This window comes from Mesorhizobium sp. M0771 (assembly GCF_040320155.1).
GTDB lineage: Bacteria > Pseudomonadota > Alphaproteobacteria > Rhizobiales > Rhizobiaceae > Mesorhizobium.
This window is the reverse complement of the sequence record NZ_JAMYPC010000013.1, coordinates 1-184,869: the sequence shown is the minus strand read 5'-3', so window position 1 is coordinate 184,869 and position 184,869 is coordinate 1. Positions and strand designations below refer to the sequence as shown.

Genomic DNA, 184,869 nt, shown 5'->3' with positions numbered 1-184,869 from the left:
AACCAATCCGCTTGGCGCTGCGGCGGACGCATAGGGGGAGAGAAGTGTCACCTATGTATCCGGTTCAAAGTGTTACCCATCTATCGGCTGGACAAGGGTGAGGGGCAGCGCAACATCAAACATAAATACCCCAACGCCGGTGCCGCCCCTCATCCGGCTGCCGCCACCTTCTCCCCGTATAGTGACGGGGAGAAGGGAGACACTCTGGCAACACTCACCTTCTTCGGTTAGCTTCGCCAAAATTCTTTGGCGGAAGGATGAACCTTTTTGAACCTATCGGCGACAGAGCAGACAGGAGCCAGGCGGCTCGACCGGCCATGACGGCAGCGACCGAGACTGATCGCGCGCTTGTCGACCGGGTCGCGAAGGGCGACCGTGCCGCTGTTCGGCTGCTGTTCATGCGTCACCACGCGCGGGTCTACCGCTTCGTGGTGCGCCAGACGGGATCGGAAATGATGGCCGACGATATCGCAAACGAGGTCTTTCTCGAGCTGTGGCGCCAGGCGCCCGGTTTCGAAGGGCGCTCGGAAGTCTCGACATGGCTGCTCGGCATCGCCCGGTTCAAGGCGCTGTCGATGCTGCGCAAGAAAAAAGAAGACTGGATCGATGACGACGATGCGGCGCAGGTTCCCGACGGCGCCGACACGCCGGAAGTCGCCACCATGAAGGAAGACAAGGGCGCCGCTTTGCGGCGCTTCGTCGATGCCTTGCCGGAGGAACACCGCTCGGTGATCGACCTTGCCTATTACCATGGACAGTCGGTGACGGAGATTGGCGAGGTGCTCGGCATCCCGGTCGCCACCGTCAAGACCCGAATGTTCTACGCCCGCAAGAAACTCGGCGAAGCCCTCAAGGCCGCCGGTTACGACAGGGGGTGGCCATGAGCAATCCTGAAGATATGAGCGCCGCTGAAAATATGTCGCGCCGCGACGAAATGGAAACGCTGCTGCCGTTCTACCTGAACGGCTCGCTCGAAGGCTCGGACCTCGAAGCCGTCGAGGAATGGCTGGCGAGCGATCCGGCGGCGATGGCGGCGCTTGGCGAGGCTGAGGCGGAATTCTCCGGCGCCACCGCCGCCAACGAGGCGATCCGGCCACCGGCCGATGCGCTCAGCCGCTTTGCCAGGGCGCTCGACGCCGAAGCCGGACCGGTCCGCGCTCCCGCGGGCCGTTCCTGGCTGCCGCAGGCACTCGGCCGTTTCATGGCGGTGCCGGTCGGTGTCGCCTGGGCGGCAGCGGCGGTGCTGCTGGCGTTGGTCGTGGTGCAGTCCTACGTGCAGACCGGCGGCAAGAGACATGATTTCGAGATTGCCGGCGCCGAGGATGATCTGGCGAAACTGCCGTTCGCGCTGGTCAAGTTCAAGCCGGATGCGAAGATGTCCGACATCGCTGTCTTCCTCGACCAGAACGCGCTGAAGATCGCCGGCGGGCCGGCCGCCTCGGGCGTCTTCCGCATTGCCATCCCGGTCAAGACCGGAGCAGACTACACCAGGCTCGTCGGCCTTATTGCCGCCCAGCCGTTCGCGGAGACTGTGATCGAGGGAAGGAAACCGGTTGATGGCAGCTAGGGCGGTCATTCGATTTGCGGCGATCCTGGTGGCGGCGACGACAATCGTCGCAGTGCCGGCGTCGGCGCAGACCAATGATCCCAATGCCGGCCGGGCCGACTGCACCGACGCGGCCGGAGCGGCGGCTGCCGACTGCCCGAAAGACGGCAATGAGGCCAACGTCGGCGGCGAACCAGGCGCAGTTACCCTTCCGGCCCTGATCGTCGACCTGTTTCCCAACCCACCGGCTCCCGAAGCGCCCGTGCCGACGCCACGGCCGTCAGCGCCGCCTGCCGACACGCAGGCCGGGCCACCCGCCGGCGGGGCGATCGTTTCGCCGACCGATCTTGTCGCGACCGCGCCGCGCCGTGCCATCGCCGGCGAGTTCGTGCCCGACGAGGTGCTGGTGACCGTCGACGGCGATGCCGGCGCCGTCCAGCAGATCGCCGCCTCCTTCGGCCTTGAAGTGCGCTCGCAGCGCCAGTCGCGGCTGCTCGGCACCACACTGGTGCGCTTCGGCATTCCCGACGGCCGCCCGGTCGGCGCCGTGCTGGCGCAGCTGGCCGCCGATGGCCGCACCCTGCGGCGCGAGCCAAACCATATCTATTCGCTGCAGCAGGCGGCCGGCATCGTCAACTATGCCTTCGAGCGCATTCAGCTCGACAACAAGCAAGCCAGTGGCGAAAACGTGCGCATCGCCGTCATCGACACCGGCATAGACGACACCAATCCGGCGCTGTCCGGCGTCATTGCCGACCAGTTCGACGCCATGCCCAACGTGCCGGTCGAAAAGCGTGACCACGGTACCTCGGTCGACGGGCTGATCGCCGGCGTCGGCGCGCTCGAAGGCATGGCGCCCGGCGCCAGGATCTATCACGCCCGCGCCTTCGAGGACGGCAGGTCGACCATGGATGTCATCCTGTCGGCGCTCGACTGGGCGGCGGACCAGAATGTCAGCATCATCAATATGAGTTTCGTCGGCCCCAAGAACGATCTGCTCGCCACCGCCTGCCGCAATGCGCGCGGGCTCGGCATCATCCTGGTCGCTGCTGCCGGCAACAACGGGCCGAAAGCGCCCTATGGCTACCCCGCCGCCTATGACGGCGTGATCGCGGTCACCGCCACCGACGCCAAGGACGGGCTGATGCAGCAGGCCAATCGCGGCGCTTATGTCTTCATCTCGGCGCCCGGCGTCGAGATGGTGGCGCCGAGCGGCGCCGGCTCTGACGTCGTCACCGGCACCTCGTTTGCCGCCGCGATCGTGTCCGGCGCTATCGCCAATTTGATCCACGCTTCACCCGAGCGCTCCGCCGACGACATCGAAAAGGCGCTGGCCGCCACCGCCAGGGATCTCGGTCCGAAGGGACGGGACAATGATTTCGGTTATGGGCTGCTGGATACGAAGGCGGCGGCGAACAAGTAAACCGGGCGAAATTCGCGCCACCAATTCAGAGCGCCGGGCCCAGCCGGACAGGGCTGCCATCATGGAAGCGTGACAGCCGGAAGCGGCTGAGGTCGTGCCCCGTCTGGTTTCCCTGGATCAGGTCGGCAACGACACGGCCTATGCCAGGCCCGATACCGAAGCCGTGACCGCTCATTCCCGTCGCGACGAAAAGACCGCCGACGGCCTGCACATGATCCACGATGGGGACGACGTCCGGCATGGCGTCGATCATGCCGCCCCAGCCTGCCTTCAGGCGAACTGTTTCGAGCTGTGGAAAAAGACGTCCGAAATTGCGTTCTATGGAACGCAGACCGGCTCGTTCAGGGGGCGGGTTCAGCACCCGCATTTTTTCGAAAGGACTGACGGAATCCGGCGCCCAATCGCGCGGCGTCGACCAGGCGTCAGGATAGCCTGACGGGGCGAACGGAAAGTAGCGCGTCCCGAACGGATTGTCCCTGAGGGCTGGAAGGTATTTGGTGGCGTGCCGGAATGCGTCAGGCCCCAGGTAAAGCAAATGGCTGCCGCCCGCGGCGAGGGTATATCCGCCATCCTGCCTGCGCCGGAACGCGATGTGTTCGTCGGCGGCCGCACCTGCATAGACCTCAGGCATGGGCTCCGTTGCGGCTGCGGTTACTCTGACGCTGAGCTGGGGGATGGAGATGCCGTGTCTGCGCAAGAACAGAGATGACCAGGCGCCGCCGGCGACCAGCACGCTGGAGGCCTCGACATACCCCGCCTCGGTCCACACGCCCTTGATCTTGCCGCCTGAGATTTCGAGGGTTCGCGCCGCACAATTCTCGACGATTTTGACGCCTTTTCGCGCGGCGAGCCGGGCAAGTGCGGGCACCGCCAGCCAAGGCTCCGCCCGCATGTCGGAGGGCGTCGTCATCGCGCCCTTGAATTTGCGCGACATGCCTTTGATGAGTGCCGCGGTTTCGTCTGCATCCAGGAGACGGGTGTCGAGCGCATGCGTCGCAGCGATCTTCATGAATGCTTCGAAGCCGGCCATGTCCTTGTCGGTGTTCGCCAGGTAGGTCACACCTGTCTGGGTCAGGCCGATGTCCTCGCCGCATTCCTCAGCCAGTTGCCGCCACAGGCGAATAGCCTCGATGACGATGGGCAACTCGTCGGCGTCGCGTCCCTGCTTTCGAATCCAGCCCCAGTTTCGGGACGACTGTTCGGCCGCAATGCGTCCCTTTTCCAGCAGCGTCACCGGGATATTCCGCTCTGCCAGGAAAAGCGCTGTCGTTACGCCGATGATGCCGCCACCGGCAATGACCACCTCCGACGCTTTCGGCGGCGGGCCAGGATGCCGGATTGGATCCGTTTCGGAGAACGGGAATATGGGCAAGTGGCGCACCCTGAGGACTGGTTGATGGCTCTGGCTTACTGGTTGCCACCCACTCGAAGCCAAATCAAGGACAGGTCCAGGCAGACCGTTGTCCCAACGAAGTCAATCTATCTGCGGGCAACATCCACATGGGTGAACTTGCCCAGCGGAGCAATTGGATTAATCCCTAAACCGGCGCGCCGGCGACCGAGCCTCTCACCACCAGGTCGACAGGCCAGACCTCGCCCCGCGCCCCTTCTTCCAAGCCGGAAATGCGCGCTGCCAGGCGTTCGGCGATGCGGGCGCCGGCGAGGCGGATCGACGAGCGCGTCGTCGACAGCGGCACGGAAAAATTCTCCGGCTTCAGCCATGGAAAGACGTCGTCATGGGCAATCAACGACAGGTCGCCGGGAATGGTCAGGCCAAGGTCGCGCACCGCGCGCACGACGCCGAGCGACATGATCAGGCTGGAGCAGGCGATCGCCGTCGGCCGCTCGCTCTGTTCGAGCAGGCGCCTGGCGGCGCGGTAGCCGTTCTCCTCGGTCATGTTGAGTGAACAGACATGGCGCTCGCCGAGCGTCAGGCCGCTCGCGGCCAGCGCCCTGCGCATGCCGCGCTCGCGGTGGATGGCGAAGGTCTCGCGGTCGTCGCCATTGATCAGCGCCAGCCGGCGGTGGCCGAGCTGAACCAGCAGCCGGGCGGCGTCGTGGAAGCCGCCCTCATTGTCGATGTCGGTGAAGGGGTACTCGAAATCGGAGCCTTCGCTGCGGCCATGGACGATGAAGGGAATGCCGAGCGTGTTGACCAGCGCCACCCGCCGGTCGGCCGGGCGCGGCGAGGAGATGTAGACGGCGTCGACCTGGCGGTTGGCGACGATGCGGCGATAGGTGGTTTCCTGGTCGTCGGCGTCGGCCGGCGACAGCACCAGGTCGAGCTCGTGCGAGCGGGCATAGTCGCCGAGGCCGGAGAGGAATTCGACGAAATGCGGGTCGATGTCGACGGAGGCGCCCGTCGGCAGCACATAGCCGATCATGCCCGTCTTGCCGGTCGCCAATCGGCGCGCGCTCGGATTGGGCCGGTAGCCGTGGCGCTTGGCGGCATCCACCACGCGCCGGCGGGTTTCCTCGTTGACCTCCGGATAGCCGTTGAGCGCACGGCTTACCGTTGTCTGCGACAGGGCCAGCATATGAGAGAGCTGCTTCAGGTTCACTGGGAGGCCTCCAAGCCTCAAAGCGCTTTTAATTTTGAAGCCACGCGGCGCCACAACGGGCGCGGCCAAGCTGGTCGACCATACGCACTGGTCCGGCCAGTTTGAAGCTTAATACGCTGCTGCACCGCCGTAAAACTATGCTGCAGTGCACTTTACCAAGTCTTCCAGCTCGAAATTAAATCGATTAGCCCACCGCCCTCTTGACTTCCAGCCGATTCAATGGCGAGATCAAAAAGACCAAAGCGCTTTGGAAGACTCTTCGAAAGGTTGCGGTTCCTTTCTGAACGAGTCACAGTCCTGCAGCGTCGGCGGGCGGAATGGAGGTTCCGTCCGGGTGTATGTGTCCACACTGGGAGGAATACCGATGAAGAAGATGCTTCTGCTTGGCGCAGCGTTTGCCACGCTCGCCTTGTCCCTGCCGGCGCAAGCCGAACTGAAGTTCAAGCCCGGGGAAGACAAGCGCTTCAACTGGGCCAATTACGAAGAGCTGAAGAAGGTCGATCTCAAGGGCGAGACGCTGACCATCTTCGGGCCCTGGCGCGGCGAGGACGAAGGCCTCATCCGCACTGTTCTCGAATATTTTCAGGAAGCCACCGGCGCCGAGATCAAGTACTCCTCGTCGGAAAATTACGAACAGCAGATCGTCATCGATACCCAGGCCGGCAGCCCGCCCAATATCGCCGTACTGCCGCAGCCGGGCCTGATCCAGGATCTGGCGTCCAAGGGCCTTTTGACGCCGCTGGGCGACGACACCGCCAAATGGATCAAGGACAATTACGGCGCCGGCCAGTCATGGGTCGATCTCGGCACCTTCAAGGACAAGGACGGCAAGCCGGGCTTCTTCGCCTTTCCCTACAAGGCCGACGTGAAATCGCTGGTCTGGTACTCGCCGGACAATTTCGAGGAAGCCGGCTACAAGGTTCCCAAGACCCAGGAAGAGCTCGCCGATCTCGAGAAGAAGATCATCGCCGACGGCGGCACGCCGTGGTGCATCGGCCTCGGCTCAGGCGGCGCTACCGGCTGGCCGGCGACCGACTGGGTCGAAGACATCATGCTGCGCACCCAGGCGCCCGACGTGTATGACAAGTGGGTAAAGAACGAGATCCCGTTCAACGATCCGGCGGTGGTCAACGCCATCGACATTTTCGGCAAGATCGCGACCGACGACAAGATGGTCGACGGCGGGGCCAAGGCGGTTGCCGCGACCGACTTCCGCGACAGCCCGAAGGGCCTCTTCTCGGTGCCGCCGAAATGCTACCTGCACCATCAGGCATCGTTCATCCCGACCTTCTTCCCGGAAGGCACAAAGGTTGGACAGGACGCCGACTTCTTCTACTTCCCGCCCTATGCATCCAAGCCCGAGCTGGGCACGCCTGTGCTCGGCGCCGGCACGCTGGCCATGATCACCAAGGACTCGAAGGGTGCACGCGCGTTCATCGAATTCCTGAAAATGCCGCTGGCACATGAAATCTGGATGGCCCAGGGCGGCTTCGTCACGCCGCTTAAGTCGGTCAACAAGGATGCCTATGCCAGCGACGCGCTGAAGAAGCAGGGCGATATCCTTGCCAATGCCTCGACCTTCCGCTTCGACGGTTCGGACCTGATGCCGGGCAAGATCGGCGCCGGCGCCTTCTGGACCGGCATGATCGATCTGGTCGGCGGCAAGTCGGCGCAGGATGTCGCCACCGACATCCAGAAGAGCTGGGACGCTATCAAGTAGTCAGCTGGCAAGCAGTCAGCTGGCAAGTAACCACTGCCAAGTAATCAGCCGCTTTGGCGGCAAATTCAGGACTTCCTCCACAGACTGGGTCCGGGCCGCTATGGCCCGGATCCGACCGGCGCCTTACGCCGGACCGATTTGCGTTCGTTCGTTTCAGAATAACTTAAATCGGCGCAGAGCCACATCGCCAGGGCTGTTCAAGGCCCGGCCGATCATGCGCAGGGAAGAGGGACCCATGGCTGCTCAGATCTTATCGGCCATTTTTGTCATCATCATCGGCGTCGGCGGCTGCGTCGCCTATTTCTGGGGCGCCAACAAGCTGGTCGACCTGATATTCCCGTCGCGCGGCGTGGCCGGGGCTGCGGCCATCGACAATCTGCGCCGGCAAGGACTGGTCCGTCCGTGGCTGTTCGTCGGCCCGGCGATGATCATCCTCACCGTCTACCTGATCTATCCGGTGGTGGCGACGCTCTGGCTGTCCTTCCTCGACCGCGGCGGCCAGCATTTTGTCGGCTTCGCCAACTATGAATGGGCGTTCGGCGACCGCGAGTTCCGCAACTCGATCCTGAATAACATCATCTGGCTGGCGGTGGTGCCCGCCGCCTGCACCTTTCTAGGGTTGATAATCGCCGTGCTCACGGACAAGATCTGGTGGGGCACGATCGCCAAGAGCCTGATCTTCCTGCCGCTGGCGATCTCCTTCGTCGGCGCCAGCGTGATCTGGAAATTCATCTACGAATATCGCGGCGAGGGCCAGACGCAGATCGGCCTGCTCAACGCCATCATCCAGTATTTCGGCGGCCAGCCGCAGGTCTGGATATCGCTGCCGTTCTGGAACAATTTCTTCCTGATGATCATCCTGATCTGGATCCAGACCGGCTTTGCCATGGTCATCCTGTCTTCGGCGTTGCGCGGCATCCCCGAAGAGACGCTTGAAGCCGCGGTCATCGACGGCGCCAATCCGTTCCAGATCTTCTGGAAGATCATGGTGCCGCAGATCTGGGGCACCATCGCCGTGGTCTGGACGACGATCACCATCCTGGTGCTGAAAGTGTTCGACATCGTGCTGACCATGACCAACGGCCAATGGAACAGCCAGGTGCTGGCCAATCTGATGTTCGATTGGATGTTCCGCGGCGGCGGCGATTTCGGCCGCGGCGCCACCATCGCCATCATCATCATGATCGCGGTCATCCCGATCATGGTCTGGAACATCCGCCAGGCGAACAAAGAGACGGGAGGACATTGAGATGGCCGTCGCGACCGGAAAGTCCTTTGCCAGCCGCTTCGGCGTCCACATCGCCGTGCTTGTCTTCGTCGCCGTCTGGACCGTGCCGACGCTCGGCATCCTGGTCTCGTCGCTGCGCGACAAGGACCAGATCATCGCCTCGGGCTGGTGGAACTCGTTCTCCAGCTCCAGCCAGACTGAAGCCGGCCGCCTGCCGCCGGCCTCGGCGCAGGTCGAGAAGGACGGCAAGTTCGTGCTTGCCGGCAATATCTTCGGCGACGGTGCTGCGCGCAACATCAGCGCCTTCGGCGTCAAGTCGGCGGCACCGACGCAATATCCGGCCGGCACCACTGCCGATCTCGGCGACGGCGTGACCTTGCAGCTCAATGCCGACGGAACGTTCGTCATGAGTTCGCCCAAGGCTTTCGAAGGCGACCGTGGCCAGCGCGTCTATTACGCCTCGTCGGCGCCACCGAAATTCACCACCGACAATTACAAGACCGTGCTGTTTTCGGAGGGCATCGGCCGCTCGTTCATAAACTCGCTGACCGTCACCATCCCGGCGACGGTCATCCCGATCCTGATCGCCGCCTTCGCCGCCTATGCATTGGCGTGGATGCGTTTTCCCGGCCGCGCCTTGCTGATCGCCACAATCATCGGCCTGCTGGTCGTGCCGCTGCAGATGTCCTTGATCCCGCTTTTGAAGATCTACAACGGCGTCGGCATCTTCTTCGGTGTGCCGTCGAAAACCTATCTCGGCATCTGGCTGGCGCATACCGGCTTCGGCCTGCCCTTCGCCATCTATCTCCTGCGCAGCTATATTGCCGGCCTGCCGCGCGAGATCATGGAATCGGCGCGCATAGATGGCGCCAGCGATTTCGAAATCTTCGTCAAGATCGTGCTGCCGCTGTCCTTCCCGGTGCTGGCGTCCTTTGCAATCTTCCAGTTCCTGTGGGTGTGGAACGATTTGTTGGTGGCAATGGTTTTCCTCGGTACCGAAGGGGACCAGATCGTGCTGACCGCGAAGCTCAACGCGTTGCTCGGCTCGCGCGGCGGCGACTGGGAAATCCTGACGACGTCGGCCTTCGTCACCATTATCGTGCCGCTGATCGTGTTCTTCTCGCTGCAGCGCTATTTCGTCCGCGGGCTGCTGGCCGGCTCGGTCAAAGGAGGTTGAGACTTATGCAAGCCGCTTTGAAGGCGACCTCGAAGCCCGATCTCGCCGTCGATCGCGACTGGTGGCGGGGCGCGGTGATCTACCAGATCTATCCGCGCTCCTATCAGGACTCCAATGGCGACGGCATCGGCGACCTCAAGGGCATCATCCGCAGGCTGCCCTACATCGCCTCGCTCGGCGTCGACGCCATCTGGATTTCGCCCTTCTTCAAGTCGCCGATGAAGGATTTCGGCTACGACGTCTCGGACTATTGCGACGTCGACCCGATGTTCGGGACGCTCGCCGATTTCGACGCGCTGGTTGCGGAAGCCCATCACCTCGGCCTCAAGGTGATGATCGACGAGGTGCTGTCGCACACCGCCGACAACCATCCATGGTTCAAGGAGAGCCGCGCCAGCCGTAGCAATCCCAAGGCCGATTGGTATGTCTGGGCCGACGCCAGGCCGGACGGCACGCCGCCCAACAACTGGCTGTCGATCTTCGGCGGCTCGGCCTGGCAGTGGGACACCAGCCGCCAGCAATATTATCTGCATAATTTCCTGTCCGAGCAGCCGGACCTCAACTTCCACAATCGGGAAGTCCAGGACGCGCTGCTCGACGTCACCCGCTTCTGGCTGGAGCGCGGCGTCGACGGCTTCCGCCTCGACACCATCAATTTCTACTTCCACAGCCAGGGGCTGGAGAACAATCCGCCGCTGCCGCCCGAAGAGCGCAACGACCAGACAGCACCTGCGGTCAATCCCTACAACTACCAGGACCATATCTACGACAAGAGCCGGCCGGAAAACCTTGCCTTCCTCGAACGGTTCCGGGCGCTGCTCGACGAATATCCGGCGGCCGCCGCGGTCGGCGAAGTCGGCGATTCGCAGCGTGGGCTGGAAGTGGTCGCCGCCTACACCGCCGGCGGCAAACGCGTCCACATGTGCTATTCCTTCGATTTCCTGGCGCCGGAAAAGATCAGCGCCGCCAAGGTGCGCCAGGTGCTGGAAGCCTTCGGCAAGGTCGCCAGCGACGGCTGGTCGTGCTGGGCCTTTTCCAACCACGACGTGATGCGTCCGGCCTCGCGCTGGGCCGCCGACGAGGCCGACCCGGCCGCCTATCTGAAGGTTATCTCGGCGCTGCTGATGTCGCTGCGCGGTTCGGTCTGCCTCTATCAGGGAGAGGAGCTTGGGCTGGGCGAAGCCGAGTTGCAGTTCGAGGATCTGCAAGACCCCTACGGCATTCGCTTCTGGCCCGAATTCAAGGGCCGCGACGGCTGCCGCACGCCGATGGTGTGGGATGCAACCGCCAGCAATGCCGGCTTTTCGACGGCCAAGCCCTGGCTGCCGGTGCCGGGCAAGCACTTGTCGCAAGCGGTCAATGTTCAGCAGGGCGACGCGGCCTCGCTGCTCGAGCACTACCGGCGCTTTCTCGGTTTCCGCCGCCAGCATCCGGCCCTGGCCAAAGGCGACATCGAGTTCATCGAAAGCGAGGGCGACACCGTCGCCTTCACCCGCCGTGAGGGCAATGAGCAGATCGTCTGCGTCTTCAATCTGGCCAGCAAGCCGGCCGAGGTCGATCTCGGTGGTCAGGCGCTGCTGCCATTGGCCGGGCACGGTTTTTCGGGACAATCCGGCACAGGTTCCATCCGCCTCGGCGGCTACGGCGCCTGGTTCGGGCGCATCGACTGAGTTTTTGACGAAACTGGATTTTTTGAGGAAATCCAGGTTCTCTAGGGAAATCACTGGGAGGAAATTATGGCCGATGTCACGCTGAGACAGGTGAAGAAATCATACGGCAATCTGCACATTCTCCACGGCATCGACCTCGACATAAAGTCGGGCGAGTTCATCGTCTTCGTCGGCCCGTCGGGTTGCGGCAAGTCGACCTTGCTGCGGTCCATCGCCGGGCTTGAGGAGATCACCTCCGGCGAGCTGAAGATCGCCGGCGAGGTGGTGAACGACGTGCCGCCTTCCAAGCGCGGCATTGCCATGGTGTTCCAGTCCTATGCGCTCTATCCGCACATGACCGTCTACGACAACATGGCCTTCTCGATGAAGATCGGCAAGGAAAGCAAGGCCGAGATCGACAAGCGGGTGCGGCAGGCCGCCGAAATCCTGCAGCTGACCAAATATCTCGACCGCCTGCCCAAGGCGATGTCGGGCGGCCAGCGCCAGCGTGTCGCCATCGGTCGCGCCATCGTGCGCAATCCGAAAGTGTTCCTGTTCGACGAGCCGCTGTCGAATCTCGACGCGGCGCTGCGCGTCGCGACCCGCATCGAGATCGCCAAGCTCAAGGAATCGATGCCTGCCACGACCATGATCTACGTCACCCACGATCAGGTCGAAGCGATGACGCTCGCCGACCGCATCGTCGTGCTGAAGGATGGCCATATCGAGCAGGTCGGCACGCCGATGGACCTCTACAAGAAGCCCGGCAATCTGTTCGTTGCCCAGTTCATCGGCTCGCCGGCCATGAACATCCTGCCGGCGACAATCGACAGGACGGGCAACCCGACAATCGTCAGCCATGTCGGCGGCCGCAAGGCAACGGTGCCGATCGCAACGCCGGCGTCAGCAAAGGGTGCGGCAGTCAGCTTCGGCGTGCGGCCGGAGGATCTGTCGGCCGCCACCGGCGCGGAATATCTTTTCGAGGGCGTGGTAGACTATGTCGAGCAACTCGGCGAGGTGCAGCTTGTCTATGTCGATATCGGCCGCGCTGACCTGCCGTTGGTGACCAAGCTGCCCGGCAATGTCGAGGTCAAGCGCGGGGCAAAGCTGCGACTGACCGCGGATGCCGGGGACCTGCACATCTTCGACGCCGATGGGCACTCCTTCTCGCTCAAGCCGGTGGAAGTGAAGGCGGCTTGAGATAGCTGCGTCGTACAGGCATGAAAAAAGAGCGGCGGGCCAGGCCCGCCGCTCTTTTTTTAAGCTTCGGCTGTTAGTTGTTGCCGAACCGATCCCTGTCGCTGCTCTGAGGAACGAACTTCTGTTGGTCGTTCGACGAGTTCAGCAGCTTGTAGACCGCCGAGTTGGTGCCGGTCGACGAAGTGCGGGTGGTGTCGACGGCAGCGGCCGGCTGGTTGGCGCCATTGGAGCCATAATTGTCGCTGCCGGCAAAGGCAGCGCTCGAAATAGCCAGAACGGCTGCGGTGGCAAGAACGATCTTCTTCATTTTAGTCTCCTGAATTTTTCTGATGCCGCCAGCTGCAGCGGATAAGCCCGCCACGTGCTGGAAACCGGCTTTTAGCGGCCGAAAAGGTTACGGTCGGCACCGTGGGCAGGCGCCTGCTCGGCTGGAGCCGACTTCTCAACCGAAGCCGTATGGCCACTATCGGTCGACGTAATCGCAGGCTGGTTGGCGCCGTTCGAACCGTAGTTGTCGCTGCCGGCGAAAGCGCTGCCGGAGATGGCCAAAACGGCGGCGGCAGCAAGGATGATCTTTTTCATTTCAATACTCCTGAATTTTTTGGGATCCCGAGAGCGACGGGTTAGCCGCCCTTCTTTGGTCGGGATCAGCGATTGCCGTAGAGGTCGCGGTCGGCGCCCTGAACGACAGGCTGCTTGTCAGCGTGCGCCGGCTTCTGAATGGAAGCCGTATACGAGCTGTCGACCGAGACGGCTGGCTGGTTCGCACCATTGGAACCGTAATTGTCGCTACCGGCGAAGGCGCTGCCGGTGATCGCCAAAACGGCTGCGGCAGTGAGGATGATCTTTTTCATTTTTAGTACTCCAGTTTGTCTGGCCGTCTAGCGGCGTGTCTTGGGAGGAATTCGCGTCGTTCGGACAGCCCCGATGTGGGAAAGCCATAGGCTGGTTTCCAATCACGAAGTTGTTCCGTGTGGACCACGGTCCTGCACCTTGAAATTGTGCCAGGAAGTTCCTCTATGGTCATTTATCGCATTGTTTTCAGTTGCTTATGTCGAACCGAGTGGTTCGCTCCGGTGTCGGTTTCCGGGCCGTCGTTCACACCGTCCTGCACGCATTGTCAACAGAAACGAACCGTTCGGTTCGATTAGAGATTGCTAATAGTAACTTTTCGATACCGTTGAGCCCTTTTTGCCCCCGATCGGAACTGGATCCGCAGCGATTCGAAACGGCGATGATAGCGCCGCAAGACAGGATCTCAGCCCTTCGGTGGTCGGCGGGGCGTATGCCGCGCGTGTCGCGCCGCATGGATATGATGTCGCTTTCATGCCGACGTCGCGATCGCTGCCGTGATTAGATGATCGCATCTCAGGTGCCGCTTCGTGACGACGCAGCGGAGAATTGGGAAGCCGGTCAGAATCCGGCGCTGCCCCCGCAACGGTGGTGGAGTTGAAGTCGCAACGGGAGACCACTGGGCAGCAGCCTGGGAAGGTGTCGCGATGGTCCGCAAGGACAACTCCAGAGCCCGGAAACCAGCCCGAGATGCATAGACTCGACTGATCGCGGTGGGCGGTCAAGAGGTGGATAGTGCATGTCCGGCGCCGCGCCGGCCTGCGTCCGATCCTTCCTCCATCACCACCAAGTTCAGTCCTTAAACCACGAGGACAGAACTATGGATACGCGCAACGACATGCTGAGGCTCCTGAACGGCCGCAAGCAAGGCTTTTCGCTGGAACAGCCCTTCTACACCGACCCGGACTATTTCAAGCTCGACATGGAGCTTATCTGGTATCGCGACTGGCTGTTCATCGGCCATGATTGCGAACTGCCGAAGCCCGGCAGCTATATCACCGTGCAGATCGGCGATTATCCGGTGGTGCTGGTCCGCGACCAGAAGGGCAACATCAACGCCTTTCACAATTCCTGCCGCCATCGCGGCAGCCGTGTCTGCAACACTGAGAAGGGCATGGCGGCAAAGCTTGTCTGCCCCTATCACCAGTGGACCTACGAGCTTGACGGCCGGCTGCTGTTTGCCCGCCAGATGGCCGACGGTTTCGACAAGAGCCAGTTCGGCCTGAAGCCCGTCGCCTGCGAGAGCGTCGGCGGCTACATCTTCATCTGCCTGGCAAAAGAACCTGCCGACTTTGCCCCGATGCGCGCCATGATAGAGCCCTACCTCAAGCCGCACCGGCTGAATGAAGCCAAGGTCGCCTTCGAGAGCACCATCATCGAGAAGGGCAACTGGAAGCTGGTCTGGGAAAACAACCGCGAATGCTATCACTGCGCCGGCAATCATCCAGAGCTGTGCAAGACATTCCCCGAAGCGCCGACGGTGACCGGCGTGCAGGGCGCCGACAGCGATCCGGAGATGCTGGCGCACTGGGCGAAATGCGAGGCGGCGGGCCTGCCGAGCAAGTTCCGCATCGATCCGGCCGGGCAATACCGCGCCACCCGCGCGCCGCTGCTGCGCGATGCCGTCAGCTACACGATGTCCGGAAAGCGCGCGGTGACGAAGAACCTGTCCGACACTGTTGCCGCCGACCGCATCGGCACCTTGATGCACTACCACTATCCGACGACCTGGAACCACATACTGATCGACCATGCGGTCACCTTCCGGGTGCTGCCGATCAGCGCCACCGAAACCGCGGTGACGACCAAGTGGCTGGTGCACAAGGATGCGGTCGAGGGGGTCGACTACAACCTTGAGGAGCTCACCCATGTCTGGACCGAGACCAACGACCAGGACCGCCGCATCGTCGAGGAAAACGCCTTTGGCATCCTGTCTCCGGCCTATGAGCCCGGCCCCTATTCGGAGCTGCACGAGGGCGGCGTGATCCAGTTCGTCGAATGGTACGCGGCCTTCATCGGCCCGCGCCTTGCCGAAGGCGGCCGGCCGGCGCTACGCAGCGTCGCGTGAGCTGGAGCAGGCGAAGAGGGACCAGAGGATGAATGCGATGACGGATCTTGGGCTCTATCGCCATCTTGACCAGATGGCGCCGTGGAACGATAGGCTGCAGGTGCTGGAAGTGATCGGCGTCAGCGACGAGGCGCCCGACGTCAAGACCTTCACCTTCCGCTCCGACAACCAGACCTGGTTCCGCTACAAGCCGGGCCAGTTCCTGACGCTGGAACTGCCGACACCGGACGGGCCGCTGATGCGCACCTACACGCTGTCGTCGTCGCCATCGCGGCCGTTTTCGATCGCGGTGACGATCAAGGCGCAGGCCGGCAGCATCGGCACGCGCTGGATGTTCGACCATCTGGTGCCCGGTTCGCATGTCAAGGCCTACGGACCGGCCGGCGACTTCTCGTTGCACAGCCACCCGGCGGCCAAATACCTGTTCATTTCCGCCGGCTCCGGCGTGACGCCGATGATGTCGATGCTGCGCTGGCTGAACGACTGCGCGCCATGGACCGATGTCGGTTTCGTCAACTGCGCGCGGCGTGCCGAAGAGATCATCTTCCGCAAGGAACTCGAACTGCTCGGCGGCCATATGCCCGGCCTGTCGCTCGGCTTCATGATCGAGGAACGTTCCAGCCGCGAAGGCTGGTACGGCCATATGGGCCGCATCGATGCGATCCGGCTGCCCTTGCTGGCTCCGGACTTCCGCGAGCGCGAAATCTTCTGCTGCGGCCCCGATCCGTTCATGCGCGCCGTGCGCGGCATGCTGGATGCCGCCGGCTTCGACATGACGAAATACCATCAGGAGAGCTTTGCCGCGCCTGTGGTGGAGGAAATTCCGGCGCCGTTTGCCTCCCCGGTCGAGGACGGCATCGCTGTACCTGTCGAAGCCGTGACGCCGATCCGCTTCTCGCTTTCGGAGGTCGACGCCGGCTGCGTCGCCGGCCAGACCGTGCTGCAGACCGCGCGCAGCTCGGGCGTGCGGATTCCCGCCGCCTGCGAGTTCGGCCTGTGCGGCACCTGCAAGGTGAAGAAGGTCTCCGGCGAAGTCGAGATGAGCCACAATGGCGGCATCCTCGACCACGAGATCGATGACGGTTTTATCCTTGCCTGCTGCTCGAAACCATTGTCGGCGCTCGAAATCGAGGCTTGAGCCGGTCGACTTCGCCGCAACGGTCGCCGACGCAGGCGTTGTATTCGCGGGTCTTTGTCTTGCCAACCAACGGCCAAGTGATTTAGACGCACTTAGGAAGGGCTTGGCAGACCGTGAAGCCGGCGCATCCCTTCAGGGCGCATGGGACGGGGGACAGAGCGATGCAACAGCGGGTCTACGCGGTCGCAAGCAAGGACATCGTTTTCGAATCATTCGATGGCGAAGCCGTCGTTCTCGATCTTTCGAACGGCAAGTATTTCGGCTTTTCCGATTCCGGCAGCCGGGTCTGGCAGGCTTTGTCGTCCGGCGTCGCCACTGAAGCGCTGGTCGGAGCTGCCGCGGGCGCCGCAAAAATAAGCCTGGCCGACCTCGAAAGCTTCGTTGCCCGACTGCTCGATTTCGGGTTGCTTGCGCCAGCCGAAACACCGGCACAACCGCTTTCGGGCGAGCTGTCGTCTGCGCTTGCTGCCAGCAATGAGCCGCTCAAGGTCGATGTCCATGACGACCTTGCCGATCTCATCATTGTCGACCCGATCCATGAGGTCGAGGAACCTCTCGGCTGGCCGGCGGTGAAACAGGCATAATCGTTTCCCTAAAGCGCGTCGCGTTTGAAGGACTCAGGCGACGCGGTTTAGATCTTTTATTTTATGCATGTCGTCGTCTCAAAACCGGGGCCACCCCGAGCGACATGCATCAGGCGACCCGGCGCAATTCTGGACGCTGAACAACCAACACATGCCTTTGATCACGCTGCAAACCCTGCCGGATTATGCCCGCCATGTGCTGGCGGCCGCGGAAAGCGCCGCCGCATTCTATCCCGTTACCGCCAGCGTGCGGTTGCCGGGACTGGAGCTGAGTGTCCACCTCGACCATGGCACGCTGGCGGAAGCCATGAGCCATGCCTTCATACCGGCCCCGGAAAATCCGTCTGCATCTGACGGCTGCCGCATTTTCGTCGCCCACCCGGGCATCGATGGCGTCCTCGCCCCGGCCACCTGGGGCCGAGGCGATTACAACCATCATGCCTTTGCCAACCGGCTGGAAGAGGTCGGATTGCGCGGCAGCTACTATCATGACCTCGATTTCTGGCAGTTCCATGACCCGCAACGCCATGTCGGGGCGCAGCTGATGATGGCGGCCGAGGCCTTTCCGCCATGGGAACAGGCGGCGCCCCTGCGCGCCTTCCTGCATTGGGAATATGCGGCGCGCGGCATGCGGCTTACCCATGCCGGCACGCTGGGCATCGATGGCAAGGGCGTGTTGCTGGCGGGCTCCGGGGGAGCCGGAAAATCGGGAACAGTCGTCGCCGGCCTGCTCAATGGGCTCGATAGCGTCGGCGACGACTATGTGCTGATCGACCGGACCGGGGGGGTGACGGCCTATCCGCTGTTTGCCACGCTCAAGCAGGATCCGGAGGGCTTCAAGCGGCTGAAGCTGGAGGAGCGGCTAAAGTCGTACCAACCGCTGAACTGGCAAGGCAAGCATGCCTTTCACATCGACGAGATCGCGCCTCGACCAACTCCTCCAAGTCTGGACATTATTGCTTTGATAGTGCCCCATATCAGGGGAGGTGCGAGAAGCTCGGTCATGCCCATATCGCGCAAGGATGCCATGATCGCCCTGGCGCCGTCAGGAATCGTGCAGATGCCGGGCGAGCGGGAAGCGGGCTTTCGCTTTTTCAGCGAGCTTACCCGCGATCTGCCATGCTACCGGCTGTCGCTGGGGACCGAGCCGCGCGAGATCGCCGGCACGATTGCGGATTTCGTCCTTCGGGGCTCCGCATGAAGTTGAGCGTCATCGTGCCGGTCTGCAATCGGGAGATCTATGTCGTTTCGACGTTGCGGTCCCTGCTCAGGCAACGCGACGATGCCGATCTCGATATCATCGTTGTCGACGATGGCTCGACGGACAGCTCCGTTGAAGCAGTCCGCGCCATCATGCGGGAAGCGTCGTGCATCCGCCTGTTCCAGCAGGCAAACCAGGGCGTGGCCAACGCGCGCAACACAGGGCTGAGGCAGTTGCTGCCGCAAACCGAACTGGTGTCGTTCCTGGATTCGGACGACGTCTCGCCGGCTGGACGATTCAAGGCTGGCCTACCCCTGTTCGCGGCCGACCCTGCGCTCGAGCTGACCTACTCGCTGATGACGCGCGTCGATCTCATGGACGACGAAGCCCTGCAGCCGGCACGGGGCGGCGCAGGTCCCACCGTGCGCGGCGTCAGCCTTAGCGCCGGGATATTCCGCAGGGCACTCATCGACCGTACAGGTGCTTTCGACGAGGAGTTCCGGCAGGGCGAAGACGCCGACTATCTGCTGCGCATTTTCGAAACCAGCCCAAAGCACATTTTTCCCGACACCGTCGCGGTATACTACCGGCGCCACCCCGGCAATTTGACCAAGCAAAGGGATGTGGCGGTGCGCGAATATCTACGTGTAATTCAGAAATCCTTGCGGCGGCGCAAGGCCGATCCGTCGCGGCGCCCGGTCGAGGGGCTTTTCGAGATCAAGCGCCCGGCAGAGTGGTGAAAGAATGAACAGATCACAGCCTGGAATGCGTGCGTGAAGCTGAGCGTGATCATGCCGGTCTACAACCGCGAACGCCATGTCGGCTCGGCGCTGCGCTCGCTGCTGAGGCAGCGCGATGCCGCCGATCTCGACATCATCGTTATCGATGACGGTTCGACCGACAGTTCGGTGGCGGTCGTGCGCTCGCTGATCGCGGAGGCGCCGTGCATTCGCCTTTTCCAGCAGCAGAATGCCGGGGTGACGCGGGCACGCAACGCGGGCTTGCGGCAATTGCTGCCGCAGACCGGGCTGGTATCGTTTCTCGATTCCGACGACATTTCCCCGCCGGGCCGCTTCAAGGCGGATCTGGCCTGTTTCGACGCAGACCCCACCCTCGAGCTCACCTATTCGCGCATGACGCTGGTCGACGACATAGATGACGATACGCTGGAGCCGACAGCCGACAGCCACTCGGTGACGGTTCGCGGCATTCACCTGTCTCCCGCTATCTTCGTCCGGCGGTTGGTCGAACGCATCGGCAGCTTCGACGAGGATTTCCACCAGGCCGAGGACACCGACTATCTGCTGCGCACTTTCGAAAGCGGGCCGAAATTCACGATGCCCGACACTGTTGCGCTCTATTACCGGCGCCATCCCGGCAACATGACCAGGCAGGCCGATGTTCCTTTTCGCGAATTCATGCGCGCCGTCTACAAGTCGATGAAACGGCGCGAGGCCGACCGCTCCTTGCACCCTGTCGACGGCATCTTCGATTTCAAGGAACTTGCGAATTGGCGTTTCCTGTGATGGCCAGCTACGGCGTCGTCATTCCGGCCTTCAACGCGACCGCCACCATCGCCGAGACGCTGCGATCGGTCGCGGCCCAGACGGTCCAGCCCGACGCCATAATCGTAGTCGATGACGGCTCGACCGACGATACGGTCGCGGTGGTCAATGCGCTGGGCATGCCGGTGCGGGTGTTGCGCCAGGACAATGCCGGACCAGGCAGCGCCACCACCAGGGGCATCGCCGCGCTGGCGACGCCCTTCGTCGCCACGCTCGATGCGGACGATCTGTGGCTGCCGACCAAGATCGAAAGGCAGCTGGAGCATTTCGAGCGGTTTCCCGCGACGGCAGGCGTCTTTGCCCACTGGCGGACGTTTCGCGATGACAAGCCCGATGTGCAACAGGACGTGGCGGTGGCGGGCTGGTCGCGCACGACGATGATGATCCGCCGGGAGGTGGCCGAGGCCGTCGGTCCGATCATCGACCCGCAAGGCGGTCGCGGCGACATGGTCGACTGGATCGCCCGTGCCCGTGAGGCGGGCTTTGCGCTTGCCATGCTCGACGATGTCCTGACCTTGCGCCGCATCCGGCCCGACAGCATGTCCTATGGACGCGACCCCGTGCGCGACCGCGGTTATGTCGAAGTCGTAAGGCTGGCCATGCAAAGGCGAGCAGCGAAAAAGGCGAGCGCCGACTGATGGCCAATGCCATGCGCCGTATCGGCCGTCGGTTTCCGGACTATGGTTGGTCATGGCCCACTGGCGGCCTAGACCAGTTGCTGAAGGCCGCATTGCTCCCCGATGAAGAGGCGGCCGGGGGCTATGCGGCGCGCTGGCTCGATGAGAACGACATCGACCATGCTGCCTTCCGAGAGCATCGGCTGCTGGCCGCGATCTCCGACAAGTTCGGCCGCAAGCTCGCTGGGCATCCGGCCTATCCACGTCTTGTCGGCCTGCAAAAGATGCTGTGGACCAAATCGCGGCTGGCTGCGCGCGAGGCCGAGCCGGCGCTACAGGCCATGATCGACGCCGGCTGCGCGGTGATGCTTATCAAAGGCGCCAGCCGCATCGCCGTCAACGCGTCGGCGCAGCGCGGCCGGGTGGCGCATGACATCGACATGCTGGTGCGCCCGCAGGCCATGATTGCCGCCTTCGATGTGCTTAGCGAACGCGACTGGCAGATCGCCACCGGCGTCAGTCCGCAATATCTGCGCACCAGGCTGGCGTCCTTGCGTTCGATGAATTTTTTCAAGGGCAGTTTCGGCGACATCGACCTGCACCAGCTCGCTTATGACGGGTCGCAGCAAAGCGCGGAAGATGATCTGGCGATCTGGCAGCGGGCGCTGTCAGCCGATTTCAATGGCGTCCGCGTGCTTGTTCCCTCTCCGGCCGACCGCATGGCGCTCGCCATCGCACATGGCGGCCTCGATGCCCACACCCACAGCGACTGGCTGGTCGACTGTGCGGTCGCCATCGAGAGTGGCGCAGTCGACTGGGGCGTGTTCGCCGACGTCGTCGCCAAGCGGGGCCTCGCCGTCGCCGCGGCGGTGGCGCTCTCCTATCTCTGCCTGGAGATCGGCATCGCGGTGCCGGAGGCCGAACTTGCAAAGACGATTGAGTTGGCCGACCGCGCCGGCCTGTCGCGCTGGTCCTCGGTGCTGCAGGCCAAGCCGCGCACCGATTTCGGCGGCCTCGTTTGGCTGTCGCGAGGCTTTGCCAAGCAGTTGCGCCTCAAACGCAAGAAGGGCCGCCTGCAGCAGCCGACGCCCGCCGTCTGGCGCGGCAGGCCGACATTGCGCAAGGCAAGAGCGACGCCGGAACCGTTCGCGCTTTCCCAGCCCCTGCCGCGTCCGGACAGGACTGGAGAGATGGTGCTGGACGTCACCGTCAGGATCGTCGTTCCACCAATCCGGCGCCGCATCGAGATGGAAATCAATGCCGGCGGCGGCCATGTCGCCCGCCTGCGTTCCATGGTGATCAGCCGCGCCGGCGGCGGACGTGTGCTGCGCTTTCGCGGCAAGGTAACGGTGGACGACACCGGCCGGCCTCTGGTGATCGAGGCACGGCCATCGCGCCAGTTCCGCAACTGGGACAATGAGGCCGAAGTCGCCGCCTATGGCGCGCTGCCGTTCCAATTGCTGTCGGCAAGGTTTTCACCCGCCTGAGAGCGGGTGGCTGTTTCCATGAAACGGTGAACCACTGTGGCCCTCTCAGACGCCATAGCGCTCGGTGCGGATGATTTCCGCTGGTATGCCGGCGTCGATCAGCGCCTGGGCAGCCGCCGAGACGAAGGCGTTCGACCCGCAGACGAAGGCGAGCGCCGGCGGCCGCGGCAGCCGCGTGAGCGCCTGCATGACCATTGCCGTGTCGATGCGCCTCGAATAGTCGGACGGGCGCCGTGCCGCCTCGCGCGTCAGCGTAAGCACCAGCTCGAACCCGTCGCGGCGGTCACCGAGACCGATCAGCTCGTCGCGGAAGATCACCTCGTCCCAGACCCGCACCGAAAACATCAGCGCCACCGGCACCGCCGATTTGCGCAAGGTTCGATGCCGCACCATCGCCATCAGCGGCACCACGCCGGAGCCGCCGCCGACCAGAAGCAGCGGCCCGCCATCCCCATCGGACCAGACGAAATGGCCGCCGAGCGGCCCGCGCAGTTCGATCTCGTCACCGACCGCGGCGACGTCGTGGAAGAAGGGCGAGACTTCACCATCGTCGAGCTTCTCGATCGCCAGCTCGATCGTGGCGCCGCTCTCCGGCGCCGAGGCGATGGAATAGGAGCGGCGCGCCTGGTAGCCGTCAGGCGCCGTCAGCCTGACGTCGACATGCTGTCCGGCGCGATAGGCGAATGGCCGTGACAGCGCGAAAAAGAAACTGGTGACGCGTGGCGTCCGCTTTTCGATCCGGGTGATTTTCGCCGTCTGCCAGGGAGATTGCGGCGCTTCGCTCATGGATCGCCGCTATAGCGCTGCTCGCGCCACGGGTCGCCATAGATGTGATAGCCGCGCAATTCCCAGAAGCCCGGCTCGTCGCGCTCGGTGAACTGCAGCCCGTTCAGCCATTTAGCCGATTTCCAGAAATAGAGATGCGGCACCAGGAGCCGCGCCGGGCCGCCATGGTCGGCAGTGATTGGCTTGCCTTCATAAAGCAGCGCCACCATCGCCTTCCCCGCGGTGAGATCCTTGGCCGGCACGTTGGTGGTATAGCCGTCATAGCCATGCGCCAGCAGGAAGCCGGTCGGCGCTTCGATGCCTGCATCGGCAAGGATGTCGTCGACCAGCACGCCTTGCCAGGCGGTATCGAACTTGGTCCAGGCGGTAACGCAATGGATGTCGCGCGTCATCTTGGTCAAGGGCAGCGCGTTGAACTCGGCCCAGTTCCATTTCTTGATCGGGCGCGGCCCGTGCTTGAGCGTGAACGACCAGTCCTCGGTGCGCACGCGCGGCGTCGGCCCCGCCGACAGCACCGGAAAGCCCTGTTCGAGATACTGACCGGGCGGAATGCGCGCATCGGTCTCCGTCGGAGGCTTTCGACCGGAGGAAAAACCGCGAGTGACCATCGGACTGTCCGTTTTTAGCAGGCCATTGCCGGCCTGCCGTAATGTTCTCGAAGATGTCGCGGCGGGCAACAGGAATTTTGGCGGGGCCGTGCGGCAGGCCTGCCGATCGTTCAGCGAGCCCGCCGCATCATGACTCAACCGGCGGCGAAGGGTACGGCGACGAAGATTTGCGCGTCGCCCCGGTCGACCAAAAGCAGCACCGACTTCCGGCCCGATCTGCCGGCCTCGGCGATCGCCTGGTTGGCTTGCCGCGCATCCCGCACGGGCGACCGGTCGACGGCGACGATGACGTCGCCCGGCTGCAGGCCGGCATTGGCAGCTGCCTTGTCCGGATTGACGCGCTCGACCACGGCGCCACGCTGGTTCCAATCCCAATGTCGTCAGAGGCCTCCGGTGCGCCTGAGATAGGCTGTGGCGATCTCGCGCATCCGGTTGCCGTCGAAGCTCGGCCCATGGCCGCCATGGCCGAGGCGAACAGGCAGGTCAAGGAGCCGCTGCATGGTACGGCGATAATCAGGCCGGGAGGAATCCGGCAGGTCGTCGATCAGCGTGGAATCGTAGATGGCGTCGCCGGCAAAGAACAGGCCGTCTGCCTCGTCGAACAAAGCGATCGAATCCGGCGAATGTCCGGGCAGATGCAGGACGCGGAACTGCCGGTCGCCGAGGTCGACGATGTCGCCCTCGTCCAGCGTGCGCGTCAGCGGCGCCGGCGGAATCTTGTAGTCGGCCGCCGTCCAGCCCGGCGCCGGCAATTTCGAAACGGCGCCGTCGAGATTACAAAACATGTAGGCGTAGGTCACCTGATCGTTCATGGTCTCGAAATGCTCGGCACTGTGCCGCGGCCCGGCGCGCAGCGGAAACTCGTGCAGCGAGCCGACATGGTCGAGATGGATGTGGGTGGCGACAACGATGAGCGGCTTGCCCTCGGGCGTGTCGATCTCAGGCGCCAGCGGGCAGATGCCCATGCCGGTGTCGACCAGCAGGTCGGCGTCGCGTCCCCTGAAATGCCAGATGTTGGCGCGCACGAAATCATGCACGAACGGCTCGGTCAGCATCGTCGTGCGGTCGTCGATGATCGTCTTGCCGAACCAGTCGCCGACAACGCGCTCGCCACCAAAACGGGTGCCGCCAAAACGGCCGCCCATCAGACGAAGGGCTTTCCCACCTTGTATTTTTCCGGCACCAGCCGCTTCAGGTAAGCCATGCCCGCTTCCGACAGCTGGTTGACATCGGGCTTCATGAAATCGTCGGGCATATGGCGCGTCTTGCCGGCGACGTTCTTCAGCGGCACCTTCTTCAGCAAGGTTTTCGTGCCGTCATATTGCAGCGCCACCGAGCCACCGCCTTCGCCGGCAACGGCAACCGCGAAGGCGCCGGCGTCGAAAGCCTCCTGCGCGTCGACGGCACTGATCGAGCCGACATAGCCGCGCGGCATGTAGCCAAGCGCATCGACGCGGGCGCGCTTGCCCGGCAGGCCTTCGGCGAGCGCACGTTCCAGAGCTGACGGCAGGTCGCTGCCCGACAGTTTGACGTTGCCATGCGCGTCGCGCTCGAGCTTGTCCGGCGGCACCAGGCTTTCGACCAGCGCCTTGCCGTCGGCGGTGCTGACACCTTCGGAGACGGCGACGATGCAGCGCTTGTGGCGGTCGAGCGTGGCGCGCACGTCGTCGATGAAACCGGCGGCGGAGAATGGCCGTTCCGGCACGTAGACGAGATGCGGGCCGCTGTCGGGATCGAGCTGCCAGGCTGCAGCCGCCGCGGTGAGGAAGCCGGCATGCCGGCCCATGACGATGCCGACATAGATGCCGGGCAATGCGCGGAAATCGAGATCGACGGACAGGAAGGCGCCGGCGACGAATTCGGCCGCCGAGATGAAGCCCGGCGTGTGGTCGTTTTCCTCGAGGTCGTTGTCGATGGTTTTTGGCGCATGGACGAAAGCGATGCTGCCGCCGGCGGCGTCGGTCAGGATCTGCTGCGTGCCCGACGTGTCGTTGCCACCGATGTAGATGAAAGCGTCGGCGCCGGCCTTCTTCAACCCGTTGAGGATGACTTCGCAATAGGCAGCGTCGGGCTTGTCGCGTGTCGAGCCGAGCGCGGCACTCGGCGTGCCGGCGATCAGCCGCAGCCGGTCCTCGGGGATGGCGGAGAGGTCGACATAGTTGCCGTCACGAATGCCGCGCACGCCGTGGAGCGAGCCCAGCACCTTGGCGCCGGGATGGCGCTTGCGGACTTCCAGCGTGGCCCCGACAACCGTCTGGTTGATGACGGCGGTCGGGCCGCCGCCCTGTGCGATGACAAACGTTCCAGCCATGCTCGATCTCTCCCGGCGCTGTGGTTTTCAAGGCACCTTGGCCTAGCTTGCCGCATCGCGCAACGGGAGTTTCCAGCGGCGCCAAACCGCCGCACAGGATCAGACGACCACGACCGGGTTCTTCTTGGAAACGCGGCTGTAGAGGTCGATGATATCCTGGTTGATCAGGCGCACGCAGCCCGACGACATCGCCTGGCCGATGCTCGCCCATTCCGGCGAACCGTGTATGCGGTAGCCGGTGTCCTTGCCGTCCTGGTAGATGTAAAGAGCGCGTGCGCCGAGCGGGTTGGTGAGGCCACCGGGCTGGCCGTTTTGCCACTTCACCAGTTCCGGCTTGCGCTGGATCATCTCCGGCGGCGGCGTCCAGGTCGGCCATTCCTTGCCGTACTGGATGTTGGCGCGGCCGGACCAGCGGAAGCCGTCCTTGCCGATGCCGACGCCGTAGCGGATGGCGTCGCCGCCCTCCTGCACCAGATAGAGCTTTCGCTCCTGCAGATGGACGACAATGGTGCCGGGCGCCTCGCCGGTCTCGTTGACGACGATCTGGCGGCGGAACTCCGGCTTGACCTTCTGATAGGGCACCGCCGGCACTTCGAAGCCGCCATCGTTGAGCGAAGCGTACATGACATCGGGGCCGGTGACGTTCTTGTCGACGCTGATCGCCGGACGGATCGGCCGCACCGAGCCGGTGACCGTGTCATCCAGCTGGAATTGCGGCAGCTCGAGCGTCGAAGTGCTGCAGCCGGCCATGCCGAGCAGCGTCATGGCGCCGGCCCCTGACAGGACGAAGCGGCGGGAATAGAGATGTTCGGTCTCGTTTGCGTCGCCATTTGCTGGCGGCGTCACATTCTGCGGCAACTCACGCATGCACCCAAACCCTACGCTGTCGGCGGGAAACACGGTCCGGCCGGATAGCAGGCAGTTTCGCCAAACATGGTTGAAAAAGGGTGAAGGCCCAACGACCGGTCTTAAGCCTGTGCCGCCAATAGCCGCAGCGATCTGGCGAAATGGTCCGCCGTGCATTTTTGGGAGAGGGCTCTTTACATTCCTCCGCACACGAGGATTTATCCTTTTCTTTGCGCTCAAGGAGACAAAGATGTCGTTCGAAAACTGGGCCGCCTTCGCCGCCGCCTCCACCGTCCTGCTCATCATTCCGGGCCCGACCATTCTTCTGGTCGTGTCCTATGCGCTGGGCCAGGGCTGGCGCACTGCCTTGCCGATGGCCGTCGGCGTGGCGCTGGGCGACTTCACCGCCATGACCCTGTCGATGCTGGGCATCGGCGCGCTGCTGGCCGCGTCGGCGACCGTGTTCACCATTCTGAAGCTGATCGGCGCCTGTTATCTGATCTATCTCGGGGTAAAACTGTTTCGCGCCGGCGGCGCGCTCAAAGCCGAACCACGCACAGATGCCGTCTCGGCCGCCAAGATGATGGCGCACGCCTGGCTGGTCACCGCACTCAACCCGAAGAGCATCACCTTCTTCGTCGCCTTCCTGCCGCAGTTCCTCAACCGGGAAGCCGATTTCTGGACACAGATGCTGATCTTCGAAGCGACCTTCCTGGCGCTCGCCTTCGCCAATGCCTTCGGCTACGCGCTGATCGCGGCGCGCGCCCGCAACGTAGTACGCAACCCCAAGGCGATCCGCATCTTCAACCGCACCGGCGGCACGCTGCTGGTCGGCGCCGGCATCGCCACGGTGGCGATGCGCTCGGGCAATTAGGAACTGCGGAGCATCAGGGCCGATATGGCAGTAAGAGATCCATTCGGCCTAATGTTTTCGGGCGCGACCGAGGCCGGGTTTTCACCCTACAGCCAGGCCGTGCATGAATTGCAATGCTTCGTCGGCGACCCGGTCGGCTCCGTTGACCGCGCCATATCGGCGGATCCCGGTTTCGTCATGGCGCATGTCTTCAAGGGGTATCTGTTCGGCCTCGCCACCGAACGCGAGGCAACGGCGGTCGCCCAGGCATGCCATGCTGCGGCACTGCCGCTTGCCGCGACGCCGCGCGAACAGGCGCATGTGGCGGCCCTTGGCCACCTTGCCGCGGGACGCTGGCATGACGCCGCGCGCCTGCTCGAAGATATCGCCATCGACAACCCGCTCGACGCGGTGGCGTTGCAGGTCGGCCACCAGATCGACTTCTTCACCGGCAATGCCCGCATGCTGCGCGACCGTATCGGCCGCGCGCTGCCGTCCTGGCAGAGCGGCATGCCAGGTTACCACGCCATTCTCGGTATGCAGGCCTTCGGTCTGGAGGAGATGGGCGACTATATCAGAGCCGAAAGTTTCGGCCGACAGGCGATCGAGATCGAGCCGCGAGACGGCTGGGCGCAGCATGCGGTCGCCCATGTCATGGAGATGCAGAGCCGGCAACGGGACGGCATCGCCTGGATGCGCGCCAACCCCGAGGCGTGGACCAAAGAAAGCTTCCTGCAGGTGCATAATTGGTGGCATCTCGCGCTGTTCCACTACGATCTCGGCGAGACCGATGAGGTGCTCAAACTCTATGACGGGCCGATCTATGGCGAGCGTTCGACGCTGGCGCTGAACATGGTCGACGCTTCCGCGATCCTGTGGCGGCTTTATCTCGGCGGTGCCGATGTCGGCGACCGCTGGGCAGCGCTCGCTGCCAACTGGGCGCCGAAGGCTGGAGCCGGCAATTACGCCTTCAACGATGCGCATGCGATGATGGCATTTGTCGGCACCGGGCTGGAAGGGCCGGCCAAGATCTTGCTCGAAGCCCAGCACGAGGCGATGCGCGGCAGCGACGACAACGCCGCCTTTACCCGGGATGTCGGCCAGCCACTGACGGAAGGCATCAAGGCATTCGGCGAGGGCAATTACAGCGAAGCGGTGCGCCTGATTCGACCGATCCGCGCCATTGCCCATCGCTTTGGCGGCAGCCACGCCCAGCGCGATGTGATTGATCTCACGCTGATCGAGGCGGCGTTGCGCGCCGGTGACCCAGCGCTTGCCCGGGCGTTGACGGCCGAGCGCGCACTGGCCCGGCCGGACAGTCCGCTTTCGGCGCTGTTTTCGCAACGCGCCGCCAATTTGTCAGAGAATTGACCCGCGGCGGATCTTGTTTTAAAAAATGGCAAGCCAGATTTTTTCGAGACCCGAAAAAATTAATGGCAATGGGAGGAATGCATGTATCTCGGCCTCGATCTCGGCACGTCGGGCGTCAAGGCGCTGTTGATCGATGCCGGGCAGAAGATCATCGGCTCCGGCCATGCTTCGCTTGACGTATCGCGGCCGCATCCCGGCTGGTCCGAACAAAACCCCACGGACTGGATCCGCGCCTGCGAGACGGCCATTGCCGAGCTGAAAGCCTCGCACCCGAAAGAGCTTGCCGCGGTCAAGGGCATCGGCCTTTCCGGCCATATGCATGGCGCCACCTTGCTCGATGCCGGCGACCAGGTGCTGCGCCCCTGCATTCTGTGGAATGATACGCGCAGCCACGCTGAGGCCGCGGCGCTCGATGCCGACCCGCGCTTTCGCCAACTCACCGGGAATATCGTCTTCCCCGGCTTCACGGCGCCGAAACTCGCCTGGGTGAAGAACAATGAGCCCTCCGTCTTCGCCAAAGTGGCGAAGGTGCTTTTGCCGAAGGATTTCCTGCGGCTGTCGCTGACCGGCGAGCATATCTCAGAAATGTCCGACTCGGCCGGCACCTCCTGGCTCGATGTCGGCAAACGGCGCTGGTCCCCCGAGTTGCTTGCGGCGACATCGCTCGACGAAAGGCAGATGCCGTCGCTGGTCGAAGGCACGGAGAAGGCCGGAGCCTTGCGCGCCGAACTGGCCGCCAGCTGGGGCATAGCATCGGGCACCCCGGTTGCCGGCGGCGCCGGCGACAATGCTGCTTCGGCCTGCGGCATGGGCACGGTCGGCGCCGGCCACGCTTTTGTGTCGCTGGGCACATCTGGCGTGCTGTTTGCCGCCAACGCTTCCTACCTGCCCAATCCGGCAAGTGCGGTCCACACCTTCTGCCATGCCCTGCCCAACACTTGGCACCAGATGGGGGTCATCCTGTCTGCGACCGACTCGCTGAACTGGCTGTCGGAGATTTCAGGCAAGAAGGCCGGCGAATTGACCGCCGAACTTGGCGATGTGCTGAAAGCGCCGAGCGGGGTGTCGTTCCTGCCCTATCTCTCGGGCGAGCGCACGCCGCACAATGATTCCGCCATTCGTGGGTCCTTCACCGGACTGGCGCATGAATCCGGCCGCGCAGTGCTGACGCAGGCCGTGCTAGAAGGCGTCGCCTTCGCCTTCCGAGACAGTCTCGAAGCCTTGAAGACGGCGGGCACGATCTTGACGCGGGTGACGGCGATCGGCGGCGGCTCGCGCTCGCGCTACTGGCTGAAGGCGATCGCCACGGCGCTGCAGGTGCCGGTGGACATTCCGGCCGACGGCGATTTCGGCGCGGCGTTTGGGGCGGCAAGGCTTGGGCTGATCGCTGCAATCGGAGCCGATCCGCTGGCGGTGTGTACGGCGCCGAGGACGGATGCGACGATCGAACCGGATGTCCCGCTTGGCGGGGCGTATGCCGATGCCTATCAGCGCTACCGGGCGCTGTATCCGGCGATCAAGGGCGCCATGGCGTGAGTGAGCGCGAGGCACCCCCCTCTGCCCTGCCGGGCATCTCCCCCGCAAGGGGGGAGATCGGCAGCGTCGGCGGGTATGCCAGTCTTGTAAGGTGGGTGATTAGCGAAGGCGTGGATGCCAGCCAATCTCCCCCCTTGCGGGGGAGATGCCCGGCAGGGCAGAGGGGGGTGTCTCGCGCCACCCTTAATCGATCACTGCGCCGACACCTTGTCGAGAAACCCGGTGACGCTCTTCAGACGGCCGTTCTCGATAACACCGATATCGGTGCCTTCGATAACCGACGGCACGCCTTCCGGCCCAAGATTCCACGAGAAGCGGATGCGGTCGCCAAACCCGTCCGGCTGGCCCTTCAGCGAGAACCGGAAGCCGGCGAAGCGCTGCTGTACACCGTCGATCAGCTTGGCTACGCCGGCATGGCCGTCGCCTTGCATCAGCGGATCGCGGTAGCTGACGTCTTCCGTGAAGGTGGCCTTGAGCAGTTCGGCGCGGCGATCCGCATCGGCCTCGTTCCAGGCGGTGATGTAGTTCTGGGCGATCGTGTTGAGGTCGGTCATGGTCTGTCTCCTTCGTTGAGTGGCTTTGACACGAGCCTTTTCACCCCGAGCGAGAGCGAAACCAATTACGCCTGAGGTAATCAGGGCGAACTATTCGAGAGAGGACAGAAATCATGAGCAGCGGATTTTTCGGCGACATCAAAGCGATCAAGTATGAGGGGCCGGATTCGACCAATCCGCTGGCCTACCGCTTCTACAATCCCGACGAGGTGGTGGCCGGCAAACGGCTGGAAGACCATCTGCGCTTCGCCGTCGCCTACTGGCATTCTTTCGCCTGGCCGGGCGGCGATCCCTTTGGCGGCCAGACCTTCGACCGGCCCTGGTTTCCCAAGGCTGGCGGCGTCGACACGATGGAAATGGCCAAGCTGAAAGCCGACGTCGCCTTCGAGATGTTCTCGCTGCTCGGCGCGCCCTATTTCTGCTTCCACGACGCCGACGTGCGGCCGGAAGGCAAGGATTTCTCCGAAAGTGCCGCGCGGCTCGACGAGATCGCCGACTATTTTGCCGCCAAGATGAAGAAGACCGGCGTCAAACTGCTCTGGGGCACGGCCAACCTGTTCTCCAACCGCCGCTTCATGTCGGGCGCCGCCACCAATCCCGATCCGGATGTCTTCGCCTATGCGGCGGCGACGGTGAAAAGCTGCATCGACGTCACGAAGCGGCTGAAGGGCGAGAATTATGTACTGTGGGGCGGGCGCGAGGGCTATGAAACGCTGCTCAACACCGATCTTGCCCGCGAGCAGGAGCAGGCTGGGCGCTTCCTCAGTCTCGTCGTCGACTACAAGCACAAGATCGGCTTCAAAGGCACGATCCTGATCGAGCCGAAGCCGCAGGAGCCGACCAAGCATCAGTACGACTACGACGTTGCCACGGTCTACGGCTTCCTCAAGCGCTTCGGGCTGGAGAAGGAAGTGAAGCTGAACATCGAGCAGGGCCACGCGATTCTTGCCGGCCATTCCTTCGAGCACGAGCTGGCGCTGGCCAATGCGCTCGGCGTCTTCGGCTCGATCGACATGAACCGCAACGACTACCAGTCGGGCTGGGACACCGACCAGTTCCCCAACAATGTGCCCGAGATGGCGCTGGCCTATTACCAGGTGTTGCAGGCCGGCGGCTTCAAGACCGGCGGCACCAATTTCGACGCCAAGCTGCGCCGCCAGTCGCTCGACCCGCAGGACCTGCTGATCGGCCATATCGGCGGCATGGATTCCTGCGCACGAGGCCTCAAGGCAGCCGCCAAGATGGTCGAGGACAAGGCGCTGTCGGGTCCGCTGGCCGAGCGCTATGCCGGTTGGAACACGGCCGAGGGCAAGGCGATGCTGTCGGGCAAGCGCTCGCTGGAAGACATCGCCGAGCGCGTGGTGAAGAAGAAGATCGAGCCGCAGCCACGCTCCGGCCGCCAGGAGTTGCTGGAAAACATCGTCAACCGCTACGTCTGAGGGCGGAAAGCCGATTCGTTGTGCTCAAGGGTGGCTGGATAACATTCCGGCCGCCCCGGAATGGGGTTTGCGCAAGACCCTATCCGAGGACAAAGGTTTGCCCTTTGGCGCCCCTCAATGACCTCGCTCTTGCCTTCAAACTGCCGTCACGTATCTCGTATAAGGATGCGGTTGTGGCGGGTGAAAAGGAAGGAGGCGAACCGATATGCAGCATGAACGCGAAATCGACGCCCTGCTCTCATCCGGCGAGACCGGATCGATCATCGACCGGCTGATGGCGCTGCCGCGGCCGACCGACAGCGTGAAAAACGAATGGGATCGTGCTGTCAGCAGCCGATTTGAAGTCCGTCTGGCGAGGCAGATGCGCTCGCAGATGGACGCCGGCAGCGATCGACAGAACGCAGCCTGATCTCCCTTTGTCTGTGCATGTCGTAATCCCAAAACCGCGACACACTTTTGGGCGACATGCATCAACCTCGGCGCAGCCTGACCGGGGCTTCGCCGAACGCTCTTGAAAACGCTCTGGAAAATGCCGCGGCGGACGAGAACCCCGTCCGCCCGGCAATATCCGCCATGGCGATCCGCGTGTCGACCACCAGCCGCCGCGCCGCGCCCAGCCGCAGCCTGAGATAATATGCGCCCGGCGTCTCGCCGATCGACTTGCGAAAAATGCTCTCCAATGTCCGCGCCGTCACCCCGGCGCGTTTTGCCACCGCGTCGATGGTCAGCGGCTGGTCGACATGCGATTCCATCAGCCGGATAGCCTGCGCCAGACGCGGGTCGTAGCCGTCGAGCCGGCCGAGCGAGACCAGCGGCTGCGCGTCGGTCGCGGCGCGCGCCTGGTCGTAGATGAAGACGCTGGCGACATCGAGCGCGACGGCCATGCCGAGCCGGGTGCGGATCAGATGCAGCATCAGGTCGAAGGTCGGCGACGCCCCGCCCGAGGTGAACACCGGTCCGTCGATGACGTAGCGGTCCGGACGCACGTCGACGCCGGGAAAGGCGGAGGAAAAATCCTCCATGTCTTCCCAATGGGTGGTGGCGCTGCGGCCTTCGAGGAGGCCGGCGCGCGCCACCAGCCATGTGCCGGCCTCGACGCCGCCGCAGGCGCGAGCCGCGCGGGCCGCTCGCCGCAATCCGGGAAGCAGAGCCGATGTGGCGTAATTCTGGGTGCCGAAGCCGGCGACGACGACAAGCACGTCGGTCGGCTCGGCCGCATCGAAGCGGCCCCTGACCGCCACCGGCAGGCCGCATGTGGTGACCGGCGCCTCGCCGGTGACCGAGACCAGTTTGAAATCGAACAGCGTCTCGCCTGAGATGCGGTTGGCGGCGCGCAGCGGGTCGACGGCCGACGCCACGCACATGATGGACGAGCCTGAAAACACCAGCAGCGTCACCTTGAGCGGCGATCGCTCAGCGCGAAAGATGGTCGGTTTTTCGCTTTTGATCATGAGAGCTTCGTAAATCGCAAAACAGTTTCCGGCAAGTCGGGCATTGTTGGGTCTGTTTCTATGGGAGGAGATGTCCATGCCGCTCGCGATGAACCGTGAGGTTTTCATTACCTGTGCCGTGACCGGGTCCGGCGGCTCGCAGGACCGCTCCCCGCATGTGCCACGCTCGCCCAAGCAGATCGCCGATTCTGCCATCGACGCGGCCAAGGCCGGTGCCGCCATCGTCCACTGCCATGTCCGCGACCCCGAGACCGGCAAGCCGCGCCGCGATGTCCATCTCTACCGCGAAGTGACGGACCGCATCCGCGCGGCAGAAGTCGATGTGATCCTGAACCTGACCGCCGGAATGGGCGGCGACATGGTGTTCGGCTCACCGGAAGCGCCGCTGCCGCTCAATAAAAAAGGCACCGACATGGGCGGCGCCACCAACCGCCTGGAACATGTGCGCCAGTGCCTGCCGGAAATCTGCACGCTGGATTGCGGCACCATGAACTTCGCCGAGGCCGATTATGTCATGACCAACACGCCCGGCATGCTGCGCGCCATGGGCGGCATGATGACGGCGCTCGGCGTCAAGCCGGAGATCGAAGCTTTCGATACCGGTCACCTCTGGTTCGCCAAGCAGCTGGTCGAAGAGAAAGTGCTCAACGCCGACGCGCTGGTGCAGCTCTGCATGGGCGTGCCGTGGGGTGCGCCAGACGACCTCAACACCTTCATGGCCATGGTTAACAACGTGCCGCCGACCTGGAACTGGTCGGCCTTCGCCATCGGCCGCAACCAGATGGCCTATGCAGCCGCTGCAGTGCTCGCCGGCGGCAATGTCCGCGTCGGTCTCGAAGACAATCTCTGGCTCGACAAGGGCGTGCTGGCCACCAATGCGCAGCTCGTCGAGCGCGCGGCCAGCATAGTCATCAATCTCGGCGCCAGGATCCTTGGGCCAGAGGAAGTGCGCAGGAAGCTCAACCTGACCAAGCGGGCGCCGATCGCAGCGGCGGCTTAAGCGGAGATTGACGATGGCTACCGTCAAATTCACCGCGATGAAGGATGGCGACAGGCAAGACTACGAGTTCCTAACCGCCCATGAGATCGACTATGCCGCCAAGACCGGCGAGCGGCTGCTCGACGCTTTGGTGCAGCTCGACGAAGGCCTGTCCGGCTACAAGATCACCCGGCTCGGCCATTCGCTGCAGGCGGCGACTCGTGCCTGGCGCGACGGCGCCGACACCGACTGGATCGCCTGCGCGCTGCTGCACGACATCGGCGACATCTACGCACCGTACAATCACGACGAATACGCCGCCTCGATCCTGAAACCTTTCGTGCGCGAGCAATGCACCTGGGTGGTGGAAAAGCATGGCGACTTCCAGCGGCTCTATTACGCGCATCATCTCGGCGGCAACCGCCATGCTCGCGACCGCTTCGCCGGCCATGCCTATTTCGACGATTGCGACCAGTTTTGCGAACGCTGGGACCAGTCGAGCTTCGACCCGGACTACGACACGCTGCCGATCGAATTCTTCTGGCCCTTCGTGCTCGAAGTATTCGCCCGCAAGGCCTACGACCCCTCCGTGATCCGCTCCGGCGAGCGCGTGCCTCTCATCGACCCCGAAACCGCCAAGACAAGAACCGGAGCCTGACCATGAGCATCATCAACAAGGCAGCCGCCATTGGCGGCGGTGTCATTGGCGCCGGCTGGGTGGCGCGGCTGCTGCTCAACGGCATCGACGTGTCGATCTTCGATCCCGATCCGGAGGCATCGCGCAAGGTCTCGGAAGTGATGAAGGGCGCGCGCCGCGCCTACAAGCAGATGGTTCCAGGCGGCCTGCCCAGGGAAGGCAGACTGACCTTTGCCAAGACCATCGCCGAGGCGGTGGCCGACGCCGATTTCATCCAGGAGAGCGTGCCGGAGCGGCTCGACCTCAAACACCGCGTGCTGGCCGAGATCGACCTTTATGCGCCGGCGAACGCCATAGTCGGCTCGTCTACCTCCGGCATCAAGCCGACCGACATGCAGGTCGCGATGAAGAAGCATCCGGAGCGTCTGGTTGTCGGACATCCCTTCAACCCGGTCTACCTGCTGCCGCTGGTCGAGATCGTCGGCGGCGAGCAGACGTTCCCCGAAGCGATCGAGGTTGCCAAGGAAATCTATGCCTCGATCGGCATGAAGCCGGTGGTGATCCGTAAGGAGATCGAGGCCTTTGTCGGCGACCGCCTGCTGGAGGCGGCGTGGCGCGAGGCGCTGTGGCTGATCAAGGACGGCATCTGCACGGTCGAGGAACTCGACGACATCATGCGCTATGGCTTCGGCCTGCGCTGGGCTCAGATGGGCATGTTCCAGGTCTACCGCGTCGCCGGCGGCGAGGCCGGCATGCGCCACTTTATGGCGCAGTTCGGGCCGTGCCTGAAATGGCCGTGGACCAAGCTGATGGACGTCCCGGAGTTCAACGACGAGCTGGTTGATCTGATCGCCACCCAGTCGGACGACCAGGCGCATGGCCTGTCGATCCGTGAGCTGGAAAAGATCCGCGACGACAATCTGGTCGCGATTATGGATGCTCTGTCGAAACAGAACAAAGGCAAGGGCTGGGGCGCCGGCGCCTTGCACAAGGACTATACCAGGCAATTGGCCAAGCTGGCGGCGAAGAAGCCGGCCGCATCCAGGGCCGCCGAGAAGTCCAAGGCATCCAAGCCGGTAAAGAAGGCGGAAAAACCGAAGAAAAAGAAGAAGGGCTGAAGACCATGGATTTCGGGCTGTCGGAGGAACAGAAGCTCATTGTCGAGACGACGCGCGCTTTCGTCGAGAACGAGCTTTACCCGCATGAACGCGAGGTCGAGCGCACCGGCGTGCTGCGCCGCGAGCTGATCGAGGAGATCAAGGTCAAGGCAATCGAAGCGGGGCTCTATGCGGCCAACATGCCGGCCGATGTCGGTGGCGCCGGCCTCGATACGGTGACTTGGCTGCTCTACGAGAAGGAACTCGGCCGCGCCAACTATGCGCTGCACTGGACCTGCGTCGCGCGCCCCTCCAACATCCTGCTCGCCGGCACGCCCGAGCAGCGCGAAAAGTACCTGTTCCCGTGCATCCGCGGCGAGAAGTGGGACTGCCTGGCGATGACCGAGCCCGGCGCCGGCTCCGACCTGCGAGGCATGAAGGCGACCGCGGTGCAGGACGGCGACGACTGGGTCCTTAACGGCACCAAGCATTTCATCTCCCATGCCGATCTCGCCGATTTCGCGATTTGTTTTATGGCTTCGGGCGAGGAAGAAACGCCGCGCGGCAAGCGCAAGAAGATCACCGCCTTCTTCGTCGACAAGGGCACCAGGGGGTTCACCGTGCGCGACGGCTACCGCAACGTCTCGCATCGCGGCTACACCAATGCCATCCTCGAATTCGACGATTGCCGCCTGCCGGGAGCCCAAGTTCTCGGCGAAGTGCACAAGGGTTTCGACGTCGCTAATTCCTGGCTCGGCGCCACGCGCCTGCAGGTCGGCGCCACCTGCCTCGGCCGCGCCGAGCGGGCGCTCGGTCATGCCATCGAATATTCGGCGCAGCGCCAGCAGTTCGGCCAGCAGATTGGCAAGTTCCAGGGCGTGTCGTTCAAGCTCGCCGACATGGCGACGGAATTGAAGGCGGCGGACCTGATGGTGTTCGAAGCCGGCTGGAAGTACGATCAGGGCACCGTCACCGATCAGGACATGGCCATGGCGAAGCTGAAGGCTACCGAAATGCTCGCCTTCGTTGCCGACGAAGCCGTCCAGATCCATGGTGGCATGGGGCTGATGGACGACCTGCCGTTGGAACGCATCTGGCGCGACGCCCGCGTCGAGCGCATCTGGGAAGGGACATCGGAAATCCAGCGCCACATCATTTCGCGGGCGCTGCTGCGCCCGTTCGGGGCATAACCCATGCACAAGCTTGAGCGTCTGTTGCGCCCAAAATCCATCGCGGTGTTCGGCGGGGCCCAGGCCGCCGCCGTCGTCGCCCAATCGATCAAGATGGGCTTTGTCGGCGAAATCTGGCCGGTGCATCCGAACAAGGACGAGGTCGCCGGCCGCAAGGCCTATCGCTCGGTCGCCGAATTGCCCGGGGCGCCCGACGCCGCCTTTGTCGGCGTAAACCGGCATCTCACCATCGAGGTGATCAAGGCGCTGGCCAAGCGTGGCGCCGGCGGCGCCGTCTGTTTTGCCGCGGGCTTTCTTGAGACCGAGGCCTATGACGATGACGGCGAGCGGCTGCAGGCCGAACTGGTGGCTGCCGCGGGCCAGATGCCGATCATCGGGCCGAACTGCTACGGCCTGATCAACTATGCCGATGGCGCGCTGCTATGGCCCGACCAGCATGGCGGCATCAGGCTGCCCGAAGGCGCCAAGGGCGTCGCCATCATCACCCAGTCCTCCAACATCGCCATCAACATGACGATGCAGAAGCGCGGCCTGCCGATCGCCTTCCTGATGACCGCCGGCAACCAGGCGCAGACCGGCCTCTCCGAAATGGCGCTCGGCCTGATCGAGGACGAGCGCGTCACCTCGCTCGGCCTGCACATCGAAGCCTTCGATTCGGTAGCCGGCTTCGAGAAGCTGGCGGCGCGGGCGCGCGAACTGAAGAAGCCGATCATCGCCATGAAGGTCGGTCGCTCCGAACAGGCGCGGCAGGCGACGGTCTCGCACACGGCATCGCTGGCTGGCTCGGACGCTGCCTCGGGCGCTTTCCTGCGGCGGCTCGGCATTGCCCGCGTCGATTCCATCCCCGCCTTCATCGAGGCGCTGAAGCTGCTGCATGTCACCGGGCCGCTGCCCGGCTATCGTCTGTCGTCGATGAGCTGCTCCGGCGGCGAAGCCTCTGTCATGGCCGACAGCGCCGAAGGCCGCTGGGTCAATTTCCCGGAGCTCACCAGGAAGCACCGCGCCCATGTCAAATCGACGCTCGGGCCGCTGGTCGCGGTCGCCAACCCGTTAGACTATCACACCTTCATCTGGAACAACGAGCCGGCGATGACCGCAACCTTCACCGCCATGGTGTCGGGTGGCTTCGACCTCAACATGCTGGTGCTCGATTTCCCGCGCCCCGACCGCTGCTCGGTCACCGACTGGTGGGCGACGCTGCGCGCCTTCGAATCGGCGCTGAAGACCAACAAGGCGCATGGTGCGATCGTCTCCTCGCTGCCGGAGAACCTGCCGGAGGAATACACCGCCGAACTGATGGCGCGCGGCATGGTGCCGTTGTTCGGCATCTCCGAGGCCATGGATGCCGCAGGTGCGGCAGCCTTCATCGGCTGGGCCTGGGCCGAGCCGCAGGCGCAGTCTATCGACACGTCGGCTGCAGGTGCGGCCGGAGGTGACCATGTCACCCCTGACGAGGCCGAAGCCAAGGCGCGGTTGATCAAGGCCGGCTTGCCTGTGCCGAAGGCAGAACGTGCCGCCAATGCTGTCGAGGCCGTCATCTCATCGATGGCGCTCGGCTTCCCGGTGGCGCTGAAGGCGCTCGGAGTCACCCACAAATCGGAAGTCGGCGCGGTCAGGCTGAACCTCAAGGACGCCGAATCCGTGAGCACGGCGGCGCATGATCTGCTGCCGCTCGGCACCGGCCTCTATGTCGAGCGCATGGTGCGCGACGGCGTTGCCGAACTGATCGTCGGCTTCACCCGCGACCCGATGTTCGGCGCCGTCATGACGCTGGGCACCGGAGGCGTGCTGGTCGAGCTGTTGCGCGACAGCGTCACGCTGATGCTGCCGGCGACGCGCGACGACATCGAGGCGGCCCTGCGTGGCCTTAAACTGTTTCCGCTGCTGGACGGCTATCGTGGCCGGCCCAAGGCCGATGTAGGGGCTGCCATCGACGCCATCGCGGGCATTGCCGGCTTCGTGCAGACGAATGCCGGAGAGATCGAGGAACTCGACATCAACCCGCTGATCGTCTGCGCCGAGGGCAAGGGCGCCTGGATCGCCGACGCGCTGCTGGTGCTGGGAGAGAAGAAGAATGTCTGACGTCATTTCCACCCGCCGCGAGGGCACCATCCTCGAGGTCACGCTCGACCGGCCCAAGGCCAACGCCATCGACCTCAAGACCTCGCGGCTGATGGGCGAGACCTTCAAGGCGTTCCGCGACGATCCCGGATTGCGCGTCGCCATCGTCAAGACCGCCGGCGACAAGTTCTTCTGCGCCGGCTGGGATTTGAAGGCAGCCGCAGGTGGCGACGCGGTCGACGGCGACTATGGCGTCGGCGGTTTTGCCGGCCTGCAGGAGCTGCGCGACATGAACAAGCCGATCATTGCCTGCGTCAACGGCATGGCGGTGGGCGGCGGCTTCGAGCTGGCGCTGTCCTGCGACCTCATTTTCGCCTCCGACCATTCCTCCTTCGCCCTGCCCGAAATCCGCGCCGGCACGCTGGCTGATGCCGCGACGATCAAGCTGCCCAAGCGCATTCCCTACCATGTCGCCATGGACCTTCTGCTCACCGGCCGCTGGATGGATGTGGCGGAAGCGTATCGCTGGGGGCTGGTCAACGAAGTGCTGCCCAAGGACAAGCTCGAGGAGCGCGTCTGGGAGATCGCCCGGCTGCTCGCCGGCGGTCCGCCACTGGTGTTTGCCGCGATCAAGGAGACGGCGCGGGTGGCCGAGGCGCTGACCTTCCAGGACGCGATGAACCGCGTGACGCGCCGGCAATTGGCGACGGTCGATGCGCTTTATGGCTCGGAGGACAATATGGAAGGGTTCCGGGCTTTTGCGGAAAAGCGCGACCCGATGTGGAAGGGGAAGTAGCCTCTTTACCCTCCCCTCGATGGGGAGGGTCGGACCGAAGGTCCGGGGTGGGGTGATGCGCCACCACCCCCCACCCGCCGCTTCGCGGCGACCTCCCCCATCAAGGGGGAGGTAAAGGAGCTGCATGACCGACTACAAAACCCTCATCGACGCCGAGACCTGGGCCTTCATCGAGAAGACCAACTCCTACTATCCTCCCGACACGATCGACTACACCATCGCCCAACAGCGTGCGATCTATGACAGGATGTGCCGCGAGTTTTTTGCCGGCTATCCCGATGGCGTGACGGCGGAAACGACAATCATTGCCGCCCACGACATCCCGATCCGCATCTATCGCTCTGCCTCACCCAACCGGGACGCGATGGTGCTTTACATCCATGGCGGCGGCTTCATCCTCGGTGGGCTGGACAGCCATGACGATGTCTGCGCCGAGCTGTGCGCCCGGACCGGCTTCGAAGTGGTCTCCATCGGCTACCGGCTGGCGCCAGAGCATCTGCACCCTGCCGCCTTCGACGATGCGCTGCATGCCTTCGAATGGGCGGCCTCGAACTACGACTGCCCTATTTTGCTCTGCGGCGACAGCGCCGGCGGCAATCTCTGCGCGGCTGTCGCCCACGCAACGCGCAGCCATGCCAAAAAGCCGATCGGCCAGGTGCTGATCTATCCCGGCGTCGGCGGCGACCGTTCGCAAGGCTCCTATTTGACGCATGCGGAAGCGCCGATGCTGACGGTGCGCGATCTCGACTTCTACAGGGATATCCGCACCGGCGGCGTCGATGGGACCGGCGACATCACTTTGTATCCAATGGCCGACGCAGATTTTACCGGCCTGCCACCGACAGTGCTGATCACCGCTGAGTGTGACCCACTGTCGTCGGACGGCGAGGCCTATCGCGACCGCGTCCTCGCTGCCGGCGGCCATGCCACCTGGTTCGAGGAGCCGGGACTGGTGCACGGCTATCTCCGGGCCAGGCACACGGTTGGCCGGGCCCGCGCCTCCTTCAGCCGCATTGTCGAGGCGGTTTCCGTGCTGAGCAAGGGCGACTGGATCTGGTGATCCGGCTCAACCGCGGACAAAGGCGATCAGCGCCTCGGCCATGCGATCGTTGAACTCCCGGCGAAAGCGGTTTTTCTTCAGCCATTCCGGATTTGAGCCGACGGTCTTGTTGGCATCGACGACAATACCTTTGCCGTCGACGATGAAATAGTCGATGGCGCCGAAATCCAGATTGAGCCTTTGCCGCACCGCCAGCACCTCCGGCGGGACGGCGCCGCCCACCTCATTGCTCAGGATTTTTGAGCCGGCGCACAACACATCGTCGTAGACCTGCCGCATGTTGACCTCGGCACCGAGCAGGAACATGTAGCGGTGCTTGACGATGGGCAGGTCGAGCGTATCGAAAGCGAACTTTTCCACCATCAGGCGATTGTTGCGCCATACATCCCGCGGAACCTCGCCGATCGTCTGGTAGACCTTATAGGGCGGGCACAGGCGGTCCTTGTAGCCGGGTTCGAAGAGCTTGCGGATGGCATGCGCGCTCCTGGTCAGGCCGTTGCGATGCTGCCACCAGCGCTGCTCTGGTCGGCCCCTGGAGTTGAGGACCGTCTTGACGACAACCGGCCCCTCGTGGCTGTCGCCTGCCTCCAGCTTCAGTGTCGAATAAAGGTGCCGGTGGATGGACAGCGCGCGGCCATTGATGGTGCGGTCGTAGAGGTGGCCGAGCCCGCGGTACGTTGGCGGCACGACTGTCAGGTCGACATGCAGAAAGGCCACCGGCGCCCGATCTCGGCCGGCTGGCCGGTCGAGCAGGCGCACTTTCAATCCAGCCTGTTCCAGGTAAGGCAGCAACTGCGCGATGCTATAGCTCCGCACCAGTCGGAAATTGCGCAGGCTCTCTACATAGACATCGAGATCGGCGGCAGACACCGAACGCTATTCCTTGATATCGACGCCCGAGAAATCATGGTGATCAAAGGGGTCCATGACATAGCCCGTCACCTGTTCGCGCATCGGCATCGAGACCACGGAGTGGGCGATAGCGACCCACGGCATCTGCTCCCTGAAGATCGTTTGCGCCTGCGAATAGAGTTTTGCGCGGGCAGCGGGATCGACGATCCCGGCTGCCTGCTTGAGCAGATCGTCGAAGGCCGGAAAACACCAGTTGGCACGATTGGTGGTGCCGACGCCGGCACAGCCAAGCGGCACCGACAGGAAGTTGTCGGGGTCGCCATTGTCGCCGGTGAAGCCGAACAGCATGGCGCCGTCGCGGTCGCGTGACTTCGAGCGCGCAAGGTATTCTGTCCACTCATACGTCACGACTTCCACGTTGACACCGATCTTTGCCAGGTCGGACTGGATCATTTCGGCCATACGCTGCGCATTCGGGTTGTAGGGACGCTGCACCGGCATCGCCCAGATCTTCATGTGCAGGTCTTTTACGCCGGCATCGGCGAGCCCCTGCCTGGCGGCAGCGGGGTCGAAGACATGATTGGGGCTCGTCTTGTCATAGGCCCAGGAGGTCGGCGGCAGCGGATTGCGTGCGACTTCACCGGTGCCGCGGAACACGACGTCGACCAGCGCCTGCGTGTCGATGGCAATGGCGATCGCCTTCCTCACCCTTGGATCGTCGAAGGGCTTCTGCAAGGTGTTGAAGGCGAGGTATCCCGTATTGAGGCCCTCCTGCCGCATGACCTTGATTCCGGGCGTCGCCTTGATCGCCTCCAGGTCGGCCGGATTTGGATAGGGCATGAGATCGCATTCGCCGGCGCGCAGCTTTTCCATGCGAATGCTGGCATCGGTGGCAATGGCGAAGACGAGATCGTCGATCTTCGGCTTGCCGCGCCAGTAGTCCGGATTGGCCTTGTAGCGGATGACTGCATCCTGCTGGTAGTCGACAAGCTGGAACGGACCCGTCCCGACCGGCTTCAGCGCCAAGTCGAGAAGCCGCTTCTCTGCGACGAGCTTGTCGGCATATTCCTTGGAAACGACCGAAGCGAAATCCATCGCCAGGTCGGCAAGCATCGGCGAATGCGGCGCCTTCAGCGTCATCACCACAGTATGGTCGTCAAGCTTGCGCCAACCGGCGACAAGATCCGGCATGCCGATGCCGTCGAAGTAAATGTACTGGCGTTTGGCGTAATTGTTGAACGGGTTCTGCGCGTTGGCCTGCCGGTCGAAGGTGAACAGCACGTCATCGGCATTGAAGTCGCGACTAGGCGTAAAGCCCTCGACGATGTGGAATTTCACGCCCTGCCGCAGGTGGAATGTGTAGGTGAGGCCATCGTCGGAAATCTCCCAGCTTTCGGCAAGGCCGGGGCGCACCTTGGTGGTGCCGGGCTCGAACTCGACCATGCGGTTGTAGAGAGCGGTGGCCGAGGCGTCGCGGGATCCGGAGGCGAGTGCGGGATCGAACGTATCGGGGCTAACCTCGGTGCAGTAGACCAAGGTCTTGGCTACGGATTGATGGACCGGCAACGCACATGGAAAAAGCGCCGCCAGCAAGAGAACGAAGTGCCTGCGTGTCATGATCCCCCCAGGGTTGGGAAGACGCTAGCAGAAGCCGGCACTGACGGTAAGTAAGCCGGCCGGTCTTTCGCGCGCCAAGACTGTTTTCCACCTTGAGTTGACACAAGGAATTGGCCGCGCCTCTGTGAAATGGCGGACAGACCCGGCCGCCGTTTTGCATGAACCTTTCCGCTTCAGCCTGCGACTGACGACCAGGCGCCGCATGGTGCGGGCCGGAAAGGATGCCCCCATGACCAGGACCCCAGAGGCTCCACGGTCTCCGGGACCAACGCAAGCTCAGCGCGACCACCGCCTTCGGGATGGAGTCGATGCGCTGGGCTTTCGGCTGATTCCGTTGACCCTGCGCAGGAGCAGGCGTATCGTGAAGATGAGGAAAGCAGACAATTCGATCAGGGACGAACGTGCCGGAACGCCGCGCCTTGCCCTGTTTCGCGCGGCCGGACCGGATGTTCCTCCCGAAAACTTCGGGGGGAGTTTTATGTCCTGCGATCGCGGCGCGTCCATGTCGTCTCCAAGCGGCGGTTTGCGCCGTTCGCTCCATCTGGCCGGCGGTTTGCTTGCCCTGGCGCTGAGCGCCACGCTCTGGTTGGACACAGCCGCCCAAGCGCAGGAAACCCAGATCATCTATCCCGGCTCGATGGCGGTCACCGGATTTTCCGGCACCGTCATTCCCAATTTCGACTCTGCCGATTCCGAAAGGGGGGGGCTGCCGCCCGGCGTCGACCCGGTCGACGAAACCTTCATCGACACGACGCGCGCCACCTTGCGCGTCTTCGACGTTTCGGCGCTCGGCGGACCGGCTTCCGGCCAGCTCGTCTACACGCCGCCGTCTTTCGAGGTGACGGCCGAACAGATCGGCCAGGTGTTCGCCATTACCTATGATGACGGTGTGCGCGACGGCGTTCCCACGGGCGTCCCCAACCTCTATGCCGGCGCGACCTCGCTGCACGGCATCCGTATCGTCACCCCGGACGAAGATGCCGACGGTCGGCCCGAGCGACAGCGCCGCGGAACCGCAGGCGCCGTCTTCATGGACGGCCAGTTCGGCACCGAAAGCGGTGGCGGTCCGGGCACGATCTGGAAGATCGACGGCATCACCGGCGCGGTCTCCAAATTCGCCGACATTGACACCAACAGCGGTTCCGGCATCGGCGACATCAGCTTCGACAGCAATCACCGCGAGTTCTTCGCCAGCGACCTCGACACGGGCTTCATCCACCGCCTCGACGCCAACGGCACGCTGATCGACACATTCGATCACGGCGTTGCCGGGCGGCCGGCGCATGGGCTGGCTCCCGTCGCCGATGACGGTGCGGTGATGGACATACAGGGTGCTGCCTTCGACTCGGAAGACCCCGACACATGGGGCTACACGCAGGACGAACGCCGCGTCTGGTCCGTCGCCTATCATGGCGGCCGGCTCTATTATTCGGTCGGCGAAAAGGCCGAGATCTGGTCGGTTGGCATTGCCCGCGATGGCAGCTTTGCCGGTGATCCGCGCTGGGAGCTGACGGTCAAGGCCGACAAGGACTACGCCGTCACCGACATCGCCTTCGACAACCAGGGCTTCATGTATCTGGCGCAGCGCGGCCCGGTCGAGAATCGCTACGATTACAGCCAGTTCGCCGATTCCGGCAAGGGCGAGGTCATCCGCTACTGGCGCGAAAACCCGGACGATCCGGCGACGGAATCGGTCTGGGTGGAAGAGCCGCAGGAATATGCAGTCGGCTTCCCGCAAGGCAACCGGCAGTCGGCCGGTGGGCTCGACCTGCAATATGGCTATGACGCCGACGGCAATCTCGACACCGGCGTGTGCACCGACACGCTGGTCAACACCGGCGACAAGCTGCGCGACAACCCGACACTTGCCGACCAGCTCGCCGCCGGCGGGCCGCTTGCCGTGCACGGCGTGCAGATCACGCCGACGCCGTTGGTCAAGCCGGCCAACGTGCCGCCTTTCGGCTCGTGGTTCGTCGACTTCGACGGCTATTTCGAAGACCCAGAAGTGGAAGGCCATGTCGGCGACGTCGAGGTCTGGCACCCCTGCGACGGCCGTGCCGGCTATTATGAAGAGATCCCAGGCGGTTATCTGCCGCCGTTCTATCCGCCGGGCTTCCCACCGCCCGGCGATCTGCCTCCGTGCATCGATGTCGAGGATGTTCAGTTCTACTGCACGCCTCGCGGCCTCCAGGCCGACCTCTATCTCCATGACCATGCCGGCTTTGGCGGCGATTCGATCAAGGTCCAGTCCATGACACCAGGCGTCGGGGTGACATCACCCCAGTCGCATGCTCCCGGTAAGCCTTACACGGTCGACATCACCGGCCATTCTCCGGGCGACAGAGTCGATGTTGGACTTTGCTTCTACAGGCAGTCCGACAAGGACAAGGGTGGCTACTACCCTTGCTGCAAGATGACTTTGCCGCTCAGAACCCCAGCCGTCAGCTGCGAACGTTGAGGAGGGGAAGATGAAAAATCTCGCACTTTCCCCGACCGCGAACAGCAGTCAATCCAACGTCATGGAGACCATCATGAAACCCCTGTCATATGCCAGGCGCGGCGCGCGCTGGCTGATGGCGGCCGGTATCGCGGTCGCCATGTTCACCCCTGTGGCAAGCCACGCCGAAGATGCAGTCCCGATCACTCCGGAACTGCGGCTCGACCTAGACAATTCAAAAATCGTCAATCCGAGGCCGGAACGGATCGTGCCGTTCTTCACCAAAACAGGCACACAGAGGAGCTGCGACTACGTCGTCTACTCCCTGAGCTTTGGCCTGCGCGGCGACTCGCAAGGCTTTGCCGACCCAAGCTTTTCGGCCAGGCTGAAGAAACTCCAACTCGACTTCAAGGATCAGCTTCCGCACGGTCTTGCGATCGTCAACGTCAACGTGTCCGGCGACGGCACGGATGCGTCTGGCGGACCGCTGCCGGGTGCGACAATCAGCACCTCGGCTAATCCGAACGATACGGCAAGGGTTTCCGATTTCCGGATTTCCACCACCGATCTCGACGGCGCTGGGGCTGGCAATGAACGCGTCATCAATTTCAAGATCACCGCCAAGATCGACCATGCGGCGTTTCCTTCGCCGACCATCGTCGACAACCAGGGCATGATCAAGGTGACGCCGGGCGTCGGCACGGGGGCCATCATCCCGTCGCAGGATCCGGGCAAGCCCGACGACGGCGACTACAAGACCGGGGCCAAGACCTCGATCAAGATCGACCTCACCAACTGTGACAAGCGGCCTCCGCCTCCCGACCGGGAATGTTTCAAGGTGGAGCGCGGCACGGTCGATTGCGTGCAAGGCGGCGGCGCGTTCATCTACCACATGCCTGTCGGCCCGGAGATGGGCGGCAAATGGGTGCAGGTATCGACGACGACCCCAGGCATCACCATCATCCCCGACACGCAATTGGTGCCGGCGGGCGGCGGTGTGCTGAACTGGAAGATCGTCGGTGCATCGCCCGGCGACGTCATCCACCTCATCGTCACCGGCATCGAGACCTATGCCGGCCCGAAGGAGGGTTGGGGACTATGCTGCACGCAGACCATCGACATCGTCATCCCGCGTGACTTGAGATGTCCCCCCAAGGACAAGGAACCGGACCTCAAGGTCGAGAAACGCGCCGACGTGACGCGTTGCACGATGGGCGGCGGCTGCGACTTCACCATCAAGGTCACCAATGTCGGCGACGGGCCGTATCACGGCAAGATCGTGCTCGACGAGGTGACGCTGCCGGCCGGCTCGACTCTGGATTCAGGGCCCAACCCGCCCTGGGTATGCATGCCCGGCGTGACCCCGATGACGTGCACCTATCCGGTGACCACGCTCAATCCGGGGGCCTCCATCAACCTCAAGCTCGGCTTCAAGCCGGCGGGTGGTTGGCAAGGCAGCGCGTTGCGCAACTGCGCCACCTATAATTACGGCGCCAGCGGCAAGCCGCTGTTCGGCAGCCAGCAGAACGATCGCGGCTGTGCCTCGATCCCGATCTGCCGGCGTGGCGACCGCGACCGCGATTGCCGGCCCCCAGTCGACAAGAAGGTCGACTTGATCCTGAAGAAGCGTGCCCGCATCCCGGTCTGCACGCCCGACGGCATCTGCTACTTCGTGATCGACATCATCAACAATGGCAGCGTCCCCTATAATGGGCCGTTGACGGTTGTCGACAATTACCCGGGCGGCGCGCCGGCCTCTTCGACCTTCGGCCCGTCTCCGCCCTGGACATGCGGACCGAACGGTCCCGGCCAGTTCCGCTGCGACAATGCCGGCATCGTGCTGATGCCGGGCGCATCGACGCCGATCGTCGTCAGGGCGGTCATGCCGGCCGGCTACCAGTCGGATTCGGTCGAGAACTGCGCGGCGCTGAAGCCCGTCTCCGGTGAGGTCGACCTCACCAACAACAAGGCCTGCGCCAAGGAACGCTTCCGTCATCCCAATGGCGGCAAGCCGACCCTACGCATCACCAAGGTCTGCAATGGCTCGCTCGCCGGTGCGGCGGTGGTTTCCTGCCGCATCACCGTCATCAGCCTTGGCACCTCTGCCCCCACCGGTCCGGTGCGGGTCAACGATGCTGCCACGCTGATATCGGGTGGCGCGCCGGTCCAGATCCAGACCGTCACACCCGACGGTGCGGAATGGGCCTGCGGAGCGGTTCCGGCCAATGCGCTGTCATGCCAGATACCCGGCGCCGCGATGACGCCCGGAACCTCCAGGCACTTCGACGTGACGGTCTTGGCCAATGGCGCGTTCGAGAACTGCGCACGCGGCTCATACGGCCCGGCCCCTGGAGACGACGTCGTCTACCCGATCGGCCAGGCCTGCGCCAAGGGCGGCGGCACGTCCACCATCAGCGTCAAGAAGACCGGCGATGCCGAGTGCCAGCCGGGGCAACCCTGCTCGTTCGAGATCACCATCACCAATGATGGCCAGACCGCCTTCTCCGGTCCGGTCCGCATCGGCGATGCGATCGGGGTGGACGGGCTGGGGCGGCTGCAAGGCGTCGCGATCACCTCGATCGAACCGCCCTTCGGCTGCTCGCCCGAACCGACGACCTTGCCGTTGACCTGCATTGCCAACCTGACGCTCGGCGCCGGGGAAAGCCATGTGCACAAGGTCACCGTGGTCCTTCCCGACGCTCCCTTGGTCAATCTGCGGGGCAACGTCAGCGGCCAGAACTGCGTCGGCGTCTTGTCTCCCGACACCAGGGTGCAAGGCGGCGGCGACGTACTGCCCGGCGACCTGACCAACGTCCAGGGCGATCGCGGCAAGGCCTATGCCTGCCATCCGTTCACCATCAAGCGCGAGGTGAAGAAGGAATGCTCGCCAGGCTTCGTCATGAACGATGCCGGCCGGTGCGTGTGTCCGGAAGGCACGGCGTTCCGCAACGGCCAGTGCTCGCCCGACGGCGGCGTCATCATCCAGCCGAAGGATCCGAGGCCCTGCGTGCTGCTCAAGGGCCAGATCCGCACCGAGGATGGACGCTGTGTCTGCCCGCGCGGAACCGAGCTTGAGAACGGCGCTTGCGTCAAGACCGACAAGCCTGGCTGCACCATCCCCGGTTCGGTCCCGACGTCGGACGGCAATGGCTGCTACTGCCCGGAAGGTACGCATCTCGACCGACAGGCAAATGCCTGCGTGCGCGACAAGCAGAAGCCCGAGCAGTGCGGCATACGCGGCCAGGTTCATGACGCCGATGGCGATTGTGTCTGCCCGCGTGGGACAGAGGTGCGCAATGGAGCCTGCCGGCCGATCCGGCCAAAGCCTGAACAATGCTCGATCCGTGGTCAGATCCAAAACGCCAATGGCGATTGCGTCTGCCCGGACGGCACAGAAGTCAGGGGCAAGGTCTGCCGGCCGATCCGGCCGAAGCCCGAGCAGTGCTCGATCCGCGGCCAGGTCCACGACGCCAACGGCAATTGTGTCTGCCCGCGGGGTACCGAGGTGCAAGGCAATGCCTGCCGGCAGAAGAAGCCTGTGCTGGAACAGTGCGACATACGCGGCCAGGTGCACAACAAGCGCGGCGAGTGTGTTTGCCCGCGCGGCACCCAGGTGATCGACGGCGCATGCCGCAAGCCGAGGCCGCAGGTGGGAGACTGCGCCCCGGGCTCGCAGATGGTCGGCGGCCAGTGCGTGCCGATCATCAGGCGGCGCTGCCCCGAAGGCACCGTTGGTCGGTTCCCGAACTGCAGAGCCATCCGGCAGCAGCCGTCGCTCGATCCGACCCTGTTGCTCAATCCAGGTGTCCTTCAGCAGTTCATACCGAAGCGCACGCCGCAGACGCAGGTACAGCCGCAAAGGGATCCGGCGGCCAACTTCAAGCCATAGGATCTGGATACGAGTCAAAATTCAGAGCCCCGTCGGAGCGATCCGGCGGGGTTTTCCTTGGGCGCGCTGCGGCGATCGGGCGGCCAGGTATTCGCCGAACCCGCTGCCGGGCGCAGCAAATACCGACTTTCCCTTTTCGGGATCATGGTCTAGAGCAGTTCATCGTTTCGTGGAAACGCCGAACCGCTCTATCTCTTTGTTTTCACGCAATTCCGGACGGAAAGCCGTTCCCACTTTTCCTGGAATTGCTCTAGCAGTCGTCAAGGCCGCGCCCGCAAACAGGGCGCCCAAAGGGGCCGCATCATGAGCAGGAAGACCCTGATCGCGCCATCGGTGCTGGCGTCGGATTTCTCGAAGCTCGGCGACGAGGTCGAGGCGGTGGCGGCGGCCGGCGCCGACTGGATTCATCTCGACGTGATGGACGGGCATTTCGTGCCCAACATCACCTTCGGCCCGCCGGTGATCAAGGCCATCCGCAACCGCACCAAGGCCTTTTTCGACTGCCATTTGATGATTGCGCCGGCCGATCCTTATCTGGCCGCCTTTGCCGATGCCGGCTGCGACGGCATGACCGTGCATGCCGAGGCCGGGCCGCATCTCGACCGCTCGCTTCAGACCATCAAGGATCTCGGCAAGAAGGCTGGCGTATCGCTCAATCCGGCGACGCCGGAAAGTGCGATCGAATATGTGCTCGACCGGCTTGACCTGATCCTGATCATGACCGTCAATCCGGGCTTTGGCGGCCAGGCCTTCATCCCGGCCATGGTCGACAAGGTCAAGCGGGTGAAAGCGCTGATCGGCAACCGGCCGATTCGCATCGAGATCGACGGCGGCGTGTCGCCGGAAACCGCCCACCTGGTCACATCAGCCGGTGCCGATGTGCTGGTGGCGGGCGCCGCCATCTTCAAGGGCGGCAGCGTCGAAGCCTACCGGGCCAATATAGAAGCCATCCGAACCGCGGCCGACCGGGCTGCCGGCTGACATCAGTTCCAGGGCAAGTTCCCGGCTGGTCGGTTCTCCTCGGCCTGATCTCCCTGCCTGATCCTTCGATCTCCCAAAAAGCCGTCAACGGGTGGCAGCCGCAAGGGCATCGCGGCAAGCGACAGGATCGCGGCATCCGGCACTAGTTTTGGCCCATAAATCTAGTGGATAACTGCCGAAGGGATCTGCATGCGGGGAGAGGTCAATCCGGCGGCATGACGCGCGTTAAGAAAAAATTATCCGTATTCGGGATCTCGAAGCTGTTTCTCGAGGGCACCTGCCATGCTGGCAGACAAACTTTCTTCAGAAGAACAAGTTTTTCACGATTTTAGTTACTTCCGGCGGATAAGATGCGGTCAACCTTCCTCTTTAAGTCGAATATCGTGATCTTTCGCTTGAGGGGCGGATGCCTTAGGAGTTACAGTAAATTTACAAGGGGAAATCGTTTGCTTCGCGAACGGGCTAGCGGAGCATGGGAGAGCTACAGGAGTCATATTGACCTACGGATCTGCCGATGTGAGCGAAGGCGCGGGACCCAAGAGCACACTCGCTAGTACGGTCTATCAACAGCTTCGCGACGATCTCCTGCGCGGCGTGTTTGAAAGTGAAAGCAAGCTTCGTGTCGAATGGGTGGTTTCCCGTTACGGCGCCGGCGCCTCACCGGTTCGCGAGGCCCTCAACCGACTTGCTTCGGAAGGCCTGCTCGGCCGCCACGACCAGCGCGGTTTCTTCATCATGCCGGTCAGTGCCCCGGAACTCGAGGAATTGACGCGCACCCGCTGCTGGCTGGAAGAGCGGGCGCTGCGTGAATCCATTGCCAACCGCACCGGCGAATGGGAAGAGCAGCTCGTGCTGGCCTTGCATCGCCTGGCGCGTGCCCCGCGCCGCTTGCCGGAGGATCCGTCCTCGAACAATCCGGAATGGGAAAAGCTGCACCGCGCCTTCCATCGGGCACTGATCGCAGGCTGCCGCTCGCATTGGCTGACCGGCTTTTGCGACCAGCTTTCGGATCAGGCCTCCCGTTACCGGCTGATCTCCCAGGACGGCAGCGAGCGCGACGAAATCAGTGAACATCGGCTGATTGCGGAGCGCACGGTGGATGGCGATGCCGACGGCGCCGTTGAAGCCCTCCTCAACCACTACCGTCTGACGGCAGCCATGTGCATGGAGCGCTTCAACGACAGCGGCGATCCACGCGTGAGCGCCACCAAGGCGCTGCGCAGCCGCAGATAGAAGCGCTTCCGGTCCGCTATCCAAAATCCGCCCGCTATCCAAAATCGCCCGCTATCCAAGTCCGCTTGCCTTCATCTGATCGGCGGCAAACCCGATTTCACGTTTTTGCCGGACGGAGGCGAAATCGTTTCCTTTGTTCCAAGGCCATGCGCTAGAGCCGGATGATTTCAGGCCGAATCGACCTGAAATCATCCGGCTAAATCAAAGGGTAGAGCATGTCCTCCGAAAACCGCTTCACACTTTTCGGCATCATGCTCTAGGGAAGGCGCATGACCAATCACCTGTTCGACGCGTTCCGCAGCCGGATTTCAGCCTCCGAGCGCATCCTGATGGCGACCGATGACGGACGCGCGATCGCCTATCGCGACATGCTGGCGCAATCGGCACAGCTGGCACATGCGCTGAGGCATTTCGGCGTCGAGCCTGGCGACCGCGTTGCCGTGCAGGTCGAAAAAAGCCCCGAATGCATTTTCCTTTACCTCGCCTGCCTGCGCGCCGGCGCGGTCTTCCTGCCGCTCAACACCGCCTACACGCTGGCCGAACTCGGCTATTTCTTCGGGGATGCCGAGCCGCGGCTGGTCGTCTGCGACCCGGCCCGCGCCGGCGCTATCGCGCCGTTGGCGCAGGCGTCGGGTGCTGCCACCGTCACGCTTGGCAGCAATGGTGAGGGCTCGCTGACCGAACTGGCGGCACAACAGCCCACGGATTTCGACGCCGTGGCGCGCGGGCCGAACGATCTGGCCGCAATCCTTTACACATCGGGCACCACCGGACGCTCCAAGGGCGCCATGCTCAGCCACGAAAACCTGGCCTCCAATGCGCGCGTGCTGGTCGAGCAATGGCGTTTCACCGGGGATGACGTGCTGATCCATGCCCTGCCGATCTTCCACACGCACGGCCTGTTCGTCGCCACCAACGTCACCCTGATGGCCGGCGCCTCGATGCTGTTCGAGCAGAAATTCGACGCCGGCCGCATCGTCTCGCTCTTGCCCCGCGCGACAGTGCTGATGGGGGTGCCGACCTTCTATACCAGGCTCCTGCAGCAGGACGGGCTGGATGCCCAGGCGGCGAAGAACATCCGCCTGTTCGTTTCCGGCTCGGCGCCGCTGCTCGCCGAAACGCACAACGCCTGGCGCGAGCGCACCGGCCACGCCATTCTCGAGCGCTACGGCATGACCGAGACCAACATGAACACGTCGAACCCCTATGAGGGCGAGCGTCGGGCCGGCACGGTCGGCTTCCCGCTGCCCGGCGTTTCGCTGCGCATCGCCGACCCTGACAGCGGCGATGCGCTTGGCCAGGGTGAAGTCGGCATGATCGAGGTCAAAGGTCCGAATGTCTTTTCCGGCTATTGGCGCATGCCGGAAAAAACCAAGGCGGAGTTTCGCAAGGACGGCTTCTTCATCACCGGCGACCTCGGCATCATCGACGCGGACGGCTACGTCCACATCGTCGGCCGCGGCAAGGATCTCATTATCTCCGGCGGCTACAACATCTATCCCAAGGAGATCGAGAGCGAGATCGACGCCGTTGCCGGCGTCTTGGAAAGTGCCGTCATCGGAATTGCCCATCCCGATTTCGGCGAAGGCGTCACCGCTGTCGTGGTGCGGGCGCCGGCATCGCAGATCACCGGGGCCGAGATCGTTGGCGCCATTGCCGGCCAGCTGGCCAAATACAAGCACCCGAAGCAGGTGATCTTCGTCGATGAGCTGCCGCGCAACACGATGGGCAAGGTGCAGAAGAACCTGCTGCGCGAGACCTACAAGGGTCTCTACGGCTAATCCATAGCCGGCTAATGTCTTTGCCCAAGCGCTTCGCCTGGACATCTGTTCGCGGTTCGGCAGTGGCGCCTTTTACCTGCGCGGCTTTTTCACCCGAGTGCTGGAACCCCACAAAGCGCGGTTCAGCAGGCTGCGTTTGCGCTTGCGCGGGATGAGGTCGACGTCGCTGACGAGCTTGGCGCCGCCCTCGCGCCGCTCCAGGGTGATCTTGCGGCTGTGGAAGGCTTCGAGCTCCGCACGATGCGCCACGCTGATGATGGTGACGTCAGGCAGTTCGCGGATCACCGTCAACATCATCGTGTCCTGGCTCTTCTCGTCGAGCGCCGAAGTCGCTTCATCCAGCACCACGATATCGGGGCGATGCAGCAGCAGGCGCGCGAAGGCGAGGCGTTGCTTTTCGCCGCCCGACAGCGTCTGGTCCCATGGCGCCTCTTCCTTGATCCTGCCGGTGAGATAGCCAAGCCCCACCTTGTCGAGGGCAGCCTTGATTTGCTTGATGGTCCACTTGTCCGCCGCCGCGGGATAGGCGACCGCGCGGCGAAGCGTTCCGGAAGGGATGTAGGGGCGTTGCGGCAGCATGAACAGGCGCCTGTCGGTGTGGAAATTGACGCTGCCGCCGCCCCATGGCCACAGGCCCGCGACGGCCCGCACCAGCGTCGACTTGCCTGAACCGGATTCGCCTGAAACCAGCACCCGCTCGCCCGGCTCGATCACGACCTCGGTTTCCTTGACCACGGAGGTGCCGTCGTCGAGTGTCACGGAAAGATTGTCGAGGCTGAGGATGGCGCCGTCTTCGGCTTCGCCTCGGTTGATGCGTCCGAGCGCATCGCTCTGCTCGGCGCGCTCGAGCCCGTCTAGCGACATCATCAGCGAGGCAATGCGCCGCGCGGAGGCGTTCCAGTCGGCAAGGCGCGGATAGTTGTCGACCAGCCAGCCGAACGCGCCTTGCACGATGCCAAAGGCAGACGCCGCCTGCATCACCTCGCCAAGCGTCATCGAGCCTTCGAGGAATTTTGGCGCGCACAAAAGGATCGGCACGACCGGCGCAAACAGGCTCGATCCCTGCGACACCGCCGCCGTGCGCATGTGCTGTCCGGTCAGCAGAGCCCATTGCCTCAGCACGTGGCCGAAATTTCTGTCGATGCCGCTGCGCTCCTCGTCCTCGCCTCCCAGCAAGGCGATGCTCTCGCCGTTTTCGCGCACGCGCGTCAGCGTGTAGCGCAGTTCGGCCTCCGCCTGGTTCTTCCGCTCGGAGAGCTGGACGAAATCGCGGCCGATGACCACCATCGAGGTCGAGGTGATGGCGGCATAGATGATCGCGGTGATGACCAGAAAGCCGGGAATGGTGATGCTCTCACGGCCGATCGGCAGGGTGAGCGCGCCGCCGATGGTCCACAGCACGACGATAAAGGTCGAGGCCGACAGGAACGCGTTGAGGACGCCGGCGGTGAAATCGACCGGCGACTCGGTGGCGATGCGCAGATCCTCGGTCATGCGGGCCTCGGGGTTCTGGTGGTCGCCGCCCACGAGGTTCAGCTGGTAGTAGCGGCCGTTTGCCAGCCAGCGCGCGACGACCCCGGTGGTCAGCCAGGAACGCCAGCGGCGCTGGATCGTCATGCGCAGGTAGACCTGCGCGACGACAAGGCTGCCGCTGCAGATCACCAGCGGCACGAATACGGCGCTGAGGAGATAGACCGTGCGGGCGTTGCGCTGCTCGAGGGCATCGAACATCGAGCGGTTCCAGACGTTGATGCCATACTGGAAACCGATGTTGATGCAGATCAGCAGCAGCACTCCGATCGTCAAAGGCCAGGCGAGCTTGTCGCCATGCCTCCCCCAATAGCCGCGCCCGCTGATCCAGAAACGCCGCAGCAGATATTTCTTGCGCGCCTGCTCGGCCTGCTCCGGCGTCAGCTTGGGATCGGGTTCGACGGCATCCGGCGGCGGCGCAGCCTCGCCAACGGGCTCGGACGCGGCTTCGGCGGCCGATGCTTTTTTCTCGCGCGGCGTGCCCTCGCGCGGTCCATCTCCGCGCGTTTGCCGTGACGGCTTTTCCCGACGCGACTTCGTGGCATCGCGCGCTTCGATGCCGTCGGCCGGTTTCGATTTGGGTTTTGCCTCGGACATATGCCCCGACAACGACCTCCATATCAAAAGGTTTCATGGTATGCGCCTGCCCGACGTTTCAGGAAACGCCCGTCATTGCTGATATAAAAGCCCAACGACATGTTCTGCGATGGCGAGGCTGGCGGTAAGGCCAGGGCTCTCGATGCCGAACAGATTCACGATCTGACCGCCCCCGTGGTCAGCCGGTCCCCGGATGACGAAGTCGGCGGCCGGCTGGCCTGGACCGGACAGTTTCGGCCTGACGCCGGCATATGCCGGTTGCAGGGCGCCGTCCGCCAGGCCGGACCAGTAGCGCCTGATTTCGTCGTAGAAGGCATCGCCTCGTGCGGGATCGACGGTATAGTCGACGCGATCGATCCATTCGACATCCGGGCCAAAGCGCGCGCTCCCCGACATGTCGAGGGTCAGATGCACGCCGAGGCCGCCATGGACTGGCACCGGATAGATCAGCCGCGAAAAGGGCGAGCGACCGGAAAGCGCGAAATAATTGCCGCGCGCCAGCCACAGCGGCGGAACACGGTCTTGCGGGAGGCCTTCGATGCGGCCGGCGAGCGCCTGCGCGTCGAGGCCGGCGGCGTTGATGAAGGCGCCGGTCTTCAAGGTGAAACCCTCGCCATCGGCGTCGCGCGTGTCGATCCGGATGCCGTCGGCTTCGATGCTCGCGCCTGAGACAACGGTGAGCAAGGCGAAAGATGCGCCGGCCGCTTCCGCGTCTCCACGCAATGACAGCATCAGCGCCTGGCTGTCGACGATGCCGGTCGACGGCGACAGCAGCGCGCCGGCGCAGCTCAGCGCCGGTTCCAGGCTTTCGGCCTCTGCGCGCGTCAAAAGCTTGAGGTCACCGACTCCGCATTGCGCCGCGTTGATCTGGATCGCCTGCAGTTTGTCCAACTGGTCGGGTTCGACGGCAACGATCAGTTTGCCGGTGCGATGATGGGCGACGTCGTGCTCGCGGCAATAGGCATAGAGACGCTCGCGGCCGTTGACGCAGAGACGGGCCTTCAGGCTGCCCGGCGTATAATGAAGCCCGGCATGGATGACTTCCGAATTGCGCGAACTGGTGCCCGTGCCGATGGCTGCGGCCTTCTCGACCACCAGCACCTCGCGGCCCGACAGCGCCAGCGCGCGGGCAATGGCGAGGCCGACAACACCGGCTCCGGCGACAACGCAGTCGACATCATGCATGGGTGGACTTTAGCGCGGACTGTCCGCGCCTGCAAAAACCTTGTCGCCGCCGATCCAGACGCCGTTGACGTCGAGGGCGTCCGACAGAGCGACGATATCGGCAGCCGTGCCATTGGCGAAGCGGCCGAGCCGGTGGGCCTGGCCGACCGCCTGCGCCGGATAGAGCGAGGCCATGCGCAACGCTTCCGACAGGTCCAGCCCGACGATCCTGTGCATGTAGCGGACGGCCGAGATCATATCGAGATCGGCGCCGGCCAGCGTGCCGTCGGCCAGCCTCAGGCTGCCATCCTTGCGATAGATGATGCGGCCGTTAAGGGTGAACGACGTCATGTCGGTGCCGATCGTCGCCATGGCGTCGGTGACCAGCACGATCCTGCCCGGCCCCTGCTTGGCGCGCAGCGCGATTGCCATGGTGGCGGGATCGACATGGATGCCGTCGGCGATGATCCCGGCCGACAGACTGCCTATGTCGATGGCCGCACCCGCCAGCCCCGGCTCACGGTTGCCGATCTGGCTCATGGCGTTGAACAGATGTGTGACCACGCTGGCGCCGGCATCGGCAAAGGCTCTGGCCGTGGCGTAGCCGGTGTCGGAATGGCCGAGGCTGACAATCACACCGGCCTTGGCCAAGGCCGCAACGCGGGCAGGCTCGACGGATTCAGGCGCTATCGTCGTCAGCAGCACCGGCAGGTTTTTGCGTGCCGCGACCAGCGCCGCTTCATCCGCATCCGTCATCGGCCGGATCAGCGCCGGTTCATGCGCGCCCTTGCGAGCGACGGAGAGATGCGGCCCTTCGAGATGCAGGCCGAGAAATCCCGGCAGTTTTTGCCGTGCCGCCCCGGTGCCGGCGGCAATGGCCGCGGCGGTGATGTCAGGCGTATCTGTGATCAGCGTCGGCAGCAGTGCGGTCGTGCCGAACGGCGCATGCGCCCGGCAGATTGTTGCCAGCGAGGCGACATCGGGATGGTCGTTGAGCATGACGCCGCCGCCGCCATTGACCTGCAGGTCGACAAAACCCGGCACCAGCATGCCGCCCCCGGCGTCGATGCGGGCAACGCCCGACGGAATGGCGCCGACGGGATGAATGCCTTCGACCACATCGCCGTGCACGACAAGGGCGGCGTTGTCATGCCAGTCGTCGCCATCGAAAATTCGGGCGCCAGTCAGGGCAAAACGGTCGCTCATACGGTTTCCGTCACCTTGCGCAGATTGCGCGGTACATCCGGATCGAGGCCGCGATGGCGGGCGAAGGCTTCGACGAAGCCGTAGAAGGAGACGATCAGCGTCAGCGGGTCAGTCAAGGGATGACCGGTGGCGACATGCGGCAGCCGCGCCGCGCTCTTGGCTTTGTCCGAGGTTACAAAAACTGCTGCACCCTTGCCGGCAAGGTTGTCGGCAGCCTCTGCCACGGACGGCTCGGAGGCATCGCGGGCGGCGAGCGCCAGCACCGGGAAGCCTGGCCCGACCAGGGCCAGCGGGCCGTGCATGACTTCGGCGGCGCTATAGGCCTCTGCATGCATGCCGCAGGTCTCCTTGAATTTCAGCGCCGCCTCGTTGGCCATCGCCGCCGACGGGCCACGTCCCAGGATGAACAGCGATTGCGGCGTCTCCAATGCGCCGGCCAGCGCCATCCAGTCGCAGGCGATCGCCTTGCTGAAATGCTCGGGCAGGCGGGCAAGGGCGGCCAGCAGTCTGTCGTCGCCGGTGCAATGCGCCATCAGCGCCAGGCCGGCGACCGCCGAATTGACGAATGTCTTGGTCGCCGCGACGCTGCGCTCGGGGCCGGCCAGAATGTCGATGGCAAAATCCGAAGCCCGCGCCAGCGGCGAATCGGCGGTGTTGGTGATGGCGACGGTGAGCGCACCGCCGGCTCGTGCCGTCTCGGCCATGGCGACGATATCAGGGCTTTTGCCGGATTGCGAGATGGCGAGGCAAGCCGAACCGGCGAGCTTGAGCTTGGCGCCGTAGATCGAGGCGACCGATGGGCCGACCGAAGCGACGGCCAGGCCGGCGGTCAGTTCGACGGCATATTTCATGAAGGTGGCGGCATGGTCGGACGAACCGCGCGCGACGGTAACGACGAAGCTCGGATCGCGCTCGCGAATGCCGCGTCCGGCCTCGGTCAGCACCGCCGCCGAGCCATCGAGCAGGCGAGCGACGGCTTGCGGAATTTCGTCGATCTCGCGCCGCATATGGGTGGTCTTGGGGATCATGGTCGGCCCTCTTCGCTCGGCCCTGTCAGGCGCAATTCGGCGACGAAATCATAGGCATCGCCGCGGTAGATGGAGCGGGTGAACTCGATCACCTTGCCGCTCGCGAGATAGGAAATGCGTTCGATGTGCAGGCCGGCAATGCCGGATGGCACTTCGAGCAGACGCGCATCGGCGTCGCCGAGATTGGCGGCCGATATGCGCTGCACCGCCCGCACCGGCCGGTTACCGGTCAGTTGCAGCGCCGCATAGAGTGACGAGCCTATCCCGGCCGGATCCGGCAGCACGCTGGCCGACAACGAGGCGCGCTCGATGGCCAGCGGCGTGTCGTTTGCGATGCGCAGGCGCGCCACGCGCGCCACCAGCTCGTTCGACGACAGGCCGAGCACCATCATCTCGTCGGGCGAGGGCGGGTAGAGGTCGCGATCGAGCCAGGCTGAACGCACCGCCATGCCGCGCCTTGCCATGTCCTCGGTAAATGAAGTGAGCCTGGAGAGCGACTGCTCGACGCGCTCCATGCGCGGCGCGACGAAGGTGCCGGAGCCGTGGCGCTGCACGAGGATGCCGCCCTTGACCAGATCCTGCACCGCCTTGCGCACGGTGACGCGCGAAATGTCGGCCTTGGTGGCGATGTCGCGCTCGGAAGGCAGCGCATCGCCCGGCCCGATCAGGCCGCGATTGACGGCGTCCTCGATGCTTTTCCTGAGCTGCAGATAGAGCGGGGCGCCGCTCTGCGACGACTGCTTCAGCGTGGCGAAGATCTGGTCGGCGGCGTCGCTCATCGCGTCGCCTCCGCTTTGGCGAAGATGCGGGCCGCCATCTGCACGGCGCCGCCCAGCGCATCGTCGAGCGGCGCTTTCACCAGCGCCTGGTAGCGCTGGGAAAGGCGCGGCCCATAGAGCGGCGCCAGCCCGCCGAGCAGGCAGAGCGGGGCGTCATCAGAGAGGTCGAGCGCGTGGAGCGACTCCTCGACATCGGCAACCGACTTGTCCACGATCCAGTTGGCGACGCTGTCGCCCTTCTCGGCATGCTCGAAAACCTTGGGCGCGAAGCCGCCGAAATCGCCGGGCTTGGCATTGGTGGTGAACTCGACCACGTCTTCGGGATTGTTGCGGAAAATGCCCATCATGCTGTCGGTCAGGACTGAGCGCGGCCGGACGCCGTCATGGGCGAGCAGCGTCTGCTCCAGCAGGTCGCGGCCGATCCGGGCGCCGCTGCCTTGATCACCGACCTGAAAGCCCCAGCCGCCGATGGCGCGCGACGTGCCGCCCTTGCGCGCCATATAGGCGGTGCCGGTGCCGAGGATGGCCATGGCGCCGTCACCAGAGCCGACTGCCCCTTCGAGCGCGATCTCGGCGTCCGTCTCGACGCGGCTGATGCTGAACGGCAGGATTGCTTCAAGCTGCTGGCGGTAGGTGCCGACATTGGCGCCGGCAAGGCCGAGAATGGCTGGTGTCTGCGGGATCAGGTCCGGATCTTGCCCGGCGGCGATGAAGGCCTGACGAGCAGCCTCGACGATGTGGGTGCGAGCGCCGGTGAGATCGGTGCGGATGTTGGCGGCGCCGCTTTTGGCACGGCCAATGACAACGCCATCGCCTGTCGCAAGGGCTGCCCTGCAGCTGGTGCCGCCGCCGTCGATACCGAGCACGAATTTCACGCGATGTCTCCTCCGGGCGGATAATACCAATAAAATACCAATAGCCAAGGGATTAATTTCCGTTTCAAAAAGATTAAGGCGTATCAGGTTGAAAAACCCGGGAATTTTGCCGGCTCAACGATTTCCAGTTCGCAATTTCGTTAATGCGTGTGGACAAGTGGTATTTTTTTGGTATTGTTCTTCCATCGGAGGGACAGGGATGACCGAACCGCGCACCGAAGCGCTTCACAGCAATGCCGAGGGACTGGACATCCAGGCCCCGGACGCCATCCTTTCTTCTTTGGTCAATGCGCAGATCGAGGCCGCCAAGGCTGTGCGCGACGCCATTCCCGCCATCGCCGCCGCAGCCGAAATCATCGCCGAGCGGCTGAACGGCGGCGGCAAGCTCGCCTATGCTGCGGCCGGCAGCTCCGGCCTGATGGCGCTGGCCGACGCGCTGGAGTTGCCCGGCACCTTCGGCATCAAGCGCGAACGCATCGCCATCCTCATCGCCGGTGGCGACGACGCTTTCAAGACCCTGGCCGGCGGACCGGAAGACGACACCGACGAAGCCTCGACGGCAATTGCCGGCGCCGGCATCGGCAAGGGCGACTGCCTGATCACGATTTCGGCCAGCGGCTCGACGCCCTATGCGGTGCAGGCGCTGAAGGATGCGCGCAGCCGGGGCGCGGCAACCATCGCCATTGCCAACAACAAGGACACGCCCCTGCTCAGGCTGGCCGACGTCGCCATCCTGCTCGAGACGCCACCGGAGGTGATTGCCGGCTCGACGCGCATGGGCGCCGGCACTGCCCAGAAGATCGCGCTCAACATGCTGTCGACGCTTACCGCCATTCATCTCGGCCATGTCCATGACGGCTACATGGTCAATCTCACCGCCGACAACATCAAGCTGCGCGACCGCGCGGCTCGCATCGTCGCCGCTATCAGCGGCCGCGACCGGCAAGACGCCGTGCGGCTGCTCGAAGCGAGCGGCGGCGTCGTCAAGACAGCCATTCTGCTCGCCGCCGGCGCTGCCAACGCCGTTGCGGCCGAGAAGATACTGGAAGGGACCGGCCAGAAGCTGCGGCCGGCCCTTTCCGCGATCGAGGGGAACAAGGGCGCGAAGGCCCCTGTTCTCAAAACCGAACCTGAAAAAGGTCAACAGGGAGACTAGCATGACAACGAAATTACTGACGGCACTGCTTCTCGGCACCAGCATTCTCGGCACCGCCGGGTTGGCTCACGCCGATGACGTAACGCTCAATATCGAAAGCTGGCGCGGCGACGACCTTGCCATCTGGAAGGACAAGCTGATCCCGGCTTTTGAGGCCAAGAACCCGGGCATCAAAGTGGTGTTCGCACCGTCGGCGCCGACCGAGTATGACGCCGCACTCGGCGCCAAGCTCGCCGCCGGCTCGGCTGGCGACCTGATCACCTGCCGCCCGTTCGACAAATCGCTCGAACTGTTCAAGAAGGGCAACCTTGCCGATCTGTCTTCGCTGCCCGGCATGGAGAACTTCTCACCGGTCGCCAAGGCGGCATGGCAGACCGACGACGGCAAGGCGAGCTTCTGCGTCCCGATGGCCTCGGTCATTCACGGCTTCATCTACAACAAGGACGCCTTCGACAAGCTCGGCCTCAAGGTGCCGACGACGCGTGACGAGTTCTTCGCCGCGCTCGACAAGATCAAGGCCGACGGCACCTACATCCCGATGGCCATGGGCACCAAGGACCTATGGGAAGCCGCGACCATGGGCTATCAGAACATCGGTCCGAACTACTGGAAGGGCGAAGAGGGCCGCGCAGCGCTGATCAAGGGCGACCAGAAGCTGACCGACAAGGACTGGGTTGCTCCCTATGAGGAACTGGCCAAGTGGAAGCCTTATCTCGGCGACGGCTTCGAGGCCCAGACCTATCCGGACAGCCAGAACCTGTTCACGCTTGGCCGCGCCGCCATCTACCCGGCGGGATCGTGGGAGATCGGCCTGTTCAACACCCAGGCGCAGTTCAAGATGGGCGCCTTCCCGCCGCCGGTCGAGAAGGCCGGCGACACCTGCTACATCTCCGACCATACCGATATCGGCATGGGCCTGAATGCGGCGTCGAAGAATGCCGACGCGGCCAAGACCTTCCTGTCCTGGGTCGCCTCGCCGGACTTCGCCACCATCTACGCCAACGCTTTGCCGGGCTTCTTCAGCCTAAATTCCACCCCGGTGAAGATGGAAGACCCGCTGGCGCAGGAATTCGTCTCCTGGCGCGACAAGTGCAAGTCGACGATCCGCTCGACCTACCAGATCCTGTCGCGCGGCACGCCGAACCTCGAGAACGAAACCTGGGTTGAATCGGCCAACGTCATCAACGGCACCGACACGCCGGAAGCTGCCGCCAAGAAGCTGCAGGACGGCCTCGACAGCTGGTACAAGCCGGGCAAGTAAGCTCAGGACAGACAGGCCCCCAAGTGGACGGCCCTGCGTTTTTCGATAGCATCATCGACTGCGAACGACGGCGCCGCCCCTCATCCGCCTGCCGGCACCTTCTCCCCGTATAGTGACGGGGAGAAGGATCAGCCGAAACGCAGGCGCCCCCTCTCCCCGTCCTTCACGGGGAGAGGGTAAGGGTGAGGGGCAGCGCTGCCGTCGAAGGCATTGCTAAACCTGATCGGCGGGGACCGCACTCATGGCCGCACAAACACGACCGAAGCGACCGTTCCGCTGGCATATCGGCGTCTTCCTGGCGCCGGCGCTGCTGGTCTATACGGCGATCATGATCCTGCCGCTCGCCGGCACGCTGCAGCTGTCGCTGTTCCGCAATGTCGATCAGCATCAGGTGTTCGTCGGTTTCACTAATTTCCGTACGTTGTTCGGCGACCCCAACTGGTCGGTCGGCTTCTGGAACGCGCTGCGGAACAATACCTGGTTCTTCATCATCCACATGGTGGTGCAGAACCCGATCGGTGTCATGCTGGCGGCATTGCTGTCCAGCCCGAGGCTGAGATTCGCCGCCTTCTACCGCACCGCGATCTTCGTGCCGACCATCCTGTCCTTCGTCATCGTCGGTTTCGCCTGGAAACTGATCCTGTCGCCGTTGTGGGGCGTGGCGCCGCATCTGATGGATCTGGTCGGCCTGAAAAGCCTGTTCACGCCGTGGCTCGGCAAACAACAATATGCCCTGACCGCGCTCAGCCTGATCTCGGTCTGGCAGTTCGTCGGCATTCCGATGATGCTGATCTATGCAGCACTCCTGTCGATCCCCGAAGAGGTGATCGAGGCTGCCGAATGCGACGGCATCACCGGCATGTCTCAGTTCTGGAAGATCAAGCTGCCGCTGATCCTACCCTCGATCGGCATCATCTCGATCCTGACCTTCGTCGGCAATTTCAACGCTTTCGACCTGATCTACACCGCACAAGGGGCGCTTGCCGGGCCGAATTATTCGACCGATATTCTGGGCACTTTCCTCTACCGCGCCTTCTTCGGCTTCCAGCTGCAGACCGGCGATCCCAATATGGGTGCGGCGATCGCCACGATGATGTTCCTGATCATCCTCGGCGGCGTCTGCGTCTACCTCTTCCTCGTCCAGACGCGCCTGCGTCGCTACCAGTTCTGAGAGGGGCGAGATGTCGAGCTTGAACACCCCCCTCTGGCCTGCCGGCCATCTCCCCCGCAAGGGGGGAGATTGGCAGCTCTGGCCTTGCCGCTCGGCTTGCAACGTTGGCGATTGGCGAAAGCAGTCGCGGCATCTGATCTCCCCCCTTGCTGGGGAGATGTCCGGCAGGACAGAGGGGGGTGCCTTGGCGCCAACCTCAACAGTCATCGCTCGTCAGGAGACCTTCCAATGAGCACCGCCACCCGTTCGCTGCCCCGCACCATCGGCGCCCACACGATCCTGCTGACCTATACGGCGATCGCACTGTTTCCGGTGATCCTGGTGATCATGAATTCGTTCAAGTCCCGCGCCGGCATCTTCAGCGAACCGCTGACGCCGCCGACGCCAAAAACCTTCGACCTGATCGGCTATACCACCGTGATCGGGCAGGGCGACTTCATCCACTATTTTCAGAACAGCCTCGTCGTCACCGTCGCCTCGCTGTTCTTCGTGCTTCTGTTCGGCGCGATGGCGGCGTTCGCGCTATCGGAATACCGCTTTCGCGGCAACACGCTGATGGGGCTTTACCTCGCGCTCGGCATCATGATCCCGATCCGGCTCGGCACCGTCGCCATCCTGCAATTGATGGTGGCGAGCGGGCTGGTCAACACGCTGACGGCGCTGATCCTGGTCTACACCGCGCAGGGGCTGCCGCTGGCCGTCTTCATCCTGTCGGAATTCATGAAGCAGGTGTCCGACGATCTGAAGAATGCCGGCCGCATCGACGGCCTGTCGGAATACACCATCTTCTTCCGGCTGGTGCTGCCGCTGGTGCGGCCCTCGATGGCGACGGTCGCCGTCTTCACCATGATCCCGATCTGGAACGATCTGTGGTTCCCGCTGATCCTGGCGCCGTCGGAAGAGACCAAGACGGTGACGCTCGGCGCGCAGCTTTTCCTCGGCCAGTTCGTCACCAACTGGAACGCCATCCTGGCGGCACTCTCGCTGGCGATCATGCCTGTGCTGACCCTCTACGTCATCTTCTCGCGGCAGCTGATCCGCGGCATCACATCCGGAGCCGTCAAGTGAGCGGAGCCCTACAAATCTCTGCTGGAGCCTTCACCCCACCCGGCGCTGCGCGCCGACCTCCCCATCAAGGGGAGGTAAAAGGTCGTGGCTTCATTCACGACCGCCAGGGGGCGACTTTCGGAGAAGCTTCTTTGGCAGCGAGGGTGTTCGCGCCAGCGTCCTACCTCCCCTCGATGGGGAGGTCGGCGCGAAGCGCCGGGTGGGGTGACACCCTCTCAGCAGGAACAACTGGAACATCTGGAGTAGTTAGGTGACCTCTAAATCGCCCCTTCGTGTCGTCGTCGCCGGGCTCGGCAATATGGGCCGTAGCCATGCGCTGGCCTACCACACTAATCCGGGCTTCGAGATCGCGGCCCTGATCAACCGCTCCGACGTGCCGTTACCGGACGGGCTGTCGGGCTATGGCATCAGGCGCTCCTTCGACGACGCGTTGCGCGATGAAAAGCCGGATGTCGCCTGCATCGCCACCTATTCCGACAGCCATGCCGACTATGCGGTGAAGGCATTCGAGGCGGGCTGCCATGTCTTTGTCGAAAAGCCGCTGGCAACGACGGTCGCCGACGCCAAGCGCGTCGTCGCGGCGGCCAAGGCCAACGGCCGAAAATTGGTGATCGGCTACATCCTGCGCCACCACCCCTCCTGGGTCAGGCTGATCGCCGAGGCGCGCAAGCTCGGCGGCCCTTACGTGTTTCGCATGAACCTCAACCAGCAATCGTCAGGCCCGACCTGGCAGACGCATAAGCAACTGATGCAGACGACCTCGCTGATCGTCGATTGCGGCGTGCACTATCTTGACGTCATGCTGCAGATCACCGACGCCAGGCCGGTCGAGGTGCGCGGCATGGGGCTGCGGCTGACCGAGGAAATCGCGCCGACCATGTACAATTACGGCCATCTGCAGGTGCTGTTCGACGACGGCTCGGTCGGCTGGTACGAAGCGGCCTGGGGACCGATGATTTCGGAAACGGCGTTCTTCGTGAAGGACGTGATGTCGCCCAATGGCTGCGTGTCGATCGTCATGAAGGAAGGTGTGAGGTCGGACGACATCGACACCCACACCAAGACCTCGACCATCCGCCTGCACAGCGCTGCGACGGGTGCGGACGGCAAGTTCGCCAGGCCGGACGAGATGCTGTCGATGGACGGCGAACCCGGCCACCAGGATCTCTGCGACCTCGAACAGGCTTTCGTGCTGAAGGCGATCCGGGAAGACATTGACCTGACCCGCCACATGGACGACGCGGTGAAATCGCTCGCCGTCTGCCTTGCCGCCGATGAGAGCGTGCGCAGCGGCGCCCCAGTTAAGCTCTAGTAGGGCAAACTCTAGAACAAGGACGAAGCCGTGGGCTCGCTGGTAATCGAGAATGTGAAGAAGGCCTTCGGGCCGGTCGAGGTGCTGAAAGGCATCAACCTCGAAGTGACCGACGGCGAATTCGTCGTCTTCGTCGGCCCATCTGGCTGCGGCAAGTCAACCTTGCTCAGGGTCATCGCCGGGCTGGAGGATTCGACCTCCGGCAGGGTGGTGATCGACGGCGTCGATGTCTCGGCCACGCCCCCGGCAAAACGCGGCATTGCCATGGTGTTCCAGACGTACGCGCTCTACCCGCATCTGACGGTGAAGAACAATATGGGCCTCGGCCTCAAGCAGGCCGGCACGCCCGCCCCGGAGATCGAACGCCGCATCGGCGTCGCCTCGTCGATGCTGTCGCTGGAACCGTATCTCGAGCGGCGGCCGGCGGAACTGTCGGGCGGCCAGCGCCAGCGCGTCGCCATCGGCCGCGCCGTGGTGCGTGAGCCAAAACTGTTTCTCTTCGACGAGCCCTTGTCGAACCTCGATGCAGCGCTTCGCGTCAACACGCGACTGGAGATCGCTCAGCTGCATCGCCGGCTGAAGGCAACGATGATCTACGTCACCCATGATCAGGTCGAGGCGATGACGCTGGCCGACAAGATCGTCGTGCTCAACGCTGGCCAGATCGAGCAGATCGGCGGCCCGATGGAGCTTTACAATTCGCCGGCAAACGAGTTCGTCGCCGGCTTTATCGGCTCGCCGAAGATGAATTTCATCGACGGCGCCAGATTGGGCGAGACGGCCAAGACGATCGGCGTGCGGCCGGAGCATCTGACCGTGGATCCAAGGTCCGGTGCCTGGAAGGGAACGGTGGTGCACGCCGAACATCTCGGCGCCGACACCAACCTCTATCTCGACTGCGAAAAGGCCGGGCTGATCACGGTGCGCATTTTCGGTGTCTACGACGCCGAGCCCGGTGCGACGCTGTATGCAACGCCCGAGCCGGGTAAGACATACCGGTTTGGGGCGGACGGCAAGACGATCAAGTAATCCTTCGCCGACAGCAACCACGGCGATCACACCGCGCCGAGCAGCACCGCGCCATGGATCGCCGCCTGCCAGCCCAGGGCCGCCCAGCGTATGTCCAGAGGCTCTACAACAAGCGAATGCGGTAGGCTGTCCGCGATGCGCTGCTTGAGCGTCTGGCGGGGATAGGACTTCATGTCGACGATACCGCCGCCGATCAGGATCGTCTGCGGGGAAAACAGGGCGGCTGCCGTTGCGACGGCCACCGCCTGCTGCCAGACGATTTCGTCGAGCCATTCGCGCAGCGATGGCGGCTGCCCGGCCGCCGAAAACAGATCGGCCACCGGGATATCGTAGTCTGTCGCGAGGTCGACGAGCGTTGCCCCTGAGGCATAGGTCTCGACCCGGTTTGGCGGACCGCTTTCGTCGGGCCGGTAGATCGGCATATGGCCGATCTCGAGCGCCCAGCCGCCACCCCTGAAAATGCCGTCCTTGCCGAGATAGGCCGCACCGATGCCGGTGCCGAGATAGACCGCCAGCACCTCCTTCTGCCGCTTCACCGCGCCGGCAACGCTTTCGCCCAGCAATTGCAGTACGACGTCGCGTTCGAGCCGCACGGGAACGCGGAGCCGCGATGCCAGTTCCGTACCCAGCCGGATACCGTTCAGTTCGGGAATGTTGGCCGTGTGCAGCACCGTGTCGAAGTCGCGGTCGATGAACCCAGGCACCGTCGCAACGACCCGTGCAGGTTTGAGCCCGGCATCGCGGCAGGCTGCGGTGACCGCATCGGCCAACCCCGCCACAGGCGCGCCCTGGCGCAGTTGCGCGGTCGGGTAGGTGCGGGCAAAATCCACCGGGATGCCGTGGTCGGCAAAGCCAACCTTGACCGACGTGCCGCCGATCTCGACCACGGCGATCGTGTCTTCCATCGTTTGATGCGTCATGCCAGCGCTTCCAGGAATTCCGAAAGACAGGCGCGGAATTCCCGCCGGTAGGCGGCGCGATCCTGCGATTTGGCTGTGATGGTGCAAAGCCGGGCCGACGGGATGAGCCCGGCCAGCGTCTGTGCGTCGTCCAGTCGATGGACGAGGTCATGGTCATGGCCGATGACAAGGGTCGGCACCGCGATAGCGCGGATGTCCGCCTCGCTCACGCCCGGACCATCGCCCGCGATCGCCACCAGCAACCTACCGAACAGAACCGGGTCCGGGCGATTGAAGAAGCCTTGCAGGCTGGCGAGATTGTCCGGCGCCAGCCTCGCTAGCTCTGCGGCAACTGCGCTGTCATCGAACAGACGCCTGGCGTCAGGCGAATGGCGCATCAGGAGATCGCCGACCACGGCATAGGGCCTCATATTGGCCGGTGCAGCCTGGGATACCCACGCAGGCCGGGCGAGCACCAGCGCCCGCACCCGCGCCGGCCTGTGCACCGCCAGGCGGAGCGCCAGCGCCGCGCCCATCGAGATGCCGCCGACGACGGCCGGGCCGAGGCCGAGATCGTCGGCCAGCGCTTCGACGTCTTCAGCAAAAGTCGCAATCGAAAGCCGCTCGACCGGCCCGTAGCTGGATCCGCCCTGGCCCCGGCATTCGAGCGTCACGCGCCGGGTCACCGGCAGATCGGGAAACACGTCGGCCACCTGCGCCTCATCGCCGCCCAGCCCATGCTGGAAGATGACGGGAAGGCCCGTGCCGACCTCCCGGTAGGCAAGGTCGACGCCATCTCGGCTGAAGGTCTTTTTCACGTGTCGTCGCTCGCTTCCAGGACATTGCGCAGGAACGCGCCGACGCCGGGCGCCTCGGCCTCTGTCAGGCCATGCGTGATCAGGGGGCCGTCGAACCCGGCGGCTCTTAGGCAGCCGATGAAATGCGGGAAATCGACGACGCCCTGTCCGGCGGCGGCAAAACTGCCATCGGCATTGCGGTCCTTGGCATGGGCCATGCCGATCTCCGCAGCCAGCAGATCGACGGCCTCGTCGATCAGGCGGTGACGCTCCGCGCTGTCCGCCACTTCGAATAGATTGGCCGGGTCGAGCACAATGCGCAGCCGCGCGCTGTTCATCTCGTCGAGCAGCCGGCGAGCGGCCCGCGCGCTGGAGACGACATTGGCCAGTTCCGGTTCGATGCCGAGCTCGATGTCGAAGCGCTCGGCAATCGCGATCGCCGCTTCCATCTCCGTCCGCAGATCGCTCCATGCCGCCTCGCTTGCATTGTCGGGATGCCAGCGCCACGGATCCTGTGCATCCCTTGTGCCGGTGCACAGCGTGATCAGGCGCGTGCCCATGTCAGCGCATGACGCAGCCAGCACCTCCAGCCGAGCAAGACCTGACACACGAACCGAGCGATCCGGGTGGATCATATTGTAGGTTCCAGACACGGCCGCGATCGAAACGCCGGCCTCGCCGCTCGCCTTAGCGACGGACCGGGCCGCATCCGGCTCGATGCTGTCCGGCATCGACGGCAGTCCAAGGCACGCCATGTTGAACTGCGCCGCCGTGTAGCCGCCGTCCGCGACCGCGCGCAGCACCGGCAAGGCGCCGGTGGTGGCGAAGGTCTTGGCGAAAATCCCAAGCTGCATCACACGACCCCGTCGACATCGGCCAGACGGACGGCGCGGCCGCCGGCAGCGGCCGAGCGGGCTATGGCCGCCATGCCCCTGACCGAGGCGATGCCGTCCTCGATGCCGGCGCCGATCATCGGCGCGCCATTCAGCACGACATCGGCAAAGCCTTCGAGCTGCCGGCGATAGAAGTGGCCATCCGCGCCAAGCGTCCGGTGCCAACTGCCATCGGCCTCGCGGAAAATGTCGACCTCGCTGCTCTTGTAGTACCAGGGGTTATAGGTCTTCGCGAGAACGCTGCCGTTCTGGCCATAGATCTGGAACCCTTCGTGCCAGTCCATGCGCACGGCGACCGTCAGGTCGAGATGGCCGATCGTGCCGTCGGCGAAGATGGTGGTGACGAACCAGCAATAGGCACCATAGCGCTCGGTCAGCCGGGCCTCCACCGCTTCGATCGGCCTGTGCAGATGGCGCGCCGTATCGAGGAGATGGCTGCCATGCGCCAGCATGTAGTATTGGCGCAGATCCGCCTTGGGATTGACGGCAGGCTTGCGCGCCTTGGCGCTGGTGATGATCAGCGGTTGCACCGCATCGGTCATCGGGTAGCGGTGGGTGCTGTCGCAGTACCAGCCTTTGAACGCCAGCCGCTCGCCCATTTCGTCGTCGACGAAAGCCTTTGCCGCCTGGATGCCGGGATCGAAGCGCTTCATATGGCCGACCTGGAGCACCTTGCCGCTCTTGTCGAGCGTGGCCCGCAAGCCTTCGACCTCCTCGACCGAAACGCCCAGCGGCTTTTCGCAAAGCACATGCTTGCCGGCATCGAGCGCCAGTTCCGCGGCCTTGACGTGAAAAATGTCCGATGTCGCGATGATGACGGCATCGAGATCGGGATCGGCCAGCATCAGGCCGTAGTCGGCATAGGATTTTTCAGGCGCGTAGGTCGCCGCCATCCTGTCGCGCAGATCGTCGGCGACATCGCAGATGGCATAGAGATCGGCATTGCGTGCCTTGGTGCAGGATTCGAAATGCGCCGCCTGGGCAATCGGACCGCAGCCGAGCACGCCGACACGCAGCCGCTTTTCGTCTTTGCGAGGCATGGAATCTCTCCTGATTAGCGCGCGGCGAGGCCGCGAAGTTGAAATTGCGGATCGCCCGACAAAGCTGCCTGATGCAGCAGACAGGCAGCGCCCAATGCCGGACCGTCGGCCCCGACGCGCGACAGTTCGACCGTAGGAACGGGGTAACCTTCAGCCAGGAACTCCAGCAAAAAAGCTTCCACCTGCTCGGCGACAAAGGGATAGACAGCATTGACGGAGCCGGAGAGGATGATGCGCTCCGGCTGCAAGGTGCAGGCAAGTGTCGCCAGGCCGCGGCCGAACCAGAGCGCCCAGTCGCGCGCGGTGGCAACGGCTGCCGGATCGCCGCCGGCCAGCGCTGCGACAAACTCATCCACGCCGGCGCGCAGTCCGCTTATGTGCAAATAGCGAGCCAGTAAAGCATCCTTGCCGACATAGGATTCCAGTCGGCCCGGGCGCTTCGCGTCGAAGACAAAACCTTCGTCGCCGATGCGCAGATGCCCGATTTCGCCGGCGCCGCCGAGCCGGCCGCGATGCAGCCTGCCGGCATTGATGATGCCGCCGCCAACGCCGTTCTCGATCAGGATGACCAGAGCATCCTCATGGTCCTTGCCCGGCTGCGCCCGGTATGTCTCGGCCACCGCCACGGCATTGGCATCGTTTTCCAAGAGGATTGGAAAGTCCGCGCCAAAGGCAGTGCGCAAAAGCTCCGCCAGATTGACCCCGTGCCAGCCAAGGATGGTGGCATGGTATGAAATCCCGTCGGCGGCGGGGAAGCCGGGCACGGCGACATTGAGCCCGTAGGGGCGCGTGCCCGCAGGCAATTGTGAGCGGATCTCGGCGACGAGTTCCCCGATGATGTCGACCGCGGCTTCGGGCGTGCTACCGGGGCCGGCAAATGCCCTAGAGGCGCTCGCACGCCGCGCGCCGGCAAGGTCGACAGTCACGACTGCGATCCAGTTGACGCCGATATAAGCGCCAAGGAAGAAGCCGCCATTGCCGTCGATCTCGACCAGGATACCGGGACGGCCGACCCGACCCTCGCTATCCTGCTCGTCATCCGCTCCATCCGACCGCTCGCGCGCCAGACCGGCTTCCGTCAGCCCCAGCACCAGGGCGCCGGTGGTCGACCGGGTCAGGCCGAGATCGCGTGCGAGCGCTGCCCGGCTCGACGCGCCGGCACGAAACAGCGCCGCAAGTGCCCGCGTTTCGTTCGGCCGAAGATCGGTCGACACCAGCACGTCGTTCTCCACAATTTGTTTGCTCGACACACTAATAGAATTTCTAGGCGGTTTGAAAGACCCAAGGTTGGGCGCATTGCAAATAAATCTTCAGCATCTCCAAGCCCATTGAACCCAAGTTTCAAACGATGATTTGTATCAGAAACTTACAAATTGGCATGGGAAGATGCGATGACGGTTCTAGCGCGTCTCGAACATATCGTGAAGGATTTCGGTGCCGTTCGCGCGCTGGACAATGTCTCGCTCGACATCAATGAGGGCCAGGTTCTCGGCCTGACGGGCGACAATGGCGCCGGCAAATCGACGCTGGTCAAAACCATCGCCGGAAATTTCCAGCCGACGTCAGGCGCCTCCCAAGCCTGTCCTCCGGCCGCATCGGCCGGGGGACATCTCCTCGAAAGAAGGCTTGTCAGTTGCCCGCTTCGCAATCAGAGACTGCTTGCGTCTCTCCAGCAGGCGATCAGATGACCGTCGCCGGCCTGCCTGACGGGTGGTTGCGCCTTTCGGCAATCGGGCAGCGCGACAGGACAGCGGGCGGCAAAGGAGCATCCGGAGGTCTCGGCATCGTGTGCCGCGACGTGGAGCTGAGCCGGAGCCCTCGGCGCCGTCTCATCCGAGGACGCGGCCAGAAGCAGCTTCGTGTAGGGGTGGTTGGGGCCACGGAAAATCTGCTCGGATGATCCCGTCTCGACCAGCCGGCCGCGATAGAGCACGCCGATCCGGTCGGCCATATAGCGCACCACCCTGAGGTCGTGGCTGATGAACAGATAGGTGGTGTCCTTGTCGCGCTGCAGGTCGTTGAGCAAATTGAGCACGGTCGCCTGCACGGAAACGTCGAGCGCAGAGGTTGGCTCGTCCAGCACCACGAGCTTCGGCGCGCCGGCAAAGGCGCGCGCAATCGCCGCACGTTGGCGCTGGCCACCAGACAGCGATCTCGGCTTCTGGTCGACGGTCGTAGCGGCAAGACGAACCGAGGCCAGGAGATCGGCGACACGCTGCTTCACCTCGCTGCGGCCAAAGCCGGCGAGCCGCCGCAGCGGACGGCCGAGGATCCTGCCGATCCGCTGGCGCGGATTGAGCGTGCGGTCGGGTGACTGGAACACCATCTGCACGTCGCGCCGTTCGCTCAGGCTTCTTTTCTCGACGCGCGGCGCGACAGTGCTGCCGAACAGCTCGACCGACCCAGCGTCCGGCGTCTGGAGGCCAGTCACGATCCTTGCCAATGTCGACTTGCCGGAGCCGGATTCGCCGATCAGCCCGAACGTCTCGCCCTGGGCTATCTCCAGGTCGATATCGTGCAGGACGGCCTGGGAGCCGAAGGCGTGGCTGATGCCTTTGCAGGCGACGGCGATCGGACGTGCGGCTTCCGGTTGATCGCTGCGGACAGGCTTCGACGGGCCGGTTGTGTGCATCTCGGCCAGCCTGCCGTCGCGCTTGGTGAAGTTGAGCGCCGGGATCGAGGCGATCAGCGCCTTGGTGTAGGCGTGAACAGGGTTCTCGAAGACATCGTTGGCGATGCCGCTTTCGACCACCGTCCCCGACTGCATCACGGCCACCCGATCGCAGGCCCGGCGGACCATGTTGATGTCATGGCTGATCAGCAGAACGCTGGTTTGGTGATCGCGGCGCAAGTCCTGCAGGATGGCGACGATCTCGGACTGGACGCTGGCGTCAAGCGCCGTCGTCGGCTCATCCAGCACCAGCAGCGACGGGTCGAGCGCAATGGCAATCGCGATGTTGGCGCGCTGCTGCATGCCGCCCGACAATTCGTGCGGATAGAGATCGAGCACCCGCTCCGGATTGCTCACCCTGACGCGGCCGAGCAGCTCGGCGGCGCGGGTGCGTGCTTCGTCCTGCCGAACCGGGCGATGCCGCATGATCGTCTCGGTGATCTGCCGGCCAATCGTCATGGCCGGATTGAGCGCCGCACCCGGATGCTGGTAGACGGCCGCGATGCGATCGCCCCTTAGCCGGCGCAGCTGTTCGCCGGAGAGATTGCGGATCTCGCGGCCCTGGAACTCGAGCGCCGACGCGGCGATCCGGGCGTTATTCGGCAGATAGCGCAGAATAGCGAGTGCCACCGAGCTTTTGCCCGAGCCGGACTCGCCGACAAGGCCGAGCGCTTCGCCTTCGCCGATGGTGAGCGACACGCCGTTGACGGCCGGATGCGATCCCCGGCGTTCATCATAGGCGACGGTGAGCTGCTCGACGTTCAGAACCGATGACGACATGTCTTGCTGAAACCACTTTCTTTCGGCGCGGTCTTCGAGGGCAATCGCTTCCGCTTTCGCGCCGCACAATCTCTATAAAATTACTCGAATTAAGCTGGAGCGCAATCTACCTTTCACCGCTCAGGAGAGATTGTCGCAGCCGGTCGAGGCATCGCGACGGTCGCCTGAAGCAGTTCTGCAAGGAGACCGGCATGGCACGCGACCACATGATCCTCAGCGCGTTTTTCTTCAATCCGCAGGGCGATCATCGCATGTCGTGGCGCCATCCGCGCGCGCCGGGCCGCGAAGTGCTCGACTTCGACTTCTACCGCGATCTCGTCCAGTCTGCCGAGCGCGCCAGGATCGATACGATCTTCGTCGCCGACCATGTCGCGATCTGGGATTCCGTACAGAGCGGCGTAGCCCATTACGCCAATGCCCGCTTGGAACCGCTGACGCTGTTGTCGGCGCTTGCCGGCGTGACCAGGCATATCGGCCTCATCACCACCGCCTCAAGCTCCTACAGCGAGCCCTACAATGTCGCCCGCATGTTTGCCTCGCTCGACCATATCAGCAAGGGCAGGGCGTCTTGGAATGTGGTGACGTCGGCCATGGACGAGGAGGCCCGCAATTTCGGCCGCGACGGCAATATCGAGCACGCCTTTCGCTATGAGCGCGCCACCGAATTCCTCGATATCGTCAAGGCACTGTGGGACAGCTGGGAAGACGAAGCTCTGCTTATCGACAAGGCATCGGGCTATTTCGCCGATCCCGACAAGGTCCATGCGATCAACCACAAGGGCCCGCACTTCAAGGTGCGCGGACCGCTCAATGTCTCGCGCCCGCCGCAGGGCCATCCGCTGATCGTCCAGGCCGGCTCGTCCGAAGACGGCAAGAATTTCGCTACCGCGCACGCCGATGCGCACTTTGCCATCTACAGCACCAAGGAAGACGGCACCAAATATAGGCAGGACATCGACGAGCGCCTCGCCCGTTATGGCCGCAAGCCCGAGAGCTTCAAGATTCTGCCGGGCATCCTGCCGATCGTCGCAGCTTCCGAAGCGGAGGGACGCGAGCGGCAGGAGTATCTGCAGAGCTTGCTTCCCGATCGGGTCGGCATCGACCTTCTCTCGAGCTGGAGCGGCGTCGATCTCTCCGTATATCCGCCGGACGGCCCGCTGCCGCCGCTGCCGGACGAGAGCACCTTCAATGGCGGCCGCACCTCGCTCAATCGCGTCAAGGAATGGTCGAAGCAGAACCTCACTCTGCGCGAGATCGCTCGCAAGCTCGCCAACAGCGGTTCGGTGCCGACCGTCGTCGGCACGCCCAACCAGATCGCCGATCAGCTGCAGGACTGGTTCGAGGCAGGTGCCGCCGACGGCTTCAACCTGATGTTCCCGCTGCTCCCGGAGGATTGGGTGAATTTTGCCGAGCAGGTCGTGCCGGAACTGCAGCGCCGCGGCGTATTCCCCACCGAATATGCGCCGGGGACGCTGCGTGACCGTTTCGGCCTGGCTCGGCCGGCCAACCGCTTCGCCGAACAGCGCGACAATGTGCGCGCCGTATCCTGACTTGGGGCAACTGATATGACCGCAGCGCCAAAACTTCAGCCCCGCGAAGCCACGGCTCCGCAGCTCATCAATGTTCTGCACAGCCCCAAGCGCATTCGGGTCAAATTCGCCGGCCGCACCATCGCCGACAGCCGCAACGTCCTGGTGCTGCGCTCCAACCATTTTCTGCCGATCTATTTCTTCCCGGCCTCCTCGGTGGACCGCTCGCTCTTGAAGCCGTCCGAGCATCGCCAGCCGCATCCAGTCGGCGGCGAAACCACCTATTGGGACCTGGAGACGGGATCGAAAGCTTCTCCCAATGCGGCCTGGTCGCTTGTCGCGCCGCCGGATGAAAGCCTGTCGCCACTGGCCGGCCGCATCGCCTTCACCTGGAAAGCGGTCGACCAATGGTTCGAGGAGGAGGAAGAAGTCTTCGTCCACGCCCGCGATCCATACGCACGCATCGATGTGCTGCAGAGTTCAAGCCACGTCCAGATCTGGTTCGACGGCGAACTGATCGCCGACAGCCATCGCCCGGTGCTTCTGTTCGAAACGCATCTGCCGACGCGTTTCTATTTGCACCCGGACGATGTCAGGCTCGACCGGCTGACCGCTTCGGACAGCACGACGCGCTGTCCCTACAAGGGCATCGCCTCCTACTGGTCGGGCCGGCGCGCCGACGGCTCGGTAAGCCCCGATGTCGCCTGGAGCTACCGCGATCCCATTGCCGAAATGCCCAAGATCAGGGGCCTCATCGCCTTTTACCCGCAAGCCGTCGACCGCATCCATCTCGACGGCGAACCAGTCGCTTAAGCCATTCAACAGTCATTTCAGACAGGGGTTTCAAAATGACCAAACGCAACGACATCGATACGCTTCGCAATCTGTCCGGCGACATCTGGAACGTCGCCGTCGATGAGCACCAGGCCGGCTTCCTCAAGCGCCGCGATCTGCTGAAATACGCAGCCTTGATCGGCCTCACCGGCTTTGCCGCCTCGCAGGGACTTGCTGGTTTCGGCACGGCGCGCGCTGCCGGCGCCGGCGGCACGGTCCGCGTTGGGCTCGGACAGCCGACCAAGGCGATCGATCCCGTCTCCATCACCGATCCGGCCAGCATCGGCGTCATCAGCCAGGTCGGCGAATATCTCATCCTCGACGATCCCAAGGACGGTCTGCAGCCCAAGCTCGCTCTGTCGTGGGAGGCCGACGAGACCGCCAGCCGCTGGACCTTCAAATTGCGGCCGGGCGTAAAATTCCACGACGGCCGCACCGTCACCGCCAAGGATGTGGTGGCGAGCTTCGAGCGGCTGGTCGATCCGGCCAGCGGTTCGTCCGCTTTGTCGGCCTATAAGGGCATCCTGTCCAAGGGCGGCGCCAAGGTCGTCGACGACCAGACAGTCGCCTTCGATCTCGACGGGCCCAACAGCAACTTCCCCTTCTATGTCTCGTCCGACGTCTACAATGCCGTCATCCTGCCGGCCGACTATGCCGGCGATTTCGAGAAGAATTTCAACGGCACCGGCCCGTTCAAGCTCGAATCCTTCCGCCCCAAGCAGGGCGCCAGCTTCGTGCGCAACCCTGACTATTGGGGCGACAAGGCGCTGCCCGACCGCGTCGAAATCAAGTTCTTCGACGACGAGCAGGCGCAGGTGCTGGCGCTGCAGGCCGGCCAGCTCGACGTCATCCCGAGCACGACCCGGCTGGAATTGGCGATCGAGGGCAATCCCAACTTCAAGCTGCTCAGCGTGCAGGCAAGTTCGCATGACGAGGTGCATCTGAGGACCGACCAGGCGCCGTTCACCGACAAGCGCATCCGCCGCGCCTTGGCGCTCACCATCGACCGCGAGGCGGTGGTCAAGGGCTTGCTCAAGGGCCGCGCCATCATCGGCAACGACACCCCGTTCGCGCCGATCTTCCCCTCGGCCGATCCGTCGGTACCGCAGCGCAAGCAGGACATCGCCGAGGCCAAGCGCCTGCTTGGCGAGGCCGGCGTGCCGAACGGCTTCCCGGTGACGCTGACCACCGAGCGCGCCTATGACATTCCCGATTATGCCGTGCTGATCCAGAATTTTGCCAAGAAGGCCGGCATCGACATCAAGCTCAACGTGCTGCCGCAGGACGCCTATTATGGCTCGGCGAAGTTCGGCTCGTCGCCATGGCTCGATTCCAATCTCGGCATTACCGATTTTGGCCATCGCGGCACGCCCGACATCTTCCTCAACGCGACGCTGAAGAGTTCGGGCGCCTGGAACGCCGCGCATTTCAACAACCCGGCCTATGACGGGCTGCTGCTCGAATACGGCAAGGCCCGCGACCTTCAGGCGCAACGCCTTGCCGCGGGCAAGATCCAGACCTTGCTGCTGGACGAGACGCCGCTGATCATCAGCTACTTCTCGCAATACAGCCGCATCGTCTCGTCGAAGGTCGAGGGCGTCCGCTTCACGGCAATCTCGCATCTGCTGCTCGATCGCGTGACGTTCGCCCAGGCATGATTGCGAGACGTCCAGCCACTCCGGGCACCGGAATCCGATGCTGACCGGCCGCACTGTGTCGGTGCGGGCAGCCTCGCTTCTGCTCACGCTGTGGCTGGTCAGCATGCTGGTGTTCTTCGCCGGGCAGGTTCTGCCCGGCGATGTCGCCCGCCTCATGCTCGGGCCGTTCGCCGATGCCGAGGCCGTCGCGGCGCTGAACAGGCAGCTCGGCGCCGACCAGCCGGTGCTCGTGCAATACTGGCACTGGTTCAGCAGCGTGCTGTCAGGCGACTTCGGCACCTCCCTGTCGTTGCGTTTGCCGGTGGCGCCCTTCGTTCTGGAAAGCCTCAAGCGCTCGGCGGCCCTTGCCGGAATTATCCTCGTCTTTCTGTTGCCGCTGGGCATCGGCGCCGGCATCGTCGCCGGTCTCAACCAGGGCCGCTTTGTCGACCGCCTGATCGTACTCGCCGGCGTGTCCTTCGGCATCGTCCCGGACTTCGTCTCCGGCCTGCTGTTGCTCATCGTCTTCGGCCTGTGGCTGAACTGGTTCCCGATCACCGGCGCTGCTCCCGATGGCGCCGGGCTGTGGGTCAGTGGCTATTATCTGATCCTGCCGGCGCTGCCGCTGGTGCTGAACCTTGCCGGCTACATCGCCCGCATGACGCGGGCCGGTGTGATCGAGGCGCTGGCCGCCGACTATACGCGCACCGCCGTCCTGAAAGGCCTTGAGCGTCGCGAAATCCTCATCCGGCACGTGCTGCGTAATGCGCTGACGCCGACCATCGCCGTGCTGGCGACGCAGACCGGTTACATGCTTGGCGGGCTGGTGGTGATCGAAGCGCTGTTCGGCATACAGGGTCTCGGCAATCTGGTGCTCAACGCCGCCAAGTCGCGTGACTTCCCGATGCTCGAAGCCGGCGTGCTGGTCATGGCGACCATCTTCGTGCTGTCGGCCGCGGCAGGCGATCTCGTGAATGCCTTGCTCGATCCGCGGCAGCGCCGCCGTGTTTCGCCATGATGGAACTGATGGAATTGCCGGAGCGCCGTACGCTGGGCTGGCGGGCAGCAAGTCGCATCCGCGAGACTGTTTCGCAGCTGCCGCCCTCGGTGATCGTTGGATCGCTGATCCTGCTGTTCTGGGTCGGCTGCGCCGTGTTAGGCAGCCTGTTTGTGCCCTACGATCCCTATGCCGAGGATTTCCTCGTCATGCTGGCGCCGCCTGATGCCGCGCACTGGTTCGGCACCGACCAACTTGGCCGCGACGTGCTGTCGCGCATCGTCGTCGGCTCGCGTGACATCCTGCTGGTCGCGCCGGCAGCAATACTGCTCGGCGTTGCCGCCGGCAGCGTGCTTGGCCTCGTGCTCGGCTATTTCGACGGGCTGATCGACGCCATCGGCGCCAGGCTGCTCGACACGCTGATGGCCTTTCCCTTCATCGTCCTCGTCACCATGGCGCTGGTCGCGCTTGGGCCATCGAACCTCACCGTCATCCTTGTGATCGGCATCGCCTATGCCCCGCTGGTGGCACGGACGGTGCGTGCCGCCGTGCGCGAGCAGCGCGAACGCGACTATGTCAGCGCCGCTCGTCTCGGCGGCGAGAGCGCTCTTTCCATCATGTTCCTCGAGATCCTGCCTAATGTCAGGGAAACCATCCTCATCGAGCTGGTCACAAGGCTTGGCTACGCCTTCTTTTCGATCGCCACGCTGAGCTTCCTCGGCCTCGGCATCCAGCCTCCCTCAGCCGATTGGGGACTGGCGGTCGCCGACGGCTACGGCTTCCTGACCGGCGGCAAATGGTGGGTGGTGATCTTCAACTCCGCAGCCATCGTTTCGCTTGTCATGGCAACCAATCTGATCGCGCAAGGCATGGGGGCCTTCGAAAACAGCGACCGGTGAAGAGCGGAACGCTCAGCAAAGCTGACGCGCAATCGCGGACCGTGCGCTAAAATCGTTCCTCGTGATTCGGCTCTGACAGGGCCTCAAAGCAAGGAACGGCATGAGCAAGGCCCTCATTACATTCGCATTGGTCGCGGTGCTCACCGCATTGCTCATGGCGCTCAGCCTGGCGGTCGCCAGGCACGGCTATCCCTATGGCGCGATCGGGGTGAGGCGGCTGGACGGCATCGCCGATGCCGGGTCGTTCCTGCCACTCGCCGCCGTCTATTTTTTCGGCGCCATGCTGATGATGATCCTGCCGATCCGCGCCGCCGGCATCGTCTTGACCCATGCTGCGGATGCGCTGTTCTGGGCGGTGATTGCCCTGTTCGCCACAATTGTCGGCTGTCTCGTCGCCCGCTGGGCTTTCGGCCAGAGCAGCGTGCTGTGGGCGCTCCTGAACTGGCGTTTCCTGTTCGCCGCGGCCATCGTTGGCAGCCATTTCACCATGAACGAGCTGCGCCGCAACATCCTGCTCAGGAGCTTGTTCTTCGTCATCTTCGCCGCGGCGACGCTGGCTTGCCTGTTCTGGACTTTTCCGACCTGACAGGGCCGCTTCATATTGTCCATCTTGAGGTCGCGGCTTTCATAGCCGCGCGCCATCGGCTATCCAGTCCGCAGCTAGATTTCAGCCCTCACAGTGTCGTCATTTGTCTGATAAATGATTCAGGCATACGGCACCCCCAGCGAACCAATACAAGGAAACCGCGACATGAGCCTGTTTCGTAAAAATCTGATCGATGGCGAGTGGGTGGGCGAGGCCGGCTCGCGCAACATCAATCCCTCGAACACGGGCGATGTCGTTGGCGAATATGCCTCGGCCGGCGCCGAGCAGGCAAAGCAGGCCATCGCGGCGGCCAAAGCCGCCTTCCCGGCCTGGTCGCGTTCGGCGCCGCTGGTGCGCCACGCCGTGCTGAAAAAGGCGTCGGACGAGATCATGGCGCGCAAGGACGAGATCGGCCGCGCGCTGTCGCGCGAAGAGGGCAAGACGCTGGCCGAGGGCATTGGCGAGACCATCCGCGCCGCCCAGATCTTCGACTTCTTCGCCGGCGAGACGCTGCGCCTGTCGGGTGAATTGGTGCCCAGCGTGCGCCCGGGCGTCGGCGTCGAGATCACCCGCGAAGCCGTCGGCGTGGTAGGCATCATCACCCCGTGGAATTTCCCGATCGCCATCCCCACCTGGAAGATCGCGCCGGCGTTGGCCCACGGCAACACCATCGTCTTCAAGCCGGCCGAATTGGTGCCGGAGAGCGCCTGGACCATCGTCGACATCCTGCACCGCGCCGGCCTGCCGAAAGGCGTGCTCAATTTGGTCATGGGCAAGGGCTCGGTGGTCGGCCAGGCCATGCTTGACAGCCCCGACCTCAACGCCATCACCTTCACCGGCTCGGTCGGCACCGGCAAACGCGTGGCCGCGGCAAGCGTCGAGCACATGCGCAAGTTCCAGCTCGAAATGGGCGGCAAGAATCCGATGGTCGTGCTCGACGACGCCGACCTCGCCACGGCGGTCGAGTGCGCCATCAACGGCGCCTATTTCTCGACCGGCCAGCGCTGCACGGCCTCGTCGCGCCTGGTGGTGACCGAAGGTATTCACGACCGCTTCGTTGCCGCGCTCAAGGAGCGTCTGGAAAAACTCATCATCGGCGATGCGCTCGATGCCAAGACCCAGATCGGGCCCGTCGTCGATGCGAGCCAGCTGAAGCAGGACGAGGATTACATCGCTATCGGCAGCCAGGAAGGCGCCAACCTTGCCTTCGGCGGCGAGCGGCTCGATCGCGAAACGCCCGGCTTCTACCTCCGGCCGGCGCTGTTCACCGAGAGCACCAACGCCATGCGCATTTCGCGGGAAGAAATCTTCGGCCCGGTAGCCAACGTCATTCGCGTCAAGGACTATGACGAGGCGCTTGCGGTTGCCAACGACACGCCATTCGGCCTGACCTCCGGGATATGCACCTCTAGCCTCAAGCATGCCACGCATTTCCGGCGCAATTCCGAGGCCGGCATGGTGATGGTCAATCTGCCGACCGCCGGCGTCGATTTCCACGTCCCGTTCGGTGGCCGAAAGGGATCGAGCTACGGCCCGCGCGAGCAGGGCCGCTATGCCGCGGAGTTCTACACCACGGTGAAGACAGCCTATACATTCGCCGGCTGATCGACGGGTGACCCGATGGCAGCGGCGAAAGAGGACCTGACCTGGCTCAACCCGCCGCCGCACCATGCCTTCGGCGATGGCATCGTGCATATGCGCACCGCCGGGGAAACCGACTTCTGGCGCGAAACCTTCTACGGTTTCTGGCGTGACAATGGCCATTTCCTGTATCGGCCGGTCGAGGGTGACTTCAGCGCCGAAGTCACGGTCAAGGGCGACTACAAGGTGCTCTACGACCAGGCCGGGCTGATGCTGCGGCTGAGTGAAACGCACTGGATCAAGGCCGGCATCGAATACACCGACGGGCTGGCTTACATTTCGGTGGTGGTCACCAACGACACCTCGGACTGGTCGCTGCTCAGCATTCCCACCGGCCCCGACGGCGTGCGCATCCGGCTGACCCGCCATGCCGAGGCGATCCGCATCCAATATCTTGATACCACCGATGGCAAGTGGAAGCCGGTGCGGCTGGCTTATTTCCCGATCTCCAAATCCGTCGATGTCGGCATGATGTGCTGCTCGCCGCAGCGCGAAGGGTTTGAGGTAACATTCTCCGGCTTTACTGTCGGCCCGCCGATTTCCAGGCAACTGCACGACTGACGCAATATCGATGGCGGACTAACCGTCTGCCCGATGCTGGAAGAACTGCAAAAACAGCTCCCGTTCGGTGGTTATGTCGAGCTTCTCGTAGATGCGGCGGCGGTGGTTCTTCACCGTGCCGACGGCGATGCCGAGCCGTTCCGCGATGTTGGCGGTCGGATGTCCCGCCAGGATCAACTGCACCAATTCCCGCTCGCGCAGCGACAGCTCCGGCCACAGGCTCGCCGGGATGGTCGGCTCCTGCCGGGGCGAGGCGCCGGGGCCGGTCGGCGCCGATGTGCGGGAGAACTCGGTGCCGCGCGCCTTGATGTCGAGCGCATGCAAGGCCTCGAACACCGGCAGCCGCTCGTCCAGCAGGGCGATCTCGCTCTCCTTGAAGGTGGAGGTCGAGCGGTCGAGGAAGATGCCGAGGCACCAGTCGCCGCCATCGGCCAGCATGATGCCGACCTCATCGCAGATTTCCGACTGCGCCAGGAAGCCGGCTATGTACTGGCCGCGCTTGGCCTCGTCATCGGCAAGCCGCTTCAGCGGCAGGATGCCCAGCCTCTGCTCACGCCGCCACGAAGCATAGAACGGGTCGAAGACGTAGTAATTGTCGAGATAGCGCCGGACCATCTCGTCGGAGAAGCGCCGGTGCTTGATGAATTCCGGCGTCTGCGTCGCCGAATATCGGGTCACGGTGACGAGATCGTGCTCGATGTCGGCGCCGATCAGGTCAATCAGGCAGTCGACATGCCTGTCCGTACCGGTGGCGGCAATCGCCCTGGCGAGCGGCCCCCAGATATTGCCCATGCGCATGCCCTTTTCTCGGCGATCCCGGTCCGGCGGACATTGTGTCTTTTGGCATATGGCGCAAGGCCGCCCAAGGAATCTAGCTTGAGCCATCCTACAGCAATCCTGAGGCGACCGTGACCCAACCCAACCTCACCAGCCCCATCGTCGGCAATCCAATCGTCATCGGCATCGACGCCGGCGGCACCATGACCGACACGATCCTTGTCGACCAGGACGGCCACTTCAAGATCGGCAAGTCGGCAACCACGCCGAAGAACGAGGCCGAAGGCTTCCTCGCATCGGCCGAAGACGCGGCCGACGCCTGGGGCATCTCGCTGGAGCAGCTGTTCTCCGGCGTCAACGTCGTGCTCTATTCCGGCACCGGCATGCTCAACACACTGTTGTCGCGCACCGGGCGCCGGCTTGGCCTGATCACCACCAAGGGTCTGGAAGACATGATCCTGATGGGTCGCGGCCTGCAGGCCTGGGCCGACTATTCCTATGCCGACCGGCTGCATGCGGTGACCCACCATCATCCCGATCCGCTGGTGCCGCGTCGTCGCACCCATGGCGTCACCGAGCGCATCGACCAGTTCGGCGACATCGTGCTGCCGCTCTACGAGCATGAAGTCGCGATTGCGGCCAGGAAGCTGATTGCCGACAAGGTCGAGGCGATCTGCATCATGACCATCTTCTCGCACGTCAATCCGGTGCACGAAAAGCGCATCGCCGAGATATGCCGCGAGGAGGTGCTGAAAGCCGGCGCCGACATCCTCATCTACACCAGCCACGAGGTCCGCCCGGTCATCCGCGAACAGTCGCGGCTGAACTCGGTGCTGATCGAAGCCTACGCGACGTCGCGCGGCCGCAAGCAGCTTAGGGGTATCGAGGACGTTTCGAAAAAATACGGCTTCAAATACGGCGTGCAGACGCTGCTGTCCTTTGGCGGCCTGACCTCAATCAACCATCCGCGCCTGCACGAAACCATGATTTCCGGCCCGATCGGCGGTATTCTCGGCGCGGCCTATGTCGGCAAGCTCATCGGCAACGACTCCCTGATCTGCTCGGACATGGGCGGCACCTCCTTCGACATGGGCGTCATCTCGCGCGGCCAGACGCGGATCGAGAACGAGCCGCTGATGGACCGTTTCAAGCTCAACGTGCCGACGCTGCATCTCGACACGATCGGCGCCGGCGCCGGCATGATCCTCAAGGTCGACCCGCTGACCAAGAAAGTCTCGCTCGGGCCGGAAAGCGCCGGCTCCGACCCCGGCCCCATCTGCTTCGCCAAGGGCGGCACTGAACCCACCATCGCCGATTGCGACGCCATACTAGGCCGCCTCAACCCGTATTATTTCCTCGGCGGCAAGGTCGTCTTGCAGGTCGAGAAGGCGCGCAAAGCGTTTGAGGAAAAATGCTCCAGCATCCTTGGCGTCGGTGTCGAGGAGGCTGCCGAAGGCATGATCGACATGCTGGAAGACGATGCCAACAACGCGCTGCGCCGGGTCATCTCCGGCCAGGGCATCCATCCCTCGGAATTCACGCTGCTGTCCTATGGCGGCTCGGGTCCGCTGCATCTGGCCGGCTGCTCCAGGGGCATCGGCTTCAAGGACATCATCACCTTCCAGTTTGCCGCCGCCTTCTCGGCCTTCGGCTGCACCACCGCCGATTTCATGCGTCGGCATTCGGTCTCGACGCAGCACGACATCGGCGCCCGCGCAAGCGATGACGAGCTGCTCGCTTTCGGCAAGAAGGTCACCGACGTCTGGAATGATCTCACCAAGGCGGCGGTCGACGAGATGATCAGCGACGGCCATATCAGAGACAAGATCAAGACCGTGCCGTTCCTGATGATGCGCTACACCGGCCAGCTCGAGGATGTCGAGGTCATGGCACCGCTTGCCGAGGTCAATTCGGCTGACGACATGCGTAGGGTCATCGACGAGTTCGAGGCGGTCTACGCCAAGGTCAACCATCGCGTTTCGCGCTATGGCGAAGCCGGCTTCACCATCACCGAGCTCGGATTGATCGCCACCGCCGACAAGGTCAAGCCGGTGCTCTTGAAGCGCCGGCTCGGCAAGTCGGCCCCGGCAGCAGCGCACAAGGGCGCGCGCGAGGCCTATATCGGGGGACGCTGGCACAAGGCCAATCTCTACGAGATGGACCTACTGCAGCCCGGCCATGAGGTGATCGGTCCGGCCATCATCGAACATCCCGCCACCACGCTCGTTGTTCACCCGCAGGACCGTGTCCACGTCGATGAGTGGACGCTGCTGCATTACACCCATTCTTGAAAGGGCACCGCCATGTTGGACAAACCTGCCTCGGCTCTGCGCCTTCGCGAACGGCTGCTCGATTCAGAACGGCTGATGGAACAGACCGGCTGCTATGACGGCATCACCGAGCTCACGCTACGCAACCAGGACCCGCTGAAATTCGAGACGCTGCACACCAAGCTGCGCGCCTATTGCGTCTCGGCCCGCGAAATGGCCCGCCGCATCTCGGCCTCGCCCGGCGTGCGCGAAGTCGGCGAAATGGTGGTGGCGATCTATACGCCCGAGGGCGATGCGATCGCGCTGTCCAACGGCATCATGGTCCACGTCCACACGATGAGCCGCTTCATCAAATGGATGATCAAGAACAATTACGAGGAAAACCCGAAGATCCGCGAAGGCGACATCTTCGCCAACAACGATGCCTTCATCGGCACCGTGCAGGTGCCCGACGTCATGGACGTGGTGCCGATCTTCCATGAAGGCACGCTGGTCGGCTGGGCCGGTGCGGTCTGCCACGAGCTCGAAGCCGGCGGCATCACGCCCGGCGGCGACGTCTGCCTGGCGCAGGAGCGCTTCACCGAAGGCCTGTTCGTCTGCGCCGAAAAGATCGGCGAGAATGACGAGATCCGCCGCGACTACGTCATCCGCTGCGAGCGCAATCTGCGCATGCCGATCTACTGGGTGCTCGACGAGAAGGCCAAGGTCGCCTCCTGCATCGACATGCGCGAAAGCGTCAAGCAGCTGATCTCCGAGATCGGCCTCGACTACTGGATGAAGGTGTCGAAGGAGTTCATCGAGGAGGGCCGTCGCGCCCAGCTCGCCCGCACCTGCCAGCTCACCGTGCCCGGCATCTATCGCGGCCACACCTTCTACGGCCATGTCACGGCGGGCAAGCCCGGCTTCCAGCTGCTTGGCGATCCCGACTGGCTCTACAACATCCCGATCGAGATGGAGATCACCACCGACGGCAAGATCACCATGGACTTCGAGGGCACGCAGCCCTGGGGCTACCATTCGATGAACTGCACGCCGGCCGGCATGGATGGAGGCATGTTCGTCACCTTGACCCAGCACATGAACTTCGAAGGCCTGGTCAATGACGGCGCCTGGATGGCGACCGAGCTGAAGCTGCCGCACGCCACCTGGACCAACCCCGACAATGAGATGGTGGCGACCGCCACATCCTGGGCGCTGCTGCTGCCGGCCTATGGCGTGTTCCAACGCCTTTTGTCGCGCGGCTTCGTCGCGCGCGGCTTCGTCGAGGAAGCCTTCGTCGGCCAGGTCAACAGCCCGATGATCGAGATGGGCGGCGAAAGCCAGTACGGTACGCCGTTCGGCATGGCGCATTTCGAATGCGCCGCCGCCGGCTCCGGCGCGCTGGCCATCGCCGATGGCCTCGACACCGCCTATGTCGGCTGGAATCCGGAATCCGACATGGGCAACATCGAGGTCTGGGAACAATCGATGCCGATGGTCTATATCGGCCGCTCGATCGTCCCCAATTCGGGCGGCGCCGGCAAATATCGCGGCGGCTGTTCCTTCGTCTCGACCTGGCTGATCAACAAGACCTCGCACCTGCGACTGCACACTTCGGAACACTCCTCGCGGGTATTCGACAATGGCGGCATGTGCGGCGGTTATCCCGCGCCGACCTGCCAGAAGCATCGCGCGGTGCGCAACTCCAACATCCACGAACTGGCGGCAAAAGGCGAACCGCTCGCGCATGCCCCAGGTATCGATCCGCATGTCTCCGACTACGAGAAGAACATCGGCGGCGACCATGCCGTGGTCGAAGGCCCCTACATCACCTCGCCGCACAAGTCGGGGGACATCTTCAGCCATTCCTACAATGGTGGCGGCGGCTACGGCGACGTGCTGGAGCGCGATCCGGTCAAGACCGCCTGGGATGTCGAGAACGGTTTTCTCACCCGCCAGGCGGCGATCCAGATTTTCGGCATCGTGCTGAAGGACGACGCCGAGGGTTATCCGGTTGCCGATATCGACGCCACCGTCGAACGTCGTGCCGCCATGCGCAGAGAGCGTCTGGCCAAGGCGATCCCGGTTTCGGACTGGATCGCTGCCGAACGCGGCCGTGTCGAGAAGGCCGACTTCGCGCCCGAGGTGAAGAAAATGTATGCCAGCGCGATCAAGCTATCGTCGCGCTTCACCAGGGATTTCAGTGATTTCTGGACCGTCGACGCCAGATCGATCTTCATGCCGGGAGCAAAGGCATGACCTCATACAGCAAGGAAGTCCTCGGCGATCTCTCAGCCGGCAAGCTGCCCTGGCCGCAGACAAAGCGCATCATGAGCGCCTACAAGGACGACGACCGCTTCTTCAAGATGCTCGCCGTCTATCAGGACCGTGTCGCATGGAAGGACCCGATCCTGCTGCCGGTCTCGGATCACCTCTTCATCTGCCAAAGCGGCGATGAACGGATCACCCGCTGCGAATGCGGCCACTCCTTCGGCGACTACCGCAAGAACTGGAAGCTCAAGGCTGCGATCAACGTGCGAAACACCGAGGAAGCGCTGCGCGAGATCTATCCCAACAGCGATATCCCCGATCCGCAATGGATGGAAATTCGCGAATTCATCTGTCCACAATGCGGCACCATGCACGAAGTGGAAGCGGCGGCGCCGGGCTACCCGATCGTCCATGATTTCGAGCCAGATCTCGAAGGCTTCTACCGCGAGTGGCTGGGCAAACCGCTTTAGCGAAACTCGATGTTACGGCCGCGTTGCCGGCAAGGTAGCGCTCCTAGCCGGCGACGGACTATGAATAAACGCATCGTACGTCGCATCGGAGACTGCCCACCATGACAGACCTTTCCGGCCGCAGCGCCATCGTCACCGGCGGGTTTTCCGGCATGGGTTTCGCCATTGCTACGGCCCTGGCGCAAGCCGGCGCCAATGTCGCCGTCGGCTCCTACATCGCGCCCGCCGGCGCCGACAGATCCGACGCCGCCTACTATCCCGGCGCCGATGAACTCGAGCGCGTGCGGTTGGCCCTGTCGGCACACGGCACCAGGGTTTGTGCCGCCCATCTCGATGTCCGCGACAGCGAGGTGACCAACCGGTTTGCAGCCGACGCGCAGGCCGCCATCGGCCCGGCCGACATACTGGTCAATGCCGCGGGCACCACCGCCGAACAGCCGGTCTGCGGCCATTCCGACGCGCTGTGGGACAAGATCGTCGACACCAATCACAGCGGAGCGTTCCGCGTCACCCGAGCTGTGCTGCCCGGCATGATCGAGCGCGGCTGGGGCCGTATCGTCAACATCGGCTCGACGGCGGCTTCCGTCGGCTGGAAGGACAACCCGGCCTACTGCGCCTCGAAGGCCGGGCTGCTCGGCCTTACCCGCTGTGTAGCGCTGGAAGGCGCCGCGCACGGTGTCACTTGCGTCATGATCAGCCCGACCTGGGTCGAGACCGAACTGATGCGCCGCAACGTGGCGCAGGTCGTCGAGCGTGAGGGCAAGGGCAGAACCGCCGAGGAAGCGATGGCCGAGATCGCCAAGGGCAATCCCCAGCAGCGCATGCTGCAGCCGCAGGAAATCGCGGCTCTAGCCGTGTTCCTGTGCTCGGATCTGGCCAAGGGCATCACCATGGAAAACATCCAGATCACCGGCGGAGCGCTGTGGTAGCGGCCACAGTTTGAATTTTCGAACGAGCGAGCCGCATTAACGCCATTTGTCGGTTGCATGGTCGTTTTGGCCCTGCCTGCGGCAACTTTACCCCTCGCGGCAAATTTACCATTGAGTGACAGGCGATAGAGGTTATATTGTGCACTGCACAATGGATGCCCGCTGATCGGGGTCCGGCAAGGGCAGGTTCCGGCGATCGCGCATGACGCAGAAAAGCCGACCATGGGCGCTTCAGCCCAGCCGAAAGGCGGCAGCATGAGAAATCCGGTACGGATATGAAGATCCCGAAATCCATTCTGATCGATCCGGACAACAACAAGGCCTATGCCGCCTTCGCCGTTGCGGTGTCGGTCTTTGCCTTCGCCTACTCCACCAATTTCGGCCAGATCCTGATCCTCGCCTACTATCTGGTATGGCTGCCGCTGCTGTTCGTCGATTACCGGCGTTTCGCCCGCGATCTCTCCAGCGCCTGGCTGCCGCTGCTGTTTGCGGCCTATGTCTGCCTGTCGCTGTTCTGGTCGCAAGCGGCCGGCACCAGCGCGCGGGCGGGGCTGCAATATTTCTCCCACATGCTGTGCGCCTACATCGCGGCGCGCACCATCAGCACGCGCACGCTGGTGCTGGGCTCGCTGATCGGCATCTTCATCGTGCTGCTGTATTCGCTGAAGGTTGGCGCCTATGCGCTCGACACTATCGACGGCACCACCAATTTCGTCGGCGCCTTCGGCTCCAAGAACCAGATCGGCTTCTTCGCCTCGCTCGGCATCTTCTTCTGCTTCGCTTTTCTGGCCTTCTACCGGCGCAACTGGATGAGCTTCGTCTGGACCGCGCCGATCATCCTGCTGTCGGTCTATATGCTGGCGATCGCCCACTCGGCGACGTCGGTCGCTTCGCTTCCGGCGGTGATCGGTGTCGTTGCCTTGCTTGCGATGAGCAAGGTTCTGTCACGCCGCTACCGCCGCGTGCTGTTCGTCGTCGGCGCTACCGCGCTGGTCGGCGGTGTGATGGCTGCGCTGAACCTTGGCCTGCTCGATGTCGTGCTCGGCATCTTCGGCAAGGATTCGACGCTGACCGGCCGCACCTATCTCTGGGAACAGGGCTGGGCCGCCGCGCAGCAGCGTCCGGTGCTCGGTTATGGCTATGCCGCCTACTGGATCCAGGGTTTTGCCGATCCGGAACGGCTCTGGGCCGAGTTCTACATCTCCACCCGCACCGGCTTCCATTTCCACAACACCTATATCGAGACGCTGGTCGAGCTCGGCTTCATCGGCGTGACGATGCTGGCGCTGATCATCCTGCGCTCCTTCTGGGGCCATGTTTCGAAGGTGGTGTTCGGTGACTGGAGCGCCGATTCAGTGGTGCTCGCCGGCGCGGTCGGCATGATGCTGATCCGCTCCTTCTTCGAGGTCGAGATCCTCGGCCCCTATTTCATGGCCTCGTTCATCGTCTATTACGGCCTGTTCAAGCTGCGCCCGGTGCCGCTCGCCAGGGCAAGGCGGGCCTATGTTCCGGTGCCGGACGAGAACACCGCCAACGGCCGCATGCCGGCGCGCGTCTGACTTGCTTATCTCAGGCGACGGCGCGCTTGCGCAGCATCAGCCGCTGCAGGAAGCGGCGCAACGGCTCGTCATAGAGGCGCGTGGCGATGTCGGCGATGACGATGACGGAAACCGCCATGACGATGCCGAACCAGGGATGATGCGCGAACGGGTCGATCGCTGCGGCCTTGCCCGCCCCGGCGATGATCATCAGCAGCGGCGTGTGGATGATGTAGATTGGGTAGGAAATCCGCCCCAGCCAGCCATAGAGGCCTGACAGGCGCGGCGCCGTCGGCGCAATAGTGCCGACCACCACCAGCGCCGGGAAAACAAAGACGACGCAGGCGAGATCGTAGGCGACGCGCGCGCCGCCGACCGGCGCGATGGCAAAGACAACGAGCGTCAGTGCGATCGCGGCCTCTATCCACCAGCCGCGCCGCAGAAAGCCGAGCCCGCTTTGATAGCGTGTCATGGACCGGCAAAGCAGCACGCCCAGGAAGAACGAGAAACAGACGCGTGGCAGGCCGCTGATGATAGTCGATCCGGTCATGCCGAAGTCGAGGGTGCCGGCAATGATAGAGACGACCACCAGCAACACCAGACTGACGGCGATGAGCGTGCTCAGCACGCGTTTCGTCAGCAGGAAGAAGACGGCGACATAGGCTATGTTGACGATCAGCTCGAAGAACAGCGACCACGACGCGGGGTTGAGCGGAAAGATCGTGCGATAGGCATCGCTGACCAGCGGGATGAAGAACATGCCGGTCGTCAGCATGGTGCCGATCTCGGAGATCGGCATGTATTCCGCCGGAATCAGCCGGTTCTTGACGACGAGATAGAAGAAACCGAGCAGCGTGCCGGCGAGGTAGAGCGGGTAGAGGCGTATCAGGCGGATCGCCACGAAGGTGCCGACGCCCATGCCGTTTTCGATCTTGCGGTCATAGGCATGCGCGATGACGAAGCCGCTGAGCAGGAAGAACAGGTCGACGGCCAAATAGCTCGACGGCAGCACCTTGCCGGCGGCCAGGAACGGCGAGAAGTGGTAGAGCATGACGCTGATCGCCGCGACGCCGCGGATGGCATCGAGATTGAGGTAGACGTGGCGCGGTGCGGCGGGCTGCATGGAATGCCTTCAAGCGGTCGAAAAACGGAAGTTCCCGCCCGCACCCTGGCGCGAACGAGCCGAACTGGTTCCTCCCGCCTCCATCGCGCGGGCCTCGCCGAGCGAGCCCGAGCGCTAGAGCAATTCCGGGAAAAGTGGGAAACGGTTTTCCGTCCGGAATTGCTCCAAACAAACAGGTTACTGGCTGGCCGTCGGCGCCAGCTTCACCTTGATGACGTCGCCCGGCAGCACCGGCGTATCTTCCTTGGCGTCGATCTCGCTGGTCTTGCCGTCCGTCACGCGCACCAGCGAATAGATGAGCGCCGGCTCTTCATTGTGGTTTGTGATGGCGGCGGTCGTGGCCGGGTCCGATGCCTGGGCCATCAGGCCCTGTTGCATGTTGACCCTGAGTGCGGCTTCGTTGAGGTCTGCTTCGACCTGCTGCCGGTCGGCGGCAAGTCTCGAGTTCAACGTGTTCTGGGCATCGATGGCATCCTGCGTCGCCTTGCTGACCGACTGCTTGGCGGTGAGGATCGCCGTCTCATAGTCCAGGATCTTGCCCTGCAGATCGGTGACCGACTGTTGCGAGGAAAGCAGGCGTGCGTTGGCGACCAAGCCCTTTTGCGCCAGCGGACCGATACTGTCCGCCTGCTGCTGCGCCAGGTCGACCTGCTTTTGCTGGTTGACGATCTTTTTCTGCAGCGCCTCGATTTCGGACTGCAGGACCCCTTTCAGATCGTCAAGCGCCTGCAGCTTCAGCTTCAACGCTTTCTGGTCGGAGATCAGGATCTGCATTTCGTCGGCGACGATTGTCGCCAGGCGCGGGTCGCCCTCGACTTCCTTAGGCGCCTCGAAACTCTCCTTGCCGGCGAGATCGGCATCGATGCGGGCACGCTTGACGATCAACCGCACGCGCTGGTCGTCATAAATGTCGAAATTGCCCTTGGCGGTGATCAGATCCTTGCCGAGCTGGGTGCCGAAATCGGCGTTGCGCCGGATGCCGCCGGCGATGCTGATCGCCTTGAGCACGGTCAGCTCCGGCACATAGGGAAACTGGCCAGGCGTCTGGATCTCGCCCGAGATGTAGAACGGCCGGAACTGCACCATTTCCACCGAGGCTTCCGGCTTGTCCGACAAGGCAAGCTTGCGCTGCAGGGCGACGCTGATCGCGGTCGCAACCTCCGACGTGGTCTTGCCGGCGGCCGGCAGTTCGCCGACGAACGGCACCGACAAATTGCCGGCTGGACCGACCGAATATTCGCCGTTTACCGCCGACCAGTCACGGAACGTGCCTTCCACCGTCTGCCACTCGGCGACGCGGATGTTGAGCTTGTCCTGCGAGCCGAGCCGGTACTCGTCGGCCATGGCCGGAACCGCGAGCGACAGAGCGAGGCACGTGGCGACGAGCCGTGCCGGCCGCATCGGGCCGGCAAGGCGAAAATACGCTGATATGTCTGTTTTCAACTGAACGTTTCCGATCCGTTTTGGCCCCATCCGCCCGATAGGCCTGCTGCCGAGTGCCTCCTTCGGAACCTGGCAGAATACTATGGCTGCAATGCGAGACCGGCCCATCGCCGAATAGCTTTGGACCGGATTGGCTTCGGGCCGTACCGGCCCGATTGCTGACCAGTTGCGGTCGGTCAGTAGGAACCGCGCGACATCCACACCGCAGGCACGGTCTTGAGGATGATGCGAACGTCTTCGAACAGCGACCAGTTCTCGACATAGTGACGGTCGAACGCGACGCGACTGTCATAGGAGACATCGTTGCGTCCGCTGACCTGCCAGAGCCCGGTCAGGCCCGGCCGCGACTTCAAATAATAGACCGCGGCGCTGCCGTAGATCTCAAGCTCGTCGCGCACCACCGGGCGAGGCCCGACAAGGCTCATGTCGCCCTGCAGGATGTTGATGATCTGCGGCAGCTCGTCGAGGCTGAGCTTGCGCAGAACGGCGCCGACGCGGGTGACGCGCGGATCGTTCTTCAGCTTGCGGGTCGCGATCCATTCGGCGTTGGCTTCCGGATTGGCCGCGAGATAGGCGGCCAGCACACGTTCGCCGTCTTCGACCATGGTGCGGAACTTGAGGCAGGGGAAAATCCGCCCACCGCGTCCGATGCGCTTGTGGCCGTAGAAGATCGAGCCGCCGTCGGAAAGCTTGACCAGAAGGGCCACCATCAGGAACAGCGGGCTAAGCGCCACCAGGCCGACAAGTGAACCGAAAATATCGAAACTGCGCTTCAGCAGCCCGCCGATGGGTGGCGGAAAATCTACGCCGACATGCGAAAATGCCGCATTGGCCGACTTGGCAACGTCCCTCATGCAAAAGCTCCATACGTTGAACGGATGGTTTATGCCACGATACCAAAAAAATGCTGCAGCGCAACACACAATTTCCCATATGGCTGAAATAGTCACGTCAGGAATTGACTAAATAATAAACCCTCCTTGCCCAAATTTTGCCCTTTATGGCGGGTTTGTGACGAATAATTAGCAACCGTAGGAAATGTAATGCATTTTTTCGGCGGGTTTTGGGCAAATCGTCCTTTGCCGCAGAGGGAACGGGTTTAACTGATTTTCGAATCACTGGCTTTGCTAAATTAATCAAGTAAAATACTAATCAACGTTGTAGATTCTACTGTAGTATAAAGCGCATGACGAGTTAGGTCACCACCCCTGCGTGTGCATCGCAGCATGGCGGAGTCCAAGCCGCCGCCAAGCCGAAAATTATTGCAGGTTGCCCTTGCCGTCAGTTTCGCGCCTTAATAGAGTCGCAAATTATTCCTGATAGAGTCTGGATGGGTTGGGAAGGCCGGAAGCAACCGGCCGAAAAAGAGCAGCTAAATAAGCTCGCATGGCGAATGGGGAGATACTCGGGTGGGTAAGTCATCGCTTTTGCATGCTCGGGCCGGTTGACGGGCCGCCGAACATGTCATTACCAAAATTCGTCATTGGAATGGTTTTCGCCCTCGCGATCGTGGTCGCGTGGTCCTATGTCGACGGCGCGACGGTCACCACAACGGTGCTTCGCGTCATCGGCTGCGCTGTCCTCATCCAAGTCGGTTATTTCCTGCTGGTGTATGTTATGATCGCCAGGAGCGCGCCGACATCGGCCGACAGGGCTCGCGACGCCGAAAGAAGCCTCGGCGCCGACAAGGCGGTTGAAGGCGAGAAGCTCTCGGCGAGGCGCAGCGTGCATTGAACAGTCTGAAGCCGCAAGGTCGGCCTCGGATCATCTTGCAGCCGGACTCAGCCTGCTTCGGCCGGCTCGGGTTCCGATTGCTCGCCTGAAAGCATTTTCGACAGGCGGCTGCCGGCCTTCGCTTTCAACCTCTGATATTGCCCGACTTCGACGATTCGTCCGTTTTCGACTGCAACCACCCAGTCGGCGAAGGCGATCATCGATGGCCTGTGCGCAATGGTCAGGATCGTCATCGATCCGCGCAAGCCGTCGATCGATTTGGCGATCAGGGACTGGTTCTGCCAGTCGAGCGCGCTGGTCGCCTCGTCGAGAATGAGCAGCGAAGGTTTGCGCAGCAGCGCGCGCGCCAGCGCGATGCGCTGGCGTTCGCCGCCCGAGAGCCGGACGCCGCGGTCGCCGACCACCGTGTCGAGCCGCAACTCCAGCCGCTCGACGAAGTCGGCGCCATGCGCAGCGCGCAGTGCAGTCCACAGCTCCGCGTCACTGGCTTGCGGCGCGGCAAGGCGCAGATTGGCGGCGATCGTATCGTGCAGCAGGAACACGTCTTGCGGCACATACGCCACCTGGTCGCGCCAGCGCCGGCGGTTGGCGGCGCCGATCTCGACGCCATCGGCCAGGATTTTGCCCTCGCTCGGTTCGAGCAGGCCAAGCAGCATGTCGGCAAGCGTGCTCTTGCCCGATCCTGACGGACCGATCAGCGCCGTTACCTTGCCGGCGGGTAGGCCAAAGGTGACATCGCTCACCACCGGCTTGCCGCCCGCCTCATAGGCAAAGGAGACATTGCGTATGTTGAGCCCGACATCGAGCGACAGCTTGGCATCCGATTCGAGGTTTGCCGGCTCGCGCTCGGCATCGAAACGCGCCTGCATGTCGCGCATCGAGGCATAGGCCGGCAGATTGATCAGCACCTGCTGCGCCTGCATCTGCATGTCCATGAAGCGCGGCGCAATGCGCATGAACACCAGAAGCAGGACAACGATCTCGGCCAGCGAGAGGTTGAAGCGCACCAAAGCGACATAGATGAACAGGCTCAGACCAATGACGCTGGCGACCTGGAACAGAGCGGTGCCGATGGTGCTGTTGCGCACATAGTTGATGTTGTCGGCCTTCATCTTCTCCAGTGTCGCGCGAAGCTGCGCGTAATAGGTCGCCTCGACATTCAGGCTCTTGGCCACCTTGATGCCGCCGAGGAACTCCGAGACCGTTCGGTACTGCTCCTGGCGATTGCTGGTCAAAACCCGGCCGAAGGCGCTGGCTCGTGCCCGAAACGGCTGCAGCGCCAGGAAGGTGACGATGCCGACGACAATGGCAAACGCCGTCATCACTGTCGAAATGAACAGCGAGACAACGAGATAACCCGCCAGAAGCACGGCGATCTGCACCAGCATCAGCAGGGAGAACGCCGCCGACTGCACGCGGTCGATATCGCCGGTCAGCGCATGGTCGAGATCGGAGCTGCGCATGCGCGCGAATATCCCCCACCGCGCCTTGCCGATGCTCTCGAACAGGTTCATGCGCAGGCGATTGATGAAGTCGAGCAGCAGCCGCGCCATGTAGACGGATTTATAGCGGTTGAACGCTGCCTGCAGCGCGACAAGCCCGACCAGCAGGCAAAGCACCGTGGTCAATTGCAGCGTTCCGTCCGGAGCCAGCCAGCGCACCCAGTCGCGGTCAGGCAACCTGACCGCGAAATTCTGCTCGGGTCGCCCGACCAGATGCAGCAGCGGCACCAGAAGCAGGATCGAGATGCCTTCGGTCAGGCTTCCCAGGATCAGGAACAGCAATGCCGTGAAGGTCCTGCGCCCGCCGATCCGGGCCATGGCGGCGCCGAAGCCGGCGACATCGCGGTAAAACGAAAAGCGCAGGATCTGCGATGCGGACATGTCAGTCACCGCGGCCCTTTGTCGGCCGCCAGATCGTTTTCGATCAGGGCGACGGCTTCGCCGATACGGTCGAGCCCGGTGGGCACTTCGAGGCGACAGACGCCGATCTGGCTGGCCAGGGCCGCGCATTGGCGAAGATGTGTCGTGGCAAAATCGCCGACCAGGGCTGGACGGCCGAAACGCGTCACATAGGAAAATTTGATGATGGCCGGCAGGGCGCCGATGCCTGGCAGCGGCGTGATCGCTGCTTTGTCGCTGCGCTCGAGGATATAGATCCGGGTCGCCGGCACCGCGTCTGCCGCAAATCCGGCGTGCAGGCGATGCTGCATCTTGTCGATCGCCGCATGCACCTGCGGGCGTATCTCTGCCTGGCGGATGGGAAACGCGGCGGCCGCATCGGCGGCGAGTTTCAGCTGCGGAAAACCCGGAACGATCATCGGCCGGTCCGTGAGATCGAGCGCCACGACATCGTCGGTCAGCAATCGATGCCCGGCGCGGATCATCGCGCTCGCGGTCGTCGATTTGCCGGCGCCCTTGTCGCCCATGAAGACAGCGCTCTTGCCGCCGACCGCAATGGCGCTGGCGTGCAGGATGAGCAGGCCGCGCTGGTGCAGGAGCAGTGCCATGACCGGACCGAGCAGCGGAAACGCCAGCAGCGCATCGTCGACATCGGGCGCCGGCTCCACCTCGATCCGGCAGGCATCGGTGATCAGGAAGGCGCCGACCGTCTGCCATGCCAAATATTGCTGCCGCGGCTCGAAACGGAAAGCGGTTCCGGTCTCGGGCGAGGGTTTTGGCAGGTCGATCGGGCCGACCGTGATCAGCACATCGACGCAAGCTGGTTCGCTCGGCTCTAGCTCAGGCAGTTCGACCTGCGAAGCGATCGTCAGCCCATAGGCTTTGTAGAAGTGCTGTGCGCGAGCAGCAATTGCATGGCGGTCATCAGCGGCAAGAGGCATGTTGGCCGGCATCATCATTGGCTCCCGCGCTGTTGCACCTGCCGCAGCCACAATGATAGCGAAATCGAACGCCATACATACTGGACATCGGGCAAGGTCGCGGCCTCGGGTTGGCTGGAAATGCGGCCATAGGCGGCGGTCACCTCAGGCAGGTTGACGTAAGGGGCAATCCGCGCCGCATCTTTCACCAGCACCTTGTCCAGGAGATCGCGGTGATTGCCCAGCATGCCTTTGACCAAATTGGAGGTGAAATCGATCTTGTCGCGCCGCCACTGCACCGCCGGGGGCAAAATTCCTTCCATGGCACGGCGCAACACCGAGCGGCCAAAGCCCTGGTTCAGCTTTTCCGCGCCGGGCAGTGTCAGGCAGAACTCGACCAGAGGCTTGTCCCAGAAGGGGTAGCGCGGCTCGACGCCGAAATTCGCCGCCGCCTTGTCGAGTACCTCGAAGGCGTGCGGCACCATGCCGTTCGACAGCAGCCAGCGATGGGTCAAGGTCTCGCTGGCGCTGACCGCGGGCGGCATATAGCCGGCCCTGCGGAACCGTTCGACGAGGTCGGTGCGCATCGCCAGGTCCGGATTGATCAGGCCGCGCCAGCTCGTCGCCGGCCGCCCAGTGGGATGGCGCCGCAATTTGCCAAGCACGCGGTTCGCGAACCGCTTGATTCTCGCGACGCGCCAGGCAGGCCCGTAGAGGGTCAGGAACTTGTAGTAAAGGCCGAGCATGCCGTCGCCATAAGTGTTGGAAGCGCTGCGCAGCTCACGCCACAGCTCCATCCATTTGCCGGCATCGGCGAGTTCGTGCAGATGGCCGTGGCCTTGCGAAACCACCTCGTCGCCACCATGGCCGTCCAGCAGCACCTTCATGCCCTTGGCGCCGGCCGTCCTGTAGATGTCGCGGGTCAGCGACAGGCCGGGGGCCAGGAACGTTTCTTCCTGCTCCTCCAGAATGCGTTCGAATTCCGCGAAGGGCGCGTAGTCGCCGACGGAAATCAAAGTGCCGTCGACCTTCTGCTGGCCCAGCACCGCCTCGATGAACGGACGCTCATCCATCGGCGAGCCCTTTTCGAACACCAGCGAGAAGGTCGGCAGCCTCGGTCTTTGCTGGGCGGCATTCTGCAGGCCCGCCACGCAGGCGATCGAGGAGGAATCGAGGCCTCCGCTCAGCATCGCCCCGACCGCAGGCGTGCCGCGCATGCGGTTGCGGACCGATTGCGAGAACAGATGGCGGAATTCCTCGGCCGTGTCCGCCCGCATCGGTCTTGGCGACGGTTCGATCTGCCAGTAGCGGCGCAACACCACCTGGTTCCCGGTCACCGTCAGGCTATGGCGCGCCGGCAGGCGGAAGATATCGGCATAGGCAGTCGATTGCGGATCGTCGGGCAGCCCGGCGAGGAAGCCGGAAATCTGGTGTTCGCTGATGCGCATGTCGACGCCGCCGACATCGAGGATCGGCCCGATCTCGGAAGCAAAGACGAAACGCCGGTCGCTCGAATGGTAGTAGAAGGGTTTGACGCCGAAATGATCGCGCACGCAAAACAGCTTCTGGCGCTCGGCGTCCCAGATGGCAAAGGCGAAGTCGCCCTGCAGATATTCGGGACAGGCTTCGCCCCAGCGCAGATAGGCGCGCATCACAAGCACGGCGTCGGCAACCGAATTGTCCCGGATGCCGAGCCTGGCCAAGAGTTCGTCGCGGTTGTCCAGCCGGCAATCCGCGGTGATTGCGAGCTTGCCGCCGGCCATGGTCAGCGGGCCGGGGCCGGCTTCATCGGTGGTGTTGAGCCAGGCGTGGCCAAGAACGACGCCCTCGTCGATCCACCACGAACTGCCGTCAGGCGCGCGATGCTGCATGCGGGCAAGCATGCGCTGGATGTCGGCCGCGGCGGCCTGCCTGCCTTCCTGCCTCAGCAGAATTCCGGCGACGCCGCTCATCGCTCACTGGCCGTGGTCGACGAGATGGTTAAACCCGCCAAGCGAGCCGCCGAGCACGATATGGTCGCCGCTGACCAGCCAGGCATGCGCCTTCAACTCGGTGCCGGTATCGCGCTCGATGCCGATGCGGATTTTTGAGGCGTTGCCCTGGCGGGCAAGCAAATATTGGCCGGAAAGCGCTTGGGTCAGACAGCTTGCGCCAGGCACCAGGCGGGCAGCCGCAGCCACGCCCCAGGCGACACGCCTGAGATCGCCGATGTCGGCTGGTTCGCGCGCGTCGAGCCGGGTCACCATGCGGCGCACTTTGTTGTAGGAAAGCAGCGTCAGCCCCAGCCGCACCGCCACGACCACCGCAAGGCAGTGGGCGAGAAAGAGCATCTCCGGCCCGCTAAGTGAGAAAGCTCTAGACAAGTTCCTCATCATGGAGCCTCGCAAGCCCGGCGTCCGCCAAGCCCTTCAACAATCCATCGACATCGGCCTTGCAGCGTTCCGGATCGACATTGTAGCGATCCAGCACGGCGCTGCGGATTTCGGAAATCGGCCGCGGCTCCTGGATCAGCTCCCAGATATAGGCGCCGACGCTGTTCAGGCTGTAATAGATGTTGGACCTCATATCGAGCAGCGCCAGGCCGTTGCCGAATTCGCAGGCCACGGCATCCTTGCTCGCGCTCATCCGATCATGGTCCGTGGGGTTCCAGTCCATTCCTAAACCTCGCTCACAACCAACGCTTCGGCAATTCCGGACAAAGACGCGAGAGCCGGGGTTTGACCCCCGACTCTCCTTAGTGCGCTCTGTTTGCAGAGTCCGGACTTTGTCACCCCAACGAGAGAATACTCAGGAGAAGGTGAGTTCGCCGACCGGCGTATGTGCCGGAAACGAGGCGTCGAGTGCCGTAGTACCGCTACCGCCTTGCGTGATGGTCTCGATCGAGCCGTGGACCGTCAGGCTAGGGGTTTCGTACTCATGCTTTTCAACATTCTGTTCCAATTTACTCTCCACTTGTGGACTGGAAGCGGCCTGTCGATTGCCGGCAGCGAGCTATTGCTGCACCGCAATAGCTGCATGGCAGCATTTATGAGTCAAGCCTGATTTACCAGCCGTTAATCAATTCTCGGTTGCGACTCCCTTCAATGGTGATCAAAGCGCTTTGCATTTTCACATCCCAGGAGAATTCAGCAGAGTGTCCGAGGCCATCAACTAAGTATCTGATTTAATTACGTTAAATTTTCCTTCGAATGCTCCTCACTTGGGCGCTGGCGCATTCCCACAAAATTGTTGCTGACGTACCCGTCACAAGCCCCGATCAGGCGGTGCCTTGCATCTAGGACTGTGTTGCGAAACGTTCAGGTTGCAGGAAATTGGCGCCAAAGGAAAAACTGGACGCGGCGCATGAATTTGGCGATGCTTTGCTTCGCACTTGCAATATAACGCGCCTGGCGAATTTTTTGCGGAGATGCTGCAGCAGATGGCCTTGCAGGAAGGGACCTTCCAAAGGTTGCGCGCCGCTGGCTGCGCCGACGAAGTGGCCTATGTGCAGGCGTGCCTGCGGCTGTTCTTCGCCTCCGGGGCGAGCCCCAGCGCCGCGCCTGCACCGGCCATCTCCGTTGCCGATGTTTGCGACATCGCCAGGCTGAACAAGGTCGCCACCTTCATGCTGAAGGCGCTGTCGCGCCCACCGGCGGGCGAGACGCCGCCGGGATTGCTCGAGTGGCTCGACACTTATCGCCGGCGCACGATTGCGATGAACTCGTCCGGCATCATGGATTCGATGGCCATCGACAAGGCGCTGCGCGGCAGCGGCATCGATTTCGTGTTCCTGAAGGGGCCCCTCCAGCAGCAACTGCTCTATGGCGACCATTTCATGAAGCCGTCCGGAGATGTTGACATATTGGTGTCGCCGGCCGGCTTCTTTAGGGCTCGCGATGCGCTGCGCTCGATCGGCTACGAGGTCGCCGGCAAGTCCCGCTCCGTCTGGTGGGTGCGCTTTCTGGGCGAGCAGCACATGGTTCGCAGCCAAGGTCGGAAATTGTCCACCGTCGATCTCCATTACCGGCTCCAGCAGCCGGGATCGCCCAGCCCGCGCGATACGGAAGGGTTCCTGCGCCGCAAGCGCGCGCTTGCGATCGCCGGCTCCAGCGTGCCGTTCATCTCGGCCTCCGACACTTTGCTTCTGTCCTGCATCAGTGTCGCAAAGGCGCTGTTCAACCGCGAGCCATGCGCGGGCTATGTCTGCGATGTCCGGGCCGCTGCCAGTCGGCTGAGCGAGGCCGAGCAGCAGACTGTGCTCGACTACGCGGCCGAGCAGGGGCTGGCTGACACCCTGCTGCTGGGCCTGCGCGCCGCCGATGTGCTGCTTGGTGGCGCCGGCACGCTGCTGTCGGATCGGGCCACCAGGATCCTGTCACGCATCGGCAATGAAGACCTGTTCCACATGGTCATCGCGCCGTGGCTGTCGTCGCTCAGATGGCCGCAACGGCGCACCGTTTTGTGGGAATTGTGCGGCCGCGAACCTGTCCGCTACCTGACCGAGGCCGGCTGGGCCGCGTCAGCCGACCTCAGCCGGCGGATTTTCGAGCGGGAAAGCCGGTGACGATGAGGGTCGTCATGCAGCAGGCAGATAACGTTCCGTCCCGATCCGCTGGGGATGGATCGGGGTCCGGCGCCGCGCGCCGGGAGGGCGAGGGGCCTCGCGACACTTTATGCAATCGAAAGGCCACCCTATGTCCATGACAGAATCCCGGGTCTGCGTGATCATCGCGGCGCGCAACGCGGCCCGGACCATTCCCGCAGCCATCGCCTCGGCGCTGCGCGAGCCGGAGGTGGCGGAAGTCGTCGTCGTCGACGACGCCTCCACCGATGACACCGCAAAGGTGGCCAGCGCTGCCGATGATGGCAGCGGCCGGCTTTCGGTCATCCGGCTCGACGCCAATCGCGGCCCGTCCTTCGCCCGCAACGCCGCCATTGCCGGGTCGAAATCGCCTTTCATCAGCATTCTCGACGCCGACGATTTCTTCCTTCAGGGACGGTTTCGCCAGCTGTTTGCCAGCGCCGACTGGGATTTCGCCGCCGACAACATCATGCTGATCCGTGACGATACGGCGACCGATGTCTCGAAGATCGTCGCCCCGTCCTTTTCGGCGGACCCGGAATTCCTCGACTTCGAGCGGTTCATCGAGGGCAACATCTCCAGACGGCGTGTCCAGCGCGGCGAACTCGGCTTTCTCAAGCCGGTGATATCAAGAGCTTTCCTCGACAGGCATGGGCTGCGTTACGACGAGAACCTGCGTCTCGGCGAAGACTATGAACTGTACGCCCGCGCCTTTGCCCTTGGCGCACGCTTCAAGGTCATCCGTTCCTGCGGCTATGGCGCGATCGTGCGCGCCGATTCGCTGAGCGGGCGCCACAAGACACAGGATCTGAAGCGCCTCGCCGATGCGGATCTGGCACTGCTCAAGATCGACAGCCTGCCGGAAGGCTCCAAGGCCCTGCTGCGCAAGCACGAGCGGCATGTGCGTGACAAATACCGGCTGCGCAATTTCCTCGATGTGAAGGCCGAGCGCGGCATGGCGTCTGCCGCCGCCTATGCGCTGGCCAGCCAGTCGAACCTCATTCCTATCGTTGTCGGCGTGGCCGCCGACAAGCTCGATGCCTTGTTTCGCCACGCCGGTCTGTCCCCGCGGCAGCAGCCGGTGCCGCCCTTGCGCTTCCTCATGGCCGCTACCAGCACGGCGGCGCAAAAGTAGGCTCCGCCAAGTCCGGGACGGCGGCCGCAAGGCTGAAAAAATTGCCTTTCTGAAACTCGGAGGTTGCCTACACGCCCCGACGATGGCACTGTATGTTGCGGTGCAGCAATTTTGGAAGGCCAACCGGATGGCTTCAATTTTCGGCTTCAGGTCCAGGGACCCAGCGCGCGACAAGCAGACCGATCTGGCGCGTTTCGACCGTCTGGCAAAGCTGTTGGATCAGATCACGGCCGAGATTGCGGCCGAGAAGACCGGGTTGGAGGCCCGCTACCGGTCGAAGTCCACCAACGCGGCCTTCCTGGTCGAGTCGATGGAGAACGGCTCGGCGTCGGCAAGCAAGCTGTCGGAAGTCGGCGAGCTGACGAAGTCCATCCTGAACTGCGAACAGCGCATCGCCGAGCTGGTGCGCCAGACGAGCCGGATGAAGGAACTGCGTCATTCACTCGACGCGATCGTCGGCGAGGATGGCCAGGGTTCTGATTCGCACGGCGAATATGTCAAACCCGCAGGTCGCTTCGGCTGAACACGGTCACACGAGACACAGAAGAGAAAGTTCGGGGACGGAGGATCGGGATCGGCCCGTTAGCAATGTGGGCCAATCGGTGACTTTGGGTTGGGGCGGAACAGCACAAAGGTGAATTGATATGAACGCAGATCCGAAGACGACGCCCATGGCGGCAATCGATGCCATGATTTCCGCGCGGCCAAATCGGCCAATGCGTCTTGTAAACCCAACGCGTCTTCTATCCGTTGGTGCGCTTCTGTTGTCGGCAGCCGCAGCTCTGCTCGGCGCCGCCCACCCCTCCCGCGCCCAGGACGCCTCCCCGGAGATGCAAAGCGCACCGTCCTTCGTCGACGATTTCAAGAGTTTCGATCGTTCGCGCTGGTATGTCTCCGACGGTTGGTCGAACGGCAATCACCAGAACTGCACCTGGTCGAAAAGCCTGGTAAAATTTTCCGACAACATGCTGACGCTCGGGTTCGAAAAGCGCAAACTGAAGGACCGCGAGTTCGCCTGCGCCGAGATCCAGACCAAGCAGCGCTTCGGCTATGGGACCTATGAAGCACGGATGAAGACCGACACCGGATCCGGTCTCAACGCCGCTTTCTTCACCTATATCGGCCCTGCCGACAAACAGCCCTGGTATGAGATCGACTTCGAGGTGCTGACCAAGGATACATCCAAGGTGCAGGTCAACAGCTACATCGCCGGCAAGCCCAAGAACGAGAAGCTGGCCGAGGTCGAAGGCGGCGCCGACAAGGGCTTCAACGACTATGCCTTTATCTGGGAAAAGGACCGGCTGCGCTGGTACGTCAACGGCAAGCTGGTCCAGGAAGTGACCAATCCCGAGCAATTGCCGACCCACTCGCAGAAGATATTCTTCAGCCTCTGGGGCAGCGACACGCTGAAAAACTGGATGGGCGCCTTTTCGGACCCCGGCCGCCAGGTGACGATGCAGGTGCAGCGCGTCGCCTTCACCGCGCTCGGCCAGCCGTGCCAGTTTCCGGAATCGCTGGCATGCAGTGTAAGCAGCATAAAGTAGATCTGAACCGGCCCGGCTATATAAGGCCAAAGGGCGTGAACAGGAATTAACCCGAATGAATTTGACGGTCTTTGGAATTGGCTATGTCGGTCTCGTGCAGGCCGCGGTGCTGGCGGAGGTCGGGCACCAGGTGGTGTGCGTCGATGTCGATGAAAAGAAGGTCGAGCGGCTCAACCAGGGCCTGGTGCCGATTTTCGAACCGGGACTGGAGGCCCTGGTCAAGGAGAACCACGCCGCCGGCCGCATCAAGTTCACCACCGATGCCGCCGCCGGCGTCAAGCATGGCGAGATCCAGATGATTGCGGTCGGCACGCCACCCGGCGAAGATGGTTCGGCCGACCTCAAATATGTGCTGGCGGTGGCCGAGACCATCGGCCGCGAAATGGACGGTCCCAAGATCGTCGTCGGCAAGTCGACCGTGCCGGTCGGCACCTGCGAAAAGGTGAAGGCCAAAATCGCCGCGACGCTGAAGGCGCGCGGGCGCCAGGACCTGGCTTTCGACGTCGCTTCCAATCCTGAGTTCCTCAAGGAGGGTTCCGCCGTCGCCGACTGCATGAAGCCTGACCGCATCATTGTCGGCACCAACAGCGAGGGCACCGAGGCGGTGATGCGGGAGCTCTACGCGCCGTTCAACCGCAACCACGAGAAGATGATCGTGATGGACGTGCGCAGCGCCGAATTCACGAAGTACGCCGCCAACTGCATGCTGGCGACCAAGATCTCCTTCATGAACGAAATGGCCAATCTGGCCGAGCAGCTCGGCGCCGACATCGAGGAGGTACGCAAGGGCATCGGCTCGGATCCGCGCATCGGCTACCACTTCATCTATCCCGGCCTCGGCTATGGCGGTTCGTGCTTTCCCAAGGATGTCCGCGCGCTGATCAAGACCGCCGAAGGTGTCAAGTTCGACGCCAAGCTGCTGCGCGCCGTGGAGGAGCGCAACAATGCCCAGAAGTCGGTGCTGTTCGACAAGGTGCACCGTTATTTCAAGGGCAGTCTCAAGGGCAAGACCTTCGCGCTCTGGGGCCTCGCCTTCAAGCCCAACACCGACGACATGCGCGAGGCGCCGGCGCGCGTCCTGATGGAGGCGCTGTGGCAGGCCGGCGCCAATGTGCAGGCCTACGACCCCGAGGCGATGCAGGAATGCCAGGCCATCTACGGCCTGCGCGACGACCTTTTGTTGTGCGGCACCAAGGAGGCGGCACTGCGCGGCGCCGACGCGTTGCTGATCGCCACCGAATGGAAGAGTTTCCGCGCCCCGTCCTTCGACGCGGTGAAGGATGCCCTGACCACGCCGGTCATCTTCGATGGCCGTAACCTCTATGATCCCAAGGTCATCGCCCGTCACGGCATCGAGTATTTCTCGATCGGCAGGATGGCGGCGTGAAGGCAGGGCGGCACAACGCGGAGCCAGGTTCATGAAAGTTCTGTTTGCAGGCGGCACCGGCTACACGCCGCAATTCAGCGGGGGCGTCCAGTCGAGCACCCACCACCTGGTCGAGCAATTGCGCGAAAACGGTCACGAGGCATCCGTTCTGGCAGCCCTGTTCGGCGACGGCATGTTCGGCTTCAGGGCGCGCGCCAAGATGAAGCTCCTTCGTCAGCGCGCGGTCATCGACAATTTCCCGGGCTATCCGGTTGTACGGGCGTGGTTCCCCTGGGAAGCGGCCGACTTCGCCGTCAAAAAGTTGAGGCCGGATGTCGCGGTCGTGCAGTGCCACAATTCGGTGCCGATCGGCAGAGAGCTGCAGAGGCTTGGCGTGCCGCTGACCGTCTATCTGAGGAATGTCGAATTCGACGAATTGGCCGGCGATCTGCGTGAGCTCCATTCGGCGGTCTATATCGCCAACTCCGAGTTCACCGCGCGCGCCTATAAGGCAAAATTCGATATCGATTCGACGGTTATTCCGCCGACCATCAATCCCGCGTTCTACAGCACACCGACGACCGGTGAATTTGTCACGCTCATCAATCCATATGAGGAAAAAGGCTTCGATCTTGCGGTGCGCATTGCCGCCGCCTGTCCCGAGATCCCGTTCCTGTTCGTCGAAAGCTGGAAGCTCGACGACGATCATCGAGCCCGGATCGAAGCAACAATCTCTCCCCTCCAGAACGTCAAGCTGGAAAGCCGCACCAGCGACATGAAGACGGTCTACGGCCGCACGAAAATCCTGCTTGCGCCCAGCAAATGGGAAGAAGCCTGGGGCCGGGTGGCCTCGGAAGCGCATTGTAGTGGCATTCCCGTGGTCGGCTCGCGGCGCGGCGGTCTGCCGGAAGCGATCGGCGCCGGCGGCGTGGTACTGGACTACGACGCCCCGCTCGCCGACTGGGTCGCAACGATCAGGCGGCTGTGGAGCGATGAGGCCGAGTACAAGCGGCTGTCAGCGACAGCACGTCAGTTTTCGGAGCGGCGGCAAATGAACCCCGACAGCCAGTTCGCAACGTTCATGGGCGTTCTCGACCGCGCAAGACGTGTCGGTTTGGAGCGCGCAGCCTAAACGCGTCGTGTTGCATTTCAGCTGAGACGCTGCACGACCGTGGTCGCGCAAAGTTCCCGTTAGCCAGGTCCAGGCGTCGTGCGCCCGTCCGGATCACTTTTAATTGCTGCAGTGCAATATTTTGTGGCACTGCAGCAATCAACGTGTATTCTGCCTGTCTACATTAGGGCTTGTGCGATATGGACCGCTTGGTCCGAGCAAGCCCCAACCTTATGGGCGGGTCATGCGCGTGGGCTTTGTCGTCGGCGAATTCCCTCTGCTTTCGGAAACCTTCGTCGTGGACCAGATGGCTGGGCTGCTGGCGCGGGGCTTTCAGGTCGAAGTGGTCTGCGAAAAGATGCAAGGTGACCACCGAATTGACCGGCAAAGCGAGCCGATGGCGACGCTGCTCGCCAGAACCCGACATTGGTGGCGATGGGCCGCTGTAATCAGCAAATTTGTACAGCGTCTGCCGCCGCGTCTGCGATACAAGGCCTCGACCGTTCTCGACATCGCCTTTGCACGCCGCCTGAACCGCTGCGATGTGATTGTCGCCCACTTCGGACAGAACGGCGAGAGAGCAGCCGCACTGAAGAAATGGAAGGTGCTCAAACCACCGATCATAACCATCTTTCACGGCGCGGACGTGGCGATCCCGGCGCGGCAGGCAGTGCTCGCGACACAATATGCCGGGCTGACCAAGCATGGGACCCTGAACCTGCCCGTCAACGATTACTTCCGCACGATGCTGCTGGAAGCCGGCCTGTCCCAGGCGAGCACGACGGTCCACCATATGGGAATTGACACCCGCGAAATCGGCTATCGCTGGGAATCGTGGGAAGGCACCCAACTGGTCGTGGCGACGGTTTGCCGCCTGGTCGAAAAGAAAGGCGTCGAGTTCGCCTTGCGAGCCCTGGCCTCCCTCAAGGCCTCCCAGCCGCAGCTAGACTGGCGTTACGACATTGTTGGCGACGGTCCTCTGCGGATGAATCTGGAGAAGCTGGCCGTAGAGCTGGGCTTGGCTGGTCGCGTAACATTCCTCGGCAGCCTCCCTCACGCAGAGGTGAAAAGACGGCTTCGCATGGCGCATCTCTTTTTGCTGCCAAGTATCACTGCCAGCGACGGGGATATGGAAGGCATTCCGGTCGCGCTCATGGAGGCCATGGCCGCCGGATTGATTGCGGTCAGCACGTATCATTCGGGAATCCCGGAGCTCATCAAGGATGGGGAGACGGGGTTGCTTGCGCCCGAGCGAGATATTTCAGCGCTTGCCGGCAAGCTTGCCTGGGCCGCGGAGCACCCGACCGAATGCGAGCGTATCGCGCTTGCCGCACGCCGCAAAGTCGAGGAGGACTTCAACGCAGATGTTCTGAATGAACGTTTTGCGCAGATCGTTACCCAACTGGCCACATCGAGCCCTGCGCATGCACCCACCGGTCATGTCGGCGTTTCCGAGGGCTTGGCGGATCCTTCATCTGCCGGCTGACACTGCTCCTCTGCGTTTGATCGGCAGGCACGCCAAGCTGAGGGAAATCTTGCTACACTGCACCAAAAATGTTGCAGTGCAGCAAGACCTGTACTAACGTTCCTGCGGGTGGGCCAACAGCGGTAGAGTTCCATGCTGCATGTCTTGTGCTTCCGCCACCCTGTCTTCGGCCCGGCTTTTGTCAAAGGGACACCGGCTCCCCGGACGAGCGCATCCTGCCGATGAAGATCTGCTTTGTAGTCGACAAGTTTCCCTCATTGTCCGAAACCTTTGTTCTCGACCAGATAGCCGGATGCCTTGAGCGCGGCATGGAAGTCGGCGTCGTCTGCAACGAGACGTCCTTCGGCAGGGACAGCAACATCGATGATCCGCGCTGGCAGGCGTTGCCAGGAAAGGTCGTATGCTGGTGGGGTGGCCTGGGTCGCTATCGCCCGCTGCTCAGGAAGTGGTCCGGCAGGTTCTGGGACAAGCTCTCGACCGCCATCGACATTGCTCATGCGCGAAAACTGCAGGGCGCCGACGTCATCGTTGCCCATTTCGGCAACAACGGCATGCGCGTGGCCCGCGCGATCAAGCGCGGGAGGATTTCCGCTCCCCTGGTGACGATATTTCACGGCCGTGATGTCGGCGAACCGCTGCATGACAATACGCTCGCGCGCTACAAGATTGTGTTCGAAAAGGGCGTTCTTCAACTGCCGGTGAATGCGTTTTTCCGCGATGCCTTGATTGAGGTCGGTGCATCGCCGGAGCAGGTTGTGGTTCACCATATGGGGGTGCGGCCGAGTGACATCGACTATCGGTGGCGTTCATGGGAGCAGGCTACGCTCTCTTTCATCTCGGTCTGCCGCCTGACTGAAAAGAAGGGCATCGAATATGCGCTTCGCGCGCTTGCTGGCCTGCCGCGGCGAGACTGGATCTACTCGGTGATCGGCGGCGGAGAACTTCTCGAGCAGCTGAACGGGATCGCCGCAGAGCTTGGCATTGCCGACAGGGTGAATTTTCTTGGGCCCCGGCCGCACAGCGAAGTCAAACAGCGTCTGCGCGATGCGCATGTGTTCCTGCTGCCCAGCGTCGGCGCCCGCGATGGCGATCTGGAAGGCATTCCGGTTTCGCTGATGGAAGCGATGGCCGCCGGCCTGACGGTGGTCAGCACATATCATTCCGGGATCCCTGAATTGATCGATGATCACAAGACGGGTTTTCTCGTGGCTGAGCGGGACCTTGCGGCGCTGACCGGCAAGCTTGCCTGGATCGCCGAGAATCCGAAGCCGTGTGAAGGGATCGCTCTCGCGGCGCGCAAGAAGATCGAGGCGGAGTTCAACTCCGATCTGCTGAACCAACATTTCGTGGAAATCGCCATGCGGCTTGGCGAAACGAGGTCGCTTGCATGAACGCCAATCCGCCCCCCCAGTTCGGTCGTGTCGCCCTGCGCGGCGGGCTGGTAACCATCGGCGCCCAGGGCTTCAAGATGGCGATCCAGTTTCTCTCCGTCATCGTGCTGGCCCGTCTGCTCGTCCCCGAGGATTTCGGTCTGGTGGCTTCCGTCGGGCCGATCGTGGCCTTCGTCGGGCTGCTTCAGAATCTGGGCCTGCAGCAGGCTGTGGTTCAGCGCAAGGACATCAGCAACCAGCAGCTCAACCAGGTGTTCTGGATCAGCGCGCTCGTCGGGCTGGGTAGTGCCGTGGTAGTGGCCGGCCTGGCGCCTGCCATCGCCGCGTTCTATGGCGATCAACGTATGTCCGGCATCACCCTTGGCTCCGCCCTGCCGCTGCTTCTCGGCAGTCTCGCCGCAGTGCCGCTGGCGTTGATGAACCGGCACCTGCAGTTCGGCCAGCTCGCACTGAACGACGTGATAAGCGCCGCCGCCGGACTTCTGGCCGCCGCGATCGCGGCCTATGCGGGGTTGGGCTACTGGTCGCTGGTCATCGGCCCGGCGGTTTCGGCAGCTATCGCCCTGGCTGCCGCCTGGCTGGTGGCGCGTTGGACGCCTTTGCGGCCGGACCTGAAGGTCGATGCCGATATATTGTCGTTCGGCGCCAACCTGACCGGCTTCAACCTCGCCAACTTCTTCTCGCGCAATCTCGACAACATTCTCATCGGCAAATATTCCGGTGCGATCGAACTCGGCTATTACGACCGCGCCTACAAGCTCCTGTTGTTCCCGCTGCAGAACATCAACCAGCCGCTGACACGGGTCATGGTGCCGCTGCTCAGCCGCATCCACGATGACAAGGCCCGCTTTCGCGATATCTATGTGCGCACCAACTGGATGCTGGCGGCCGTTACCATGCCGGGCATCGCGGCGCTGACGCTGACCTCCAATCAGATCGTCGGACTTCTCTTCGGCGCGGGCTGGGCACCGGTCGCACCGATCTTTGCCTGGCTGGGCATCGCCAGCCTGGTCCAGTCCGTTTCAAGCACGACGGGATGGATATTCATCTGTCAGGGCAAGACGAAGACCATGTTCCATTGGGGCATCTATTCGTCGCTGACGACCGTCGCTGCCTTCGTCGTCGGCCTGCACTGGGGCGCCGTCGGCGTTGCCGCGGCCTATGCCATCAGCGGTTACGTGCTGCGCGTTCCCGTGCTGGCGCTACTGGTCCATCGCGTCGGTCCGGTGACCGCCGCCGACTTCCTGCTCATGCAGGGGCTTTTCATCGCCTCGTCCCTGCTTGCCTGGTTCCTGTACCTGTGGTTGCCGGCGTCTCTAACGGGCCAGTCAGACCTGCTCGCGGTCTTTTTGGCGCTTGCCCTCAACTACGGCATCGGTCTCGTTTTCATGCTTGCCGTCCCGCAGTCGCGACGCGCCTTGTTCACCACCCTGTCCAACGCCGCGCGCAATATCCGCTGAGCGGCCGGCGATCAGCGGCGCCAGCAGGTTTGTGGCCGACATTGCCGAAGCATGTTCTTCGAGCACGGCCTGAAGGCTTGTCTTGCGATAGCGGTCGAGATTTCCCGCAAACCGGCCGAGCTTTTCGCGCGCCTCTTCGGGCGTCACGGTGTCGATGTCGAGCAGCACATCGTCGACACCGATTCGCTTGGCCACTTCCTTGGTTTTGAACTCGTAGGCGATCGGCAGCACCGGCGTGCCGACGCAAAGCGACATGATCATCATATGCATGCGCGTCGCGACGACGAAGTCGAAGCCCTTCACCAGCGCCATCAACTGGTCCGGCGTGTGGAACGAAGCGTCCACCGTTACGTGGCTGGCGATCTCAGGATCGAGCTCGGCAACGATGGCCTGCGCGGTCTTGGAATCGTCATGGGCATATTCCGGCACGCCCTGACACGTGGAGACGAAGGTCACCTCCTTGCCAAGGTCCCTGACAAGAATTGTGGCGATCTCGCGGATCGAATCCAGATAGCGGCGCATGCCGCCCTCACCGTCGCTGACGTAGTTCCAGTGGCGGACCGAAATAGCGACGCGGCCCGTCGACGCCGGCGGCTGGCTGGAAGCGAGACGCTTGCGGATCCTGTCGGTATCGGCCAAGGCGAATACCGCATCGGCCACCACGTGGCACTTGCCGAGATCCTTCACCAAGTCCCGGATATGGGTCCGCGACCGTTCGTCGCGCAACAGGATGAGCGGACTGCGGTCAAAGATCGGGCCGAGCTCCTGGCGGTTGTAACTTTTGTCGAACGGACCGAGGGATTGCGTGAAGAAGACCGGATCCTTGCCAAATACGGCATCGAGCCTGAACTGATTGAGGCGTCGTTCGAGATTGTAGTTCTCGACGAGATAGGTTCCCCCTGTGGTGACCACCATGTCCGCGTCGGCGTAGATATCGAGACCGCGCCGGTCGCGATAGCTGAAAAAATTGCCTATCGCGCTGCTGCCAAACCAGCGCAGAGCCTGGAGAACGAGCCGATTGTAGATCGGCTTGAACCGGTCCCTCAGCCCGCTGCCATTCTTGTATCGGAACAGGGATTCCGACAGCAGCTTATGAAATTCGAGGTCGGGATAATCCGTCTTCGGATAGAGTCGTTCCGCAACCTCGGGCTGGCTGTCGAAGACGGCAAACCGCACGTCGCCTTGCACGATCGTCTTGAGAATGTGGCGGATCGCCAGCAGAATCGCCGCATCCCCGGTATTCAGGCAGACTGTGTTTTCAACGACGATCTTCATGGGATACCTCATTTCGTCAGCAGATTCCGCGGCGTGGCCTGCGGTGCCTAGGACGGGCATGGTGACCGAAAATACCCACGCCAGGACGATCCCGATGCGGCTCGCGTCACAATCCATCGCTGCATCGGGCTGGGTGACCAGCCAGAGCGGCGCTCAAGCCCGACGGAGGGTAACGCATCAATTTTGCAGTGCAACAAAAAACGTGCACTTATGCTACGGCGCACCAAAAATGTTGCGATGCAGCAAAAGCTGGGTTAGCATTCCCGTGGGTGGGCCAACAGCGGTCGAGTTTTCATGCTGCATGTCTTGTACCTTGTGCACGATGTTTCCGACCCGGCGGTGCGCCGGCGGATCATAATGCTCAAGGCAGGCGGCGCGCGGGTCACGTTGGCCGGCTTCCGTCGGACCACAAATGCTGTTCCCGACGTCGAGGGGCTGCAGCCGGTCGACCTCGGCGCGACGCGTGACGGCCGATTCGGCCAGCGTCTGGCGGCGGTCGCCAAGGCGGCGCTGTCGATAGGCTCGAAGCTTGCGGCGATGCCGAAGCCCGACCTCATCATCGCGCGCAATCTGGAAATGCTGGCGCTGGCCAGGCGCGCCAAGGCCGCCTTTCGCGGCGGCGTGCCGATCGTCTACGAATGCCTCGACATCCATCGCCTGGTGCTGCGCAATGACATGCTGGGCAAAGCACTGCGCACAGCGGAGCGTTATCTCGCCCGCGACGTGAAGCTTCTGGTGACGAGCTCACCGGCCTTCATCGCCAATTATTTCAAGCCGTTCGGGCAGGTCGCCGCACCGGTGGAACTGGTCGAAAACAAATACTTCGAAACCGCGCCGATCGCCTTGGATGACAGGTCAAAGGCCGAAAACCCTGCAGCACCCCCGTGGCGCATCGGCTGGTTCGGCGCGCTGCGCTGCCGCCGCTCGCTGGAGCTGCTGGCCGACTTCACGCGCCGTCAGGGCGGGCGCTTCGAGGTCGTCCTCCGGGGCCGTCCGGCACTCTCGGAATTCCCGGATTTCCATGCTTTTGTCGAGGCCGAACCCTATCTCTCCTTTCGTGGCCCCTACCGCAACCCGGAAGACATGGCCGCGATCTACGGCGAAGTGCATTTTTCCTGGGCGATCGATTTCTTCGAGGAAGGGCAGAATTCGGAATGGTTGCTGCCCAACCGCCTCTATGAGGGCTGCCGCTTCGGCGCCGTACCGATCTCGATGGGCACTACCGAGACGGGGCGCTTTCTCAACCAGCAGGACATTGGCATCCTGCTTTCTGCTGCCACGCCCGAAATCCTGGAAACCGCGCTCGGCCGCATGGACCAGGAGCACTTCGGCAAGGCCAAGGCGCGTGTGCTGGCCCGCAACCCACGAACCTGGAGCTACGACCGCAGCGACTGCCGCGCCTTTGTCGACAGGCTGCGCGGCCTTGCGGTTGCCCCTGGTTCGTTCGCCACCGAGGCACTGGCCTGAAGGATGACCAATGACAAAAGTGCAGTTCATGGAAAGGCGCCGATGACGCAAACCGAAGCGCTGCCGCCAAGCCTGATCGTCATTCCGTGCCTGAATGAGGCAGCCCATATCGGCGCGTTGCTCGAGCAGCTCAGGCCGGCAGCGCTAAGGCTCGGCGCCCGCATCGTCGTTGCCGATGGCGGCAGCACCGATGGTACTTTGGCCATTGTCGAAGCGGTTGCGGCCAAGGACCCTCAGGTCGTCCTCCTGCACAACCCAAAACGTATCCAGAGCGCGGCGATCAATCTCGCCGTCGCCAGCCTCGGTGACGGCGCCGAATACCTGATCCGCATCGATGCCCATGGCGGCTATCCCGCCGATTATTGCGACCGGCTGGTCGAGGAGGCGCTCGCCACTTCAGCCGATTCGGTCGTCGTCTCGATGCTGACCAGCGGCAGCGGCGCGGTGCAGAAAGCGGTCGCGGCGGCGCAGAATTCCAAGCTCGGCACCGGCGGCTCCAAGCATCGGCACTTCTCGGCCGGCGAATGGGTGGACCATGGCCATCACGCGCTGATCCGGATCTCGGCCTTCACCGCGGTCGGCGGCTATGACGAGACCTTCAGCCACAATGAGGATGCCGAACTCGACTACCGCCTGCGCCGGGCAGGCTACCGCATCTGGATGAGCGGCAAGACGCAGATGGTCTACTATCCGCGTTCGTCGCTGAAGGGCCTGTATTTCCAATATCTCGGCTATGGCCGCGGCCGCGCCAAGAATGTGCTCAAGCACCGCATGATCCCGAAAGTTCGACAGATGATCCCGCTGCTGGTGGCGCCGGTCGTCCTTCTCGCGGTATTTTCCTTTATCCACTGGCTGGCGGCGGTGCCGCTGCTGGTCTGGGCTTCGGTCTGTCTGGGCTACGGCGCTGTGACCGCCATCAGCCAGCGCAATCCCAACAATGTGCTGGCGGGCATTTCGGCGATGGTCATGCATTTCGGCTGGTCGCTCGGGTTTTGGCTGCAACTGCTCGGCTCGCGATCGCAGCGCGGGGTGGCATGATGGTCGCCGACAGCCGCCGAATCGACATCTGCGTCTGCACGTTCCGGCGGCCGGAACTGGCCGACACGCTGCGGTCGCTCGCTGCCATGGATATGCCTGCCGGTTTCGGCATCGGCGTCATCGTCGCCGACAATGACGACGAGCCGACCGCCGAGCCGCTGGTGACCGCGCTGGCGAGCGAATTGAAGCTCGTGGCCCGCTACCGGCACGCCCCGGCGCGCAACATCTCGGTTGCCCGCAACGCCTGTCTTGATGCCAGCACGGCCGATTTTGTCGCCTTCATCGACGACGATGAAACCGCTTCCCGGCAATGGCTGGCCGAACTGATTGCTATCGCGGAGACAAGCGGCGCCGAGGCCGTGCTCGGTCCGGTGCGGGCGCTCTACCGCCCGGATGCGCCGGACTGGATGCGCAAGGGCGATTTCCATTCGACCTTGCCGGTCTGGGTGCAGGGCGAAATCCGCACCGGCTACACCTGCAACGTCCTTTTGAGGATGAGCGCCGACAGCTTGCGCGACCGTCGTTTCAGCCTGGCGCGCGGCCAGAGCGGCGGCGAGGACACCGAATTCTTCAACCGCATGGTCAAGGCAGGCGGTCGCATCGCCTTTGCGCCGGAGGCGTGGGTCGAGGAAGTCGTGCCGCGTTCGCGAGCCGCTTTCGACTGGCTACGCCGCCGCCGCTTTCGCTTCGGCCAGACGCACGGCCACCTCATCGGCCATGACGCAGGCGTGATAGAGCGTGCGAAGGCTGTCGGCCTTGCCTCGGCCAAGGCCGTCTATTGCTTCGGCATGGCGGCGTTGACCGCGATTAGCCCGGTCCGCCGCAACCGCAGCGTGCTGCGCGGCATCATGCATGTCGGCGTCGTCAGCGGCCTGGTCGGTATCAGCGAAATTCGCCAATACGGACTGTCTTCCCCGCAGCAAGGAGGCAAGCGTGCAGCCTGACGTCTCCTTTGTCATCGCAGCCTACAATGCCGCGGCCACGCTCGACCGGGCGATCGCAAGCGCCATGGCCCAGCGCGATGTCAGCGTCGAAATCATCGTCGCCGACGACCAGTCGCGCGACAACACGCTCGACGTCGCAAGAGCCTATCCAAAAAATGTCGTCAAAGTGGTTGCGCTGCCGGCAAATCGTGGCCCTGGCGGCGCCAGGAATGCCGGGCTCGAACTGGCTTCCGGCCGCTGGGTCGCGGTGCTCGATTCCGACGATGCCGTCCTGCCCGGGCGGCTTTCTGCCATGATCGCGCGGGCCGAAAGCGCGGGCGCTGTGATCGCCGTCGACAACCTCCAGGTGGTGCGCGAGGACGGCATTGCCGAAGCGACGATGTTTCCCGCCAAATATCTGGAGGGCCTGCGTGAAATCACGCTCGCCGACTACATCGCTGGCAACATCGTTTTCGAATCCACGTTCAACCTTGGCTATCTCAAGCCGATCTTCCAGCGCCGTTTCCTGATCGAAAACGGGCTTCGCTATGATGAAAGTCTGAGCATAGGCGAGGATTACATCCTGCTCGCCAACGCGCTGGCCAAGAGCGGAAAATGCGTCGTCGAGCCGACGACCGGCTATATCTACCACATCCGCACGGGCTCGATCTCGCGCGTGCTCGAGCTTCACCATATCGAGGCGATGCGCAAGGCCGACGCGGTCTTCGCCGAGACCAATTCCATGGACGCTGCTGCTGCGGCCGCCTTCGCCAAACGCGCCCGCAGCCTGCGCAAGGCGGCATCGTTCCTGTCGCTGGTCCAGCACATCAAGGCGCGTTCGCCGTTGAAAGCGATACGCACCGCGCTAAGTGATCCGGCGGCTGTCAGGCACATGTCGATGCCGATCGCCGTCCGCCTCAAAAGGGTGGCGGCGCAGTTTGCTGTCGGCGCGGAGTAAGGAGGGCGAGTACATGAAGACGTTTGTTCGTGGCCTGCAACAGGCTGAAATCGATCTGCTCAGAAGGAATTTGCGATGAAGAAAATCAGGAAGGCAGTCATCCCTGTGGCGGGGCTTGGAACACGGTTCCTGCCGGCAACCAAGTCGATTCCGAAGGAGATGCTGCCCGTGGTCGACCGGCCGGTCGTCCAATATGCGGTGGACGAGGCCTTCGAAGCCGGCATCGAGCACATCGTGTTCGTCACCGGCCGCAACAAGGCTGTCATCGAGGACTACTTCGACCTGCACCCCGAACTGATTGGAACGCTCGAACAAACCGGCAAGAAGACCCAGCTGGAGGCGCTCGAAAGCATGCTGCCCGTGGCCGGCGCCACCAGCTTCATCCGCCAGCAGTCGCCACATGGTCTCGGCCATGCGGTGTGGTGCGCACGCGAAGTCATCGGCGACGAGCCCTTCGCCCTGCTGCTCCCCGATATGGTGTCGTTCGGTCGCCGAGGTTGCCTGGCTGAAACAGTCGATCTCTATCAGCAGACCGGCGGCAATGTGATCGCCGTCGAGCGCTGTGATCCCAGCGAGACCAGCAAATACGGCATCGTCGGGCGCGGCGCCGAGACAGGCAGCGGCTTCGAGGTGACGGCCATGGTCGAAAAGCCGGCGCCGGCCAATGCGCCGTCGAACTATTACATCAACGGCCGCTACATCCTGCAGCCCGAGATCTTCTCGCTGCTGGGCAACCAGCAGCGCGGCGCCGGCAACGAAATCCAGCTTACCGATGCCATGGTGCGGCTGGCGAAAAGCCAGTCTTTCTTTGCCCAGCCTTTCAATGGCCGCATGTTCGACTGCGGCTCCAAGGAAGGCTTCATAGAGGCGACCATCGCCTTCGCGCTGGCGCGCGACGACATGAAGGGACCTGTGCTGGAAATGCTGCAGGCGTTCGTGCGGTCGCATGAGCGTCAGGAAGTGGCCGCATAATGCCCATCTTTCGAGGGCATATGCGTTTGGACGATGGCGCGGCTCATGCCTGCACGCCTGGCCGCTCAGGCCCGGCGCCGGATGGCATGAAGCTTGCGTTGCATATCTTGCCCCCGATCTCCGCAGCTTCGGACGAGGTGGGACCTGACCCGTCTCGCTCCGGCGCCTGTAACCTAGAATTGGATCGAAGATGAATTATGCCAGCTTTCCTCTCGACAAGAGGATGCCATTGCCCAACCCCGATCAGGAAAAGGGTGAAGACTTCATCGACGTCGAGCGCCTGCTTGGCATGGCGGCGCGTCAGGTCAAGGTGGTGGCGGTCTGCGCCATCATCGGCCTGTTCCTGGGGTTGCTCTATCTGCAGACCACGCCCAAGCAATACATGTCGGTCGCCAGCGTGCTGATCGACGAAGGCCTGAACAAGGTCATCGACGACATCTCGGCTGCATCCGTCACCATGCAGACCGACGCCGCCCTGCTCAGCCAGATCGAAATCATCACCTCGGCGCGGCTGGCCTCGGTGGTGGTCGACAAGCTGAAACTCGACCAGAACGCAGAGTTCATGAACCCGCCGCAATCGGCGCTGGTCAAGGGCATCGGCTTCGTGCGCGGCGTGATCGGCTATTTCCGCTCAAGTTCCGCCGAGCAGATTCCCGGCATGGAAAACGTCGATGAGGCGACACGCCAGGCCATGATGCAGACGGCGCGCCACGACTATGCCGTGCTGAAGCTGCAGAGCGAGGTGCTGGCGCAGCGCAACGGCCGCTCCTATGTGCTCGCCATCGGTTACCAGTCGACCAATCCGGCGCTCGCCACCGCCATCACCAAGGCCTATGCCGACGCCTATCTCGCCGACCAGCTCAATGCCAGTTTCGACGCCACCGAGCGCGCTGCGGTCTGGCTGCAGGGCCGGCTGACCGAGCTTCGTCAGAACTCACAGGCGGCCGCTATGGCGGTCGAGAAATTCAGGGCCGAGCATGGTCTGGCCGCCAACAGCGACGGCCAGCTGATCAGCGACAAGCAGATTGCCGATCTCACCGCGCAACTGATCGTCGCGCAGGCCGATACGGCGCGCGCCAGCGCCCGCTATCAGCAATACAAGACCATCGTCGAAAGCGGCTCGGACAATGCCTTCAACGATTCCGCCATCTCAAGCGATCAGCCGGCAAGCTCCGTCATTGCAACGCTCAAGACCCGCTATCTCGCAGTGGCCAAGCGGCTGCAGGACGTGACGGCCAATTTCGGCGCCGACCATCCGCAGGCGGTGGCGCTGGCCAAGGAAAAGGCCGACCTGTCGACCCAGATTTTCGGCGAGTTGAAGCAACTGACCGAAAGCTATCGCAATGAATATGAAGTCGCGCTTTCACGCGAGACCTCACTGAGGCAGAAGATCGCCGACGCGGCCGGCAAGAGCTCCATCGACAACCAGAGCCAGGTCAAACTGCGCGAACTCGACCAGCAGGCGCAGGCGCTGACCACGCTCTACCAGACCTTCCTTAGCCGCTACGAGGAGGCCTCGCAGCAGCAATCCTTCCCGGTCGGCAAGGTCCGCATCATCTCGGATGCCTCAACGCCGCTTTCCGCCTCAAGCCCGCGCACCTCCAGGGTGCTGGCGCTGTCGCTGGTGCTTGGCGTGCTGCTTGGCGCCGGCTTCGGTGGCCTGAATGAGTTCAACGAGCGCTTCTTCAGGACCGGCGAGGACATTCGCGATCGCGTCGGCCTCAAATTCCTCGGCTATTTGCCGATGATCGGCGGCAGGCTCGGCAAGGACGCCGACGACGGTGCGGCGGATGCCAAAGGCGCCAACACATTGTCGGCGGCCGAGAAACGGGCGCGCTTGCGGGTCAGCGTCGATGCGCCGGCATCGATGTTCTCCGAAACGCTGCGCAACGCCAAGATCGCCTTCGACGTCGTCATGGAAGGGCAAGGCAGCCGGGTCATAGGCGTGGTCTCGGTCCTGCCCGGCGAGGGCAAGTCTACGGTCGCCGCCAATCTCGCCGGATTGCTGGCCGCCAACGGCTCGAAGACGCTTTTGATCGACGCCGATCTGCGCAATCCTGGCCTCAGCCGCAACCTCGGCATGGAGGCCGAGCAGGGGCTGATGGAGGCCGTGGTCAACGGCCAGACCTGGCAGTCGGTCGGCAAGGTCGACCGCCAGACCAAGCTGGCGATCATCCCGGCCGTGCTGCGTGGGCAGTTCTCGCATACCAGCGAGCTGCTGTCGTCGGCCGGCATGCGGCGCTTCATCGACAACGCCAAGGAGACGTTCGAGTACATCATCGTCGACCTGCCGCCGCTTGGCCCCGTGGTCGACGCCAAGGCGTTTGCGCCGCTGGTCGACGGCTTCGTGCTGGTTGCCGAATGGGGCCGCACGCCGCGCGCCATGGTGCGCTCGCTGCTGGAGCAGGAACCCTACGTCGCAAGCAAGGTCGTCGGCGCCGTGCTCAACAAGGTCGATCTGAAGAAGCTGCCGAAATACGGCTCGCTCGGCGGCTCGGAAAAGTTCTTCGACCGCTATTCGACCTACTATCTGGAGAAATCGGACGTGCGGGCCAAGACCGCGGCCTGAACGGAGCGCGATCCTGAAAAGGAGCGTGATCCGGAAAAGCGGATCCGGTTTTCGGAAAGGATCACGCTCAAACGAAGAAGCACGGCAGGTCAGGAAAAGATCAGCTTGCCGAATTTACCGGCGATCCTGAGCGCTGTCAGCCGGCCGCTTTGAAAGGCGCCGGTGTCGATGCCGAGCCTTCGCCCGTCAAGCCTGGGGATATCGACCGGCGTGTGCCCATGCACCACAAAGCGGTCGAGCAGATAGGCGGCGTTGAAGAACTCGTCGCGGATGTTGAGCAGGTCCTGCTCATCCTGTGCGACCAGGTCGATACCCGGCCTGATGCCGGCATGGACGAAAACGAATTTATCCGAACAGAGCAGCACCGGCAGGCTGCGCAGAAAGTCGATATGGCTGGCCGGAATGACTTCCTTCACGCGCCGGTCGACCTCGTCGCTCGAGGCATAGAGGCTGGCAAGCCGCGCCGGATCGACCCCATAGGAAAACAGCGTCTCGAGGCCGCCGACCGCCAGCCAGCGGTCCCGCGACAGATAGCCGTCGAGATAGTTCAGCATGGCCACTTCGTGGTTTCCCGCCAGGCAGACGCGCAGGAACTCTGTTGGCGGCAGCGCCAAGAGGTGGTCGAGCACGCGCGACGATTGCGGCCCGCGATCGATATAGTCGCCGAGCATGACGATAATCTTGCGGCCGCGAAATTGCAGCGCGTCGAGCTGGATCTTCTGCTCCAGCGACAGCAATTCCTTGTAGCAGCCATGCACGTCGCCGATCGCGTAGACGACGGTGTCGTCCATATCCATTTCCAGGCGCTCGCGCGGCGCCGGCCGGGGAGGTCTGGACCGCTGAAACAACGCCACTGGGGCCGTCAGACCCCGATGCCGCGGGCTTTGAGCGCCGCGGTGATCTCGTCAAGAATGGCGGGATCGTCGATTGTCGCCGGCATCGTCCATTCTTCCTTGTCGGCGATTTTCTGCATGGTGCCGCGCAGGATCTTGCCGGAGCGCGTCTTGGGCAGGCGCTTGATCGTCACCACGGTCTTGAAGGCCGCGACCGGGCCGATCCGTTCGCGCACCAGCCCCACCACTTCGCCTTCGATGGCAGCGGTATCGCGCGACACACCGGCATTGAGCACGACGAAGCCGAGCGGGACCTGGCCCTTCATAACGTCAGCGACGCCGATGACGGCGCATTCGGCAACATCGGGATGCGCTGAAAGCACCTCCTCCATGGCCCCGGTCGACAGCCGGTGTCCGGCGACATTGATGATGTCGTCTGTGCGCGCCATGACATAGAGGTAGCCGTCCTCGTCGATCATGCCGGCATCGGCCGTCTTGTAGAAGCCGGGAAATTCCTCGAGATAGGCTTGCCGGAAACGCTCGTCGGCATTCCACAGCGTCGGCAGGCAGCCGGCCGGCAGCGGCAGTTTCACCACCACATTGCCAAGTGTGCCGCGCGGCACTTCATGGCCGGCATCGTCGAGCACGCGAATGTCGTAGCCCGGCATCGGCACGCCGGGCGAGCCGTATTTCACCGGCAGCAGGCCGAGGCCCGCCGGGTTGATGGTCATCGGCGAGCCGGTCTCGGTCTGCCACCAATGATCGACCACCGGCACGTTGAGTTTCTGCTCCGCCCATTTGATGGTTTCCGGGTCTGCGCGTTCGCCGGCCAGGAACAGAGTGCGGAATTTCGACAGATCGTATTTCGGCACGAATTCGCCCTTGGGGTCCTGCCCCTTGATGGCGCGGAAGGCTGTCGGCGCGGTGAACAGCGCGACCACGCCGTGTTCGGCGATCACCCGCCAATAGGTGCCGGCGTCGGGTGTGCCGATCGGCTTGCCCTCGAACAGCACGCTTGTCGCACCATGCAGCAGCGGTCCGTAAACGATGTAGGAATGGCCGACCACCCAGCCGACATCGGAGGCCGCCCAGAACACTTCGCCCGGTCTGACGCCGAACTCGTTTTCCATCGTCCATTTGAGCGCGACCATGTGGCCGCCATTGTCGCGCACGATGCCCTTAGGCTGGCCGGTCGTGCCGGAGGTGTAGATGATGTAGAGCGGGTCGGTGGCGAGCACCGGAACGCAATCGACGTTGGCGCCCGCGGCGCGCTCGCGGGCAACGGCGTCGGCAAAATCGATATCGTAATGCTCCCTCAGATCGCAGCGCAGCTGGTCGCGCTGCAGGATCAGGCAGGCGTCCGGCTTGTGGCGGGACATTTCGATCGCCTTGTCGAGCAGCGGCTTGTAGGCCACGACACGTCCAGGCTCCAGGCCGCAGGACGCGGAGATGACCAGCTTCGGCTTGGCGTCGTCGATGCGGGTGGCGAGCTCGTGCGAGGCAAAGCCGCCGAACACCACCGAATGCACCGCGCCGATGCGGGCACAGGCAAGCATCGCGACCGCCGCTTCGGCCACCATCGGCATGTAGATGATGACGCGGTCGCCTTTGTGAATGCCGCGGTTCTTGAGCACCGAAGTCAGCGCTACCACTTCGCGCTTCAATTCGGCATAGGTGAATTTCTTGACCGTGCCGGTGATCGCGCTGTCGTAGATAAGTGCGATCTGGTCGGCGCGGCCGCTTGCGACATGGCGATCGAGAGCGTTGAAGCAGGTGTTGCAGCTGGCGCCGTTGAACCAGCGCCCGTAAACGCCCGCCTTGGCATCGAAGACGCTGGTCCACGGCGAATACCAGTCGATCGCCTCGGCGGCAGCGGCCCAGAATTGTTCCGGGTCGCGTTTCCAGCCGTCATAGACCTCGTGGTAGCGTGACGCCATTCATCCCTCCTCGGGAAAACTCTCTATCTTGCAATAGCCTATGCGGGTTTTCCCGGCCACGTCTTTCCCCAAATGCCATGTCTTTCCCGAAATTTGGGGCTTGGCCGATCTCGCCTTGGCCATAAATTGCAGGCACCATGGCCGGGTTTGAAATCGGGGCAGGGCGCGCAATGACGGTACGATACGGGGTTGGATCTGCCGTTGGAGCAGCGCTGCTGTTGACGATCGTTTCCGCCGCCCAGGCTGGCGATGCCGCCGCGCGGCGCATCATCGGCTTTTCCCCCGACGGCAAATATTTCGCCTTCGAGCAATATGGCGAGCTCGACGCTGCCGTTTCCGGCTGGTCGCAGATCGACATCATCGACACAAGCACAGACGAGTTCGTCGGCGGCAAGCCGATCCTTGTCCTCGATGAATCGGAAGAGGCGACCACGACGGTGGAGCAGGCACGGGCGCAGGCCGCAAAGCAGGCCGCGCCAATCCTGGCCAAATACGGCATCGCCGAGCGCGGCACGCGCACGGCCTCCGACAGGTTCACCTTCCCGGACGACACGGTCGAGTACAACGACATCCCCCGCCTCGAGCAGGCCGCGCAGAAATGGCTGTCGCCGTTCTATGGCGAAACACAGATTTCGACCATCCATCTCGATGAGATTTTGGCCGACAGCAAGACGGACTGCTCGGCAAGCTTTGATGACGCCAAGCCAAGCGACCAGGCTCTTCCGAGCGACAAGACACTTCAGGGCGAAAAGAAACTTCAAGGCACCAAGACGGGCAAGGCGCGCGGCTTCCGCCGGTCGCTGCAGGGGCAGGACGGCAAGCCGTTCAAGGTGCTGCACGAGGACAAGGCCGTGCCGGGCTCGCGCAACTGCCCGACTTCCTACAGCCTGTCGGAATCCTACGAATACACCCCGCCCGGCAGGCCGGCGGTAGTGGCGGTGCTGGTGCAGCGCTTCAGCCAGGGCTTCGAAGGACGCGACCGCCGCTTCATCGCCGTAACCGGCCATGCACGCTAAGCCGCGGCCCGTCTTGTGGCAGGCAGAAAAAGCTCATGCGCCCGGAGAAAGCAGGGCGTTCGTGTCGGATATCAGTCTTAAAGCGGCAAGGCCGCCAGCATCAGCCCGACGCCACCCGCAATCAATATGGCGGCTGCCAACGCTCTTCGATGACGTTCGAACGCGGTCGGCGCCCGCTCCCAGTTGTAACGCATACCCAATGCTCTCCCAAAACCCCGCGACTCCATAGCTTACTTTAGGTAAGAAAAGCAACACCTTGACCCTGCGAGATAGCTGGCTTGACCGTTTGCGGCGGTGATTCCCAGCCGCAATCACCGACTATTTCTGGGGTGCTTCCCCGTTCTCAGGCTCTGAATGATGTGGAAGTTACCACAATCTGAAATTGGATGTCTCCATTAGGCTTCGGTTGCCTGTGTCGTGAGGATGGTGGCGTTGCCGGATTGCCACAGAACGGTCAGGCCGGCTTGTTCTCCCTCTCGTCCGCGCAATGGACAGACCCGCATCGCCGCGCTATCTGCTCTCCAGGAAAATGGTGGAGGGGCTCCATGGCCCAAATCGGTTCTGAAATGGTTCTGCGGCTGGCGGACGACGCCTCGGTCCAGCATGTCGGCGATGGCGCCGTCGTGCTCTTGGCGCGCAGCGGCCAGCTTTACACCTGCAACGGCACCACCGAAGCCTTTCTCGACAAGGTGGACGGCGCCCGCAGCCTTGACCAGATCGTCGTCCTGTTGTCTGACGAGTTCGAGGTCGACAAGGGCACGCTCGACCAGGACATGGCGGCGCTGGCCGCCGAACTGGTGAGCGAAGGCATTCTCGCCGACCCGGCTCCCTGATGGTGGACGGCGTTCTCCTGCGCGCTTTGTTTCGTGTCCATTTATGGGCAAGCGCGCGGCTGATGCCGACCCTGATCGGCCGCCGCAGCTTCGAATCGGTGCTGAAATGGGCGCCGCTCAGCGCACCCACCCCTTATCGCGGCCTGTCGTCAGCCTACATCGTCGCTGCCGTCAACCGGACCGTCCGGCACCCCTGGCTGATGCGCGACCGCAGATGCCTGCGCGAGGGCCTGCTCGCCCACCGCTTCCTGCGCTTTGCCGGCTTCGATCCGGATCTGCGCTTCGGCGTCGATCCGAAGTCGATGCAGGCGCCGCGTATGTCTGCCCATTGCTGGGTCTGTCTCGATGGCCGCCCGGTGGTCTCGGACAGCCTCCCCGGCATGGTGCAGATCTATCGCCATCACGCCGATGCCGGAAAGGCGCACGCTGCTTGACCGGTCCGGCGACCACCTTCTGCTATGATCTCCAGGGCCAGGTCATCAGCATATCGGCCTCGCGGGCCGATCTCTGGCCGAGCTTCGACCTCTTGCTCGGCACGTTGCGCGTGAGCGGGCCGGTCGAGCCCGATTTCCGCGTCGACATCGTCGAGACGCGGGAGTTACCGGAATCGCCTGCCGGAAAACTCGCTTTCGACGGCGAGGTGCCGGAGGACGGCCATTGCCGGCTGATCGACGGTGGCGGCACCGTTCATCTGGTCTTTCCCGGCCTGCAGACCGTCTCGATCAATGCCGATGGAGGCTGGGCCGAGATACGAGTCCATCCCGATGCCAAGGTCAAATGGACGGTGCTGATGATGGTGCTGGATGCAGCACTTGATGCCGGCGACCAGCACATGCTGCACACCGCCGGCCTGACATTGCCCGGCCGCGAGGCGCTCGTGCTGATCCATGCGCCGAGCGGCACCGGCAAGTCAACGACGTCGCTGGCGCTGGCGTCGCAAGGTTTCGGCCTGTGCTCGGATGACGCCATGATCCTCAAGGTTTTGGCCGGTGGCGGCATCACGGCCTGGGGCTTGCCGCGCAAGGTGAAGGTCCACCGCCACACCGCGGCAATGCTGCCCTTCGTGGCGCCTTGCCTTGGCGACAAATGGGACGCCAATGGCGAGCAGGCCGTCTCGCTGGAACGTCTCGCCGAGATCATCCGCATCGAGGAAACTGTCGGCAGACCGGTTGCGGCACTGTTTCATCTCGCCCGCTCGGCGGACGCGCAAACCCGGCTCGTGCCCATGACCAGGACAGACGCCATGGTGGCGCTTGCCACCGACAATGTCAGGACCGGCATGACCGGCCTTTTGCCGGCGCAGAAGCGCCGCATGGCAACCATCGCAACGCTGGTCAAAGCCGTCCCGACATTTACCCTGGAAGTCGGCGCGAACCCGGCCGAGGCGGCCCCGCTGATCCGCTCGGCGCTGGCGGCGCGGGACTAAAGCACACTTCAGGCAGAATGCGGCTTTGGCCTGGCGAGGCGCTGGATCCAGCGGAAGGCGTCGCGGCGCAGGCGCGAATGCATCTTGTCCCTGGAATTGACGCCGAGCAGCGTATCGCCGGTGATCAGCCATTTGGCCAAAAATATCGAGAGGTCGGGCTTGATGCGGTCGGCCAGTTCGATCGCGCGCGGTGCATCAAACAGCCGCCCCGTCACATTGAGAACCGTCGCCAGTTCGAGCTCGATGCCGCTGATGCGCGCCGCCTCGAAAAGCCGGTCTTCATCCGCGGGCGACCGCAGCGCGCGCACGCCCTGCAGCACATCGACGCAAAGCTGCAGCCGGTGGAACTTGTGCCCGCCGGCGGCGTGGACAATGGCGATGGTCAGCAGCGCGGCCGGCGTGTCGGCCTCGCTGCCGTCGATGATCTGCAATTCGCGAAAGCCCAGCGACAGCCGCCGCCGCATGCCGGAATCATGCACCAGGTTGCCGTGCAGTTCGATCAGCAGGCTGGTATTCTCCTTCTCCAGCCACTTGAACTCCTGCAGATCCTGCGACTGCGCCTCGCCGCTCCAGAGCTCGAAGCCGCATCCGGCAATCACCGTGTTGGCTTCAATGATGCTGGCCGGCTCGACCAGAATGTCGATGTCGGTGAACGGCCGGTCAGCGGCGTGGCGGTAAAGTTTGCGTGCGAAGACCGGACCCTTGACGATGCGGGCCGGAACATTTTTCGCCGCCAATGCCTTCATGATGCGGTCGCCATGATATTGCAGCAGCATCGATTGGCCGGTCGCCAGCGTCGAGCGATCACGCAGTTCCGACAGCTTTTGCCGCAAGGCTGCGTCCGCAGGCAGTTGGGCGTCGCCGATCTCGCTGAGCTTGCGCAGCATGATCGGCAGCACGCCGTGGAACTCGGCATTGGCGAGCAGTGCCAGCAAGCTTTCGGCAGCAACGTCACGGCCAATGGCAACCGTCGCCTCCGGGTCGGCGAAGGTCAGCAGCAGTTTTTCATCGGCAGGCGCAAGAGATGGCAGCATCAAACCCGGATTGCGTTCGCCCACATCAGCAATTCCCGTCCGGAATTGCGTCAAACAACCAACTCAGAGGAGCGTATGTTGCAGAAAAGCATGCATGAAGCCAGCGTGTGGTGGCAGAACCAGCTCATGAATTGACTTTCCACGGTTTCGGTCCATTCTTTTGCACTTGACTGAAAAGGGTGTTTGGAATGGCCAAGAAAAAGTATGAAGCGCCCGTGCTGCGCAAGGCAGGAAAGTTGTCCAGCGTGGTGGCCGGGCCGTCGCTGCCGATACCGCGATAAGACTTCTACGGCTTCGGTTTGGATGAAGCCGGAGCGGTCGGCCGCAAGGCAAGCCGCGCTGCAGGCGGGCAATCTGTCGGCGTGACTGCGGGTAACGGTCCGTCCGGTCCCGCAGGCTAAGGCAAGTTCATAAGCCGCCTGTTCGGGATATGGGCAAGGCCCCTCCGTTACAGTCCCCAGCGCAGCGCGGCTGTGTGCACCGGCGCGTCCCACATTGACGTTACCTCGTCATCCAGCATGGTCAGCGTGATCGAGCAGCCGGCCATGTCGAGCGATGTCACGTAGGACCCGACCAGCGAGCGGGTCACCGTCACGCCCTGTTTTTCGAAGATGTTTCGGGCGCTGTTGTACATCAGATAGAGCTCCATCAGCGGCGTGCCGCCAAAGCCGTTGATGAACAACAGTGCCGGGCCTTTCGCCCTGTCGCCGAGATCGCCCAGGATCGCGGCGCAAATCTCTTCGGCGATCGCATCGGCGCTTTTCAACGTGTCGCGACGCCGGCCGGGCTCGCCATGAATGCCGACGCCGAATTCCATCTCGCCATCACCAATCTCGAAGGTCGGCCTGCCCGCCGCCGGCACCGTGCAACTGGTCAGCGCCACGCCCATCGAACGCGTCGCGCTGTTGATGCGACCGCCGAGCGCCTTGAGATCCGCCAGCGCCATGCCTTGCTCGGCGGCGGCGCCGACGATCTTCTCCACCACCAGCGTGCCGGCGACGCCGCGCCGGCCGGTCGTAAAGGACGAATTCTCGACGGCGACGTCATCATTGATCACCACCTGCAGGACGCCGTCGGCCATTTCGCCGGCCATGTCGAAATTCATCACGTCGCCTTCATAGTTCTTGACGATGAACAGGCAGCCGGCGCCGGTATCGACGGCGGCGGCCGCCGCCAGTATCTGGTCCGGCGTTGGCGAGGTGAAGACCTGGCCGGGGCAGGCGGCGTCCAGCATGCCGTGACCGACAAAGCCGGCATGCAACGGCTCGTGGCCGGAACCGCCGCCCGAGATCAGCGCCACCTTCCCCGGCTTCATCACCTTGCGGCGAATGAATTTGTGCTCCTCGCCCAGCACCAGGATGTCGGCATGAGCTGCAACGAAGCCGTTGAGGCTTTCGGTCAGCACCGTGTCGACGGAATTCATAAACTTCTTCATGTGTCCTCCCGACACAACACGATCAGCCGCCACTCCTGCCGGTGATGCTGGTGATCTTCTGGATGAATTCGTTGATCGCCTTGTCGAGCGCTGCATTCTGCTTGTCGTCGCCGAAATCGGGCACGATCAGCGAGACATGCCGGGTCTTGCGCATGCCTGCCGCAACCGACATCTTGCCGGGATGCGCCAGATGATAGGCAGCCAGAAACTGATCGCGCTCGGCCGGACTGAAATGGCAGACCGAAAAAATAGCCGGCAGATGTTTTGACGGGATCGGGGTCGAATAGGCCGCGCTGGAAATCTGGGTGACGAAGCTGCGGTGCTTGCCAAGCGCGTCGGCAAGGCGTTGTCGCATACCCGACGGTCGCTGGTCGATGACCTGCGACAGGATCGTCTTGTAGGCGCGGATCGCCTCTTCGGAGCCGGCTTCTGGTGTCTTGTCGGCCATCTCAGTCATCCTAGACCGATGCATCCGAGATGGCCGCCTTGGCCATGGCGAGTTGGGCGGGAGCCACCGAGAGATCCCGCAGGCCGGCCTCGAGCAGTGCCGGGATCGATGCCGGATCGCCGCCGGCATCGCCGCACAGGCTGACTGGGATTTTCGCGCGCAGGCCAAAAGCGGCAACCGAGCCGATCAGCCGCAACACGGCGGGATGGCGGACAGAATTAAGATGCGCCACGGCTGCGTTATCGCGGGCAGCCGCCATTACATATTGGGTCAGATCGTTCGAACCGATCGAGAAGAAGGCGACATCGGCGAACGCCTCCGGCGCGATCGCCACCGAAGGCACCTCGACCATGATGCCGAGCGGCGGCATTTTTTGCGCGATGCCGCGCGCGGCAAGCCCGGCCTGCTCCTCCACGAACAGAGCGGCGGCGCGTTGGTATTCCTCCGCGACGGCGATCATCGGAAACATCACCTTCAGATTGCCGTGCACCGCCGCGCGCAGCAGCGCCCGGATCTGTACGCGAAACACCTCCGGCCTTGCCAGCGACAGCCTGATGCCACGCAGCCCGAGGAACGGGTTGCTCTCCTCGACGGTGAAGCCCGGCACCGGCTTGTCGCCGCCGGCGTCGACGGTACGGATGGTCACCGGCTTGTCGCCTGCCCATTCCAGCACCTTGCGATAGGCCTGGTATTGCGTCTCCTCGTCCGGCGGCGCCTTGCCGAACAGGAATTCGGTGCGCATCAGCCCGACCCCGTCGCAGGTCGAAATGTCGATGCCGTCGACCTCGGACGGATCGGCGATGTTGACCTGCACGCGCACTGTCGTCCCGGCCCGGGTTACCGCCGGTTTCGCGAGATAGACTCCGGCCTTGTCTCGATGTGCCACAAACGAGGACGAGGACCGGTGGAACGCTTCGATCTCGGTCGTGGTCGGCGAAAGCACGATACCGCCATGCTCCGCATCGAGCAGAGCCAGACCGACGGGATTAGCCGGCGAAGCGCCAAGCCCCACCACCATCGGCACGCCGCGCGAGCGCGCCAGCATGGCGACGTGGCTGGCGGCGCTGCCGGCCCTCAGCGCGATGCCGCCGCCGGTGCTCCAGTCGGTCTCGAGAAAGCGCGTCGGCGCGATGTCCTCGCCATAGAGAATGGCGCCCGCTGGTGGAGCGCTCTCCTGCTCCTCGGTAAGGGCGCGCAGCACGCGGTCGCGGATATCGCTGATATCGGCGGCGCGAGCCCGGAAATAGTCCTGGTCTGACGTTTCGTAGCCGGAGATCTCGGCGTCCAGCGCCTGTCGCCAGGCCATGTCAGCCGGCATGCCGGACGCGATCGCGGCAAAAGCCGGGCCGGTCAGGGCATCGTCCTCAAGCATGGCGAGCTGGAATTCGAGAATGCCGGCGGCCTCCTCATCGGCGGTTTCAATCAGGGTCGCGAGCCGGTCAGCCGAACTGGCGATAGCTGCTTCCAATGCAGCCTTTTCCTCGCCGGCTGTCGCCTTCCGTGAGTAGTGCGCGGTGCCGTTGTCGAGATTGAACAGCGGCCCCTCGGCGTAGCCGGCGGAGGCCGAAATGCCTTGCAGCCTAAGCGGTTCGGGCATGGCCCGCGCCTTCGTCGAAATCGCGCCGCACCAGCTCGACCAGCGCTCTCACGGCATCATCGGCGCCGTCGCCTGTGGCCCGGATGTGCAGCATGGTGCCTTTCGGCGCCCTGGCCGCCATCACCTTGACGATGCTCTTGGCGTCGAACCATGGGCCGTTGGCAGAAAGCGCAATCTCCACCTCGGCCGCAAAGCTCTTGGCAAGCTTGGTGAACTTCACCGAAGGGCGCGCATGCAGACCCACCTCGTGGGTGATCAGGACGGTCGCTTCGGCAAAGGCGGACATCAGGTCAAAATTCCCGTTCACTCACGACGGCGACAATTCATGCGCCGTCGCCACCACTTCCTTCAGCGAGGCGCCGCCGGAGGACTCGGTCGCCGCCATCACCGCGCCTTCGACGATCGGCGCGTTGCAGACGATGATCTTCTGCGCCCGCGGCTCGCCGATCATTTCCACCGCCATTTCCGAATTGGTCTCGGCGCCGCCGAGATCGACCAGTATGGCGACGCCCGCCTCCGACCACGCCTTGTCGATGGCGCCTATGATCGCTTCGACGCTGGTGCCGAGCCCGCCATGGCCGTTTCCGCCGCACCATGCAAGCGGCACTTCGTCGCCCACCATCTGCCGCACCATGTCGGCCGTGCCTTCGGCAACCAGCGGGGAATGCGAGACGATGACGATGCCGACATTGCTCATGCTTGGCCCTCGACGGTTTCGGCGACGGTCCGCACCAGCAGCGCCACAGAGCGTCCGCCGGCATCCATATGACCGATTGAGCGGTCGCCGAGGAATGAGGCGCGACCGCGTGTTGCCTTCATCGGCACGGTCGCTTCGGCAGCCGCGTCGGCAATATCAGCGATTTCCGAGCCTGTCTTTCCATTCGCGAGCGCGTCATGCACCGGATACAGCACATCGAGCATCGTCTTCTGGCCGACCTGCGATTTGCCTCTGGCGGCCACCGCCTCGATTGCCTTGCCGAAAGCAGCCGTCAGCTTGGGGCGATCCGGCTCTCCTGAAATCTCCTTGCCCAGCGCCAGGAACAATGTGCCGAACAGCGGCCCGGACGCGCCGCCGACCGTCATCACCAGCTTGGTGCCGATCGCCTTCAGCGCCTCGGGCAGCGGCTTTGCAGCGAACGCCCCTGCATCGGCGCGCACGGCCTCGAAGCCGCGCTTCATGTTCAGCCCATGGTCACCGTCGCCGATCGCCTGGTCGAGCGCGGTCAACTCTTCCGAGTGAGCGGCGATCGTGTCCGCGGCGGCGGTGATCAGCCTGGCAAGGTCGAACGCTGCCATGTCCAGATTCCCGGTTTCGATCCTGCCGGCAGTATCGCAAGAGTTTTCATTCGACAATCTAAGCATGCCGTCAGGCCGTTGCATGCAGCGCGGCGGCGGCCGCGAACACTTCGGCCACGGCATGGGCGCCAGGGTCGACTACGCCCTGCAATTTGGTGCCGACATAGGCGGAGCGCCCGGCCTTCGCCTTCTCCATGGCCGCGGTCGCCTCGGCGCCGTGCCGTGCCGCTGTAGCCGCGGCATCCAGCCCCTTGGCATCGAGCGCCTTCAGCCCCGGCTCCAAGGCATCGACCATGGTGCGGTCGCCGACCCTGGCGCCGCCATAGAAGGTCATCCGGTCAAGCCCGGCAAGCAGCGCCTTGGACAGGGTTGCTCCGCCGTTCGAAGCCTGAGCCGCCGCCGTGAAGAAGATCGACAGCAAGACGCCTGAGGAGCCGCCCATTGCGACGCCCAGACTATCGCCTATAGCCGCAAGTGTGGCGGCAGGGTCGGCCAGCGGCAGCGCATCGAGCCGTTCCAGCACGCTGCGCGCGCCGGTCGCAACCGTCGAACCGGTATCGCCATCGCCCGCCTTGGCGTCGAGCCCGTTCAGTGTCTCTTCGAGCGCGATCAGCCGTTCGCAGACCGTGATGATCAAACGCCTGGTGCCGGAATCCTGGCTGGCCCTTTGGGCTGCGCTGTTTCCAGCCGCTTTCGCCATAGGCACGATAGCCGGCGCGACGACGGTTTTGGCCGGCATCCAGGCATGTGGGCCGACAGGCGCCAGCAAGCCTGCCTCGCGCGCCGCATCGAGCTTGATCAGCGACAGCGAAAAACCGTTCATGTTGAGCGCCGTCATCAGCGGTCCGGGGCCGATCGCAAGCTTCACGGTCTTGGCCAGCGGCGAGGCCAGCACGGCATTGGCGACCAGCGACATTTCGAGCGGCGGCACCGAGCCGAGATTGTTGATGAGCAACGCGTGGCTGGCGTTCGGGTCGAGCCGCGCGGCCAGCCGCTCCGCCATGATCGCCACAAGTCTGTCGGCGCTCTGCACGGCGATGCGCTCGACGCCCGGCTCGCCATGGATGCCGAGGCCGAGTTCGCCGTCATTTTCGCCGAACCGCTCTTCATGTGGCTGGCCGGGGATCGAGCAGGACGACAGCGACATGCCGAGCGAGATGATGTCCTTCGCCGCCGCGCGAGCCGCTGTCGCGATCGCTGTCAGACCGCTTCCCGTCTCCGACAAATGGCCTGATATCTTGTGCACGAACAAGGTGCCGGCGACGCCGCGCGGCTGGTTGATATCGGGCAAGGCAATGTCGTCGGCGACGATCGCCATCTCGACGCAAAACCCCTCGGCGCGCGCCTTCTCGGCCGCGAGGCCGAAATTGAGGCGGTCGCCGGTGTAGTTCTTGACGATCAGCAGGCAGCCAGCCGGGCCGGTCACCGCGCGAATGGCCGCCAGGACCGCCTCGACGCTGGGCGAGGCAAATATCTCGCCCGAGACCGCCGCCGTCAGCATGCCCTTGCCGACAAACCCGGCATGCGACGGCTCGTGCCCGGCACCGCCGCCGGAGACGACGGCAACCTTTGCCTTGTCCCAGTCGGCGCGCAGCACGACCTTGATCTCGGGATAGCCGTCGAGGCGGGCGAGATCGCCGGAACCGATAGTCCGCAACAGCCCGTCCAGCGCCTCGGTGACGATCGTTTCCCTGCGGTTGAAAAAGTGCTTCATCGAATTCGTCCTGTATTCGTCAATCAGAAGCCGGTGCCGTGCCCTTGGCGAGACACCGAAAACCTCACATCAGTCTTTGTCCGTCGGCGCCGAAATAAAGTGGCGAGCGGTAGCGGATCACCACTTTGTCGCCCTCGGCCAGATCCGTATCGGGGTCGGTGAGCGTCACCAGTTTCTTCGGGCCGACCGTAACATGCAGATGGTTCTGGTCCCCGAGATGTTCGACCCAGTCGACGACGCCGTCGGCATGGCCGCTTGCGGTCTTCTCGATCGACAGATGCTCGGTGCGCGCGCCGATGGTCTTGGTTCCGGTCGGCGCCCCACCATCAGGCAGCAGCCCGGCCGGCAGCAGGTTGATCGCCGGCTGGCCGAGGCGGGCCGCGACATGAAGGTTGGCCGGCTCCGAATAGATTGTGCGCGGCGTGCCGATCTGCACCAGCACGCCGTCATTGAGGATGCCGATGCGATCGGCCATGGTCATCGCCTCGATCTGGTCGTGCGTGACATAGAGCATGGTGGCGCCGAGTTCGGCCTGGATGCGCTTGAGTTCGAGCCTGAGATCGGCGCGCAATTTGGCATCCAGCGACGACAGCGGTTCGTCCATCAGATAGATCGACGGTTTGCGCACCAACGCTCGGCCGATGGCGACGCGCTGCATCTCGCCGCCCGACAGCTTGGTCGAGCGGTTGGCGAGCTTGTGGTGGATGCGCACCATCTTTGCCACCTCTTCGACGCGGCGGCGAATCTGGTCCTCCGGTACTTTCCGCGCCGGCGAGCGCAGCGGGAAGGCGAGGTTGTCGTAGACTGACAGATGCGGGTAGAGCGAATATTGCTGGAAGACGAAAGCGGTGTCGCGCTCGGCCGGCGACAGCGTCGTCGCATCGTGGCCGCCAATATCGATCCTGCCGCCATCCGGCCGCTCCAGTCCGGCGATCAATCTCAGCGTCGTCGTCTTGCCGGCGCCGGTCGGGCCGAGCAGCACGACGAATTCGCCATCGGCGATGTTGAGGTCGAGGCCATTGACGGCGACATGATCGCCGAAGCTTTTGGTCACGCCCTTGATGTGCACGTCAGCCATGCTGCGCTCTCCCTTGAGAGGCGGTATCGTGGATCGCGGTGCGCACCGCCCGACCCGAGCCCTTGTCGAACAGCGACAGCCGCGCGCTGTTCAACGTCAGCCCGACATGATCGCCGGCAGCGAGCCGGATTTCGGCCGGCACCCGCGCCTTGATGATGCCGTCCGCCGTCTCCACCGCCACGATCTGCGTCGTGCCGAGATATTCGGTGCCGTAGATGGCGCCGCGCAGTTTCGACGCATCGTCGAAACGGATGTGCTCGGGACGGATGCCGAGCGCCATGTCGGCGGGCGCAATTTCCTCGCGCACTTCCGGCACCGCCACCTTGGCGCCCTGGACGACGATTTCCTTCGCCCCCTTCGCCAGCCCGCCACCGAAGCCCAGGAAATTCATCGGCGGCGAGCCGATGAAGTCGGCGACGAACATGGTTGCCGGGCGGTCGTAGATTTCGCGCGGGCTGCCGAACTGTTCGATGACGCCATGGTTCATGACGGCGATCTTGTCGGCCATCGACATCGCTTCCATCTGGTCGTGCGTGACATAGACGGTGGTGGCGTGGATGCGGTTGTGCAGCTCGCGCAGCTCATGCACCATCAGATCGCGGAATTCGGTGTCGAGCGTGCCGAGCGGCTCGTCCATCAGAAAACACTTTGGCCGTCGCACGATGGCGCGGCCGAGCGCGACCCGCTGGCGGTCGCCGCCGGCAAGCCCTGAGACCGATTTGTTGAGCAGGTGGTCGATGCGCAGCAGCTTCGCCGTTTCCTCGACACGGCTTCGAATCTCGGCCGACGGCATGCCTTGCGCGAGAAGCGGGAAGCCGATGTTCTTGCGCACATTCATATGCGGATAGAGCGCGAAAAGCTGGAAGACGAAGGCGATGTCGCGTTCGCGCGCCCGGCGCATGGTGACATCCTCGCCGCCGAGCAGGATCTGGCCGCCCGTCGGCAGTTCCAGCCCGGCGATCATGCGCAGCGTCGTCGTCTTGCCGCAGCCCGACGGGCCAAGCATGACGAAGAACTCGCCATCCTCGACGATGAAGCTGGAATCCTGCACGGCGACGAAATCGCCGAAGGCCTTTCTCAAATGTTGGACGCGGATTTCGGCCATGATTATTCCGGGAATTTCGAGACGATGATGAACATCACTGTGCCGGCGAGCATGGTGATGAAGGAGTAGGTGTAGAGCGCGAGCGCGAAAGGCTGGAACAGCATCAGGAAGCCGACGGCGATGAGCGCCGTCGCAATGTTTTCCATGAGGCCGCGCCGGGCCCAGCGAGGCCAGGATGACTTTTTGGAGATGGCTGGGCGCGTCATGCGTAGCTGCCTTCCTTCTGCCCGGCAACGGGGCGAGACGGTTGCCAGGTGGTTCCCCCACTCCGTCGCTGCTTCGCAGCGTCACCTCTCCCCCCTCCGGAGGGAGAGGAAGGCAGCCTGCCTGAATGAAGTGCGCGTCCTTCCTCTACCCCGTCGATGGGGGGAGAGGTGTCGAGCGAAGCTCGACGGAGTGGGGGTCGACCTGGCACACCACTCATTTGCGAACCGCGCCGAAAGTGATGCCGCGCAGCAACTGCTTGCGTAGCAGGATGGTGAAGACCAGGATCGGCACCAGGAAGATCGTCGTGCCCGCCGCCACCGCCGGCCAGTCCTGGCCGCCTTCGCCGATGATAGTCGGGATGAAGGGCGGTGCGGTTTGCGCCGTGCCGGAGGTGAGCAGTGCCGCGAAGGCATATTCGTTCCAGGCGAAGATCAGGCAGAAGATGGCGGTCGCGGCGATGCCGGTGGTGGCTTGCGGCAGCACGGTGCGCCAGAAGGCCTGCAGCCTGGTATAGCCGTCGATCATCGCCGCTTCCTCATACTCGCGCGGGATCTCGTCGATGAAGCCTTTCAGCAGCCACACCGCCAGCGACACGTTTACCGCCGTGTAGAGCAGGATCATGCCCAGCGCGGTGTCGGACAGGCCGAGCTCGCGGTACATCAGGTAGATGGGAATCGCGACCGCGATCGGCGGCATGAAGCGCGTCGACAGGATGAAGAACAGAAGGTCATCGGCCAGCGGCACCTTGAAGCGCGAGAAACCATAGGCAGACAGCGTGCCGAGGAAGACCGCGCAGAAGGTCGAGCCGAAGGCGATTATCAGCGAATTGACGAAGCGCGGCAGGAAATTGGACGGGCCGGCAATCACCATGTTGCGCTTGCGCGAGGTCTCGTCGCAGAAACCGGTCGCGGGTCCGAGCGAGTTGATGTACTCGGGCGTTTGCCTGGTGCGCGTCGTGAACAGGTTGCAATAGCCCTCGATGCTCGGCTGGAACAGAATCTTGGGCGGATAGGCGATCGAATCCGGCGGCGTCTTGAAGCTGGTGGCGAAGATCCACAGCAGCGGCACGATCGAGATCAGCGCGTAGAGCACGATGATCGTGCCGGCGATCCGCTTCGAATTGGCCGAGGGGGCGACGACGGAGTGGGCGGTGGTCAGGCTCATCTCTGCTTCACCTTGTTCAGCGCCTTGACGTAGATGTTGGCCAGCCCAAACACCGCGACGAACAGGATGATGGCGAAGGCCGAGGAATATCCGGTGCGCCAGCTCTCGAACGCTTGCCGTTTCAGCGTGATGGAAGCGACCTCGGTGGTCGAGCCCGGCCCGCCACCGGTCAGCAGGTTGACCATGTCGAACATCTTGAAGTTCTCGATGCCGCGAAACAGCACCGCCAGCATGATGAAGGGCAGCGCCATCGGCAGCGTGATCGACCAGAACTGCCGCCAGTTGGATGCGCGGTCGACCTCGGCCGCCTCATAGATGTATTCGGGGATCGAGCGCAGGCCGGCGAGACAGATCAGCATGACATAGGGCGTCCACATCCAGGTGTCGACGATGATGATCGACCACGGCGCCAGCGACACGTTGGACAGCATCTGGATGTCGGTCGGTGGTATCCGGGTGACGAACGAGATGGCGTAGGCGAACAGGCCGATCTGCGGCTCGTAGAGGAAACGCCAGAAATTGCCGACCACCGCCGGCGACAGCATCATCGGCACCAGGATGATGGTCGTCCAGAAGGCGTGGCCGCGAAACTTCCTGTCGATCAGCCATGCCAGCGTGAAACCGATCAGCGTCTGCAGCAAGATCGTCCAGAACACGAAATGCGCCGTCGTCTGCATGGCGATCCAGATGTCCTGGTCGCCGAGGATGCGCTGGTAATTGGCGAAGCCGAGGTTCTTCACCACCTCGTTCGGGCGGTTCGCCCGGAAGTTGGTGAAGGACAGGTAGATCGCCCAGAACAGCGGGAAGATGTTGATGGCCAAGAGCAACAGGATCGTCGGCGAGATGAACAGCCAGGCGAGGCCCTTGTCGCTGATCCCCCGGACCTTGCGGGCCAACGGCTCCGGGGTCGCCCGGGCAACGTTCTCCGCAGTCCGATTGAGCATGGTGAGTCCTGCTTCGGTCACGTCAAGTCTCGACACTGGAATTTATCTGAACTGCGTCCCGTGCCAAGGGCAGCACGGGACCAAGAGCATGATGCCGAAAAGTGTGAAGCGGTTTTCGGACGACATCATGCTCTCTCTCTTTTTAGCCCTGAGGCGGATGATTTCTGGTCGATTCGGCCTGAAAATCATCCGCCTCTGGGGTCAGGCTCGGGAGGAGCCGTTGGTCCGGTTACATCTTGCCGTCGTCCTGGAACACTTGCGTCCAGTCCTTGACCAGGCCGTCAAGCGCGTCCTTGGCCGAACCCTGGCCGGCAACGACATAGTCGTGGAAGCGCTTCTGCGACGCCTGCAGCAGCGGTGCGTAGCTCGGCTCGGCCCAGAAGTCCTTCACGATCGCCATCGAGTCGAGGAAGGTCTGCGCATAAGGCTGGCTGGACGGGAAGGCCGGGTCCTTGACCACCGCGTTCAGGCAGGAATAGCCGCCGAGCGACCACCATTTGGCCTGCACATCCTTGTTGGCGAACCACTTGATGTATTTCAGCGCCGATTCCTGCTTGTCTGAATAGGACACCACCGAAATGCCCTGGCCGCCAAGCTGCGCAAACTGGGCGCCACCGGGACCCTTCGGATTGACGAAGTAGCCGATCTTGTCGCCGCCGACATTCTCGTCCTTCTGCAGGCCGGGCCAGGTGAAGGCGAAGTTCATGTGCATGGCCACCTGACCGGATTTGAAAGCGTCGACGCCTTCGCCCATATAGCTGTTCGAGGCACCCGGAGGCGTGCAGCAATCGTAGAGCGACTTGTAGAACTCCAGGCCTTTGACCGCGTCTGGCGAATTGACGAAGCCTTCCATCTCGTAGGGCTTCTTGGGGTTTTCATACTGGAAGCCGTAGCTGTAGAGCACGTCCATGGCGCCCATGGTGATGCCTTCCGAGCCACGCTCGGTGTAGATCGAAGCGCCATAGACGGTCTTGCCGTCGATCTCGCGCTTCTGGAAGAACTCGGCGACCTGCTTCAGCTGGTCGAAGGTGGTCGGTGGGCCGAGGTCCCAACCATACTTTTCCTTGAATTCCTTCTGCAGTTCCGGCTTGGAGAACCAGTCCTTGCGGTAGGTCCAGCCGACGACGTCGCCCATGGCCGGCAGCGCCCAGTAGTTCGGCGTGTTCTTCGGCCATTCGGAATAGCCGACGACGGTTGCCGGCACGAAGTCGTCCATGCTGATCTTCTCCTTGTCGAAGAAGTCGTTCAGCTTGACGTAGTGGCCGTTCTCGGCCGAGCCGCCGATCCACTGGCTGTCGCCGATGATCAGGTCGCAAAGTTTGCCGTGCGAGTTGAGCTCGTTGAGGAAGCGGTCGGCATAGTTGGTCCACGGCACGAATTCGAATTTCATGCCAATGCCGGTTTCCTTGGTAAAATCCTTGGACAGTTCGACCAGCGCGTTTGCCGGATCCCAGGCGGCCCAGCAAAGCGTCAGGTCTTCAGCGTGCGCCGCGTTCGAGACGGCTGTCGACGCGGTAATCGCCGAGGCCAGCCCCAACGCCAGTTTCAAGCTCGATTTCATGCCTTCCTCCCATTTGCGAAACGCGCCCGGATGGCCGTTTCAAGAACCCCTCAACCCTCGCTCCTCCGAGGGGCTAAACACGGCGCGCTATGCGTCGCCAGGGCGGCGCGGTGCGCCGCAGATGTTTAGTAATTTGTTTAGTGATGCAATTTTTACTAAACAAGGCAAGCGAATTCGTCGCTGCGCCGCAACATGGCGAAACGGCGATTGAAATCGTTGGGAAATGATTGCCGGACGGCTCGCCCGGAAGTTGCTTAGCCGGGGTCGCCTATAATTTTCGTCTGCGGCGTCACCGGCCGAACAGGGGGCGCGGGCGGCAGCAGCGCGCGGATGTCGGCGAAGGGAAATGTCGGCTCGAATCGGAAGGCCTCGGCCAGGGAGCCGGGAACGCTGTTGCATTGCCCGGCGCGAAACTCATTCTGGACGCGCGCTCTGTCGACATATTGCTCCGGCCACTGCGACTGGTGCGCTCGGATCGCCTGCGTCTTGATATCGCCGTAGGCGGAAATGTCGACGTAATGCGTCGGCGCAAAGCCGGTGCCGCCCATCGTGTCGGCATGCAGCACGGGGACGCCGAACGAGGCCGCGATGCGCACGCTGTCCGACAAAGCACGATGGTCGGCGTGATAGTCGTTGGGGGCATGCGTGATCACCAGATCCGCCGCGGTCTCGCGTATCAGCGCTTTCAGCGAAGCGATCAGTGCCGCATCAGCCACCAGTTCGCCGTCGGGAAAGTCGAGAAAGCGAAGGGTTGCGCCGAGCAGCGCCGCAGCGGCCGCCGCCTCGTCGCGGCGGACACGAGCCAAAACGCTCGGGTCGCCCATGCCGCCCCTGGCGCCATCCGTGGCCACGGCAAAAGTCAGTTCTGCGCCTTGCGTGGCATAGGCAGCCAGCGTACCGAACATGAATATCTCGATGTCGTCGGGATGCGCGCCGAGCGCCAATACCTTCACTGCACTCTCCCCGGAAATGGAAAAACGTGACGAACGGAATCCTGCTCGCCCTCATCGCCTATGCAAGCTATTCGTGCAGCGATGCCGTTATCAAGAGCCTTGGCGGACAGTTCACCGTCTTCGAGATCGGCTTCTTCATCACGCTGTTTGCCGGCTGCTTCCTGTTTTTCAGCCGCCCAGTCGGTGAGCGCTGGCGCGACTTCTGGCGCACCGGGCGGCCATGGGCGGTGCAGGCCCGCGCCTGGGCCGGCATCGCCTCGGGCGTGCTCAGCGTCTACGCCTTCACCACCATTCCGCTGGCCGAGACCTATGCACTGATCTTCCTGGCGCCGCTTTGCGTTACCATTCTCTCGACCGTCATCCTGAAAGAAAAGGTCGGTCCATGGCGCTGGCTGGCGGTGGTTGCCGGCTTTGCAGGTGTCATGCTGGTGGTGCGGCCAGGTTTTCGCGAGTTGCATCTCGGACACCTTGCCGCCTTCACGGTGGCCTTCCTCGCCGCGGCCAGCGTCATCCTGATGCGGTCGCTCACCCAGCAGGAAAAGCGCACCACCATGCTCGGCGTGCTCATCGGTTACGGGCTGCTGTTCAACGGGGCCGGCACCATCGCCACATCGTTCACCCTCCCCAACGCCATGCAGCTGCTGTGGCTGGTGCTGGGCGGCGCCTTTACCGCCGGCGGCCAATTGCTGCAGCTGCTGGCCGCCAAATACGCACCGGCCAACCGCATCGCGCCGACGCATTATTCGCAGATCGTCTGGGCGGTGATCCTTGGCGCGCTGTTCTTCCAGGAGTATCCGGACTGGATATCGCTGGTCGGCTTGGCCGTCGTCGGCGCGTCCGGCCTGCTCACCATGGTGCGCGAGGAGGTGCGGCTGGGCACGGTGCGCTGGAACCCGTTTTCACGCACAAGGCTTTGAGCCGTTGCACGGTTGTGGTGACCGCTGATATGCGGACGCAATGACGACGAGATCCTTGCCGGAGCTTCCGGTATCCGCCGTGCTGCCGGCCCTGAGCCAGGCGCTCGGCTCCGGCAACAGCGCCGTTCTGGTGGCGCCGCCCGGCGCCGGCAAGACGACGCTGGTGCCGCTGGCGCTGCTCGATGCGCCCTGGCTGGTCGCCGGCAAGATCGTCCTGCTCGAACCGCGCCGGCTCGCCGCCCGCGCCGCCGCCCGCCGCATGGCCGAATTGCTTGATGAAGAGCCTGGCGCCACCGTCGGCTATGCCATGCGCATGGAAAACCGCACATCGGCCCGGACAAAAATCCTGGTCGTCACCGAAGGCGTCCTGGCGCGCATGATCCTAGACGATCCCGAGCTGCCCGGCGTCTCGGCGGTGATTTTCGACGAATTCCACGAGCGCTCGCTCGACGGCGATTTCGGCCTGGCGCTGGCGCTCGACGTGCAGGGCGCGCTGCGGCCGGATTTGCGGCTGCTGGTGATGTCGGCAACGCTCGATGGCGCGCGCGTCGCGAAACTCCTGTCCGGCGCCCCGGTGATCGAAAGCCAAGGCCGTGCGTTCCCCGTAGATGTCAGATACGACGAGCGGCCAGCCGGCGTTCCCATCGAAGACGCCATGGCCAAGGCGATCCGCTCCGCTCTTGCCGGCGAGAGCGGCAGCGTGCTCGCCTTCCTGCCCGGCCAGCGCGAGATCGAGCGCACGGCCGAGCGGCTGCAGGGCCGCCTCGGCGCCGACACCGACATCGTGCCGCTCTACGGCCAGCTCGACAACAGGGCGCAGGATGCAGCCATCAAACCGGCGCTGCCGGGCCGCCGCAAGGTGGTGCTGGCGACGTCGATCGCCGAGACCTCGATCACCATCGACGGCGTGCGCGTCGTCATCGATTCCGGCCTGTCGCGGCTGCCGCGCTACGAGCCGGCAAGCGGCCTGACCCGGCTGGAGACGGTGCGCGTTTCCAGGGCGTCCGCCGACCAGCGCGCCGGCCGCGCCGGGCGCACGCAGCCAGGCGTCACCATCCGCCTCTGGCGGGCCGAGCAGACGGCGGCCCTTCCCGCGTTCACCCCGCCCGAGATTCTGGAAGCCGACCTGTCCGGCCTGCTGCTCGATTGCGCCGCCTTCGGCGTCGCCGATCCGGCGAGCCTGTCCTTCCTCGACCCGCCGCCGGCCCCGGCGCTCAACGAGGCGAGGGCGCTGCTCATGGCGCTGCACGCCATCGACGCGGCCGGACGGCTGACGGAGCAGGGCGGCGCGATGCGCAAGCTGGCGCTGCCGGTAAGGCTGGCGCACATGGTCGCCGAGGCGGCAGGCACCGGCCACGCGCTCGAGGCTGCGATGCTAGCCGTCCTGCTCACCGAGCGTGGTCTCGGCGGCGACGGCGCCGACCTCGAACGGCGCTTGATGCGCTTCCGCACCGAAAAGTCACCGCGCGCCGTTGCGGCAAGGCAGTTGGCCGAGCGGCTGGCGAAGCAGGCGGGCGGCGCCAAGAGCAGCGAAGCCGCTTCTGCCGGTCTTTTGCTCATCCACGCCTGGCCGGACCGCGTCGCCAGGGCGCGCGGCGAGCGTGGCCGTTTCGTGCTCGCCAACGGCTCCGGTGCAATGGTCGACGCCGCCGATCCGCTGGCCGGCGAGACCTGGCTGGTCGTCGCCGATCTGCAAGGCAAGGCGCAAAATGCCCGCATCACGGCGGCGGCAGCCGTCGACGAGGCCGACATCCGCGCCGCACTCTCCGACAGCATCGAGACGCGCCGCGAGACAAGCTTCGACCGCGAGCGGCGCGCGGCGCGCGTGCGCGAGACCGCCAGGCTCGGCGCCATCACTTTGTCGGAGCGCATGCTGCCCGCACCAACTGGAACAGACGCCGACCGCGCCATAACAGATGCCTTGCGCGAGCACGGCCTGTCGCTGCTGGAATGGGGCAAGGACGGCGAGACGCTGCGCCAACGGCTCGGCTGGCTGCATCGCGGCCTCGGCGCGCCTTGGCCCGATGTTTCGGAACCCGCCCTGCTCGAAGGCCTCGACGACTGGCTGCTGCCGTTCCTTTCGGGCAAGGCATCCTTCGCCGCGATCGATCCCGGCGTGCTGTCGTCAGGCCTGATGGCGCTGGTGCCGCACGAATTGCAACGCAAGGTCGGCACACTGGCGCCGACCCATTTCGACGCGCCCTCCGGCAGCCATGTGCCGATCCGCTATGACGGCGAATGGCCGGTGCTGGCCATCCGCGTGCAGGAACTGTTCGGCCTTGACCGCCATCCGGCAATCGCCAACGGCACCGTGCCGCTGACGCTCGAGCTGTTGTCGCCGGCGCACCGGCCGATCCAGACGACGCGCGACCTGCCCGGCTTCTGGCGCGGCTCCTGGGCCGATGTGCGCACCGACATGCGCGGCCGCTATCCCCGCCATGTCTGGCCGGAAAATCCGCTGCTCGCTGCGGCCACCGCCCGCGCCAAACCGCGAGGGACCTAGCGCTCGTCCTTTCCCGGCTATAATCCTTGGCCATGATCAACATCGTGCACGCGCCAGACTTCCAGCAAAGCCAGCGGCTGCGCCTCAACACGCTGATCCGGCTGCGCTGGCTGGCCATCGTCGGCCAGAGCCTGGCGGTGCTGGTCGTCGCCTATGGGCTCAAATTCCCGCTGCCGGTCAGCCTCTGCTTCGCGCTGGTCGCCTGCTCGGCCTGGCTTAACCTGGTGCTGACCTTCCGCTATCCGGCAGCGCACCGGCTGACCCCGTTCTCAGCCTTTTTCATCCTGACCTTCGACAGCCTGCAGCTTGCCGGCCTGCTCTTTTTGACTGGCGGCCTCACCAACCCGTTCTCGGTGCTGATGACCGTGCCCGTCGTCATCTCGGCGGCGTCGCTGCCGCTGCGGCTGACTGCGGTGCTCGGCGCGCTGGTCATGGCGGCGGCCACGTTGCTGGTCTTCTTCCACCAGCCGCTGCCATGGTACGAGGGCGCGCCGCTGCCCATGCCATTCATCTATGTCGCCGGCATATGGATGGCGGTGTTTTCCTCGATCGCCTTCACTGCCATCTATGCCTTCCGCGTTGCCGAGGAAGCCCGCCTGCTCGCCAATGCGCTTGCCGCCACCGAACTGGTGTTGCAGCGCGAGCAGCATCTGTCGGCTCTGGATGGGCTTGCCGCCGCCGCCGCGCACGAACTCGGCACGCCGCTCGCCACCATCGCCCTTGTCTCCAAGGAGATGGAAAAGGCACTTGGCGACGACCCAAAATACGGTGAGGACGTCAAACTTCTGCGGTCGCAGAGCGAGCGCTGCCGCGAGATCCTGAAGCGGCTGACCAGCCTGTCCTCCGAGGGTGAGGCGCATCTGTCGCGTCTGCCGCTGACTTCGCTGGTCGAGGAGGTGACGGCGCCGCACCGCGATTTCGGCATCTCGATCAAGCTTCGGCCGGGCGAGCGCGTCGGCCCCGAACCGGTAGGACGGCGCAACCCCGGCGTCATCTACGGCCTCGGCAATCTCGTCGAGAACGCGGTCGACTTCGCCCGCAACAGTGTAACGGTGCGATGGAGTTGGGACGAACTCGACGTCACCTTCTCGATCATCGATGACGGGCCGGGCTTTCCCCCCGAAATCATCGACCGCATCGGCGAGCCCTATATGTCGACGCGCCAGGGCAACGAAGCCGGCGGTGGCCTGGGCCTCGGGCTGTTCATCGCCAAGACCTTGCTCGAACGCTCCGGCGCCACGCTCGATTTCCGCAATTCGAGCGGGCTGGGCGAGGGCGCCATCGTGCAGATATCGTGGCCCCGCACCGTCTTCCTTAACCCGGAATCGGTGGGGATCTCGATGTTCGACACCGCGTAAAAGCCTTGGCGGAGGCGGCAAAATTGGACAATGGCGTTCAGGAACTATATCTGCGTAAAATTAAGGCAGCAGGATTTTTTAAGATAATGACTGGCGAAGAAGCAATTGGCGCAATGGTCGAAGGCGAGGACACCTCGCTGCTCATCGTTGACGACGACAAGCCGTTCCTGACGCGGCTGGCCCGCGCCATGGAAACCAGGGGTTTCGTGGTCGAGACGGCCGAGAGCGTCGAGGAGGCGGTGGCCAAGGCGCGCGCCCATCCGCCGGCCTATGCGGTGGTCGACATGCGGCTCGGCGACGGCAACGGCCTCGACGTCGTCGCCGCCATCCGCGAGAAGCGCGACGATGCCCGCACCGTCATCCTCACCGGCTACGGCAACATCGCCACCGCGGTGACCGCGGTGAAGCTCGGCGCCATCGACTATCTGTCGAAGCCGGCTGACGCCGACGACGTGTTTGCAGCGCTCACCCGCACCGCCGGCGAACGCGCCGCCCCCCCGGAAAACCCGATGTCGGCTGACCGGGTGCGCTGGGAACACATCCAGCGCGTCTACGAAATGTGCGACCGCAACGTGTCGGAAACCGCGCGCCGGCTCAACATGCATCGCCGCACGCTGCAGCGGATACTCGCCAAGCGCGCACCACGCTGAGGTTCACGCGCCGGCGGCGCCGGCCGCCAATTGCCGACCTCAGCGCTGCCCCTCACCTGCCTGCCGGCGTCCTCTCCCCGTATAGAGACGGGGGAGAGGGGCGCTCTCATCGCCGGCTTCGCCAATCGCCGGCGTTGCAGGAGACGACGGCGAGGCTGAAGCTGCTGTCCAGCCGATAGATGGGTAACACTTTGAACCGGATACATAGGTGACACTTCTCTCCCCCTATGCGTCCGCCGCAGCGCCAAGCGGATTGGTTGGGGCGGCGCCAACGCTGGAAACAGTTGCGCTTGCCGTGCCATCGACCTTTGCCCATCATCGGCAATAACGCCGCCGGAAAACCCGGCAACGGAGCACAGATGCGCGACAAGCAGCCGAAATCCATCCTTCGCGAATTCCTCGACGGCGAGGCGGCGGGGGGCATCATCCTGATGATTGCGGCAGCCCTTGCGCTGATCGTCGCCAATTCACCATTGGCCGAAACCTATTTCGCCGCTCTCCACGCCTATCTCGGCCCGCTCAGCGTGTCGCACTGGATCAACGATGGGCTGATGGCGGTGTTCTTCCTGCTGGTCGGCCTCGAGATCAAGCGCGAGATGCTCGACGGCCAGCTCTCGACCTGGCCGCGCCGCGTGCTGCCAGGCGTCGCCGCCGCCGGCGGCATGCTGGTTCCCGCACTGGTCTATGTCGCCATCAACCGCAACAACGCCGCCGCGCTCTCCGGCTGGGCGATCCCGACCGCCACCGACATCGCCTTTGCGCTCGGCGTGCTGTCGCTGCTCGGCAGCCGCGTGCCGGCCTCGCTGAAAATCTTCCTTACCGCGCTCGCCATCATCGACGATCTCGGCGCCGTCATCATCATCGCCATCTTCTACACAAGCGCCCTGTCGTTGGCCTATCTCGGTGCGGCCTTCGCCGTCATCGCGGTGCTCATCGTGCTCAACCGCATGCGGGTGACGACGCTGACGCCCTATATCGTTCTGGGCGCCGTGCTGTGGGTGCTGGTGCTGAAATCGGGCGTGCATGCCACGCTGGCCGGCGTCGCGCTGGCGCTCACCATTCCGCTGAAAATCTCTGACGGCAGCGGCCACGATCTCGACCATTCGCCGTTGCACCGGCTTGAACACGGCCTGCACAAGATCGTGCCCTTCTTCGTCATCCCGATCTTCGGCTTTGCCAATGCCGGCGTGTCGCTGGCCGGCCTCAGCGCCTCTGCCCTGGTCGAGCCGCTGACGCTCGGCGTTGCCGCTGGCCTGGTGCTGGGGAAGCTGGTCGGCGTCTTCGGCTCGTCCGCGCTTGCCATCCGGCTCGGCTTCGCCGACCTGCCGGTCAATGCCGGCTGGCTGCACATGATCGGCATTTCGCTGCTCTGCGGCATCGGCTTCACCATGAGCCTGTTCATCGGCCTGCTCGCCTTCGCCAACGACATGGCGCTGCAGGACGCCGTCAAGGTCGGCATCCTGGCGGGGTCCTTCGTTGCAGCGCTGCTGGGTGCCGCCGTGCTCCTGATGGCGCCGGCGGCAGGGGTGGAGGAGGTGGTGGAGTAGGTGTTCTTGGGTTCCTCGCCCCCGCAAAGCGGGGCGAGGAACTTGAGCTTCGTCTACTCGCTCTCTCCCGCCAGCGCCGGCACCGCCACACCCGCCAGCTCCGCCGCCAGCAGCCGCGCCGCACCCGCCCGTGCAATGCGCAGCATCAGCGCCTTGCGCGTTGCTGCGGCCATGCGGTGCTCGGGCGCATCGCGCAGAATCTCGGCGCCGTAGCCGTCGGACAGGATGAAGCCGCATTCCTCCGGAAAAATATCCGAGGGCACGCCGGGATGCGTGGCGAAGAAGAAGCGGTCGGAGTGCAGCCGGTAACCAGGCCATTTGCGGTCGACGCGAAAATCCTCGATCGAGGATTTGATCTCGATGATCCAGATGTCGCCCTGCCTGGTCAGCGCCACAAGGTCGGCGCGCCGCCCGGTGGCCAGCGACAGTTCGGGCAGCACATGCATGCCCATTTGCATCAACAGCCTCTGCACGCCGCGCCGCACCAGCATGGCGCGTTCGGACTGGCGGCCATCGATCAGGGGATTGAGGGGAATCGGCGAAATGATCGGCATGGCACCCACCATGCCAGATTTTGTTCACGGTTTGAACCTATGCTTGGGCAAAATCCCGATTGACAAATTCGGCCAGATAGGAATATAATCCTGCTACGATTGATGATCCGAGAGGCATGTCACGTCATGGGCCAGGCGCTACGGGAAGTACTGCGGACAATACTGCGTTGGATCGAATCTCTGATCGGTGTCATCTCCGCGTTTGTGAGAAGCGGGATGGCCGAAAAGGTCCTGAAGTCTCGGATGAGCGAGGTCCGGCCGCTTATGTCACTGCCCGAAGCGGCCTTGCCTTCGCCCGGCCTAAGCCCGCCATATCATCAAAAATCGAGGCAGTCAGGGCCTGTTATCGCCGCGGCAAGCGTGGGCCAGTTCTGCAGAGGGCCCATGTCCCGCAACAGCCGTTGCACGCCACGCCGCACCAGCATAGCGCGTTCCCGACTGGCGGCTATCAGGGCGGATGCATACGAAACCTTGTAAATGACCAAGCCGTATACGAAACGACGACTCGTAAGGTTAGGCGGAATTTGGTTCCGAAATTGGTAACTTCCCTACGGCTGGGTAGCTCCTAGAGCCATTTGATGGCTCCCAGGATCAGCACGACAATAACTGCCATCACTAATTCCAGACCAGGCCTGACCTGCGCACGAAGTTGCGGTGAAAACCGGCATGCCAGCAGGACGCCAAGCCCACCACCGAGCGGCGTTAGAACCTTGTCGATAAACTCAACGGGATTCATGTCTTGACCCCCAAACCCAAGCGCGAGACTAGCAGAGCCAAGGTCGTGAGCAAATGGGTTTGTCAACCATACAATCACCTTTCGCAGGGCGACTATATACTTTACAACGCGCCCTGCGGATTGATCCCCGCTATGCTTGAGATAAGCTACCGGGAGGCAAAGCATATGAAGCGTAGAACCGCACTCACCGCGCTGCTCGTATCGTTGGGCACGATAGGCCTAATCTTGCTGGGGATTGGCCTTCTTGCTAGCGCGGGAATCGTAGCTGAGAAGGGTACTTGGCCGCATATTGTAGGTGGCTTCACTGCGGTATTGATGATGCCGATAGCTTTTGTGGCGTTTCTGTCCTGTATGTTTTCAGTTCTGACCACCCTTCTTTTTGCGGCTCTGCGGCGAGAGAAGCTGATCCCCTATCTCAGAGCGTGGCCATTCAAGTTTTTGCTCTGGAAGGAAGTCAGAGAAGAGTTTGAACCTACCTCAAGCTAGGTCTGCTTCTTACTCGTTCGGTCTGAAGGTGGCGGTCGCTTTCGGATTTTGACCCCAGCATCCGCGCGCCTCATCAGACGATTATTCGGTTGCCAAACCTGGGTGACGGCTTGGTCCGAGCGTCTTCCGCGATCGCACCATATTCGTCTGGGTGCAGTCTGGTATTGATCCACAGCGGCCCTATGTCGTGCCGATCGACTTCCGTTCTTAGCTATAAATCGGCCGGACTAAAGTCTTACGTCGTGAGCGCGAAGGTCTGATGTAACCGCTTTGGTTCCGTTCTTGTCCATTGGACGTTCCGTAATTTTAGCCAAATGAGATATAGACCTTTGGAGGTTTTTCTTGCGCGTCCGGCGCCCAGTCTATCCCGGCGCCCGTGCTTCAAACCGTGGCCCGCCTGTCTGCGGCCTGCGCAGCCCCCGCAATGTCATCCAAAATCGGGCAATCCGGCCGGTCGTCACCATGGCAGGCCTGGATCAGCGTCTGCAAGGTCGTGCGCATCGACTGCAGCTCGCGCACTTTTTCCTCGATGGCGCTGACATGGGCGGCGGCGATCTCGCGCACATCGTGGCTGGCGCGGCTGCGGTCCCGGTAGAGCGCCATCAGCTGGCGGCAATCGTCGATTGAAAAGCCGAGGTTGCGGGCACGGCGCAGGAAGGCCAGCCGATGGATGTCGTCGCTGGAATAATCGCGATAGCCATTGCCGGCGCGCGCCGGCGCGATCAGGCCGATCTCTTCATAGTAGCGGATGGTCTTGGCCGGCAGGCCGGACCGCGCCGCGGCATCGCCTACATTCATTGTGATTCCTCGATGTGGTTCCCTGTTTCTAGGCTATCCGACAGGGCCGCCCATTGTTTTTCCTTCACAATCCCGTGAGTCCTGTTGCCGAAATGCCATAGTTGACGGCTTACCGGCACGTAAGCTCCTGCATATAGGCATCGCGCGCTTGGCAAGCAAAGCAAATGCCAGCATGAATGATTTCAGGAAAAGCGGCCGTAACGTGTCGCGACATCTTGGCGGGGCATCGGACCATTTCATGCGCATGAAGTCATTTGCAATCGTCGCCGCACTTGCGTTGTCGGCCGCGATCTCGGGTTGCAGCACGATCGGCTCGCAACTGTTCACCAACAACTACGGTTCGGTGAACGATGCAGGCTACCAACTGCCGCGCATCCCGATCGAGAGGGTGCCGCTGAAGTACCACCGGCAAGAGGTGAACTACGACACCTCGGAAAAGCCGGGCACCATCGTCGTCGATACCCAGAACAAGTTTCTCTACTTCGTCGAAGGCGACGGCCGGGCGATCCGCTACGGCATCGGCGTCGGCCGCGAAGGCTTTGAATGGCACGGCACCGCCCATATCGCGCTGAAGCGCGAATGGCCGACCTGGACGCCGCCGCGGCAGATGATCCAGCGCCAGCCGGAGCTAGCGAAGTTCGCGAGCGGCATGGAGCCGGGCTTGAAGAACCCGCTCGGCGCGCGCGCCATGTATCTGTTCAACAAGGGCGGCGACATGGGCTACCGCCTGCACGGCAGTCCGGAATGGAATTCGATCGGCAAAGCGATGTCGTCAGGCTGCATCCGGCTGATGAACCAGGACATCATCGACCTCTACGACCGCACTTCGGTCGGTGCCAAGGTCATCGTGATGTAGGACCTTGATCCGGAACCGAGGTCCACGAAAGCGAAAAGTGGAACCGGTTTTCGGGAAGATCAAGGTCAAGATAGGCGTTACCCTTCGTACGCGGACCGTCTAGGCAACAACGGACGTCCAAAACAGAAAACCGGGCAATCTGGCCCGGTTTTTTGTTGCTCGCTCGAATGCGTGAAGGGGTCTTAGGAGACCTGCTCGACCTGCTGTACTTCCGGCACGAAGTGGCGGAGCAGGTTCTGGATGCCGTGCTTCAGCGTCGCCGTCGAGGACGGGCAGCCGGCGCAGGCGCCCTTCATGTGCAGGAACACGGTGCCGTTCTCGAAGCCGCGGAAGGTGATGTCGCCGCCATCCTGGGCAACCGCCGGGCGCACCCTGGTGTCGAGCAATTCCTTGATGGTGATGACCAGTTGCTCATCGGCCTTGTCGTAGAATTCGCCGGTCTGGCTGGTCTCGGCAGCGGGGCCGGCGTTGACCATGACGGGCGCGCCCGACATGAAATGCTCCATGATGGCGCCGAGGATGGCCGGCTTCAGGTGCTGCCAGTCCGGGCCGTCCTTGGTCACGGTGATGAAGTCATAGCCGAAGAAGACGCCGGTCACGCCGGGGATCTCGAACAGGCGGCCGGCCAGCGGCGAGGCGCTGGCTGCACTGTCGGCGTCGCGGAAATCGGCGGTGCCTTCGACAAGCACTTCCTTGCCGGGCAGGAACTTCAGCGTTGCCGGGTTCGGCGTCGATTCGGTCTGGATGAACATGGCCGTCTCCGTGCCCCAGTCGGGCAGCTAGTTTGGAATAGTTCTAAATAGGCTCAATCTGCTGGACATTCAAGCGAAACGCATCGCTCAAAATGGCTGGCTGGCGGAATGTTTTTACTGGCTGGGGATGAATCCCGCGCGGGCTATAAATCCAGGATCGTGATGTTATCCGAACCGCTTCACACTTTCCGGCATCACTCTCTATGCGAGGCTGTCGATCTCCTCGTCGGAAAGGTTCTGCGGCACCACTGTGACGGGAATAGGGAAGGCGGCGCCCTTGCCGGCAACAGCCCCGACCAGCGGCCCGGGTCCTTCCTTGCCGGCACCTGCCGCCAGCACCAGGATGGCGATGTCCTGGTCTTCCTCGATCAGCTTGTGGATCTCCTCGGTCGGCTTGCCTTCGCGCACCACCATCTCGGGCTCGATGCCGAGCTTCTGGCGCACCTTGTTGGCGTAGCCGTCGAGTGCCGCGCGCGCCGTGGCGTTGGCTTCCTCGCGCATGATCTTCTCGACGCCCAGCCAGTGCTGAAAGTCGTCCGGTGTGATGATGTAGAGCAGCACCAGCGTGCCGCTGGTGCTCTGCGCCCGCTTGGAGGCGTACGCGACGGCGCGCTCGCACTCCGGCGTGTCGTCGATGATCGTCAGGAATTTCCTGCGATGGCCGGCTTCGCGACTGAGGCGTTTGGAGACCATGTCTATCTACTCGATGTTTTCGGCCGCAATCTGCCACCGCGACAGACCGGCGGCAAGCCGCCGGCCTTGGGCCAGAATGGTGCGGTGCACTGACGGTAGGATCAGCCCTGCAACAGGCCTATAATGTCGCGTACCGTCTTCATCGTGGTCTCAGCCAGCGCGCCGGCGCGTTCGCCGCCGTCTCTCAGCACCGCGTCGACATGGGCGCGGTCGCCTTCGATGCGGCGCATCTCGCCGGCGATCGGCGCCAGTTTTTCCACGGCAAGGTCGGCAAGCGCCGGCTTGAACACGGAAAACTGCTGGCCGCCGAACTCCTTCAGCACGTCCGCCTTCGACATCTCGGCCAGCCCGGCATAGATGCCGACCAGGTTTTCCGCTTCCGGGCGGCTTTCCAGGCCGTCGACTTCGCTTGGCAACGCTTCCGGGTCGGTCTTGGCCTTGCGGATCTTCTTCGAGATGGTGTCGGCATCGTCGGTCAAATTGATACGCGACAGGTCGGACGGGTCCGACTTCGACATTTTCTTCGAACCGTCGCGCAGGCTCATGATGCGCGCCGCCGGCCCGCCGATCACCGGTTCGGTTATCGGGAAGAACCCGTTTACCGTCTCCTCGCCGACCTGCATCTCGACGCCGACGCCAAGGCTGGCGATGCGGCTCGAAAAGTCATTGTTGAACTTTTGCGCGATGTCGCGGGTCAGCTCCAGATGTTGCTTTTGATCCTCGCCCACCGGCACATGGGTGGCGCGGTAGAGCAGGATGTCGGCCGCCATCAGTGAGGGATAGGCTAGCAGGCCCAGCGAGGCATTTTCGCGGTCCTTGCCGGCCTTGTCCTTGAACTGCGTCATCTTGTTCATCCAGCCGATGCGCGCCACGCAGTTGAAGATCCAGGCAAGCTCGGCATGCTGCATCACCCGCGACTGGTTGAAGACGATGTGCTTCTTCGGGTCGATGCCGGAGGCAAGGAAGGCCGCGGTGATCGAGCGGGTCTGGTCGGCGAGGTCGTCATGGACGAGCTGTGCCGTCAGCGAATGCAGGTCGACGACGCAATAGATGCAGTCTGACGTGTCCTGCAGGGCGACGAATTTCTTGATGGCGCCGAGATAGTTGCCGAGATGCAGATTGCCGGTCGGCTGTACCCCGGAAAAGACGAGCTGTTTGAAGGCGGTCATGATGTCCTCATGGCTTGTGGAGGGCCGTATAAGCGTGATTCCGAAAAGTTGCAGACTTTTCGGAGCCAATCACGCGGCTGGAAACCACGCGCGGCGAAAGTCTTGCGACGGCGCGCTTATGGACGAAGGGGCGGAGAGGATCAAGACCGGTGTTGCTGTTAGCTCGCCCGGACTATTCGTCCAGATCGGCGTTTGGCGCTGGCGCCGCTGCCTTGCCCGAGCCGCGTTTCACATTGCGCCGGATCATTCCGAAATCGGCGCCGCCGGTGGCGAAAGCCGTGACGAAGTAGAGCAGCGCCCCGCCGGCCACCAATGAGAGAAGCGTCACGGCCTTGATCACCAGTGGCGAGCCGGGGCCGAGCCTGACGGCCAGCCAATGCTCGGCGAAATAGAGCGCCACCGCCATCACCGCCGCCGACAGCACAAGACGCGGAATGCGCTTCAACAGCGGCACGTCGCGGCCCCAATGGCCACGTCGGATCAGCACCGCAAGCAGCATCACCGCGTTGACCCAGCCGGCGACGGCCGAGGCCACCGCAATGCCGGGCGCGCCCATTTTGGGGAACAGCGTCAGCGCGGTGATCACGTTCACGCCGACCGAGATGGCGGCGAACATCATCGGCGTGCGCGTGTCCTCGCGGGCGAAATAGCCGGGAGTGAAGGCCTTGATCAGCACGAAGGCCGGCAGGCCGAGGCCGAAAATCGCCAGGATCGCGGCCACGGTCGGCGTCGAGCCGTTGGCGGCGAAGGCGCCGCGCTCATAGACCAGCCGCACGATCGGCTCCGCCATTACCCAAAGGGCCGCCGCCGCCGGCAAGGTCATGAACAGGGTGAACTCGACCGAGCGGTTCTGCAGATTGGCCGCCTCGACCAGATTGCCCGATTTCAGCGCCCGCGACAGCTCCGGCAACAGCACGATGGCCACCGCGACGCCGACGACGCCGAGCGGCAGCTGGTAGATGCGGTCGGCGTAAGCAAGCGACGACACGGCGCTGTCCTGCGCCGACGCGATCGCCGTGCCGATCAGCTGGTTGATCTGGGTGATGCCGCCGGTGATCGCCGCCGGCAGCGCCAGGATCAGCAGGCGCTTGACGTTGGGCGTCATCTTCGGCCGGCGAAAACCGATGGCGATGCCGGCATTGCGCACAGCCACCCAGACAATGGCGAGCTGTACCAGCCCCGCCGCCAGCACGCCCCAGGACAGGCTGAAACCAACCTCACGGGCATCCATGCCGTGGTACCAGGCGTAGCCGAGCACGCTAATCAGGATGATGTTGAGGAATGCGGGCGCCACGGCAGCCGCGAAATAGCGGCGCAGCGAATTCAGCATGCCGGCCATCATGGCTGCGAGCGACATGCAGATGAGATACGGGAACATGATCGTCGCCAGCAGGACGGTCGTCTCGAATTTGCCCGGCGTGTCGGCAAAGCCCGGCGCCACGAGATAGCGCACGATCAGCGGCATCGCCAATTCCATGACGATGGTCAGCGCCAGAAGTGCGGTGAACAGGACGCCGAACACTTCCTCCGAAAAGCGCTTGGCGCCGTCGGTGCCGTGAGTCTCGATCTCCTTGGCAAACAGCGGCACGAAAGCGGCGTTGAAGGCGCCTTCGGCAAACAGCCGGCGAAACGTGTTGGGAAACTGAAAGGCGGCGTTGAAGGCGTCCGCCACCGGCCCGGTGCCGAGTGCGGCCGCCATCAGCATTTCGCGGCCAAAGCCAAGGGCGCGGCTCATCAGCGTGCCGGACGCAACCGTGGCGAATTTCTTGACGAGGCTCATGCGCGGGGAGATTGCCTGGATGATTGGGACAAAGGGGGTGATTGGGACAAAGTGATGGTCACTCGGCCGCCGCCTTGGCCTTGCCGCCGCGCTCTGGGACAACGCCTTCAAGCGCCGCGATCAGCCTGGCGTGGATGGTGGCGGTGCGTGCCGGGTTGTCGATCTTCTGCCCCGTAAGGTCGGTGACATAGAAAGTGTCGATCACCTTCTCGCCGAAGGTGGTGATGTGAGCCGAGGCGATGTCGAGCGAGAGATCGGACAACGCACTGGTGATTTCCGACAACAGCCCAGGCCGGTCCAGTCCCTCGACCTCGATCACCGAAAACCGGTTCGACAGCGTGTTGCGGATTTCGGCGCGCGGCGGAATCTTGAACACCTTGGCGCCGCGCCGCGGCCGGGTGCGCTTCTCGATCATCTCCGGCAGCCAGCTCTTGCCCGACAGCACGTCCTCGATCAGCCGGCCGACGCGCTCGGCGCGACGGCGCTCATCCTCATCGCGGTCGAATTCCCGTGAGATCAGGATGATGTCCAGCGCGCGGCCGTCGGACGTGGTGAAGATCTGCGCGTCGACGATGTTGCCGCCGGCGCCGGCACAGGCGCCGGCAATAACCGAAAGCAGGCGCGGATGGTCCTGCGCCAGCACGGTGATCTCGGTCACCGCCTCGAATTGGTGGGTCCTGACCACGGTGGCGAGCTTCTTGCCTGCCGCGTCGGCTTCGCGAATGAATTCGGCATGGCGCAGCTGATCGGGGAGGTCGACCGTCAGCAGATAGTTCTCGTAATGCAGGCCGACATAGCGCTTGCGGGCCTTGTCCGGCCAATCGGCCAGCGCCTCGGCCAGCCGCTCGCGCGCCGCCGCCGTCCGCTTGGCGCGCGACACTTCCGAGAAGCCGCCGGTCAAAAGCAGTTCGGTCTCGTAGTAGAGCGTGCGCAGGAGCTGGCCCTTCCAGCCGTTCCACACGCCCGGCCCGACACCCCTGATGTCGCAGACGGTCAGGATCAACAGCATTTTTAGCCGCTCAACCGATTGCACGATCGAGGCGAAATCCTCGATCGTCTTGCGGTCGTTGAGGTCGCGCGTCTGCGCCGTCATCGACATCACCAGATGGTTCTCGACCAGCCAGGCGACTGTCTCGGTGTCGGCCGCCGACAGCCCCATATGCGGGCAGATGCGGCGCGCGATCCGGGCGCCGGCCTCTGAGTGATCCTCCGGCCGGCCCTTGGCGATGTCGTGCAGCAGCACCGCGACATAGAGCGCCTCGCGGCTCTTCTCTAGCCCCGGCATCAGCGTGTGCGAGAGCGGATGCACCTTTTCGCCGTCGCCGCGCTCGATCTCGGCCAAGACGCCGATGCAGCGGATCAGGTGCTCGTCCACCGTATAGTGGTGGTACATCGAGAACTGCATCATGGCGACTATTCTGCCGAAATCGGGGATCAGCCTGCCGAGCAGGCCGGCCTCGTTCATGCGCCGCAAATTAAGCTCGGCATTGCGGTCCGAGGTCAGGATGTCGAGGAACAGCCGGTTGGCCTCCTCGTCGCGCCGCAGCGACTTGTTGACCAGACCGAGCGAGCGGGTGAGCAGCTTCAGCGCATCGGGATGGAACTCCAGCCCGTGCTTGTCGGCGAACCAGAACAGCCTGAGCAGATTGACCGGGTCGCGCTCGAACACGCTGTCGTCGGCGACGTTGATGCGGTGATTGTCGACAATGAAGTCCGACGTGCCTGCCAGCTTGCGCTTGCGGCGCTGGAAGGTGAGGAAGATGCGGTTGAAGCCGGGCACATGCTTGGCCTGCTCTTCCTCGAGCGCGGCGCAGAAGATGCGGGTGAGGTCGCCGACATCCTTGGCGACGAGGAAGTAATGCTTCATGAAGCGCTCGACCGCCGACAGACCGGGATGGGTGGTGTAGCCCAGCCGTTCGGCGATCTCGCGCTGGATATCGAAATGCAGCCGTTCCTCTGGCTTGCCGGTGAGGAAATGCATGTGGCAGCGCACCGCCCACAGGAAGTCTTCGGCCTTCTGGAATTCGCGGTACTCGGCCTCGGTGAAGACACCTTTCTCGACCAATTCCTCGCCGGTGCGCACGCGATAGAAGTATTTGGCGATCCAGAACAGCGTCTGCAAATCGCGCAGGCCGCCCTTGCCGTCCTTGACGTTGGGCTCGACCAGATAGCGGCTTTCGCCGGCCTTGGCATGGCGATCGTCGCGTTCGGCGAGCTTGGCCTGCACATATTCCGGTCCGGTGGTGCGCACCACTTCATGGTCGAAGCGAGCGAGCAATTCGTCGAAGAGCTTCTGTTCGCCCCACAGGAACCGCGCTTCCAGGATCGTGGTGCGGATGGTGATATCGCTGCGCGACAGCCTGAGACACTCGTCGATGTTGCGGGTGGCGTGGCCAACCTTCAACCCGAGGTCCCACAGCATATAGAGCATATATTCGACGATCTGTTCGCCCCACGGCGTCTGCTTGTAGGGCAGCAGGAACAACAGGTCGATGTCGGAGCCCGGCGCCAGCGTGCCGCGGCCATAGCCGCCGACGGCGACGACCGCCATGCGCTCTGCGGTCGAGGGGCTTTTCACCCGGTAGACGTGGGTCGCGGCGAACTCGTAGAGGGCGCGGATGATCTCGTCCATCAGATGCGACAGCCGGGCGGCGCAGGCCGTGCCGCTGCCATCGTCCATCAGCATGCGCTCGGCAACCTTGCGGCCCTCGGTCAGCCGATCCTTCAGCAGCCGGAGCGCACCGACGCGCGCGCCGGGCTCGATGCCGCTGGCCGCCGAGATCAGCGCCGTCATGTCGCGGCGCAAAGCCTCGCTGTCGATCAGCGCGTCGAGCTTGAGGGAGATTTTTGCCATGGATTGCCGGTGGGCCTCGCCTTTGCGCGGCGTCTATAGCGCGTTTTCACGGCGCTGTGTATGGGGCGGACGGACGCGTCGGCCGCGATACCAGAAAGGGATGATCATCTCGCGCCGGAGCCGGAAGAGATCGGCGATCTGCCGCGTCAACCGCCTGGTCTCGATCCTTACCTTGGCGGTGATTGGCCTGGGGCGCCGTTTACCTATCCCGCTTGCCACCCATTCCTCTGTTCGCTCCTGCTTGAGCAGGCTTGGCAATCTCACCGGACTGTCGCCGAGGAATTGTGCCTGCAGGCACAATGCTGGGACGAGTTGGTAAATGACCTTGTCGGACGAGGTAGCAAAACGCGGATTGAAGATGAGGTGATCGACGGGAATGCTGATCTCATTCGTTGCCGCAAGAAGGTCCCGCGCGGCCTGTCTGGACAGGATGTATCCCGCCGTACCGATATGGAGCCCGTGCAGTCTGCTCGCAGAAAAACCGTGGCCGCAGGCAACTTGCTTGCGTGAAATTACGGTCCGGTTGAAGAACGTTTCCAACTTGACGATGTCCGCATCGGCGGGAATCCAGCCCGCATCGGCAAGCAAAGCGCCGGCTTTGTCCGGGAAAACGACATCGTCCTCGAAAATCGCCGCGTAAGCATCCTCACCTGCAGCGATCGTCGACCAACACTGTTGGTGGCTGAGCAGGCAGGCAATCTCGGCGTCGGCCAGGCGCAAATGCTTCTTGCCCTGCGGCATTTCGGCCAGATCCGGCCGATCTCGCGCATCGATGGCGGCGACCCGCTCGAAGGCGATGCCGATGCGCGCGAACTCCGCCGTTACATGGGCGAGGCGATCGCGGGACCGATCGAGATTGATAATCAGGCATTTCATTTGGGTGGGATCGATGCAGTGGGACGCGCGTCCATAGCATGGGAACAAAGTTGCGTAAGCGATTTTCCCTCGATGTGCGCGATGACGGCCACGATCGAAAAGTGGAAATCGCCCCTTGACCTTCCAGTTACTGGAAGCACTACCTCCTCACCCAGACAGATATAAGGCACTTTTCGATGGCGCATTCCGAGCATCACCACCACGCGCACGCGGCCGATGGCAACTGCTGTACGGCAAAGGCTGCTGAGCCGGCCGCCGAAGCAGTGGTGCGCGATCCGGTCTGCGGCATGAGCGTCGATCCGGCAGCCGGTAAGCCGACGGCCGAGCATGGCGGCCGTCTCTTTCACTTCTGCAGCGAGGGTTGCCGTACGAAATTCGTCGCCGGGCCCGAAAAATACCTGACCGCCACCGACCCCGTCTGTGGCATGAGTGTCGACCGCGCTACCGCCAGGCATTTTTTCCGCCACGAAGGCCAGGGTTTCTATTTCTGCTCGGCCGGCTGCCGGGCGAAGTTCGAGGCCGAGCCGCAAAACTATCTCGGTGACAGGCCGACGCCGTCGCCAGTGCCGAAAGGCACGCAATACACCTGCCCGATGCACCCCGAAGTGATAAGAGACAAGCCCGGCTCCTGCCCGATCTGTGGCATGGCGCTTGAGCCGATGGGCGTTCCCACTGGCGATGAGGGCCCGAACCCCGAACTGGTGGACTTCACCAGACGGTTCTGGGTCAGCGCGGTGCTGTCCGTGCCGCTGCTGATCGTTGCCATGGCGCCGATGCTCGGCCTGACGTTCCAGGCGTTTGTCGACGGGCGAACGATGGTCTGGCTGGAATTGGCGCTGGCCAGCCCGGTGGTGCTGTGGGCAGCCTTCCCGTTCTTCCATCGGGGCTGGGAATCGGTGGTCAACCGCAGCCCCAACATGTGGACGCTGATTTCGCTGGGTGTGGGTGCGGCCTACCTCTACAGCGTCGTCGCCGCACTGTTTCCGGACATCTTTCCGCATCAGTTCCGTGGCCATGGCGGCACCGTCCCGGTCTATTTCGAGGCAGCTTCCGTCATCGTCGCGCTGGTATTCCTCGGTCAGGTGCTCGAATTGCGGGCGCGCGAAAAGACCGGCTCGGCCATCCGTGCGCTGCTCGGCCTGGCGCCGAAGACGGCACGGCTGATCGGGGAGGACGGCTCCGACACCGACGTGCCGCTCGATGCGGTCAAGACCGGCGACCACCTGCGCCTCCGTCCAGGCGACGCCGTGCCGGTCGACGGCATCGTAACGGAAGGCCGTTCCTCCATCGACGAATCGATGATCTCGGGCGAGCCGCTGCCGGTCGAAAAAACGAAAGGCGATGCCTTGACCGGCGGCACGCTCAACAAGAACGGTTCGCTGATCATGCGCGCCGAAAAGGTCGGCTCCGAAACGACGCTTTCGCGCATCGTCGAGCTGGTCGCAAAGGCGCAGCGTTCGCGCGCGCCGATTCAAGGTCTGGCCGATCGCGTCTCCTTCTACTTCGTGCCGGCCGTCGTGCTGGTCGCGCTCGCGGCCTTTGCCGCCTGGGCGATCCTCGGTCCCGAACCCAGCTTGATCTTTGCCATCGTCTCGGCGGTCTCGGTGCTGATCATCGCCTGCCCCTGCGCGCTCGGCCTGGCGACGCCGATGTCGATCATGACCGCCACCGGGCGCGGGGCGCACGCGGGCGTGCTGATCAAGGACGCGGCCGCGCTTGAGCGCTTCGCTTCGGTCGACACGTTGATCGTCGACAAGACCGGCACCTTGACCGAAGGCAAGCCTCGCTTGACCGATGTCGTCGCTGCCGAAGGCCTGTCCGAGAATGAGTTGCTGGCGCTCGCCGCCGGGCTGGAAAAAGGCTCGGAGCATCCGCTGGCCGAGGCCATTGTCGGCGGCGCCGGCGAACGCGGCCTGACGCTCATTGAGGCCGGCGGCTTCGACGCCGTCACCGGCAAGGGCGTATCCGGCACAGTGTCTGGCAGGAAGGTTTCGCTCGGCAACGCCGCCATGATGGCCGATGTCGGCATCGACACCGCTTCCCTGTCGGCCAGGGCCGAGGCGCTGCAGGCAGAAGGCAAGACGGCGATGTTCGTTGCGGTGGACAAAAGACTGGCCGGCATTGTCGCGGTCGCCGATCCGGTCAAGGCAACGACAGCCGAGGCGATCAGGGCGCTGCACGACAGAGGCTTGCGGATCATCATGGCGACCGGCGACAATGAACGCACGGCGCGCGCCATCGCCAAAAGCCTTGGCATCGACGAGGTGCGCGCCGGCCTTCTGCCGGAACAAAAAGCAGCCCTTGTCGAGGAGTTGCGTGCGAAAGGTGCCGGCATCGCCATGGCCGGCGACGGCGTCAACGACGCGCCGGCCCTGGCCAGCGCCGATGTCGGCATCGCCATGGGCACCGGCGCCGATGTCGCTGTCGAGAGCGCCGGCATTACGCTGGTCAAGGGCGATCTCAACGGCATCGTCAGGGCGCGAACGCTCGCCCAGGGGACGATCCGCAACATCCGCCAGAATCTGTTTTTCGCCTTCCTGTACAATGTGCTTGGCGTGCCGGTTGCCGCCGGCGTGCTCTATCCGCTCACCGGCACGCTTTTGTCGCCGATGCTGGCGGCGGCGGCCATGAGCCTGTCTTCGGTTTCGGTCATCGCCAACGCATTGCGGCTGCGGACGTTGAAACTCTGAGCAAAGCCCCCAGATACGAATTTCAATCAACAGGAGATCATGGATGACCTTGGCTAAGAAAATCGTGCTTTTGATGATGGCGGCGGGAATGCTGCTTGCCGTTTTCCTCGAAAGCGTCCCGGCGCAATCCGAAGAGATGAAACACGACATGGGCGCGATGGGCGCGCAAGGTCCTTCGACCGACGGCTACAAGGCGGCGATGGACAAGATGCACACCGACATGATGATCGAATATTCCGGCAATGCCGATGTCGATTTCGTGCGCGGCATGATCCCGCATCATCGGGGCGCGATCGACATGGCCAAGGTGGAACTCGCCAATGGCAAGGATCCCGAAATCCGCAAGCTGGCCGAAGATGTCATCGCCGCGCAGGAAGCCGAGATCGCCAAGATGCAGGCCTGGCTCGCCGCCCATCCGGCGAAGTAAGGCAGCAACGGCCATGCCGGAGAGATTCATTCTGGATTTCTCTCCGTGCTTGTGATGCCATTCGCATCGATTACACGGCGCCAGGAGCCCACATGCCATCGACGATAAGAGCCACCACACTGCCTTCGGGCGAGGCCGTCCAGGTGCTGGGACAGGGCACATGGAAGATGGGCGAGGATTCCCGCCGCCGCGCCGGCGAGGTCAATGCCCTGAAGCTCGGGCTGGACCTCGGCATCACGTTGATCGACACCGCTGAAATGTATGCCAGCGGCGGCGCCGAGGAGGTGGTAGCGGAAGCCATTGCCGGGCGCCGCGACGAACTCTTTCTTGTCTCCAAGGTATTGCCGTCCAATGCCTCGCGCGCCGGCGTGGCGCGGGCCTGCGAAAACAGCTTGAAGCGCCTGCGCACCGACCGCATCGATCTCTATCTCCTGCACTGGCCGGGCAGTGTGCCTCTATCTGAAACCGTCGAGGCTTTCGAGGCGCTGAAGGAGGCCGGCAAGATACGCCACTGGGGTGTCAGCAATTTCGACACCGACGAAATGGAGGAGCTGACCGGCCTGTCGTCTGGCAATCATGTCCAGACCAACCAGGTGCTCTACAATCTGTCGCGGCGCGGCCCCGAATTCGATCTCGCACCGTGGAGCCGGCAGCGCGGCATCCCGCTGATGGCCTATTCGCCGGTCGAGCAGGGCGCGCTGGCGCGCAATTCCAGGCTGGAAACCATCGCCGCCCGCCACAACGCCACGGCAGCACAGATCGCGCTTGCCTGGGTGATGGCGCAGCCCGGTGTCATCGCCATCCCGAAGGCGAGCAGCCAGGAGCATGTCCGCCAGAATGTTGCCGCGCTCGACATCGAGCTGACGGCCGAAGACCTCGCCGAACTCGACCGCGCCTTTCCACCGCCGACGCGCAAGCGCGGGCTGGAGATGATCTAGATTGGAACGGGTTTCGACCGGGTATCATCATACGGCGTATAGAGTCGGAGCCATGACGGTCACGTCGCTGCGCGACGGTTACGTCGACATGCCAATCAGGCGGCTGCGCCAGCCCGGAGACCGGACATTCGGTGACAACCTGCCCTCGCATGTACCGCTCGTCGACGGTGCGCTCAGGCTGTCGGTCAACGCCTTCGCCATCGATGACGGCGACGACATCACGCTGATCGACACAGGGGCTTCGAACGCCTGGCACCCGACAATGGGGCACCTGCCCGAGGCGCTGCGCGAGGCGAAGATCGCCACCGACCGGATTCGGACTGTTGCTTTCACCCACACCCATCTCGACCATATACACGGGCTCATCCTTGCCGATGGTGGCGACGGCTTCCCGCAGCTCTCTCGCCTGCTTGTCCCGCGCGCTGAGCTCGGCATGTTTCGCGACGTGGCGAGGCTGGAATGCTTCCACGATCGCGCCCAGCCTCTCGATGCTGGACAGCGCGTCAGCGCTGACATCGATACGATCGGCTCCGCTGGCCATGAAGCCGGCCACACTTGCTTTCGCGTTGTGAGCGCAGGCGAAACACTGTTGATCTGGGGCGACATCGTACATGTGCCGTCGCTTCAATTCGCTCGACCCGAGATCACGTGGGAATTCGACGCAGACCAGCAGCAGGCGAGGGCAAGCCGGTTGCAAATGCTGGCGCTTGCGGCCAACAACGACTGCTACGTCGCCGGCGCGCATCTTGATTCGCCCGGCGTCGGCCGGGTTTTTCGAACCGAGACGGCTTTCCGCTTCGAGCCCTTGTAGCACTCTAGCCGAGCGCCGCCCGCGCCCGTCGCAACGCGCGCGAAAACACTGCGGTGTCGTCGAAGGCGCGCGCCAGCGTGAGCGCGCCCTGGATGGCGCCGACCGTTTCTTCGGCGAGTTCGTCCGCCCTGGCAGCGCTGTGCCCGCTTCGGGTCAGCGCTTCGGCAAGATGCGCCACCCAGCGGCCGAAATAGCTTTTGATCGCAATGGCGAAGAGGTCGCGGGATTCGTCCAGCGCGAAGGCGCCGATCAGGCACACCCGGCGTCCCGAGCGGAAATAGCTGTCGGTCGCTTCGAACATCCGATCGATACCCGTGCGAGGGTAGGCCCTGTCCTGCAACGGCACGAAGACATTCTCCTCGAACCAGCCATCTATATGGGCAATGACAGCCGCCGCCATCTCTTCCTTGCCGCCGGGGAAGAAGTGGTAAAGGCTGCCTTTGCCTAGGCCGGTCGCCGCACCGATCCGCGCCAGGCTCGCCCCTTCATAGCCGTGTTCGCGGAAAACCTCGCCGATGATGGAGAGCAAATCGGCGTGATCGGGCGCGATCCTGCGCATGCGCTAGTTTTTCCGCTTGAGCATGATCTTTGCCGAAAACCGCGACACAGCTCTAGGGATCATATTCTAAAATCCGAGTTCGGACAGGCCGGGATGGTCGTCCGGTCGGCGGCCGAGCGGCCAGTGATATTTGCGCTCACCCTCGGCGATCGGCAGGTCGTTGATGCTGGCGACGCGCCTACGCATCAGCCCGGCCGCGTCGAATTCCCAATTCTCATTGCCGTAGGAGCGGAACCAGTGGCCACTGTCGTCGCGCCATTCATAGGCAAAGCGCACCGCGATGCGGTTGTCGTTCCAGGTCCAGACCTCCTTGATCAGGCGGTAGTCGAGCTCGCGAGCCCATTTGCGCGTGAGGAAGGAGACGATCTCATTTCTGCCCGAGACGAACTCGGCGCGGTTGCGCCAGGTGCTGTCCTGCGTATAGGCGAGCGAAACCCGTTCGGGATCGCGGCTGTTCCAGGCGTCTTCGGCAAGCCGAGCCTTCTGCGCGGCGGTCTCGGCGGTGAAGGGCGGCAGCGGCGGACGGCTCATGTCATTCTCCCATCGGCAAAGGCGATGGCGAGCATTGTACCAATCGGTACAATTGGTCAAGGCCGAAATCGGGCTAGGTTTTCCCCGCCAGCCCCTTCAGCCGGTAGAGCGCTTCCAGCGCCTCGCGCGGCGTCATCTCGTCTGGATTGATCTCACCCAGCGCTGCGCCCAATGCGTCGCTCTCCGCAGGCTTTGCCGCTTCCCGCTTCATTGCCACCGAAAACAGCGGCAGATCGTCGACCAGTCGGTTGGCCTTGCCGGAGACATCGCCTTCCTCGAGCTGATGCAGCACCTCTTTGGCGCGGCCGACCACCGCTTCCGGCAGACCGGCAAGGCGAGCGACCTGAACGCCATAGGAGCGATCGGCGGCACCCTTGCCGACCTCGTGCAGGAAGACGACGTCGCCTTCCCACTCCTTGACCCGCATCGTGACATTGTGCAGTCGCGGCAGCTTGCCGGAGAGTGCCGTCATTTCGTGGAAATGAGTGGCGAAGATCGCCCGGCAGCGGTTCTTCTCGTGCAGATACTCGACCGCCGCCCAGGCGATCGACAGGCCATCGAAGGTGGCGGTGCCGCGGCCGATTTCGTCGAGGATCACCAGCGCCCGCTCACCGGCCTGGTTGAGGATCGCGGCCGTCTCTACCATCTCGACCATAAAGGTGGAGCGGCCACGCGCCAGATCGTCCGAGGCGCCGACGCGCGAGAACAGCCTGTCGACGACGCCGATATGGGCCGATGTCGCCGGCACGAAGGAGCCGGTCTGGGCAAGGATGGCGATCAGTGCGTTTTGCCGCAGGAAGGTCGACTTACCGCCCATATTCGGACCGGTGAGCAGCCAGATGGCGCCGGCCTTGGCACCGTCTTGCGGCGACAGATCGCAATCATTGGCGACGAACGGCCCTTCGCCCGAACGGCGAAGCGCCTGTTCGACCACCGGATGGCGTCCGCCCGAGATGTCGAAGGCGAGGCTGGAATCGACCAGCGGCCGGCACCAGGCTTCGCTCTCCGACAACAGCGCGAGCGCCGCCGACACGTCGAGTACGGCGAGCGCATCGGCGCCGGCGCGGATCTTCTGCGCCTCGCCGACCGCCTCAGCCGTCAGCGTATCGAAAGCGGCAAGCTCGATGCTCAGCGCCCGGTCAGCGGCATTGGCGATTTTGGTCTCGAGTTCGGCAAGTTCCGTCGTGGTGAAACGCATGGCATTGGCCATGGTCTGGCGGTGGATGAAGCGTGCCTTGGCGCCATCGCTGCCGGTCATGATCGAATGATGGTTGGCGGTCACCTCGATGTAATAGCCCAGCACATTGTTGTGGCGGATCTTCAGCGAGCGGATGCCAGTCTCCTCGATCAGCGAGCGCTCCAGCCCGGCGATCACCTTGCGAGACTCATCGCGCAGCGCCCGCATCTCGTCGATCTCGGCATGGTAGCCGCCGCGCACGAAGCCGCCGTCGCGCCTCAGCAGCGGCAGTTCCTCGCCAAGAGCCTGGGTCAGATGCCCGGCCAGCGCGCGCGGCAGCGCCTTTATCGCGGCAAGTGCCGCTGTCAGCTCCGCGGGCAGGACGGCCGTTCCGAACAGTTCGGCAATGGTGGCCGCCGCTTCGAAGCCGGCACGCAGCGCGCCGAGATCGCGCGGGCCGCCGCGGTTGAGCGCCAGCCGCGACAGCGCCCGCGGCATGTCGGCGACGCTCTTCAGGCCTGACCGCACCGCCTGGCAAAGCTGCGTCTCCGCACGGAAGAACGACACAGAATCGAGCCTGGCGCCGATCGCCGCCGGGTCAGTCAGCGGCGCCATCAGCCGGTCGGCGAGCAGCCTGGCGCCGCCGCCGGTGACCGTGCGGTCTATAGCCTTGAACAGCGAGCCGTCGCGGCTGCCCGACAGCGTGCGCAACAGTTCCAGATTGCCGCGTGTCGCAGGATCGATGAACAGCGTCGAGCCCTGCTCCTCGCGTTCGGGACGCGACAAAGGCGGCCGCTCGGCCTTCTGCGTCTTTTCGACATAGGCGATGGCGCCCGAGATCGCCGACAATTCGGCGCGCGAGAAGGCGCCGAAACTGTCCGGCGTCGCCACTTCGAAGAAACGCGCGATCCGCCCCGCTGCCGAAGCCGAATCGAAAAGCGACGGCGGCTGCGGGCTGGCAACGCGGCCAATGACGTCGAACACCGGCTTCAACTCGGGATCGTAAAACACCGGCTCGGCGACGATCAGCTCGCGCGGGTCGACGCGGAAGACATCGGCCAGCAGGCGGTCGGTCGTGGTTTCGGCGACGCGGAAGACGCCGGTCGAGATCTCGATCCAGGCCAGGGCGAAGGCGTCACCGCTGTTGCCGCCCTTCACCCGCCCTAGCGCCATCAGAAAGCTCGATTCCGACGGCGCCAGCAATTTATCCTCGGTGATGGTGCCTGGCGTCACCAGGCGCACCACGTCACGGCGTACGACCGATTTGCCGCCGCGCTTCCTGGCTTCCGCCGGGTCCTCGATCTGCTCGCAGACGGCAACGCGAAAACCTTGGCCGATCAGCTTTTGCAGATAGTCGTCGGCCGCATGCACCGGCACGCCGCACATCGGAATGTCGTTACCCTGGTGCTTGCCGCGCTTGGTCAGGACGATGCCCAGCGCCTTGCTCGCCTTTTCGGCGTCGTCGAAGAACAGCTCGTAAAAATCGCCCATGCGGTAGAACAGCAGAGAATCCGGGTTCGCCGCCTTGATCTCGATATATTGCTCCATCATCGGCGTGACGCTGCCGACGGGCGCAGGCGGTGTCACCTCGGGGGCGTCGGTTTCTGCTGAAGTGTGCATGTTCATGCCCGCACGCTAGCAGATGTGGGTGCGGGGTTTAATGCCGGCGGCCCGAAAAGCAGGGGACGACCGGCCTCGACGGCGGCTTGTGCTCCCTCTACGCCGGGTGAAGCCGTTGGTTGCTTCGGGCGCCAACCAGACCCTATGATCGCCATGGCGGGGATAAGCGGCATGGATCAGGACAAACAGGAGGCGTTCGAAGAGCTGGTCGGTCCGGCTGGATCGGCGCTTGAGCGCCTGCTGCTGTTGGCGGCGCGGCGCGTCCACCGCACCAAAGGCAAGCTCAGGGGGACACTGCGCAAGCGCGTCCCCTTCCTCCTGCCGACACGCGGGCCGCTGTCCGATGTCGATGGCGGCATCGACATGTCGCTGCATGTGCTCAGCCGCGACCCGCTGGTGCTCTATGTCCCGATTGGCGGGTCGCGGCCGCTCTATCCGCTGGCAGCGCTCGGCCGGCGCCTGGCGGCGCGCCGCGTCACCTTCCTGACGATGCAGACCTGGACCATGGAGCGGCCGGCTGTCATCGCCCGGATGGGCCGCGATCTCGCCTGGTATGCCGGCCGGTTTCCGCTGCACGAAATCATCTTCCTGTGCAACACCGAGGAAGAGCGCCGTCTCATCGCAGCTGCGGGCGGCAATGCCATCTTCTCCAACCACAATCTGATGGTGTCGGAGGATATATTCCGGCCGCTGCCGGACGTGCCGGTCGAATTCGACGCGGTCTACAATGGCCGCATCTCGCCGATCAAACGCCATCACCTGGCCTTCGACATAGAGCGGCTGGCCCACATCACCTATTCGATCGGCGAATTGCCGCCGGTTGCCGCCCGCGCCTTTGTTCGGCGACTGCAGGCGCGTTCGCCGCTCCACCAGATCGCCAATCCGCTCGTCGACGGCTGGCCGGGCAAGCTGACGGCGCAACAGGTCAACCACGTCTACAACCAGGCCGCCGTCGGGCTGTGCCTGTCGGCCGTGGAAGGAGCGATGTACTCCTCGATGGAATATCTGATGGCCGGCCTGCCGATCGTCAGTACGCCGAGCCTTGGCGGTCGCGACGTCTATTTCGATCCGGATTATTGCATCGTCGCCGATCCGGAACCGGCTGCCATTCGCCGCGCCGTCGAGACGCTGCGAGATCGTGCCATACCGCGTCAGCACATCCGCCGCCGCACGCTGGAGAAGGTTCACGCCCAGCGCATCGAACTCATGGCGTTCCTGACTGCATTGCTGCGGCGCAAGGGAAGCCGTGCGCCACCCATCGAGACGTGGCCTTTCCCCGGCACAGACGGCATGATGCGGCGGGGAACGGTGTGCGAAATCGCTGCCTTCGTCAGCGAGCCAGAGCCGACGTGACGCCGTTCGACTTCGGGAGATTCGCTGCGGCGTGAAGATCGCTTGGCGATTTACAGCGGTGGCGTGTAGCCTTGATCCAGAAGTTTCAAAAACACGCACCCGTCTCAAGGGGGCGACACCGGCGAGGAAATCAAAAGCATCATGGCCAAGAAAACCGAAAATAGCGGCCCCTCCGTCAGCGCCGAGGAGGCGCTGGAATTCCACGCCATGGGCCGCCCCGGCAAGCTGGAGATCGTCGCCACCAAGCCGATGGCGACGCAGCGCGATCTGAGCCTCGCCTATTCGCCGGGTGTCGCGGTTCCTGTGCTGGCCATTGCCGAAGACCCCAGCCGCGCTTTCGACTACACGACGCGCGGCAACATGGTCGCCGTCATCTCCAACGGCACCGCCATTCTCGGTCTCGGCAATCTCGGCGCGCTGGCCTCCAAGCCGGTGATGGAAGGCAAGGCGGTGCTGTTCAAGCGCTTCGCCGATGTCGATTCCATCGATCTCGAGGTCGACACCGAGGATGCCGACGAGTTCATCAATTGCGTGCGCTTTCTCGGCCCGTCCTTCGGCGGCATCAACCTGGAAGACATCAAGGCGCCGGAATGCTTCATCATCGAGCAGCGCCTGCGCGAACTGATGGACATCCCGGTCTTCCATGACGACCAGCACGGCACCGCCATCATCTCGGCCGCCGGGCTGATCAACGCGCTGGAGATCACCGGCCGCGACATGAAGACCACGAAAATGGTCTGCAACGGCGCCGGTGCGGCCGGCATCGCCTGCATCGAACTGATGAAGGCGATGGGGTTTGCCCCCGAGAACATCATCCTGTGCGACACCAAGGGTGTCGTCTACCAGGGCCGCACCGAAGGCATGAACCAGTGGAAGTCGGCGCATGCGGTCAAGACCGCCACGCGCAGCCTGGCCGAGGCGCTGGATGGCGCCGACGTCTTCCTCGGCCTGTCGGCCAAGGGCGCATTGACCACCAGGATGGTGCAATCGATGGCCAAGAACCCGATCATCTTCGCCATGGCCAATCCCGACCCGGAGATCACGCCGGAGGAAGTGGCCGAAATCCGCACCGACGCCATCATGGCCACCGGGCGTTCCGACTACCCCAACCAGGTCAACAATGTGCTGGGCTTCCCCTACATCTTCCGCGGTGCGCTGGATGTCAGGGCCACCACCATCAATGACGACATGAAGATCGCCGCAGCGAGAGCGCTGGCCGACCTGGCGCGCAAGGACGTGCCCGACGATGTCGCCGCCGCCTATCAGGGCAACCGGCCGAAATTCGGCCCCAATTACATCATCCCGGTGCCGTTCGATCCGCGCCTGATCTCGGCCATCCCGCTCGCTGTGGCCAAGGCGGCGATGGAGTCGGGCGTCGCCCGCAAGCCGATCCTCGACCTCGACCGCTACGCGCAGGAGCTGTCGGCCCGCCGCGACCCGATCGCCTCGACCTTGCAGCGCATCTACGACCGCGTCCGCCGCCAGCCCAAGCGCATCGTCTTTGCCGAGGGCGAGGAAGAACAGGTGATGCGCGCCGCCGTCTCCTATGTGAACCAGAAGCTCGGCACCGCGATCCTGCTCGGCCGCGACGATGTCATCAAGGAAAACGCCAGGCACGCCGGCATCGACCTCAACAAGCAAGGCATCGAGATCATCAATGCCAGGCTGTCGCGCCGCAACGGCATCTATACCGATTATCTCTACGAGCGCATGCAGCGCAAAGGCTTCCTGTTCCGCGACTGCCAGCGGCTGATCAACAATGACCGCAACCATTTCGCCGCCTGCATGGTGGCGCTGGGCGATGCCGACGGCATCGTCACCGGCGTCACCCGCAACTATTCCACGGCGCTCGACGATATCCGCCGCGTCATCGACGCCAAGCCCGGCCACCGCGTCATCGGCGTCTCGATCGTGCTCGCCAGGGGCAAGACCGTGCTCGTCGCCGACACCGCCGTGCACGACATGCCCAATGCCGAACAGATCGCCGACATCGCCGAGGAGGCCGCGGGCTTCGCCCGCCGCATGGGCTATGAGCCGCGGCTCGCCATGCTTGCCTATTCGACCTTCGGCCACCCGCAGGGCGAACGTTCCGAGCGGGTCCAGGAAGCGGTGCGTATCCTGGACAAACGCCGGGTCGATTTCGAATATGACGGCGAAATGGCCGCCGACGTCGCGCTCAATGCCCGCGCCATGGCGCAATATCCGTTCATCCGGCTGACCGGCCCGGCCAATGTGCTGATCATGCCGGCGTTCCACTCGGCCTCGATCTCGACCAAGATGCTGCAGGAACTCGGCGGCTCCACCGTCATCGGCCCGCTGCTGGTCGGCTTGAACAAACCGGTCCAGATCGTCTCGCTCAACGCCAAGGATTCGGACATCGTCAACATGGCTGCGATCGCGGCCTATAGCGCGGGAGCCTGATTGGCGGCAAAATCGCCAACCCATAAGAGATTGATAATATTCGGCTGCTATAGGGAACGTTCTCGCCCCCTATGGCCTTATGGCATTGGCGGCGCGCTCAGACCGCCAAAACGGGGGTGCGGCCATGAAGCATGACACGGCATCTGTGGTCGGCCAGGGGGTCTATCACGACGAGCGCCTGGATGCGCTGCTGAGCATCACCGGCCGCATGGACGGTTATCTCTACCGTTGCCGCAACGATGCGTCCTACACCATGCTCTACATCAGCGACGGCATTTTCACCGTCAGCGGTTATCGGCCGAGCGACTTCATTCAAAATGCCGTGCGCGACTATGTCTCGGCCATCCACCCGGATGATCTCGCTGCCGTCTATGCCGCCGTCGATACCGCGCTCGAGGCGCGCTGCAACTGGAACGTCGACTACCGCATCGTGCCACAGGTCGGCGAGCCGCTCTGGGTGCGCGAGATCGGAGGCGGGGTCTGGGATGGTGCCGGCGAACTCGAATTCCTCGAAGGTTTCGTCGTCGACATCAGCGACCGTAAGGTAGTCGAGGATCTCAATGCCGAACTGCTGCTCGAACTCAAGGCCGCCAATGAGGAACTCTCCGTACAAAAGCGCGAGATCGAGCTGGCCAAGCAGCAGAGCGATCATTCGGCCAACCACGATGCATTGACCGGCCTGCCCAACCGGCGCGCCTTTCACAACGAGCTGAGGTCGGTGATCGACCGCTGCGACAGCACCGGCCAGGCGGCCGGCCTGCTGTTCATCGACCTCGATAGGTTCAAGAAGGTCAACGACACGCTCGGCCACGAGGCCGGCGACGCGCTGCTGCAGGAGGTGGCGGGTCAGCTTCGCACCATCCTGCGCAGCGCTGATTTCGTGGCGCGGCTCGGTGGAGACGAGTTCGCATTCCTGTTTTCAGGAGAGGCTAGCCGGGCCCGACAGAAGGCCGTGGGCGTCGCCGAACGTATCCTGGAAAAGCTGCGGATCAAGGTGCCGACGCCGAATGGAGCCATCCATGTTGGTTGCACCGTTGGCGTCGCCATCTACCCGGCGGAAGCGTCCGATTCGGAGGCGCTGATAACGCTCGCCGACCGACTGATGTACATCGGCAAAAAGAGCGGCCGCAACCGGCTGGTCACCGCCGGGGCTTTGGAACCCGGGCCTACGTCCGACGACCTTCGCCGCACCGCCTGAGCGGAGCGCCGGACAGCCTCAACCGGCGGGCACCCCTCATCTGGCTCGGCGCTGCGCGCCGAAAGACGGCCCTACAGCAGGCCCGCCAGTTGGGCCGCGCTGCGCAGGTTTTGCCGCGGCCGCGGCCCAAGCTGCTGGATCACCAGCCCGGCGGCCAGCGAGCCGAGATCGCCGCAATCCTTCAGGCTGCGCCCGCTCGTATAGCCATAGAGGAAACCGGCAGCGTAGAGGTCGCCGGCGCCGGTGGTGTCGACCAGCTCGCGGATCGTCGTCGCCTGGATGGTGACGGTCTCCTCGCCACGCACGATCACCGAGCCTTTTTCGGAGCGGGTGACGGCGGCAATCTTGCAGTCCTTGCGGATAGCCGCCAGCGCCTCGTCGAAGGATTTTGTCTGGTAGAGCGACTTGATCTCGTGACTGTTGGCAAAGACAATGTCGACGGTGCCCGAGCGCATCAGCTCGAGGAACTCGTCGCGGTAGCGGTCGACGCAGAACGAATCCGACAACGTCATCGACACTTCGCGGCCGGCGGCATGCGCCAGCTTCGCCGTCTGCCGGATCGCCTCCTTGGCGCGCGGCGGATCCCACAGATAGCCCTCGAAATAGGTCACCTTGGCGCCCGACGCCTTGTCGGCCTCGACGTCTTCCGGCCCGAGTTCGATGCAGGCGCCGAGATAGGTGTTCATCGAGCGCTCGCCGTCGGGGGTGACGAAGATCATCGAGCGCGCCGTCGGCGGCTGGCCCTCGAGCGGCCGGGTGTCGAAGGCGACGCCCTGGGCATGGATGTCATGGGCGTAGATTTCGCCGAGCGGATCGTTCGACACCTTGCCGAAGAAGGCGGCGCGGCCGCCGAAGCTGGCAATGCCCGCCGCCGTATTGCCGGCGCTGCCGCCGGAGGCCTCGATCGCCGGCCCCATGCGGCTGTAGAGGAGCTCGGCGCGCTTGGTGTCGATGAGGTTCATCGCACCCTTGATGATGCCGTTGGTCTCGAGAAAAGCGTCGTCGCACTGGGCGATGATGTCGACAATGGCATTGCCGATGCAAAGCACGTCATAATCCGGCATCAATGTCTCCGCCCTGGAACCTGCCGGCTTTCTGCCGCGCCCGGGCGGGTCTACAGCATCACCCCGAAAAATGGCAACCGATTTCCATCCTTTGCCGGCCCAAGCCGGCGCGCGCGCCTGGGACGAGGCTCCATCACAGTTCGACCGTGGCCGAAGCATCTGACCGCCGGGTCGCCTACAAGCTTGGCGTCAAATCAAGCGCTGGAAGCACCCGCATGCAAGCAAAGACCGACATGACCACCGAACTGGCGCTGCTTGGCGTGCTGGCCGCCCTGTGGGGCGCGTCCTATACCTTCATCAAGATCGGTGTCGAGACGATCCCGCCGATATCCTTCATCGCTGCCCGCACCTTGATTGCCGGCGCCATCCTGCTCGCGCTGATCCGCTGGCGCGGCCTCGCCATGCCCAAGGACAGCGCGACCTTGTGGCGGTTCATGGTCCAGGCCTGCCTCAACAGCGTCGTGCCGTTCACGCTGATCGCCGCCGCCGAGCGCTCCATCGACGCCGGTCTGGCCACCATTCTCAACGCGACCTCGCCGATCTTCACCTTCCTGCTGACCGCGCTTATCACCCGCCATGAATCCGTGACCGCACGCAAGCTGTTCGGTGTCGGTGCCGGCATCGCCGGCATTTGCCTGATCGTCGGCACCCAGGCGCTTGGCGGGCTCGGCCATCAATTGTGGGCGCAGCTTGCCGTCATTGCCGCCACGGTCTGCTATGCCGGCGCCGCCATTTTCGGCCGCAGCTTTAGGGGACTCGACCCGATGCTGCCGGCCGCCGGCTCGATGCTGTGCGGCGCGGTCATCCTCGTCCCCTTGAGCCTGGCCTTCGACCGCCCGTGGACGCTGTCGCCTTCAATGGCGTCGATACTGGCCTTGTTGGCATTGTCGGTGTTCTCCACGGCGCTGGCCTTCTGCATCTTTTTCCGCCTCATCCACACGCTTGGTTCGGTCGGCACGACGTCGCAGGCCTATCTGCGCGTGCCGATCGGCGTCGGCATCGGCGTCCTGTTCCTCGGTGAAAGCCTTGGGCCGACAGCTTTCTGGGGCATGGGCTGCGTCGTCGCCGGCGTTGCGGCAATGACCATCCCCGCCCGCTCCCGGGCGCTGGCGCGCTAGATCGTGATGAGATTTGGTTGAAATCTCATCATGATCTAGCCCTTTGTTGGAGCATGATCTTTTCCAAAAACCGGTACCCACTTTTTGGGATCATGCTCTAGTTCCCGTCCGGAATTGCGCCTGCTCCAGCAGGCTTGCGGCTGACAGGGTCTCCGCCTATGTCGGAGATATCCGTTTGTTCCTGGGGGTGGAAACGCCGTGATCTCCAACGCTGCCCGCGCCGCCTTCAGCCGGCTGTTTTCTCCCGAATTCCGCGCGGTTTTCCTGAAGACGCTGGGCTTGACCGTCCTGGCGCTGGTCGCCTTGTGGTTCGTCTTGACCGGGCTTGTCGATTGGCTGGCCCTGCCATGGGTTCACTCCTTGCTGCCTGGCCTGCCGTCCTGGGCCGGATGGCTGAGCGGCATCATCGCTGCCATCGCGCTTGCCTTCGGGATGGCGCTGCTGATCGCGCCGGTGACGGCAATCGTGGCGGGCCTGTTTCTCGACGACATCGCCGAAGTGGTCGAGCGCACCGACTATCCGGCCGATCCCGTCGGACGCGCCATGCCGGCGCTGCGCTCGCTCGTGTTGTCGGTGAAATTCTTCGGCGTCGTCATCCTGGGCAACATCGTCGCCTTGCTCCTTCTGTTGGTTCCAGGCGTCAACATCGCCGCCTTCTTCATCGTCAACGGCTATCTGCTCGGACGTGAATTCTTCGAATTCGCCGCCATGCGCTTCCGCCCGGAAGATGAGGCGAGGGCGTTGCGCCGGAAATATGCCGGCACCGTCTTTCTGGCCGGGCTGCTCATCGCTGCCTTCCTCGCCGTGCCCCTGCTCAACCTGCTGACGCCGCTCTTTGCCGCCGCCATGATGGTGCATCTGCACAAGGCGGTCGGCGCGCGGGAGAGCGCCGGGCGATAGGCCTATCAACGCAGAAGAAAACCGCGTCCCAATTCGTCATCCGGCTCGACGGTGAATTCCGCCCGGCCCGAATAGTAGGCGCGGCCGCCGACGCGGGCGATGATCGCATCATGCGGGCCGGCCATGGTCGTGCGCGCCACCGCTCCGGAAAAGCGCGAGCCGGCGATGCTTTCGAAGGACCGCTCCTGACCAGGGTTGATTTCACCCTTGGCATGCATTGCCGCCAGCCGCGCGGTGACGCCGGAGCCGGTCGGCGAGCGGTCGACCTCGGCATCGGCAAAGACGCAGATGTTTTTCGTTGCCTCGCTGGAGAACGCATCTCGTCCATCGGTGAGGATGGTGCCGTAGAGGAAAGCGAGATCGGCATGGTCGGGATGCGATAGAGGGAACTCCGCCTTCAGCCGCTCGGTCAGCGCGGTTGCCGCGTCGACGAAATCGCGCACCCGGCTGCGGCCGAACTCCAGGCCGAATTGATGGCAGTCGGCCAGCGCGTAGAAGGCGCCGCCATAGGCGATGTCGAACGCAATCTTGCCGTATCCCGCCAATTCGATTTGTTGGTCATGGGCAAACAGAAAGGCCGGCACGCTTTCGAACGACACGGATCCCGCTTTGCCGTCCTTGACCTCCACCGAAGCGACGACCATGCCGCACGGCGCCTCGATGTTGACCATGGTGATTGGCTCCTGTTTCGCCACCAGTCCTTCGTCGACGGCGTAGCGGCCAAGCGCGATGATGGCGTGGCCGCACATGGTGGAATAACCCTCATTGTGCATGAACAGCACGGCCAGGTCGGCGCCGGGCAGGTCGGGCTCCACCAGCAGCGCGCCATACATGTCGTAGTGGCCGCGCGGCTCGAAGATCAGCAGCTTGCGCAAATGGTCGAGGTGGTCGCGCACATAGGCGCGCTTTTCCAGGATCGTGCCTTTGGGAATGTCTGGATAGCCGTCCGTGACGATCCTGACCGGCTCACCGCCGGTGTGCATGTCGACGACGGTGAGCGTCATGCGCCGGGACCCCTACCCTGAGGATTTGGAAAACAGCGCCTGCAATTTGCCGAACGGCATGGCGGCGCGGGTGAAGCCGAACGTGCCGTCCTGCTGGATCTCTCGCGCCGCGGTTTCCAGCATGCCGAAGGCGAAATTGGTCAGCCACGGCCCAAGCGAGATGCGCTTGACCCCGGCCATGGCGAGGTCGGCGATGGTGAAGGCCGGGAGTGCCATGACATTGACCGGCCTGCTCACTGCCGAGCAGACGTTCCGGATGGTCTCGACATCTTTGAGGCCCGGCGCATAGAGCACGTCGGCGCCGGCCTTTTCGAAGGCCTGCAGCCGCTTGATCGTGTCGTCGAGATCCGGTTTGCCCCAAAGGAAATTCTCGGCCCGCGCGGTGAAGACGAAATCATGCTTGAGCGCCCGTGCGGCTTCAGCAGCAGCTGCAACGCGCTCGACGGCGTGTGAAAACTCATAGATGGGCTTGTCGGGATCGCCGGTATGGTCCTCGATCGAGCAGCCGGCGAGACCTGCCGCTTCGGCCGCAAAAACCGTCTCGGCGGCACTCGTCGCGCTGTCGCCCTTGCCTTTCTCGAGATCGGCCGACACCGGCAGGCTGGTTGCCGCCGTCAGCTCGCGGCAATGGTGGATCATCGCCTCGAAGGTCACTGCGCCATCGGGCAGGCCGCGCGAGAAGGCAAAACCGGCGCTGGTGGTCGCCAGCGCCTTGAAACCGAAGGACGCCAGGAGCTTGGTCGTGCCGACATCCCAGGGGTTGGGCATGACGAAGGTCGAGGCGTGCAGGTCGCGAAAGATCTTGCCCTTGTCCATGAGTGCTCCCTTCAGATGCGAAATGCCGGCAGATTCTATCGTGCAGCAATGCACCGAGCAAACGAATGCGGTTGGCTCAGAAGCGTTTGGCGTTCTCTCCTGCCAATCTGTCCAGCGCATCGGAATCCTTGACATAGTGCAACGTTTTTTTGTCCCAATGATAGGTGACGGAAATTGCGTGGGCTTCAGGCTTGGGCGGCTGGTCGTCGCAGCTCTCGCCGTTGAGCACCGTGGCGTCGGTCACCGTCACTTTGACCGCGGCATAAGGCTGTCCGTCAGCGATCGTCTGGAAAGCAACGTCCTGCTTCCGGCTGTAGGCGCACAGGTTCTCATCGAAGGTGAAGATCATGTCGATCAGTTGGAATTTGTCGTCGCGCACCATGATCAGCGGCGTGATTGCGTAGTTTTGGCTTGAATTGAAATGCGCGCTCATGGTGATCACGATGTCGTCGTTCGGCCCAACGGAAAGCTTGCCCGGTTCACGGAAATAGGTGCCGCGGTCGAGCGCGACATTGACGGCGTCGAGCAGCTTCGGCTTGTCTGTGATGTCGTAGAGCGCCAGCACGGCATAGCCTTCGGCGCTGTCGGGAGAGTCGCCGAGGTCGTAGAGCATCGCCAGCCGGTCCTTGCCCCCGGCCTTGATGGCGAGCACGCCGGCGTTGGAGAGGCCCGATGTCTCAGGCGGCGAACCGCCGCCATCCGGTCCCTCGATGTGGCGCATCTCGATCGGCAATCCACCCCGGTAGAAACCGTTGCTGTTACCTGCGAGGCCGGGAATGACCATCCTTGCGAGGTCCAGATAGGTCACATCCATGTGGCCGGGGATGGCGCTGCCGAATTCCGGGAAGCTGACGGCTTGCGCGCCGGCTGCGGTCCAAAGCCACGGCAGCAGCACAAGCGCTAGAGCAATTTCAGGAAAAGTGTGTGCGGTTTTCCGGCCGGAAATTGCGACAAAACAAAAAGATAGAGCGGTTCGCCGTTTCCATGAAACGGTGAAACGCTTTAGGATGGAGCGAAGCAGGTTCGTTGGCATGGGCGCCTCAGGCTGGCCGCGCGGAACCTAACACAGCTTCAGTGGATCGGCACCAGCCCGGCAAGTTCGCGCATGTCGTCGAACAGGACGCCGCCGGCGCTGGCCAGGCCATCGCGGTCGGAATAGGGATCGCCATGATAGGAATAGACACGCATGCCGGCGGCAATGCCGGCCTGCGTGCCGGCAACGCTGTCCTCGATGACGATGCAGTCGGCGGGCACAAAGCCCATGGTCTTTGCCGCATGCAGGAACAGGTCCGGGAACGGCTTGCCGCGGCTGACCATGGTCGAAGAGAACATGCCATGCTCGAACAGCGGCAGCAGCCCGGTCTGGCCGAGCGTGATGTGCATCTTCGAGATACGCGCGGAAGTGGCGACGCAATAGGGAATGCCGGCCGCGCGAACCGCCTCGATGAAGTCGCGCACATAGGGGATCGCCTCGACGCCATGCGCAAACAGATCGGGCAGGCCGGCATTCCAGCGATCGACGAAATCGGCGCCGAGCCGCACCGTGGTCGTCTCTTCGATTTCCTTCTGCACCGAAGCCATGCTGCGGCCGGAAAAATATTTGCGGCAATATTCGAATGTGGTGGGATAACCGGCGGCAACAAACCACTCGGCAAGCCGCCGGTTGGCAAGGTTCTCGGTGTCGACCAGGATGCCGTCGCAGTCGAAGATGACCAGTTTCGGTATGCTCATTTCAGGCGGTGCCGGTCGATCCGAACCCGCCCGCGCCGCGCGTCGTGGCGCCGGCCAGCGAGCGCTCCTCAACCGTCACCTGCGTCACCGCGGCAAAGACGATCTGGGCAATGCGCATGCCGCGCGTCACCGCGAAATCCTCGTCGCCAAGGTTGATCAGCAGCACCTTGACCTCGCCGCGATAGTCGCTGTCGACCGTGCCCGGTGAATTGAGGACGGTCAGCCCATGCTTGAAGGCAAGGCCGGAGCGCGGCCGCACCTGGCCTTCCATTCCTTCGGGAATTTCCAGGATCAGACCGGTCGGCACCAAGGCGCGCTTGCCAGGCAGGATCAGCAGCGGCCGGTCTTCCGGCACCGCGGCGCGCAGATCCATGCCGGCGGCGCCGGTGCTTTCATAGGCGGGAAGGGGAAGTCCATCTCCATGCGGCAACCTGACGAAGCCGACAGTGGGACCAATGACGGAGGAATTTTGGAAGGCTGCGCGCATAAAATCGATCCTATCGGCGCGAACGGCGATTCGGTCAACTCGTCCGCAGGCCTATCAACGGCTTTCTTTCAGGCGTCAGTGTGACCTAGCGCAATTCCATCGGAACGACGGTCGTCTCCTTGATCTCCTCCATGACGAAGGAGGCCGAAACGTCCGACAGCGCCACCTTGGCGATCAGCCGCTGATAGAGCCGGTCATAGGCCTTCATGTCAGCGACGCGGGCGCGCAGCACGTAGTCGAGATCGCCGGACATGCGATAGACCCCGGTGATCTCGGGAAAACCGGTCACCGCCGCACGGAACTTCTGCAGCCAGTCCGGGTCATGATTGGAGGTGCGGATCAGGATGAACACCGAAAGTCCGAGCCCGAGCTTGTCGGCATCGACCAGCGCCACCCGTCCGGTGATGACGCCGTCCTCTTCCAGCCGCTTGACCCGGCGCCAGCAGGCGTTGCGCGACAGCGACACTTTTTCGGAGAGCTGATCGACCGATAGTGTGCCGTCGCGTTGCAGCTCGGCCAGCAATCTTCGGTCGATTTCATCAAATTCAAGCGCCATGTGGGATGAATGTCCCGAACCACGGCGTTAGACAAGGACAAATTGAGACCGATGAACCTTTACCCCGTGGCAGGATACCCACATCGGGGCTTATCCCGGCAGGAGGGATCACCATGACGACGCTGTTTTCGAAGCTGTTCACCTCTCACCCGGCCAAGGTGGGCGAGACCTATTTCAGCCATATGGCCTTTGCCGCCTGGTTCTGCTCGCGCCTCCTGATGGCCGCTGGTGCGGCACTCGTTCACGCTTTCTTGCCGTTTCTCTTCGAAACTACGGCAAGCCGAATCGTTCGCGAACTCTACGAGCGGACGCACAACAGAGGCTCGCACGCGGTCAAGGAGCCCCAGGCTCTCTTGGATCGCGCCTAGGATTGGTTAGAAGCCATGTGCCGATGGGCGGCCTATCTGGGTGAAGCGGTCTTCCTCGAAGACGTCGTCACCGCACCTTGCCACTCGCTGATCGCCCAGAGCCATTGCGCCCAGGAAGCCAAGTCGCCGACCAATGGCGACGGTTTCGGCCTTGCCTGGTATGGCGACCGGCCCGAGCCCGGCCTCTACCGCGACATCCTGCCGGCCTGGTCGGATCCCAATCTGAAAAGCCTATGCCGGCAGATCAAATCCGGCCTGTTCCTCGCCCATGTCAGGGCGTCGACCGGCGGCGCCACCAGCCGCATGAACTGCCATCCCTTCATCTCCGGCAACTGGTCGTTCATGCACAACGGCCAGATCGGCGGCTTCGAAAAGATCCGCCGCGCGCTGGAGAACTCGCTCTCTGACGCCGTCTTCGACCAGCGCGAGGGCACCACCGATTCCGAATTGTTTTTCCTGCTGATGATCGACGAGGGTCTTGCTGGCGACCCGCAAGGGGCAGTATCGCGCGCCACCGCTCGGGTTCTGGAGGCGTCACGCCACGCCGGTCTCGAACCGGCCTTGAAACTCACTGCAGCCCTTTCCGATGGGCGCGCGCTCTATGCCGTGCGCTACGCAAGCGATGCCCACGCACCGACGCTGTACACGTCGCTCCGCAACGGCGGTCGTTGCATCGTGTCCGAACCCTTCGACCGCGAAGGCGGCGACTGGCAGGCGATCCCGCCGGCGAGTTTTGTCACGATCACTGGCGATGGGATGAGCATTCGGCCGTTCGTGCCGGCTGTGGCAAGGCTGGCACTGGTCGTCTAGGCCCTAGTCTAAGCCGCATTCCTTCGCGCCCCCCTCTGTCCTGCCGGACATCTCCCCCACGAGGGGGGAGATTGGAGGTCACGGCGGCCTTCGCCAATTTTCAACGCAGGAAAAGGGGCGCCGAAGCCAAAGCTGCCAATCTCCCCCCAAAGTGGGCATAGGCGCTAAGATAGGTATTGCCCTGCGGAATCGGGTGTGATTCTACGCTGCGATGACACACGAATCGCTTGTTGATGACGGCTGGGCCG

163 protein-coding genes, 3 pseudogenes and 1 riboswitch are annotated in these 184,869 nt (G+C 63.5%); of the genes and pseudogenes, 92 read left to right on the top strand and 74 right to left on the bottom strand.

The genetic code is table 11. From position 1 onward, the window contains the following. The 4 genes from NKI05_RS20485 to NKI05_RS20470 form a co-directional block, all read left to right on the top strand. Positions 1 to 231, top strand: a 231-nt coding sequence (locus tag NKI05_RS20485; protein ID WP_352793023.1) for a hypothetical protein, incomplete at its 5' end; no start/stop codon positions are given. A gap of 86 nt (positions 232 to 317) precedes the next feature. Next, positions 318 to 884, top strand: a complete 567-nt coding sequence (locus NKI05_RS20480) for a sigma-70 family RNA polymerase sigma factor (protein WP_023683483.1) — start codon at positions 318 to 320, stop codon at positions 882 to 884. 14 nt (positions 885 to 898) lie between these two features. Beyond that, positions 899 to 1,567, top strand: coding sequence for a hypothetical protein (locus tag NKI05_RS20475; RefSeq protein WP_023815943.1), 669 nt, complete (start codon positions 899 to 901; stop codon positions 1,565 to 1,567). Then, complete coding sequence (locus NKI05_RS20470) at positions 1,557 to 2,969, top strand: S8 family serine peptidase (protein WP_352793021.1); 1,413 nt, start codon at positions 1,557 to 1,559, stop codon at positions 2,967 to 2,969. Before NKI05_RS20475 ends, NKI05_RS20470 begins: the two co-directional genes overlap by 11 nt. A gap of 25 nt (positions 2,970 to 2,994) precedes the next feature. Here NKI05_RS20470 and NKI05_RS20465 read toward each other — a convergent pair whose 3' ends face one another. Together NKI05_RS20465 and NKI05_RS20460 are read right to left on the bottom strand one after the other, a co-directional pair. Then, positions 2,995 to 4,341 carry an NAD(P)/FAD-dependent oxidoreductase gene (locus NKI05_RS20465; RefSeq protein ID WP_023816377.1) on the bottom strand — a complete coding sequence of 449 codons (1,347 nt, stop codon included), beginning with the start codon at positions 4,339 to 4,341 and terminating at the stop codon, positions 2,995 to 2,997. Between the two features lie 166 nt (positions 4,342 to 4,507). Continuing rightward, a complete protein-coding gene (locus NKI05_RS20460; protein WP_023816376.1) occupies positions 4,508 to 5,530 on the bottom strand; it encodes a substrate-binding domain-containing protein in 1,023 nt (340 codons plus the stop codon). Positions 5,531 to 5,894: 364 nt separating this feature from the next. Here NKI05_RS20460 and NKI05_RS20455 point away from each other — a divergent pair, with 364 nt between their 5' ends. The 5 genes from NKI05_RS20455 to NKI05_RS20435 all read left to right on the top strand — a co-directional run bounded on the left by NKI05_RS20455 (position 5,895) and on the right by NKI05_RS20435 (position 12,504). Further along, positions 5,895 to 7,250: an ABC transporter substrate-binding protein gene (locus NKI05_RS20455; RefSeq protein ID WP_023668892.1), complete on the top strand. Its 1,356-nt coding sequence runs from the start codon at positions 5,895 to 5,897 to the stop codon at positions 7,248 to 7,250. A 235-nt stretch (positions 7,251 to 7,485) separates the two neighbouring features. After that, positions 7,486 to 8,499, top strand: coding sequence for a carbohydrate ABC transporter permease (locus NKI05_RS20450; protein WP_023668891.1), 1,014 nt, complete (start codon positions 7,486 to 7,488; stop codon positions 8,497 to 8,499). Position 8,500: 1 nt separating this feature from the next. After that, complete coding sequence (locus NKI05_RS20445; protein WP_023668890.1) at positions 8,501 to 9,655, top strand: carbohydrate ABC transporter permease; 1,155 nt, start codon at positions 8,501 to 8,503, stop codon at positions 9,653 to 9,655. A gap of 5 nt (positions 9,656 to 9,660) precedes the next feature. Further along, entirely contained in the window at positions 9,661 to 11,325 is a 1,665-nt protein-coding gene (gene bglA / locus NKI05_RS20440; protein ID WP_031205894.1) for a beta-galactosidase BglA, read from the top strand. Positions 11,326 to 11,391: 66 nt separating this feature from the next. Then, positions 11,392 to 12,504 carry an ABC transporter ATP-binding protein gene (locus NKI05_RS20435; protein ID WP_023668888.1) on the top strand — a complete coding sequence of 371 codons (1,113 nt, stop codon included), beginning with the start codon at positions 11,392 to 11,394 and terminating at the stop codon, positions 12,502 to 12,504. A gap of 73 nt (positions 12,505 to 12,577) precedes the next feature. Here NKI05_RS20435 and NKI05_RS20430 read toward each other — a convergent pair whose 3' ends face one another. The 3 genes from NKI05_RS20430 to NKI05_RS20420 form a co-directional block, all read right to left on the bottom strand. Next, positions 12,578 to 12,811, bottom strand: a complete 234-nt coding sequence (locus tag NKI05_RS20430) for a DUF680 domain-containing protein (RefSeq protein WP_023668887.1) — start codon at positions 12,809 to 12,811, stop codon at positions 12,578 to 12,580. Between the two features lie 71 nt (positions 12,812 to 12,882). Then, on the bottom strand, positions 12,883 to 13,086 hold the full coding sequence (locus NKI05_RS20425) for a DUF680 domain-containing protein (RefSeq protein ID WP_023668886.1): 204 nt from the start codon (positions 13,084 to 13,086) through the stop codon (positions 12,883 to 12,885). A 65-nt stretch (positions 13,087 to 13,151) separates the two neighbouring features. Next, positions 13,152 to 13,358, bottom strand: coding sequence for a DUF680 domain-containing protein (locus NKI05_RS20420; RefSeq protein ID WP_023668885.1), 207 nt, complete (start codon positions 13,356 to 13,358; stop codon positions 13,152 to 13,154). 499 nt (positions 13,359 to 13,857) lie between these two features. Then, a riboswitch (cobalamin riboswitch) is annotated at positions 13,858 to 14,059 on the top strand. A 117-nt stretch (positions 14,060 to 14,176) separates the two neighbouring features. Between NKI05_RS20420 and NKI05_RS20415 the strand changes: the two genes are divergently transcribed. The 8 genes from NKI05_RS20415 to NKI05_RS20380 all read left to right on the top strand — a co-directional run bounded on the left by NKI05_RS20415 (position 14,177) and on the right by NKI05_RS20380 (position 22,016). Continuing rightward, entirely contained in the window at positions 14,177 to 15,424 is a 1,248-nt protein-coding gene (locus tag NKI05_RS20415) for an aromatic ring-hydroxylating oxygenase subunit alpha (protein ID WP_023668884.1), read from the top strand. A gap of 37 nt (positions 15,425 to 15,461) precedes the next feature. Next, positions 15,462 to 16,562, top strand: coding sequence for an FAD-binding oxidoreductase (locus NKI05_RS20410; RefSeq protein ID WP_352793018.1), 1,101 nt, complete (start codon positions 15,462 to 15,464; stop codon positions 16,560 to 16,562). Positions 16,563 to 16,723: 161 nt separating this feature from the next. Then, positions 16,724 to 17,146, top strand: a complete 423-nt coding sequence (locus NKI05_RS20405) for a PqqD family protein (RefSeq protein ID WP_023696905.1) — start codon at positions 16,724 to 16,726, stop codon at positions 17,144 to 17,146. 151 nt (positions 17,147 to 17,297) lie between these two features. Continuing rightward, positions 17,298 to 18,347, top strand: a complete 1,050-nt coding sequence (locus tag NKI05_RS20400; RefSeq protein WP_352793015.1) for a serine kinase — start codon at positions 17,298 to 17,300, stop codon at positions 18,345 to 18,347. Further along, complete coding sequence (locus NKI05_RS20395; RefSeq protein WP_023745157.1) at positions 18,344 to 19,087, top strand: glycosyltransferase family 2 protein; 744 nt, start codon at positions 18,344 to 18,346, stop codon at positions 19,085 to 19,087. Before NKI05_RS20400 ends, NKI05_RS20395 begins: the two co-directional genes overlap by 4 nt. 33 nt (positions 19,088 to 19,120) lie before the next feature. After that, positions 19,121 to 19,873 (top strand): glycosyltransferase family 2 protein, encoded by a 753-nt coding sequence (locus NKI05_RS20390; protein WP_023684291.1) that lies wholly within the window; start codon positions 19,121 to 19,123, stop codon positions 19,871 to 19,873. Continuing rightward, positions 19,858 to 20,550 carry a glycosyltransferase family 2 protein gene (locus NKI05_RS20385; protein WP_245261955.1) on the top strand — a complete coding sequence of 231 codons (693 nt, stop codon included), beginning with the start codon at positions 19,858 to 19,860 and terminating at the stop codon, positions 20,548 to 20,550. Before NKI05_RS20390 ends, NKI05_RS20385 begins: the two co-directional genes overlap by 16 nt. Then, positions 20,550 to 22,016, top strand: coding sequence for a nucleotidyltransferase family protein (locus tag NKI05_RS20380; RefSeq protein WP_023816375.1), 1,467 nt, complete (start codon positions 20,550 to 20,552; stop codon positions 22,014 to 22,016). Before NKI05_RS20385 ends, NKI05_RS20380 begins: the two co-directional genes overlap by 1 nt. A gap of 45 nt (positions 22,017 to 22,061) precedes the next feature. On the opposite strand, the gene NKI05_RS20375 is transcribed toward NKI05_RS20380, so the two are convergent. The 6 genes and pseudogenes from NKI05_RS20375 to NKI05_RS20350 all read right to left on the bottom strand — a co-directional run bounded on the left by NKI05_RS20375 (position 22,062) and on the right by NKI05_RS20350 (position 26,588). Further along, a complete protein-coding gene (locus NKI05_RS20375) occupies positions 22,062 to 22,802 on the bottom strand; it encodes an FAD-binding oxidoreductase (RefSeq protein WP_023816374.1) in 741 nt (246 codons plus the stop codon). After that, positions 22,799 to 23,410 carry a sulfite oxidase-like oxidoreductase gene (locus NKI05_RS20370; protein ID WP_023684287.1) on the bottom strand — a complete coding sequence of 204 codons (612 nt, stop codon included), beginning with the start codon at positions 23,408 to 23,410 and terminating at the stop codon, positions 22,799 to 22,801. Before NKI05_RS20370 ends, NKI05_RS20375 begins: the two co-directional genes overlap by 4 nt. Positions 23,411 to 23,544: 134 nt before the next feature. Then, positions 23,545 to 23,775: pseudogene (locus tag NKI05_RS20365) on the bottom strand (PDZ domain-containing protein); the annotation flags it as partial. 15 nt (positions 23,776 to 23,790) lie between these two features. Beyond that, on the bottom strand, positions 23,791 to 24,555 hold the full coding sequence (locus NKI05_RS20360) for an MBL fold metallo-hydrolase (protein ID WP_031196287.1): 765 nt from the start codon (positions 24,553 to 24,555) through the stop codon (positions 23,791 to 23,793). After that, positions 24,555 to 25,721, bottom strand: a complete 1,167-nt coding sequence (locus NKI05_RS20355; RefSeq protein WP_023707783.1) for a diphosphate--fructose-6-phosphate 1-phosphotransferase — start codon at positions 25,719 to 25,721, stop codon at positions 24,555 to 24,557. The genes NKI05_RS20360 and NKI05_RS20355 overlap by 1 nt, the downstream gene beginning before the upstream one ends. 99 nt (positions 25,722 to 25,820) lie before the next feature. Further along, positions 25,821 to 26,588, bottom strand: a complete 768-nt coding sequence (locus NKI05_RS20350; RefSeq protein ID WP_023668871.1) for a L,D-transpeptidase — start codon at positions 26,586 to 26,588, stop codon at positions 25,821 to 25,823. Between the two features lie 229 nt (positions 26,589 to 26,817). On the opposite strand from NKI05_RS20350, the gene NKI05_RS20345 reads away from it, so the two are divergent. The 3 genes from NKI05_RS20345 (at position 26,818) to xylB (ending at position 30,327) form a co-directional block, all read left to right on the top strand. Beyond that, positions 26,818 to 27,441, top strand: a complete 624-nt coding sequence (locus NKI05_RS20345; protein ID WP_023696914.1) for a LysE family translocator — start codon at positions 26,818 to 26,820, stop codon at positions 27,439 to 27,441. Between the two features lie 24 nt (positions 27,442 to 27,465). Next, positions 27,466 to 28,791, top strand: a complete 1,326-nt coding sequence (locus NKI05_RS20340) for a tetratricopeptide repeat protein (RefSeq protein WP_023703619.1) — start codon at positions 27,466 to 27,468, stop codon at positions 28,789 to 28,791. A gap of 81 nt (positions 28,792 to 28,872) precedes the next feature. Next, a complete protein-coding gene (xylB, locus tag NKI05_RS20335; protein ID WP_352793010.1) occupies positions 28,873 to 30,327 on the top strand; it encodes a xylulokinase in 1,455 nt (484 codons plus the stop codon). A 191-nt stretch (positions 30,328 to 30,518) separates the two neighbouring features. On the opposite strand, the gene NKI05_RS20330 is transcribed toward xylB, so the two are convergent. Beyond that, positions 30,519 to 30,881, bottom strand: coding sequence for a nuclear transport factor 2 family protein (locus tag NKI05_RS20330; RefSeq protein WP_023816372.1), 363 nt, complete (start codon positions 30,879 to 30,881; stop codon positions 30,519 to 30,521). Positions 30,882 to 30,994: 113 nt separating this feature from the next. Here NKI05_RS20330 and xylA point away from each other — a divergent pair, with 113 nt between their 5' ends. After that, complete coding sequence (gene xylA / locus NKI05_RS20325; RefSeq protein ID WP_023816371.1) at positions 30,995 to 32,320, top strand: xylose isomerase; 1,326 nt, start codon at positions 30,995 to 30,997, stop codon at positions 32,318 to 32,320. Positions 32,321 to 32,525: 205 nt separating this feature from the next. After that, positions 32,526 to 32,729 carry a hypothetical protein gene (locus NKI05_RS20320; protein WP_023668865.1) on the top strand — a complete coding sequence of 68 codons (204 nt, stop codon included), beginning with the start codon at positions 32,526 to 32,528 and terminating at the stop codon, positions 32,727 to 32,729. Positions 32,730 to 32,790: 61 nt separating this feature from the next. Here the strand turns inward: NKI05_RS20320 and NKI05_RS20315 are convergent, their stop codons facing one another. Further along, positions 32,791 to 33,771: a GlxA family transcriptional regulator gene (locus NKI05_RS20315; RefSeq protein ID WP_023816370.1), complete on the bottom strand. Its 981-nt coding sequence runs from the start codon at positions 33,769 to 33,771 to the stop codon at positions 32,791 to 32,793. A gap of 76 nt (positions 33,772 to 33,847) precedes the next feature. Here NKI05_RS20315 and bcoG point away from each other — a divergent pair, with 76 nt between their 5' ends. The 7 genes from bcoG to NKI05_RS20280 all read left to right on the top strand — a co-directional run bounded on the left by bcoG (position 33,848) and on the right by NKI05_RS20280 (position 41,591). Continuing rightward, the gene (gene bcoG / locus NKI05_RS20310; RefSeq protein WP_023736238.1) at positions 33,848 to 34,771 is read left to right on the top strand and encodes a 3-dehydrocarnitine:acetyl-CoA trimethylamine transferase BcoG; all 924 of its coding nucleotides are present in this window, start codon (positions 33,848 to 33,850) and stop codon (positions 34,769 to 34,771) included. A 13-nt stretch (positions 34,772 to 34,784) separates the two neighbouring features. Beyond that, positions 34,785 to 35,408 carry an HD domain-containing protein gene (locus NKI05_RS20305; RefSeq protein WP_023736237.1) on the top strand — a complete coding sequence of 208 codons (624 nt, stop codon included), beginning with the start codon at positions 34,785 to 34,787 and terminating at the stop codon, positions 35,406 to 35,408. A 2-nt stretch (positions 35,409 to 35,410) separates the two neighbouring features. Then, entirely contained in the window at positions 35,411 to 36,505 is a 1,095-nt protein-coding gene (locus NKI05_RS20300; RefSeq protein ID WP_023696920.1) for a carnitine 3-dehydrogenase, read from the top strand. A 5-nt stretch (positions 36,506 to 36,510) separates the two neighbouring features. Then, positions 36,511 to 37,674 carry an acyl-CoA dehydrogenase family protein gene (locus tag NKI05_RS20295; protein WP_023736236.1) on the top strand — a complete coding sequence of 388 codons (1,164 nt, stop codon included), beginning with the start codon at positions 36,511 to 36,513 and terminating at the stop codon, positions 37,672 to 37,674. A gap of 3 nt (positions 37,675 to 37,677) precedes the next feature. Then, on the top strand, positions 37,678 to 39,756 hold the full coding sequence (locus NKI05_RS20290; RefSeq protein ID WP_023752428.1) for an acetate--CoA ligase family protein: 2,079 nt from the start codon (positions 37,678 to 37,680) through the stop codon (positions 39,754 to 39,756). Beyond that, positions 39,749 to 40,531 carry a carnitinyl-CoA dehydratase gene (locus NKI05_RS20285; protein WP_023752427.1) on the top strand — a complete coding sequence of 261 codons (783 nt, stop codon included), beginning with the start codon at positions 39,749 to 39,751 and terminating at the stop codon, positions 40,529 to 40,531. The genes NKI05_RS20290 and NKI05_RS20285 overlap by 8 nt, the downstream gene beginning before the upstream one ends. A 124-nt stretch (positions 40,532 to 40,655) precedes the next feature. Next, positions 40,656 to 41,591 (top strand): alpha/beta hydrolase, encoded by a 936-nt coding sequence (locus NKI05_RS20280; RefSeq protein WP_023816368.1) that lies wholly within the window; start codon positions 40,656 to 40,658, stop codon positions 41,589 to 41,591. A gap of 6 nt (positions 41,592 to 41,597) precedes the next feature. Here the strand turns inward: NKI05_RS20280 and NKI05_RS20275 are convergent, their stop codons facing one another. Together NKI05_RS20275 and NKI05_RS20270 are read right to left on the bottom strand one after the other, a co-directional pair. Further along, entirely contained in the window at positions 41,598 to 42,461 is an 864-nt protein-coding gene (locus NKI05_RS20275; protein WP_023689945.1) for a hypothetical protein, read from the bottom strand. Between the two features lie 6 nt (positions 42,462 to 42,467). Beyond that, complete coding sequence (locus NKI05_RS20270) at positions 42,468 to 44,060, bottom strand: ABC transporter substrate-binding protein (RefSeq protein ID WP_023755582.1); 1,593 nt, start codon at positions 44,058 to 44,060, stop codon at positions 42,468 to 42,470. A 202-nt stretch (positions 44,061 to 44,262) separates the two neighbouring features. On the opposite strand from NKI05_RS20270, the gene NKI05_RS20265 reads away from it, so the two are divergent. The 5 genes from NKI05_RS20265 to NKI05_RS20245 all read left to right on the top strand — a co-directional run bounded on the left by NKI05_RS20265 (position 44,263) and on the right by NKI05_RS20245 (position 54,381). Beyond that, positions 44,263 to 46,518 carry an NHL repeat-containing protein gene (locus NKI05_RS20265; RefSeq protein ID WP_031205889.1) on the top strand — a complete coding sequence of 752 codons (2,256 nt, stop codon included), beginning with the start codon at positions 44,263 to 44,265 and terminating at the stop codon, positions 46,516 to 46,518. 10 nt (positions 46,519 to 46,528) lie between these two features. Next, entirely contained in the window at positions 46,529 to 50,386 is a 3,858-nt protein-coding gene (locus tag NKI05_RS20260; RefSeq protein ID WP_023816365.1) for a DUF7929 domain-containing protein, read from the top strand. A gap of 303 nt (positions 50,387 to 50,689) precedes the next feature. Further along, positions 50,690 to 51,367, top strand: a complete 678-nt coding sequence (gene rpe / locus NKI05_RS20255; RefSeq protein WP_023689949.1) for a ribulose-phosphate 3-epimerase — start codon at positions 50,690 to 50,692, stop codon at positions 51,365 to 51,367. A 495-nt stretch (positions 51,368 to 51,862) separates the two neighbouring features. Then, a complete protein-coding gene (locus tag NKI05_RS20250; RefSeq protein WP_023694237.1) occupies positions 51,863 to 52,600 on the top strand; it encodes a GntR family transcriptional regulator in 738 nt (245 codons plus the stop codon). Between the two features lie 269 nt (positions 52,601 to 52,869). Continuing rightward, entirely contained in the window at positions 52,870 to 54,381 is a 1,512-nt protein-coding gene (locus NKI05_RS20245; protein ID WP_031205885.1) for a malonate--CoA ligase, read from the top strand. A 72-nt stretch (positions 54,382 to 54,453) separates the two neighbouring features. On the opposite strand, the gene NKI05_RS20240 is transcribed toward NKI05_RS20245, so the two are convergent. The 6 genes from NKI05_RS20240 to NKI05_RS20215 all read right to left on the bottom strand — a co-directional run bounded on the left by NKI05_RS20240 (position 54,454) and on the right by NKI05_RS20215 (position 61,560). Then, positions 54,454 to 56,508, bottom strand: coding sequence for an ABC transporter ATP-binding protein/permease (locus NKI05_RS20240; protein WP_023816378.1), 2,055 nt, complete (start codon positions 56,506 to 56,508; stop codon positions 54,454 to 54,456). A gap of 72 nt (positions 56,509 to 56,580) precedes the next feature. Then, positions 56,581 to 57,693: an NAD(P)/FAD-dependent oxidoreductase gene (locus NKI05_RS20235; protein WP_023746600.1), complete on the bottom strand. Its 1,113-nt coding sequence runs from the start codon at positions 57,691 to 57,693 to the stop codon at positions 56,581 to 56,583. 9 nt (positions 57,694 to 57,702) lie between these two features. After that, complete coding sequence (nagA, locus tag NKI05_RS20230) at positions 57,703 to 58,878, bottom strand: N-acetylglucosamine-6-phosphate deacetylase (RefSeq protein WP_023806186.1); 1,176 nt, start codon at positions 58,876 to 58,878, stop codon at positions 57,703 to 57,705. Beyond that, positions 58,875 to 59,906 carry an SIS domain-containing protein gene (locus NKI05_RS20225; RefSeq protein WP_023684262.1) on the bottom strand — a complete coding sequence of 344 codons (1,032 nt, stop codon included), beginning with the start codon at positions 59,904 to 59,906 and terminating at the stop codon, positions 58,875 to 58,877. Before NKI05_RS20225 ends, nagA begins: the two co-directional genes overlap by 4 nt. Then, the gene (locus NKI05_RS20220) at positions 59,903 to 60,685 is read right to left on the bottom strand and encodes a GntR family transcriptional regulator (protein ID WP_023696933.1); all 783 of its coding nucleotides are present in this window, start codon (positions 60,683 to 60,685) and stop codon (positions 59,903 to 59,905) included. Before NKI05_RS20220 ends, NKI05_RS20225 begins: the two co-directional genes overlap by 4 nt. Next, complete coding sequence (locus NKI05_RS20215; protein WP_023702502.1) at positions 60,682 to 61,560, bottom strand: glucosamine kinase nucleotide-binding domain-containing protein; 879 nt, start codon at positions 61,558 to 61,560, stop codon at positions 60,682 to 60,684. Before NKI05_RS20215 ends, NKI05_RS20220 begins: the two co-directional genes overlap by 4 nt. A gap of 199 nt (positions 61,561 to 61,759) precedes the next feature. On the opposite strand from NKI05_RS20215, the gene NKI05_RS20210 reads away from it, so the two are divergent. From NKI05_RS20210 to NKI05_RS20185, 6 genes are all read left to right on the top strand, one after another. After that, on the top strand, positions 61,760 to 62,716 hold the full coding sequence (locus tag NKI05_RS20210; RefSeq protein ID WP_023702501.1) for an N-acetylmuramic acid 6-phosphate etherase: 957 nt from the start codon (positions 61,760 to 61,762) through the stop codon (positions 62,714 to 62,716). Between the two features lies 1 nt (position 62,717). After that, positions 62,718 to 63,977, top strand: a complete 1,260-nt coding sequence (locus NKI05_RS20205) for an ABC transporter substrate-binding protein (protein WP_023711281.1) — start codon at positions 62,718 to 62,720, stop codon at positions 63,975 to 63,977. Positions 63,978 to 64,218: 241 nt separating this feature from the next. Next, entirely contained in the window at positions 64,219 to 65,148 is a 930-nt protein-coding gene (locus NKI05_RS20200) for a carbohydrate ABC transporter permease (protein ID WP_023702499.1), read from the top strand. 228 nt (positions 65,149 to 65,376) lie between these two features. Beyond that, positions 65,377 to 66,216: a carbohydrate ABC transporter permease gene (locus NKI05_RS20195; protein WP_023745182.1), complete on the top strand. Its 840-nt coding sequence runs from the start codon at positions 65,377 to 65,379 to the stop codon at positions 66,214 to 66,216. Between the two features lie 250 nt (positions 66,217 to 66,466). Beyond that, positions 66,467 to 67,528: a Gfo/Idh/MocA family protein gene (locus tag NKI05_RS20190; RefSeq protein WP_352793002.1), complete on the top strand. Its 1,062-nt coding sequence runs from the start codon at positions 66,467 to 66,469 to the stop codon at positions 67,526 to 67,528. Positions 67,529 to 67,558: 30 nt separating this feature from the next. After that, a complete protein-coding gene (locus NKI05_RS20185; RefSeq protein WP_023745184.1) occupies positions 67,559 to 68,557 on the top strand; it encodes an ABC transporter ATP-binding protein in 999 nt (332 codons plus the stop codon). A 26-nt stretch (positions 68,558 to 68,583) separates the two neighbouring features. Here the strand turns inward: NKI05_RS20185 and NKI05_RS20180 are convergent, their stop codons facing one another. Genes NKI05_RS20180 through NKI05_RS20160 form a run of 5 tightly spaced genes read right to left on the bottom strand, consistent with a single transcriptional unit; the run spans position 68,584 to position 73,406 of the window. Continuing rightward, positions 68,584 to 69,477, bottom strand: a complete 894-nt coding sequence (locus NKI05_RS20180) for an ROK family protein (RefSeq protein WP_023745185.1) — start codon at positions 69,475 to 69,477, stop codon at positions 68,584 to 68,586. Further along, positions 69,474 to 70,274 carry an alpha/beta fold hydrolase gene (locus NKI05_RS20175; protein WP_023745186.1) on the bottom strand — a complete coding sequence of 267 codons (801 nt, stop codon included), beginning with the start codon at positions 70,272 to 70,274 and terminating at the stop codon, positions 69,474 to 69,476. Before NKI05_RS20175 ends, NKI05_RS20180 begins: the two co-directional genes overlap by 4 nt. Beyond that, entirely contained in the window at positions 70,271 to 71,107 is an 837-nt protein-coding gene (locus tag NKI05_RS20170) for a sugar phosphate isomerase/epimerase family protein (RefSeq protein ID WP_023702361.1), read from the bottom strand. Before NKI05_RS20170 ends, NKI05_RS20175 begins: the two co-directional genes overlap by 4 nt. Continuing rightward, on the bottom strand, positions 71,107 to 72,186 hold the full coding sequence (locus tag NKI05_RS20165; protein ID WP_023816364.1) for a Gfo/Idh/MocA family protein: 1,080 nt from the start codon (positions 72,184 to 72,186) through the stop codon (positions 71,107 to 71,109). The genes NKI05_RS20170 and NKI05_RS20165 overlap by 1 nt, the downstream gene beginning before the upstream one ends. A gap of 14 nt (positions 72,187 to 72,200) precedes the next feature. After that, entirely contained in the window at positions 72,201 to 73,406 is a 1,206-nt protein-coding gene (locus NKI05_RS20160; protein ID WP_023709211.1) for an ROK family transcriptional regulator, read from the bottom strand. Positions 73,407 to 73,577: 171 nt separating this feature from the next. Here NKI05_RS20160 and NKI05_RS20155 point away from each other — a divergent pair. After that, positions 73,578 to 73,757 (top strand): annotated as a pseudogene (locus NKI05_RS20155) (ATP-binding cassette domain-containing protein); the annotation flags it as partial. A gap of 77 nt (positions 73,758 to 73,834) precedes the next feature. On the opposite strand, the gene NKI05_RS20150 reads toward NKI05_RS20155, so the two are convergent. After that, entirely contained in the window at positions 73,835 to 75,637 is a 1,803-nt protein-coding gene (locus NKI05_RS20150; RefSeq protein WP_023816362.1) for a dipeptide ABC transporter ATP-binding protein, read from the bottom strand. A 191-nt stretch (positions 75,638 to 75,828) separates the two neighbouring features. Between NKI05_RS20150 and NKI05_RS20145 the strand changes: the two genes are divergently transcribed. The 8 genes from NKI05_RS20145 to NKI05_RS20110 all read left to right on the top strand — a co-directional run bounded on the left by NKI05_RS20145 (position 75,829) and on the right by NKI05_RS20110 (position 84,321). Further along, complete coding sequence (locus NKI05_RS20145) at positions 75,829 to 77,187, top strand: LLM class flavin-dependent oxidoreductase (protein WP_023703591.1); 1,359 nt, start codon at positions 75,829 to 75,831, stop codon at positions 77,185 to 77,187. Positions 77,188 to 77,202: 15 nt separating this feature from the next. Beyond that, positions 77,203 to 77,979, top strand: coding sequence for a DUF427 domain-containing protein (locus NKI05_RS20140; protein ID WP_023715545.1), 777 nt, complete (start codon positions 77,203 to 77,205; stop codon positions 77,977 to 77,979). A 35-nt stretch (positions 77,980 to 78,014) separates the two neighbouring features. Beyond that, positions 78,015 to 79,658, top strand: coding sequence for an ABC transporter substrate-binding protein (locus NKI05_RS20135; protein WP_023703589.1), 1,644 nt, complete (start codon positions 78,015 to 78,017; stop codon positions 79,656 to 79,658). A 37-nt stretch (positions 79,659 to 79,695) separates the two neighbouring features. After that, the gene (locus NKI05_RS20130) at positions 79,696 to 80,655 is read left to right on the top strand and encodes an ABC transporter permease (RefSeq protein WP_031196280.1); all 960 of its coding nucleotides are present in this window, start codon (positions 79,696 to 79,698) and stop codon (positions 80,653 to 80,655) included. Further along, positions 80,652 to 81,533: an ABC transporter permease gene (locus tag NKI05_RS20125; protein WP_023816361.1), complete on the top strand. Its 882-nt coding sequence runs from the start codon at positions 80,652 to 80,654 to the stop codon at positions 81,531 to 81,533. The genes NKI05_RS20130 and NKI05_RS20125 overlap by 4 nt, the downstream gene beginning before the upstream one ends. A gap of 100 nt (positions 81,534 to 81,633) precedes the next feature. Next, on the top strand, positions 81,634 to 82,119 hold the full coding sequence (locus NKI05_RS20120) for a hypothetical protein (protein WP_023694218.1): 486 nt from the start codon (positions 81,634 to 81,636) through the stop codon (positions 82,117 to 82,119). Positions 82,120 to 82,284: 165 nt separating this feature from the next. Next, a complete protein-coding gene (locus NKI05_RS20115; protein WP_023715546.1) occupies positions 82,285 to 83,724 on the top strand; it encodes an aldehyde dehydrogenase family protein in 1,440 nt (479 codons plus the stop codon). A gap of 15 nt (positions 83,725 to 83,739) precedes the next feature. Next, a complete protein-coding gene (locus tag NKI05_RS20110; RefSeq protein ID WP_023816359.1) occupies positions 83,740 to 84,321 on the top strand; it encodes a DUF1349 domain-containing protein in 582 nt (193 codons plus the stop codon). Positions 84,322 to 84,339: 18 nt separating this feature from the next. Here NKI05_RS20110 and NKI05_RS20105 read toward each other — a convergent pair whose 3' ends face one another. Beyond that, positions 84,340 to 85,119 (bottom strand): helix-turn-helix transcriptional regulator, encoded by a 780-nt coding sequence (locus tag NKI05_RS20105; RefSeq protein WP_023684245.1) that lies wholly within the window; start codon positions 85,117 to 85,119, stop codon positions 84,340 to 84,342. Positions 85,120 to 85,229: 110 nt separating this feature from the next. Between NKI05_RS20105 and NKI05_RS20100 the strand changes: the two genes are divergently transcribed. The 5 genes from NKI05_RS20100 to NKI05_RS20080 all read left to right on the top strand — a co-directional run bounded on the left by NKI05_RS20100 (position 85,230) and on the right by NKI05_RS20080 (position 92,576). Then, positions 85,230 to 87,389, top strand: a complete 2,160-nt coding sequence (locus NKI05_RS20100) for a hydantoinase/oxoprolinase family protein (RefSeq protein WP_023816358.1) — start codon at positions 85,230 to 85,232, stop codon at positions 87,387 to 87,389. A 12-nt stretch (positions 87,390 to 87,401) separates the two neighbouring features. Continuing rightward, positions 87,402 to 89,606 (top strand): hydantoinase B/oxoprolinase family protein, encoded by a 2,205-nt coding sequence (locus tag NKI05_RS20095; RefSeq protein WP_352792995.1) that lies wholly within the window; start codon positions 87,402 to 87,404, stop codon positions 89,604 to 89,606. Further along, the gene (locus NKI05_RS20090) at positions 89,603 to 90,088 is read left to right on the top strand and encodes an acetone carboxylase subunit gamma (RefSeq protein ID WP_023668821.1); all 486 of its coding nucleotides are present in this window, start codon (positions 89,603 to 89,605) and stop codon (positions 90,086 to 90,088) included. The genes NKI05_RS20095 and NKI05_RS20090 overlap by 4 nt, the downstream gene beginning before the upstream one ends. A 101-nt stretch (positions 90,089 to 90,189) precedes the next feature. Continuing rightward, a complete protein-coding gene (locus tag NKI05_RS20085; protein WP_352792992.1) occupies positions 90,190 to 91,017 on the top strand; it encodes an SDR family NAD(P)-dependent oxidoreductase in 828 nt (275 codons plus the stop codon). A 275-nt stretch (positions 91,018 to 91,292) separates the two neighbouring features. Beyond that, positions 91,293 to 92,576: an O-antigen ligase family protein gene (locus NKI05_RS20080; protein WP_023689977.1), complete on the top strand. Its 1,284-nt coding sequence runs from the start codon at positions 91,293 to 91,295 to the stop codon at positions 92,574 to 92,576. Between the two features lie 10 nt (positions 92,577 to 92,586). Here NKI05_RS20080 and NKI05_RS20075 read toward each other — a convergent pair whose 3' ends face one another. The 3 genes from NKI05_RS20075 to NKI05_RS20065 form a co-directional block, all read right to left on the bottom strand. Further along, positions 92,587 to 93,678 carry an acyltransferase family protein gene (locus NKI05_RS20075; protein WP_023816356.1) on the bottom strand — a complete coding sequence of 364 codons (1,092 nt, stop codon included), beginning with the start codon at positions 93,676 to 93,678 and terminating at the stop codon, positions 92,587 to 92,589. A 177-nt stretch (positions 93,679 to 93,855) separates the two neighbouring features. Then, positions 93,856 to 95,079: a polysaccharide biosynthesis/export family protein gene (locus NKI05_RS20070; RefSeq protein WP_032894632.1), complete on the bottom strand. Its 1,224-nt coding sequence runs from the start codon at positions 95,077 to 95,079 to the stop codon at positions 93,856 to 93,858. 218 nt (positions 95,080 to 95,297) lie between these two features. Beyond that, the gene (locus NKI05_RS20065; protein ID WP_023668816.1) at positions 95,298 to 95,975 is read right to left on the bottom strand and encodes a sugar transferase; all 678 of its coding nucleotides are present in this window, start codon (positions 95,973 to 95,975) and stop codon (positions 95,298 to 95,300) included. A gap of 607 nt (positions 95,976 to 96,582) precedes the next feature. On the opposite strand from NKI05_RS20065, the gene NKI05_RS20060 reads away from it, so the two are divergent. Then, positions 96,583 to 96,855 (top strand): exopolysaccharide production repressor protein, encoded by a 273-nt coding sequence (locus NKI05_RS20060; RefSeq protein WP_023711266.1) that lies wholly within the window; start codon positions 96,583 to 96,585, stop codon positions 96,853 to 96,855. A gap of 47 nt (positions 96,856 to 96,902) precedes the next feature. On the opposite strand, the gene NKI05_RS20055 is transcribed toward NKI05_RS20060, so the two are convergent. From NKI05_RS20055 to NKI05_RS20030, 6 genes are all read right to left on the bottom strand, one after another. After that, on the bottom strand, positions 96,903 to 98,738 hold the full coding sequence (locus tag NKI05_RS20055; protein ID WP_023711265.1) for an ABC transporter ATP-binding protein: 1,836 nt from the start codon (positions 98,736 to 98,738) through the stop codon (positions 96,903 to 96,905). A gap of 5 nt (positions 98,739 to 98,743) precedes the next feature. After that, entirely contained in the window at positions 98,744 to 99,712 is a 969-nt protein-coding gene (locus NKI05_RS20050) for a phosphoenolpyruvate carboxykinase (ATP) (RefSeq protein ID WP_023715553.1), read from the bottom strand. Beyond that, positions 99,712 to 101,628, bottom strand: coding sequence for a lasso peptide isopeptide bond-forming cyclase (locus tag NKI05_RS20045; protein ID WP_023816355.1), 1,917 nt, complete (start codon positions 101,626 to 101,628; stop codon positions 99,712 to 99,714). The genes NKI05_RS20050 and NKI05_RS20045 overlap by 1 nt, the downstream gene beginning before the upstream one ends. A 3-nt stretch (positions 101,629 to 101,631) precedes the next feature. Then, on the bottom strand, positions 101,632 to 102,006 hold the full coding sequence (locus tag NKI05_RS20040) for a lasso peptide biosynthesis B2 protein (RefSeq protein WP_023702339.1): 375 nt from the start codon (positions 102,004 to 102,006) through the stop codon (positions 101,632 to 101,634). Positions 102,007 to 102,031: 25 nt separating this feature from the next. Beyond that, positions 102,032 to 102,301 (bottom strand): PqqD family protein, encoded by a 270-nt coding sequence (locus NKI05_RS20035; RefSeq protein ID WP_245259933.1) that lies wholly within the window; start codon positions 102,299 to 102,301, stop codon positions 102,032 to 102,034. 162 nt (positions 102,302 to 102,463) lie between these two features. Continuing rightward, a complete protein-coding gene (locus tag NKI05_RS20030) occupies positions 102,464 to 102,616 on the bottom strand; it encodes a lasso RiPP family leader peptide-containing protein (RefSeq protein ID WP_023684233.1) in 153 nt (50 codons plus the stop codon). A 478-nt stretch (positions 102,617 to 103,094) separates the two neighbouring features. On the opposite strand from NKI05_RS20030, the gene NKI05_RS20025 reads away from it, so the two are divergent. From NKI05_RS20025 to NKI05_RS19985, 9 genes are all read left to right on the top strand, one after another. Beyond that, a complete protein-coding gene (locus tag NKI05_RS20025; protein WP_023816354.1) occupies positions 103,095 to 104,219 on the top strand; it encodes a nucleotidyltransferase family protein in 1,125 nt (374 codons plus the stop codon). Between the two features lie 130 nt (positions 104,220 to 104,349). Then, a complete protein-coding gene (locus tag NKI05_RS20020) occupies positions 104,350 to 105,372 on the top strand; it encodes a glycosyltransferase family 2 protein (protein WP_023702337.1) in 1,023 nt (340 codons plus the stop codon). Positions 105,373 to 105,586: 214 nt separating this feature from the next. Next, positions 105,587 to 105,895, top strand: a complete 309-nt coding sequence (locus NKI05_RS20015; RefSeq protein ID WP_502898766.1) for a hypothetical protein — start codon at positions 105,587 to 105,589, stop codon at positions 105,893 to 105,895. Positions 105,896 to 106,016: 121 nt separating this feature from the next. Beyond that, a complete protein-coding gene (gene exoK / locus NKI05_RS20010) occupies positions 106,017 to 106,916 on the top strand; it encodes an endo-1,3-1,4-beta-glycanase ExoK (protein ID WP_023816353.1) in 900 nt (299 codons plus the stop codon). A 55-nt stretch (positions 106,917 to 106,971) separates the two neighbouring features. After that, entirely contained in the window at positions 106,972 to 108,303 is a 1,332-nt protein-coding gene (locus NKI05_RS20005) for a UDP-glucose dehydrogenase family protein (protein ID WP_023668805.1), read from the top strand. A gap of 31 nt (positions 108,304 to 108,334) precedes the next feature. Next, positions 108,335 to 109,414: a glycosyltransferase gene (locus tag NKI05_RS20000; protein WP_023668804.1), complete on the top strand. Its 1,080-nt coding sequence runs from the start codon at positions 108,335 to 108,337 to the stop codon at positions 109,412 to 109,414. A gap of 223 nt (positions 109,415 to 109,637) precedes the next feature. Further along, positions 109,638 to 110,879 (top strand): glycosyltransferase, encoded by a 1,242-nt coding sequence (locus NKI05_RS19995; protein WP_023816352.1) that lies wholly within the window; start codon positions 109,638 to 109,640, stop codon positions 110,877 to 110,879. A gap of 221 nt (positions 110,880 to 111,100) precedes the next feature. After that, complete coding sequence (locus NKI05_RS19990) at positions 111,101 to 112,270, top strand: glycosyltransferase (protein WP_023816351.1); 1,170 nt, start codon at positions 111,101 to 111,103, stop codon at positions 112,268 to 112,270. Further along, complete coding sequence (locus tag NKI05_RS19985; protein ID WP_023684224.1) at positions 112,267 to 113,730, top strand: lipopolysaccharide biosynthesis protein; 1,464 nt, start codon at positions 112,267 to 112,269, stop codon at positions 113,728 to 113,730. The genes NKI05_RS19990 and NKI05_RS19985 overlap by 4 nt, the downstream gene beginning before the upstream one ends. Before the next feature lie 225 nt (positions 113,731 to 113,955). On the opposite strand, the pseudogene NKI05_RS19980 reads toward NKI05_RS19985, so the two are convergent. Further along, a pseudogene (locus NKI05_RS19980) lies at positions 113,956 to 115,005 on the bottom strand (polysaccharide pyruvyl transferase family protein); the annotation flags it as partial. A 294-nt stretch (positions 115,006 to 115,299) separates the two neighbouring features. Here NKI05_RS19980 and NKI05_RS19975 point away from each other — a divergent pair. The 6 genes from NKI05_RS19975 to NKI05_RS19950 all read left to right on the top strand — a co-directional run bounded on the left by NKI05_RS19975 (position 115,300) and on the right by NKI05_RS19950 (position 122,932). Continuing rightward, complete coding sequence (locus tag NKI05_RS19975; protein WP_023689991.1) at positions 115,300 to 116,472, top strand: glycosyltransferase; 1,173 nt, start codon at positions 115,300 to 115,302, stop codon at positions 116,470 to 116,472. A gap of 42 nt (positions 116,473 to 116,514) precedes the next feature. Next, positions 116,515 to 117,510, top strand: coding sequence for a glycosyltransferase family 2 protein (locus NKI05_RS19970; RefSeq protein WP_023711254.1), 996 nt, complete (start codon positions 116,515 to 116,517; stop codon positions 117,508 to 117,510). After that, positions 117,507 to 118,454: a glycosyltransferase family 2 protein gene (locus NKI05_RS19965; RefSeq protein ID WP_023684220.1), complete on the top strand. Its 948-nt coding sequence runs from the start codon at positions 117,507 to 117,509 to the stop codon at positions 118,452 to 118,454. The genes NKI05_RS19970 and NKI05_RS19965 overlap by 4 nt, the downstream gene beginning before the upstream one ends. After that, positions 118,444 to 119,391, top strand: a complete 948-nt coding sequence (locus NKI05_RS19960; RefSeq protein WP_023689993.1) for a glycosyltransferase family 2 protein — start codon at positions 118,444 to 118,446, stop codon at positions 119,389 to 119,391. Before NKI05_RS19965 ends, NKI05_RS19960 begins: the two co-directional genes overlap by 11 nt. Positions 119,392 to 119,466: 75 nt before the next feature. Further along, complete coding sequence (gene galU / locus NKI05_RS19955; protein WP_023668795.1) at positions 119,467 to 120,363, top strand: UTP--glucose-1-phosphate uridylyltransferase GalU; 897 nt, start codon at positions 119,467 to 119,469, stop codon at positions 120,361 to 120,363. A 190-nt stretch (positions 120,364 to 120,553) separates the two neighbouring features. After that, a complete protein-coding gene (locus NKI05_RS19950) occupies positions 120,554 to 122,932 on the top strand; it encodes a polysaccharide biosynthesis tyrosine autokinase (RefSeq protein ID WP_023816349.1) in 2,379 nt (792 codons plus the stop codon). An 89-nt stretch (positions 122,933 to 123,021) separates the two neighbouring features. On the opposite strand, the gene NKI05_RS19945 is transcribed toward NKI05_RS19950, so the two are convergent. Beyond that, positions 123,022 to 123,723, bottom strand: a complete 702-nt coding sequence (locus NKI05_RS19945; protein ID WP_245261950.1) for a metallophosphoesterase family protein — start codon at positions 123,721 to 123,723, stop codon at positions 123,022 to 123,024. Positions 123,724 to 123,794: 71 nt separating this feature from the next. Then, positions 123,795 to 125,702, bottom strand: a complete 1,908-nt coding sequence (locus NKI05_RS19940; protein ID WP_352710282.1) for a propionyl-CoA synthetase — start codon at positions 125,700 to 125,702, stop codon at positions 123,795 to 123,797. Between the two features lie 218 nt (positions 125,703 to 125,920). On the opposite strand from NKI05_RS19940, the gene NKI05_RS19935 reads away from it, so the two are divergent. The 4 genes from NKI05_RS19935 to NKI05_RS19920 all read left to right on the top strand — a co-directional run bounded on the left by NKI05_RS19935 (position 125,921) and on the right by NKI05_RS19920 (position 128,977). Continuing rightward, positions 125,921 to 126,718: a DUF2259 domain-containing protein gene (locus NKI05_RS19935; RefSeq protein ID WP_245261948.1), complete on the top strand. Its 798-nt coding sequence runs from the start codon at positions 125,921 to 125,923 to the stop codon at positions 126,716 to 126,718. 545 nt (positions 126,719 to 127,263) lie between these two features. Further along, on the top strand, positions 127,264 to 127,551 hold the full coding sequence (locus NKI05_RS19930; RefSeq protein ID WP_023684213.1) for a PqqD family protein: 288 nt from the start codon (positions 127,264 to 127,266) through the stop codon (positions 127,549 to 127,551). Next, the gene (locus tag NKI05_RS19925; RefSeq protein WP_023668789.1) at positions 127,551 to 127,985 is read left to right on the top strand and encodes a lasso peptide biosynthesis B2 protein; all 435 of its coding nucleotides are present in this window, start codon (positions 127,551 to 127,553) and stop codon (positions 127,983 to 127,985) included. The genes NKI05_RS19930 and NKI05_RS19925 overlap by 1 nt, the downstream gene beginning before the upstream one ends. Next, positions 127,982 to 128,977 carry a phosphoenolpyruvate carboxykinase (ATP) gene (locus NKI05_RS19920; RefSeq protein ID WP_023694189.1) on the top strand — a complete coding sequence of 332 codons (996 nt, stop codon included), beginning with the start codon at positions 127,982 to 127,984 and terminating at the stop codon, positions 128,975 to 128,977. Before NKI05_RS19925 ends, NKI05_RS19920 begins: the two co-directional genes overlap by 4 nt. 8 nt (positions 128,978 to 128,985) lie before the next feature. Here NKI05_RS19920 and NKI05_RS19915 read toward each other — a convergent pair whose 3' ends face one another. From NKI05_RS19915 to NKI05_RS19845, 15 genes are all read right to left on the bottom strand, one after another. Then, a complete protein-coding gene (locus tag NKI05_RS19915; protein ID WP_023668787.1) occupies positions 128,986 to 130,011 on the bottom strand; it encodes a nucleotidyltransferase family protein in 1,026 nt (341 codons plus the stop codon). A gap of 448 nt (positions 130,012 to 130,459) precedes the next feature. Further along, positions 130,460 to 131,446, bottom strand: a complete 987-nt coding sequence (gene dhaK, locus NKI05_RS19910) for a dihydroxyacetone kinase subunit DhaK (RefSeq protein ID WP_023694188.1) — start codon at positions 131,444 to 131,446, stop codon at positions 130,460 to 130,462. Positions 131,447 to 131,468: 22 nt separating this feature from the next. Continuing rightward, positions 131,469 to 131,894, bottom strand: a complete 426-nt coding sequence (locus NKI05_RS19905) for a hypothetical protein (protein ID WP_023668784.1) — start codon at positions 131,892 to 131,894, stop codon at positions 131,469 to 131,471. 10 nt (positions 131,895 to 131,904) lie between these two features. Beyond that, positions 131,905 to 133,491, bottom strand: coding sequence for a phosphoenolpyruvate--protein phosphotransferase (gene ptsP, locus NKI05_RS19900; protein ID WP_023702322.1), 1,587 nt, complete (start codon positions 133,489 to 133,491; stop codon positions 131,905 to 131,907). After that, positions 133,475 to 133,777: an HPr family phosphocarrier protein gene (locus NKI05_RS19895; RefSeq protein ID WP_023729629.1), complete on the bottom strand. Its 303-nt coding sequence runs from the start codon at positions 133,775 to 133,777 to the stop codon at positions 133,475 to 133,477. Before NKI05_RS19895 ends, ptsP begins: the two co-directional genes overlap by 17 nt. 21 nt (positions 133,778 to 133,798) lie before the next feature. Continuing rightward, positions 133,799 to 134,188: a dihydroxyacetone kinase phosphoryl donor subunit DhaM gene (gene dhaM, locus NKI05_RS19890; protein WP_023668781.1), complete on the bottom strand. Its 390-nt coding sequence runs from the start codon at positions 134,186 to 134,188 to the stop codon at positions 133,799 to 133,801. Continuing rightward, the gene (gene dhaL / locus NKI05_RS19885) at positions 134,185 to 134,787 is read right to left on the bottom strand and encodes a dihydroxyacetone kinase subunit DhaL (protein ID WP_023732533.1); all 603 of its coding nucleotides are present in this window, start codon (positions 134,785 to 134,787) and stop codon (positions 134,185 to 134,187) included. Before dhaL ends, dhaM begins: the two co-directional genes overlap by 4 nt. A 70-nt stretch (positions 134,788 to 134,857) precedes the next feature. Continuing rightward, entirely contained in the window at positions 134,858 to 136,501 is a 1,644-nt protein-coding gene (locus NKI05_RS19880; protein ID WP_023816345.1) for a dihydroxyacetone kinase subunit DhaK, read from the bottom strand. A 64-nt stretch (positions 136,502 to 136,565) separates the two neighbouring features. Beyond that, the gene (locus tag NKI05_RS19875; protein WP_023816344.1) at positions 136,566 to 137,579 is read right to left on the bottom strand and encodes an ABC transporter ATP-binding protein; all 1,014 of its coding nucleotides are present in this window, start codon (positions 137,577 to 137,579) and stop codon (positions 136,566 to 136,568) included. Continuing rightward, a complete protein-coding gene (locus NKI05_RS19870; RefSeq protein WP_023816343.1) occupies positions 137,572 to 138,684 on the bottom strand; it encodes an ABC transporter ATP-binding protein in 1,113 nt (370 codons plus the stop codon). Before NKI05_RS19870 ends, NKI05_RS19875 begins: the two co-directional genes overlap by 8 nt. 2 nt (positions 138,685 to 138,686) lie before the next feature. Then, positions 138,687 to 138,890: a hypothetical protein gene (locus NKI05_RS19865; protein ID WP_023694181.1), complete on the bottom strand. Its 204-nt coding sequence runs from the start codon at positions 138,888 to 138,890 to the stop codon at positions 138,687 to 138,689. A 214-nt stretch (positions 138,891 to 139,104) separates the two neighbouring features. Then, a complete protein-coding gene (locus NKI05_RS19860; RefSeq protein WP_023711245.1) occupies positions 139,105 to 140,055 on the bottom strand; it encodes a carbohydrate ABC transporter permease in 951 nt (316 codons plus the stop codon). Then, positions 140,052 to 140,999: a carbohydrate ABC transporter permease gene (locus NKI05_RS19855; RefSeq protein WP_031198535.1), complete on the bottom strand. Its 948-nt coding sequence runs from the start codon at positions 140,997 to 140,999 to the stop codon at positions 140,052 to 140,054. The genes NKI05_RS19860 and NKI05_RS19855 overlap by 4 nt, the downstream gene beginning before the upstream one ends. Positions 141,000 to 141,228: 229 nt before the next feature. Next, on the bottom strand, positions 141,229 to 142,560 hold the full coding sequence (locus NKI05_RS19850) for an ABC transporter substrate-binding protein (RefSeq protein WP_023684201.1): 1,332 nt from the start codon (positions 142,558 to 142,560) through the stop codon (positions 141,229 to 141,231). A 254-nt stretch (positions 142,561 to 142,814) separates the two neighbouring features. Further along, positions 142,815 to 143,513, bottom strand: a complete 699-nt coding sequence (locus NKI05_RS19845; protein ID WP_023816342.1) for a PIG-L deacetylase family protein — start codon at positions 143,511 to 143,513, stop codon at positions 142,815 to 142,817. Positions 143,514 to 143,539: 26 nt separating this feature from the next. On the opposite strand from NKI05_RS19845, the gene NKI05_RS19840 reads away from it, so the two are divergent. From NKI05_RS19840 to nhaA, 5 genes are all read left to right on the top strand, one after another. Next, a complete protein-coding gene (locus NKI05_RS19840) occupies positions 143,540 to 144,430 on the top strand; it encodes a DMT family transporter (protein WP_352792979.1) in 891 nt (296 codons plus the stop codon). Between the two features lie 40 nt (positions 144,431 to 144,470). Then, entirely contained in the window at positions 144,471 to 146,933 is a 2,463-nt protein-coding gene (hrpB, locus tag NKI05_RS19835; RefSeq protein ID WP_352792977.1) for an ATP-dependent helicase HrpB, read from the top strand. 32 nt (positions 146,934 to 146,965) lie between these two features. After that, complete coding sequence (locus tag NKI05_RS19830) at positions 146,966 to 148,291, top strand: ActS/PrrB/RegB family redox-sensitive histidine kinase (protein ID WP_023692667.1); 1,326 nt, start codon at positions 146,966 to 146,968, stop codon at positions 148,289 to 148,291. 86 nt (positions 148,292 to 148,377) lie between these two features. Beyond that, positions 148,378 to 148,941 (top strand): ActR/PrrA/RegA family redox response regulator transcription factor, encoded by a 564-nt coding sequence (locus NKI05_RS19825; protein WP_023672848.1) that lies wholly within the window; start codon positions 148,378 to 148,380, stop codon positions 148,939 to 148,941. Between the two features lie 359 nt (positions 148,942 to 149,300). After that, the gene (nhaA, locus tag NKI05_RS19820; protein ID WP_352792975.1) at positions 149,301 to 150,488 is read left to right on the top strand and encodes a Na+/H+ antiporter NhaA; all 1,188 of its coding nucleotides are present in this window, start codon (positions 149,301 to 149,303) and stop codon (positions 150,486 to 150,488) included. Between the two features lie 53 nt (positions 150,489 to 150,541). Here the strand turns inward: nhaA and NKI05_RS19815 are convergent, their stop codons facing one another. Beyond that, positions 150,542 to 151,042 (bottom strand): MmcB family DNA repair protein, encoded by a 501-nt coding sequence (locus tag NKI05_RS19815; protein WP_352792973.1) that lies wholly within the window; start codon positions 151,040 to 151,042, stop codon positions 150,542 to 150,544. 565 nt (positions 151,043 to 151,607) lie between these two features. Continuing rightward, positions 151,608 to 151,778 carry a hypothetical protein gene (locus tag NKI05_RS19810; protein ID WP_352792971.1) on the bottom strand — a complete coding sequence of 57 codons (171 nt, stop codon included), beginning with the start codon at positions 151,776 to 151,778 and terminating at the stop codon, positions 151,608 to 151,610. 165 nt (positions 151,779 to 151,943) lie between these two features. Between NKI05_RS19810 and NKI05_RS19805 the strand changes: the two genes are divergently transcribed. Further along, positions 151,944 to 152,264 carry a hypothetical protein gene (locus NKI05_RS19805; RefSeq protein WP_023736191.1) on the top strand — a complete coding sequence of 107 codons (321 nt, stop codon included), beginning with the start codon at positions 151,944 to 151,946 and terminating at the stop codon, positions 152,262 to 152,264. 381 nt (positions 152,265 to 152,645) lie between these two features. Here the strand turns inward: NKI05_RS19805 and cueR are convergent, their stop codons facing one another. Further along, the gene (cueR, locus tag NKI05_RS19800) at positions 152,646 to 153,062 is read right to left on the bottom strand and encodes a Cu(I)-responsive transcriptional regulator (RefSeq protein WP_023672853.1); all 417 of its coding nucleotides are present in this window, start codon (positions 153,060 to 153,062) and stop codon (positions 152,646 to 152,648) included. A 238-nt stretch (positions 153,063 to 153,300) separates the two neighbouring features. Between cueR and NKI05_RS19795 the strand changes: the two genes are divergently transcribed. Continuing rightward, on the top strand, positions 153,301 to 153,918 hold the full coding sequence (locus NKI05_RS19795) for a L,D-transpeptidase (RefSeq protein ID WP_023692663.1): 618 nt from the start codon (positions 153,301 to 153,303) through the stop codon (positions 153,916 to 153,918). Positions 153,919 to 154,100: 182 nt separating this feature from the next. Here the strand turns inward: NKI05_RS19795 and NKI05_RS19790 are convergent, their stop codons facing one another. The 6 genes from NKI05_RS19790 to NKI05_RS19765 all read right to left on the bottom strand — a co-directional run bounded on the left by NKI05_RS19790 (position 154,101) and on the right by NKI05_RS19765 (position 162,042). Next, positions 154,101 to 154,670 carry a NifU family protein gene (locus NKI05_RS19790; RefSeq protein ID WP_023685140.1) on the bottom strand — a complete coding sequence of 190 codons (570 nt, stop codon included), beginning with the start codon at positions 154,668 to 154,670 and terminating at the stop codon, positions 154,101 to 154,103. Positions 154,671 to 154,871: 201 nt separating this feature from the next. Then, positions 154,872 to 155,363, bottom strand: a complete 492-nt coding sequence (locus NKI05_RS19785) for a universal stress protein (protein WP_023672856.1) — start codon at positions 155,361 to 155,363, stop codon at positions 154,872 to 154,874. Between the two features lie 101 nt (positions 155,364 to 155,464). Next, entirely contained in the window at positions 155,465 to 156,532 is a 1,068-nt protein-coding gene (trpS, locus tag NKI05_RS19780; protein ID WP_023725837.1) for a tryptophan--tRNA ligase, read from the bottom strand. Between the two features lie 172 nt (positions 156,533 to 156,704). Further along, a complete protein-coding gene (gene murJ, locus NKI05_RS19775; protein WP_023685138.1) occupies positions 156,705 to 158,312 on the bottom strand; it encodes a murein biosynthesis integral membrane protein MurJ in 1,608 nt (535 codons plus the stop codon). A gap of 58 nt (positions 158,313 to 158,370) precedes the next feature. After that, positions 158,371 to 161,166 carry a [protein-PII] uridylyltransferase gene (locus NKI05_RS19770; protein WP_023715570.1) on the bottom strand — a complete coding sequence of 932 codons (2,796 nt, stop codon included), beginning with the start codon at positions 161,164 to 161,166 and terminating at the stop codon, positions 158,371 to 158,373. A gap of 33 nt (positions 161,167 to 161,199) precedes the next feature. Beyond that, positions 161,200 to 162,042: a glycosyltransferase family 25 protein gene (locus tag NKI05_RS19765; RefSeq protein WP_023690024.1), complete on the bottom strand. Its 843-nt coding sequence runs from the start codon at positions 162,040 to 162,042 to the stop codon at positions 161,200 to 161,202. 176 nt (positions 162,043 to 162,218) lie between these two features. Between NKI05_RS19765 and NKI05_RS19760 the strand changes: the two genes are divergently transcribed. The 4 genes from NKI05_RS19760 to NKI05_RS19745 all read left to right on the top strand — a co-directional run bounded on the left by NKI05_RS19760 (position 162,219) and on the right by NKI05_RS19745 (position 166,908). Beyond that, positions 162,219 to 164,732: a heavy metal translocating P-type ATPase gene (locus NKI05_RS19760; RefSeq protein ID WP_023816977.1), complete on the top strand. Its 2,514-nt coding sequence runs from the start codon at positions 162,219 to 162,221 to the stop codon at positions 164,730 to 164,732. Between the two features lie 43 nt (positions 164,733 to 164,775). After that, a complete protein-coding gene (gene copM, locus NKI05_RS19755; RefSeq protein ID WP_023685134.1) occupies positions 164,776 to 165,159 on the top strand; it encodes a CopM family metallochaperone in 384 nt (127 codons plus the stop codon). A gap of 92 nt (positions 165,160 to 165,251) precedes the next feature. Further along, a complete protein-coding gene (locus NKI05_RS19750; RefSeq protein WP_023685133.1) occupies positions 165,252 to 166,097 on the top strand; it encodes an aldo/keto reductase in 846 nt (281 codons plus the stop codon). Positions 166,098 to 166,149: 52 nt separating this feature from the next. Beyond that, entirely contained in the window at positions 166,150 to 166,908 is a 759-nt protein-coding gene (locus NKI05_RS19745) for an MBL fold metallo-hydrolase (RefSeq protein ID WP_023685132.1), read from the top strand. A gap of 4 nt (positions 166,909 to 166,912) precedes the next feature. Here the strand turns inward: NKI05_RS19745 and NKI05_RS19740 are convergent, their stop codons facing one another. From NKI05_RS19740 to mutS, 3 genes are all read right to left on the bottom strand, one after another. Continuing rightward, entirely contained in the window at positions 166,913 to 167,467 is a 555-nt protein-coding gene (locus NKI05_RS19740; protein ID WP_352792964.1) for a TetR/AcrR family transcriptional regulator, read from the bottom strand. Between the two features lie 66 nt (positions 167,468 to 167,533). After that, a complete protein-coding gene (locus NKI05_RS19735) occupies positions 167,534 to 167,998 on the bottom strand; it encodes a nuclear transport factor 2 family protein (protein WP_023685130.1) in 465 nt (154 codons plus the stop codon). 73 nt (positions 167,999 to 168,071) lie between these two features. Then, positions 168,072 to 170,801, bottom strand: a complete 2,730-nt coding sequence (gene mutS, locus NKI05_RS19730) for a DNA mismatch repair protein MutS (protein WP_023816975.1) — start codon at positions 170,799 to 170,801, stop codon at positions 168,072 to 168,074. 165 nt (positions 170,802 to 170,966) lie between these two features. Here mutS and NKI05_RS19725 point away from each other — a divergent pair, with 165 nt between their 5' ends. From NKI05_RS19725 to NKI05_RS19715, 3 genes are all read left to right on the top strand, one after another. Beyond that, a complete protein-coding gene (locus NKI05_RS19725; RefSeq protein WP_031206325.1) occupies positions 170,967 to 172,148 on the top strand; it encodes a glycosyltransferase family protein in 1,182 nt (393 codons plus the stop codon). Between the two features lie 141 nt (positions 172,149 to 172,289). Beyond that, positions 172,290 to 174,569, top strand: coding sequence for an NADP-dependent malic enzyme (locus tag NKI05_RS19720; protein WP_023672870.1), 2,280 nt, complete (start codon positions 172,290 to 172,292; stop codon positions 174,567 to 174,569). 124 nt (positions 174,570 to 174,693) lie between these two features. Next, positions 174,694 to 175,767 (top strand): GGDEF domain-containing protein, encoded by a 1,074-nt coding sequence (locus NKI05_RS19715; RefSeq protein WP_031206324.1) that lies wholly within the window; start codon positions 174,694 to 174,696, stop codon positions 175,765 to 175,767. Between the two features lie 71 nt (positions 175,768 to 175,838). Here NKI05_RS19715 and NKI05_RS19710 read toward each other — a convergent pair whose 3' ends face one another. Further along, positions 175,839 to 176,831 (bottom strand): adenosine kinase, encoded by a 993-nt coding sequence (locus NKI05_RS19710; protein ID WP_352518562.1) that lies wholly within the window; start codon positions 176,829 to 176,831, stop codon positions 175,839 to 175,841. 215 nt (positions 176,832 to 177,046) lie between these two features. Here NKI05_RS19710 and NKI05_RS19705 point away from each other — a divergent pair, with 215 nt between their 5' ends. Together NKI05_RS19705 and NKI05_RS19700 are read left to right on the top strand one after the other, a co-directional pair. Next, positions 177,047 to 177,949, top strand: a complete 903-nt coding sequence (locus NKI05_RS19705) for a DMT family transporter (protein ID WP_023672873.1) — start codon at positions 177,047 to 177,049, stop codon at positions 177,947 to 177,949. A 198-nt stretch (positions 177,950 to 178,147) separates the two neighbouring features. Beyond that, the gene (locus NKI05_RS19700) at positions 178,148 to 178,849 is read left to right on the top strand and encodes a sulfate transporter family protein (RefSeq protein ID WP_023672874.1); all 702 of its coding nucleotides are present in this window, start codon (positions 178,148 to 178,150) and stop codon (positions 178,847 to 178,849) included. Positions 178,850 to 178,854: 5 nt separating this feature from the next. On the opposite strand, the gene NKI05_RS19695 is transcribed toward NKI05_RS19700, so the two are convergent. The 6 genes from NKI05_RS19695 to NKI05_RS19670 form a co-directional block, all read right to left on the bottom strand. Next, complete coding sequence (locus NKI05_RS19695) at positions 178,855 to 179,853, bottom strand: proline racemase family protein (RefSeq protein ID WP_352518561.1); 999 nt, start codon at positions 179,851 to 179,853, stop codon at positions 178,855 to 178,857. Positions 179,854 to 179,865: 12 nt separating this feature from the next. Then, positions 179,866 to 180,669, bottom strand: a complete 804-nt coding sequence (locus tag NKI05_RS19690; RefSeq protein ID WP_023672876.1) for an isocitrate lyase/PEP mutase family protein — start codon at positions 180,667 to 180,669, stop codon at positions 179,866 to 179,868. 76 nt (positions 180,670 to 180,745) lie between these two features. After that, the gene (locus NKI05_RS19685; RefSeq protein WP_023672877.1) at positions 180,746 to 181,564 is read right to left on the bottom strand and encodes a hypothetical protein; all 819 of its coding nucleotides are present in this window, start codon (positions 181,562 to 181,564) and stop codon (positions 180,746 to 180,748) included. 176 nt (positions 181,565 to 181,740) lie between these two features. Continuing rightward, complete coding sequence (locus NKI05_RS19680) at positions 181,741 to 182,400, bottom strand: HAD family hydrolase (RefSeq protein WP_023713561.1); 660 nt, start codon at positions 182,398 to 182,400, stop codon at positions 181,741 to 181,743. A 1-nt stretch (position 182,401) separates the two neighbouring features. After that, positions 182,402 to 182,887: a dUTP diphosphatase gene (gene dut / locus NKI05_RS19675; RefSeq protein WP_023672879.1), complete on the bottom strand. Its 486-nt coding sequence runs from the start codon at positions 182,885 to 182,887 to the stop codon at positions 182,402 to 182,404. A gap of 85 nt (positions 182,888 to 182,972) precedes the next feature. Next, positions 182,973 to 183,443, bottom strand: coding sequence for an Lrp/AsnC family transcriptional regulator (locus NKI05_RS19670; RefSeq protein ID WP_023672880.1), 471 nt, complete (start codon positions 183,441 to 183,443; stop codon positions 182,973 to 182,975). A gap of 113 nt (positions 183,444 to 183,556) precedes the next feature. On the opposite strand from NKI05_RS19670, the gene NKI05_RS19665 reads away from it, so the two are divergent. Beyond that, positions 183,557 to 183,811, top strand: coding sequence for a DUF6356 family protein (locus tag NKI05_RS19665; RefSeq protein WP_023685117.1), 255 nt, complete (start codon positions 183,557 to 183,559; stop codon positions 183,809 to 183,811). Positions 183,812 to 183,826: 15 nt separating this feature from the next. Further along, the gene (locus NKI05_RS19660) at positions 183,827 to 184,621 is read left to right on the top strand and encodes a class II glutamine amidotransferase (RefSeq protein WP_023685116.1); all 795 of its coding nucleotides are present in this window, start codon (positions 183,827 to 183,829) and stop codon (positions 184,619 to 184,621) included. Positions 184,622 to 184,869 lie beyond the last annotated feature (248 nt).

What these genes read in the sequence shown, in the direction of transcription:
- NKI05_RS20480 (WP_023683483.1), top strand. Translation starts at nt 318, where the DNA reads ATGACGGCAGCGACCGAGACTGATCGCGCGCTTGTCGACCGGGTCGCG.
- NKI05_RS20475 (WP_023815943.1), top strand. Translation starts at nt 899, where the DNA reads ATGAGCGCCGCTGAAAATATGTCGCGCCGCGACGAAATGGAAACGCTG.
- NKI05_RS20470 (WP_352793021.1), top strand. Translation starts at nt 1,557, where the DNA reads ATGGCAGCTAGGGCGGTCATTCGATTTGCGGCGATCCTGGTGGCGGCG.
- NKI05_RS20455 (WP_023668892.1), top strand. Translation starts at nt 5,895, where the DNA reads ATGAAGAAGATGCTTCTGCTTGGCGCAGCGTTTGCCACGCTCGCCTTG.
- NKI05_RS20450 (WP_023668891.1), top strand. Translation starts at nt 7,486, where the DNA reads ATGGCTGCTCAGATCTTATCGGCCATTTTTGTCATCATCATCGGCGTC.
- NKI05_RS20445 (WP_023668890.1), top strand. Translation starts at nt 8,501, where the DNA reads ATGGCCGTCGCGACCGGAAAGTCCTTTGCCAGCCGCTTCGGCGTCCAC.
- bglA (WP_031205894.1), top strand. Translation starts at nt 9,661, where the DNA reads ATGCAAGCCGCTTTGAAGGCGACCTCGAAGCCCGATCTCGCCGTCGAT.
- NKI05_RS20435 (WP_023668888.1), top strand. Translation starts at nt 11,392, where the DNA reads ATGGCCGATGTCACGCTGAGACAGGTGAAGAAATCATACGGCAATCTG.
- NKI05_RS20430 (WP_023668887.1), bottom strand. Translation starts at nt 12,811, where the DNA reads ATGAAGAAGATCGTTCTTGCCACCGCAGCCGTTCTGGCTATTTCGAGC.
- NKI05_RS20425 (WP_023668886.1), bottom strand. Translation starts at nt 13,086, where the DNA reads ATGAAAAAGATCATCCTTGCTGCCGCCGCCGTTTTGGCCATCTCCGGC.
- NKI05_RS20420 (WP_023668885.1), bottom strand. Translation starts at nt 13,358, where the DNA reads ATGAAAAAGATCATCCTCACTGCCGCAGCCGTTTTGGCGATCACCGGC.
- NKI05_RS20415 (WP_023668884.1), top strand. Translation starts at nt 14,177, where the DNA reads ATGGATACGCGCAACGACATGCTGAGGCTCCTGAACGGCCGCAAGCAA.
- NKI05_RS20410 (WP_352793018.1), top strand. Translation starts at nt 15,462, where the DNA reads ATGACGGATCTTGGGCTCTATCGCCATCTTGACCAGATGGCGCCGTGG.
- NKI05_RS20405 (WP_023696905.1), top strand. Translation starts at nt 16,724, where the DNA reads ATGCAACAGCGGGTCTACGCGGTCGCAAGCAAGGACATCGTTTTCGAA.
- NKI05_RS20400 (WP_352793015.1), top strand. Translation starts at nt 17,298, where the DNA reads ATGCCTTTGATCACGCTGCAAACCCTGCCGGATTATGCCCGCCATGTG.
- NKI05_RS20395 (WP_023745157.1), top strand. Translation starts at nt 18,344, where the DNA reads ATGAAGTTGAGCGTCATCGTGCCGGTCTGCAATCGGGAGATCTATGTC.
- NKI05_RS20380 (WP_023816375.1), top strand. Translation starts at nt 20,550, where the DNA reads ATGGCCAATGCCATGCGCCGTATCGGCCGTCGGTTTCCGGACTATGGT.
- NKI05_RS20375 (WP_023816374.1), bottom strand. Translation starts at nt 22,802, where the DNA reads ATGAGCGAAGCGCCGCAATCTCCCTGGCAGACGGCGAAAATCACCCGG.
- NKI05_RS20370 (WP_023684287.1), bottom strand. Translation starts at nt 23,410, where the DNA reads ATGGTCACTCGCGGTTTTTCCTCCGGTCGAAAGCCTCCGACGGAGACC.
- NKI05_RS20360 (WP_031196287.1), bottom strand. Translation starts at nt 24,555, where the DNA reads ATGGGCGGCCGTTTTGGCGGCACCCGTTTTGGTGGCGAGCGCGTTGTC.
- NKI05_RS20355 (WP_023707783.1), bottom strand. Translation starts at nt 25,721, where the DNA reads ATGGCTGGAACGTTTGTCATCGCACAGGGCGGCGGCCCGACCGCCGTC.
- NKI05_RS20350 (WP_023668871.1), bottom strand. Translation starts at nt 26,588, where the DNA reads ATGCGTGAGTTGCCGCAGAATGTGACGCCGCCAGCAAATGGCGACGCA.
- NKI05_RS20345 (WP_023696914.1), top strand. Translation starts at nt 26,818, where the DNA reads ATGTCGTTCGAAAACTGGGCCGCCTTCGCCGCCGCCTCCACCGTCCTG.
- NKI05_RS20340 (WP_023703619.1), top strand. Translation starts at nt 27,466, where the DNA reads ATGGCAGTAAGAGATCCATTCGGCCTAATGTTTTCGGGCGCGACCGAG.
- xylB (WP_352793010.1), top strand. Translation starts at nt 28,873, where the DNA reads ATGTATCTCGGCCTCGATCTCGGCACGTCGGGCGTCAAGGCGCTGTTG.
- NKI05_RS20330 (WP_023816372.1), bottom strand. Translation starts at nt 30,881, where the DNA reads ATGACCGACCTCAACACGATCGCCCAGAACTACATCACCGCCTGGAAC.
- xylA (WP_023816371.1), top strand. Translation starts at nt 30,995, where the DNA reads ATGAGCAGCGGATTTTTCGGCGACATCAAAGCGATCAAGTATGAGGGG.
- NKI05_RS20320 (WP_023668865.1), top strand. Translation starts at nt 32,526, where the DNA reads ATGCAGCATGAACGCGAAATCGACGCCCTGCTCTCATCCGGCGAGACC.
- NKI05_RS20315 (WP_023816370.1), bottom strand. Translation starts at nt 33,771, where the DNA reads ATGATCAAAAGCGAAAAACCGACCATCTTTCGCGCTGAGCGATCGCCG.
- bcoG (WP_023736238.1), top strand. Translation starts at nt 33,848, where the DNA reads ATGCCGCTCGCGATGAACCGTGAGGTTTTCATTACCTGTGCCGTGACC.
- NKI05_RS20305 (WP_023736237.1), top strand. Translation starts at nt 34,785, where the DNA reads ATGGCTACCGTCAAATTCACCGCGATGAAGGATGGCGACAGGCAAGAC.
- NKI05_RS20300 (WP_023696920.1), top strand. Translation starts at nt 35,411, where the DNA reads ATGAGCATCATCAACAAGGCAGCCGCCATTGGCGGCGGTGTCATTGGC.
- NKI05_RS20295 (WP_023736236.1), top strand. Translation starts at nt 36,511, where the DNA reads ATGGATTTCGGGCTGTCGGAGGAACAGAAGCTCATTGTCGAGACGACG.
- NKI05_RS20290 (WP_023752428.1), top strand. Translation starts at nt 37,678, where the DNA reads ATGCACAAGCTTGAGCGTCTGTTGCGCCCAAAATCCATCGCGGTGTTC.
- NKI05_RS20285 (WP_023752427.1), top strand. Translation starts at nt 39,749, where the DNA reads ATGTCTGACGTCATTTCCACCCGCCGCGAGGGCACCATCCTCGAGGTC.
- NKI05_RS20280 (WP_023816368.1), top strand. Translation starts at nt 40,656, where the DNA reads ATGACCGACTACAAAACCCTCATCGACGCCGAGACCTGGGCCTTCATC.
- NKI05_RS20270 (WP_023755582.1), bottom strand. Translation starts at nt 44,060, where the DNA reads ATGACACGCAGGCACTTCGTTCTCTTGCTGGCGGCGCTTTTTCCATGT.
- NKI05_RS20265 (WP_031205889.1), top strand. Translation starts at nt 44,263, where the DNA reads ATGGTGCGGGCCGGAAAGGATGCCCCCATGACCAGGACCCCAGAGGCT.
- NKI05_RS20260 (WP_023816365.1), top strand. Translation starts at nt 46,529, where the DNA reads ATGAAAAATCTCGCACTTTCCCCGACCGCGAACAGCAGTCAATCCAAC.
- rpe (WP_023689949.1), top strand. Translation starts at nt 50,690, where the DNA reads ATGAGCAGGAAGACCCTGATCGCGCCATCGGTGCTGGCGTCGGATTTC.
- NKI05_RS20245 (WP_031205885.1), top strand. Translation starts at nt 52,870, where the DNA reads ATGACCAATCACCTGTTCGACGCGTTCCGCAGCCGGATTTCAGCCTCC.
- NKI05_RS20240 (WP_023816378.1), bottom strand. Translation starts at nt 56,508, where the DNA reads ATGTCCGAGGCAAAACCCAAATCGAAACCGGCCGACGGCATCGAAGCG.
- NKI05_RS20235 (WP_023746600.1), bottom strand. Translation starts at nt 57,693, where the DNA reads ATGCATGATGTCGACTGCGTTGTCGCCGGAGCCGGTGTTGTCGGCCTC.
- nagA (WP_023806186.1), bottom strand. Translation starts at nt 58,878, where the DNA reads ATGAGCGACCGTTTTGCCCTGACTGGCGCCCGAATTTTCGATGGCGAC.
- NKI05_RS20225 (WP_023684262.1), bottom strand. Translation starts at nt 59,906, where the DNA reads ATGATCCCCAAGACCACCCATATGCGGCGCGAGATCGACGAAATTCCG.
- NKI05_RS20220 (WP_023696933.1), bottom strand. Translation starts at nt 60,685, where the DNA reads ATGAGCGACGCCGCCGACCAGATCTTCGCCACGCTGAAGCAGTCGTCG.
- NKI05_RS20210 (WP_023702501.1), top strand. Translation starts at nt 61,760, where the DNA reads ATGACCGAACCGCGCACCGAAGCGCTTCACAGCAATGCCGAGGGACTG.
- NKI05_RS20205 (WP_023711281.1), top strand. Translation starts at nt 62,718, where the DNA reads ATGACAACGAAATTACTGACGGCACTGCTTCTCGGCACCAGCATTCTC.
- NKI05_RS20200 (WP_023702499.1), top strand. Translation starts at nt 64,219, where the DNA reads ATGGCCGCACAAACACGACCGAAGCGACCGTTCCGCTGGCATATCGGC.
- NKI05_RS20195 (WP_023745182.1), top strand. Translation starts at nt 65,377, where the DNA reads ATGAGCACCGCCACCCGTTCGCTGCCCCGCACCATCGGCGCCCACACG.
- NKI05_RS20180 (WP_023745185.1), bottom strand. Translation starts at nt 69,477, where the DNA reads ATGACGCATCAAACGATGGAAGACACGATCGCCGTGGTCGAGATCGGC.
- NKI05_RS20170 (WP_023702361.1), bottom strand. Translation starts at nt 71,107, where the DNA reads ATGCAGCTTGGGATTTTCGCCAAGACCTTCGCCACCACCGGCGCCTTG.
- NKI05_RS20165 (WP_023816364.1), bottom strand. Translation starts at nt 72,186, where the DNA reads ATGCCTCGCAAAGACGAAAAGCGGCTGCGTGTCGGCGTGCTCGGCTGC.
- NKI05_RS20150 (WP_023816362.1), bottom strand. Translation starts at nt 75,637, where the DNA reads ATGTCGTCATCGGTTCTGAACGTCGAGCAGCTCACCGTCGCCTATGAT.
- NKI05_RS20145 (WP_023703591.1), top strand. Translation starts at nt 75,829, where the DNA reads ATGGCACGCGACCACATGATCCTCAGCGCGTTTTTCTTCAATCCGCAG.
- NKI05_RS20140 (WP_023715545.1), top strand. Translation starts at nt 77,203, where the DNA reads ATGACCGCAGCGCCAAAACTTCAGCCCCGCGAAGCCACGGCTCCGCAG.
- NKI05_RS20135 (WP_023703589.1), top strand. Translation starts at nt 78,015, where the DNA reads ATGACCAAACGCAACGACATCGATACGCTTCGCAATCTGTCCGGCGAC.
- NKI05_RS20130 (WP_031196280.1), top strand. Translation starts at nt 79,696, where the DNA reads ATGCTGACCGGCCGCACTGTGTCGGTGCGGGCAGCCTCGCTTCTGCTC.
- NKI05_RS20125 (WP_023816361.1), top strand. Translation starts at nt 80,652, where the DNA reads ATGATGGAACTGATGGAATTGCCGGAGCGCCGTACGCTGGGCTGGCGG.
- NKI05_RS20120 (WP_023694218.1), top strand. Translation starts at nt 81,634, where the DNA reads ATGAGCAAGGCCCTCATTACATTCGCATTGGTCGCGGTGCTCACCGCA.
- NKI05_RS20115 (WP_023715546.1), top strand. Translation starts at nt 82,285, where the DNA reads ATGAGCCTGTTTCGTAAAAATCTGATCGATGGCGAGTGGGTGGGCGAG.
- NKI05_RS20110 (WP_023816359.1), top strand. Translation starts at nt 83,740, where the DNA reads ATGGCAGCGGCGAAAGAGGACCTGACCTGGCTCAACCCGCCGCCGCAC.
- NKI05_RS20105 (WP_023684245.1), bottom strand. Translation starts at nt 85,119, where the DNA reads ATGCGCATGGGCAATATCTGGGGGCCGCTCGCCAGGGCGATTGCCGCC.
- NKI05_RS20095 (WP_352792995.1), top strand. Translation starts at nt 87,402, where the DNA reads ATGTTGGACAAACCTGCCTCGGCTCTGCGCCTTCGCGAACGGCTGCTC.
- NKI05_RS20090 (WP_023668821.1), top strand. Translation starts at nt 89,603, where the DNA reads ATGACCTCATACAGCAAGGAAGTCCTCGGCGATCTCTCAGCCGGCAAG.
- NKI05_RS20085 (WP_352792992.1), top strand. Translation starts at nt 90,190, where the DNA reads ATGACAGACCTTTCCGGCCGCAGCGCCATCGTCACCGGCGGGTTTTCC.
- NKI05_RS20080 (WP_023689977.1), top strand. Translation starts at nt 91,293, where the DNA reads ATGAAGATCCCGAAATCCATTCTGATCGATCCGGACAACAACAAGGCC.
- NKI05_RS20075 (WP_023816356.1), bottom strand. Translation starts at nt 93,678, where the DNA reads ATGCAGCCCGCCGCACCGCGCCACGTCTACCTCAATCTCGATGCCATC.
- NKI05_RS20070 (WP_032894632.1), bottom strand. Translation starts at nt 95,079, where the DNA reads ATGCGGCCGGCACGGCTCGTCGCCACGTGCCTCGCTCTGTCGCTCGCG.
- NKI05_RS20065 (WP_023668816.1), bottom strand. Translation starts at nt 95,975, where the DNA reads ATGAGGGACGTTGCCAAGTCGGCCAATGCGGCATTTTCGCATGTCGGC.
- NKI05_RS20060 (WP_023711266.1), top strand. Translation starts at nt 96,583, where the DNA reads ATGTCATTACCAAAATTCGTCATTGGAATGGTTTTCGCCCTCGCGATC.
- NKI05_RS20055 (WP_023711265.1), bottom strand. Translation starts at nt 98,738, where the DNA reads ATGTCCGCATCGCAGATCCTGCGCTTTTCGTTTTACCGCGATGTCGCC.
- NKI05_RS20050 (WP_023715553.1), bottom strand. Translation starts at nt 99,712, where the DNA reads ATGATGCCGGCCAACATGCCTCTTGCCGCTGATGACCGCCATGCAATT.
- NKI05_RS20045 (WP_023816355.1), bottom strand. Translation starts at nt 101,628, where the DNA reads ATGAGCGGCGTCGCCGGAATTCTGCTGAGGCAGGAAGGCAGGCAGGCC.
- NKI05_RS20040 (WP_023702339.1), bottom strand. Translation starts at nt 102,006, where the DNA reads ATGCTCTTTCTCGCCCACTGCCTTGCGGTGGTCGTGGCGGTGCGGCTG.
- NKI05_RS20035 (WP_245259933.1), bottom strand. Translation starts at nt 102,301, where the DNA reads ATGAGCGCGAGCAAGGATGCCGTGGCCTGCGAATTCGGCAACGGCCTG.
- NKI05_RS20025 (WP_023816354.1), top strand. Translation starts at nt 103,095, where the DNA reads ATGGCCTTGCAGGAAGGGACCTTCCAAAGGTTGCGCGCCGCTGGCTGC.
- NKI05_RS20020 (WP_023702337.1), top strand. Translation starts at nt 104,350, where the DNA reads ATGTCCATGACAGAATCCCGGGTCTGCGTGATCATCGCGGCGCGCAAC.
- exoK (WP_023816353.1), top strand. Translation starts at nt 106,017, where the DNA reads ATGAACGCAGATCCGAAGACGACGCCCATGGCGGCAATCGATGCCATG.
- NKI05_RS20005 (WP_023668805.1), top strand. Translation starts at nt 106,972, where the DNA reads ATGAATTTGACGGTCTTTGGAATTGGCTATGTCGGTCTCGTGCAGGCC.
- NKI05_RS20000 (WP_023668804.1), top strand. Translation starts at nt 108,335, where the DNA reads ATGAAAGTTCTGTTTGCAGGCGGCACCGGCTACACGCCGCAATTCAGC.
- NKI05_RS19995 (WP_023816352.1), top strand. Translation starts at nt 109,638, where the DNA reads ATGCGCGTGGGCTTTGTCGTCGGCGAATTCCCTCTGCTTTCGGAAACC.
- NKI05_RS19990 (WP_023816351.1), top strand. Translation starts at nt 111,101, where the DNA reads ATGAAGATCTGCTTTGTAGTCGACAAGTTTCCCTCATTGTCCGAAACC.
- NKI05_RS19985 (WP_023684224.1), top strand. Translation starts at nt 112,267, where the DNA reads ATGAACGCCAATCCGCCCCCCCAGTTCGGTCGTGTCGCCCTGCGCGGC.
- NKI05_RS19975 (WP_023689991.1), top strand. Translation starts at nt 115,300, where the DNA reads ATGCTGCATGTCTTGTACCTTGTGCACGATGTTTCCGACCCGGCGGTG.
- NKI05_RS19970 (WP_023711254.1), top strand. Translation starts at nt 116,515, where the DNA reads ATGACGCAAACCGAAGCGCTGCCGCCAAGCCTGATCGTCATTCCGTGC.
- NKI05_RS19965 (WP_023684220.1), top strand. Translation starts at nt 117,507, where the DNA reads ATGATGGTCGCCGACAGCCGCCGAATCGACATCTGCGTCTGCACGTTC.
- galU (WP_023668795.1), top strand. Translation starts at nt 119,467, where the DNA reads ATGAAGAAAATCAGGAAGGCAGTCATCCCTGTGGCGGGGCTTGGAACA.
- NKI05_RS19950 (WP_023816349.1), top strand. Translation starts at nt 120,554, where the DNA reads ATGAATTATGCCAGCTTTCCTCTCGACAAGAGGATGCCATTGCCCAAC.
- NKI05_RS19945 (WP_245261950.1), bottom strand. Translation starts at nt 123,723, where the DNA reads ATGGACGACACCGTCGTCTACGCGATCGGCGACGTGCATGGCTGCTAC.
- NKI05_RS19940 (WP_352710282.1), bottom strand. Translation starts at nt 125,702, where the DNA reads ATGGCGTCACGCTACCACGAGGTCTATGACGGCTGGAAACGCGACCCG.
- NKI05_RS19930 (WP_023684213.1), top strand. Translation starts at nt 127,264, where the DNA reads ATGGCCCAAATCGGTTCTGAAATGGTTCTGCGGCTGGCGGACGACGCC.
- NKI05_RS19925 (WP_023668789.1), top strand. Translation starts at nt 127,551, where the DNA reads ATGGTGGACGGCGTTCTCCTGCGCGCTTTGTTTCGTGTCCATTTATGG.
- NKI05_RS19915 (WP_023668787.1), bottom strand. Translation starts at nt 130,011, where the DNA reads ATGCTGCCATCTCTTGCGCCTGCCGATGAAAAACTGCTGCTGACCTTC.
- dhaK (WP_023694188.1), bottom strand. Translation starts at nt 131,446, where the DNA reads ATGAAGAAGTTTATGAATTCCGTCGACACGGTGCTGACCGAAAGCCTC.
- NKI05_RS19905 (WP_023668784.1), bottom strand. Translation starts at nt 131,894, where the DNA reads ATGGCCGACAAGACACCAGAAGCCGGCTCCGAAGAGGCGATCCGCGCC.
- ptsP (WP_023702322.1), bottom strand. Translation starts at nt 133,491, where the DNA reads ATGCCCGAACCGCTTAGGCTGCAAGGCATTTCGGCCTCCGCCGGCTAC.
- NKI05_RS19895 (WP_023729629.1), bottom strand. Translation starts at nt 133,777, where the DNA reads ATGTCCGCCTTTGCCGAAGCGACCGTCCTGATCACCCACGAGGTGGGT.
- dhaM (WP_023668781.1), bottom strand. Translation starts at nt 134,188, where the DNA reads ATGAGCAATGTCGGCATCGTCATCGTCTCGCATTCCCCGCTGGTTGCC.
- dhaL (WP_023732533.1), bottom strand. Translation starts at nt 134,787, where the DNA reads ATGGCAGCGTTCGACCTTGCCAGGCTGATCACCGCCGCCGCGGACACG.
- NKI05_RS19880 (WP_023816345.1), bottom strand. Translation starts at nt 136,501, where the DNA reads ATGAAGCACTTTTTCAACCGCAGGGAAACGATCGTCACCGAGGCGCTG.
- NKI05_RS19875 (WP_023816344.1), bottom strand. Translation starts at nt 137,579, where the DNA reads ATGGCTGACGTGCACATCAAGGGCGTGACCAAAAGCTTCGGCGATCAT.
- NKI05_RS19870 (WP_023816343.1), bottom strand. Translation starts at nt 138,684, where the DNA reads ATGGCCGAAATCCGCGTCCAACATTTGAGAAAGGCCTTCGGCGATTTC.
- NKI05_RS19865 (WP_023694181.1), bottom strand. Translation starts at nt 138,890, where the DNA reads ATGACGCGCCCAGCCATCTCCAAAAAGTCATCCTGGCCTCGCTGGGCC.
- NKI05_RS19860 (WP_023711245.1), bottom strand. Translation starts at nt 140,055, where the DNA reads ATGAGCCTGACCACCGCCCACTCCGTCGTCGCCCCCTCGGCCAATTCG.
- NKI05_RS19855 (WP_031198535.1), bottom strand. Translation starts at nt 140,999, where the DNA reads ATGCTCAATCGGACTGCGGAGAACGTTGCCCGGGCGACCCCGGAGCCG.
- NKI05_RS19850 (WP_023684201.1), bottom strand. Translation starts at nt 142,560, where the DNA reads ATGAAATCGAGCTTGAAACTGGCGTTGGGGCTGGCCTCGGCGATTACC.
- hrpB (WP_352792977.1), top strand. Translation starts at nt 144,471, where the DNA reads ATGACGACGAGATCCTTGCCGGAGCTTCCGGTATCCGCCGTGCTGCCG.
- NKI05_RS19830 (WP_023692667.1), top strand. Translation starts at nt 146,966, where the DNA reads ATGATCAACATCGTGCACGCGCCAGACTTCCAGCAAAGCCAGCGGCTG.
- NKI05_RS19825 (WP_023672848.1), top strand. Translation starts at nt 148,378, where the DNA reads ATGACTGGCGAAGAAGCAATTGGCGCAATGGTCGAAGGCGAGGACACC.
- nhaA (WP_352792975.1), top strand. Translation starts at nt 149,301, where the DNA reads ATGCGCGACAAGCAGCCGAAATCCATCCTTCGCGAATTCCTCGACGGC.
- NKI05_RS19815 (WP_352792973.1), bottom strand. Translation starts at nt 151,042, where the DNA reads ATGCCGATCATTTCGCCGATTCCCCTCAATCCCCTGATCGATGGCCGC.
- NKI05_RS19810 (WP_352792971.1), bottom strand. Translation starts at nt 151,778, where the DNA reads ATGAATCCCGTTGAGTTTATCGACAAGGTTCTAACGCCGCTCGGTGGT.
- NKI05_RS19805 (WP_023736191.1), top strand. Translation starts at nt 151,944, where the DNA reads ATGAAGCGTAGAACCGCACTCACCGCGCTGCTCGTATCGTTGGGCACG.
- cueR (WP_023672853.1), bottom strand. Translation starts at nt 153,062, where the DNA reads ATGAATGTAGGCGATGCCGCGGCGCGGTCCGGCCTGCCGGCCAAGACC.
- NKI05_RS19795 (WP_023692663.1), top strand. Translation starts at nt 153,301, where the DNA reads ATGCGCATGAAGTCATTTGCAATCGTCGCCGCACTTGCGTTGTCGGCC.
- NKI05_RS19790 (WP_023685140.1), bottom strand. Translation starts at nt 154,670, where the DNA reads ATGTTCATCCAGACCGAATCGACGCCGAACCCGGCAACGCTGAAGTTC.
- NKI05_RS19785 (WP_023672856.1), bottom strand. Translation starts at nt 155,363, where the DNA reads ATGGTCTCCAAACGCCTCAGTCGCGAAGCCGGCCATCGCAGGAAATTC.
- trpS (WP_023725837.1), bottom strand. Translation starts at nt 156,532, where the DNA reads ATGACCGCCTTCAAACAGCTCGTCTTTTCCGGGGTACAGCCGACCGGC.
- murJ (WP_023685138.1), bottom strand. Translation starts at nt 158,312, where the DNA reads ATGAGCCTCGTCAAGAAATTCGCCACGGTTGCGTCCGGCACGCTGATG.
- NKI05_RS19770 (WP_023715570.1), bottom strand. Translation starts at nt 161,166, where the DNA reads ATGGCAAAAATCTCCCTCAAGCTCGACGCGCTGATCGACAGCGAGGCT.
- NKI05_RS19765 (WP_023690024.1), bottom strand. Translation starts at nt 162,042, where the DNA reads ATGAAATGCCTGATTATCAATCTCGATCGGTCCCGCGATCGCCTCGCC.
- NKI05_RS19760 (WP_023816977.1), top strand. Translation starts at nt 162,219, where the DNA reads ATGGCGCATTCCGAGCATCACCACCACGCGCACGCGGCCGATGGCAAC.
- copM (WP_023685134.1), top strand. Translation starts at nt 164,776, where the DNA reads ATGACCTTGGCTAAGAAAATCGTGCTTTTGATGATGGCGGCGGGAATG.
- NKI05_RS19750 (WP_023685133.1), top strand. Translation starts at nt 165,252, where the DNA reads ATGCCATCGACGATAAGAGCCACCACACTGCCTTCGGGCGAGGCCGTC.
- NKI05_RS19745 (WP_023685132.1), top strand. Translation starts at nt 166,150, where the DNA reads ATGACGGTCACGTCGCTGCGCGACGGTTACGTCGACATGCCAATCAGG.
- NKI05_RS19740 (WP_352792964.1), bottom strand. Translation starts at nt 167,467, where the DNA reads ATGCGCAGGATCGCGCCCGATCACGCCGATTTGCTCTCCATCATCGGC.
- NKI05_RS19735 (WP_023685130.1), bottom strand. Translation starts at nt 167,998, where the DNA reads ATGAGCCGTCCGCCGCTGCCGCCCTTCACCGCCGAGACCGCCGCGCAG.
- mutS (WP_023816975.1), bottom strand. Translation starts at nt 170,801, where the DNA reads ATGAACATGCACACTTCAGCAGAAACCGACGCCCCCGAGGTGACACCG.
- NKI05_RS19725 (WP_031206325.1), top strand. Translation starts at nt 170,967, where the DNA reads ATGGATCAGGACAAACAGGAGGCGTTCGAAGAGCTGGTCGGTCCGGCT.
- NKI05_RS19720 (WP_023672870.1), top strand. Translation starts at nt 172,290, where the DNA reads ATGGCCAAGAAAACCGAAAATAGCGGCCCCTCCGTCAGCGCCGAGGAG.
- NKI05_RS19715 (WP_031206324.1), top strand. Translation starts at nt 174,694, where the DNA reads ATGAAGCATGACACGGCATCTGTGGTCGGCCAGGGGGTCTATCACGAC.
- NKI05_RS19710 (WP_352518562.1), bottom strand. Translation starts at nt 176,831, where the DNA reads ATGCCGGATTATGACGTGCTTTGCATCGGCAATGCCATTGTCGACATC.
- NKI05_RS19705 (WP_023672873.1), top strand. Translation starts at nt 177,047, where the DNA reads ATGCAAGCAAAGACCGACATGACCACCGAACTGGCGCTGCTTGGCGTG.
- NKI05_RS19695 (WP_352518561.1), bottom strand. Translation starts at nt 179,853, where the DNA reads ATGACGCTCACCGTCGTCGACATGCACACCGGCGGTGAGCCGGTCAGG.
- NKI05_RS19690 (WP_023672876.1), bottom strand. Translation starts at nt 180,669, where the DNA reads ATGGACAAGGGCAAGATCTTTCGCGACCTGCACGCCTCGACCTTCGTC.
- NKI05_RS19680 (WP_023713561.1), bottom strand. Translation starts at nt 182,400, where the DNA reads ATGAGCATACCGAAACTGGTCATCTTCGACTGCGACGGCATCCTGGTC.
- dut (WP_023672879.1), bottom strand. Translation starts at nt 182,887, where the DNA reads ATGCGCGCAGCCTTCCAAAATTCCTCCGTCATTGGTCCCACTGTCGGC.
- NKI05_RS19670 (WP_023672880.1), bottom strand. Translation starts at nt 183,443, where the DNA reads ATGGCGCTTGAATTTGATGAAATCGACCGAAGATTGCTGGCCGAGCTG.
- NKI05_RS19665 (WP_023685117.1), top strand. Translation starts at nt 183,557, where the DNA reads ATGACGACGCTGTTTTCGAAGCTGTTCACCTCTCACCCGGCCAAGGTG.
- NKI05_RS19660 (WP_023685116.1), top strand. Translation starts at nt 183,827, where the DNA reads ATGTGCCGATGGGCGGCCTATCTGGGTGAAGCGGTCTTCCTCGAAGAC.